The organism is Nocardia sp. NPDC057353 (assembly GCF_042667085.1).
Taxonomy (GTDB): Bacteria; Actinomycetota; Actinomycetes; order Mycobacteriales; family Mycobacteriaceae; genus Nocardia.
On the sequence record NZ_JBHVAK010000003.1, the window covers coordinates 1 to 230,686 of the forward strand.

Consider the following 230,686-nt stretch of genomic DNA (forward strand, 5'->3'; position numbering starts at 1 on the left):
CGCGTGACGCGTGGCGGGCCCCGTCTCGTTCCGGTCCGAATTCACTCGAAAGCGACCTGCCAGCTCTTGATGCCGTTGATCCAGCCGTTGCGCAACCGCACCGGCTCGCTGATCTCGCGGACCGTCGGCATGACGTCCGCGATCGCATTGAACATCAGATCGATCTCCAGCCGGGCCAGATTGGCGCCGACGCAGTAGTGCGTCCCGGTGCCGCCGAAGCCGACGTGCGGGTTGGGGTCGCGGCCGATGTCGAAGGTGAAGGGCTCCGCGAAGCCGTCCTCGTCGAAGTTGGCCGAGCCGTAGAAGAGCCCGATCCGCTCCCCCTCCTTGATCCGCTGCCCGCCCAGCTCCAGGTCCTGGGTCGCGGTGCGCTGGAAGACGGTGACCGGGGTGGCCCAGCGGACGATCTCGTCCGGCGCGGTCTTCGGCCGCTCGGCCCGGTACCGCTCCCACTGCTCCGGGTGGTCGACGAAGGCCTTCATGCCGTGCGTGATGGCGTTGCGAGTGGTCTCGTTGCCGGCGACGGCGAGCAGGATGACGAAGAAGCCGAACTCGTCCGAGGCCAGCCCCTCGCCGTCGATATCGGCCTGGACCAGCTCGGAGACGATGTCGGCGGCCGGGCTGGCGCGGCGCTGCTCGGCCATGTTCCAGGCGTAGCCGAGGATCTCGGCGGAGGCGACGGTGGGGTCGCCGTACTCCGGGTCGTCGTAGTTGAGCATGGCGTTGGACCAGTCGAAGAGCTTCCTGCGGTCCTCCTGCGGCACGCCCAGTAGCTCCGCGATGGCCTGCAGCGGCAGCTCGACCGCCACCTGCTCGACGAAGTCGCCGCCGCCGCTCTTCTTGGCGGCGTGCACGATCCGGTCGGCGCGCTCGGCCAGCGCCGCGCGCAGGCTCTCCACCGCGCGCGGGGTGAAGCCCTTGGAGATGATCCGGCGGATCTTGGAGTGCTTGGGCGGGTCCATGTTGACCAGCAGCGCGCTGGTCAGCTCCATCTGGTCGACGGTGATGTCGCCGGGGAGCCGGATGATCGAGCCCTTGCGCTGCGAGGAGTACAGCTCGGGGTGGCGCGAGATCTCCTTGATGTCGGCGAGTTTGCTGACCACCCAGTAGCCGCCGTCGAAGAAGCCGCCGGAGTCCTCGTCGGCCTGCGGGTTCCACCACACCGGCGCGGTGCGGCGCAGCATCGCGAACTCCTCGACCGGGCGGCGGTTTTCCCAGAGCGCGGGGTCGGTGAAGTCGAAGCCGGTGGGCAACGAGGGTGCGGACATCTCTACCTCCTGGGGATACGGAAAGCTCACCGGGCCGGGGATCGGTCGCTCCGGTGTGCGCGGTGCAGGTGCGGGGCGGCTCGTCCCGCCGTGAGCGGCAGGTCGAGGTACGTGCGGACGCCGGGGTCGGCGGCGACGACGTACGGGATGCTGTTCACGCAGTGCGCGGCGGTGGCGACGATGCCCGGGTGCCGCTCCACGGCGCGGGAGGCGCCCGGTGCGGGCGTGCCGTCGCTGGATCCGGGCGCGCGCTCCCTGGCGCCGAAATCGGCCGCCACGTCCGCGCTCGCCGGCGCGTGAGCGTGCATGCCCGCGATCGTGGTGAACGAGCCGGGGTCGCCTGCGATCTCGATCTCGTAGCGCTCGCCCGCGGCGCCGAACTCCCACGGCGGGTCGAGCGCGGCCTCGCCCATGAACCAGTTCACGGCGGCGGTGATCACGGGCTCGCCGTCGACCGTGCCCTGCCAGCGCAGCCGCTGCGCGGCGACCTGGCCGGGCTCGATGATGCCGATCGGGGAGTCGATCGGGGCGGTCGCCACCGCGGCCTCGTGCGTGACCCGCAGCTCGGGGTCGAGGTCGACGCCGAGGGCGTCGGCGATCATCCACACCGACTGCCGGTAGCCGGAGCCGAGCGCGTCGGCGGTGCCCGATGCGGTCGCCTCCTCGGGGGTGCCGCCGAACTTCATCCAGTACCGGACCACGTCCGGGGCGGCGTAGGTGCGGATGTCGGAGAACTCCTCCGCGCGCACCGCCGTCACCGAGCCGGAGAGCGCGGTGAGCGCCAGCGGGATCTTCTCGGTGATGCCGCCCGGGTGGATGCCGGTGCCGTGCAGGGTGACGCCGTGTTCTTTGCAGAGCGCGTCGTAGCGGTCACGCTGCTTGGCGTCGGGGTAGAACCAGCCCAGCGGGGTGACCACGTTCTTGCCCGCGGCGAGGATGGCGCGCAGGGTTTTCCCGTCGGCCATGAGCGGGCTGTAGAGGACGCAGTCGGCGTCGGAGGCGAGCAGGGCCTCGGCGTCGGTGGTGGCGGTGACGCCGATGGGGTCGCGGCCGACGAGGGTGCCGAGGTCGGCGCCGTCCTTGTCCGCGCTGTGCACCCAGGCGCCCGCGAGTTCCAGATCGGGGTGATCGAGGATGGTTTCGATCGCGGCCCGGCCGACGCCGCCGGTTGCCCACTGGATCACGCGGATCACGGACGAGCCTCCGCGTCGTTCGCTGCGGCGAGGGTAACCCCGACCGGCGGCGAGAGTTCCGTGGAGCCACCGGATTCGGGCACCCGGTGGTCCGGGTCGCGACCCGCGACGTGATCGCGGGCCCACCCGTAGTCCGGCTTGCCGCTCGGTGCCCGGAGCACGCTGTCGGTGATCCACAGCGCGCGCGGGATCTTGTACCCGGCCAGGTGCTGCCTGGTGTGCACGCAGAACTCCGCGAAGTCCAATTCGGCGCCGTCGGCGAGCGCGACGACCGCGGCGACCGTGTTCCCCCACCGCTCGTGCGGCACCGCGACCACCGTGGCGTCGTACACCGCGGGATGCGCCTTGACCACGCTCTCCACCTCTTCGGCGAAGACCTTCTCGCCGCCGGTGTTGATCACCATGTTGCCGCGGCCGATGAGCGTGATCGAGCCGTCCTCCTCGCGCCTGGCCCGGTCGTCGGTGATGACGATGCGCTCGCCGTCGACGGTCTTGAAGAGCCGGTCCGACTTCACCGGGTCCTTGTAGTACCCGAGCGGCACCTGCCCGGTCTTGGCCAGCCAGCCCTCCGAACCGGGCGGCACCGGGACCCCGTCGTCGTCCACGATCACCGCCCCGCGCCCGGTGTTCACCCGCGGCCCGCGCGCGGGATCGTCCTCCTTCTGCGCGAAGCCGATCCCGCCGAACCCGGTCTCCGACGAGCCGATGGAGTCCGAGATGACCGCGCCGGGGAAGAGCTCGAGCAGCGCGTTCTTGGTGGACTGGGTGAGCAGCGCCGCCCCGGAGGCGATGGCGATCACCGAGGAGACGTCCACCGGGTTCGCCCGGAAGGCGTCGATCAGCGGCCGCGCCATGGCGTCGCCGGTGATCACGATGACGTTCGGGTGCTCGCGCGCGACCTGCCGCCAGACCCGCTCCGGGTCGAAGCGGCGCTCGAAGATCACCGCGTGCCCGCACCACAGCGCGAGGAAGGTCGGCATCATGGCGGCGGCGTGGATGAGCGGCGGCAGGATGAAGTAGGTGGCCTGGCCGCCCGCCGCGCCGGTGCGGGACTGCTGGTACTCGTCGGTGACGTACTCGTTGGTGTAGAAGTCGATGCCGCCGCCGAGCACCCGCCACATGTCCTCCTGGCGCCACATGACGCCCTTGGGCAGGCCGGTGGTGCCGCCGGTGTACATCATAAACAGGTCGTCACCGCTGCGGTTGGCGAACGGCCGCCACGGCGCGCCCGCCTTCATGACCGTCTCGTAGCGCAGCGCGTCGATGCCGAACTCCCAGCTCGCCACATCGTCGTCCACGCAGATCACGTGCCGCAGCCCCGGTACCGCATCCCGCGCCGCGCGCACCTGCTCGCCGTAACAGGCGTGGTAGAGCAGCACCTCCAGGTCGGCGTTGTCGTAGAGGTAGGTCAGCTCCGCCGGGCCGTAGCGGAAGTTGACGTTGATCGGGACCGCGGAGAGCTTGAAGCAGGCGATCAGCACCTCCATGGTCTCGATGCTGTTGTGCATCTGGAAGCCGACGTGCGTGCCGGTGCCGACCCCGAGCGTGGCCAGGTAGTGGGCCAGCTGGTTGGCCCTGGTGTCCAGGTCGCGGAAGCGCACCGTGCGGTCGCCCTGGATCAGCGCGGTGCGCTCCGGCATCGCGTCGACGGCGTGTTCGAAGAGGTCGGCGAAGTTGTTGGCCATGTCGCTTCCGTCTCGTACTGGGTCCGGGGCTCACACCACGGTGAGCGGGAGGGGGATCCCCCGGTCGGTGAAGGTCCAGTCGGCGCCGGTGCTGAACCGGGTCACCGCTACCTCGGGCGCCTCTTTGTGCGGCGTGTCGGTGAGCTCGACCTCCACACTCCAGCCGTCCGCGCCGCTCTCGGCGCGGCAGCTGAACCGCGGGTTCACCCCGCGCACCAGCGCGTCCAGCGGGCCCAGGTGCTCGGGGTCGAGCATCGTGGGCCAGGCGCCGTCGGTCTGCGCGCCGGACTCGGCCGGGAACCACAGCGCCAGCCCGTGCTCGCGCGCCCTGATCTCGATCCCGGTGTAGCCCAGCGGGTTGAGCACCGGGTGCGCGCGCAGCACGGTGGCGAGCCCGGCGTAGTCGTGGCCTGCGCCGAGCGCATTGCGGATGCGCTCGGAGGCGACGCCCGCGATCCCGGCGAGGGTCTTGCGCGCGATCTCCGCGGCCGCGGCGAGCTCGGCGCGCTCGTTGATCGCCACCAGGAAGCCGAGCGTCAGCAGGTGCTGCTGCAGGCAGACCTCGTCGGCGATCCGGATCAGCGCGGAGCGGGAGAAGTCCGGGAACCGGACGTCGCTGAGCAGCGGGCCGGAGTAGTCGGCGGCGCCCTCGTCGGCCGGGTCGATCGGGGTCAGCTCCAACCCGGCGGCGACGGTGTTCGCCACCAGCGCCGCATTGCGCGGGACCGGCGGCGGCTCGTGCGCCGGGTCGATGATGACGGTCCAGGCGCACATGGGTTTCCGGTCCGCGGGCTTGCGCGGCGGGCGGTGGATCGGGCGCACCTGGGCGTGCGGGTTGGTGGCCAGCGCGGTGGCGTCGAAGGTGGGGTCCTCGATGTCGTGGCACATGGAGACGACGTACTTGTCCCCCATCGGCTCGACGTCGATCAGCGCGCCGCAGTGGTCGAGCCAGAACTCGCCGTGGTCGCGGTCGGTGACCTCGAACCGGAAGTCCATGAACTGCGGCGGCGCCCCGATGTCGAGCTGCAGCCCCTTGAAGATGGTGACCACGTCGTCGCCGGTGTAGTTCAGCGCGCGCTGCATGCGCCTGGTGTAGATCGGGCTGGCGAGCTGCCACTCCTCGATCGCCACCTCGGCCATGCCCTCGCGGCCGAAGGCGCCGATCACGTGCGCCATGCCGGAGCGGTCGATGAGCTGGCCGCAGAGCAGCAGCTCGGGCACGAGCGCCGCGAGCTGCGCGCGGGTGAAATCCTGGAATCCACTGACGGGCTGAGTCATCGGATTACCAGATCGGAACCGGCGACTGGCCGATCTTGTACCAGCCGGGCAGCGGCTCCTTGGCCGTGGAGCGCTCGATCCGCTTCAGCATCCCGGGCGAGAGCGCGTTGGCGGTGATCATGTCCAGGAAGAGCGCGGAGACATTGCCGAAGTCGAAGAAGTCACGCTGCCAGGACCACTGGAAGTCGCCGCCGTACTTGAACCAGCTGCCGCCGATCCCGTCCACGGTGTACCTGCTGCCGTCCGCGCGGGTGGCGTCGGCCACCTGCTTCCACAGCCCGATCACATTGCCGGAGCGCTCGTCCACCACGAAGTCCTGGTAGGGGTAGGTCCACCCCTCCAGCCCCTCCATCTCCTGGCCCAGCGCCAGCTCCCGGATCTCCTCCCGGCCGACCGCCATGAACTCCTGCTTGGGGCCGTAGTTCCAGCCGTAGGTGGCGTCGACGGTGTAGAGCTCGGCCAGCGGGCGCCAGTCGCCCTTCTCCTCGGCGCGCTCGTTCTCCGCGATCCAGCGGGCGATCATCTCGTCCAGCTCGGCGCGATCGAATCCGGTCATTGGTCTTCGCCTTTCACGAAAAGGGCCTGGGTGGGGCAGTAGCGGACGGCGTTGCGCACGTCCTCGAGGTGTTCGGGGCCCGGCTCGGCGTCGAGGATCTCCACCTGGCCCCGCTTGGGTACGGTGAACACGTCGGGCGCCTCCGCCGCGCAGACGGCGTGGCCCTGGCACAGATCCAGGTCGACCTCGACGCGCATTACGCGCCGCCCTCGTCGCGGGGCTTCAGCGGTGCTTCGGGCTGCACCTCGACCAGCACCATGTGCGCGCCGCGCGGCACCGAGACCACGGTCGCGACGGCGTCGGCCAGGTGCTCCGGCTTGAGCATGTACGGGTGCCTGGCGAAACCCCAGGACATCCAGCTCTCCAGCAGCGGTCCGACCGTTTCGGCCGGGGCGTTCATGCCCATGCCGGTGACGGTCGGGCCGGGGCGCACCAGCGAGGCGCGGATCCCGGTGCCCTCCAGCTCCATGCGCAGCTGGTGCCCGAAGGCCTCGAGCCCGGTCTTGGCGGCGTTGTAGGCGCCGTTGTGCGGGCGCGGGATGTCGGCGCAGTCCGAGGAGATGAGGACCAGGTCGCCGCGCTGCCGCTCCAGCATGCCGGGCAGCACCGTGTGCACCAGCCGGTGCGCGCCGACCAGGTGCACCTGCACCTGGGCCAGGAACCGGTCCGGGGCCATGTCCTGGATCCGGCCGAACTCGATGTCGCCCGCGCCGGAGACCAGGATCTCGGCCGGGCCGTGGACGCGCTCCGCGGCGGCGACGAACTCGTCCACCGAATCCTGCTCGGTGACGTCGAGCCGGATCGCGGTCGCGGTGCCGCCGTCGGCCGTGATCTTCTCGGCCAGCTCCTGGCACTGCGCCACCCGGCGGGCGCCGAGCGCCACCGGGTGCCCGAGCCCGGCCAGCCGCACCGCGGTGGCGGCGCCGATGCCGGACGAGGCGCCCGCGACCAGCACCGGCCTGCGCGCGGGATGGGGTTCGAAACGGGGCATCAGCGCACCTCCACCGAGATCGGGAGCTTGGCGAACCCGCGGACATTGGTCGAGTGCACGCGCTCGATCCCCTCCGCGTGGACGTGGTATTCGCGCACCCGCTCGGCGAACTCGCGGAGCGCGACATTGGCCTCCAGCCGCGCCAGGTGCGCGCCGAGGCAGAAGTGCACGCCCGCGCCGAAGCTGGCGAGCGCGGTGGAGTCGGTGCGGTCGATCCGGTAGCTGTCGGCGTCGTCGAACGCCTCGCTGTCCCGGTTCGCCGAGCCGATCAGCAGCAGCACCTTGGCGCCCGCCGGGATGGTGCCGCCGTGGTACTCCAGGTCCGCGGTGGCGGTGCGGGCGACGATCTGGCTGGAGGTGTCGTAGCGCAGCGTCTCCTCGACCCAGTCGGTGACGTGCTCCGGGTCGCCCGCGACCTTCGCGTACTCGCCGGGGTGGTGGCCGCCCCAGTAGAGCGCGTTGCCGAGCAGCTTGGTGGTGGTCTCGTTGCCCGCGACCACCATGAGGAACATGAAGCCGATGATCTCGTCGTCGGTCAGCACGTCGCCGTCGATCTCGGCGTCCAGCAGCGCCGAGGTCAGGTCGTCGGTGGGGTGCTTCCTGCGCTCGGCCACCATGTCGGCGTAGTAGCCGACCAGGCTCAGCGAGGCGTCGATCGCCTCCGGCGGCACGTCGAGCACGCCGTCGGCGCGGTGCACCACCAGGTCGGCCTGGCGGCGGATCTCCGCCCGGTCGCTCGCCGGGACGCCCATCAGCTCGCTGATCACATCCATCGGCAGCTTCCCCGCGACCTCGTCGATCCAGTCGAAGCGGCCGCTCGCCAGCGCGGGCTCCAGGTACTCGAGGGTGAGCTCCCGGATCCGGTCCTCCATCTCGGCCACCCGCTTGGGGGTGAAGCCCTTGTAGACCAGCCTGCGCATGCGCATGTGCCGCGGGTCGTCCATGGCCAGGAAGGACATGGTGCGGTGCGCGTGCGGGCCCCAGGCGGCGGGGTCGAGCGAGACGCCGTTGGCGCTGGAGAGCTTGGCGCTGTCCCGGAACCCGGCGGTGACGTCGGCGTACCGGCTCAGCGCCCAGAACCCGATCTCCGGGTTGTGGTAGAGCGGCGCCTCCGTGCGCAGCCGCCGGTAGGTCGGGTACGGGTCCTCGTGGAAGCCGTAGTCGTACGGATCGAACGCCAAGGGGTCAAGGGCGGTGGAACCGGTCATCGCGAGCACCCCGATTTCGATAACGAGTTCTCTGCGCCGCGCGGCGGTACCGCGTGCCGGGCAGACAGACAGCTGGACATGTGTCTGGACGGTACCACCGACACCTGTGGAGGACAATGGAGACTGCGCGGACGCACCTGCACACCTCCGAGGATGCGACACTCGGGGCGGCGCCGCGGCGTTATCGCCGCGACCAGGTCAACGAGAACGTGTTCTTGCGCCATCGCGACTGATCGGAATATATTCCGAACACTTGTCCAGACACTTGGGAGAGATCGCGATGAGCCTGCTGCCCACGGACAGCTCACGGTTGTTGATCGACGGAAAGCTCGTCAGCGGGGCCGGAGGCGAGTTCGACACCGTCAACCCGGCGACCGAGGAGGTGCTCGGCGCGGCCGCCGACGCGAACGCCGCCGACATGGACGCGGCGATCGGCGCCGCCCGCACCGCCTTCGACTCGACCACCTGGTCCCGCGACCACGCCTTCCGGGCCCGCTGCGTCGCCCAGCTGCGCGACGCGCTGAAGGCCGAGGTGGAGCGGCTGCGCGCGGTCACCATCGCCGAGGTGGGCGCGCCGACCATGCTGACCTCCGGCCCGCAGCTGGAGGTGCCGATCGACGACCTGACCTTCTCGGCCGAGCTGGCCGAGAACTACACCTGGGAGACCGACCACGGCGAGGCCGCCCCGATGGGGATGCGCAGCCACCGCACCGTGCGCCGCGAGGCGATCGGCGTGGTCGGCGCGATCACGCCCTGGAACTTCCCGCACCAGATCAACTTCGCCAAACTCGGCCCGGCGCTGGCGGCGGGGAACACGGTGGTGCTCAAGCCCGCGCCGGACACCCCGTGGTGCGCCGCCGAGGTGGGCCGGATCATCGCCGAGCAGACCGACATCCCGCCGGGCGTGGTCAATATCGTGACCTCCTCCGACCACGGCCTCGGCACCCAGCTGACCACCGACCCCCGGGTCGACATGGTGACCTTCACCGGCTCCACCGCCACCGGCAAGGCGGTCATGACCGCCGCCGCGGGCACGCTCAAGAAGACCTTCCTGGAGCTGGGCGGCAAGTCCGCGAGCATCGTGCTCGACGACGCCGACCTGGGCGGCGCGGTCGGCATGACCGCCTTCTCCGCGGCCATCCACGCCGGTCAGGGCTGTGCGATCTACACCAGGCTGGTGGTGCCGCGGGCCAAGTACGCCGAGGCGGTGGAGATCGCCGCGGGCACGCTCGGCGGGATCAGGGCGGGCGACCCGACCGACCCGCGCACCGTCTGCGGCCCGCTCATCTCCGAGCGGCAGCGCGCCAGGGTGGAGCGCTACCTGGAGATCGCGCAGGCCGAGGGCGGCCGGATCGTGGTCGGCGGCAAGCGCCCCGAGTACCAGGAGCGCGGCTTCTTCATCGAGCCGACGCTGATCGCCGACGTGGACAACTCGCACACCGTGGCCCGCGAGGAGATCTTCGGCCCGGTGCTCGTCGTCATCCCGCACGACGGCGACGAGGACGCCGTCGCCATCGCGAACGACTCCCCCTACGGCCTCTCCGGGCAGATCTGGGGCTCCGATCCGGAGCGCATCCGCCGGGCCACCGACGCCGTGCGCAGCGGCACGCTCTCGGTGAACGGCGGCGTCTGGTACTCGGCCGACGTGCCGTTCGGCGGCTACAAGCAGTCCGGCATCGGCCGCGAGATGGGGCTGCTCGGGTTCGAGGAGTACCTGGAAGCCAAGCTCGTCGCGACCGGGCTCTGAGCCCCTTTTCCCGACAACGAATGGAGCAGAACGTGTCCCGTTTCGCAGGACGATCCGCCATCGTCACCGGTGCCGCGCAGGGCATCGGCGCCGCCTACGCGCAGGCGCTGGCCGCCGAGGGCGCCAAGGTGGTCGTCGCCGACCGCAATGCCGAGGCGGGCAAGGCCGTCGCGGAGAAGATCGTGGCCGACGGCGGCACCGCCGTCTTCGGCGCGGTCGACGTCGCCGACCCGGAATCCGCCGCGGCGCTCGCGGCCTTCACGCTGGAGCAGTTCGGCGCCATCAACCACCTGGTGAACAATGCCGCCATCTACGGCGACATGAAGCTGGACCTGCTGCTCACCGTGCCGTGGGACTACTACAAGAAGTTCATGAGCGTGAACATGGACGGCGCGCTGAACGTCACCCGCGCGGTCTGGGAGCACATGGCCAAGGGGGGAGGCGGCTCGATCGTCAACCAGTCCTCCACCGCGGCCTGGCTGTACTCCGGCTTCTACGGCCTGGCCAAGGTCGGGGTGAACGGCCTGACCCAGCAGCTCGCCACCGAGCTGGGCGGCTCGAACATCAGGATCAACGCCATCGCGCCCGGCCCGATCGACACCGAGGCCACCAAGAACGTCACCCCGGGCAACATGGTCAAGGACATGGTGAACCGGCTCCCGCTCAAGCGCATGGGCACGCCGGAGGACCTCGTCGGCGCCTGCCTGTTCCTGCTCTCCGACGACGCGAACTGGGTGACCGGCCAGATCGTCAATGTCGACGGCGGACAGATCTTCCGCTCATGAGCGAGCGGGTCGCCTTCATCGGGCTCGGCAACATGGGCGCGCCGATGGCGCAGCGGCTGCTCGCCTGGTCGGGCGGGCTCACCGTGTGCGACGTGCGCGCGGAGGCTCTGGAGCCGTTCACCGCCGAGGGCGCGAAAGCGGCGAGCACCCCGGCCGAGGCCGCCGAGGGCGCGCGGGTCGTCTCGATCACCGTGCTGGACGACGCGCAGGTGCGCGAGGTGGTCGCGGGCGCGAACGGGGTGCTGGGCACCGCCGCCCCTGGCACCGTCATCGCGGTGCACTCCACCATCGCCGACCGGACCGCCGAGGAGCTGGCCGTGCAGTGCGCCGAGCGCGGGGTCGACCTGGTCGACGCCCCGGTGAGCGGCGGCGCGGGCGGCGCCAAGGAGGGGCGGCTCGCGGTCATGGTGGGCGGCAGCGATGCCGCCTTCGCCGCGGTCAAGGAGCCGTTCGGGCTCTTCTCCGATCTCGTGGTGCACGCCGGGCCGGTCGGCGCGGGCACCAGGATGAAGCTGGCCCGCAACCTGCTGCACTTCGTCGCCTTCACCGCCGCCACCGAGGGGCAGCGGCTGGCCGAGGCGGCGGGGCTGGACATCACCGCGCTCGGCAAGGTGGTCAGGCACTCGGACGCCGTCACCGGCGGCGCGGGGTCGATCATGCTGCGCGACACCACCGCGCCGATCCCGGAGGGCGACTTCTGGTTGCCGATTCTCACCCATGTGCGGGGGCTCGGCGAGAAGGATCTGAGCCTGGCACTGGAACTCGGTGACCGGCTCGACGTCGCGCTGCCGCTGGCCAGGCAGGCGCTGCGCGATTTCGGCACCGGCCTCGGCGTCGGGCGCGGCCCGCTCGCCGAGAAAGCGGAGGAGGAGTCCCGATGAGTGAGTCGATGAACGGCACCGAGCGCAGGGCGCGCGGCCTCGCGAAGATGGGCGAGGTCTACGGCTGGGAGTTCCAGGACGGCCCCGGCGACCACTTCGCCGCCACCGCCGACCACCTCTTCGCCGATATCTGGTCCCGCGAGGCGCTGAGCATCCGGGATCGCAGGCTGCTGCTGATCGGGCTGCTCACCGCGCAGAACCTCTTCGACGTCGCCGAGATCCAGATCGGGGCGGCGCTCGGCAACGGGGAGTTCACCCCGGAGCAGCTGCGCGACGCGGCGCTGTTCCTGTGCCACTACGCGGGCTGGCCGCTCGGCACCAAGTTGGATTCCGTGGTCGGCAAGGTCATCGCCCAGCAGGAGAAGAAGAAGTGAGCGATCAGGAGACACCGCTGCGGCCGGTGCAGGCCGACACGATCACCGAGTGGGACGAGAGAGCGGACGTGGTGATCGCCGGCTACGGCATCGCCGGGGTCTGCGCCGCCATCGAGGCGGCGCGGGCGGGCGCGAGCGTGCTGATCCTGGAGCGCACCAGCGGCTGGGGCGGCGCCGCCTCGCTGGCGGGCGGCTGGGTGTACCTGGGCGGCGGCACCCCGCTGCAGCAGGCGCTCGGCTTCGAGGACACGCCGGAGAACATGGAGAAGTTCCTGCTCGCCGCGGTCGGGCCGGGTGCGGACAGGGCGAAGATCGCCGACTACAGCCGGGGCAGCGTCGAGCACTACAACTGGCTGGTCGGCAATGGCGTCCCGTTCAAGGAGGCGTTCTGGGGCGAGCCGGGCTGGGAGCCGCCGCACGACGAGGGGCTCGGCTACTCCGGCGGGGAGAACGCGGCGCCGTTCAACGAGATCGCCACACCCGCCCCGCGCGGGCACGTGCCGCAGATGTCGAACAAGCGCACCGGCTCCAAGGGCGGCGGCTACATGCTGATGAAGCCGCTGGCCGAGACGGCGGAGTCGCTGGGCGTCCGGGTCGAGTACGACATCCGGCTGGCCCGGTTGATTATGGACGGCGAGCGAGTGGTCGGGGTGCTGGCCAAGCGGTATGGCAAGGAGGTCGCGGTTCGGGCCGAACGCGGGGTCGTCCTGGCCACCGGCAGCTTCGCCTACGCCGAGCAGATGATCTCCGACTACGCGCCGCAGCTCATCGGCCGCCCCGGCGCGGCCATCGAGGAGCACGACGGCATCGGCATCAAGCTGGCCGCCGCGCTCGGCGCCGCCACCTCGCATATGAACGCCACCGAGGTCGCCTTCTTCGGCGACCCGCAGCTCATGGCGCGCGGCATCATGGTCAACGGCCGCGGCCAGCGCTACGTCCCCGAGGACACCTATCCGGGCCGGATCGGGCAGATGACGCTGTTCCACCAGGAGAACCAGGCGTACCTGGTGATCGACGAGCAAGCCCACGAGGAGGGGCTGGCCACCGAGACCTCCACACCGTTCTTTCGGGTGCCGCCGACCTGGGCCGCGGAGACGGTCGCCGAACTGGAGGCCGACATGGGGCTCCCGGAGCAAGCGCTGCAGAGCACGGTGGAGGTCTACAACAAATACGCCGCACAGGGCACCGACCCACTCTTCGGCAAGAAGGCGCAGTGGCTGCGGCCGCTCACCGGCGCGGTGGCCGCCTTCGACATGCGCAACTTCACCGCGGGCTTCACCCTCGGCGGGCTGCGCACCGATCTCGATGCCAGGGTGCTGCATGTTTCCGGGGCGCCGATTCCCGGCCTCTACGCCGCAGGACGCTGCACATCCGGCATCTGTACCGGCGGTTATGTCAGCGGCGCATCACTCGGAGACGGTAGCTTCTACGGCCGGAGGGCCGGACTCGCCGCGGCGAAGAACTGACCCGCGAGCGGCGGGATTCCCGGCGGCGCACTACCGTGCAAGATCAAGCCGCCTGATCACCTGAGCGAAAGACGAGGCAGGCAATGCGTTTCGGCATCGTGCTGTTCACCAGTGACCGCGGTATCACCCCCGCGGCGGCGGCCAAGGCCGCCGAGGAGACCGGCTTCCACTCCTTCTACGTGCCCGAGCACACCCACATCCCGGTGAAGCGCGAGGCCGCCCATCCGCAGACCGGTGACGCGTCACTGCCGGACGACCGCTACATGCGCACCCTCGACCCGTGGGTCGCGCTCGGCACCGCCGCCGCGGTGACCTCGCGGATCGAGCTGGCTACCGCGGTCGCGCTGCCGGTCGAGCACGACCCGATCACCCTCGCCAAGACCATCGCCACCCTGGACCACCTCTCCGGTGGCCGGGTGGTGCTCGGCGCGGGCTTCGGCTGGAACACCGACGAGCTGAGCGACCACGGCGTCCCGCCGGGCAAGCGGCGCACGGTGCTCCGCGAGTACCTAGAGGCCATGCGGGCGCTGTGGACCCAGGAGGAGGCCTCCTACCAGGGCGACTACGTCAGCTTCGGCCCCAGCTGGGCCTACCCCAAGCCGGCCCGTGAGGTGCCGGTGCTGATCGGCGCGGCGGGCACCGAGAAGACCTTCGGCTGGATCGCCAAGTCCGCGGACGGCTGGATCACGACGCCCGGCGAGACCGACGTGACCGACCGGCTGGCGCTGCTGCACCGGATCTGGGACGAGGCGGGCCGGGAGGGCAAGCCGCGGGTCGTCGCGCTGGACTTCAAGCCGGACGCCGACCGGCTCACCGACTGGGCCGCCGCAGGCGTCACCGACGTGCTCTACGGGCTCCCGGACAAACCCGAACCCGAGGTCAGGGCCTACCTGGAGCGACTCGCGGGCAAGCTCGCCGCGCTGCCCGCCGCCGTCGAAGCGGGGCGCTGATGCGGATCGCCCTGCTCTCCTACCGCAGCAAGACGCACTGCGGCGGGCAGGGCGTCTACGTCCGGCTGCTCAGCTCCGGGCTGGTCGAGCTGGGCCACGAGGTCGAGGTCTTCTCCGGGCAGCCGTACCCGGAGGAGCTGGACCCGCGGGTCCGGCTCACCGAGGTCCCCAGCCTCGACCTCTACCGCGACGATGACCCGTTCCGCACCCCGCACCCGCGCGAGATCAGGGACCGGCTCGACGTGCTCGAGGTTGCCACCATGTGGACCGCGGGCTTCCCCGAGCCGCGTACCTTCAGCCTGCGCGCAGCCCGGCTGCTGCGCGAGCGGGTCGCCGACTTCGACGTGGTGCACGACAACCAGTGCCTCGGCACCGGGCTGCTCGACATCGCGAAGCACCTGCCGGTGGTCGCCACCGTGCACCACCCGATCACCAGGGACCGCGCGGTCGACCTGGCCGCCGCCAGGTGGTGGCGCAAGCCGCTGGTGCGCCGCTGGTACGGCTTCCTCGGCATGCAGGAGCGGGTGGCGCGCCGGATCCCGGAGCTGGTCACCGTCTCCTCCACCTCGGCGACCGATATCGCCACCGACTTCGGCGTCGACCCCGCGCAGCTGCACGTGGTGCCGCTCGGCGTCGACACCGAGCTCTTCGCCCCGCGCCCCGCGCCGCGGGTGCCGGGCCGGATCGTCGCGGTGGCCAGCGCGGACAAGCCGCTCAAGGGCGTCGCGCACCTGCTCCGCGCCTGCGCCAGGATGCGCTCGCTGCGCTCGATCGAGCTGCACCTGGTGGCCAAGCTGGAGCCGAACGGGCCGACCGAGAAGCTGATCGCCGAGCTGGGTCTCACCGATATCGTCACCGTGCACTCCGGCGTCTCCGACCTGGAGCTGGCCGAGCTGCTCGCCTCCGCCGAGGTCGCCGCCATCCCGTCGCTGTACGAGGGGTTCTCGCTACCCGCCGTCGAGGCCATGGCCAGCGGGACCCCGCTGGTGGTGAGCCGGGCGGGCGCGCTGCCCGAGGTGGTCGGCGAGCCCGGCGTCTGCGCCGAGCTCACCACCCCCGGTGACGACGCCGCGCTGGCGACCGTGATCGGCGGGCTGCTCGACGACCCCGCCCGCCGCGCCCGCATGCAGCTCGCCTGCCGGGAGCGCGCGGTCTCGGTGTTCAGCTGGGAGTCGGTGGCGGCCCAGACGGTGGAGGTGTACCGGCGCGCGATCGAGCGGCGCGCCGGGTCGGAGAAGGAGGAGGGCGCGCGTGCTGACCGTTGATTTCGACCGGGTGGGAATCGGGCCGGGAGTGCGGGTCATCGACGTCGGCTGCGGCGCGGGCAGGCACTCCTTCGAGGCCTACCGCCGCGGCGCCGAGGTGATCGCCTTCGACCAGGACGCCCCCGAGCTCGACAATGTCGAGACCATGTTCGGCGCCATGGCCGCCGCGGGCGAGGCACCCCCCGGCGCCTCCGCCAAGACCGTCCAGGGCGACGCACTGGCCCTCCCCTACGGCGACGACACCTTCGACGTGGTGATCGCCTCGGAGATCCTGGAGCACGTCCCCGCCGACGAGGCCGCCATCGCCGAGCTGGTCCGCGTGCTCCGCCCAGGCGGGCAGCTGGTGGTCACCGTTCCGCGCTGGCTGCCGGAGCGGATCTGCTGGGCGCTCTCCGACGAGTACCACGCCAACGAAGGTGGGCACGTCCGCATCTACAAAGCCAGCGAGCTGCGCGAGAAGGTGGCGAAGCTGGGCATGCGGTTCGTCCGCGACACGCACGTGCACGCGCTGCACTCGCCGTACTGGTGGATCAAGTGCGCGGTCGGGGTGCGCAACGACAAGCACCCGCTGGCTCGCGCCTATCACAAGCTGCTGGTCTGGGACATGATGCAGGCCCCGAAGCTGACCCGCACCGCCGAGCGGCTGCTGGACCCGCTGATCGGCAAGAGCGTGGCCCTGTACTTCGTCAAGCCGGCGGTGCAGCGTGCCGCCCTCTGAACTTCCCTCCGTCGCGGGGGTGTTCAGCAGGCGGCAGTGCCTTCGAACCGCGGAGTCCATCGCCACCGCGCAGGAGTCGACGGGGGCGATCCCGTGGTTCACCGGCGGGCACACCGATCCGTGGGATCACGTGGAGTCGGCCATGGCGCTGTCCGTGGCCGGGCTCTACGACGAGGCGGTGGCCGCGTATCGCTGGGCGGCGTCCACGCAGAACGCGGACGGTTCCTGGCCGCGGCAGTTCCGCTCCGGGGTCGTGGAGTCCGCCGATATCGACGTGAACTTCTGCGCCTACCTGGCCGTCGGCGTCTGGCACCACCTGCTCCGCAGCGGCGATCTGGAGTTCGCCCGCGAGCTGTGGCCGAGCGTGCGCGCCGGGCTCGACTTCGTCGTCGGGCTGCAGCTGCCGCGCGGGGTGATCCCGTGGACCCTCGGGACCGACGAAGCCCTCGTCACCGGCAACTCCAGCATGTACCAGAGCCTCGGCTGCGGGCTCGCGCTCGCCGAGCGGCTCGGCGACCCGCAGCCTGCCTGGGCCGCAGCCAGGCACCGGCTCGGTGCCGCCCTGCGTGACGATCCCGAGGCGTGCACGCCCAAGGACCGCTACTCCATGGACTGGTACTACCCCATCCTCGGCGGCGCCCTGCGCGGCCCAGCCGCGCACGCGCGGATCGACGCCTCCTGGTCCCGCTTCGTGGTCGGCAATATCGGCATCCGCTGCGTCTCCGACCGCCCCTGGGTCACCGGCGCCGAGACCTGCGAACTCGTCCTCGCCCTCGACGCCATGGGCGAGCACGCGCGCGCCGGTTCGCTCTTCGCCGCCATGCAACACCTGCGCGAGCAGGACGGGTCCTACTGGACCGGGCTGGTCTTCGCCGACGGGAAGCGCTGGCCCGAGGAGCGCACCACCTGGACCGGCGCCGCTGTCGTGCTCGCGGCTGATGCGCTTTCTCGAGCGACCCCCGCCAACGGCATCTTCCGCGATCTGCTGCCGGACGCGGTACCCGTCACCTCCAGGTGACACAGGCACCGCCCGACAACACATCACCAATCGCTCCGGTGGGCCACCCCCTCCTGCGCTCAACGGGTAGATGCGGGCAAGGGGGCACGATGGCATCGGAGCGTTCTTTGCCAGGCGGACAGCGGTGACCGCCGGTACTACGCCGCTCTCCGGAGCATCCGCATGCTGATGATTCGCCGAGGACAGAAGACGTGGAAGCCTAGAATTTCCATAGGCGGGGAAGATCCTCTACGTCACTCCGATATGCACGTCGACCTGCGGGGCGCCGTGGGAGCTGAACCAGTCCGCGAGTTCGGCCCCATCCAGCAGATGCGGTGCGTTGAGACCGATGTCGATCGGCCCGAGTACCAACCCGGTTGCTCCGCTGACGTCGCAGCCCGCCAACCGGGCGTTCGACAACCTTGTCGTCCGGAAGCAGGATTCGTGGAACACAGCTCGCCGGAGATCCGCGCCGGAGAATGAAACCCGCTGCAGACGAGCACCGCTGAAATCAGCACCGACGAGATCCGCATCGGAAAAGTCAGCCTTCTGCAGGTCAGAGCCGCGGAACGAGACGTGACGCGCCCGGCAGCGGGGCGCTCGAACCTTTCGCAGATCGGCGTCGCTCAGGTCGGCTCCCGACAACTCCGCCGAGCCGAGCCACGCAAGGTACAGATCCACGCCAACCAGCCGGACGTCGGTCAGGTCGGCCTCGCTCAACTCCGCACCGAGCAGATCCAGACCAGACAAATCTGCACCTGTGAAATTCAGTCCACGCCCCGACAAGAGGAGTTCAGCAGTCCGCTCCGCATCCGGGTCGGCGGAAACATGCCGGATATAGTCGTCGAGGGCGCGGTGCGCGGCCGGATCGTCCGGCCAGCGAACCACGTCGAATGGCGTATGTCCACCAGCTGCGTCCATACCTACCAAAGCACCTTTCCACGCCACTCGGGGTGATTTTCAACCAACTCTTGAAGATGCGCTTTGCGCTCGGCCGTCATTCCACTTTCATCGATCATGACATTCTGTCCGTCAATAAGAGATTCCTCGATCATCTCAACGAATTTCTCATCACTCTGGGCAGGGATTGGAGTTCCTGGGACACCCTTCTCACGATAGTCGGGGATCGTGTCAGGAGAACTCTTCACATCCCAGTACTGGCCTGAGCGGGTATCGACGAATTCTCCCTGATCCTCGCGATTCGGCCCCAAGGGTGCCCGCTCCAGTGGGCCGACGACTCCGGTGTTCTCATGCCTGAGCCCGACCTCGGCTTCCCTTCTCGACTGACCGTTCACCTTACCGTTCTTGGCGGGATCGGCAGCCAACTCCTCGACACGCTTCTGATACTCGGTGGTGCCGGGCGTGTTGCTCGCATTGGCCGCCGAGTTCGATCCGTCCTCGCCATCTACGGTCTTGATCGTCATGGCAGCGATGGCCGCTAGTGCTGAGTTGATCCCGTGCTGGGTGAGGTCCGGAATCGCGGTGAAGACCCCGGCCGCGCTGCCCACGGCGGTCACCGCGCCGAACAGGACGAGCAGGCGGCTGACCGAGACGGTGGTACGGATGATGGTGGCGGTGGAGGCGACGATCTCCGCGGTGACCGCGACGCCGCCCGCGGCAGCGGGCACGGCCGCTGTCCCCGCGGACAGGAACGCCACGACGCCGACAACGGCCGCGGTGATGACGATCGCCGCGGCGATCTCCCCAGCAGCCGACGCCACCGCGGCATTGATCTCCTCGCGCATCGTGCCGAGTGCCTCGTGGTGGTCGGCGACCGGGACGGCCAGTCCGGCAGCGGCCTCGGCCACCAGCTGTGCTGCGTTCCGCAGCGTCGTCAGCTTCTCTTCGATGTCGACCACGAGCGGGTCGGAGCCGCCGGTGAATTTAGCGGTGACACCGTCGATGCGATCGGCGGCGCCGGTGATCGAGCTGTTGTCCGCGAACGCTTTCCACGCGTCCTTCGCGATTCCGAGTTTGGTGACATCCCCGTTCGGGATACGGCCGACCTGTTCCATGAGACCGGTGATCGAGGTGTCGATCCCGGCGCCATTGTCGCCTCTGGCGCTGGCAGGCAGCTGCATCCCGGAGTCGTAGAACGGTTCGGAGGTGGTCGGGCGCGGGGGCGCGGCGCCGGTGGCGTGGGTGCTGTCGGAGTGCCACCAGTTGTATCCGGCGGCGGCCAGGAAATCGCCGAAGCGCTGCAGCGCGTTGCACAGAGCCGCGCTCAGGGTGACGATGTCACGGGCGTGCTGATCGTAGCCGGCGGTCCAGGCCGCGGATTTCTCGTGGTCGCCTGCCATACCCGCGCAGTCGCTCACCAGCGTGCGGTGCAGCGGTGCCAGCGCGAGGTTGATGTCGGAGGCGAGTTGCCGGCACTTCTGCGACGCGTCGAGGTACATGCCGGTGTCGATGATCCAGGTCATCGCTACCCGCCTTGGATCATCTGCCTGTTGACCTCGGCCGCCGCGCTGTAGCGGCCGTGCGCCTTCTTCGCGGCGTCGCTCATCGTGCGCAGGCCCTCGGTGAACTCCCGGGCACCGGTCAGCCACTCCCGGTGCGCCGTGGAGTATGCCTGTGCGGCCACGCCTTCCCAGCCGGTGCCGACCAAACCGGCGACCTTGGCATCGACCTCGTCGAGGTGATCGGCGACGAAGCTCGCCAGCCCGGAGATCCGGCTGACGATATTGTCGATCTCCTCCAGATTCACCGAGAACCGCTCACTCATGACAGGACTCGAACAGCAGAGGTGTCGACGGACAGCGTCCCCCCGGTAGCGCTCACCGAACCAACGGTACCAGCCACGACCGGCGGCGATACGCCCGGAAATGGCATCCACTCCGGCCCGGCGAGGTGGCACGCCACGGCAGATCGCGCGGCATTCGGCCACCGAGCGCAAACGCCCCAGCCCTCGCGGGGCGGGTTCTAGCGATGAGAACCGGAGGGTTCGGTCGAACCGGACGTTCAGGCCGACTCTGTTCACCACGTCGATACTCACAACCGTGTCGTCGGCATCAGGATGCCGATAGGTCGTCCGCGCCTTCTCCACCCGCACGAGAGGGCCTGCGCGACTACCACGGAGCCAACGACATTGTGCGCGGATGGATCGACGACGCTGTTCGCTACGGCAACGAAGCCGGAGTCGACCCCAAACAAGTGCTCGCCGTCGTGTTCAACGAGGGCGGGGACCGGGCAGATACCCAGCTCGAGCAGATCGGGAGCGGGTACTGGGATGCGATCCGGGAGATCCTCAATCCGATCCGCGAGGCCACCAGCCCAACCGATATGGGCATGTCTCTCTCGGCTTGACCAACATCAAAGAGCGTGGGAGCGCGTACAGTACGATGATTCATTCGCGATCATGTCGGCAACCTACACATTGAAAAGAATTCAGGATCAGTACAGTCCTCTGGCTCCGAGCGAACTTCCCGAGAAGTACAGCATGAACGAGTTCATGGCCGCAGGCTATAATTCCGAGTTGAGCATGCGGGATTATTTCGAACGAGGCGACCTCGGACCGCAGGTAAAACAGTACCTCACTATGAACGACACTTCTTACGCGGAAGCTTCCGAAATCATAGACGGAGCCTACACATGCCGATAGCTGCCGGGGCGCGAAATACACTGCGGTACGTACTGATCGGATTTCTCGTTCTGGTCGGAATCTCCCCGTTGATCGGGGGCGGTCTCATCGCCTGGAACCAGATTCGCATCAGGGTGGACCCGCCCGCCGAGATGCGACATGCCACCGCAACCGACGTGTCCGGCTTCGACGAGATATCCCTGACCAAGGCGAACCTCGGAAGCTTCCAGGTGACAAAGGTCTTCCTCGGTCCCGTCATCGATCGTCCCCAGGCGCACATCAGCGCACCTGGAGCAGTCTTCACCGAAAAGAACAAGTCCAACCCGGCTCGCGGCATGACGTGGCTCGTACATGGAGATTACCCTGACGGCTGTTTCGTCAGCGTCGATAAGGTTGCGGGCGGAGCAGCACTACGCGGAATCGATGGGCTATCCGATGCTCAGCGCGACGAGGTGACGCGAGGCGAGAAAATAGTCCTGGAGATGAGATTCGCGTGCGGGGAGGGCTGAAATTCAGCGGCACCCGACAGTTCGCGTTACCGCTCGACCTCGAACATGCGGCGATCACCCTCTCCAGTAGATAGCGGTGTGCAGACGGGCAAGACTCGGTTTCGAGCAGAGACCGCGCAAGGTAGTCAGTGGGTCGCGCGACGAGGTTCGCGCGAAGGTCGGCGATAGGAAGTGCGAATGAGTTCCGTTGTCCCGCGGTATCGGTTGTTCCGGCGTCCGCAGAAATCCAGCGAAGGCTGGTACGTTGCGGGAGATCTGGCGGTGCGGCTCGAGCGTGGCGGTGTCGTTGCCGAGTTGTCGGAAATCCATTGGCGCACCGGCAACGGCAACGAAACATCGCTGACACTGCCCGATCTGGTGGGCGTACACCGAGCTCCCGACGGGCAGAGGTGGGAACTGAGCGGTGAACCGTTATCGGAGACATCCGAACCCGACCCGGACCCGGCGGTCTATCTGCTGTTCGAGGGCGACGACACACACGGGGTGCCCCAGCACCCGCAGAATCCGCTGGCTCTGTATTGGCGGGGGACAACGGGCCGCCTGCCCGTTGGGCTGTCGTGGCGCACCCACGACGGACACAGTGGGCACATCGTCTTCGAGCCCACCCTCCAGGACGGTCATACCGCGACCGTGGTGGACATCCAGGCCGAGGCCGAGCATCCGGACGGGATCGAGATCGCGAGCAATCTGCTCGACGGCTCGGCCGCCACGAAATGGTTCGCGCCGGTACCCCGTGCCGAACTGGTGCTGACCATGAACGCCGAGCGCACGATCGTCGGCTACGAACTCGACAGCGCCGACGACGCGCCGGACCGCGATCCACGGGACTGGGAACTGCTCGGCTTCTGCGGCCACGAGTGGCTGGTACTCGATCGACGCCACGGCGAGCGGTTCACCGGTCGGCTGACCTCGCGAGCGTTCACGGTCCAGCACCCGGGCGCCTGCCGACAGCTCCGGCTGCGGATCCTCGGCAACGCCGGATCACCGCACCTGCAATTGGGCGGTCTCCGGCTGCGCACCGCCGAGGGCCCCGAGCCGCCGCCGTCGCTGCTCGGCTGGTATCGCCGCCCGGGCAGGCCTCCGGTCACCCTGCGTGGATTCCTCGTGTTGGAGCGGACCAGGGTGGCGCCTCCGGCTCCGGTGACAAACCGCACGGCTGCCACTCCACTCCCGAAGACCGCACGCCAATGGCGGCGTTGGGTCGACACCTACAGCGAACAGTGGCTGCGGACCGCGGACGAGGACGCCCTCGACGGCGTAACACTCACGCCGACCGGTCTCACCCGGCCTCCGGCCGACACCACCACCCTCGAACAACTCGAAGCCCGCCTCGGCACAGAGCTGCCCCCGACGTTGCGTTCCTTCTACCTGGCCAGCGATGGCCTGCTCGAAGCCGGACCACTGGGGGAACGCGTCCTGCCCGCGGCGGAGCTGTGCCCGCTGCGGGAGGCCGAACCCGAGCTGGTCGAAGCATTCGGGGACCACGAGGAATTGGCCGCTCTGCTGGTGCGCGCGTTGCGGATCGGTGGCGGCGAGGACGGCGATTACTGGTTCCTCGATTCCGACGACGCGGTCGACGGGGAATGGGCGGCCTATACCTGGCATCCCGCCGACGGCGAGCTGCCGGAACGCTACGACAGCTTCGCTGCCCTGCTGGCCGCGGAGCGCCGAATGCTCACGGATTTTCGCGCCCAGGAGGGTCGTCCTGCTCGCCTCGCAAACGCCGACGACCTACTCACCGAGGGGCGCCACCGGGCCGCGGTCGGCGATGTGGCCGCGGCGGACGAAATGCTGTCCCGAGCCTTCGATGCCGGCTCCGCGGTGGCCGGCTACCTGCGCGCGCAACTGCGGTTGTTCACCGTGCCCGACACCTGGCACGAGTCCCTGCTGCGCAACGACGTGCTCGCCAACAAGCACATCATGTCGGCCATCGACGACGCCCATCTGCGGGGTGACCTCATCCCGATGTATCTGGCCGTCGCACTGCCCGGGACGACCCGTCCCACCGTCTCCTTCGCGCGCACACTCTCCAGAAACGCTGCCATACCCGGGCGACCCGCCGGTAATGGTGAGCGGTACGACGCCGCCTGGGAGAGATTCGCCGCGAGTCTCGTCATCGAGCCGCTGCCCGATCCCGCACCGTTCGACCGGGTCTGTGCGGTCGCGAGAGAACTCGTCGAACTCGGATTCGCCGACGACGCCTGGAATGTCCTGCGTCGCGCCCTGCCTGCCTGGCGCCCGGAGTCACCGCTGCGGATCGTGCCGACCGTGCTCATCACCGATCCCGTCCTGCGCACGATCATGACCCCCGAACGGCGACTCATCGCCGCGGTGTCCCGCCGGACCTCATGAAGGCGGTCGAACTGTTCCTCGGCGCTCTCGAAACGCCGTGTGGGTGAAGTCGAGAAGCACCGGCCGATGAATTCGGCGCGCGTCGGCCGTCGATATCCCCGAAACCAGCCGCACAGCGTAGGAGGTACGGGGATGACCAGGGTCTTGATCGCGGGAGCGAGTATCGCGGGGCCTGCATTGGCGCTGTGGCTGCACCGGTGGGGTGCCGAGGTCACCGTGGTGGAGCGGGCGCCCGAGCTGCGGCCCGGTGGGCAGGCGGTCGATGCGCGCGGGGTGACGAAGGAGGTCATCCGGCGGATGGGGCTGGACGCGGCGGTGCGGGCGGCGCGGACCGAGACGGCGGGTGCGCACACCGTGGACGCGGACGGGAACGTCCTGGAGACCTTCAGTGCCGAGGACGGGTACATCTCGGAGATCGAGATCCTGCGCGGGGACCTCGCCCGGGTGCTCTACGACGCCACCCGCGCCGATGTCGAGTACCGCTTCGACGATCGGATCGCGGAACTCACCCAGGACCCCGATGGGGTCGATGTGACTTTCGCGAGCGGCGAGAGGCGCCGCTTCGAGCTGGTGATCGGCGCGGACGGGCTGCACTCGTCGCTGCGCGCCCTGGTCTTCGGCCCGCACGAGCCCTTCGTCCACCGCCTCGGGCACATGCTCGCCTTCTACACCGTGCCCAACGAGTTCGGGCTGGACCGCTGGCTGCTGGACCACCAGGAGCCGGGGCGCTCAGCCGGGCTGCGGCCCATCCGCGACGCCACCCAGGCCATGGCGATCTTCGCCTTCGCCGCGCCCGGTCTCGAGGTCGACCACCGCGATATCGAGGCGCAGAAGCGGCTGCTGCGGGGGCGGATGGCCGGGTTCGGCTGGGAGACGCAGCGAATCCTCGCGCACCTCGACGACGCGCCGGACTTCTACCTGGACCAGGTCGCCCAGGTGAAGATGGAGCGCTGGTCGAGCGGGCGGGTCGGGCTGCTCGGGGATGCGGCGTTCAGCTCGTCGCCGCTCTCCGGGCAGGGCACCGGACTGGCCCTGGTCGGCGCGTACCTACTCGCAGGCGAGCTGGCCGCAGCCGACTGGGACCCGGATGCCGGGTTCGCAGCCTACGAGCAGCGGATGCGGCCGTTCGTCGAGGCCAATCAGGGAATGGGCCGACTGCACGCGCGCAGCAAGGACGTCCCGCCCCCGCCGCAACCGGACTTCGATTTCGACCTGATCGACCGCGCGATCAACGGCGTCGAGCTGCCCGACTACGCCCCGGTCAGCGCGCGGTAGGCGCTATCCGCTGCAGGATGCGCAGCGAACCGGTGTGCGCGACCTCCCGGAACTCCCCGCTCTCCAGCGCCCGGCAGTAGATCTCGTACGGCGGCCGCCCGCCGTCGGCCGGGTCGGGGAAGACATCGTGGATGGCAAGCACCCCGCCCTCGGCGACCCACGGCGCCCAGCCTTCGTAGTCACGGTGCGCCGCCTCGGTGGAGTGGCCCCCGTCGATGAAGAGGAAGGCGATGGGGGTGCGCCAGGTGGCGGCGACGGTGGGTGAATCGCCGACGATGGCGAGGACCCGGTCGGTGAGGCCGGCCTTCACCACGGCCCGGCGGAAGGTCGGCAATGTGTCGAATCGGCCGGTCTCGGGGTCGACCAGCGAGCTGTCATGATATTCCCAGCCGGGCTGGTGCTCCTCGGAACCCTGGTGGTGATCGATGGTGTAGAGCACCGCGTCGATTTCCCGCGCGGCGGCACCGAGCAGAATTGCGGACTTTCCGCAATAGGTTCCGATCTCCACCATCACGGCACCCGCGGCGAATTGTTTCGCGGCGGCGAAGAGCGCCTGCCCCTCGTCTTCCGGAAGAAAGCCGGGAACCTTCTCGGCGAAAGCGAACAACTCCTCGGTCGTTGCTACTCCCAGGGTGTTGACCGGTGCCATTGTGACCTGTCTCTCCACTCGTTGACCTGCGGTGACGCCGTTCGGGCGAGTTGATCCCACCCGGTGTTCAGAGTATCATCCAGACACATGTCCGATGGCGATTCCAAAATCCTCGAAGCGACCCGCAGGCGCCTCACCGGGAAGCAAGCCGAAACGGTCGAGAAGCTCACGACATCGGCCATGACGGTACTCGCGCGCGAGGGTTTCGCCGGGATGACCATCCGTATGGTAGCGGCAGGCGCCGGGGTGGGGACGGCCACCGCCTACACCTATTTCTCCTCCAAGGAGCACCTGGTCGCGGAGATATTCTGGCGCCGCCTGCGCACCTCGCCCTCGCCGGTGAGCGACGACCCGGACCCCGAGGTGCGGGTGCTCGCGGAACTCCGCAATATCGCGCTGCTGGTCGCGGACGAGCCGGAATTCTCCGGCGCGGTCACCAGCGCGCTGCTGGGGCGCGACCCGGATGTGCAGCACCTGCGGCTGCGCATCGGGGTCGAGATCCGCAACCGGCTCACCGGCGCGCTCGGCCCGAACGCGGACTCCGAGATCGTGGAGTCGCTGGAGCTGCTCTACGCCGGTGCCCTGGTCCGCGCCGGGATGGGGTACGAATCGTATTCCGAGATCGCCGAGCGCATCGAGCGCTCCGCCAAGCTCATCCTGCGCTGAGAAGGACGTTCATGGACAAGCCCCGCCAGCTCGACTCCGCCCTGGTCGCGAAGATCATGAAGTACGGATCGCGGGCCAACACCTGGATCTACCGCCGCACCAACGGCAAGGTCGGCGGCACCTGGCGGGTCGGGGCCGGTTTCCGCAAGCCGGTGCCGACGCTGCTGCTCGAGCACCGCGGGCGGAAGTCGGGCAAGACCTTCACCGCGCCGCTGCTCTACATCACCGACGGTGCCGACATCGTGGTGGTCGGGTCGCAGGGCGGCAAGGCGGATCACCCGCAGTGGTACCTGAACCTGCTCGCGCACCCGGAGGCGCACGTGCAGATCGGCGCGGAGCGCAAGGCCGTGGTGGCGCGGGCCGCCGACGACGCGGAGCGGGAGCGGCTGTGGCCGCGATTGGTCGAGGCGTACGCGGACTTCGACACCTACCAGTCCTGGACGCAGCGGCGGATTCCGGTCGTGCTGCTCAGCCCGGCCTGATTTCGCTCGAGTCGAGCCGAGGGGTTGGTCTTCGGCGCGGGTCGTTGGCACCGTGGAGTGATGCTTCCCGTGCTGGATCTCGCCGCCGACCCGGACACGCTGCGGCCCGCCCTGCGTGAGGCCGCGCACTCCGCCGGGTTCTTCTACCTGGTCGGGCACGGGGTGCCGGAGCGCGAGATCAGCGGGATTCTGGCGCTGGCCCGGGAGTTCTTCGCGCTGCCCGCTGCGGCGAAGGACAAGATCAGTCAGTTGGAGAGTCCGCAGTTCCGCGGGTACTCGCGGCTCGGGGGTGAGCTCACCAATGGTGCGGTGGACTGGCGGGAGCAGGTCGATATCGGTCCCGAGCGGGCGGTGATCCCCGGTGCCGAGGGGTATCTGCGGTTGCAGGGGCCGAATCTGTGGCCGTCCGCGCTGCCCGGCTTCCGGCCTGCCTTCGAGCGGTGGGACGCGCTGCTCGCCGAGGTCGGGCTGCGGTTGCTGCGGCACTGGTCGGTGTCGCTCGGTGCCGCCGAATCGCACTTCGATGCCGCGTTCGCCCGTGATCCCGCCACGTTGATCAAGGTGGTTCGCTACCCCGGCAGTGCGGACACCGCCCAGGGGGTCGGCGCGCACAAGGACTCCGGTGTGCTCACGCTCCTGCTCGTCGAGCCGGGGTCGCGCGGGCTGCAGGTCGAGGGCGAGGACGGGGGCTGGATCGACGCCGAGCCGCTACCCGGCGCCTTCATCGTCAATATCGGCGAACTGCTCGAAGTCGCCACCGGCGGTTATCTCCGCGCCACCCGCCACCGCGTGCTCGCCCCCGCGCCCGGCACCGACCGCATCTCCATCCCCTACTTCCTCAACCCCGCCCTCGACGCCCGCATCCCGGTGATCACGCTCCCGCCCGAGCTCGCCGCGCACTCCCGCGGAGTAGAAGCCGACCCGGAGAATCCGATCTTCGACACGTACGGGGCGAATGCGTGGAAGTCGCGGACTCGGGCGCATCCGGACGTGGCGCTGCGGCACCATGGAATATCCCCACCCGCTCGCTAGTATCGCGCGCGATACCACCGACCATTGCGGCTGGATTGGAAGACGGGACCGACATGGCTGAGCTGCCCGACCACACCCACTACGCGTACCGTGTGCTGTGGTCTGCCGAGGACGCCGAGTTCGTCGGCCTGTGTGCGGAGCTGCCCTCGCTCTCATGGCTCGCCGCCACGCAGGAGGAGGCGATCGTAGGTATCCGCGATCTGGTGCTCGATACGGTCGCGGACCTCGCGGAGAGCGGTGAACCGGTCCCCCAGCCGTTGGCGGAGCGGAAGTACAGCGGGAAGTTCATGGTGCGCGTCTCGGCGGAGTTGCACGCTCGGCTGGTGCGGGAGGCGGCCGAGATGAACGTGTCGCTCAATCAGCTGGCGGGGCAGCGCTTGGCGGCGAGCTGATCGGCTGCTGTGCCCCGGGGCGGCGCCACCAGCATGGAAGCGGAGCGACTTCGAATGCGCGAGAGGGCTATACAACCGGGTGGCGGCCCCACCGATGATCACGAGCGGCCGGAGGGGACGAAGGTGCCGTCGATGTCGCAGCGGAGCGGCGGGCCATGGTGCGAGTGAGCGTACGGAGAACGGGTAGGTGCTGGGGGTGCAGACGTTCCTGCCCTACCCCGATTTCACCGCGACCGCTCGCGTGCTGGATGTGAAGCGGCTGGGGAAGCAGCGGGTGGAGGGGATTCAGGTGGTGCGGGCGTTGACGGTGCCGGGGTACGGGTGGCGGCATCATCCGGCGGCGGCGATGTGGGCGGGGTACGAGGAGGCGTTGGTCCGGTACGGGCTGGATGTGTGCGCGGTGTGGGTCGGGTTGGGGCATGCGGACAGTTGTGCGGCGACGATGGTGCAGGATCTCGCCGCGGGGACGGGGATCGGGGCGCCGCGTACGCAGGTGGAGTTGGAGCGGGCGGGGGAGTTGCCGCCGTGGTTGGGGGACGCGGCGTTCCATCGGAGTCATCAGGCGGCGCTGGTGCACAAGGACCCGGAGTTCTACCGGGTGCACTTCCCGGAGGTGCCGGACGATCTGCCGTATGTGTGGCCCGGGTCGGACCGGCCGCGTCGGGTGCCGGTGGACCCGCCCGCCGCCCGTACGAAGCTGTAGCCGGGCGGACGTGACGCCACGGCCCCGCACGAGGCGGGGCCGCGGCGGAACTCACTCCACCGTGACGATGGTGACCTCGTCACCGGCCGCGGACGTATCGTCGCCTGCGGCGACGAACCAGTGCGACACCTCACCGTCGGCGAGGTCGTCCTCGACCGAACCGGTGGGCAGCACCGAGAGCGCGCCCGCCGTGGCGGCGGCGAGGAACTCGACGACCGCGACCAGCCCGGCACCGGCGGTGGTGAAGGTCGTCGACTCGTAGTCGACGCCGTGCTCGTCGCGCGCCCGGAGCGCGAGGTCGAGCGCGGCCACCTGGCTGTAGACCGTGCCGTCGGCGAGGACGAAGGCCGGGTTCTCCTCGCCGAGCGGGCGCACCCGGTCGGCGTAGGAGACCGGGTGTGCGGGCGCTCCGGCGATGGCCGAGCGGACCGCGTCGTCGGCCGGGTCGATCCACTCGAGGTCACCGGTGCCGGAGCCGATGCCGTAGCGGGCACCAGCGGTGGCATCGAGGAGCACGGCGGCGCCTGCCTTCTGCACCGCCCAGATCGCGACGACCGACTCCACGGAGCGCGGCAGCGCGACGGCGACCACGTCGTCCGGGCCGATCCCGCGGCCGATCAGCACCCGGGCCAGCTGCGAGGAGCGGCGGTCGAGCACGTGGTACGGCAACTCGTCCTCGCCTGCGAGCAGCGCGGGCGCCTCCGGGTCGGCCTCGACCACCTCGCCGAGCACCTTCGACACCGTGCGCGCCCCGACCCGGTTCACCGGCTCGGGCGCGGCGGCGACCACCCCGGACTCGGCGAGCAGCCTGCCGCGCTCCTCGGCGTCCAGGATGTCGATGTCGCCGACCAGCCCGTTCGGGTCGCCGAGCAGCCCCTCCAGCACCCGCATGAGCCGGGCGGAGAGGGTGCGCACCTCCTCGTCGGTGAACCGGGTGGTGAGGTACTCGAAGTCGAACACGATGGTCGACTCGGCGGTGACCTGCAGCGTCATCGGGTAGTGCGTGTTGCTGAGCACGCCGACGCCGTTCACCGACATGCCGTCGATGGAGCTGGCGGCGGCGATGGCCTCCCGGTCGATCGGGTACGACTCGAAGACCAGCAGGGTGTCGAAGAGCGAGCCCGCGCCCGCCGTCCGCTGGATCTCGGCGAGCCCGACGTAGTGGTGGTCGAGCAGGTCGGCCTGCTCGCGCTGCAGCCGCACCAGCTGGTCGGCGACGGGTGAGTGGTCGTCGATCCGCACCCGCACCGGCAGGGTGTTGATGAAGAGCCCGACCATGGACTCCACGCCGGGCAGCTCGGCGGGGCGGCCGGAGACGGTGGCGCCGAACACCACGTCGGTGCGGCCGGTGAGCCGCCCGAGCAGGATGCCCCACGCCGCCTGGACCAGCGTGTTCACCGTGATGCCGAGCTCGGCGCAGTGCTTGGTGAGCCTGCGGGCCCGCTCCGGGTCGATCGAGGTGATCAGCTTGCCGGTCTCGTACCGCTCCTGGCCGCGGGCGGGCGAGGCCAGCTCGGTGGGTTCGCCCGCGCCGTCCAGCGCCTCGGCCCAGGTGCGCAGCGAGGCGTTCAGGTCGCGCTCGCCGAGCCAGCCGAGGAAGTCCCGGTACGGGGTGACGGCGGGCAGCTGGGAGCGGTTGCCGTGCACCGCGTACAGCACCAGCAGGTCCTGCATGAGCAGCGGCATGGACCAGCCGTCGATCAGCACGTGGTGCGTGGTGATCGAGAGGTGGTACTGCTCGGCGGCGGTGCGGTAGAGGGTGAACCGGACCAGCGGCGGGGCCGCCATGTCGAACCGGTCGGCCTGGTCGGCGGCGAGCAGTTCGCGCAGCGCGGCGGCGGGATCGTCGCGGTCGGTGAGGTCGACCTCGCGCCACGGGACCTCGGCCCGCTCCGGCACGACTTGGACGGCCTGGCCGTCGGAGTCGGTGACGAAGCCGGCCCGCAGGTTCGGGTAGCGGTCCAGGATGCCCTGGGCCGCGGTGTGCAGCCGGTCCGCGTCCACCGTGCCGAGCAGGTCGACCTTGGCCTGCATGACGTAGATGTCGGTGCCTGCGGTGGTCATGAGGGCGTGGAACAGCAGCCCGGACTGCAGCGGGGTGAGCGGCCAGACCTCGGTGAGGCCGGGGTAGCCGCGCTCCCACTCCTCCAGGTCGCCCTGGCGGACCCGGACCAGCGGCATGTCGGACGGGGTGTAGCCGCCCGCGTCCTTGGCACCCGCGTGCTCGGCGAGCCCGGTGAGCGCCAAAGTCCAGAGCTCGGCGAGCTCGTCCAGCCGCTCGGCGGGGCCGGTGAAGTCGGTGACCAGCTCACCGGTGGCGGTGACCGAGGCCAGCACCTCGATTCCGGCGGTGCCTGCCACGCCGGCGACCGAGGCCACCGCGTCGCCTGCGGCGCTTGCCGCGCCGACCTCCGAGGCCGCATCGCCTGCGGCGGCGCTTGCCGCGCCGACCCCGGCGGCCACATTGCTCCCCGCGACAGCGGGGGGCACGGTGGGCAGCCGGTAGGCGGCGAAGCCCTCGACCGGGGCGCCGGTGAAGCGGAAGGTGATCCCGCTCGGCTCGCCTGCGGCGAAGAGCGACGGGTACCCGCGCTCCGGCACCGCGAGCACCTGCTCCTTGACCAGCTTGAGCGCCTGCCCCTCGCCGATCCCGGCGGTGCCGAGGTCGAGTCGAAGGGGGTGCGTGACGGTGAAGTCGCCGACGGTGCGGGAGAGTTCGGCGCCGCGAACGGCCGCGACCGGGCGCAGGTCGTTCACGTAGCGCACGGTGGTGGCGGGGTTCCCGGTCCAGCGCGCGGTGGCGAGCGCCAGCGCGGTGAGCAGGGCGTCGGTGGGGACGCCGTGGTAGAGGCCGGGGACGACGCGGAGCACCGCGTCGCTGTCGGCCGCCGAGAGGACGGTCCGCACGTGCCGCACGGGCGCGGCACCGACGACGTCGACCTCGGCCGCGGGGGCGACGGTCTCGCGATCCTGCGCGACCTCGTGCAGCCAGCGGCGCACCGAGGTGCCGACCTCAGGCAGCTCGATCGACTCGCCCGCGCCTGCCTGGGCCAGCGCGCGGGAGAGGTCGCCGGTGATGATCCGCCAGGAGGCGGGGTCGACCGCGAGCCGGTGCGCGACCAGCAGCAGTACGTCCGCGCCGCCGTCGGCCGCGAGCCGCACCGCGCGGAACACGACCCCGGCGGCCGGGTCGAGCGCGGCCGCCTCGGTCGCCAGCGCGCGCGCCAGTGCGGCGTCCAGCTCAGGCACCGCGTTCGATGCCGCATCGGCCCTGGTGGTCTCCACCTCGGCCGCGGTGGCTCGGGCGGCACTCGCTTCATCCGCGACACGCTCGACGCGCAGTACGTCGTCGACGTCGACCGCACCGCGTTCGCGCAGCTCCAGCACCGCGTCGGTGCGCCGCAGCCGCAGCGCGTCGTGCCGGTCGAGCAGGGCCGCGAGCGCCGCCCGCAGCTCCTGCTCACCGGTGTCGGCGGGCAACCGCAGCGCGACCGCGTCGGCGCCGTCCAGCGCGGCGAGCGCGGCGGGCAGCGCGACCTCGCCGACCCCGCCGCCTGCCAGCTCGGCCAGCGACGGCCCGCCGCGCACCGCACCGGCGACCGCGGCCAGCCCGGCCACGCTGCGCTGGTCGAAGACGTCGCGCACGGAGAAGACCGCGCCGAGCGTCTTCGCCCGCGAGACCAGCTGGATGGAGAGGATGCTGTTGCCGCCGAGCGCGAAGAAATCGTCGTCCGCGCCGATCTGCTCGGCCCCGAGCACGTCGGCGAAGACCCGCGCCACCAGCTTCTCGGCCGGGGTCGACGGGGCACGGAAGACGGCCTTCTCGAACTCCGGCTCCGGCAGCGCGTTCCGGTCCAGCTTGCCGTTGGCGTTCAGCGGCAGCGCCGCCAGCTCGACGAAGGCGCTCGGCACCATGTACGAGGGCAGCTCGCCCGCCAGCGCAGCCGCCAGCTCGCGCTTGTCGAGTTCGCCCGTCGGCACCACGTAGGCCACCAGCCGGTCGCCGAGGCCGGGATCGGTCCGAGCCAGCACCGCGGCGGCGGCGATCCCTGGCTGCCTGAGCAGCGCGGCCTCGATCTCGCCGAGCTCGATGCGGAAGCCGCGGATCTTCACCTGGAAGTCGGTGCGGCCCCGGTACTCCAGCTCGCCGCCCGCGTTCCAGGCGACCAGGTCGCCGGTGCGGTACATCCTGGCGCCGGGCTCGAACGGGCTGGCCACGAAGCGGTCCGCGGTCAGCTCCGGCCGCGCGAAGTAGCCGCGGGCCAGCTGCGCACCGGCCAGGTAGAGCTCGCCGGAGACCCCGACCGGAACCGGCCGCAGCCGCGCGTCCAGCACGTAGACCCGGGAGTTCCACTCCGGGGTGCCGATCGGCACCGAGACGATGTCGCCCGCGGTGACCTCGTGCGCGGTGATCGACACCGCCGCCTCGGTCGGGCCGTACAGGTTGAACAGCCCGGCCGCGTCGCCGCGCCGGAACTTCTGCGCGGTCGCCGCGGGCAGCGCCTCGCCGATGGCGAGCACCCGGCGCAGCGAACCCGGCAGCGCGCCCTCGGTGAGCAGCGCGTCCAGCATGGACGGCACCACGTGCAGCGTGGTCACGCCGGTCTCGGCCATGAGCGCGTGCAGGTAGGCCGGGTCGCGGTGGCCGTCGGCGGTGGCGATGACCAGCCTGCCGCCGGACGCCGCGGCGGACCAGAACTCCCACACCGAGAGGTCGAAGGTGGCCGCGGTCTTGAGCAGCACCGCGTCGTCGGCGCCGAGGCCGTACTCGGCGGTCTTCCACTGCAGCTGGTTGGCGATGGCGCCGTGCGGCACCGCGACGCCCTTGGGCTGGCCGGTGGAGCCGGAGGTGAAGATGACGTACGCGGTGTTCGCCGGGGTGAGCGCGGTGCGGCGCTCGCCGGGGCGCACCGGCGCGCCGTCCAGCCCGGCCAGGTCCAGCTCGTCCAGCGCGACGACCTCGGCCGCCGCGGTCTCGAAGCCGTCCCCGGCCGTGGTGAGCACGCAGGCCGGGGCGGCGGTGCCGAGGATGTACTCGACCCGCTCGGCGGGCTGGTCCGGGTCGACCGGAACGTAGGCCGCACCGGCGACCGTGACCGCGTACATGGCGATCACCAGGTCGGCGGAGCGCCGGATGGCGAGCGCCACCCGGTCCTCCGGGCCGACCCCGCGCTCGATCAGGTAGCGCGCCAGCCGGTTCACCCGGACGCCGAGCTCGGCGTAGCTCAGCTCGCCGTCGGGGGCGACCAGCGCGATGCGGTCGCGCTGCGCCTCGACGGTGGCGTCGAGCAGCGAGACCAGGGTGGCCTCGGTGTCCACCGGGTGCGCGGTGTCGTTCCAGGTGTCCAGGATGCGGGTGCGCTCGTCGCCCGCGAGCAGCTCGATCTCGCCGACCGCGACCGCCGGGTCGGCGACAACGGCGTCCAGCACCCGGAGGAACCGGTCGGCGAAGCCCTGCACCGTGGCCTCGTCGAAGAGGTCGGTGGCGTAGCCGAACTCGGTGATGATCTCGGCGGGGGTGCCGTCCTCGGCGTACCGGTCGTAGAGCGTGACGTGCAGGTCGGTCTTGGCCAGCTGGGAGTCGAAGTCGACCGCGCTCACCGTCAGCCCAGGCAGGGTGATGGTGGTCTCGGCCAGGTTCTGGAACGAGAGCCCGACCTGGAAGAGCGGGTTGCGGGCGGTGGAGCGCTCCGGGTTGAGCACCTCGACCAGCCGCTCGAACGGGACGTCGGCATTGGCGAAGGCCTCGAGGTCGCGCTCGCGCACCTCGGCGAGCAGGTCGGCGAAGCCCGCCTCGGAGCGCACCCTGGTGCGGAACACGAGGGTGTTGACGAACATGCCGATCAGGTCGTCGAGTTCGCGCTCGCCGCGGCCCGCGATCGGGGTGCCGACCGCGATGTCGTCGGTGCCGGAGAGCCGGGCCAGCAGCACCGCGAGCGCGGCGTGCACGACCATGAACAGCGAGGACTGGTTGGCCCGCGCCAGATCGGCCAGCGCCTGGTGCCGCTCGGGGGTGATCTCGAAGCGGATCGCCTTGCCGTGGAAGGACTGCGCGGGCGGGCGCGGGCGGTCCGCGGGCAGCTCGAGCTGGTCCGGGAGCCCGTCCAGGGCGGCCTTCCAGTAGGCGACCTGGCGGGCCGCCAGCGACTCCGGGTCGTCCTCGGCGCCGAGCACCTCGCGCTGCCACAGCGCGTAGTCCGCGTACTGCACCGGGAGCGGGGTCCAGGACGGCGTCTCGCCGCCGACCCGCGCGATGTACGCGGCCATCAGGTCGCGGGCCAGCGGGCCCATGGACGCGCCGTCCGCGGCGACGTGGTGCACCACGAAGGCCACGACGTGCTCCGCGTCCGCGATCCGGAACAGCGCGACCTTCAGCGGCACCTCGACGGTGACATCGAAGGTGGTCATGGCGAACCGGATCACCGTCGGCACCAGGTCGTCCTCGGTGACGTCGGTGACCGCCAGCGTCGGCGCGGTCCGCCCGACCGGCAGGATCACCTGCCGCGGGCCGTCGTCGCCGCTCGGGTACGTGGTGCGCAGCACCTCGTGCCTGGCCAGCACGTCGCCGATGGCCTGCTCCAGCGCGTGCACGTCGAGCGCGCCGGAGAGCCGCACCGCGAGCGGGATGTTGTCCACCGCGGAGGTGGTGGTGTCGAACTGGTTCAGGAACCAGTACCTGGCCTGCGCGGGCGAGAGCGGGATCTGCTCCGGCCGCTCCCCCGCCACCAGCACCGGCCGCGCCCGGCCGGACCCGGCCGCGCGCTCCACCCTGGTGGCCAGCGCGGCCACCGTGGACGCCTCGAACAGGTCGCGCACCGCGAGCTGGCTGTCCAGCGCCGCGCCGATCCGCGCGGTCACCTGGGTGGCGAGCAGCGAGTTGCCGCCCAGCTCGAAGAAGTCGTCGTCCACGCCGACCCGGCCGACGCCGAGCACGTCGGCGAAGGTGTTGGCGACGATCTCCTCGATCGGGGTGGCGGGTGCACGGAACACCTTGGCCTCGAAGACCGGCGCGGGCAGCGCCCTGCGGTCCAGCTTGCCGGACGGGTTCAGCGGGAAGGCGTCGAGCAGCACGAAGGCGTTCGGCACCATGTAGCCGGGCAGCTCGCCGCCGAGCTCGGCGCGCACCGCGTCGAGCTCGACCGTCGCGCCCGCCGCCGGGATCAGGTACGCCACCAGCTGGTCGCCGAGGCGGTCGTCCGAGCGGACCACCACCACCGACTGCGCGATGCTCGGCAGCGCGGTGAGCGCCGACTCGATCTCGCCCAGCTCGATCCGCAGGCCGCGCAGCTTCACCTGGAAGTCGGTGCGGCCCAGGTACTCCAGCTCGCCGTTCGCCCGCCAGGTGACCAGGTCACCGGTGCGGTACATGCGGGTGCCCGGCGCGCCGTACGGGCTCGCCACGAAGCGGTCCGCGGTCAGCTCCGGCCGCGCGACGTAGCCGCGGGCCAGCTGCGCGCCTGCCAGGTACAGCTCGCCGGGCACCCCGGCCGGCACCGGCCGCAGCCGCGAATCCAGCACGTAGACCTGGGTGTTGAAGACCGGCGCGCCGATCGGCACGGTGACCGTGTCGGCCTCGGTGACCTCGTGGAAGGTCACGTCGACCGCGGCCTCGGTGGGGCCGTACAGGTTGTGCAGCCTGGCGCCGGTCAGCTCGACGAGCCGCTGCGCGGTCGCCGCGGGCAGCGCCTCGCCGGAGGCGAAGACCGCGCGCAGCGAGGTGCACTCGTCGGCCCGCTCCTCGGCCACGAAGACCGACATCATGGAGGGCACGAAGTGCGCGACCGTGACCCGCTGCTCGGTGATGATCCGCACCAGGTAGCCGGGGTCGCGGTGGCCGTCCGGCCGCGCGACCACCAGCCGGGCGCCGAGCTGCAGCGGCCAGAAGAACTCCCACACCGAGACGTCGAAGGTGGCGGGGGTCTTCTGCAGCACGGTGTCGGTCGCGTCCAGCCCGTACTCGGCCTGCATCCAGACCAGGCGGTTCACGATCGCCGCGTGCGTCACCGCGACGCCCTTGGGGCGGCCGGTGGAGCCCGAGGTGAAGATGACGTACGCGGTGTTCGCCGGGCGCAGCGGCGCGCGCCGCTCCGCGTCGGTGAGCGGGGCGCCGGAGAGCTCCGCCAGGTCGAGGGTGTCGATCTCGACGGTCCGGAAGCCGGGGGCGGCGAAGGCGTCCCGCGCGGTGGTGAGCACCGCGGCGGGCTGGGCGGTCTCCAGCACGTAGGCGATGCGCTCGGCCGGGTGGTCCGGGTCGAGCGGCACGTAGGCGCCGCCCGCCGCGCTCACCGCGTACATGCCGATTACCAGCTCGAAGGAGCGGCGCATGCCGAGCGCGACGAGCGCGTCCGGCCCGACCCCGAGGTCGACGAGGTGCCTGGCCAGCCGGTGCACCCGGTCGGCGAACTCGGCGTAGCTCAGCGTCTCGCCCTCGAAGGTGAGCGCGGGCGCGTCCGGGGTGCGGGCGGCCTGCGCCTCGAACAGCGAGACCAGGGTGGCGGCGGCGTCGACCGGGTGCGCGGTGGCGTTCCAGCTCTCCAGCACCTGGGTGCGCTCGGCGGCGTCGAGCAGCTCGATCTCGCCGACCGGGGCGTTCGGCGCGGCCACCGCCGCGGTCAGCAGCCGGACCAGGCGCTGCGCGAAACCGGTGATCGTTGCCGGGTCGAAGAGGTCGGTGGCGTAGGCGAACTCGGCCGCCATGCCCTCGTGGTCGCCCGCGCTGGTGAGGTTGAGGTGCAGGTCGAACTTGGCGGTCACCACGTCCAGCGGCACCCCGGTGACCTCGAGTCCGGGCAGCGCGAAGGAGGCGTCGCCGGTGTTCTGGAAGGAGAGCATGACCTGGAAGAGCGGGTGCCGCGCCTGCGAGCGGGCCGGGTTCAGGATCTCCACCAGCCGCTCGAAGGGCAGGTCGGCGTGGCCGAAGGCGGCCAGGTCGGTCTCCCTGGTCCTGGCCAGCAGCTCGGCGAAGGGCTCGGCCGGGTCGACCGCGCTGCGCAGCACCAGGGTATTGACGAACATGCCGATGGCGTCGTCCAGCGCGGCCTCGCCGCGGCCGGCGACCGCGGTGCCGACGGCGATGTCGTCGCTGTTCGAGAGCCGGGCCAGCAGCGCGGCGAGCCCGGCGTGCACCACCATGAAGAGGCTGGCGCCGTGCGCGCGGGCCATCGCGTTCAGCCCGTGCACCAGGTCGGCGTCGAGCCAGAAGGCGTGCACGCCGCCGCGGTTGGAGGCGACCGCGGGCCGGGAGCGGTCCGCGGGCAGGTCGAGCTGGTCCGGCAACCCGGCCAGGTTCGCCGACCAGTATCGCACCTGCTGGGAGATGAGTGAGTCCGGCTCGTCCTCGGAGCCGAGCGTCTCGCGCTGCCAGAGCGCGTAGTCGGCGTACTGCACCGGCAGCGGCGCCCAGCCCGGCGCCTCGCCGCGCGAGCGCGCGGCGTAGGCGATCATGACGTCCTTGGCCAGCGGCTGCACCGACCAGCCGTCGCCGGAGATGTGGTGCACCACGAAGACCAGCACGTGGGTGTCGGGCTGCGAGCCGTCCATGGAGCCCGCGATGCGCAGCAGCGCGGCGCGCACCGGCACCGCGGCGGTGACGTCGAAGCCTGCCAGCACGAGCTCGCTGATCCGCTCCTCGACCTCGGTCTCGGTGATGGTGATCGGGGTCAGGTCGATGCCGACCTGGCTCGCGGGCAGCACCACCTGCACGCCCTGGCCGTCGACGGTCTCCGGGTAGACGGTGCGCAGCACCTCGTGCCGCTCGATCACGTCGGCGACCGCCCGGCGCAGCGCCTCGGCGTCGAGGTCGCCGGTGAGCCGGACCGCCATCGGGATGTTGTTCACCGCGGTGGCGCTGTCGAAGCGGTTCAGGAACCACATGCGCTGCTGGGCCAGCGAGAGCGGGATGGTCGCGGGACGTGCCCCGGCCACCAGCGCCCGGCCGCGGCCGCTGCCCGCCCCGGCCTCGACCCGGGCCGCGAGCGCGGCCACCGTCGGGGCCTCGAAGAGCGTGCGGACTCCCACCCTGGTGTTCAGCGCGGCGCCGAGCCTGGCCACCACCTGGGTGGCGATCAGCGAGTTGCCGCCGAGGTCGAAGAAGTCGTCGTCCTGGCCGATGGGCCGGTCGCCGCCGACCTCGATGCCGAGGACGTGGGCGAAGGTGTCGGCCACCAGCTCCTGCACCGGCGTCGCCGGCGCGCGGAATACCGCTGCTTCGAATTGCGGCTCCGGCAGTGCGCGCCGGTCCAACTTGCCGTTCGGGTTGAGCGGCAGCTCGTCCAGCACCACCAGCGCGGCCGGGACCATGTACGAGGGCAGCTGCGCCGCGACGTGCGCGCGCAGCGCGGCGATGTCGACCGGGCCCGAGCCGGGCACCACGTAGCCGACCAGGCGGTCGCCGAGCCGGTCGTCGGAGCGCACCACCGCGACGGCCTGCGCCACCGCGGGGTGCGCCGCCAGCGCGGTCTCGATCTCGCCGAGCTCGATCCGCAGGCCGCGCAGCTTCACCTGGAAGTCGGTGCGGCCCAGATACTCCAGCTCGCCGCGGTCGGTCCAGGTGACCAGGTCGCCGGTGCGGTACATGCGGGTGCCCGGCGCGCCGTACGGGCTCGCCACGAAGCGGTCCGCGGTCAGCTCCGGCCGCGCGACGTAGCCGCGGGCCAGCTGGACGCCGGCCAGGTACAGCTCGCCGGGCACCCCGGCCGGCACCGGCCGCAGCCGCGAATCCAGCACGTAGACCTGGGTGTTGAAGACCGGCGCGCCGATCGGCACGGTGACCGTGTCGGCCTCGGTGACCTCGTGGAAGGTCACGTCGACCGCGGCCTCGGTGGGGCCGTACAGGTTGTGCAGCCAGGCGCCGGAGGCGCTCAGCAGCCGCTGCGCCACCCCGCCGGGCAGCGCCTCGCCGGAGGCGAAGACATTGCGCAGCCCGGTGTAGGCGGCCGGGTCGGCCTCGTCCACGAAGACGGCGAGCATGGACGGCACGAAGTGCACCGTCGTCACCTGCTCCGCGGCGATCACCTCGGCCAGGTACTGCGGATCGCGGTGCCCGTCCGGCTTGGCGACCACCAGCCGGGCGCCAGTCTGCAGGGGCCAGAAGAACTCCCACACCGAGACGTCGAAGGTGGCGGGGGTCTTCTGCAGGACCACGTCGAAGCGGTCGAGCCCGTACTCCTCCTGCATCCACACCAGGCGGTTCACGATCGCCGCGTGCGAGACCGCGACGCCCTTGGGGCGGCCGGTGGAACCGGAGGTGAAGATGACGTACGCGGTGTTCGCCGGCCGCAGGCCGGTATCGGTCAGCGGCTCGTCGGAGTACCCGGCGAGGTCCAGCGTATCGATCGAGACGGCCTCGCCCGCGGCGAACTCGTCGCCGGTGGTGGTCAGCGTGAGCACCGGCTGCGCCGTCTCCAGCACGTAGCCGATGCGCTCGGCGGGCTGGTCCGGGTCGAGCGGGACGTAGCCGCCGCCCGCGGCGAGCACCGCGTACATGCCGATCACCAGGTCGAGCGAGCGGCGCATGCCGAGCGCGACCAGGGTGTCCGGGCCGACGCCCGCGGCGGCAAGGTACCGGGCCAGCCGGTGCACCCGCGCCGCGAACTCGGCGTAGCTCAGCGTCTCGCCCTCGAAGGTGAGCGCGGGGGCGTCCGGGGTGGCCGCCGCCTGCACCTCGAACATCGAGACCAGCGTGGCGTCCCGGTCCACCCGGTACGCGGTGTTGTTCCAGGTGCGCAGCACCTGCTCGGTCTCGCGGGCGTCGATCAGCGGCAGATCGCCCACCGGGCGCTCCGGCTCCGCGGTCAGCGCCTGCAGCAGCCGGGTGAAGCGGCGGCCGAAGCGGGCGACGGTGCGCCGGTCGAAGAGGTCGGTGGCGTAGATCAGCTCGGCGCTGATGCCGGAGAGCGGCTCGGCCTTCTCGGTGAGCACCAGCTGCAGGTCGAACTTGGCCACGTCGAGCGCCATGTCGACGCCGCTGACGGTGAGCCCGGGCAGCTCCAGGCTGTTCTGCCCGACGTTCTGGAACGAGAGCATGACCTGGAAGAGCGGGTGCCGCGCCTGCGAGCGGGCCGGGTCGATGATCTCGACCAGCCGCTCGAAGGGCAGGTCGGCGTGGCCGAAGGCGGCGATGTCGGTGCTGCGCACCTGCGCAAGCAGCTCGGTGAAGGAGGCGCCAGGGTCCACCGGCGTGCGCAGCACGAGGGTGTTGACGAACATGCCGATCAGGTCGTCGAGCGCGCGCTCGCCACGGCCAGCGATCGGCGTGCCGATGGCGATGTCCTCCTCGCGGGCCAGCCGCGCGAGCAGCACCGCCAGCGCGGCGTGCGTGACCATGAAGAGCGTCGCGCCGCGGCCGCGGGCCAGCTCGGCCAGCCTGGCGTGGGTCTGCGCGTCGATCTCGAAGGCGTGTGTGCCGCCGCGGCCGGTCGCCACCGCGGGGCGGGGGCGGTCGGACGGCAGGTCGAGCTGCTCCGGGATGCCGCGCAGCGCGGCGGTCCAGTACCCGATCTGCTGGGCGATCACCGATTCCGGGTCGTCCTCGCGGCCGAGCACCGCGCGCTGCCAGAGCGCGAAGTCGGCGTACTGCACGTCCAGCGGGCGCCAGGCGGGCTCGCCGCCGTCGACGCGGGCGCCGTAGGCGGTCATGACGTCGCGGGTGAGCGGGCCCATGGAGAAGCCGTCGGCGGAGATATGGTGCACCACCAGCGCGAGCACGTGCTCGGTCGGGCTGACCTCGAAGAGCCTTGCCCGGAACGGCACCTCGACGGTGACGTCGAAGGCGGTGCGCACGAACTCGGCGATCCGCAGCGGCAGCTCGGCCTCGGTGACCTCGGCGGGCGAGAGGTCCGGGATGACCTGCCCGGTCGGGACCACCTTCTGGAAGCCGGTGCCGTCCAGCTCCGGGTAGTAGGTGCGCAGCGACTCGTGCCTGGCCAGCACGTCGGCCACGGCGATCTGCAGCGCCTGCCGGTCGAGCAGCCCGGAGAGCCGGACCGCCGCCGGGATGTTGTCGACCGAGGACTCGGGATCGAAGCGGTTCAGGAACCACATGCGCTGCTGCGCCAGCGAGAGCGGCACCCGCTCCGGCCGCGGCTGCGGCACCAGCGCGGCGCGCGCCCCCGCGCCCGCGCTGCTCTCGGCGCGGGCGGCCAGCGCGGCCACCGTCGAGGCCTCGAAGAGCTCGCGCACGCCGATCTCGGTGTCGAGCGCGGCGGCCAGCCTGGCCGCCACCTGGGTGGCGCTCAGCGAGTTGCCGCCGAGCGCGAAGAAGTCGTCGTCCAGCCCGACCCTGGGCACGCCGAGCACGTCGGCGAAGACGTCGGCGACGATCTCCTCGACCGGGGTGGTCGGGGCGCGGAAGACCGCGGCCTCGAAGACCGGCGCGGGCAGCGCCTTTCGATCCAGCTTGCCGGAGGCGTTGAGCGGGAACTCGTCCAGCGCGATGAGCAGCGCCGGGACCATGTAGGCGGGCAGCCGCCTGCCCAGCTCCTCGCGCACCGCCTCGGTGTCGATCCGCTGCTCGGCCACCGGAATCACGTACGCCACCAGCTGGTCGCCGGTGTGCTGGTCGCCGCGGACCACGACGACCGCCTGGGCGATCTCGTCCAGCCCGGCCAGCGCCTGCTCGATCTCGCCGAGCTCGATCCGCAGGCCGCGCAGCTTGACCTGGAAGTCGGTGCGGCCCAGGTACTCCAGCTCGCCGTCCTGGGTCCAGGCGACCAGGTCGCCGGTGCGGTACATGCGGGCGCCGTCGATGCCGAACGGGTTCGCCACGAAGCGGTCCGCGGTCAGGTCCGGCCGCGCGACGTAGCCGCGGGCCAGCTGGTCGCCCGCCAGGTACAGCTCGCCCGCGACACCCACCGGGACCGGCCGCAGCCGCGCATCCAGCACGTACACCTGGGTGTTGAAGACCGGGGCGCCGATCGGGACGGTGACCGTGTCGGCGTCGACGACCTCGTGGTAGGTGACGTCGACCGCGGCCTCCGTGGGGCCGTACAGGTTGTGCAGCGCGGCGCCGGTGAGCTCGCGCAGCCGGTGCGCGGGCTTCGGGCCGAGCGCCTCGCCGGAGGCGAAGACCGCGCGCAGCGAGGTGCTGCCGACCGCGGCGGCGTCGGCCGCGGCGTTCGCGTCAGGCCCGGAGGAGGAAGCCTGCGTAACCACGGAGGGCCCCGCGAACGCCGCCATCGAACTCACGAAGACGGCGAGCATGGAGGGGACGAAGTGCGTGACGGTGACGCGCTCGGCCTCGATGACCTCGGCCAGGTACTGCGGGTCGCGATGGCCGTCCGGCTTGGCGACCACCAGGCGCGCGCCGACCTGCAGCGGCCAGAAGAACTCCCACACCGAGACGTCGAAGGTGGCGGGGGTCTTCTGCAGCACGGTGTCGGCAGCGGTCAGGCCGTACTCGGCCTGCATCCAGACCAGGCGGTTCACGATCGCCGCGTGCGAGACCGCGACGCCCTTCGGCCTGCCGGTGGAGCCGGAGGTGAAGATGACGTACGCGGTGTTGCCCGGGCGCAGCGGGGCGCGCCGGTCGATGTCGGTGAGCGGGGTGTCGTCCAGGTTCTCCAGGTCGAGCAGGTCGATCCGGACCTGGGCGGTGTCGATCTCCAGGTCGTCGCCGGAGGTCAGCACGCAGACCGGGTCGGCGGTGGCCAGGATGTACTCGGTGCGCTCGGCCGGGTGGTCCGGGTCGAGCGGCACGTAGGCGCCGCCCGCGGCGGTGACGGCGTACATGCCGATCACCAGGTCCAGCGAGCGCCGCATGCCGAGCGCCACGAAGGACTCCGGGCCGACGCCGCGCTCGACCAGCCAGCGGGCCAGCCGGAAGACCCGGCCCGCGAACTCGTCGTAGGACAGAGCTGTCCCCTCGAACACCAGCGCGGGCGCGTCCGGAGTGGCCGCGAGCTGCGCCTGGAAGAGCGCGGGCAGGGTGTGCTCGGGCTCGGCGCCGTACTGGCCTGCCAGCGCGGCCGGGATGTCGAAGGCGGTGTCGTTCCAGCCGGTGGTGACCTCGGCGCGCTCGACGGCGTCGAGCAGCGCGATGTCGCCGACGGCGGTGTCCGGCTCCGCGGTCATGGTCGCCAGCACCCGCACCAGGCGGTCGGCGATCCGGCGCACGGTGCCCTCGTCGAAGAGGTCGCGCAGGTAGCCTGCCCGAATGCGCAGCTTGGCGTCGAGCTGCGCGATCAGGGTGAGCGGGTAGTGCGTGGCGTCGGTGGCCTCCAGCGCGGTGACCGCCATGCCGTCGATATCGGCGGCCTGGGCCTGGATGCCCTCGGCGTCCACCGGGTAGGACTCGAACACCACGAGGGTGTCGAAGAGGTTGCTCATCCCGGCCGCGGCCTGGATGTCGGCGAGCCCGACGTAGTGGTGGTCGAGCAGGTCGGCCTGCTCGCCCTGGGTGCGGGCGAGCAGCGCGCGCACCGGCTCGGCCGGGTCGAAGCGGACCCGCACCGGGACGGTGTTGATGAAGAGCCCGACCATCGACTCCACGCCGGTGAGCTGCGCGGGGCGGCCGGAGACGGTGGTGCCGAAGAGCACGTCCTCGCGGCCGGTCATCCGGCCGACGAGCACCGCCCACGCCACCTGCAGCACGGTGTTCGGGGTGACGCCGAGCGTGGCCGCCAGCCCGGTGAGCCGCGCGGTGGCGGGCTCGTCCAGCTCGAAGAGGTACTCGCCTGCGAGCGCGGTGATCTCGCGCCCGGCGTCCGGCCGTGCCAGCAGCGTCGGCTCGGTGACGCCGCGCAGCGCGTCGGCCCAGACCGCCACCGAGGCGGCCTGGTCCTGCCTGCCGACCCACTCCAGGAAGTGCCGGTACGACCGCACCGCGGGCAGCACGCCCTGGTCGGCGTGGACCGCGTAGAGCATGAGCAGGTCCCGCATGAGCAGCGGCATGGACCAGCCGTCGAGCAGGATGTGGTGGTTGGAGACCACGAACTGCCAGCGGTCCGCGGCCACCTTGATCAGGGTGAAGCGGATGAGCGGCGGCGCGGCCAGGTCGAAGGGGCGGGCCCGGTCCTCGGCGATCAGCTCCTCGACGGAACCGGCGGCCGTGTCGGACCTGGCGGCGCCACCGTTGGACCTGTCGTGCTCGGCCCACGGTACGCGGACGCTGTTCAGCACCACCTGCACCGGGTTGCCCTCGGCGTCGGTGACGTACGCGGTGCGCAGGCTGTCGTAGCGGTCGAGCAGCGCCTGCGCGGCGGCGCGCAGCCGGGTCGAGTCCACCCGGCCGGTCAGGGTGAGCGTGATCTGCGAGGTGTAGACGTCGACCGAGCCCGCGGCGAGCCTGGCGTGGAAGAGCAGCCCGGCCTGCAGCGCGGAGAGCGGCCAGACGTCGGCCAGCGCCGGGAAGCGCTGCTCCCAGTTCTCGATGTCGGCCTGCGTGCTGCGCACCAGCCCGAAGTCGGCGGGGGTGTGCCCGCCCGCGTCGGCGGACTGCGCGTGCCGCGCGACGGCCTCCAGCGCGGTGACCCAGAGCTCGGCGAACTCGCGCACCTCGGCGGCGTCGAGCAGGGTGCTCGGGTAGCCGATGGTGGTGACCAGGGTGTCGCCGGTGACGATGGCGTTCAGGTCGAGCGGCGCCATGGCGGGCATGTCGGCGTCGTAGCCCGCGGCGAGCGCGCCGAGCTCGGCGGCGGGGATCCAGCCGAAGCCGCGCAGCGCCTCGGGCACGTCGGTGTCCGAGACCCGGCCCAGGTAGTTGAAGCTGACCTGGCCGGGCAGCTGCTCGGGCAGGTCGGCGGCGGTGCCGCGGTTCAGGTAGCGCAGCATGCCGTAGCCGATGCCCTTGTCCGGCACCGCGAGCAGCTGCTCCTTGACGGCCTTGAGCGCCCGGCCGAGCGCGGGGCCGCCGGTGAGCGCGGCGTCCACGTCTATCCCGGCCAGGTCGAAGCGGACCGGGAAGATGGCGGTGAACCAGCCGACCGTGCGGGAGAGGTCGGCGCCGGGCACGATCTCCTCCTCGCGGCCGTGCCCCTCCAGCCGGAGCAGCAGCGAGCCTGCGCGCTCGGCGGTGCGGCGCGCCCGCCACTTGGCGGTGGCCAGGGTGAGCGCGGTGAGCAGGCCGTCGTTCACGCCGCCGTGGAACAGCGCCGGGACGGTGGTGAGCAGCGTCCGGGTGACCTCGGGCGAGACCCGGACCTGGACCTTCTCGATCACGCCGGAGACGTCGACCGCGGGGTCCATCGGCCGGTCGGTGAGCAGCGGGTCAGGGCCGTTCACCACGCCGCGCCAGAAGTCCAGCTCGGCGATGCGCTCGGCGCTGTTCGCCTGCTGCTCCAGCGCGTGCGCCCATGACCGCATGGAGGTGGCAGGGGCGACCAGCTCGGGGGTGCCGCCCGCAGAGAGCTGGCCCCACGCGGTGACCAGGTCCGGGACCAGGATGCGCCAGGTGACGCCGTCCACCACCAGGTGGTGCGCGACCACGATCAGCCTGCCCGCGCGGTTCGCCTCGGTCGGCGCCAGCCAGACGAAGCGGATCACGATGCCCGCGGCCGGGTCGAGCCGGTCCAGCGCGGCGTCGACCGCAGCCTCGGCGATCTGCAGCAGGTCGGCGTCGCTGGCGACGACGTCGAACTCGACGCGGTCGATGAGCGCGTCGACCTCCACCGACCCGGGGCCGGTGGTCTCCAGCACCCAGTCCGCGCCCTCGCGGCGCAGCCGGGCGCGCAGCATGTCGTGCCGGTCGACGACCGCGCCGACGGTGGCGGCGATCCCGGCCCGGTCGATGCCGACCGGCAGCTCCAGCGCCAGCATCTGGTGGAACCGGCCGAAGCCGCCGGGCCGCTCGGCCATGAACCGCACCACCGGGGTGAGCGGCATCCGGCCGACGCCGCCGCCGGGCAGCTCGTCCAGCGCGGGCTGCTGGGTGATCTCGGCGTCCGCGGTCTCCGCGACCGCGGCCAGCCCGGCCACCGTGCGCTGCTCGAAGACGTGCCGCGGGGAGAAGACCACGCCGCGCGCCTTGGCCCGGGAGACCAGCTGGATGGAGACGATGGAGTCGCCGCCGAGCGCGAAGAAGGAGTCGTCGACGCCGACCCGCTCCACGCCGAGCACCTCGGCGAAGACCTCGGCGATGGTGTGTTCGATCGGGGTGCGCGGGGCGCGGAAGGCGACCTCGGTCGCGAAGACCGGCTCCGGCAGCGCCCTGCGGTCCAGCTTGCCCACCGGGGTGAGCGGGATGTGGTCCAGCACCATGATCGAGGACGGGACCATGTACGCCGGGAGGCTCTCCTCCACGTGCGCGGTCAGCTCCGCCACGTCGATCGACTGCCGCGGTGCGGCGACGACGTACGCCACCAGCGTGGTGGCGCCGTTCTCCGCCTTGTGCCCGACGGTGGTGGCGAAGTCGACGGTCGGGTGCGCGGCCAGCGCGGCGTCGATCTCGCCCAGCTCGATGCGGAAGCCGCGCACCTTGACCTGGAAGTCGGAGCGGCCGACGTACTCGACCTCGCCGGTGCGGGTCCAGCGGACCACGTCACCGGTGCGGTACATCCGCGCGCCGTCCACATACGGGTTGGCCACGAACCGCTCGGCGGTCAGGCCCGGCCTGGCGTGGTAGCCGCGGGCCAGCTGGATGCCGGACAGGTACAGCTCACCCGCGACACCCACCGGGACCGGCCGGAGCCTGGCATCCAGGATCAGCGACTGCATGCCCTTGGTCGGGCCGCCGATGGTCACCGGCTCGCCGGGCACCAGCGCGTCGCTGATGTTGGTCATGATGGTGGTCTCGGTCGGGCCGTACCCGTTGTGGAAGGCGCGGATCGTGCCGTCCGCCAGCGGGACCGCCCACTTGGCGACCAGCTCCGGCGGGCACGCCTCGCCGCCCGCGACCAGCACGCGCAGCGTGTCCAGCCCGGACGGGTCGAAGGTGGCCAGCGCGGCCGGGGTGATGAAGGCATGGGTCACCCGCTGAGAGCGGATGAGTTCGGAGAGCTCGTCGCCGCCGTATACCCCGGGCGGGACCACGACCAGCGCGCCGCCGCGGGCCAGCGCCAGCAGCAGCTCCAGGATGGAGGCGTCGAAGGACGGCGACGCGAAATGCAGTGCGCGCGAATCGGAATCGAGGGCGTAGCGCTCCGCCTGCTCCTCACCGAAGTTCGCCAAACCCGAATGCGTGACCACCACGCCCTTGGGCACGCCGGTCGAACCCGAGGTGTAGATGACGTAGGCCGGGTGCTCCGGACGCAGCGGGCGCAGCCGCTCGGCGTCGGTGATGGGCGAACCGTCCCACTCGGAGAGGTCCACGTCCTCCAGCACCAGCCAGCGCGCCGATTCCGGCAGCCCGTCGCGGACCTCGCGCACGGTCAACCCGAGCGGCGAGCCCGAGTCGGTGACCATGTGCGCGATCCGCTCGGCCGGGTAGTTCGGGTCCACCGGAACGAACGCGGCACCGGTCTTGGCGACCGCCCACGCCGCCAGCACCGAATCCGCCGACCGCGGAACACCGACCGCGACCAGGTCCTCGGTACCGACCCCGGCCTCGATCAACAACCGCGCCAGGCGGTTGGAGCGCTCGTCCAACTCACCGTAGGTAACCGTCTCCCCGCGGAACACCACCGCGGGCGCATCGGGCGCGCCGATGGTGAACAGCTCCGGCAGCGGACGCGGGGTGACAGCGGGGGTTCCCGTGCGCGACACCAGGTCCGCGCGCTCCCCGGCATCGAGCACGTCGATCCCGCCGACCGCGATCGACGGGTCGGCAGCGACCGCCGTGAGCACCCGCAACCAGCGCCGCACGAACGCGGCCGCGGTGGCCTCGTCGAAGAGCTCGGTGGCGTAGGTGAGCCCGAGCGCGAGCCCGCCCGCGCTGTTCTGCGCGAGGGTGAACTGGAGGTCGAAGCGGGCGACCTCCTCGTCCAGGTCGAGCGCGGAGACCGAGAGGCCGGGCAGCTCCAGCGTGCCGCGGTCCAGGTTCTGGAAGGCCAGCATGACCTGGAAGAGCGGGTTGCGGGACTGCGAGCGCTCCGGCGCGAGCAGCTCGACCAGCCGCTCGAACGGGACGTCGGCATGGCCGAAGGCGTCCAGGTCGGTGCGGCGCGCCTTGCCGACCAGCTCGGCGAAGGACTCGCCCGGCTCGATGCCGGTGCGCAGCACCAGGGTGTTGACGAACATGCCGACCAGGTCGTCCAGCGCGGCCTCGCCGCGGCCCGCGATCGGGGTCCCGATGGCGATGTCGTCGGTGCCGGAGAGCCGGGCCAGCAGCACCGCGAGCGCGCTGTGCACGACCATGAAGAGCGAGGCGCCCTCGGCGCGGGCGATCTCCTCCAGCCCGGCCACCAGCTCGGCCGGGATCTCGTCGTACAGCGTGGCGCCGCGCAGGCTCGCGACGGCCGGGCGCGGGCGGTCGGCGGGCAGCGTGAGCTCGTCCGGGACGTCGGCGAGCGCGCGCTGCCAGTACGCGACCTGGCGCGCCATCAGGGAGTCCGGGTCGTCCTCGGTGCCGAGCACCTCGCGCTGCCAGATCGCGAAGTCGGCGTACTGCACCGCGAGCGGCGCCCAGCCGGGATCGCTGCCCTGGGTGCGCGCGGTGTAGGCCACCATGACGTCGCGGGTCAGCGGGCCGACCGAGAAGCCGTCGGCGCCGATGTGGTGCACGACGACCACGAGCACGTGCTCCTCGGCTGCCACCCGGTAGAGCCGGGTGCGCAGCGGAACCTGTTCGGCGACGTCGAATCCGGTGCTGACGAAGGCGGTGACCGCCTCGACCAGCGCGGCGGCGGCGACCTCGACCGGGGCGAGGTCGAGCGCGACCTCCTCGACCGGGACGACCACCTGGGTCGGGGTGCCGCCGTGCTCCGGGTAGCGGGTGCGCAGCGACTCGTGCCTGCGCACCACGTCGGCCACGGCGAGCCGCAGCGCGTCGACGTCGAGCGCGCCGGTCAGCCGGATGGCGATCGGCAGGTTGTACGCCGCGGAGGCGGTGTCGTACTTGTTCAGGAACCACATGCGCTGCTGCGCGAAGGAGAGCGGCACCAGCGCGTCGCCGCGTACCCGCGGGACCAGCGGCGCCCGCTCGGGCCCGCCGGTGTGCGACTCCACGCGGGCGGCGAGCGCCTCGACGGTGGAGGCCTCGAACAGGGTCCGCACCGGAACCGTCGTGCCGAGCGCGGCGCCGATCCTGGCCGCGACCCTGGTGGCGATGAGCGAGTTGCCGCCCAGGTCGAAGAAGTCGTCGTCGACGCCGACCCGCTCCAGGTCGAGTACCTCGGCGAAGACCGCGGCGACGGCCTCCTGCACCGGGGTGACCGGGGCGCGGAAGGCGCGGGCCTGCGCCGCCGGGGCGGGCAGCGCGCGGCGGTCCAGCTTGCCGTTCACGGTGAGCGGGATCCACTCCAGCCGGACCAGCGCGGCGGGCACCATGTACGCGGGCAGCCGCTCGGCGGCGCCGGTGCGCACGGCGTCCAGATCCGGGGTAGCCCCCGGCTCGGCCACGATGTAGGCGACGATCCGCTGGTCGCCCGGCTGGTCCTCGCGGACCACGACCGCCGCCTGCGCGACGCCGGCCTGGGCCAGCACCGCGGACTCGATCTCGCCGAGCTCGATCCGGAAGCCGCGCACCTTGACCTGGTCGTCGGCGCGGCCCAGGTACTCCAGCTCGCCGCCGCGGTTCCAGCGCGCGAGGTCGCCGGAGCGGTACAGCCGCGTGCCGTCCGGCCCGGCCACGAAGCGGGCCGCGGAGAGGTCGGGGCGGCCGAGGTAGCCGCGGGCCAGCTGCCTGCCGGAGACGTACATCTCGCCGGAGACCCCGACCGGGACCGGCCGCAGCCGCTCGTCCAGCACGTGGATGCCCAGCCCGGGGATGGCCCGGCCGACGACCGAGCCGGAGGCGGTGGCGATGGTCGCCGCGTCCAGCGGGCGGTACGAGACGTGCACCGTGGTCTCGGTGATGCCGTACATGTTCACCAGCACCGGCGCGGTGTCGCCGTGCCTGGCGACCCAGTCGCCGAGCCTGCGCAGCTCCAGCGCCTCGCCGCCGAAGACCACCGCGCGCAGCGCGAGCGGCGCGGCCGCCGGGTCGGCGTTCCGGTCCGCCTCGGCCAGCTGGTAGAAGGCCGACGGGGTCTGGTTGAGCACGGTGACCCGCTCGTCCCGGAGCAGCTCCAGGAACTGCTCGGGCGAGCGCGAGGTGTAGTAGTCGACGACCACGAGCCTGCCGCCGAAGGCCAGCGGGCCCCACAGCTCCCAGACCGAGAAGTCGAAGGCGAAGGAGTGGAACAGGGTCCACACGTCGCGCGGGCCGAAGCCGAAGTCGGCGTCGGTGTTGGCCAGCAGCCGGACCACGTTGCCGTGCTGCACCGGGACGCCCTTGGGGCGGCCGGTCGAGCCGGACGTGTAGATGACGTAGGCGATATTGCCCGCCGACAGCGGAGCGATCCGGTCGGCGTCGGTGACCGGGCCGTCGTCGGCGTCCTCGATGTCGCCTGCCTCGACGGCGTAGCCGTCCAGCACCACGCGCGGCAGCCCGGCGGGCAGCTCCACCTGCACGGTGGAGTCCACGATCACGCTGGTGGGCTTCGAGTCGGCCAGCACGTAGGCGATGCGGTCGGCCGGGTAGGTCGGGTCGACCGGCACGTACCCCGCGCCCGCCTTGACCACGGCCAGCAGCGCGACCACCAGGTCCAGCGAGCGCGGCAGGATCACCGCGACCAGCTGCTCCGGCCCCGCGCCCTCCTCGATGAGCCGGCGGGCCAGCACATTCGCCCGCCGGTCCAGCTCGGAGTAGGTGAGGGTATCGGCGCCGAAGGTCACCGCGGTGCGCGGGCCGTGCTCGGCCACGATGCCGTCGAAGAGGTCGACCAGGGTGGCGCCCGGGTCGGCGAAGCGGCCCGCGTAGGAGTCGACCCCGGCGCGCACCCAGCGCTCCGAGAGGTCCAGCCGCTCGCGCTCGCCGAGCAGGTCGATATCGCCGACGACCACGTCCGGATCGTCCGCGACGGCGCGCAGGATCCGGGTCAGCCGCTCGGCGAAGGACACAACGGTGGCGGGGTCGAAGAGTTCGGTGGCGTAGTTCCAGCTCAGCGCGAGCGAGCCGTCGGCGGCCTCGCCGACGGTGAGCTGCACGTCGAACTTGGCGGTGCCCGCGTCGAAGTCGACCGCGCTCAGCTCGAGCCCGGGCAGCGCGACGGTGCCCATCTCGGTGGCCGAGGCCGCCTCGAAGGTCAGCGCCACCTGGAAGAGCGGGTGGTGCGCCTGCGAGCGGGCCGGGCTGAGCACGTCGACCAGCCGCTCGAACGGGACGTCGGCGTGCGCGAAGGCGGCCAGGTCGGTGCGGCGCACCTGCTCCAGCAGCTCGCCGAAGCGGGCGTCCGGGCGGACCTCGGTGCGGAGCACGAGGGTGTTGACGAACATGCCGACCACGTCGTCCAGCGCCCGCTCGCCGCGGCCCGCGATGGGGGTGCCGATGGCGATGTCGGTGCCGGTGGAGAGCCGCGCCGCCCAGGTGGCGAGCGCCGCGTGCATGACCATGAAGAGCGTGGTGCCGCGGGCCCGCGCCAGCTCGGTGAGGCCGCGGTGCAGCTCCGGGTCGAGCGCGAAGCTGTGCAGCCCACCGGCGTTCGAGGCGATCTCGGGGCGGGTGCGGTCGGCGGGCAGCTCGATCTGGTCGGGCAGGTCGCGTAGCTGCTCGGTCCAGTAGCCGATCTGCTTGGCCGCCACCGACTCCGGGTCGGATTCGCTGCCGAGCACGTCGCGCTGCCAGAGCGCGTAGTCGGCGTACTGCACCTCCAGCGGGGCCCAGGTGGGGGCCTCGCCGCGGGTGCGCTCGGTGTAGGCGATCACCACGTCGCGCAGCAGCGGCCGCAGCGAGAAGCCGTCGCCGGAGATGTGGTGCATGACCAGCACCAGCACGTGGTTGCGCTCGTTCAGCGCGAGCAGGCTCGCCCGGAACGGCACCTCGGCGGTGACGTCGAAGTGCGTGCTCGCCAGCTCCACGATGCGCGCGGGCAGCGTGCCCGCCTGCACCGGCTCGGCGACGAGTTCGACCGGGACGTCCTCGGCGGCGAGGACGCGCTGGAAGCCGTCGCCGTCCACCTCGGGGTAGATCGTGCGCAGCGTCTCGTGCCTGGCAACCAGGTCGGCGACCGCGGCGTTCAGCGCGGCGACGTCCAGGGTGCCGGAGAGCCGGATCGCGATCGGGATGTTGTTCACCGCGGTGCGGCTGTCGAAGCGGTTCAGGAACCACATGCGCTGCTGCGCCGGGGAGAGCGGCACCAGCTCGGGCCGCTCGCGCGCCACCAGCGGCGCCCTGCCCGCGCCCGCGGCGGACTCCACCGTGGCGGCCAGCGCGGCCACCGTTGACGACTCGAAGAGCGCGCGCACCGGGATCCTGGTGTCCAGCGCCTCGCCGAGCCGGGCCGCCACCTGGGTGGCGACCAGCGAGTTGCCGCCGAGCTGGAAGAAGTCGTCGTCCAGCCCGACCCGGTCGGCGCCGAGCACCTCGGCGAAGACGCTCGCCACGATCTCCTGCACCGGGGTGGCCGGGGCGCGGAAGACCCTGGCCTCGAAGACCGGCGCGGGCAGCGCCTTGCGGTCCAGCTTCCCGGAGGGGTTCAGCGGGAAGGCGTCGAGCACCACGTAGGCGGCGGGGACCATGTAGGCCGGGAGCCGGTGCGTGAGCTCGGCCTTGACCGCCTCGACGTCGATCACCCGGTCCGGGTTCGCCACCAGGTAGGCGACGAGCTGGTCGCCGGTGTGCTCGTCCGAGCGGACCACGACCACGGACTGCGAGACCGCGTCCTGCGCGGTGAGCGCGCCCTCGATCTCGCCCAGCTCGATGCGCAGGCCGCGCAGCTTGACCTGGAAGTCGGTGCGGCCCAGGTACTCCAGCTCGCCGTCCGGCGTCCAGACCACCAGGTCGCCGGTGCGGTACATGCGCCGCCCGGCGTCGAAGGGGTTGGCCACGAAGCGGTCGCAGGTCAGGTCGGGGCGGCCGACGTAGCCGTAGGCGAGCTGCGCGCCCGCCAGGTGCAGCTCGCCCGGCACCCCGGGCGGCACCGGCCGCAGCCGCGAATCCAGCACGTAGACCTGGGTGTTGAAGACCGGGGCGCCGATCGGCACGGTCTGCGTGTCGGCATCGGTGACCTCGTGGAAGGTCACCTCGACCGCGGCCTCGGTGGGGCCGTACAGGTTGTGCAGCCTGGCGCCGGTCAGCTGCCGCAGCTTCTGCGCGGCGCCCGCGGGCAGCGCCTCGCCGGAGGCGAAGGCATTGCGGATGACGGTGCAGTCCGCGGCCCGCTCCTCGTTCACGAAGAGCGAGAGCATGGACGGCACGAAGTGCACCGTGGTGATCTGCTCCTCGGTGATCAGCCGGGCCAGGTACACCGGGTCCCGGTGCCCGTCCGGCCGCGCCACCACCAGCCGCGCGCCGACCTGCAGCGGCCAGAAGAACTCCCACACCGACACGTCGAAGGTGGCCGGGGTCTTCTGCAGCACCACGTCGTCGGCGGCGAGGCCGTACTGCGCGTGCGCCCAGACCAGGCGGTTCACGATCGCGGCGTGCGAGACCGCGACGCCCTTCGGCCTGCCGGTGGAGCCGGAGGTGAAGATGACGTACGCGGTGTTGCCCGGCCGCAGCGGCCGGTGCCGGTCGGCGTCGGTGAGCGGGGCGTCGGAGTAGCCGGAGAGGTCCAGCTCGTCGATCCTGACCTGCCTGGCCAGCGCGCTCTCCAGGTCCGCGCCGGAGGTGAGCACGCAGACCGGGCGGGCGGTCTCCAGGATGTGGTCGATCCGCTCGGCCGGGTGGTCCGGGTCGAGCGGCACGTAGGCGCCGCCGGCGGCGCCGATGGCGTACATGCCGATCACCAGGTCGAGCGAGCGGCGCATGCCGAGCGCCACGTACGACTCCGGGCCGACGCCGTGCTGCTTGAGCCAGCGCGCCAGCCGGTGCACCCGGCTCGCGAACTCGGCGTAGGTCAGACTCGTCCCCTCGAAGGTGAGCGCGTAGGCGTCCGGGGTGCGGGCGGCCTGCGCCTCGAACATGGAGACCAGGGTCGCGGCGGCGGCATCGCCGACCGGCGAGGTGAGCGCGGCGTCGACGCCGAACTCGGTGTCGTTCCAGCGGCGCAGCACGGTCTGCCGCTCGGCGTCGTCCAGCAGGTCGATGTCGCCGACGGCGATGTCCGGGTCGGCGGCGATGCCGCGCAGCACCCGGACGAAGCGCCTGGCGAAGGCGTCGGCGAAGCCCGCGTCGAAGAGGTCGAGCGCGAAGACCAGCTCGGCGTCCATGGCGCCCGCGCCGCCGCCGCGGATCCCGGCCGGGCCGATGTGCGTGCCGACCGGGGTCTCGCCCAGGGTGAGCTGCAGGTCGAACTTGGCGGTCGGGGCGTCCAGCTCCAGCTCGGCCACGCGCAGCCCCGGCAGCTCCAGCGAGGTGCGGCCCATGTTCTGGAACGAGAGCATGACCTGGAAGAGCGGGTGCCGCGCCTGCGAGCGGGCCGGGTTCAGCACCTCGACCAGCCGCTCGAAGGGCAGGTCGGCGTGCGCGAAGGCCTGCAGGTCGCGCTCGCGCACCTGGCCGAGCAGCTCGCTGAACGGGGTCGCGGTGTCCACCGCCGTGCGCAGCACGAGGGTGTTGACGAACATGCCGACCAGGTCGTCGAGTGCGGCCTCGCCGCGGCCCGCGACCGGGATGCCGACCGCGATGTCGTCCGAGCCGCTGAGCCGGGAGAGCAGCAGCGCGAAGGCGCTGTGCACCACCATGAACAGCGTGGTGCCGCCCGCGTGCGCGAGCTGGTTCAGCTCCTCGATGAGCTCGCCGGGCACGGTGAAGCGGTGCGTGCCCGCGCGGTAGGTCGCGACCGCGGGGCGCTGGGCGGTGCCGAGCCGCAGCTCCTCGGGCAGCCCGGCGAGCGTGCTCTTCCAGTAGTCGAGCTGCGCGGCGACCAGCGAGCCCGGGTCGTCCTCGGTGCCGAGCGTCTCGCGCTGCCAGAGCGCGTAGTCCACGTACTGCACCGGCAGCGGCGCCCAGCTCGGCGCCGCCTCGCTGCTGCGTGCCACGTAGGCGGCCATCAGGTCGCGGACCAGCGGGCGCATGGAGACGCCGTCGGCGGCGATGTGGTGTACAACGACGGCGAGCACGTAGTCCTGCGTGGTGTCGCGCCAGCGGCTGTGGTCGATCCGCGGCTCGACCTGGAACACCCGCATCCGGACCGGCGGCTGGGTGGTGACGTCGAAGCCGCTGAGCACGAATTCGTGCAGCGCGGGGGCGATCCCGGCCTCGTCCAGCGGGACCACGTCGAGCGCGGGGATGGCCTTCGCGGTCGGCAGGACCTGCTGGTAGGCGATGCCGTCGTGCGACGGGTAGACGGTGCGCAGCGACTCGTGCCGCTGGATCACGTCGGCGACCGCGGCGCGCAGCGCGTCGATGTCGAGCGAGCCGTGCAGCCGCACCGCCGCGGGGATGTTGTAGGCGGCGGAGTCGGACTCGAAGCGGCTGAGGAACCACATCCGCTGCTGGGCCAGCGAGAGCGGCGGGTACTCCGGCCGCGGCCGCGGTGTGAGCGCCGGGCGGCCGCCCGCACCGGCGGTGGTCTCCATGCGGGCCGCCAGCGCGGCGACGGTGGGTGCCTCGAAGATCATCCGCACCGGCACCCTGGTGTCGAGCGCGGCGCCGAGCCTGGCCACCACCTGGGTGGCGACCAGCGAGTTGCCGCCCAGCTCGAAGAAGTCGTCGTCCAGCCCGACCGCGCGCTCGGCGGTGTCGACGCCGAGCACCTCGGCGAAGACGCCCGCCACGATCTCCTCGATCGGCGTGGACGGAGCGCGGAAGGTGCGGGCCTCGAAGACCGGCACCGGCAGCGCGCGCCGGTCCAGCTTGCCGTTCGGGCTCAGCGGCATGGCGTCGAGCACGACGAAGGCGGCGGGCACCATGTACGAGGGGAGCACCGCGCCCAGGTGCGCGCGCAGCTCGTCCAGGTCGACGGCGGCGCCCGCGGCGGGCACCACGTAGGCGACCAGCTGGTCGCCGGTCCTGCCGTCGCTGCGCACCAGCGCGACGGCCTGCGCGACCGTTTCGTGCGCGGTCAGCGCGGTCTCGATCTCGCCGAGCTCGATGCGCAGGCCGCGCAGCTTCACCTGGAAGTCGGTGCGGCCCAGGTAGACGATGGCGCCGGAGCGATCGCGGGTCACCAGGTCGCCGGTGCGGTACATGCGCGCGCCCGGCGCCCCGAACGGGTTCGCCACGAAGCGGTCGGCGGTCAGGTCGGCGCGGCCGAAGTAGCCGCGGGCCAGCTGGGCGCCCGCGAGATAGAGCTCACCCGCGATACCGGGGGCGACGGGGTGCAACCTGGCGTCGAGCACGTACGCCTCGGCGTTCCACACCGGGAGGCCGATCGGCACCGCACCCGCGACCTCGGCGGGCACCGGGTGGTGCGTGGCGTGCACCGCGAACTCGGTGGGGCCGTACAGGTTGTGCAGCTCGGCGGTCGAGACCCGGCGCAGCGCCTGCACCGCGTCGGCGGTGAAGGCCTCACCGGCGACCAGCAGCGCGCGCAGCGAATCCAGCGCGCCGGAACCGATTCCGGCGGCCTCGACGGTGCTCGCGAAGACGCTGAGCATGGACGGGACGAACGAGGTCATGGTGACCCGCTCGGCCGCGATGACATCGGCCAGGTAGGCCGGGTCGCGGTGGCCGTCCGGGCTCGCGACCACCATGCGCCCGCCGACGCTCAGCGGGCCGAACAGCTCCCACACCGACACGTCGAAGGTCGCCGGGGTCTTGAACAGCACCACGTCGTCGGCGCCGATGCCGTACTCGGCGGTGATCCAGCGGACCTGGTTGAGCACGGCCGAGTGCGGCAGCGCCACGCCCTTGGGGCGGCCGGTGGAGCCGGAGGTGAAGATGACGTACGCCGGGTGCTCCGGGCGCAGCGGGGCGTTCCGGTCGGCGTCGGTGAGCGGGGTGTCGGCGTAGCCGTCGAGGTCGAGGTCGTCGAGCACGAGCACCGGGGTGCCGTTTGCGGTGAAGCCGGTGTCCGCGCTGGTCAGCACGGCCGCGGGGCGCGCGGTCTGCAGGACGTGCGCGATCCGCTCGGCGGGCTGGTCCAGGTCGAGCGGGACGTAGCCGCCGCCCGCCGCCTGCACCGCGTACGCGGCGACCACCAGGTCGACCGAGCGCCGCAGCGCCAGCCCGATCAGCCGCTCCGGGCCCGCGCCCGCCGCGACCAGGTACCTGGCCAGCCGGTGCACCCGCGCGCCGAACTCGGCGTAGGTGAGCGTCGTTCCGGTCGCCGGGTCGACGAGGGCGACGGCGTCCGGGGTGCGCCGCTGCTGCGCGGCGAAGGCGGAGACCAGCGTCTCCGCCGGGTCGAGCGGGTAGGCGGTGTCGTTCCAGCCGCGCAGCGCCAGCTCGGTCTCGGCGGCGTCGAGCAGCGAGATGTCGCCGACCGGGAGGTCGGGGTCGGCGATGACGGCCGCGAGCACCCGGTCCAGCCGGTGCGCGAAGGCGGCGACGGTCGCCTCGTCGAAGAGGTCGACGGCGTAGGAGAACTCGGCGGACATCCCCGCCGCCTCGCCGCTGTCGTCCCGGATCTCCTGCAGGGTGAGCTGCAGGTCGAACTTGGCCAGGTTGGCGTCGTAGTCGATGCCGGTGACCGAGAGCCCGGGCAGCTCGAGCCTGGCCTGCTTGGTGTTCTGGAACGCCAGCATGACCTGGAACAGCGGGTGCCTGGCCTGCGAGCGCGCCGGGTTCAGGATCTCGACCAGCCGCTCGAACGGCAGGTCGGCGTGCGCGAAGGCGTGCAGGTCGGTCTCGCGCGCCTGCGCGAGCAGCTCGGCGAAGGACTGCCCGGCGGCCACGCCGGTGCGCAGCACCAGGGTGTTGACGAACATGCCGACCAGGTCGTCCAGCGCGGCCTCGCCGCGGCCCGCGATCGGGGTGCCGATGGCGATGTCGTCGGTGCCGGAGAGCCGGGCCAGCAGCACCGCGAGCGCGCTGTGCATGACCATGAACGGCGAGGCGTTGTGCTTGCGGCCCAGCTCCACCAGAGCGTGCTGGGTGGCGGCCGAGATCACGAACGAGTAGGTGCCGCCGCGGTAGCTCGCCACCGCGGGGCGCGGGCGGTCGGCGGGCAGGACCAGCTCGTCCGGCAGGTCGGCGAGCTCGCGCGACCAGTAGTCGATCTGCGCGGAGATCAGCGACTCCCGGTCGTCCTCCGAGCCGAGCACCTCGCGCTGCCACAGCGCGTAGTCGGCGTACTGGACGGGCAGCTCGACCCAGGCGGGCGCCTCCCAGGTGGTGCGCGCCGCGTAGGCGACGATCACATCCCTGGAGAGCGGCGCCATCGACCAGCCGTCGGCCGAGATGTGGTGCACGACCATGCAGAGCACGTACTCGGTCTCGCTGATCTCGAAGAGCCGCGCGTGCAGCGGCACCTCGCTGGTGACGTCGAACGCCATGGTCGCGAGGTCGATCAGGTGGTCGAAGAGCGTGTCCTCGCTGACCCGGTACGGCGTCAGGTCGGGGACGATCTGCGCGGCGTCGAGCACCACCTGGACGGGCCCGCCGACGGTCTCCGGGAAGACGGTGCGCAGCGACTCGTGCCTGTCGATCACGTCGATCACGGCGACCTGCAGCGCGGCGATGTCGAGCTCGCCGGAGAGCCGGATCGCGACCGGGATGTTGTTGACGGCGGAGGCGGTGTCGAAGCGGTTCAGGAACCACATGCGCTGCTGCGCCAGCGAGAGCGGCACCTGCTCCGGCCGCTCCCTGGCGACCAGCGCCTTACGCGCGCCCTCGCCCGCCTGGGACTCCACCCGCGCGGCGAGCGCGGCGACGGTCGGCGCCTCGAAGACCGTGCGCACCGGCACCCTGGTGTCCAGCGCGATGCCGACCCGCGACGCCACCTGGGTGGCGATCAGCGAGTTGCCGCCCAGCTCGAAGAAGTCGTCGTCGACGCCGACCCGAGGCAGGTCGAGCACCTCCGCGAAGATCGCGGCGACGATCTCCTCGATCGGCGTCGACGGCGCCCGGAACTCCTTGACCTCGAAGACCGGGGCGGGCAGCGCCTTGCGGTCCAGCTTGCCCACCGGGGTCAGCGGGATCCGGTCCAGCACCATGATCGAGGACGGCACCATGTACCCGGGCAGCCTGGCCTCGACGTGCTCGGTCAGTTCAGGCACGTCGATCGACTTCCCGGGCGCGGCGACGACGTACGACACCAGCGAGGTGCCGCCCGCGGTGCCGCGGTGGCCGATGGTGACCGCGAAGTCCACGCTCTCGTGCGCGGCCAGCGCCGCGTCGATCTCACCCAGCTCGATGCGGAAGCCGCGCACCTTCACCTGGAAGTCCGAGCGGCCCACGTACTCGACCTCGCCGGTGCGGGTCCAGCGGACAACGTCACCGGTGCGGTACATCCGCGCACCCGCCACGAACGGGTGCGCCACGAACCGCTCCGCGGTCAGCCCGCGGCGGGCGTGGTAGCCGCGCGCCAGCTGGATGCCGGACAGGTACAGCTCCCCCGCGACACCGACGGGGACCGGCCGCAACTGCGCGTCCAGGATCAGCGAGTGCATGCCGCGGATCGGGCCGCCGATGGTCACCGGCTCGCCGGGCACCAGCGCGTCGCTGATATTGGTCATGACCGTGGTCTCGGTCGGGCCGTAGCCGTTGTGGAAGGCGCGGATGGTGCCGTCCGGCAGCGGGACCGCCCACTTGGCGACCAGCTCCGGCGGGGTCGCCTCGCCACCGGCGATCAGCACGCGCAGCGTGTCCAGCCCGGAGGAGTCGAAGGTGGCCAGCGCGGCCGGGGTGATGAAGGCGTGCGTGACCGCCTCGTCGCGGATGAGCTCGGAGAGCTCCTCGCCGCCGTACACCCCGGTCGGCACCACGACCAGCGCGCCGCCGTGCACCACCGCGAGCAGCAGCTCCAGGATCGAGGCGTCGAAGCTCGGCGAGGCGAAGTGCAGTGCGCGGGTGCGGGAGTCGAGCCCGAACCGCTCGGCCTGCTCGGTGGCGAAGTTCGCCAGCCCGTAGTGCGCCACCACGACACCCTTGGGCACACCGGTGGAGCCCGAGGTGTAGATGACGTAGGCCGGGTGATCCGGCCGCAGCGCCCGCACCCGATCGGCGTCGGTGATCGCGGAGCCGTCGAAGCCCGCGAGCTCCAGCTCCTCGAGCACCAGCCAGCGCACCGACTCCGGCAGCCCGGCGCGCACCGACCGCACCGTCAGCCCGATCGGCGACCCCGAGTCGGTGACCATGTGCGCGATCCGCTCGGCCGGGTAGTTCGGGTCGACCGGGACGAACGCCGCCCCGGTCTTGGCGACCGCCCAGGCGGCGAAGACCGAGTCCGCCGACCGCGGGACGCCGACGGCGACCAGGTCCTCCGGACCGATCCCCTCGGCGATGAGCAGCCGCGCCAGGCGGTTCGACCGCTCGTCCAGCTCGGCGTAGGAGGTCGTCACGCCGTCGTAGACCACCGCGGGCGCGGCCGGGTCGACCGCGGCGGCCGCGGTCATCAGCTCGGCGAGCGGGCGCGGCGGCACCGCGGGGGTGCCGGTCCTGGCGATCAGGTCGGCGCGCTCGGCGGCGTCCAGCACCTCGACCGCGCCGACCGGCACCGTCGGGTCGGCGACGACGGCCCGCAGCACCCGCACGAAGCGCTCGGCGAACGAGGCCACCGTCGCGGCGTCGAAGAGGTCGGTCGCGAAGTTCACGACACCGGCGATGCCGCCCGCCTGGCCCTGCGCCCCGCGGTGCTCGGTCAGCGTCCACTGCAGGTCGAACTTGGCGATGGCGACCTCGAGCTCCTCGGCGGAGACCGAAAGGCCGGGCAGCTCGACGGTGCCGTGCGAGAGCTCCTGGAAGGAGAGCATGACCTGGAACAGCGGGTGCCGCGCCTGGGAGCGGGTCGGGTTCAGCACCTCGACCAGCCGCTCGAACGGAACGTCGGCGTGCGCGAAGGCGGCGAGGTCCGATTCCCGCGCCGCGGCGAGGAACTCGGTGAAGCTCTGCCCCGGCCGCAGCTGCGAGCGCAGCACGAGGGTGTTGACGAACATGCCGATCAGGTCGTCCAGCGCCTCTTCCCCGCGGCCCGCGATCGGGGTGCCGATCGCGATGTCGGAGCTGCCGGAGAGCCGGGAGAGCAGCAGCGCCAGCGAGGCGTGCACGACCATGAACAGGGTGACGCCCTCGGCGCGCGCGAGCGCGGCCAGCTGCGCGTGCAGCTCCGCGTCGATGTCGAAGCCGAGCTGCGCGCCGCGGAAGCTCTGCGCCTGCGGGCGCGGGCGGTCGAACGGCAGGTCCAGCTGGTCGGGCAGGTCGGCAAGCGTCTCGCGCCAGTAGGCGATCTGCCCGGCGGCCATGGAGTCCGGGTCGGACTCGGTGCCGAGCAGCTCGCGCTGCCACAGCGTGTAGTCGCGGTACTGCACCGGCAGCGGCGCCCAGCTCGGCTCCTGCCCCGCCGCCCGCGCCAGGTAGGCGGCGGCGAAGTCGCGGGCCAGCGGGCCGAAGGAGAAGCCGTCGGCGGCGATGTGGTGCACGACGAAGGCGACCGCGTAGTCGCCGGTGCCGTTGTGCGAACCGGCGAGGTGGAACACCCGCATCCGGATCGGCAGGTCCTCGGAGACGTCGAACCCGCGGGCGGCGAAGCCGCGCAGCTCACCGGGGAGCTCGGCGGCCTCGATGGTCTGCAGCGTGATGCCGAGGTCGACCGCCTCGATCGGCAGCACCTTCTGGAAGCCGCCGTCCGCGTCCGGGAAGACGGTGCGCAGCGACTCCTGGCGCGCGACAACGTCGGTGAGCGCCAGCTGCAGCGCGGGGACGTCGACGTGGCCGCGCAGCCGCACCACGAAGGGCAGGTTGTAGGTCGGCACGGTGGGGTCGAACTGGTTCAGGAACCACATCCGCTGCTGCGCCAGCGAGAGCGGAACCAGCTCCGGGTGCTGCCGCGCGACCAGCGCGGGGCGGGCCACCTCGGCCGGGGCGCCGTGCTCGGCCCTGGCCGCGATCCCGGCCACGGTCGGCGTCTCGAAGAGCGCGCGCACCCCGAGCCGGATGCCGAAGGCGGCGCTGATCCGCGCCACCACCTGGGTGGCGACCAGCGAGTTGCCGCCCAGCTCGAAGAAGTTGTCGTCCGCGCCGACCCGCTCCTGGCTGAGCACGTCGGCGAAGATGCCTGCGACGATCTCCTCGGCCGCGGTGCGCGGGGCGCGGAAACCGGCGGCGTCGGCGGTGAACACCGGCTCCGGCAGCCCCCTGCGGTCCAGCTTGCCGCTGGTGTTCAGCGGGAAGGCGTCCAGCACGACGAGCGCGGCGGGGACCATGTAGCTCGGCAGCCGCTCGGCGGCGGCCCTGGTCGCGACCGCGGGGTCGACGGTGGCGCCGGGGGCGGGGACCACGTAGGCCACCAGCTGCTGGCCGGTGGCGGTGTCCATCACCAGCACGGCGGCCTGGCTGATGGCCGGGTTGGCGAGCAGGACCGTCTCGATCTCGCCGAGTTCGATGCGCTGGCCGCGGAACTTGACCTGGAAGTCGGTGCGGCCGATGTACTCGAGCACGCCGTCGCTGTTCCAGCGGACCAGGTCGCCGGTGCGGTACATCCGCTCGCCGGGGTTCCCGAACGGGTTGGCCACGAAGCGGTCCGAGGTCAGGTCGGGGCGGCCGCGGTAGCCGCGGGCCAGCTGACGCCCGCCCAGGTACAGCTCGCCCGGCGCACCGATCGCGGCGGGGCGCAGCCGGTTGTCGAGGACGTAGACCTGCACGTTCCACTCGGGGATGCCGATCGGGACGGTGACGGTGTCGGCGGCGGTGGCTTCCCAGTAGGTCACCGAGACCGCGGCCTCGGTCGGGCCGTAGAGGTTGTGCAGCCCGGCCGTGGAGATGGCGCGCAGCCCGGCCGCGGTCTCCGGCGGCAGGGCTTCACCGATCACGAACACCGCACGCAGCGTGGCGATCTGCTCGGCGGTGGCGTGCGCGACGAACACCGTGAGCATCGACGGGACGAAGTCGGTGACGGTGACCCGGTGGCGGGCGATGGTCTCGGCCACGTACAGCGGGTCGCGGTGCCCGTCCGGCGCGGCGACGACCAGCTCACCGCCGGACATCAGCGGCAGGAAGTAGCCCCACAGCGAGACGTCGAAGGTGGTGGCGGTCTTCTGCAGGTAGACGTCGTGCTCGGTGAGCCGGTACTCGTCCAGCATCCACAGCTGCTGGTTCACGATCGCGTGGTGGGTGACCGCGACGCCCTTCGGGCGCCCGGTCGAGCCGGAGGTGTAGATGACGTACGCGGTGTTCTCCGGCACCAGCGGCGCCCACCGGTCGTCGTCGGTGAGCGGCCCGGCCGGGTAGGCGGAGACGTCGAGGGTGTCCAGCTCGACCCGCTGCACCCCGTCGGGCAGCTCCAGCCCGTCGGTGGACAGGGTCAGGACCGAGACCGGGTCCGCACTGTCGAGGATGTAGGCGGTCCGCTCGGCCGGGTGGTCGGGGTCGATCGGCACGTACGCGCCGCCCGCGCGCAGGACCGCGTGCATGCCGATGACCAGTTCCAGCGAACGCCGCATGCCCAGCGCGACCAGCGACTCCGGCCCGACGCCCTGGTCGACCAGGTAGCGGGCGAGCTGGTTCACCCGCGCGCCGAACTCGGCGTAGGACAGACTCGTCCCCTCGAAGTGCAGCGCGGTTCGCTCGGGAGTGCGCGCGATCTGCTCGTCGAGCAGCGCCACCAGCGTGGTAGTCGGCACGTCCTGCTCGGCGTCGTTCCACTCGACCAGGGTGCGATCCCGCTCCGCGGCGGTGGTCGCGGGCAGGCTCCACACCTTCGTGTCCGCGTCGGCGGCCAGGAACCGCTGGAAGAACTCCAGGAACCGCGCGTGGTGCGTGGCCCCCTCGTCGGCGCTGTAGAGGTTCGGGTTCGTCTCGAAGTCGATGTGCGTGTGGCTGCCGGTGGTGGACTGGTAGAAGTTGACGCCCAGGTCCTCGATGCTGCCGGTGGAGAGCACGTTCAACCGACCGGTCATCTCGCCCAGCACGATCTCGCTGTGGAACAGCATGATGTTGACCCACGGCCCGAAGAACTCCGTGGTGACAACGCCGTCGCCCGCCGCGTCGCGGCGGATGTCCTCGTGCCGGTAGCGCTGGTGCCGCAGCGCGCCGGAGACCTCGACCTGAACCCGCTTGAGCAGGTCGGCCACGGTGCTGTCGTACCCGACGGCCAGCCGCAGCGGGACGATGTTCGAGGTCACGCCGCCCGCGCGGCGCATGGCGGCGGTGGTGCGGGCGGTCACCGGGAGGCTGAGGATGACGTCCTCGGCGCCGGTGAGCTGGGCCAGGTAGGCGCCGAAGGCGGCGATCAGCAGCCCGGCCGGGGTGTTGTCGTGCTTGGCGACGGCGGCGGCGAGCAGGTCGTCCTGCGCGTCGGTGAGCGCGGCGCTGGCCACGTTGTTCAGCGCCGACGGCGGGGCGGAGCGGCCGGTGAGGCTGGTGCCCTCCTCCAGCCCCTCGACCCGCGCGGCCCAGTACTCGCGGTCGGTGTCGAAGCGGGAGCTGTCCCGGTAGGCGATCTCGGCGTCGTACAGCGTGCGCAGCGGGGTGGCCTTGGCGGCGGCGGGCTCCTCGCCGCGGGTCTCCGCGGTGTAGAGCTCGGCGATCCTGGCCACGTAGTTGGTGGCGGCGAGGCCGTCCAGCGCGATGTGGTGGATGCGGGTGTACCAGTACCAGCGGTGCTCGCCGAGCTGCAGCGCGGCGGTCTTGATCAGCCGGTCGGAGACGATGTCCAGCGGGCGCGAGTACTCGGCGCGCATCCACTCGGCGGCGGCGGCCTCCGGGTCGGCGGCGCCACGCAGGTCGACGTACTCCTGCTCGGCAGGAAGCGAGGGGTCGACGCCCTGCAGCGGCTCCCCGTCCCGCTCGATGATCCGCAGGAAGCCGGAGCCGGTCTCCAGCGAGGCGCGGATGCTGGCCTGGAGCAGCAGCTCGGGGTCGAGATCGCCGTGCAGATCGACGTACTGCGCGATGGTGACGGGAACCTGCGGGTCCACGTGCTGCGCGTACCAAATGCCCAGCTGAGCAGGCGAAAGCGGGAAGTACTCGACGGCAGCTCCCCGAGCGTCACCAGTTTCGTCGTTTCCGCCGAAATCCAGCCGGTCCAACCGTAACCTCGCTTCCGGAACACCGCGTGAGCGCTCCCCGACGACACCCGAAGAGGCGCCCACCCGTTACCGCGGGGCGCCGTGCGTCTCCGGATCCAGTTTCATCTCAATCAGGCAAAAATCTTCGTAGGCATATATCTGTCTGCCCCGGTCCGCCCGTTACACGGGCGCGAACGCCTCCACCGCTTCGATCCCGCTGCTGACCACCGATCCAATCTACCGTCGTCGCCGGGGCCCGACCAACCAATACCCGAACACCGCAGATAGCAATCCCCTATCCCGCCCGGCCATGCCGGTGCGCCGCGTTCAGCGGGGTTCAGGGGCAGGTCGGGATTGTTGCTCGGCTCACAGCGGGATCGATAGCCGCGCGGATGCCGCACCGCTCACAGCCGGGTGCGGGCCGGGTCGTAGAGGTGTGACTGCACGCACTCGACCGCCGGGGTGAGCGCCCGCCCGACCAGGATCACCGCGGCCTGCCGCAGCCCGGCCTCCTCGACCCTGGTGGCGATATCGGCCAGGGTGCCGCGCAGGATCAGCTGGTCGGGCTGGCTGGCCCGGTAGACCACCGCGGCCGGGCAGTCCCGGCCGTACTCGAGCGCCAGCTCGGCCGCCAGCTCGCGCGTCCTGGTGATGGCCAGGTGCAGGGCCAGCGTGGCCCCGGTCGCGGCGAAATTCCGCAGCTTTTCGGTTTCCGGCATGGCGGTGGAGCGGGCCTGGGCGCGGGTCAGCACCACCGACTGGGCCAGCTCCGGCACGGTGAGCTCGGCGCCGAGCGCCGCTGCTGCCGCCGCGTACGCAGGGACACCCGGCGTGACGTCCCACGGGATCCCCAGCCGATCCAGTCTGCGGGCCTGCTCGGTGAGCGCGGAGTACACCGACGGGTCGCCCGAGCACAGCCGCGCCACCTCGCACCCTCTGTCGTGCGCGGCGCTGATCGTCGCCACGATGGCGTCCAGGTCGAGGTGCTGGGTGTCGACCAGCTCGGTCCCCGGTGCGCAGTGCGCGAGCACCGCCGGGTCCAGGTAGGTACCCGGGTACAGGCAGACCTCGCTGCTCCGCAGCAGCTCCACCGCCCGCACGGTCAGCAGATCCGCCGCCCCCGGGCCCGCGCCGATGAAGTGGACTGTCATGCGGGGCAGTGTAGAGAGCAGCCGCCGCCCGCGGCCGAACGCGCTACCCGCCCAGGCGCACGTGCCTGCGGATCAGCGCGGCGAGCCGCGCCGAGGGCACCGGTCCGGCTCTGCCCGCGAGCCGCGGGTGCTCCGCGGCAAGGCGAAGCGCTGCAGCGGCGTCGGCCCGGCTCGCCCGGAGCGGCGCCCGGTCGAGCCGCCAGTCCGGGAGAGCAGCGCGGTGCTGCTGCACGATCTCGAACAGCGTGTGCAGGTCGACCAGGTCGCGATCCGCGAATCGCTTGCGCCAGATCAGCGCCTTCAGCACGACGGCGGCCTCGACACCGGGCAGCGCGGCGGTGAACGCGAGCTGTTCGCCGCTCGCGTGCAGCAGGACGGCGGCGGTGATCACGATCGGCGGGGTGGCGAGCGCGAGGCCGAGCCCCGGTGCCGCATCGAAAGCCCGCCCTGCGATCTCTTCCGTTCCACCGGTGCCGAACGGCACCAGCAAGTCGATGGCCCGAACACCGCCGGGTGCGTCCCGGCGGTAACTGTTGCCGCGGACCGCCTCGTATCCGAGCGCGAGCAGCCGGTGGTGCAGCTCGCGCCCCGCCGCGATCGGGCGGGCGATGCCCGCGTCGGCATCGGCCGTTGCGCGCGGCCTGACCTCCGGTCCCGGGTACGCGTGCGCGAGCAGCTGAACCATGTGGCCGCCGATGACGCGGTAGTCGGCGATGGCGGGTTCGGGGGGTGCCGCCGCGGCGGCGAGATCGCGCAGGGCCAGGTAGCCGAGGTCGGCGGCGCGGGAGGTCGAGGCGATGGTGACGGCGCGCTGCTCAGCCATCGAAGCGCCCGGCCTCGATGGCGGCGCGCAGCGCTCGGGCGGCCTGGTCCGCATCCGGGCCGATGCTCGTGTGCCGGAGATCCCACAGGGTGAGCACCGGGTCGGCGAGCGAGTTCGCGGCGGTGCGGAGCACGGTCGGATCGGTGGGGACGACGGTGACCACCGTTGCCTCCGCGGCGGTGCTCGGGACGAGGTCCACGGCGGTGAGGTCGAGGAGCTCGGCGAGGTAGACAACGGCGGTGGCCGGCTGCTGCCATGGCGCGTACTCGTCGGCGGCGACATCGCCGGAGATCGCGCGCGGGACATCGCGCTCCGCTGCGCACGCGACGACCGCTCGGCCCGCAGCCACCGGCGCATCGAGGCCGTACCAGTGCTGGGCGATGCCACCCGGTCCCGGATATCCGGCGAGCACCATATCGAGCAGTTCGGCGGCACCGAGCCAGCCCCCGTCGACGCGGCGCACCGGCAACTGCCGCAGCGCCAGCGAGACGGCCTGCTGGGTCAGCCCGGCCCTGGCGGCGAGTTCGCGCTGGGGCAGCGGGCGGCTCCGCGCGGCGAGCACCCGCGCCACCGCCCACCGGCCCCACGGCACCCGACCGCGCCGGGCGGGCGCGCGCGGCGCCGTGCGCTCGTCCATCCGGGCCGTGCCCGCGACGATCACCGTCGGCGGCGCGGTGGTCACCAGGTCGAACCGACCGGCGAGCGCCCCCGAGACCACTCGCGGCGACGCACTGGGCGCCACGTACAGCAGCGGTGCACCCGCCCTTCCCGCTTCCACCCGCGCGGGCGCCAGCCGGGTGCGCACCACCCGAACCGCGCGGGTCACGACCTCTGCCTCACCGGGCAGCGCCAAGTCCAACCGCTCACGAGAACCCCCCACGACTCGTATGCCTGCCCGCTCGAGCAGTTCCAGAAGCTCCCGCTCGACGGCCACCGCATCCTCCACCGTTCGATACAAGCTTAGAGCAATATTTCCGGAAAAGCTTGTATGCGCAGCTCGAGCTAGGCGGTGGCGTCGAAGTGGGCGATGATCTTCACCGGTCGGACCCGGACGACCAGTTCTCCGGGCACCCCGTTCCGCTTCCCGAACTCCTCCGCCCGGTCGGCTCCCATGTACCGCCCGCCGATGGCGGTGGCGGTGCGGAGCAGCTCGGCGGGGTCATCGGAGAGGGTGACGGTGCCCTGGATCTGGACCGAGGCGTAGGGCGGCTGCTCGAGGTCGACGCAGAGAGCGATGCGGGGGTCGCGGGCGAAGGCCTTGCCCTTGGCGGTGGCGCGGCCGGTGTTGAAGACCAGCTCGTCGCCCTCGACGACGAACCAGATGGGCGAGACCACCGGGCGCCCGTCGGTGGCGACGAAGGCGACCTTGCCGGTGCGGGTGCCGTGCGCCAGGAAGTCGCGGACCCGGGGATCGCTGAGTGAGGTCATGCGGCCAAGCCTAGGAACGGTCGCCGACATTGCCCAGCAACTCGTCGCCGCGGCGCTCGACGGTGGCGCGGATGGCGGCGACGACCTCGGCGACCTCGGGCCTGCGCAGCGTCTCGTGCCTGGCGACCAGCCAGTAGGAGAGCCGGACCACCACCTCGGCGCCGAGCACCCGCTCCAGGTCGGGGTGGCGGTCGGCCATGAAGCAGGGCAGCAGCCCGAGCCCGGCGCCCGCCCTGGTCGCCTCCACGTGCACGAAGACATTGGTCGAGCTCACCGACTCGCGCATAGTGGGGACGACGGCGGGGGCGAGGTCGAGGTCGTCCACCTGCAGCATGGAGTCGATGAAGTAGACGAGCGGGTAGCGCGCCAGGTCGTCGAGGCCGGCCGGGCGGCCGAACTCGTCGAGGTAGCCGCGCGAACCGTAGAGCCGCAGGCAGTAGTCGCCGAGCCGGAGCGCCTCGGCCCGGTGCACCTGCGGCTGCCCCACCACCACCTCGAGGTCGAGCCCGGAGCGCTGCACCGAGGCGCGACGGGTCGCGGTGACCAGCTCGACGGAGATCCCCGGGTGCCTGCGCCGCACCTCGGCGACGGCGGGCGCGGCGAGGTAGCCGCTGAAGCCGTCGGTCGAGGAGATCCGGACGACGCCCTCCAGCACCCGGTCCTGGCCGCCGCGGTCCAGGGTGCGCACCGCGGCGTCCACCGCCTCCGCGGCGCCGAGCGCCTCCCGGCCCAGGTCGGTGAGCTCCCAGCCGCCCGCCACCCGGTTCAGCACCCGGCCGCCGAGGTCGTGCTCCAGTGCGGCGATCCGGCGCGAGACGGTGGTGTGGTTGAGCCCGAGCTCCTCGGCGGCGGAGACGAAGCGCCCGCTGCGGCCGACGGCGAGCAGCACGAGCAGATCGTCCGCGCTCGGCCTGCCCCGACCCGGATTCATGTCTGCATTCTCGCAGATGCGAGCTGCGGTTCTGGGCATTGCGGTGCACGGTTTCGCGCACGAATACTCAGGAAACACTCAGTGTGTGCCCGGTCACAATGCGTGCTGCGCCGGGGTGAACGAAGGAGTTTCGATGAGCGTAGGCAGCGCGGCCGGTGATCCCGGCTACGCACCGAGCAACCTCCGGCGGGTGGTCGGCGCGTCGATGGCGGGCACCGTCGTCGAGTGGTACGAGTTCTTCCTCTACGGCACCGCGGCGACGCTGGTGTTCAGCAAGGTGTTCTTCCCGGCGGGCACCAGCGAGCTGGACGCCATCCTCGCCGCCTTCGTCACCTACGCCGTCGGCTTCGTGGCGCGCCCGCTCGGCGGGCTGGTCTTCGGCCACTTCGGCGACAAGTACGGCCGCAAGAAGCTGCTGCAGTTCAGCCTGGTCCTGGTCGGCGCGGCCACCTTCCTCATGGGCTGCCTGCCGACCTTCAACCAGATCGGCTACTGGGCGCCCGCGCTGCTGGTGCTGCTCCGCTTCCTGCAGGGCTTCGCGGTCGGCGGCGAGTGGGGCGGCGCGGTACTGCTGGTTGCCGAGCACAGCCCCAACAGGGACCGCGGGTTCTGGGCCAGCTGGCCGCAGGCGGGCGTGCCCGCGGGCAATCTGCTGGCAACTGTGGTGCTGCTCACGCTGACCAGCACGCTCTCCGACGCCGCCTTCCTCTCCTGGGGCTGGCGCGTGGCGTTCTGGCTCTCCGCGGTGGTGGTGCTGGTCGGGTACTACATCCGCACCAAGGTCACCGACGCGCCGATCTTCCTGGAGGCGCAGCAGGAGGCCGAGGAGCTGAAGGAGAGCTCGTTCAGCGCGGTCGAGGTGCTCAAGCGCTACCCGCGCGGCGTCTTCACCGCCATGGGGCTGCGGTTCGGCGAGAACATCATGTACTACCTGGTGGTCACCTTCACGATCACCTACCTCAAGGTGCAGGTCGGGATGGACACCTCGGACATCCTGTGGTGGCTGCTGATCGCGCACGCGGTGCACTTCGTGGCGATTCCGCTGGTCGGGCGGGCCAGCGACCGGTTCGGCAGGCGGCCGGTGTACCTTGCGGGCGCGATCCTCGGCGGGACCTGGGGCTTCTTCGCCTTCCCGATGATGAACAGCGCGCACCACGTGGTGGTGCTGCTGGCCATCGTGATCGGGCTGCTGTTCCACGCGCTCATGTACTCGGCGCAGCCCGCCATCATGGCGGAGATGTTCCCGACCCGGATGCGGTACTCCGGCGTCTCGCTCGGCTACCAGGTGACCTCGATCGTGGCCGGTTCGCTGGCGCCGATCATCGCGGTCCGGCTGCTCGACACCTTCGACTCCTCGGTCCCGATCGCCGTGTACCTCGCCGCGGCCTGCGCCATCACCGCCATCGCGGTGCTGGTCGCCCGCGAGACCAAGGGCGCCGACCTGGCGCAGATCGACGCCGCCGATGCCGCGCAGCTGGCGAGCGAGGCCAAGGCGGCGGCGGTGACCGCCCGATGAGCGCAGCTGCGACCGGCCGCGCCGGGGCCGTGGTTCGCACCGGAGCGACAGTTCGCGCCGGGGCGGTGGGCGGCACGCGGGCCGCGACGACGGTGGGCCGCCCGGCGACGGGACGGCGATGAACACGCTGGACGGGAAGACCGCGCTGGTCACCGGCGGGGCGAGCGGGATCGGCGCCGCCTGTGCCCGCGCCCTCGCCGAGCGCGGCGCGCACGTGACGGTGGCGGACCGGGACGAGACCGGAGCCAAGGAGGTGGCCGCCGAGATCGGCGGCACCGCCTGGGCGGTCGACCTGCTCGACGTCACCGCGCTGGAATCGCTGGAGCTGGAGACCGACATCCTGGTCAACAATGCCGGGGTGCAGCACGTCGCGGCCATCCCGGACTTCCCCCCGGAGCGCTTCCGGCAGCTGCTGGCGCTCATGGTGGAGGCGCCGTTCCTGCTGGTCCGGGCGGCGCTGCCGCACATGTACCGGAGCGGGGGCGGGCGGGTCGTGAACATCTCCTCGGTGCACGGGCTGCGCGCCTCGGCGTACAAGGCTGCCTACGTCACCGCCAAACACGCGCTGGAGGGGCTCTCCAAGGTCACGGCGCTGGAGGGCGGGCCGCACGGGGTCACCAGCAACTGCGTGAACCCGGGGTACGTGCGGACGCCGCTGGTGGACAAGCAGATCGCGGACCAGGCGGCGGCGCACGGGATCCCGGAGCGGGAGGTGGTGGAGAAGGTGCTGCTCACCGAGAGCGCCATCAAGCGGCTGGTGGAGCCGGACGAGGTCGCCGCGCTGGTCTGCTGGCTCGCCTCCGCGGACGCGGGCATGGTGACCGGGGCGTCGTACACCATGGACGGCGGCTGGAGCGCCAGGTAGTCCGGTCGGACGCGCCCGAGCGCCGTGGGCGCCACGGCCGGCACAGCCCCGCAGGCGAGTGGCGCCGCGACGCTCGACCGAGCGCGGCGGTGCCGAGCGCGGCGGCGACTCAGCCGGCGAGCGCGGCGAGTGCCATGCGGCGGAGGACCGGGCGGGCGCGGGCGGCGGAGGCCAGGCTCGCGCTGTGCGGGGTGGAGTTCAGCAGCCCGAAGGCGGCGTGCGCCTGCACCCTGGCGTCCTCCTCGCCGAGCCCGGGGTGCAGCGCGCACAACACGCCGACCCAGACCTCCACGTAGCGGCGCTGGGCCCGCCGGATCTCCCGGCGCGGCCCCGGCGGGACGGCATCCAGGTCGCGGTCCTGGATGCGGATGAGCTCCGGCTCGCCGAGCGCGAAGTCGAGGTGGAAATCGACCAGCGCGGCCAGCGCGGCCCCCGGCTCGGCCCCACCGCCCGCCACCGCCCGCCCCCCGGCAAGCAGCCGCTCGGAGACCTCGGTGAGCAACTCGATGAGCAGCGCCTCCTTGGAGGCGAAGTGCCGGTAGACCGCGGGCCCGCTGATCCCCACCGCGGCACCCAGGTCGTCCAGCCGGACACCGGGAAAGCCGCGATCCGCGATCAACCTGGCCCCGGCCTGCAGCAGATCGCTCCGGCGCTGCTGCTTGAGCTGCTCGCGCCGGGTCGGCACCGCTGGCTCGACGCGCACCACACACCTCCCTGGACATGTCGGTTAGTCAAGATTAACCTGAATTACAGTTAACAGCGATTAACCGACACGGGACAGGATGCACCATGACCGGCACACTGGAGCTCGGGCTCGACAACCGGGCGGCGCACCGGGCCCTCGTCGGCGAGCTGCGCGAGCGGCTGGCAGCGGCGGCACTCGGCGGCCCGGAGAAGGCGCGGCAGCGCCACCTCGACCGGGGCAAGCTGCTCCCCCGCGACCGGGTGGACCGGCTGCTCGACCCTGGCAGCCCGTTCCTGGAGATCGCGGCGCTCGCCGCCGAGGGCATGTACGGCGGCGACTGCCCGGCGGCCGGGGTGATCGCCGGAATCGGCCGGGTGGCAGGCCGGGAGTGCGTGATCGTCGCCAACGACGCGACGGTCAAGGGCGGCACCTACTACCCGATGACGGTGAAGAAGCACCTGCGGGCGCAGGAGATCGCGCTGCAGAACAACCTGCCCTGCGTCTACCTGGTCGACTCCGGCGGCGCGCACCTGCCGCACCAGGACGACGTCTTCCCGGACCGCGAGCACTTCGGCCGCATCTTCTACAACCAGGCCACCATGAGCGCGGCGGGCATCCCGCAGATCGCCGCGGTGCTCGGCTCCTGCACCGCGGGCGGCGCCTACGTGCCCGCCATGAGCGACGAGGCGGTGATCGTCCGCAACCAGGGCACCATCTTCCTGGGCGGGCCGCCGCTGGTGAAGGCGGCCACCGGCGAGGTGGTCACCGCCGAGGAGCTGGGCGGCGGCGAGCTGCACTCGCGGGTCTCCGGCGTCACCGACCACCTGGCCGAGGACGACGAGGACGCGCTGCGGATCGTCCGACGGATCGTCGGCACGCTCGGGCCCACCCCCGCATCGCCGTGGCGGGTCCGGGAATCGGTGCCGCCCGCGGCGCCGGAGGACGAGCTCTACGACGTGGTGCCGGTGGACCTGCGCACCCCGTACGACGTGCGCGCGGTGATCGAGCGGCTGGTCGACGCCGAGCCGGGGGCGCCGGAGCGCAGCAGCTTCGGTGAGTTCAAGGCCGAGTACGGCAAGACGCTGGTCACCGGCTTCGCGCACCTGCACGGCCACCCGGTGGGGATCGTGGCGAACAACGGCGTGCTCTTCGGCGAATCCGCCATGAAGGGCGCGCACTTCATCGAGCTCTGCGACAAGCGCAAGATCCCGCTGCTCTTCCTGCAGAACATCACCGGCTTCATGGTCGGCCGCGACTACGAGGCGGGCGGCATCGCCAAGCACGGCGCCAAGATGGTCACCGCGGTGGCCTGCGCGCGCGTCCCCAAGCTGACCGTGGTGATCGGCGGCTCCTACGGCGCGGGCAACTACTCCATGTGCGGGCGCGCCTACTCACCGCGCTTCCTCTGGATGTGGCCGAACGCGCGGATCTCGGTGATGGGCGGCGAGCAGGCCGCCTCGGTGCTCGCCACGGTCCGCGGCGACCAGCTCGACGGCTCCGGGCAGCCCTGGTCCGAGGCGGATCGGGAGGCGTTCAAGGCGCCGATCCGGGAGCAGTACGAAACCCAGGGCAACCCCTACTACTCGACGGCCCGGCTCTGGGACGACGGGGTGATCGACCCGGCCGACACCAGGACGGTGCTCGGCCTGGCGCTCGCGGCCTGCGCGCAGGCGCCCCTCGCCCCGGTCTCCTACGGCGTCTTCCGGATGTGAGCGCGATGACCTCCCTCTTCGGCGAAACCGCCGGTATCACGGCATTCGACACGGTCCTGGTGGCGAACCGGGGTGAGATCGCGGTCCGGGTGATCCGCACGCTGCGCGCGCTCGGGCTGCGCTCGGTGGCGGTGTACAGCGACGCCGACGCGGACGCGGCGCACGTGCACGCGGCCGACGTCGCGGTCCGGCTCGGACCCGCGCCCGCCCGCGAGAGCTACCTGGCGGTGAACCTGGTGGTCGCCGCCGCGGTGCGCACCGGGGCCGGTGCGGTGCACCCCGGGTACGGGTTCCTCTCCGAGAACGCGGCCTTCGCGGCGGCGCTGGACGCGGCGGGGATCGTGTTCCTCGGGCCGCCCGCCCGAGCCATCGAGGTGATGGGCGACAAGATCACCGCCAAGAAGACGGTGACGGCGTTCGACGTCCCGGTGGTGCCCGGGATCGCCGAGCCGGGGCTGACCGACGCGCAGCTGCTGGCGGCGGCGCCGGGCATCGGGTTCCCGGTGCTGGTCAAGCCCTCCGCCGGGGGCGGCGGCAAGGGGATGCGGCGGGTCGACGACCCGGCCGCGCTGCCCGCGGCGCTGGTCAGCGCGCGGCGCGAGGCCGCGGCGGCGTTCGGCGACGACACCCTGTTCCTGGAGCGGTTCGTCACCAACCCCCGGCACATCGAGGTGCAGGTGCTGGCCGACGCGCACGGCGCCGTGCTGCACCTGGGCGAGCGGGAGTGCTCGCTGCAGCGCAGGCACCAGAAGGTGATCGAGGAGGCGCCGTCGCCGCTGCTGGACGCGGCGACCAGGGAGCGGATCGGCGCCGCCGCCTGCGCCACCGCGCGCAGCGTCGACTACCGGGGGGTCGGCACGGTGGAGTTCATCGTGTCGGCGGACCGGCCGGACGAGTTCTTCTTCATGGAGATGAACACCAGGCTGCAGGTGGAGCACCCGGTGACCGAGCTGGTGACCGGGGTGGACCTGGTGGAGTGCCAGGTGCGGGTCGCCGCCGGGCAGCGGCTGGCGGTTTCGCAGGGCGACATCCGGCTCACCGGGCACGCGGTGGAGGCGCGGGTGTACGCCGAGGACCCGGGCCGGGACTTCCTGCCGACCGGCGGGAAGGTGCTCGCCGTGGCCGAGCCCGCCGGGGTGCGGGTGGACTCCGGGCTGCGGGCAGGCACCACGGTCGGCAGCGACTACGACCCGATGCTGGCCAAGGTGATCGCCTTCGCCGCGGATCGGGGGGCCGCGCTGGCCGGGTTGGATCGGGCGCTGGGCGAAACCGTCGTCCTCGGGCTGGGGACCAATGTGGAGTTCCTGCGGTTCCTGCTCGCCGATCCGGACGTGGTCGCCGGGAACCTGGACACCGGGCTGCTGGACCGGCGGGTCGGGGATTTCGCGGGAGCGCGGGTGACCGACGACGAGTTCGTCGCCGCGGCGGTGGCGGACTGGCTGCGGCTGCAGCCGGAGCCGGGTGCGGGGCCGTGGGCGCAGCCGTCGGGGTGGCGGTTGGGAGCGCCCGCCCCGGTCGTAGCGCGGCTCGACGGTGACGGAATCACCCGCGAGGTGCGGATCACCGGGACGCCCGATGCTGCCCGGGTCCGGGTGGACGACGGCCCCGAGCTGACGCTCACCGCGTCGGCGCTCCCGGTCACGGACGCGGTCGGCCACCGCGCGACGCCTATCCGTAGCGCGGCGCACACCGATGGGGCGGCACTCGCCCGCGGGCCCCAGTGGACTGGCGACGCGGCATCTGTCGCCGGGACGCCGGGCGTCAGCACCCTGACCCTGACCCTGGACGGCGTCCGGCACGAGTACCTGGTCGCCGCGGAAGGGGGGCAGTACTGGCTGGCGGGCCCAGCAGGCACCCGGACCCTGCGCCGCGCGACCCCCACCGCGCTGCGCGGGGCGGGCGCGCACGAGGGCGATGCCGAGATCCGCAGCCCCATGCCGGGTTCGGTGATCGCGATCGGTACGGCGGCCGGTACCGAGGTGGCCGCGGGCGACCCCGTGGTCGTCGTAGAAGCCATGAAGATGGAGCACACGCTCACGGCGCCGGTCGCAGGCACCGTCGAGCTCCTGGTGACCCCGGGCACCCAGGTCCGGCTGGACCAGGTGCTCGCCCGCATCACCGCGTCGACGATCGAAGGACTACCCGCATGACCGACTTCCTCGCCACCGGTGCGCTACCGGAGGACTACCGCGACCTGGCGATGACCGTGCGGGAATTCGCCCGCGCCGTCGTCGCCCCGGTCTCCGCCGAGCACGACGCCGCGTGCAGCTTCCCGTACGAGGTCGTCGCGGGCATGGCCGAGATGGGGCTCTTCGGGCTGCCCTTCCCGGAGGAGTACGGCGGCATGGGCGGCGACTACTTCGCGCTCTGCCTGGCCCTGGAGGAGCTGGCCAAGGTGGACCAGAGCGTGGCCATCACGCTGGAGGCCGGGGTCTCGCTCGGCGCCATGCCGATCTACCGGTTCGGCACCGAGGAGCAGAAGCAGCGCTGGCTGCCCGAGCTCACCGGCGGCCGCGCGCTCGCCGCCTTCGGCCTCACCGAGCCCGGCGCGGGCAGCGACGCGGGCGGGACCAGGACCACGGCGACGCTGGACTCCGGCGAGTGGGTGATCAACGGCAGCAAGCAGTTCATCACCAACTCCGGCACCGACATCACCCGGCTGGTCACCGTCACCGCCGTCACCGGGGGCACCGGCGGCAAGAAGGAGATCTCGACCATCCTGGTCCCGACCGACACGCCCGGCTTCGTCGCCGAACCGGCCTACTCCAAGGTCGGCTGGAACGCCTCGGACACGCACCCGCTCAGCCTCACCGACGTCCGGGTGCCGGAGGAGAACCTGCTCGGCGAGCGCGGCCGCGGGTACGCCAACTTCCTGCGCATCCTGGACGAGGGGCGGATCGCCATCGCCGCGCTCGCGGTCGGCGCGGCCCAGGGCTGCGTGGACGAGAGCGTGCGGTACGCGGGCGAGCGCGACGCCTTCGGCAAGCCGATCGGGCGCAACCAGGCCATCGCGTTCAAGATCGCCAGGATGGAGGCGCGGGCGCACACCGCGCGCACCGCCTACTACGACGCCGCCGCGCTCATGCTGGCGGGCAAGCCGTTCAAGAAGCAGGCGTCGATCGCCAAGATGGTGGCCAGTGAGGCCGCCATGGACAACGCGCGGGACGCCACGCAGATCTTCGGCGGCTACGGTTTCATGAACGAGTACACGGTCGCTCGGCACTACCGGGACAGCAAGATCCTGGAGGTCGGCGAGGGGACGACGGAGGTCCAGTTGCTGCTGATCGCCAGGGAGCTGGGGCTGTGAGCGCGCCGCGCCGAATCACCCAGCGCGGGCTGTGGTTCGAGGAGTTCGAGACCGAGGTGATCTACGAGCACCGGCCGGGGCGCACGATCACCGAGGCGGACAATGTCCTGTTCACCACGCTCACCATGAACACCCAGGCGCTGCACCTGGACGCCGCCTTCGCCGAGACGCAGCCGCCGTTCAACCAGCGGCTGGTGAACTCGATGTTCACGCTGTCCACGCTGATCGGGCTCTCGATCACCCAGCTGACCCAGGGCACCCTGGTGGGCAACCTCGGCTTCTCGGAGATCGCCTTCCCCAAGCCGCTCTTCCACGGTGACACGCTCTACGCCGAGACCGTGGTCACCGAGAAGCGGCTCTCCAAAAGCAGGCCGGGCGAGGGCATCGTGACGCTCGCGCACACCGGCCACAACCAGCGCGGCGACGTGGTCGTCACAGCCGTCCGGAAAACCCTCGTGCGTACCAAGGAGTCGCAGGCATGAGCGAGTCAGGCCCGGAGGCGGGAGCGGAGCGTGGCCACGAAGGGCCCTCGCTCGTGCCGAATGGACACAGCATGACCGACGTGACCGGCCCGGGGTGGCTCTTCTGCCCAGCCGACCGCCCGGACCGCTACGCCAAGGCCGCGGCCGCCGCCGACGTGGTGATCCTGGACCTGGAGGACGCGGTCGCCGCCGCGGACAAGGACTCGGCCAGGGAGTCCGTGCTGAGCACCCAGCTCGACCCGGCGACCACGGTGATCCGGATCAACGGCGCCGACACCGCGCACTACGTGGCCGATGTCGGCGCGCTGCACCGCACCGAGTACCGCACCGTCATGCTGCCGAAGGCCGAGTCGGCGGAGCAGCTGCGCGCCCTCGACGGCTTCTCGGTGATCGCGCTCATCGAGTCGCCGCGCGGCGTGCTCGCCTGTGAGCGGATCATGGACGAGCCGAACGCGGTCGGGATCATGTGGGGCGCGGAGGACCTGGTGGCCGCGCTGGGCGGGCAGTCCACCCGGCGCCAGGACGGGAGCTACCGCGACCTGCCCAGGCACCTGCGCTCGACCACGCTGCTCGCGGGCAAGGCGGCGGGCAAGTTCGCGCTGGACGGGGTGTACCTGAACATCCCCGACCTGGACGGGTTGCGCGACGAGGCGCTGGACGCGGTGGCGGTCGGCTTCGACGCCAAGGTCGCCATCCACCCCAGGCAGATCCCGGTCATCCGCGGCGCCTACGCCCCCTCCGGCGAGGAGCTGGACTGGGCGCGCCGGGTGCTGGCGGAGGTGCCGAACCATCGCGGCGTCTTCCAGTTCGAGGGCCGGATGGTCGATGGGCCGGTGCTGCGGCACGCCGAGCAGATCGTGCGCCGTGCGGGCGCCGCGAGCGACTGAGGAGACAGCAGTGGAACCACAGTGGGTGCCGACCGAGCGCGACATCGCCGCCGCGCGGATCACCGATTTCGCCCGGTTCGCCGGGGCGCGGGCCGGGCGCGAGTTCGCCGACTACCCGGCGCTCTGGCAGTGGTCGGTGGAGGACCTGCCCGGCTTCTGGCACGCGCTGTGGGACTACTTCCGGCTCGGCGAGATCGGCGGCGAGGTGCTGGCGAGCCGGGAGATGCCGGGGGCGGAGTGGTTCCCGGGCACCAGGATCAACTACGTGGACCAGGTGGTGCGCGCGCTGAACCCGGAGCGCCCGGCCATCGTGCAGATCACCGAGGAGCGGGAGCCGCGCGAGGTCTCCTGGGCCGAGCTGATCGACCACACCGCCGCCTTCGCCCGCACCCTGCGCGGGCTCGGCGTCGGCCCCGGCGACCGGGTGGCGGGCTACCTGCCGAACATCCCCGAGGCGATCGTCGCCTTCCTCGGCACCGCGAGCATCGGCGCGGTGTGGAGCGCGTGCGGCCAGGACTACTCGCCCAAGGCCGCGCTGGACCGGCTCGGCCAGCTGGAGCCGGTGGTGCTGGTCGCCGCCGACGGCTACGCCTACGGCGGGAAGACGCACGACAAGCGCGACGACCTGGCCGCGGTGCGCGCCGGGCTGCCGACGCTGCGCGGCACCGTCGTCGTGCCCAGGCTCGGGCTTCCGGTCGACGACGTCACCCCGTGGGCCGACGCCGTCGCGGTCACCGAGGCGCAGCCGCCGGTCATCACCACCGAGCCGGTGGAGTTCGACCACCCGCTCTGGATCGTCTTCTCCTCCGGCACCACCGGGCTGCCCAAGGGCATCGTGCACGGCCACGGCGGGGTGCTGCTCGAGCACCTGAAGGCCGTCGCGCTGCACGCTGACATCGGGCCCGACGACACCTTCTTCTGGTACACCAGCCCGAGCTGGATGATGTGGAACTTCCAGGTCGCCGGGTTGCTCACCGGCGCCACCGTCGTGACCTACGACGGCAGCCCCACGCACCCGGACCCCGGCGCGCTCTGGCGGATCGCCGCCGAGACCGGAACCACCGTGCTCGGCACCAGCCCGGGCTACGTGCTGGCCTGCATCAAGGACGGGCTGGTGCCGCGCACCGCCTTCGACCTGTCGGCGCTGCGCACGGTCGGGATCACCGGCTCCTCGCTGCCGCCCGCCTCCTCGGAGTGGATCGGCGCCAATGCCGGTGACCACGTGCAGGTCTCGTCGATCAGCGGCGGCACCGACGTGGTGAGCGCCTTCGCGGGCGGCACCAGGACGGTGCCGGTGTGGCCGGGCGAACTCTCCGCGCCGTACCTCGGGGTCGCGCTGGACGCCTTCGACCCGGACGGGAAGCCGGTGCGCGACGAGGTCGGCGAGCTGGTGGTGACCGCGCCCATGCCGTCCATGCCGGTGCGGTTCTGGAAGGACCCCGACGGGCACCGCTACCACGACGCCTACTTCGACACCTTCCCCGGCATCTGGCGGCACGGCGACTGGATCACGCTGACCGGGCACGGCAGCGTCGTCGTGCACGGCCGCTCGGACTCCACGCTGAACCGGCACGGCATCCGGATGGGCAGCGCCGACATCTACCAGTCGGTGGAGCGGCTGCCGGAGATCACCGAGGCGCTGGTGATCGGCGTCGAGCAACCGGACGGCGGCTACTGGATGCCGCTCTTCGTCACCTTGGCCGCCGGCGCCGATCTCACCGACGAACTGCGCGCCAGGATCGCAGGCACCATCCGCACCGAGGTCTCGCCGCGGCACGTGCCGGACGAGGTGATCGTCGCGCCCGGCATCCCGCACACCAGGACCGGCAAGAAGCTCGAGGTGCCGATCAAGAAGCTGTTCCAGGGCGCGGAGCCGGGGCGGGTGGTCGAGCGCAGCGCGGTCGACGACCCGGCGCTGCTGGACTGGTACGCCGAACAGCGGCCTGCCGCGACGTGAACCGCGGGCGGCGGAACCGGACGGCGCAGCGGCGGGCGACCGGGGTCCGTGCCGATACCATGTCGGCATGAGTGTCGACAATCGCCGCAGTACGCGCAAGGCGGTCACCGGCGACTCGGCACCTCGGGAGATCCGGCGGCGGCCGAAGAACCGGCGGGCCCAGATCGCGGCGACCTCCGCGGCCGCCTTCGGCTCGCTGGGCTACCACGGCGTCAGCATGGAGGACATCGCCACCGCGCTCGGCATCAGCTCGGCCGCGCTGTACCGGCACTACCCCAGCAAGTACGCGCTCTTCCAGGAGGAGCTGCTGCGGGTCGGCGGTGCCATGGTGGAGGCGGTGCGGCTGCCCGCGGACCTCGACGACGCGCCGCCGCGCACCCGGCTGCAGCACGTGCTCGAGGCGCTGATCGGGACCACCATCGAGAACCGCCCCACCGTCACCCTGGTGCGCTGGGAGGGCCGCTACCTGGAGCCGGACGACCTGGCGCTGCTGAACGAACAGCAGATGACGGTGCTGCGCGCGCTCGGCACCCAGGTGGCGGCGCTGCGCCCCGAGCTCTCCGAGAGCGACGTCGGGGTGCTCTGCGTCGCCATCCTGAGCGCCGTCACCAGCATCGCCGACCACCACGCCGCGCTCCCGGTCAAGACCATCCAGAAGCTGCTCGGCAGCGCGGCCACCGCGCTGGCGGGCGCCACGCTCCCGCCCGCGGTCGCCACCGAGCTGCCCGCCCCGGTGGAGATCCCGGACTCGTTCAAGCACGAGCTGCTGCTGCGCAAGGCGGTCGAGCTCTTCCACGCCCGCGGCTACCCGAATGTCAGCGTGGAGGAGATCGCCACCGCGGCCGGGCTCTCCGCCGCCTCCGCGGTCTACCGCTTCTACCGGGGCAAGAGCGACCTGCTCGCCGCCGCCTTCCGGCGCGCGGCGGACCGGGTCTCCGGCGCCATCGGCCCCGCGGTGGCGGCGAGCACCGACAGCGCGGACGCGCTGGAGGCGCTGATCACGCAGTACGTCACCGGCTCCTTCGCCGAGCGCGCGCTGACCTTCGTCTACTACACCGAGTTCCAGCACGTGCCGGTGGAGGAGCGCACGGTGCTGCGCAATATCCAGCGGCTCAGCGTCGAGGAGTGGGCCCGGCTGGTGCGCGACGTGCGCCCCGAGCTCAGCTCGGCCGAGACCCGGTTCCTGGTGCACGCGGCCTTCGCCCAGGTGGTGGATCTCGGCCGGGCCTTCGACACCGACCCGGTCGCCTCGCCGGAGCGGGTGCGCCTGCTCATGCGGACGATCCTCTTCGGCGCCTGAGCTCAGTCCGCCAGCGGGAACGAGTGGTGCTCGTGGGCGATCAGCCAGCGCCCGCCCTCGTGCCGCAGGCCCAGGGTGATGCGCAGCCGCCGGTCCGGGTGCGCGCGCAGCTCGTCCGGGGTGGCGCAGTGCAGCAGGGCGTGCGCGAAGGCGACCTCGGCGCCCGCGGTCACCTGGAGCTCGACGATCTCGAAGCGGGCGCCGGTGGCGATGAACTCGAAGAACGGCGGCCAGGTCGCGCGGTACTCGGCGGCGCCGCGGACACCGTTCTGCGGCGGCGGGACGTCGAACATGACGATGTCGTCGGTGTGGTTCGCCACGGTGGCTTCCAGGTCGCGGGACCGGATGGCGGCCACCCAGTCCTCGACGACGGTGCGGATCTGCTGCTCGGACATGGTTCTCCCTTCCTCCCCTGTTTCGACGCGGCGAGCGCGGCGGATTCATCGCGCGGGAACATCCGGGCCGCTCCCCCGGTTGCGCACCGAGGGGTACCGACGACGAGAGGATCTGTGATGAGCACCGATGTGGAGTCCCGCCCGGCCGATGCGTCCGGCACCTTCGCGCTCGGCGGCGACCTGCCGGTCAACCGGCTCGGCTACGGCGCCATGCAGCTGACCGGCGATGGCGTCTGGGGTGACCCGCGCGACCCCGACGAGGCGGTGCGGGTGCTGCGGCGCGCCGTCGAGCTCGGCGTGAACTTCATCGACACCGCCGACTCCTACGGGCCGTTCGTCAGCGAGCAGCTGATCCGGAAGGCGCTGCACCCGTACGCCGACAACCTGGTGATCGCCACCAAGGGCGGGCTCACCCGCTCCGGGCCGGGCGACTGGCGGCCGGTGGGCCGCCCCGAGTACCTGCGCCAGCAGACCGAGCTGAGCCTGCGCCACCTCGGCGTGGACCGGATCGACCTCTACCAGCTGCACCGGATCGACCCGAAGGTGCCGCTCGCCGACCAGCTCGGCGAGCTGGCGCTGCTCCGCGAGGAGGGCAAGATCCGGCACATCGGCGTCTCCCAGGTGAGCGTGGCACAGCTGCAGGAGGCGCGGGAGATCGCGCCGATCGTCTCGGTGCAGAACCTGTACAACCTGGCGAACCGGGCCGACGAGGAGGTGCTGGCATACGCCGAGGCGGAGAACATCGCCTTCATCCCGTGGTTCCCGATCGCGACCGGCGAGCTGGCCAGGCCGGGCGGGCCGCTGGACGCCATCTCCGCCGAGCACGGCGCCTCGCCCGCCCAGCTGGCGCTGGCCTGGCTGCTGCGGCGCTCGCCGGTGGTGCTGCCGATCCCGGGCACGTCGACGGTGGCGCACGTCGAGGAGAACATCGCGGCGGCGGAAATCACGCTGTCCGACAGCGAATTCGAGACGCTCAGCAACGCCGCGTAGTCGCGGAAGGCACGGACGCGAGTGCGCCGCGACCGCCGCACGGACTGCGCGGTGCCGCGCTCGAGCGGCGCCGCGCCGCACCCGGTGCCGCCCCTCACGCGGCGCCGGTCGGCGCGCGGTCTGCGCCGGTCAGACTCGGGCGGTGTCCCGATAGGCACCGTAGGAGAATGCGGCGGCGGCGAGGAACTGCCTGCAGCCCGCGCCGTGCCCGGCGTGCACCGCGAGCACGAAGCGGGCGCGGGCGGCATCCAGCGGCGGCGGCTCGGACGCGCAGTCGCGGCTCTGCATCAACCACAGTTCGCGGGTATCCGGCGCGAGTACATCCATGGTCCACCTCCGTGTTGCTCGATGTGTGCACCCGGCGCCGTGGTGGCGCGGGAGGAGCCGGGGGGCGGCTGGATCGGACCGCGCGCGGGCTCCGGTCGAAAAGGGCGTCCACCGAGAGGGTTCGGGCACAACCCCCGGCACCGGGTGCGCTTTCAAGGGTGCATGCGCCGACTACGCGCAAACCAGTCCCGAATACGGTAATTGCGAGTACTTTTCGCTTGTAAGCACCGGTAGGGGACGAGGCGGCACCTATGCTCGAAGTCGACTGGAGGGGTGAACACGTCCGAGCGCTGCGCGCGGCGATGCGCCGGAGTCGGTACGAGTTCGCCCGTCTGGTGGGAGTGACACCACGCACCGTGGGGTTGTGGGAGAACGGCCGCACCACGCGGATGCACGATGCGAGCAGGCGCTTGCTGGATCGGGTGCTGGCCGAGGCGGACGCCGAGGCGCTGGCCCGGTTCACGCAGGCAATCGCCGAACCGGAACCCAAGCTCGAAAGCGGGCTCGACAAGGAAGTCGAGGACGACGTGAGAAGGCGTGAACTACTGACCTACGCCGGCATCGGAATAGCCGGCCAGGCCGCGGCGCTCGTCGCGGCGGAACCCGAACGGATGCTCGCGGCGCTGGACGCGGGCTCGATCAGCGAGCGTAGGCTGCTCGTGCTCGAAGAGACCGCCACCCACCTCGGCACCCGCGCGGTGCAGGTGCCGCCGCGCGAGCTGCTGCCCGGCGCGCTGGAGCAGTTCCGGGCTGTCCGCAGCTGTCTCGCCGAGCGGCAGACCACCGCGGCGCAGGCCAGGCTGGTGCGCACCGCGGGCAGGTTGGCGACCGTCGTCGGCGAGATCCTGTTCAACGACGGGCATTTCGGCCAGGCCAAGATGTGGTACACCACCGCCGCGCACGCCGCGCAGGACATCGGGGACCGCTACACCGAGGACATCGCGCTGGCAGGCGCCGGCTACCTGCCCACCTACAGCGACCGCCCGCGCGACGTGCTCTCGCTGCTCGCGCCGCGGCTCGCGCAGAACCCGGACCGCGGGCCCGCCACCGCCTGGCTCTGGAGCCTGGCCGCGCGGGCGCACGCCGAACTCGGCGAAGCGAATGATTTCGCGCGCTGCATCGACCGGGCCGCCGCCGCGCTCGCGGTAGCGAAACCCGAGGAGATGCCGCTCGGCATCTTCTCCTTCCGGCCGGAGAAGCTCGCCTTCTACCGGGCCATCGGCTCGGCCCGGCTCGGGCTCGTCGACCAGACCGAGCAGGCCGCCTCCGAGGCGATCGCCGCCTACCACCCGTCCGAGACCATGGAGCCCGCGCTGGTGCGCTTCGAGCACGCCACCGCGCTGCTCGCCGGGGGTGAGGTCGACGAGGCCTGTGCGGTCGCCACCGCCGCCATCACCGGCCCCAACACCTACGTCGGGCTCACCGTCGCCAAGCGCGCCCGCCGCTTCGACGCCACCCTCGGCACCCGCCGCGGCGCGGCCGTCACCGAGTGGCGCGACCGCATGACCACCGCCACCGGCGACCGCCGCACCTGATGCCGGACATCGAAGACCCGGCGGATGAGGACCGCCGGGTCTGGCTCGAGCAAGCCCGCGCGGACGCCCTCCGCCTCCGGGACGAGGACTGGAGCTCGGAACCGGACGCCTGGTAGCGCCTTTCGTCAGGCCGAGCGCAGTGGCCGGATCGCGGCGAGCACGTCGGCCAGGCGCTCCCGCTCCACCTCGATGTCGTACCGATCCTGGAGGTTGAGCCAGAACCGCTCGCTGGTGTCGAAGTAGCGGGCCAGCCGCAACGCGGTGTCCGTGGTGATCCGCCGGGTACCGTGCACGATCTCGTTGATCCGCCGCGGCGGTACCGCGATCGCCACCGCGAGGCGGTGCTGCGTGATGCCGAGCGGTTCCAGGTACTCCGTCAGCAGAATCTCACCGGGATGCACCGAATCCTCCGCCTGGGTCACCCGGTGACGGTAGCGCGTGGGTCGGGGCGCGCGGGCGGAAGGGGGGATGTGGCCCGCGCGCCCCGCATTCGGGTGGTTCAGGGGGTGTTCACGGCGGTGACCAGGGAGTTGGGGCGCATGTCGAGCCAGTGGGTTTCGACGTAGTGCAGGCATTCGCGGCGGGCGGCGGCGCCGTGCGCGACGGTCCAGCCGCCGGGGACGGCGGCGAAGACCGGCCAGAGCGAGTGCTCGCCCTCGTCGTTGATCAGGACGTAGAACTGGGCATCGTCGTCGTCGAAGGGGTTGTTCATCGGGTGCGACCTTCCTGCCGGGGGAACGGGGTGTCGGGGGTCGGGTGGTGGCGCGTCCAGACGTCGGCGAGGACGTGGCCGATCCGGGCGAGCGCCGGTTCGCCGGTCATGTGCCAGTGCGTCGCGGGGACGGCGTGGTTGTGCACGGTGCCGTCCACGGCGCCCGCCCAGCCCGCGGCGCCGGTGGCGCCGGTGGGGTCGTCGAGCGCGGCGGTGAAGTAGACGAGGTCGCCCTTGTAGGTGCGGGGGCGGTAGCGGGCGACCAGGTCGAGGGAGCGGACGCCCGCGTCCAGGACGCGGTGCAGGCGGTCGGCGCCGAAGGAGGCGAAGGGCTCGGGGAGGTCGCCGAGGCGGGTGGCCAGGTCGGTCAGGGTGACGGGTGCGGAGCCTGCGCCCGCCGAGCTGCCGAGCAACCCGCCGAGCAGGTCGCCGACCACCACCGAGCCGTCCCGCTCGGCGGGCACCTCGAGCGAGCTGTCCATCATGCCGAGCAGCGCGACCTGCTGGCCGCTGTCCTGCAGCGCCACCGCGACGGCGTGCGCGAGGACCCCGCCGAGCGACCAGCCGAGCAGGTGGTACGGCCCTTCGGGCTGCACGCCGCGGATCTCGTCGACGCAGCGGGCGGCCCACTCCGCGAGCGATCCGGGCAGCTCGGGCTCCCCGGCGAGCACCGGCGACTGCAGGCCGTAGAGCGGCCGCTCCCGGTCGATGTGCGCGGCCAGCCCGGCGAACGACCAGGCGATGCCGCCCGCGGGGGCGAAGCAGAACAGCGGCTCCGCGCCGCCGCCCGCGCGCAGCGGGAGCAGCACCTCGTAGGCCACCTCGCGCTCGACCCGGCCGCGCCCGGCGCGGTGCGCGGCGATCCGCTCGGCCAGCCCGCCCGGGGTGGGGGCGGCGAAGAGCCAGACCACCGAGACGACCTCGCCGAGCGCCTCCCCCAGCCGCCCGGCCATGGTGGTGGCGAGCAGCGAGTTGCCGCCGCGCTCGAAGAAGTTGTCGGTGGTGCCGATCCGCTCGGCGCCGAGCACGTCGGCGAAGGCGGCGCAGACGGCCTGCTCCAGCTCCGAAGCGGGCGCGGTGAACTCGGCGGCGCCGAGCTCGGGGGCGGGCAGCGCGGCCCGGTCCAGCTTGCCGTTGGCGGTGAGCGGCAGCCGTGCCAGCGGGACGAGCGCGGCGGGCACCATGTAGCCGGGCAGCCGCTCGGCGAGCGCGGCCCGCAGCGCGGCGGGGTCGACCGCGTCGGCGGCGTAGTACCCGGCGAGCAGGGTGTGCTCGCCGGTGCCGTGCGCGAGCACCGCCGCCGCGCGCACCCCGGGGTGGGCCAGCAGCGCGTGCTCGATATCGGCGAGCTCGATGCGGTAGCCGCGGACCTTGACCTGGAAGTCGCGGCGCTCCACGTACTCCAGCTGCCCGTCGGCGTTCCAGCGCACCAGGTCGCCGGTGCGGTAGAGCCGCTCCCCCGCCGGGCCGAAGGGGTCGGCGACGAACCGCTCGGCGGTGAGCTCGGGGCGGGCGTGGTAGCCGCGGGCCAGCTGGGCGCCCGCCAGGTACAGCTCGCCGGTGACGCCGATCGGGACCGGGTGCAGCCGGTCGTCCAGGACGTGCACCCTGGAGCCCGCCTCGGGGGTGCCGATCGGGGTGACCGGGCCGGGCAGCCCGGATGCGGTGCGGTAGCGGGTGATCGAGACCGCGGCCTCGGTGGGGCCGTAGAGGTTGTCGATCCTGGCCGTGGTCAGCGCGGCGACCTTGCGCACGGTGGCGGCGGGCAGCGCCTCGCCGATCACCAGGAGGCGGCGCAGGGTGGCGGGCAGCGGTGCCGTGCCCGCGGTCTCGGCGAGCATGGCGAGCAGCGACGGGACCAGGGTGACGGTGGTGGTGCCGGTGCGCTCGATCAGGTCGAGCAGGCCGCGGGGGTCGCGCTGGGCGCCCTGCGGGGCGAGGACCAGGCGGGCGCCGGTGCGCGGGGCCCACCAGAACTCCCAGACCGAGAGGTCGAAGGCGGCCGATGTGGTGAGCAGGGCGGCGTCCTCGGCGCCGAGGTGGTATTCGGACTGCATCCACTCCAGCTGGTGCGCCACGGCGGCGTGCGGGACCGCGACGCCCTTGGGGGTGCCGGTGGAGCCGGAGGTGAAGATGACGTACGCCGGGTGCTCCGGGCGAAGGGGCGCGGTGCGCTCGGTGTCGCGCAGGGGTGCGCTGGACAGCGCGTACGGCCGCGCGGGGTGGGCAGGTGCTGCCTCGGCGGCTCGTTCGGCAGCGGCCACCTCGACCACCTCCCGCTCGCCGGGGAGCGGGTGCGGCCAGGCCGCGGCGGTGAGCACGAGCTGCGGTTCGGCGGCGGCCAGGACGGCGGCGGTCCGCTCGGCGGGGTGCGCGGGGTCCAGCGGGACGTAGGCGGCGCCCGCCGTGACAACGGCGTACATCCCGGTCACCAGGTCGACCCCGCGCGGGAGCGCGAGCGCCACCCGCGTCTCCGGGCCGATGCCGCGGCCGACGAGGAGCCGGGCCAGGCGATTCACCCTGGCGGAGAGTTCGGCGTAGGTGACCGTCAGCGCACCGTCGACCAGCGCGATCGCGTCGGGTGTGCGGGCGACCTGTGCCTCGAAGCCCGCGATCAGGGTGGCCGGGCCGGGCAGGGCGCGATCCGGCCGGTTCCAGGTGTGCAGCAGCCGCTCCCGCTCGGCGGCGTCGAGCAGCGGGATGTCGCCGACGGCGACCCGCGGCTCGGCGCAGACGGCGGCGAGCAGCCGGTGCAGCCGCCCGGCGAACCCGGCGACCGTGGACTCGTCGAAGAGCGCGGTCGCGTAGGTGAGCGAGGCGGCGAGCCCGGCGGGGGTGCCGTCGGGGTGGTAGCGGTCGGTGATCACCAGGTGCAGGTCGAACTGCGACACCTCGGAGGCGATGTCGAGCGCGGCCACCCGCAGCCCGGCCAGCTCCAGGTCCGCCTCGGCCTGGTTGTGGAAGGAGAAGCCGACCTGGAAGAGCGGGTGCCGCGCGGTGGAGCGCTCCGGGTTCAGCACCTCGACCAGCCGCTCGAAGGGCACGTCGGCGTGCGCGAAGGCGGCGACGTCGGTTTCCCGCACGCGGGTGAGGAGGTCGAGGAACGGGTCGCCTGCGCGCACCTCGGCGCGCAGGACCAGGGTGTTCACGAACATGCCGACGACGTCGTCGAGTTCGGCGGCGCCGCGCCCGGCGACCGGGGTGCCGACGGCGATGTCGGCGGTGCCGGAGAGCCGGGCCAGCAGGGTGGCCCATGCGGCGTGCAGCACCATGAAGAGCGTGGCCCCGCGCTGCCTGCCCAGTTCGGCGAGGCGGCCGTGCAGTGCGGCGTCGACGGTGAAGTCGAGGTGCCTGCCCCTGGTGGAGACCACCGGGGGGCGCGGGCGGTCGGTGGGCAGGGTGAGCTGGGCGGGCAGCCCGGCCAGGGTGTCCCGCCAGAAGGTGAGCTGGCGGGTGACCAGCGAGCCGGGATCGTCCTCGGCGCCGAGGGTTGCGCGCTGCCAGCGGCTGAAGTCGGCGTACTGCACCGGGAGCGGGGTCCAGGTCGGTGCGGTGCCGCCGCGGCGCGCCGCGTAGGCGAGGACGAGGTCGCGGGCGAGCGGGGCGAGCGACGAGCCGTCGGCGGCGATGTGGTGCACGACCACGACGAGCACGTGCTCCTGGCCCGCCGCGCCGGGCCGGGCCGCGTCCGCGCCGTCCGGCGGCGGCACGGTGCCCGGCGCGGAATCGGCGGTGTCCGCGGCGGCACTGCCGGTCACGGCGAAGAGCCGGGCGCGGAGCGGGACGGCGGCGGTGACGTCGAAGCCCGCGCCGATGAAATCGCCCGCGGCGGCGAGCATGTCATCGGCCGCGACCGGGATCGGGGTGAGCACCGGCCGCCCGGACTCCGCGGCGGGCAGCACCACCTGGACCGGCCCGGACCCGGTGTTCGGGTACACCGTGCGCAGCGTCTCGTGCCGCTCGACGACATCGGCGACGGCGGCGTCCAGCGCGGCGGCGTCGAGTTCGCCGCCGAGCCGCACCGCGAGCGGGATGTTGTAGGCGGTGGACTCCGGATCGAGCCGGTTCAGCAGCCACATGCGCTGCTGGGCCAGCGAGAGCGGGACCGGCCCGGTGCGCTCCCCGCGGACCAGTGCGGGCCCGGAAACCGCCGCGCCCGCGCCGAGTTCGGCGGCCAGCGCGGCGACGGTCGGGTGCTCGAACACCCGGCGCACCCCGACCGGGGTGCCGAGCCGGGCGGCGAGCCGCGCGGCCAGCTGGGTGGCGGTGAGCGAGTTGCCGCCGAGCGCGAAGAAGTCGTCGTCCAGCCCGGCCCGCTCCAGCCCGAGCAGCTCGGCGAAGACCTCGGCCACCGCCAGCTCGGCGGCGCTGCGCGGGGCCCGGAACTCGGTGGCGCGGAACTCCGGCGCGGGCAGCGCCTTCCGGTCGAGCTTGCCGACCGGGGTGAGCGGCAGCGCGGCCAGCACGGTGATCGAGGCGGGCACCATGTACCCGGCCAGCGACCGCCCGGCGTGCGCGGTGAGCTCGGCGATGTCGACGGTGTGGCCGGGCGCGGGCACCACGTAGGCGACCAGCGCGGTGTTCCCGGACGGGTCAGGGTGCCCGAGCGTGACCGCCGAGCCGACCGACCCATGCGCGGCGAGCACCGCGTCGATCTCGCCCAGCTCGATCCGCAGCCCGCGCACCTTGACCTGCTGGTCGGCGCGGGCGGCGTAGCGCAGCCCGCCCGCGGCGGTCCAGGCGACCAGGTCGCCGGTGCGGTAGAGCCGCCCGCCCGCGGGGCCGTACGGGTCGGCCACGAACCGGTCGGCGGAGAGTCCGGGCCGCCGGTGGTAGCCGCGCGCGAGGCCGGGGCCGCGCAGGTACAGCTCGCCGACCACGCCGACCGGCACCGGGCGCAGCCTGGCATCGAGCACCAGCGCGGACATGCCGTCGATCGGCGCGCCCATGTCGAACGGCTCGCCCGCGCGCAGCGGGGCGCTGATGCTGGTGATGATGGTGGTCTCGGTGGGGCCGTAGGTGTTGTGCAGCGCGCGGCTTGGCGCCCAGCGGTCGACCAGGTCGCGGCCGTACGCCTCGCCGCCGACGGTGAGGTGTGCGAGCCCGGGCAGCTGCTCCGGGTCCAGGGTGCGCAGCACCGCCGGGGTGAGGAAGGCGTGCGTGACCCCGGCGCGCCGGATCAGCGCGGTGAGCTCGGCCCCGCCGTACACCCCGGCGGGCGCGATCACCAGCCTGGCGCCGGCGGCCAGCGCGAGCAGCAGCTCCAGCATGGAGGCGTCGAAGCTGGGCGAGGCGACGTGCAGCACGCGCGATTCCGCGGTGGTCAGGTAGGCGGCGCGCTGAGCAGCCGCCACCCCGGCGAGCCCGCCGTGCGTGGCGACGACGCCCTTGGGCACGCCGGTGGAGCCGGAGGTGTAGATGATCCAGGCGGGCTGCGCGGCCCGGATCGGGCGGACCGGCAGCACCGGGCCGGGCGGCAGGGCGCGCAGCCTGGCCGCGGTGTCGGCGGCGTCGACCGCGATCCACTCGACCGCGCCGGGCAGCTCGGCGCGGACCGCGCCGACGGTGAGGCCGAGCGCGGCGCCGGAATCGGTGAGCATGTGCTCGATCCGCTCGGCCGGGTAGGTGGGGTCGACCGGGACGAAGGTGGCGCCGGTGCGGGCCACCGCCCAGAGCGCGAGCAGCGACTCCGCGGAGCGCGGCACCGCGACGGCGACGGTGTCCTCGGCGCCGATGCCGCGCGCGGTCAGCAGCCGGGCGAGCCGGGCGGAGCGCTCGTCCAGTGCGCGGTAGCTGAGTTCACGCACGCCGTCGACGAGCGCGGTGGCGTCCGGGTCGAGCGCGACGGCGGCGGCCATGAGCTCCGGCAGCGTGCGCGGCGCGGCGGTGGCGGCCGGGGCCGCGAGCAGCGCGGCGCGCTCGGCCGGGCCGAGCAGCTCGGCATCGCCCGCCGGGCGGGCCGGGTCGGCGGTGAGCGCGCCGAGCAGCCTGCCGAAGCGGCGCAGCAGCCCGGCCGCGGTGGCCTCGTCGAAGAGGTCGGTGGCGTAGTCGAGCTCGACGCTCAGGTGACCGTCGGCGTCGGGGTCGCCCGCCACGGTGAACTGCAGGTCGAAGCGGGCCACCGCCTCGGTGAACTCGACCGGGCTCGGGTCGAGGCCTGGCACCGCGGTCGCGGCGCCCGCCGGGGAGCCGTCGGCCAGGTAGCTGAGCGCGACGGTGAAGAGCGGGTGCCTGGCGGGCGACGGCTCGGTCCCGAGCTCGGCGACGACCCGCTCGAAGGGGACGGTGGCGTGGCCGAAGGCGGCCAGGTCGGCGGTGCGCACGGTGTCGAGCAGCGCGGCGAAGGGGGCGGCGGTGTCGATCTCGGTGCGCAGCACGAGGGTGTTCACGAACATGCCGACCAGGTCGTCGAGCGCGGCGGCGCCGCGCCCGGCCACGGGGGTGCCGAGTACCACGTCGGAGCTGCCGGAGAGCCGGGCGAGCAGCACCGCGAGCGCGGTGTGCACGACCATGAACGGGGTCGCCCGGTGCTCGGCGGCCAGCGCGCGCACCCGGTCGGCGACCTCGGCGCCGATCCGGGCGCGCACGGTGCCGCCGCGGTGGCTCGCCACCGCGGGGCGCGGGCGGTCGGTGGGCAGCGCGGGGTCGGGCAGGTCGCGCAGGGTCTCCCGCCAGTAGGCGAGCTCGGTGTCGGCGGCGGCCTCGACGGCGGCGGCCTGCCAGAGCGCGTAGTCGGCGTACTGGGCGGTGAGCGGCGGCCAGGCCGGGTCGGTGCCGAGCACCCTGGCCAGGTAGGCGGCCATGAGGTCGCGCAGCAGCGGGGCCATGGAGTAGCCGTCGGCGGCCACGTGGTGCAGCACCGCGACCAGCACCTGGCTGGTCGGGTCCGCGCGCAGCAGCACCGCGCGGACCGGCACCTCGGCGGTGACGTCGAAGCCGCCCGCCAGCACCGCGCCGATCCGGTCGGCGAGCGGGGTGCCGTCCGGCTCGCGCACCGCCAGCCGCACCGGCGGCGGCTCGGCGGGCAGGATCACCTGGTGGCCGGTGCCGTCCGGCCCGGCCGGGTAGACGGTGCGCAGCACCTCGTGCCTGGCCACCACGTCGGTGAAGGCGGCGGCGAGCGCGGCGGTGTCCAGCCCGCCGTGCAGCCGCACCGCGACCGGGATGTTGTGTACCACGGAGGTCGGGTCGAGCCGGTTGGCCAGCCACATGCCGCGCTGCACCGGAGCCAGCGGGAGCCGCTCGGGGCGTACCCCGGCGAGCAGCGGGACCACGTCGTCCGCCGTCGATTCCGCGGTGATCCGCGCGGCGAGCGCCGCCACCCCGGAGGCCTCGAAGAGCAGCCGCACCGGCACCCGCCGGTGCAGTGCGGCGCCGAGCCGCGCGGTCACCCTGGTGGCGCTGAGCGAGTTGCCGCCGAGCGCGAAGAAGTCGTCGTCCAGCCCGATCCGCGCGCTGCCGAGCACCGCCTCGAAGGCCGCCGCGACCTGCCGCTGCGCCGGGGTCACCGGGGGGCGGTAGGCGGTGCGGGCGAACTCGGGGGCGGGCAGCGCGGCCCGGTCCAGCTTGCCGGAGGCATTGAGCGGGAAAGCGTCGAGCACCACGAGGGCGCCGGGCACCATGTACGCGGGCAGCGCGGCGGCCGCGGCGTCGAGCACCGCGGCGGCATCGAGCACCGCGCCGGGGGCCGGGGTCAGGTAGCCGGCCAGGTGCTCGCCGATCACCAGCACCGCGGCCTGCGCGACGCCGGGCACCGCGGCCAGCACCGCCTCGATCTCCCCCAGCTCGATCCGCTGGCCGCGGAACTTCACCTGGAAATCGGTGCGGCCGAGGTAGATCAGCTCGGGGGCGTGGCCGGTGGTGTCCCAGCGGACCAGGTCGCCGGTGCGGTACATGCGCTGCCCCGGCGCGCCGAACGGGTCGGCGACGAAGCGGTCCGCGGTGAGGTCGGGGCGGGCCTGGTAGCCGCGGGCCAGCTGCACGCCCGCGAGATAGAGCTCACCTGCCGTGCCGGGCAGCGCGGGCCGGAGCCTGCTGTCCAGCACGTAGACGCGGCTGTTCCACTCCGGCACGCCGATCGGCAGCACGGTGCGGCCGGTCTCGCCGGTGACGTCGCGGTGCGTGATGCTGACCGCGGCCTCGGTGGGGCCGTACAGGTTGTGCAGCGCCGCGGGGCTCACCGCGCCGAAGGCCCGCACCGTCTCGGCGGGCAGCGCCTCGCCGATCACGAAGACCCGGCGCAGCGTGGCAAGCGCCGCCGCGCGGCCCGCCGCCGCCACGTGCGCGGCGAAGACGCTCAGCATGGATGGCACGAAATCGGTGGCGGTGACGCCGTACCCGGCGATCACCTCGGTGAGGTAGCCGGGGTCGCGGTGGCCGTCCGGCGCGGCGAGCACGACGGTGGCGCCGACCCGCAGCGGCAGGAAGTAGCCCCACAGCGATACGTCGAAGGTGGTGGCGGTCTTCTGCAGGTACACCTCGCCCGGCGCCAGCCGGTACCGGGACTGCATCCAGTTCGCCTGGTTGACGATGGCGGCGTGCGGGACGCTCACGCCCTTGGGCTTGCCGGTGGAGCCGGAGGTGAAGATGACGTACGCCGGGTGCGCCGGGCGCAGCGGCAGCGGCCGCTCGTCCGCGGCGACCGGGTCGTCCCGGTAGCCGTCCAGCCGCAGCTCGTCCAGGCGCACGACGGTGCCGTCGAAGGCGGGCTCGGTGCCCGCGGTCGCGAGCACCGCGGCCGGGCGGGCGGTGTCCAGGATGTGCGCGATCCGCCGCTCCGGGTGGTCGGGGTCGATCGGCACGTACGCGCCGCCCGCCTCCAGCACCGCGTACATCGCGACCACCAGGTCGATCGAGCGCCGCAGGGCCAGCGCGACCAGCGCCTCCGGCCCGACGCCGAGCTCGATCAGGTGCCTGGCCAGCTGGTTCACCCGCCGGGCGAGGTCGCCGTAGGTGATGGTGGTGACGGCGCCGCCGTCGTCCGGCACGAAGACCAGCGCCGGGTGGAACGGGGTGGCTGCGGCCTGCGCGGAGAACTCGTCGAGCAGCAGCTCGGAGCCGAACGAGACGTGCGCGGAATCGTTCCACTCGGTGAGCACCCGGTGCCGCTCGCCCGGCTCGAAGAGGTCGATGTCGCCGACCGGCTGCTCGGGGGCGGCGGCGACCGCGGCCAGCAGCCGGAGCAGCCGCTCCCCGACCCCGCGCACCGTCGGCTCGTCGAAGAGGTCGGCGGCGTAGGTCAGCCGCAGCGCGTCGGCGGTCACGGTGAGCTGCAGGTCGAAGCGGGAGCCGACCTCGGTGACCTGGTGCTCGGCCATGGTCAGCCCGGCCAACTCGACCGCGACCGGCTCCAGGTTCTGGAAGAACAGCGCGACCTGGAAGAGCGGGTGCCTGGCCTGCGAGCGCGGCGGGTCGAGCACCTCGACCAGCCGCTCGAAGGGGATGTCGGCATTGGCGAAGGCGTCCAGGTCGGTCTCCCTGACCCGGCGCAGCACGGCGCCGAACGGGGCGGCGGCGTCGACCTCGGTGCGCAGCACGAGGGTGTTCACGAACATGCCGATGAGGTCGTCGAGTTCGGCGGCGCCGCGGCCCGCGACCGGGGTGCCGACGGCGATGTCGGCGGTGCCGGAGAGCCGGGCGAGCAGGGTCGCGAGCGCCGCGTGCACCACCATGAACGGGGTGGCGTCGTGCGCGGCGGCCAGCGCGGCGATCGCGGACACCAGCGCGGAGGTGAGCGGGAGCGCGGTCTCGCCCGCGCGGTGCGAGGCGACGGCGGGGCGCGGGCGGTCGGCGGGGAGGTCGAGCTGGGCGGGGGCGCCGCGCAGCGCGGTGCGCCAGTAGCCCAGCTGGGCGGCGGCGGTCGAGCCGGGGTCGTCCTCGGCGCCGAGCAGGTCGCGCTGCCAGAGCGCGTAGTCCGCGTACTGCACCGGGAGCGGGGTCCAGGCCGGGGCGGTCCCGTTCGCCCGCGCGGCGTAGGCGGCGGCGAGGTCGCGGGCGAGCGGGCCGAGCGAGAAGCCGTCGGCGGCGATGTGGTGCAGGACCAGGGCGAGCACGTGCTCGGTCGGGCTCTGCCGCAGCAGCGCGACCCGCACCGGCACCTCCGCGGTGACGTCGAACGGGGTGTCGACCAGCTCGGCGACCGCGCGGGCCGGGTCGTCGCTCTCGGTGACGGTGAGCGGGGGGACCCGGTCAGCGGGGAGCACCCGCTGCCAGCCGGTGCCGTCCAGGTCGGGGTAGAGCGTGCGCAGGGTTTCGTGCCTGGCGACCACGTCGGCGAGCGCGGCGGTGAGCGCGGCGCCGTCGAGCGGGCCGGTGAGCCGGATGACGGCGGGGATGTTGTTCACCGTCTCGGCCGGGTCGAAGCGGTTCAGGAACCACATGCGCTGCTGTGCCGGGGAGAGCGGGGTCAGCTCGGCGCGCGGGCGGCGGGTGAGCGCGGGGCGGCCGCCGGTGCCCGCCAGCCGCTCGGCGCGGGCGGCGAGCGCCGCGACCGTCGGGGCCTCGAAGACCAGCCGGACCGGGAGGTCGGCGGTGAGCTCGGCGCCGAGCCTGGCCACCAGGCGGGTGGCGATCAGGGAGTTGCCGCCGAGGGCGAAGAAGTCGTCGTCGGCGCCGACCTCGCTCGCGCCGAGGAGGTCGCCGAGGAGCCGGGCGACCAGGCGTTCGGTGTCGGACTCCGGGGCGCGGAAGGCGGTGCTCTCGAACTCGGGGGCGGGGAGGGCGTTGCGGTCGAGTTTGCCGGAGGCGTTGAGCGGCAGGGTTTCCAGTGCCACGAAGGCGGCCGGGATCATGTACGCGGGCAGCGTTTCCGCGAGCGCGCGGCGGGCGGTCTCGGGGTCGAAGGCGGGCAACGCCGCCGCGGCTTCCGTGCGGGCTGCGTCGGCGGGCACCGATGCGGCTTCCCCGAGGTCGGCGCGCACGGCTGCGGTTTCCGGGTGTGCCGCGGCGCGACCCGGGGTCGCGGCCGGTTCGCGGACCGCGGCGGCGCCGGGGACGACGTAGGCGACGAGCTGGTCACCGCGGCGCTCGTCGGAGCGGACGGTGGCGACCGCGCGGCGGACGCCGGGGAGCGCGGTGAGCGCGGCCTCGATCTCGCCGAGCTCGATGCGCAGGCCGCGCAGCTTGACCTGGAAGTCGGTGCGGCCGAGGTACTCCAGTTCCCCGTCGGCGCGCCTGCGGACCAGGTCGCCGGTGCGGTACATGCGCTCGCCCGCGGGGCCGAAGGGGGCGGCGACGAAGCGGTCGGCAGTGAGGTCGGGGCGGGCCAGGTAGCCGGTGGCGAGCTGGGCGCCTGCCAGGTACAGCTCGCCCGGCACGCCGACGGGAACCGGCCGGAGCCGGGAATCCAGCACGTAGAGGCGGGTATTGAAGACCGGGGCGCCGATCGGCACCGTGTCCGTGTCGGCGTCGACCACGGTGTGGTGGGTGACGTCGACCGCGGCCTCGGTGGGGCCGTACAGGTTGTGCACCGCGGCGCCGGTCAGCGCCCGCGCCCGCTGCGCGACCCCGGCGGGCAGCGCCTCACCGGAGGCGAAGAGGTGCCGCAGCCGGGTGCGCTCCGCGGCGCGCGGCTCCTCCAGGTACACCGCGAGCACCGACGGCACGAAGTGCACCGCCGTCACCCCGGCGTCGGCGACCAGCGCCGCCAGCTGCGCCGGGTCGCGGTGCCCGTCCGGCCCCGCCAGCACCAGCGCCGCCCCGACCTGCAGCGGCCAGAAGAACTCCCACACCGACACGTCGAAGGTGGCGGGCGTCTTCTGCAGCACCACGTCGTCGGCGGTGAGTGGGTACTGCTCCTGCATCCACAGCAGCCGGTTCACGATCGCCGCGTGCGCGACCACGACCCCCTTGGGGCGGCCGGTCGAGCCGGAGGTGAAGAGCACGTAGGCGGCGTGCCCCGGGTGCGGGATGCCGAGCAGGTCCACCGGGGTGAGCGGGGTGCAGGCGAAGCCGGAGAGCTCCAGCCGGTCGATCCGCACCTGCCTGACCCCGCCGGACTCCGGGTCGAAGCCGGAGGTCAGCATGAGCAGCGGGCGCGCGGTGGCGAGCACGTACTCCACCCGCTCGGCCGGGTGGTCGGGGTCGACCGGCAGGTAGGCGGCGCCGGTGGCGAGCACCGCGTACATGCCGACCACCTGGTCGACGCAGCGGCGCATGCCGAGCGCGACGATGGAGTCGGGGCCGACGCCGTGGCCGGTGAGCCAGCGGGCCAGCCGGTGCACCCGGTCGGCGAGTTCGGCGTAGCTGAGCGCGGTGCCGCCCGCGCGCAGGGCGGTGGCGTCCGGGGTGCGGGTGACCTGGCGTTCGAAGAGGGTGGTCAGGGTTTCGCCGGGGGCGCCGGGGTGCGCGGTGGCGTTCCATTCGGTGAGCACGCGGTGCTGCTCGGCGGGGTCGAGCAGGTCGATGGTGCCGAGCCGGCGCTGCGGGTCGGCCGCGACGAGCTCGAGCAGCCGGACGAAGCGGGCGGCGAGCGCGGTCGCCGTGTCCCGGTCGAAGAGGTCGGTGGCGTAGCGGAGGAGGGCGCGCAGCGCGGTGCCGGTCTCGGTGCCGTGCTCGGTGAGCTCCAGCGCCAGGTCGAACTGGGCGGTGTTGTTGGCGAGCGGGTGCGCGGCGACCTCGAGGCCGGGGAGCCGGAGCACGGTGTCATCGCGGTGCTCGAAGGTGAGCAGGGTCTGCACGATCGGGGCGTGCGCGCGGGAGCGCACCGGGTCCAGCTCCTCGACCAGCCGCTCGAACGGGAGGTCGGCGTGGCCGAAGGCGCGGACGTCGCGCTCGCGCACGGTGCGCAGCAGCTCGGCGAAGGTGGCCTCCGGGCGCACCGGGGTGCGCAGGACCAGGGTGTTCACGAACATGCCGACGAGGTCGTCGAGCGCCGGTTCGCCGCGGCCCGCCACCGGGGTGCCGAGCGCGATGTCGGTGCTGCCGGAGAGCAGGCCGAGCAGGGTGGCGTAGGCGGCGTGCACGACCATGAACGGTGAGACGCCGTGTGCCTTCGCGAGATCGCCGAGGGCGGCGGTCAGTTCGGCGTCGATGGCGAAGTCGACGGTGGCGCCGCGGCCGGAGGCGAGCGGAGGGCGGGGGCGGTCGGTCGGGAGTTCCAGGAGTGGGGGCAGACCGGCGAGTTCGGTGCGCCAGAAGCGGATCTGCTCGGCGAGCACGGAGTCCGGGTCGTCGGCGGAGCCGAGCGTCTCGTGCTGCCACAGGGTGAAGTCGGCGTACTGCACCGGGAGCGGGGCCCACGCGGGCGCGGGCCCGACCCGGTCGGTGGACACTGCCGCGGTGCTTGCCGGGACGGCACCCGCCAGGTCTGCGGCGGTCGCGGGCGCTCGGTCGGGGCGCCCGGCAGTGCGGGCCGAGTCGGGATCGACGGCGACGCGGGCGGTGTAGGCCGTCATGAGGTCGCGGGCGAGCGGGGCCGTGGAGACGCCGTCGGCGGCGATGTGGTGGACGACGACGGCGAGGACGTGGTCGTCGGGGGCGAGGCGGTACAGCGCGGCGCGCAGCGGGAGGTCGGTGCGCAGGTCGAAGCCGGTGCCGGTGAGCGCGAGAATGGTTGCTTCCAGCGCGGTTTCGGTCGCGTCGGCGATCGGGAGCGCGAGCGTGGGCGGGTCGGCGAGGACACGCTGGTGCGGGCCCGCGCCGTCGTCGGGGAAGACGGTGCTCAGCGCCTCGTGCCGGTCGACGACATCGCGCAGGGCGGCGCGCAGCGCGGCCTCGCGCAGGGCGCCGCGCAGCCGGATGGTGATCGGGATGTGGTAGACCGCCGAGTCCGGGTCGAGCCGGTTGAGCAGCCACATCCGGGTCTGCGCCAGCGAGAGCGGCACCCGCTCCGGCCGCGGGCGCGCGGTGAGCGCGGGCCGGGCGGCGCCGGTGCTCACCCGCGCGGCGAGCAGCGCGGGGGTCGGCGCCTCGAAGACCTCGCGGACCGTGAGCGCGGCACCGAGCGCGGCATTCGCCCGCGCCACCAGCCGCATGGCGAGCAGTGAGTTCCCGCCGCGGGCGAAGAAGTCGTCGTCCGCGCCGATCGGCGTCCCGGCCCCGAGCAGCTCGGCGACCAGGGCGGCCAGGACAGACTCCGCCCCTTCGCGCGGGGCGCGGAACCCGACCGCGGCGTCCGCCGCCTCGAACGGCGGCAGCGCCGCCCGATCCAGCTTGCCGACGGTGGTGCGCGGCATGTCGTCCAGCACCCGCAGCCGGGCCGGGACCATGGCGGCGGGCAGCCGCTCGCGCACCGCGGCGAGCACCGCCGCCGCGCGCAGCCCGGCCCCGCTCACGTACCCGGCGAGCACGTCCTGCCCGGCGGCGTCCCGCACCACGACCACCGCGGCATTGGCGACGCCCGGCACCGCGGCCAGCGCCGCCTCGATCTCGCCCAGCTCGATCCGCTGCCCGCGCAGTTTCAGCTGGAAGTCGTTGCGGCCGAGGTAGACCAGGTCGCCCGCGCGGTTCCAGCGCACCAGGTCGCCGGTGCGGTACATGACCTCGCCGCGCGGGCCGAACGGGTCGGCGACGAACCGCTCCGCGGTGAGCCCGGAGCGCCCGTGGTACCCGCGGGCCAGCTGCGCGCCCGCCAGGTACAGCTCGCCGGTCACCCCCGCGGGCACCGGGCGCAGCCTGGCGTCCAGCACGTAGACGCGGGTGTTCCAGCAGGGCCTGCCGATGGCGACGTCGCGCCCCTGCTCGGCGTCGGCGGCGGTGAATTCGTGGTAGACCGCCGAGATCGCGGCCTCGGTGGGGCCGTAGGCATTGTGCAGCGCACCGCCGACCACGTCCTGCAGCGCGACCAGCAGGTCCGGGGTGAGCGCCTCGCCGCCGCAGTGCAGGTGCCGGAACGAGGCGAGCGCGTCGCCCATGCCCTCGGCCAGCAGCGCGGCCAGCACCGACGGCACGTACTCGGCGATGGTGATCCGGTGCGTGCGCAGCAGCTCGGCGAAGTAGGCCAGGTCCAGGTGGCCGCCTGGCTCGGCGATCACCAGCGGGGCGCCGACGGCGACCGGGAGGAAGACCTCCCAGACCGAGACGTCGAAGGTCAGCGGCGCGCGCTGCAGGATGCGGTCGGCCGCGGTGACGCCGTAGCGGAACTCCAGCCAGCGCAGCTGGTTCACGATGGCGCGGTGGCTCACCGTCACGCCCTTCGGCCTGCCGGTGGAGCCGGAGGTGAAGAGGATGTAGGCGGTGTTCTCGGGGCGCAGCGGCCGCAGCCGCTCGGCATCGTGCCACGGGCCGGAGTCGGGCTGCGCCGCTTCGAGTTCGGCGATGTCGAGGACCCGGGTGCCGTCCAGCGGGGGCATCCCCGAGCCGGTCGGGGCGAGGACGAGGAGTGGTTCGGCATCGGTGAGCAGGCGGTTCAGCCGCTCGGCCGGGTGCTCCAGGTCCAGCGGCAGGTAGGCGCCGCCCGCCCGGACCACCGCGTAGAGCGCGACCAGCAGGTCGATCCCGCGGTGCGCAGCGACGCCGACCACGGTCTCCGGGCCGACCCCGCGCGCGATGAGGGCGCGGGCCAGGCCGCGCACCCTGGTCTCCAGCTCGGCGTAGGTGAGCGCGGCGCCCTCGAAGAGCGCGGCGGTGCCGCCGGGGTCGGCGGCGGCGCGGGCCGGGAGCAGGTCGTCCAGGGTCTGCGGGGGCAGCGGCTGCGCGGTGCCGTTGCGCTGCACCAGCAGCAGGTCGCGCTCGGCGGCGGTGAGCAGCTCGACCGCCTCGACCGGCGTGTCCGCGGCGCGGACCAGCGTGCGCAGCACCCGCTCGAAGGCGGCGACGAAGCCATGCGCGGTCTCGGCATCGAAGAGCTCGGCGGCGTAGTGCAGGTAGATGTCGATGCCAGCGGGTTCGCCGTCCTCGGTGCGCTCGGTGAGCGTCCAGTCCTGGTCCACCTGGATGGGGGCGGGGCCGACCTCCAGCGCGGCGATGGCGAGGCGGTGCAGCCGGAACTCCGGCTTGGCGTGGTTCTGCAGGGTCAGCGCGACCTGGTAGAGCGGCGCGTGCGCCTGCGAGCGGACTGGGCTCAGCACCTCGACCAGCTGCTCGAACGGGACGGCGGCGTGGTCGAAGGCGGCCAGGTCGGTGCCGCGGACGGCGGCGAGCAGCTCGGCCAGCGGCTGCTCGGGGCGCACCTCGGTGCGCAGCACCAGGGTGTTCACGAACATGCCGACCAGCTCGTCCAGCGCGGCGTCGCCGCGGCCCGCGACCGGGGCGCCGATCACCACGTCCGCGGTGCCGGAGAGCCGGGCCAGCAGCACCGCGAGCGCGGTGTGCAGCACCATGAACGGTGTCGCGCGGTGCGCGGCGGCGGTCTCCCGCACGGCCCGGTGCAGCGCGGCGTCGAGCGCGGCGGTGACGGCGCCGCCGCGGTTGCTCGCCACGGCGGGGCGGGCGCGGTCGGTGGGCAGCGGAAGCAGCTCCGGCACCCCGGCCAGCTGCCTGGACCAGTACCCGAGCTGGCGGCCGAGCACCGAGTCCGGGTCGTCGGCGGCGCCGAGCACGTCGCGCTGCCAGAGCGCGACGTCGGCGTACTGGACCTCCAGCGGGCGCCAGTTCGGGGCGGCGCCCGCCCGGCGCGCGACGTAGGCGGCGGTGAGGTCGCGGGTCAGCGGGGCGAAGGACCAGCCGTCGGCGACGATGTGGTGCACCACGAAGAGCAGCACGTGCTCCTGGCGGCCCGGCGGGACCTCGGCGGCCGGGTCGTCGGTGACGCGGAGCAGCCTGGCGCGCAGCGGCACCTCGGCGGTGACGTCGAAGCCGGTGCCCGCCACCGCGGCGACCAGGGCGGGGAGCTCGGCGGGGCGCACGGTGCGCACCACCAGGTCGACCAGCTCGGTGCCCGCGGGGAGGACGAGCTGGGTGGCGGCGCCGTCGTGCTCGGGGTAGACGGTGCGCAGCGTCTCGTGCCTGGCGAGCACGTCGTCGACGGCGGCGCGCAGCGCGTCCACGTCGAGCGCGCCGGTGAGCCGGAGCGCGAAGGGAATGTTGTATCCGCCGCTTCCGCCGTCGAAGCGGTTCAGGAACCACATGCGCTGCTGGGCGATGGAGAGCGGGATGGCGCCCTCGCGCGGGCGCGCGGTGATCGGCGGGACGGCGTCGGCGGCCTGTCGCTGTTCGCGCAGGGCGGGCTCGACCAGGGTGGCGAGGTCGCGCACCGAGGGGGCGTCGAAGATGGCGCGGACCGGGACGGTGCCGCCGGACTCGGCGCTGAGCCGGGCCGCGAGCTGGGTGGCGATCAGGGAGTTGCCGCCGAGGGTGAAGAAGTCGTCGTCGCGGCCGACCCTTTCGGCTCCGAGCAGGGTTGCGAAGGTCTGCGCGACCAGGGTTTCGGCCTCGCCCGCCGGGGCGCGGAAGGAGACAGCGGGCTGCTCCGGGACCGGGAGCGCGGTGCGATCCAGCTTGCCGGATGCGGTGCGCGGGAACTCGGCGAGGATTACGTAGGTGGTCGGAACCATGTACGCCGGAAGCGTGCGGGTCAGCGCCTCGCGCACCCGGTGCGTGTCGATGGTGGCGGCGGAGTCGGCCTGGTCGCCGACGAGGTAGGCGACGAGCACGGGGCCGGTGCCCGGGTCGCGGACCAGAACGGCGGCCTGGGCGATGCCCGGCAGCGCGAGCAGGGCGGTCTCGATCTCGCCCAGCTCGATCCGCAGCCCGCGCACCTTGACCTGGAAGTCGGTCCGGCCGAGGAACTCCAGCTCTCCGTCGGCGCGGCGGAGCACCAGGTCACCGCTGCGGTAGAGCCTGCTGCCAGGGGCGCCGAACGGGTCGGCGACGAAGCGTTCGGCGGTGAGCCCGGCCCGCCCGAGGTACCCGCGGGCCAGCTGCACCCCGGCCAGGTACAGCTCGCCGGGGGTGCCGACCGGCACCGGGTGCAGCCGCGCGTCCAGCACGTAGGCGGCGGTGTTCCAGATCGGGTGCCCGATCGGCACGATCCCGGTGTCGGCACCGTGCACCTCGTGCACCGACAGCTCCACCGCGGTCTCGGTGGGGCCGTACATGTTGTGCACCCGCACCCCGAGCGCCCGCATGCGCTGCGCGGAGGCGGCGGGCAGCGCCTCGCCGGAGCACAGCACGTGCCGCAGCGTCGGCACTTCGGGCTGCTCGGCCAGGAAGACCGCGAGCATGGACGGCACGAAGTGCGCCACCGTGACGCCCTCGCGCCGGATCAGCGCGGCCAGCGCGGCCGGGTCCCGGTGGCCGTCCGGGGCCGCGAGCACCAGCCTGGCCCCCACCTGGAGCGGCCAGAAGAACTCCGGCACCGAGACGTCGAAGGTCACCGGGGTCTTCTGCAGCAGCACGTCGGTGTGGTCCAGCGGCAGGTGCGCGCCCTGCATCCAGCGCAGCCGGTTCGCGATCCCGGCGTGCGGCATGGCGACGCCCTTGGGCCGCCCGGTCGAGCCGGAGGTGAAGAGCACGTACGCCAGGTGCTCCGGGCGCAGCGCGCCGCGCCGCTCGGCATCGGTGATCGGACCGGCCGGGTAGCCGGACAGGTCGAGCCGGTCGATGCGCAGCCGCGGCACCGGGAGCTCGCGCGGCAGGTCGGCGCCTGCGGTGAGCGCGAGCAGCGGGACGGCGGTGCCGACGATGTGCGCGGTGCGCTCGACCGGGTGGTCCGGGTCGAGCGGCAGGTAGGCGCCGCCCGCAAGGATCACCGCGTACATGCCGGTGACCAGGTCGATCGAGCGGCGCATGCCGAGCGCGACCAGGGTGTCCGGCCCGACCCCGCGGCCGATCAGCAGCCGGGCCAGCCGCTGCGCCCGCTCGGCCAGCTCGGCGTAGCGCAGGTGGGTGTCGCCCGCGGTGAGCGCGATCGCCTCCGGGGTGCGCGCGACCTGGGCGGTGAAGAGCCCGGCGAGGGTGGCGGCGGGCAGCTCGCGGCCGGTGTCGTTCCAGTGCCGCAGCACCCGGTACCGCTCGGTGGCGTCGAGCAGCGCGACGTCCCCGACCGGCGCCTCCGGCACCGCGGTCACCGCGGCGAGCACCCGGAGCAGCCGCTCGGCGAAGGCGGCGGCGGTGGCCTCGTCGTACAGCTCGGTGGCGTAGCGCAGGCTGCCGTCCAGCCCGCTGTCGCCGGTGCGCTCGGTGAGCACCAGGTGCAGGTCGACCTTGACCGTCGGGTCGTCGACCTCGACCGGCTGCACGGCCAGCCCCGGCAGCCGCAGCGCCGGGTGGGCCGCGAAGGCGGGCTGTGGTTCGGCGTAGCTGAACAGCACCTGGAAGAGCGGAGGGGCGCCGCTGCTCCGGTCGACGGCGAGCGCGTCGACCACGTCCTCGAAGGGCAGGTCGGTGTGGCCGAAGGCGGCGAGGTCGGCGTCGCGCACCGTCCGCAGGAAGGCGCCGAACCCGGCGTCCGGCTCGAAGCGGGTGCGCAGCACGAGGGTGTTCACGAACATGCCGACCAGCGGGTCCAGCGCGCGCTCGCCGCGCCCGCCGACGGGGGTGCCGATCAGCACGTCGGTGCTGCCGCTCGCCCGGCCGACGGCGAGCGCCAGCGCGGCGTGCAGCACCATGAACGGGGTGGCCCCGGCGCGCTTGGCGAGCGCGCGCACGGCGGCGCCGGTGCCGGCGTCGATCGCGAGCAAAACCGCGGCGCCGCGGTTGGTCGGTCGCGCGGGCCGCTGCCGGTCGGAGGGCAGGGTCGAGACGGCGGGGGCGCCCGCGAGCGCGGTGCGCCAGAAGGCCAGCTGCCGGTGCGCGAGCGAGCGCTCGTCGGCCGGGTCGCCGAGCAGGTCGTGCTGCCAGAGCGCGTAGTCGGCGTACTGCACCGCGAGTTCGGTGAACTCGGGCGCGGTGCCCGCGGCGCGCGCCCGGTAGGCGCGGACCAGATCGGTGACGAGCGGCGGCATGGAGAGCGCGTCGGCGGCGATGTGGTGCACCGCGAGCACCAGCACGTGGTGATCGGGCGCGACCCCGAGCAGCACCACCCGCACCGGCAGCTCGGTGGCCACGTCGAAGACCGCGGCAACCACCGAGGTCACCGCCTCGGTGACGCCGTCGGCGGGGACCGGGACCGGGGCGAGCCCGAGCCCGATCTCCGTGGTGGGCACGATGAACTGGTGCGGGCCCGCGCCGTCGTCCGGGAAGACGGTGCGCAGCGATTCGTGCCGGATCAGCACGTCGAGCACGGCCCGGTCCAGCGCCTCCACGTCGAGCGCGCCGCGCAGCCGGAGCACGACCGGCAGGTTGTAGACGCTGTCCGCGCCGTCCTGCACCTCGATCCGGTTCAGGAACCAGAGCCTGCGCTGCGCCGGGGAGAGCGGAACGGTCGGCGGGCGTTCCCTTTTCGCGAGCGGCGCTGGCACCGCCTCGGCGTCGAGCAGCCGGTCCAGCGCGGCGGCCAGCCCGGCGACCGCGGAGGTCTCGAACAGGGTGCGCACCGGCACCCTGAGCTCGAGCGCCTCGCCGAGCCGCGCGGTCACCCTGGTGGCATCGAGCGAGCTGCCGCCGAGCGCGAAGAAGTCGTCGTCCAACCCGGCCCGGTCCAGCCGCAGCACCTCGGCGAAGACCTGGGCGACCAGGGTCTGGGTGCCGGTCTCCGGCGCCCGGAACTCGGCGGTGCCGAACTCCGGCGCGGGCAGCGCCCTCCGGTCCAGCTTGCCGGACGGGTTCAGCGGGAACTCCGGGAGCGCGGTGACCGCGGCCGGGACCATGTAGGCGGGCAGCGCGGCGGCGACCGCCTCGCGCACCGCGGGGCCGTCGACGGCGCCGGTCACGTACCCGGCCAGGTGCTTGCCGTCGAGCACGAGCACGACGGCCTGGGTCACCCCGGGCACCGCGAGCAGCGCGGTCTCGATCTCGCCGAGCTCGATGCGCTGGCCGCGGAACTTCACCTGGAAGTCGGCGCGCCCGGCGTAGACCAGGGCGCCGTCCTTGCGCCAGGAGACCAGGTCGCCGGTGCGGTACAGCCGGGTGCCGTCGCCGAAGGGGTTCGCCACGAAGCGGTCCGCGCTCAGGTCGGGGCGGCCGACGTAGCCGCGGGCCAGCTGGACCCCGCCCAGGTACAGCTCGCCGCGCACCCCGACCGGCACCGGCCGCAGCCGCGAATCCAGCACGTAGACCTGCGAGTTCCACTCCGGGCGGCCGATCGCGGTGTCCTCGGGGGTCGCCACCTGGGCGGTGATCGAGACCGCGGCCTCGGTGGGGCCGTAGATGTTGTGCACCCGCGCCCAGGTCACCCTGGCGACCGTCTCCGGCGGCAGCGCCTCGCCGATCACGAAGACGTCGCGCAGCGTGGCCATCTCGTCCGCCCTGGCGTGCTGGGCGAAGACGGCCAGCATGGAGGGGACGAAATCGGTGCGCGTGACGCCGTGCGCGCGCACCAGCTCGGCGATGTAGCGAGCATCGCGCTGCCCGCCGTCGGCGGCGAGCACGATCCGGCCGCCGGTGGCGAGCGGGACAAAGTAGCCCCAGATCGAGACGTCGAAGGTCGAGGCGGTCTTCTGCAGGTAGACGTCGTCGGCGGTGAAGCCGTACTCGGCGGCCATCCAGGCGATCTGGTTCGCCACCGCGCCGTGCGGCACCATGACGCCCTTGGGGCGGCCGGTGGAGCCGGAGGTGAACATGACGTAGGCGGGGTGCTCCGGGCGCAGCGCGGGCGCGGGCAGCGGCGCCGGGGAGAGCGCGGCCCAGCGCACCCGGTCCAGCAGCAGGACGCGGACGGCCGGGTCCACCGGGACGGCGAACTCGGCGGCGGCGACCAGGACGGCCGGGCGCGCGGTGTCCAGGATGTGCCCGATCCGCTCGGCCGGGTGCGACGGGTCGACCGGAACGAAGGCGGCTCCGGTGCGCAGCACCGCGAGCATCCCCGCCACGAGGTCGACGCCGCGGGGCAGCGCGAGCACGACCAGCTGCTCCGGGCAGGCGCCGCGCTCGGCGAGCAACCGCGCGAAGCGGTTCACCCGCTCGTCGAGCTGCCGGTAGGTGAGCGTGCCCGCCTCGTTGACCAGCGCGATCGCCTCTGGAGCCGCGAGCACCTGCCGCTCGAATCCCGCGTGCATGAGGTGTTCGCGCACCGGGTGCGCGGTCGTGTTCCAGGCGTCGGTCAGCACGGCCAGCTCGGTGGGGTCGGTGACCGGGATGTCACCGACCACGGTGGCCGGGTCGCCGACCACCGCGTGCAGCACGCGGCGGAACTGCACCGCGAACTCCGCCACCGTCGGCTCGTCGAAGAGGTCGGTGGCGTAGGTGAACTCGGCGCGGTAGCCGCCGTCCGCGTCGGAGAGCGTGAGCTGCAGGTCGAACTTGGCGAAGCCGGGGTCGAAGTCGACCAGCTCGGTCGCCAGGTCCGGCATGGCGGGCGAGATCGGGCCCAGGTTCTGCATGAAGAGCGCCACCTGGAAGAGCGGGTGCCGCGCCTGCGAGCGGGCCGGGTTCAGCACCTCGACCAGCCGCTCGAAGGGGATGTCGGCGTGCGCCAGGGCGCGCAGGTCGCGCTCCCTGGTGTGCGCGAGCAGCGCGCTGAAGGGCGCCGCCGGGTCGACGGCGGTGCGCAGCACCATGGTGTTGACGAACATGCCGACGAGGTCGTCCAGCACCCGCTCGCCGCGGCCCGCCACCGGCGTGCCGACGGTGATGTCGGTGCCGCCGGAGAGCCGGGCCAGCAGGGTGGCCAGCGCGGCGTGCACCACCATGAACGGGGTCGCGCGGTGCGCGGCGGCCACCGCCTCGATCCCCGCGCGCAGCTCCGCGTCCACGGCGAACTCGTGGGTGGCGCCGCGGTAGGAGGCGACCGCGGGGCGCTTGCGGTCCGCGGGCAGCGTGAGTTCGGCGGGGACCTCGTCCAGCTCGGCGCGCCAGAAGGCGAGCTGGCGGGTTGCGGCGGAGTCCGGGTCGGTCTCGTCGCCGAGCAGCCGCTGCTGCCACAGCGCGTAGTCGGCGTACTGCACCGCCAGCGGCGGGCGCTGCGGGGCGAGGCCGTTGCGACGGTCCCGGTAGGCGCTCACCAGGTCGCGCATGAGCGGGCCCATGGAGACACCGTCCGCGGCGATGTGGTGCACCACGAGCACCAGGGTGTGGTCGTCCGGCCCGCTGCGCAGCAGCCGCACCCGGACCGGGATCTCCTCGGCCACGTCGAAGCCCTGCCCGGCCATGGCCGCGACCACCTCGACCAGGTCGTCCGCTGCCACCTCGGCCGGGGTGAGGTCGAAGGCCGGGTGCACCGGGCGCACCACCTGCACCGGCCCCGCCTCGGTCTGCGGGTAGACGGTGCGCAGCACCTCGTGCCTGGCGACCAGGTCGGTGATGGCGGCGGCCAGTGCGGGGACGTCCAGCCTGCCGCGCATGCGCAGCGCCACCGGGATGTTGTCCACCGCTGCGGTGTCGATGTCGTCCGGGCCGGAGCGCTCCACGCCGAGGCGGTTCAGGAACCACATGCGCCGCTGCGCCGGGGAGAGCGGGATCCGGTGCGGGCGGGCGCCTGCGGTCAGCGCCGGGCGCGGCGCGCTCGTGCTGCCCGCGAGCGCGGCGAGCGCGGCCGGGGTGGGGCGGTCGAAGAAGTCGCGCATGTCGAGCGAGCGGCCCAGCTCGGCGCCGATCCTGGCGATGGCCCTGGTCGCGATGAGCGAGTTGCCGCCGAGCGCGAAGAAGTCGTCGTCGGCGCCGACCTGGTCGCGGCCGAGCAGCTCGGCGAAGATCTGCGCCACCACGGCCTCGGCCTCGTTCTCCGGGGCGCGGTATTCGGTGTCCGCGCTGCCGAACTCGGGTTCGGGCAGGGCGCGGCGGTCCAGTTTGCCGTTGGCGTTCACCGGCATGGCGTCCAGCGCGACCAGGACGCTCGGCACCATGTACTCCGGCAGCCGGTCCCGCGCCACCGCGAGCACCGCGGCGGTCTCCAGGGTCCGGCCCTGGTGCGGGACCACGTAGCCGACGAGGTGGTCGCCGGTGCTGTGCCGGTGCAGCAGCACGGCGGCCTGGGCGACCCGCTCGTGCGCCAGCAGCGCCGCCTCCACCTCGCCCAGCTCGATCCGCAGCCCGCGCAGCTTGACCTGGAAGTCGGTGCGGCCCAGGTACTCCAGCTCGGCGTGGGCGCCGGGCAGCGCCGGGAGCCTGCGCACCAGGTCGCCGGTGCGGTACATGCGCTCGCCCGCCGGGCCCTCCGGCGCGGCCACGAAGCGCTCCGCGGTGATGCCGGGCCTGCCGACGTAGCCGCGGGCCAGCTGCACGCCCGCCAGGTAGAGCTCGCCGACCACGCCGTCCGGGACCGGGCGCATGGCGTCGTCGAGGACCAGCAGCTCGGTGTCGTCGGCGGGGCCGCCGATCGGCACGCTCGCGGTGTCCTCCGCGGTCACCTCGTGCGCGGTCACGTCGACCGCGGCCTCGGTGGGGCCGTACAGGTTGTGCAGGGTGGCGCCGCTGATCCGGCGGAAGGCGGCCGCGGTGGCGGCGGGCAGCGCCTCGCCGGAGGCGAAGACCAGGCGCAGCGGCTCGGCCGCCCGCTCCACCTCCGGCTCGGCCACGAAGACCGCCAGCATGGACGGGACGAAGTGCGCGACGGTGATGTTGGCGTCGCGGATCAGCCGGGCCAGGTAGGCGGGGTCGCGGTGGCCGTCCGGGGCGGCGATCACCAGGCGGGCGCCGACCTGCAGCGGCCAGAAGAGCTCCCAGACCGAGACGTCGAAGGTGAAGGGGGTCTTCTGCACGACGGCGTCGTCGGACTCCATGCGGTAGACGCGCTGGCGCCAGCGGAGGTTCGCGAGGATCGCGCGGTGCGTGACGGCGACGCCCTTCGGGCGGCCGGTGGAGCCGGAGGTGAAGATGACGTACGCGGTGTTGTCCCCGGAGGCGCGGTGCACGTCGGGGTCGGCGGTGGCGGTGGGAGCGGTGCGTTCCCATTCGTCGATGGCGAGAGTGGGGACGGCGAGGTCCAGGTCGATGGCGGTGGTGGTGAGGACCAGGAGGGGGCGGGCGGTGTCGAGGATGTCGGCGATGCGGTCGGCGGGGTGATCCGGGTCGATGGGGACGTAGGCGCCGCCCGCGCGCAGGATGGCATAGGCGCCGACCAGCAGCTCGACCGAGCGCCGCACGGCCAGCCCGACCAGCGTCTCCGGGCCGACCCCGAGCCCGATCAGGTGCCCGGCCAGCCGCCGCACCCTGGCGTCGAACTCGGCGTAGGTGAGCACCTCGGTGCCGAACTCGACCGCGACCGCGTCCGGTACCCGCTCGACCTGCGCGGCGAACTCGGTGACCAGCGTCTCCACCGGCGCGCAGGCGGCGGGCAGCGCCGCACCGGCGACCAGCACTGCGTCGTCCAGCAGCGCGGTGAGCACCGCGCCGAGCGCGCCGTCGCCGTCCAGCAGCTCCGGCAGCCTGCCCGAGACCACCACCGAGATGAGCGTGTCCGGGCCGAGCCCGTCGCCCATGACCGCGGTCAGCTCCGCCAGCTCCGCCGCCAGCTCGGCGTAGCTCACCGCGCCTGCGCCGTGCCGCAGCGCGGGCCGCTCCGGCTGCGCCGCGGCCACCGCGTCGATCAGCCCGGGCAGGTCGTCGATGCCGTACCCGCGCTCCCCCGCCGTGCGCGCTGTGGTCGGGACCGAATCGACGTGGGTCATCGGCGAGTTCCTTCCGAATCGGAAACCTGGGCGGCGGCATCGGCCAGCAGGGTCTGCAGTGCGGCGGGGAGGCGGGTGCCGAGCGCGGCCAGCAGGCCGGGGACCAGGCCGGCCAGGGCGACGTTCACCAGCGCCTCGGGTTTGGCGACGGTGCCCATGGCCTTGCCGACCGCGGTCAGCTTGGCGTGCAGCGCGGCGTAGCTCACCGCGTGCTCGCCGTGCGCGAAAGCGGTGGCCTCCGGCGCTGTTTCGGCCGCACGGGCGACCAGGCCGGGCAGGTCGGCCAGGGTGTACGCGGCCTGGGCGCCGGGCGCGGCGGACGCGACCTGCGCAGCGCCTCGCGGTCCCTGCCGGGTGGCGGATCCGGCCGGGCGGGGGGTCCGTTCGGCCTCGGTGCGGACATCGATCGCGCGGACGGTGGTGTCCGGGTCGGCGGCGATGGCCGCGCAGACCAGGGCGAAACGCTCCGCCACGGCGTGGATGGTCGACTCGTCGAACAGGTCCGTGGCGTAGCCGAAGCGCAGCTCCAGCCCACCGTCGGGCTGCTCCAGGACGGTGAGGTGCAGGTCGGCCTTGGCGTCGCCGAGGTCGAGGTCGAGCGGCTCGACGGTGAGCCCGGGCAGCGCGACCGGGCCGGGCGGGTTGTCCTGCACGGTGAGCATGACCTGGAAGAGCGGACCGTAGGCCGCCGAGCGGGTGCGCCCGAGCCCGTCCACCACCCGGTCGAACGGGAGGTCGGCGTGCGCGAAGGCGGCCAGCTCGCGGCGGCGGACCGTGGCGAGCAGCTCGCCGACGGTGCCGCGCGGGTCCAGCTCGCTGCGCAGCACCACCGTGTTGACGAACATGCCGACCAGCTCGTCCAGCTCACCCGCCCCGCGGCCCGCCACCGGGGTGCCGATGGTGAGGTCGCCGCTCCCGGTGAGCTTGCCGAGCAGCACCGCGAGCGCGGTGTGCAGCACGGTGAAGAGCGTCCCGCGCCGCTCGGCCGCGACGCGCCGCAGCTCCGCGGTGCGCCGCGGATCCAGACCTGCGGTGACGGTGGCGCCCCTGCCGTCCCGGCGCGCCGGGCGCGGGCGGTCGGTGGGCAGCGCCAGCACCTCGGGGGTGCCCGCGAGTTCGCCCGCCCACCAGGCGAGCTGCTCGGCGGCGACGGTGTCGAGCAGGGTGTGCTGCCAGGCGGTGTAGTCGGCGAAGGTGATGGCCGGGGTGGGCAGCTCGGGGTCGCGGCCCGCCGCGGCGGCGGTGTAGGCGCGGACCAGGTCGGTGGCGAGCGGGACTGCGGAGTAGCCGTCGGCGGCGATGTGGTGCAGCACCACCACCAGGACCCAGTCCCGCTCGCCCGCGCGGAGCAGGGTGGCGCGGACCGGCGGCGCCGCCGTGACGTCGAAGCCCGAGCGGACGAAATCCGCCACGGCTCCGGCGTAGTCGGTGACGGCCAGGACCGGCAGCGGCTCCGGCTCCTGAGCGGGCAGGACCTCCTGGATCGGGCCGTCCGCGGTGTCGGGGTAGCGGGTGCGCAGCGGTTCGTGCCTGCGGACGACGGCGGCGAGCGCGGCGGTGAGCGCGGGGAGGTCGAGGTCGCCGGTGAGGCGGAGGGCGAGCGGGATGTTGTAGGCGTCCGAGGCGGCGGTGAGGCGGTTCAGCACCCACATGCGGTGCTGGGCGGGGGCCAGCGGGGTCGGACCGGTCGCCGCGCGCGGAGTCAGGGGTGGGCGGGGGGTGCCGAACTCCGGGAGCCGCGCGGCGAGCGCGGCGACGGTCGGGGCCTCGAAGACCGCGGCCACCGGTACCTGGGCGCGCAGTGCCGCGCCGAGCCGGGCGGCCAGGCGGGTGGCGAGCAGGGAGGTGCCGCCGAGTGCGAAGAAGTCGGTGTCCGCGGTGACCTCGGGGGCGCCGGTCACCTCCGCGAAGGCGGTGGCGACGAGGTGTTCGGCGATCCCGGTGGGGGCGCGGCCGGCGGGCTCGGTGAACTCCGGTTCCGGGAGGCGGGCGCGGTCGACCTTGCCGTTGGCGTTCAGCGGGAGGGTCGGGAGGGCCACGATGGTCGCGGGGACCATGTACGCGGGGAGTTCCGCGCGCAGGGCGGCGCGGATCTCGGCGGCGAGGTCGGGGCGGTCGTCCCGGGTCGCCAGGTAGGCGACGAGCCGGGAGCCGCCCGCGCCCGAACGGGCGACCGCGACCGCGGCCTCGACGGCCGGGTGGCGGAGCAGGGCGGCCTCGACCTCGCCGAGTTCGATGCGGAAGCCGCCGATCTGCACCTGGAAGTCGGCGCGCTCCAGGTACTCGAGGGTGCCGTCGTGCAGGCGGCGGACGATGTCGCCGGTGCGGTACATGCGGGTGCCCGCGGTGTACGGGTCGGCGACGAAGCGGTCCGCGGTGACGGCGGGGTTGCGCTGGTAGCCGCGGGCCAGCTGGGCGCCGGTGAGGTACAGCTCGCCGGGGACGCCAGTCGGCACCGGGTGCAGTCGGGTGTCGAGGATACGGATTCCGCTGTTCCAGCACGGTTCTCCGATGGGAACGGTGTGGGCCGGGGGTGCGGTGACCTCGTGGGCGGTGATGGAGACGGCAGCCTCGGTGGGGCCGTACAGGTTGAAGAGGGCGGTGTCGGGGGCCGTCCGGCGGAGTGCGGACGCGGTGGGGGCGGGGAGGGGTTCGCCGATGGCGAGTACGCGGCGCAGGGTTCGGGGGAGGCCGGTGACGAGGAGCATGCCGAGCAGCGAGGGGACGGCGTACAGGGTGGTGACGTCGTGGGTCTCGGCGAGGGCGCGGAGCTGTTCGGGGTTCCGGTCCGTGCCCGGTTCGGTGACGACCAGGGTGCCGCCGGTGGTGAGGTGGGCCCAGAATTCCCAGACCGAGAGGTCGAAGCCCGCCGGGGTTTTCAGCAGGGTCGTGTCGCCGGGGCCCAGTGCGAAGTGCGCTGCGAGCCAGCGCAGTTGGTTGACGATCGCGGCGTGCGGGACCGTGACGCCCTTCGGGACTCCGGTGGAGCCGGAGGTGAAGATGACGTAGGCGGGGTGCTCCGGGCGGAGCGGGATGCGGCGGTCCGCGTCCGTGATCGGTGCGGTGCCGGTTCCGGCGGCAGGCCGGTCGGCCGCTACCGCGGCGGGATCCGGCAGGGCGCCGGTGCCTGGGACGGTGGCGTTCACTACGAGGACCGGGCGGGTGGTCGGGAGCGCGGGGGTGTCGGTGGCGGTGAGGACGCAGACCGGGTCGGCGGTGGTGAGGATGTGGGCGATGCGGTCGGCGGGGTGGTCGGGGTCGATGGGGACGTAGGCGCCGCCTGCGCGGGCAACCGCGTACATGGCGATGACCAGCTCGAGCGAGCGGCGCATGGCGAGGGCGACCGTGTCCTCCGGGCCGACGCCGTGGGCCAGCAGGATCCTGGCCAGGTGGTTCACCCTGGCGTCGAGTTCGCGGTAGCGCAGGGTGGTGCCGGTGGCGGCGTCCACCAGGGCGCGGGCGTCGGGGGTGCGGGCCACCTGGGCGGCGAAGAGGTCGTCCAGGGTGGCCGGGGCCAGCGGGGTCGCGGGGGTCGGGGCGAGCAGGGCTGCGCGCTCGGCGTCGGCGAGCAGCTCCAGGTCGCCGACGGGGAGCGCGGGGTCGGCGGCGACCCGGTGCAGCACGCGCACCAGGCGGTCGGCGATGGTGCGGGCGGTGTCCGGTTCGAAGAGGTCGGCGGCGTAGCCGAGCGCCACTTCCAGGCCGGCGGGGGTGCCGTCGGCGTCGTACCGGTCGAGGACGAAGAGGTGCAGGTCGAATTGCGCCACCCCGTCGTCGAACTCGATCGGCTCGACGGCGAGCCCGGGCAGCTCGAGCGCGCCCCGCTCGTGGTTCTGGAACGAGTACCCGACCTGGAAGAGCGGGTGCCGCGCCGTGGAGCGGGCCGGGTTCAGCACCTCGACCAGCCGCTCGAACGGCACGTCGGCATGGCTCAGCGCGGCCACGTCGGCGCGCCTGGCGCGGTCGAGCAGCGCGCTGAAGCTCTCCGCGCCGCGCACCTCGGTGCGCAGCACGAGGGTATTGACGAACATGCCGATGACGTCGTCGAGCTCGGCGGCGCCGCGGCCCGCGATCGGCGTGCCGACGGCGATGTCGACGGTGCCGGAGAGCCGGGCCAGCAGCGCGGCGAAGGCGGCGTGCACCACCATGAACAGGGTGGCGCCGCGGCCGCGGCCGAGCGCGACCAGCGCCGCGTGCGCTCCGGCGTCCAGCTCGACGGCGACCCGGCCGCCGCGCAGGCTCTGCCGGGGCGGGCGCGGGTGGTCGGTGGGCAGGGCGAGCTGGTCCGGCAGCCCGGCCAGCGCTTCGGTCCAGTAGGCGAGCTGTTCGGCGGCGAGCGAGTCCGGGTCGGTGTCGGCGCCGAGCAGGGCGTGCTGCCACAGGGCGTAGTCGGCGTACTGCACCGGGAGCGGGGCGAAGGCCGGTGCGGTGCCCGCGGTCCGCGCGGCGTATGCGGTCATGAGGTCGCGGGCGAAGGGCACCAGGGAGGAGCCGTCGGCGGCGATGTGGTGCAGGACCGCGGCGAGCACGTGCTCGCGCTCGCCGAGCCGGAGCAGGTCGAGCCGGACCGGCACCTCGGCGGTGACGTCGAAGGCGGTGGCGGCGAGGGCGGCGATCCGGTCGGGTACCTCGTCGGGCGCAGTCCGCACCGGGTGCAGAGATGCACCGATCACCTCCCCCACCGGGCGGATGTCCTGCACCGGCTCCCCGTCGACCGTCGGGTAGCGGGTGCGCAGCGCCTCGTGCCTGGTGAGCACGTCGGTGACCGCGGCGGCCAGCGCTTCGGTGTCGAGCTCGCCGGTGAGCCGGAGCGCGAACGGGATGTTGTAGGCGGCAGCGGCGGTGCCGAAGCGGTTCAGGAACCACATGCGCTGCTGGGCCGGGGAGAGCGGAAGCCGCTCCGGGCGCTCGCCCGCGGCGAGCGCGGGGCGGCGCTCCTCGGCACCGGCCATGACCGCCCGTGCCAGGTCGGCGACGCGCGGCGCCTCGAAGAGCGCGCGCACCCCGACCCCGCGGTCCAGCGCGGCCCCGATCCGCGCCGCCGCCTTGGCGGCCAGCAGCGAGCTGCCGCCGAGCGCGAAGAAGTCGTCGTCGGCGCCCGCCCGCCGCACCCCGAGCACCTCGGCGTACACCGCGGCGACGATCTCCTCCGCGGGCCCGCTCGGCGCCCGATACCCGGCCGCCTCGAAGACCGGCGCGGGCAGCGCCGCCCGATCCAGCTTCCCGTTGACCGTCAACGGAATCCGCTCGACCTCCACCAGCGCCGCCGGAACCATGTGCTCCGGCAGCACCGACGCCAGCCCCTGCCGCAGCGCGGTCAGGTCCAGCGGTACCTCCGGCACGACGTAGCCGACGATCGCGGCTTCGTCCGCCAGGTCGTGGCGGACGACGACGGCCGCCTCGCGCACGCCGGGGGCGCGCAGCAACTGCGCCTCGATCTCCCCGAGTTCGATCCGGAACCCCCGCAGGTTGACCTGCTGATCCGCCCGCCCGAGGTACTCCAGATCACCGGTGGCGGTCCAGCGCGCCAGGTCACCGGAGCGGTAGGCGCGGCTCCCGTCACCCGCGTACGGGTCGGCGACGAACCGGCTCGCGGTGAGCGCGGCCCGGTTCAGGTACCCGCGGGAGAGCTGCAGCCCGGACACGTAGATCTCGCCGGGCACCCCGGCGGGCACCGGCCGCAGCCGCTCGTCCAGCAGCCGCACGGTGAGCCCTGGCACGGCGCCGCCGATCGCGCCGCCCGCCCCCGGCTCCAGCACCCGGTGCGTGACGTGCACCGTCGTCTCGGTGATGCCGTACATGTTCACCAGCGCGGGCCGCTCCGGGTACCGCCGCTGCCACGCGCGCAGCCGGGACGGCTCCAGCGCCTCCCCGCCGAAGATCACCGCGCGCAGCGCGTTCGCCGCGGCGGGCGCCGCCAGGTCGGCGGCGACCAGCTGGTAGAAGGCGGACGGGGTCTGGTTCAGCACGGTGACGCCCTCGGCGCGCAGCAGCTCCAGGAACTGCTCCGGCGAACGCGCCACGAAATGGTCGACGACCACGACCCGGCCGCCGTGCAGCAGCGCACCCCAGAGCTCCCAGACCGAGAAGTCGAAGGCGTACGAGTGGAACATCGTCCACACGTCGGACGGCCCGAAGTCGAAGAGCTCCCGCGTGTTGTCGAGCAGCCGCAGCACCGCGCGGTGCGGGACCACCACTCCCTTCGGCCGCCCGGTCGAGCCCGAGGTGTAGATCACGTAGGCCGGGTGCTCCGGCCGCAGCGGCGTCCGCCGCTCCGCATCGGTGACCGGGCCCGTCGGCGCGGAGTTCTCGGCGGCGGTACCGGTGACGGGGCCCGGGCGCGCAGACATCTCGGCGGCGGTACCGGAGAGCAGCGCGCCGGTGGTGTCGAGGACCGGCCCGTCGAACCAGTCCGCGGGGAGGCCGGCCTCCGGCGCGGTGACGGCGCAGGTGGGGGCGGCGTCCGCCAGGACGTAGGCGATCCGGTCGGCCGGGTACCCGGGGTCGACGGGCAGGTAGCCTGCCCCGGCCTCGAGCACGGCGAGCAGCGCGACGACCAGCTCCGCGGAGCGCGGGAGCGCGACCGCGACCAGCGTCTCCGGCCCGGCCCCCGCGGCGATCAATTGCCGGGCGAGGTGCCGCGCCCTGGTCGACAGCTCGCCGAAGCTCACGCTCGTCGAACCGTGCCGGACGGCCACCGCGTCGGCGTCCGTGGCCGCGGCCGCGAACCGGGAGACGAGCGTATCGGCGCTCACCGCGGCGACCGGCGCCGAGACGGCCCACGCGCGCAGCGCGAGCTCCTGCTCCTCGGCGCTGAGCAGCTGGATGTCGCCGACCACGACGGTCGGGTCCGCCGCGACCGCGGCCAGCACCTGCGCGAGCCGCCTGCCGAGCACCTGCACCGTACCCGCGTCGAAGAGGTCGGTGGCGTACCCGATCTCGATCTCCATGCCGCCCGCGCGGCCCTCCGCGTCATACGCCTCGACCACGGTGAACTGCAGGTCGAACTTGGCCACGGCGGACGGGACCGGGTGCGGCGCGACGGTGAGCCCCGGCAGTTCGAGCGCAGGCGGGGTGAAGTTCTGGAAGCTCAGCGCCACCTGGAAGAGCGGGTGCCGGTCCGCGGTGCGGGCCGGGGCCAGCCGCTCGACCAGCTCCTCGAAGGCGGCGTCCGGGTGGGAGAGGTCGTCGAGGTCGGCGGTGCGGACGGCGTCGAGCACGGTTTCGAAGCGGTCGCGCGGGTCGACGGTGCTGCGCAGGACCAGGGTGTTCACGAACATGCCGACCATGGGGTCGAGCGCGGCGTCGCCGCGCCCCGCCACCGGGGTGCCGATCGCGATGTCGGCGCTCCCGGAGAGCCGGGCCAGCAGCACCGCCAGCGCGGCGTGCACGGTGCCGAAGAGCGTGCTCTCCCGCTTGCGGGCCAGCTCGCCGAGCTCGCCGTGCAGGTCGGAGTCGATGTAGAGGTGGTGCGCTGCGCCCCGGTGCGAGGCGGTGGCCGGGCGGCGCCGGTCGGTCGGGAGCTCGAGCTGCTCGGGTAGCGCGGCCAGCCGCTGCTGCCAGTAGGTCAGCTGCCGCTCGGTCTCCGGGTGCGTGCGCTGCGCCTCCTGCCAGAGCGCGTAATCGGCGTGCTGCACCGGGAGCGGGGTGAGCTCCGGCGCCCGCCCCGCCGCCCGCGCCGCGTAGGCGGCGGTCAGGTCGGCGGCGAGCGGGGCCAGCGAGAAGCCGTCGCAGGCGATGTGGTGCACGACCACCAGCAGGACGTGCTCGTCCGGACCGGCGGTGACGAGCGCCGCCCGCACCGGCAGATCGGTGGTGAGGTCGAAGGAGGTCTCGGCCACGAGCGCACCGAGCATGTCGTCGACCGGGACTCCCGGACCAGGCCACAACGCAGCCCGTTCGCCCACCGCAGGCAGCGCACGCTGCTCCGCGCCATCCGAGCCATCCGCGCCATCCGCGCCATCCGCGCCATCCGCGCCATCCGCGCCATCCGCGAGGATTGTCCGCAAGGCGAGCTGTGCGTCCGCGGCGGGCAGTACCCGCTGCTCGGGCCCGTCCGGCCCGTCCGGGTAGACGGTCCGCAGGACCTCGTGCCGCTCGATCACGTCCCCGAGCGCCGCCTCCAGGGCGGCGAGATCGAGCGCACCCCACAGGTGCAGCGCGAGCGGAACCGTGTTGAGCGTGTCGTCCCCGTCGAGATACCGGTTCACGAACCACATCCGCCGCTGCGCCGCGGTCAGCGGAATTCGCTCCGGCCGCGCGACCCGCACGACCGGGGGCCGCGCCCCCTCCCCTCGGTGCCGCTCGGCGCGAGCGGCGACCCCCGCCACGGTGGGCGCCTCGAAGAGCACCCGCACCGGCAGCGTCGCGTCCAGCGCCGCACCGAGCCGGGCGACCACCCTGGTCGCGCTCAGCGAGTTCCCGCCGAGCGCGAAGAAGTCGTCGTCCGCTCCGACCCGCGCGATCCCGAGCACCTCGGCGAAAGCGGCCGCTGCCGCCTCCTCGGCATCCCCGCGCGGCGCCCGGTACCCCGCCGCGGCGGCGAACTCCGGATCGGGCAGCGCCCGCCGATCCAACTTCCCTGACCCGTTCACCGGCAACTCGTCGAGCACGACGACCGCGGCGGGCACCAGCCCGGCGGGCAACCGCTCGGCGAGCCCGGCCCGCACCACCGCGGGGTCGAGGTGCGCCGACCGCGCGGGCACCACGTAACCCACCAGGTGCTCCCCGCGCAGCAGCACGGCCGCCTGCGCCACCGCGGCATCCGCGCGCAGCACCGCCTCGATCTCCCCGAGCTCGACCCGCTGCCCCCGCACCTTCACCTGGAAGTCACTGCGCCCCAGGTATTCCAGCTTCCCGTCCCCGCGCCACGCAGCCAGGTCGCCGGTGCGGTACATCCGCTCCCCCGCACCGCCGAACGGGTCGGCGACGAACCGCTCCGCCGTCAGCTCCCCCCGTCCGACGTACCCCCGAGCCAACTGCGCCCCCGCCAGGTACAGCTCCCCCGACACCCCGACCGGCACCGGCCGCAGCCGCGAATCCAGCACGTACACCCGGGTGTTGAAGACCGGCGCCCCGATCGGAACGGCGGCCGCGTCCGCCTCGGTGACCTCGTGGTACGTCACGTCCACCGCGGCCTCGGTCGGCCCGTACAGGTTGTGCAGCCAGGCGCTGGTCGAGCCGAGCAGCCGCCGCGCCACCGGCGCGGGCAGCGCCTCCCCGGAGGAGAACACATTGCGCAGATCGGAGAAGTCCCCGAGCCGCTCCTCCGCCACGAAGGCGGCGAGCATGGACGGCACGAAGTGCACCGTCGTCACCTGCTCCGCGACGATCACCTCGGCCAGGTACGCGGGGTCGCGATGCCCATCCGGCTTCGCGACCACCAGCCGGGCACCGGTCTGCAACGGCCAGAAGAATTCCCACACCGACACATCGAAGGTCGCGGGCGTCTTCTGCAGGACCACGTCGAAGCGGTCCAGCCCGTACTCCTCCTGCATCCACACCAGACGATTCACGATCGCCGCGTGCGACACCGCGACGCCCTTCGGCCGCCCGGTCGAACCGGAGGTGAAGATGACGTACGCCGTGTTCGCGGGCCGCAACCCGGTACCGGCCAACGGCTCGTCCGAGTACGCCGCGAGATCCAGCGAGCGCAGGTCGAGCACCGGGGAATCCGGGTCGAGCGCACCGGACAACCCACCGTCCCCGGTGAGCACGCACACCGGCCGCGCCGTCGCCAGCACATCGGCGATCCGCTCGGCCGGGTGCTCCGGATCCAGCGGCAGGTACGCACCCCCCGCCGCGAGCACCGCGTACAGCGCGACCACCAGGTCCAGCCCGCGCGGCAACCCGACCGCGACGACGGCCTCCGGCCCGACCCCGCGCGCGGCCAGCGCCCGCGCCACCCGGCGCACCCGCCCCGCGAACTCCGCGTAGCTCAGCGTCTCGCCCTCGACGGTGACCGCGGGAGCCTCCGGCGCCGCCGCCACCTGCGCCTCGAACATCGAGACCAGTGTGGCCGCCGGATCCACCGGGAAATCGGTGTCGTTCCAGGTGCGCAGCACCCGCTCGGCCTCGGCGGGGTCCATCAGCGGCAGCTCACCCACCGCCCGCTCCGGCTCGGCGACCAGTCCGCGCAGCAGCAGCAGCCAGCGCGCCGCGAGCGCGGCGACGGTGCCCCCGTCGAACAGGTCGGTGGCGTACTCGAGCACGGCGGGCAGCGGGCCGTCCGCCCGCTCGGTGACCGTCAGCTGCAGGTCGAATTTGGCCGTGGCGGTGTCGATCTCGAGCTGCTCCAGCGCGAGCCCGGGCAGCGCGGGCAGGGCGGGCGGCTCCTGGCGCAGGTCGAGCATGACCTGGAAGAGCGGGTGCCGCGCGGTCGAGCGCTCCGGGCTCAGCGCCTCGACCAGCCGCTCGAACGGCAGGTCGGCGTGCGCGAAGGCGCGCAGGTCGCGGTCGCGGACCGCGGCGAGCAGGGCGGTGAAGCCCGCCGCCGGGTCCACCGCGGTGCGCAGCACCACGGTGTTCACGAACATGCCGACCACCTCGTCCAGGGCCGCGTCGCCGCGCCCGGCCACCGGGGTGCCGAGCGCGATGTCGGTGCCGCCGGTGAGCCGGGCGAGCAGCGCGGCGAAGGTCGCCTGCAGCGCCATGAAGAGCGTGGTCCCGGTGGCCGCGGCGGCCTCGCGGAGCGCGCGGGCGGTCGCCGCGTCCACGGTGAAGGCGTGCCGCGCGCCGCGGCCGGAGGCGACCGCGGGCCGCGGCCGGTCGGTGCGCAGCCCGAGCTCGTCCGGCAGCCCGGCGAGCTCGCCGCGCCAGAACCGGAGCTGCTCGGCGAGCGGCGACTCCGGGTCATCGGCGCTGCCGAGCACGGTGTGCTGCCAGACCGTGAAGTCGGCGTACTGCAGCGGCAGCGGCGCGAACGCAGGCTCGGCGCCCGCGCACCTGGCGGCGTAGGCCTGCAGCAGGTCCCTGGTGAGCGGCGCGATGGACCAGCCGTCCGCCGCGATGTGGTGCACCGCGACGACCAGCACCGACCGCTCGGCGCAGCTCCGCAGCACGGTGAAGCGCACCGGGGCCGCACGGTCCAGGTCGAACGGCTCCGCGGCCAGTGCGCGCACCCGGCGCCGCACCGCGCCCGCCTCCACCTGCTCCACCGCCACCGGCACCCGGGCCGGGTCCGGCGGCAGGATCTGCTGGCTACCGACCCCGTCCACCGCCGGGTAGCGGGTGCGCAGCGCCTCGTGCCTGGCCAGCAGGTCGCCGACGGCCGCGCGCAACGCCGCCTCGTCCAGCTCGCCGTCCACCTGGAAGGCGGCGACCAGGGTGTTCGCCGCCGACCCGCTGTCGAACCGGTCCAGGAACCACAGCCGCTGCTGCGCGTAGGAGAGCGGCAGCGGCTCCGGCCGGGCCACGGCGACCGGGGCGGGCAGCCGCCGGACCGCGCCGCGCTCGGCCAGCCCGCGGGCCAGCGCGCCGACCGTCGGCAGGTCGAAGAGCGCGCGGACCGGGACGTCGAGCCCGAGCCGGTCTGCCAGCCTGGCGGCGATCCTGGTGGCGACCAGGGAGTTGCCGCCGAGCGCGAAGAGGTCGTCGTCCAGCCCGACCCGCCGCAGCCCGAGCACCTCGCCGAAGACCGCGGCGACCGTGCGCTCGACCGCGGTCTCCGGGGCGCGGAAGGCGGCGACGGTGAGCTCCGGCTCCGGCAGCGCGCGCCGGTCCAGCTTGCCCGCGGCCGAGAGCGGCAGCGCGTCCAGCAGCACGAAGGCGCCGGGCACCATGTACGAGGGCAGCAGCTCGCGCAGCCGCTGCTCCAGCACCGCGGCGGGGTCGGGCACCGCGGGCACCACCCAGGCGACCAGCAGCTCACCGGCGGCGTGCGCGTAGACCCCGGCGGCCGCCGCGCGCACCTCGGGCTGCGCGGCCAGCGCCGCCTCGACCTCGCCCAGCTCCAGCCGCTGCCCGCGCAGCTTCACCTGGAAGTCGGCGCGGCCCAGGTACTCCAGCTCACCGGAGCGGTTGCGGCGCACCAGGTCACCGGTGCGGTAGAGCCGAGCGCCGCCCGCCCCCGCGACGAACCGCTCCGCGGTGAGCGCGGCCCGGCCGTGGTAGCCGCGGGCCAGCTGCGCACCGGCGAGGTACAGCTCGCCGATCACGTTGTCCGGCACCGGGCGCAGCCGTCCGTCCAGCACCAGCGCGGTGCTGCCCGGCACGGGCCGCCCGATCGGCACCGGCCCGGCCGCGGCGGGCAGCACCGGCGCGAAGGTGGCGTGCACGGTGAACTCGGTGGGGCCGTACAGGTTGTGCAGCGCGGCGCTGCTCACCGCGGCGAACGCGGCGGCCGCCGCCCCGGTCATGGCCTCGCCCGCGACCAGCACCAGCCGCAGCGAGCCGAGCGACCCGGCCGGGGCCGCCTCGGCGAAGGCGGTGAGCATGGAGGGAACGAACGACGTCGCGGTGATGCCGTGCTCGGCGATGACCGCGGCCAGGTACCCGGCGTCCCGGTGCCCGTCGTGCGCCGCGACCACCACGCGCGCACCCCTGGTCAGCGGCGCGAAGAGCTCCCACACCGAGACGTCGAAGGTGGCCGGGGTCTTGAAGAGCACGGCGTCGTCGGCGCCGAGCCCGTACTCGGCGCCGATCCAGACGATCTGCGCGGCCAGCCCGGCGTGGGTCACCGTGACGCCCTTGGGCCGCCCGGTCGAGCCGGAGGTGAAGATGAGGTACGCGGCGTGCTCGGGCCGCAGCGGCCGCAGCCGGTCGGCGTCGGTCACCGGCGAGTCGGTGAAGGCGGCGTGCGCGGGGTCGTCCACGGTGAGCACCGGCAGCGCGCCGGGGACCGCCCAGCCGTCCTCGCCCCTGGTCAGCACGCACACCGGGGCGGCGTCGGCGAGGACGGCCGCGAGCCGGGCGGCGGGCTGGTCCGGGTCGACCGGGACGTAGGCGCCGCCCGCGGCGAGCACCGCGTGCGCGCCGAGCACGAACTCCAGCGAGCGGCGCATGCCGAGCACCACCCTGGTCTCCGGCCCGACCCCGGCGGCGATCAGCGCGCGGGCCAGCCGGGCCGTCTCGGCCGCGAAGTCCGCGTAGCTCAGGGTGCGCGCGCCGTCGGTGACGGCGGAGGCACCGGGGCTCGCGAGCGCCTGCGCGGCGAGCGGCTCCAGCACGGTGGCCGGGGCGGCGAGCGCGGGGGCGGCGCCGAGCGCGGCGACCCTGGCTCGGCCCGCGGCGTCCAGCACCGGCAGGTCGCCGACGGGGGTGGCGGGATCGGCGAGCACCGCGCGCAGCAGCACGACCAGCGCCCCGGCCAGCGACTCGATCGTCTCGCGGTCGAAAAGCTCCGTCGCGTACGAGAATTCGGCCGCTACCTCGGCCGGTGCCGAACCTTCCCCGAGCTCGGCACCGACCGGGCGCTCCCTCCGGCTCTCCGAGATCGTGAGCTGGAGGTCGAATTTGGTGACTCCGGTGTCCAGGGTACTGGCGCGCACCTGCGCGCCGGGCAGTTCCAGTGTGATTGCCGTCGCGTTGTCGAAGGCGAGCAGCACCTGGAAGAGCGGGTGCCGCGCCTGCGACCGCGGCGGCTCCATGACCTCGACGAGCTGCTCGAACGGCACGTCGGCGTGGCCGAAGGCGGCCAGGTCGGTCTCCCTGACCGTGCGCAGCAGCGCGGCGAAGCCGGTCGCCGGGTCGACCCGGGTGCGCAGGACCAGGGTGTTCACGAACATCCCGACCAGGTCGTCCAGCGCCCGGTGGCCGCGCCCGGCGACCGGGGTGCCGATCGCGATGTCGTCGGCGCCCGCGAACCGGGCGAGCAGCACGGCCAGCGCCGCGTGCCACACCATGAAGGTCGAGACCCCGTGCGCCGCCGCGAACTCGCCGATGGCGGCGGCCAGCCCGGCGGGGACCGGAAGCCGGTGCGTGGCGCCGCGGCCGGAGGCGATGGCGGGGCGCGGCCGGTCGGTGGGCAGCGCGAGCGAGTCGGGCAGCCCGGCGAGCCGGTCGGTCCAGTAGGCCAGCTGCCCGGCGCGGTCCAGCTCGTGCTGCCAGAGGCTGTAGTCGGCGTACTGCACGGCGAGCGGCGGCAGCGCTGGCTCGGTGCCGGTCAGCAGCGCGCTGTAGTTGGCGGCCAGGTCGCGGGCGAGCACCCGCAGCGACAGGCCGTCGGCGGCGATGTGGTGCAGCACCACCAGCAGCGCGAACGAGCCGTCGTCGACGGTGAAGAGCGTCGCGCGGAACGGGATCTCGCGGGTCAGGTCGAACCCGGCGGCGGCCGCGGCGGCGAGCCTGCCGTCCAGTTCGGCGGCGGCCACCGGCACCGGCGCGCCGAGCACCGGCTCCGGTGCCAGCACCCGCTGGTGGGCGGGCGACGGCTCCTCGCTCACCGGGAAGACGGTGCGCAGCACCTCGTGCCTGGTGACCAGGGCGGTGACCGCGGCGCGCAGCGCATCCGGCTCGACCGCGCCGGTGAGCCGCAGCACGAAGGGCATGTTGTACCCCGCGCCGCCGCGCTCGAACCGGTTCAGGAACCAGATGCGCCGCTGCGCGGGGGACAACGGAACCAGCGGCGGCCGTTGCCGCGCCCGCAGCTGCGCGACACCGGACGCGCCGCCGGATCCGCCCGCCCGCTCGACGAGCTCCGCGAGGTCGCGCACCGTTGTGGCGGTGAACAGGTCGCGGACGCCGAGCGGGCAGTCCAGGTCGGCGGCGAGCCTGGCGGCCACCTTGGTGGCCGCGAGGCTGTTCCCGCCGAGGGTGAAGAAGTCGTCGTCCCGCCCGGCCCGCTGCAGCCCGAGCACCTCCGCGAAGACCCCGGCCACGATCTCCTCGATCGGGCCGACGGGCGCGGAGTGCACCGGCGCGGTGCGGACCGGCGCGGGGAGCGCCGACCGATCCAGTTTGCCCGACGCGTTCACCGGGAGCGCGTCGAGGACCACGAAAGCGGCCGGGACCATGTACGACGGCAGCGCCGCGAGCGCCGCCGCGCGGAGTTGCCCCGGCTCCACCGGCGCCGCCCCCGCGGGCACCGCGTAGGCCACCAGCTGCTCGCCCGCCCCGCCGTCGGCGCGCACGAGCACGACCGCGCGGCCCACCGCGGGCAGCGCCTCCAGCACCGCCTCGATCTCGCCGAGCTCGATCCGCAGCCCGCGCAGCTTGACCTGGAAGTCGGTGCGGCCCAGGTACTCCAGCTCGCCGGTCGCGGTCCAGCGCACCAGGTCGCCGGTGCGGTAGAGCCGCCCGCCCGGCGCGGCGCAGGCGTCCGGCCCGCCGAACGGGTCGGCCACGAACCGGCCCGCGGTCAGCCCCGGATTCGCGATGTACCCGCGGGCGAGCTGTACCCCCGACAGATACAGCTCGCCCGGAGCCCCGATCGGTACCGGCCGCAGCCTCGAATCGAGCACGTGCAGCCGGGTGTTGAAGACCGGTGCACCGATCGGTACCGAACGGGAGTCACAGTCGGTCACCTCGTGGAAGGTGACGTCGACCGCCGCCTCCGTTGGACCGTAGAGGTTGTGCAGCCGGGCGCCGGTCCGCTGCCGGAGCCGCTGCGCGGTGGCGGCGGGCAGCGCCTCGCCGGAGGCGAAGACCTGCCGCAGGGGGGTGCGCGCCGGGAAGTCGGGGTGCGCGAGGAAGGCCTCCAGCATGGCGGGGACGAAGTGCGCGACCGTGACGCCGTGCGCGGCGATCACCGCGTGCAGGTGCGCCGGGTCGCGGTGCCCCTCCGGGTCGGCCAGGACCAGGGTGGCGCCGATCTGCAGCGGCCAGAAGAACTCCCACACCGACACGTCGAAGGTGGCCGGGGTCTTCTGCAGCACCACGTCGTCGGCGGTGAGCCGGTACTGCTCCTGCATCCACACCAGCCGGTTCACGATCGCCGCGTGCGATACCGCCACTCCCTTCGGGAGGCCGGTGGAGCCGGAGGTGAACAGCACATACGCCGGGTTCTCCGGTCGCGCGGCAGGCAGCGCCACCGCATCCGGCGCGGTCGCGATCGCCGCCGCGATATCCAGCACCGGGGGTGCCCCCGCGGCAGCGGAGCCCGATGCGCCGCCCGCAGGCGGTGCGCCCGCGGCGACTACGGCCGCGGGCAGCGCGCCCGCGAGGAGTGCGGCTGCGGGCAGGGGGGTCTCGTCTGCGACGAGCACGCAGGCGGGGGCGGCGGTGCGCAGGATGTGCGCGGTCCGGTCGACCGGGTGGTCCGGGTCGAGCGGCAGGTACGCCACGCCCGCGGCGTGAATTCCGTACAGCGCCACCACCAGGTCGAGCGAGCGCCGCAGGTGCACCGCCACGACGGTCTCCGGCCCGGCGCCTCGGGCGACCAGCGCCCGACCCAGCCGCGCACTGCGCTCGGCCAGCTCCCGGTAGCTGAGCACCCCGTCGCCCGACCGCACCGCGACGGCATCGGGGGTGCGCGCGGCCTGCGCCAGGAACAGCTCCGGCAGCGTGGCGGCGGGCACCGGCCACGCGGTCTCGTTCCAGCTCCTGGTGGTCGCCTCGCGCTCCAGCTCGGTGCTGACCGGCACCCCGCCCAGCGGCGTCTCCGGCGCCACCGCGGCCAGCCGCTCCAGGAACCCGGCGAACCGCGCGTGGTGCCGCGCCACCTCCTCCGGCGTGTAGAGGTTCGGGTTCGCCTCGAAGTCGATGTGCACCCGGTCCCGGTCGCCGTAGTAGACGTTCAGGCTCAGGTCCTCCACCGGCCCGGTGGAGATCACGTGATAGCGCCCGGTGGTCGAGCCGAGCGTCAGGTCGGTGCCGAAGAGCATGATGTTGGCCAGTGGCCCGAAGAGCGCCCGGCGCGCGGGCGCACCCTCGCGCTCGGCGTCCCGGCGGATGTCCTCGTGCCGGTAGCGCTGGTGCCGCAGCGCCCCCGCGACCTCGACCCTGGTGTCGCGCAGCAACTCGCCCCAAGTGCCGTCCACCCGCAGCCGCAGCGGGACGATATTGGAGAGCATCCCCGCCGAGCGCCGCATCACCGCGGTGGTCCGCGCGGTCACCGGCAGGCTCAGCACCGCCTGCTCGCGGTCGGTGAGTCTGCCCAGGTAGCAGGCGAAACCGGCGAGCAGCACGACGGCGAGGGTCGCATCGTGAGCGGCGGCGAGCGCGGTCAGCCGCTCGGTCAGCGGCTCCGACAGCGCGGCGCCCGCGACGAGGTTGCCCGCCGATCGCGGCGCGGTGCGCCCGGCCAGGCTGGTCGCCTCGTCGAGCCCGGCCACCCGCGCGGCCCAGTGCTCGCGGTCGGTGGCGAAGCGGCTGGTCTCCCGGTAGCGCAGCTCGCCGTCGGTGAGCTCGGGCAGCGTCCCCGGGCGCACCGGCTCCGGCTCGGTGCCCGCCACCCGCGCGGTGTACAGCGCGGCGACCCTGGTGGTGTTGGTGAGCGCGCCGAATCCGTCGAGCACGATGTGATGGGCCCGCAGGTACCAGAACCAGCGCCGCTCGCCGACCCGCAGCGCGGCACCCGCGAAGAGCCGGTCGCGGAGCAGGTCGACCGGGCGCCCGGCGTCCGCCCGCATCCAGGCGTGCGCGGCGGCCACCGGGTCGGCGTGGCCGCGCAGGTCGACGGCGGGGATGTCGACGGTGAGCTCGGGGTCGACGAACTGCAGCGGCACCCCGTCCCGCTCGCCGACCCGGACCAGCACCGACCCGTACTCCGCGGCCGCGACCCTGGAGACCTCCTGCAGCAGCTCGGGGTCGAGCTCGCCCTCGACGTCGACGTACTGGGCGACGTTGATCGGGACCTCGGGCTCCAGCAGCTGGGCGTACCAGACACCGAGCTGCGCGGGGGCGAGCGCGAAGGGTTCGGTGGGTCGGGTTCCGCCGTCGTTCCGCACGCTGGCCCCACCCGTCTCCGTACCGTGCACCAGAGCCTCCTAGCTACCGATTCCGCTGTCGAGCAACGGTTTTCGGGCAGCACAAAGAAACCTGCGCTGCCGCGGGGTATTGATTGCGCGAGCTACCGAAGGGGCTCGCGCGGATCCTCGAATGTGAACGAATCGGTGGCCGCCTCCCGGTGGCCACCACCCCGGCGGTGTCCGCCCGCCGGGGCCGGTTCAGCTGTCCTGACTCCTCACCATCGCGTCACGGGTGTCGTCACCGCGACCTGTTGCCTACCTCACACGGATTCGGTCCGCGCATTGGACACTATGTGCTGTCTGAAAAAAACGGAACTTTTTCATCCAAAAAACCTGGGCAAATGTCCAGAAGTCGTCGGGGTGGCCCGGACAATCCGGGCACAAGGGTGTTGCGGACCACAGCCACGGTGAAAATGTGACCTGTAGCACCGGCGGCTGCCGAGACTATGGGGCGAAACGTTGCATCCGCGTTGCATCGGCGCCGAGCCTGCGATCGAGCACCCGGATCTTGGCCTCGATCTGCGCGTACAGCGGAGATTCGCGGTCGACGGTGGCGCGATATGCCACCCAGGCGTCGGCGTCGTCGCGGCCGTCGGGCCCCGCGGTCCAGCGGCGCAGCACGGCCGAGTCGCCGGAGTTCAGCACCGCCGCGCGCAGCCGCACCCGCAGCTCGTCGCGGATGTCGAGGATGCCCGGCGCGTTCGAGCGGGGCAGCACCGGCCCGGTGTAGAGCCGGAGCGCGGCCTCGACGTCGCCGGAGTCGAGCGCGGCGCGCAGCGCCTCCACATCGGTGGCCACGTGGCTGCGCAGCCGGTACGGCCTGGAGCCGAAGACGGCGGGGCCGACCACCGCGCGCAGCCGGGACATGGCCGCCCGGATGGTGCCGTTGTCCAGGTCGGTGTCGTCGAGCAGCAGCGCGAGGTGGTCCGCGCCGAGCCCCTCGGGGTGCTCGGTGAGCAGCAGTAGGATCTCGGCGTGGCGCTGCGAGAGCAGCACCCGGCCGGTCGGCGTGGTGAGCTGCGGCTGGCCGAGGCCGAGCACGTCGAGCCCGAGCCTGCCGATCGGCGCGGCGGCGCCCTGGTCGTCCGGGGAGCCGTGCCGCTCGGCCCGCATGGCGCGCAGCACCAGGTCCATCTCGGCGGCGGTCGCGGCGGCCTTGACCAGGGCCAGGATCTCCGGCCGCGCCACCCGCACACCGCCCGCGATCATCAGCACCCCGACCAGCCTGCCGTCCGGCGCGTGCACCGGGGCGGCCGCGCCGGTGAGCTGGTGCATGCGGTGCAGGTAGTGCTCGGGGCCGTGGATCCAGGCGGCCCGCCCGGTGCGCACCACCAGCCCGACCGCGCCGGTGCCGACCCGGCGCTCGCTCAGGTCGTCGCCCGCGCGCAGCCCGATCTCGGCGACCGCGGCGACCAGGTCCGCGTTGCCGTGCACGGTGAGCACCCGGCCGAACTGGTCCGCGACCACCACGATGAGCCCGGAGCGCGCGGCGTCCTGCACGAGCAGCTTGTCGATGAGCGGCATGAGCACCGCGATCGGGTGCGCCTCCCGGTAGCGCTGCAGGTCGGCGCCGCGCAGCCCGCGGCCGTCCACCGGGTCGAGCGGATCGATCCCCCCGCGAACGCTCCGCAACCACGATTCCAGGACGAGGGGGCGCAGCAGACCGGCGAGCTGCGACAGCTGCTCGCCGCCCGCGCCGAGATACCCGTGGGCCTGCGCGGCATAGGCCTCCAGCGCACCCAGCTCGGAGCCGTGCTCCGCAGGCGAACCTTCGCGCGGTCGGGTCGCGGCGTCCTCTTCCTGTCCGTGAGGTCGCCCACCCGCAAGATTGCTGACCATTAGCCTTTCTTTCCCCCCCAAACTGTACCGGCGCGTAGGTTCTCGCCGAGGCGGATGGCTTCTTTGTCCTGCACCTCACAACGGGAAAGGCTGCGGAGAAATTGTGACCTATTAGTCGTTCAGATTATCCGCGCATGCCGACAGCGATCGTTTCCGCGAGCGCGACGACCGTCGCCTGCGGTCCGCGGGCGAGCGCCACCGGCACGATCGACAGGTCGGCGATCCACAGATCGTCCAGGCCGTACAGCCGTCCCATCCGGTCCACCACCGCATGGTCGTCATCCTGCCTCCCCATGCGACAGGAACCGGCCAGATGTTGCGAAGTGGTGAGGTTCGCGGGCAGTTCGGCCGCCGCGGGCGGGGCCGCCGCGCCCCGGGCGCCTGCCATCCGAGACAGCAGCCCGGCCGCGATCCCGAGGCCGTCGAGCAGCCGCCGCCGGTCGGTCGCGGCGGCCAGGTGGTTGTGTTCGATCACAGGGGGCACCGCGGGGTCGGCGGTGCGCACCCGGAGCGTGCCGGTGGTAGCCGGGCGCATGAGCGCGACCCCGATCCGGCGCGTTCCCGGCGCGAACTCCAGGGCGTACGGCCGCAGCTCGACCCCGTCCAGCTCCAGCACGGTCTCCAGCGCCACCGCGCCTGCGCGCCCGCCGTCGAGCCGGTAGTCGAGCCCGACCTCGGGGTGGTCGGCGCAGTGCCGCCCGACCGGCGCCGCCAGCACCGGCTCGATCCCGGCACCGCGCAGCTCGTCCGGCGGGCCGATCCCGGAGCGCAGCAGCAGCGCCGCCGTTTCGATGGCGCCCGCGCAGAGCACCACCCGGCCCGCGCGGACCACCTCGGTCGCGGTGTGCACCCCGGCGACCCGGCCGCGCTCGACGAGCAGCCGGGTGACCTCGGTGCCGCCGCGCAGCGTGAGGTTCGGGCGGTGCAGCGCGGGGAGCAGGTAGCGCGAGCCGGTGTCCGCGCGCAGCGGCCCGGCCAGCGAGCACGGCACCGGGCCGACGCCGGTGGCCGGGGCGGCCGGGTCGTTCCAGTCCGGCACCGCGGGGAAGCCCGCGGCCACCGCGGCCGCGGCGAAGGGGTCGTCCGGCGCGGCCGGGCGGCGCACCGGGATCGGGCCGTCGGCGCCGTGGTGCGGGGCCGTGCCGAAGTCGAGGTCGGTCTCGATCGCAGCGAAGACCGGGGCCAGCTGCGCGGCGCTCCAGGTGTCGGCGCCGACCAGCGCCGCCCAGGCCGCGAGGTCGGCGGCGGGCGGGCGGATGAAGTAGGCGCCGTTCACCGCGCCGGATCCGCCGAGCGCGGCACCGCGCACCAGGGTGGCGGCGACGGGGGCGCCAGCGGCGTGGCCGAGAACGGCCGGGTAGTGCCGCAGCCACGGCGCGCCGGGGTCGAGCGGCAGGGTCGCGGCGTCGAGCAGCCCGGGCGGCGCCTGCTCGGGGGTGCGCCAGACCGGGCCCGCCTCCAGGACCAGCACGGTCTGCGCCGGGTCCGCGCTCAGCCCGGCGGCGACCACGCAGCCCGCGGTGCCCGCCCCGACGACCAGCGTGGCAGGCTCCGGCCGCACGGCTCAGCCCATCCGGAAGCGCAGCACCGGCAGCAGCGCGGCCGCGCTGCGGGCCCGGTACGCCCCGAGCCAGAGCCCGGAGCCGTAGGCGATGTCGTCCAGCCGCTTAAAGGCCAGGTACCGCACCGGGTCGAGGCCGTCGCGCTGGTAGTGCGTGTACCAGTCCACCAGCCCCTCGCCGACGGCGAGCAGCAGCGCGACCCGGCGGATCCGGCGCGAGGCCAGCACCGCGAGCACCGTCACCGGCCAGTAGTGCCTGCACACCGCGGAGGCGATCCGCCAGACCCCGGCCGCGAACCCCCTGCTGACGTAGATGGCCGCGATCCGGTTCGGGTTGTCCAGCCCGGCCAGCGCCCGGCGCAGCCGCAGCCCGGCCGCGAACAGCGTGGCGAACCCGCCCGCCGCGCCGAGCCTGGTGCCGCTGGCGAAGAGCACCGCGGCCAGCACGGTCCACGCGGGCAGCGTCAGCGGGGAGACCAGCTCCCGGTGCCGCTCGGCCAGCGGCGCGGCGCCGGTGCCGTAGTACCGCCTGCGCGCGAACCAGGAGCGGAAGCTCACCCGGTGGTCGTGCGCCACCCTGGCGGCGGGCTCGTACCGCAGCCGCCTGCCCGCGCGCTCCAGCCGCCAGCAGAGGTCGACGTCCTCCGCCACCCGCATGTCCTCGTCGAAGCCGCCCGCGTCGAGCAGCGCCTGCCTGCGAACCAGCAGCGCGGCGCTCGGCACGTAGCTCACCACCGTGTTCGAGCGCACCGCGGCCTCGCGCCGCCCCAGGTCCAGCGACGACCGCGAGTGCTCGTAGCGCGCGAGCGCATTGGCCTTCGGGTCGAGCGCGACGATGCGCGGCGCCACCAGCGCCACCTCGGGGTCGCTGAAGTGCCCGAGCATGACCTCCAGCCACCCGGCGCGCGGCACCACGTCGCTGTCCAGGAAGGCCACGTACTCGGTTCCCGCGGCGCGCAGCCCGGCATTGCGCGCCGCCGACGGCCCGAGCGCCCGCTCGTGCCGCAGCACCGTGACCGCCGCCCGGTGCTCCGGCGCGGGCACCGGCTCGGCCGAGCCGTCGTCCACCACGATCACCCGGTGGTGCTCGGAGAGCCCGGCCAGCAACCGGTCGAGCCCGGCGGCGTTGTCGCGCAGCGGCACCACCACCGTCACCTGCTCCGGCGAGGGGAGCAGCCGGGGGCGCGGATTGCCGACCCCGGAGTCGAGCAGCCGCCGCGCGACCCCGGCCGAGCGCTGGTCGGTGACCTCCAGGTAGCCGTCGCCGATCATGGCGGCGGCCTCCGGCGCGAGCCGGAGCAACCGGGCGGGCGACCCGCCGATCAGGATCCGACCCCCGGAGAATGCGCGTACCCGCGGATCGATCCGCACCCCGAATCCGTCGGGCAGGCGATCGTGGCGCATTCCTGCGATGCTAGGCCGAATCGGCCGCGCGGGCATCATCGGCCGCCGTGACCTGCGTGCATCGGCCGGACCGCGGCGCATCCCCCGGCACACGCCGGGCAACCCGCGGCTGCGGCAGGGAAACTGCAACACGTTACAGTAGGGCCGGAAGCGGCGCCCACCGGGTGAACGCGGCATCGCCCCGTCGCACCGGTTGACCGGGGCCGCCGCGCGCGGAACCGCTGCCCCCGCGCGGGTTCTAGACTTCGGGTGGGAACGCAGGTGAACGGCGAGTGACGGGTGGCACACATCCGCGGCGGTAGAGGTGGCATGGGAGTCGGACGTACGCAGGCGGGCGGCGCGGGCAGTTCGCTGTCGGAGGCCGAGATCGTCGAGGCCGCGCTGCGGGTGGTCCGCCAGGACGGCGTGGAGAAGCTCTCCATGCGGCGACTCTCCCGCGAACTCGGCGTCTCGCCGATGGCGCCCTACTACTACGTGGCCGACAAGCGCGAGCTGCTCGACCTGGTCGCCACCGCCGCGCTCACCGGACTCCGCACGCCACCGCCGGATTCCGGGGTGTGGCAGGTGCGGCTGCGCGACCTCATCGACCAGATCGACGAGAAGCTGCGCAAGCACCCGGGGCTCGGCGACATCCTGCTGGAGCAGATGCTCGGCAAACAGCTGGACCTGATCACCGCCATCATGGAGATCCTGGTCGACGCGGGCTTCGACGACCGCAACGTGCTCGCCGCCTACGCCACCATCCACACCTACCTCTTCGGCCGCAGCCGGGTGAACCCGCGCGACCGCTACTCTCCGCAGGACGTCACGCTGCCGGAGCCGGTGGCGCGGGCCAGCCGCTACATCGCGGACCTGCGCGGCCGCTACTCCTACGACTTCGGCATGGACGTGCTCGTGGCCGGGCTGGAGGCCCAGCTTGTCCGCCGACCGCGCGCCGACGTAGGATAAAACTGCAACACGTTCTAGTTTTCGCTCCCCACCCGGCGCCGCCGGGTCCGGAAAGGACGACATGACCACCGTCGAGGTCCCCCATGGTTCGCGTTCGGCCGTGCTGCGCGTCGCCGCGGTCGTCGCGGAGACGGCCGACGCCTGCTCGCTCGTCTTCGAGGTACCCGAGGAGCTGCGCGAGAAGTTCCACTACAAGCCGGGCCAGTTCCTGACCCTGCGCATCCCCAGCGACCGCACCGGCTCGGTGGCGCGCTGCTACTCCCTGGCCAGCTCGCCGCATACCGACGAGGCGCCCAAGGTGACGGTGAAGCGCACCGACGGCGGCTACGGCTCCAACTGGGTCTGCGACAACGTCAAGGCGGGCGACGAGCTGGAGGTGCTTCCCCCCTCCGGCGTCTTCACCCCCGCGGATCTCGATGCCGACCTGCTGCTCTTCGGCGCGGGCAGCGGGATAACGCCGGTCATGTCCATCCTCAAGTCCGCGCTGGACCAGGGCTCCGGCCGGATCGTGCTGGTCTATGCCAACCGTGACGCCGCCTCGGTGATCTTCGCCGAGGAGCTGCGCGAGCTGGCGCAGCAGCACCCCACCCGGCTCACCGTGCTGCACTGGCTGGAGAGCCTGCAGGGGCTGCCCAGCACCGAGCAGCTGGCCGGGCTGGTGGCGCCCTACACCGAGCACCACGCCTTCATGTGCGGCCCCAAGGCCTTCATGGACCGGGTGCACGACGCGCTCGGCACGCTCGGCGTCCCGCGCACCCGCACGCACGCCGAGGTGTTCAACTCGCTCGCGGGCGACCCCTTCGCCGAGCACGTCGCCGCCGAGGTGAGCGCGGAGGACGCCGCGGACGCCGCCACCGTCGAGGTGGAGCTCGACGGCGAGGTGCACGAGCTGCGCTGGCCGCGCAAGCAGACGCTGGTCGACATCATGCTCGACAAGGGCCTCGACGTGCCCTACTCCTGCCAGGAGGGCGAGTGCGGCTCCTGCGCCTGCACCGTGCTGGAGGGCAAGGTCGAGATGGACAATGCCGAGATCCTCGACCCGGAGGACATCGAGAACGGGTACATCCTCGGCTGCCAGGCGCGGCCGACCACCGACCGCTTGCGCATCCAGTTCTGACACCACCGCGTCCGCGCCGGGGCCGGTGCGTCAGCGCAGGGCGCGGTACCCGGCGCGCTCGGCCGGGTCGAGGTGCTCGGTGGCGTAGCTGAGCGCGGTGCGGCCCATCGCCGCGGCGTGCTGATCGAGGAACGCGGTGAGCACGGCGCGGTCCACCCGCTTGCCGACCTCGCGGAGCATCCAGCCGGAGGCCTTCTGCAGCAGGTCGCGGCGGTCCGGCAGCAGCAGCTCGACCAGGTCGAAGGTGGTGCTCGGGTCGCCCGCCTTGATGAAGGCGAAGGTGCTGAGCAGGGCGGTGCGGCGCTCCCAGAGCGACCCGGCGGCGAGCTCGACGAGCAGGTCCCGCGGGCGGTCGAGGAGCCAGCGGCCGAGGATGTGCTCGGCGGAGGCGTCGACCAGGTCCCAGTTGTTCACCCGGCCGCCGCGCACCGCCGCCAGGTACAGCTCGACGATCGCGCGCTGGGTCGCCTCGTCGCCGGTGCGCGGTCGGGCGGCGAGCTCGGAGCGCCGGTTCAGGATGAACAGCGCGGCCAGCCGCTCCTCGTGCACCGGGCTCGCCAGCAGCTCCTCGACCTGCTCCAGCGGCAGCGCGGCGAAGACCTTGGCGACCTTCCTGGTGGCGGGCACCCGCACCCCGATGAAGACATCGCCCTCGCCGTACTCCCCCGGCCCGGTCTTGAAGAACCGCCGCGCACCATCGGCGTCGCGCGGGTCGGCATGCTCCCGCAGCGCTTCCCGCACCGCATCGGCCGAATCCGGTCCCGCCGAACCTCGGATCTCGGCAGCGGCCGATCCGACCCGGTCGCCGCGCGCCTCGCGGCCCCGGCCGGGCCGGGCACCCGGCGTCACGGCAGCCCGGCGCCGAGGAATCGACCGGACTCGAAGGCCCCCGCGCTCGGCGGCAGCGGCCCGGGGCGCCCGCTGGTGCGCACCAGGATGGTCCCGTTGCCGGTGCTCGGCCGCCCCAGCTCATCCATCCGCCGCACCGTCTGCGCGGCCACCGCGGGCGCGCTGTCGAAGAGCCGCACCCCGGCGGGGAGCGCGGCCAGGATCTCGTCCGCCATGAGCGGGTAGTGCGTGCAGCCGAGCACGACGCCCTCGACCCCCTCCGGGGTGCGCTCGGCGGCCGAGGCGATGGCCCGGCGCGCGGCCGCGAGCTCACCGCGGTCGATGGAGTCGGCGAGGCCGTGGCAGGCGATCCCGACCACATCGGCATCGCCGCCGAACCGGGCGATGAGATCGGCCTGGTACCGGCTGGCGGTGGTGGCCGCGGTGGCCCAGACCGCCACCGAGCGGCACTCCGCCGCGGCGGGTTTGATGGCGGGCACGGTGCCCACCACCGGCACCTCCGGCCCGACCATCTCGCGCAGCTGCGCCAGCGCGGTCACGCTGGCGGTGTTGCACGGCAGCACGATCACCTCTGCCCCGAGCGCCAGCGAGTCGGCGGCGGTGTCGAGCACCCGCTGCACCGTCCACGCCTCCGGCTTCGGCCCCCAGGGCGCGCCGTCCGGGTCGAGCTGGAGCAGCAGGTCCACGTCCGGGCGCAGTTTGCGCAGCCACGCCGCCGTCGGCAGCAGGCCGAGCCCCGAATCGATGAGCGCCACGATCACCCGATCACCGTATTACAGGGCCCGGATGCCCTCGCCCCGGCCCGAGCCCGCCCGCCCCGGCACAGCCCGCAGCGCGGTCGGGTGCGCGGAGCAGCGGCAGGCGCGCCCGCCCCTGCGGCGGCTTCCGCTCAGGCGGGCGCGAGCACGTCCGCGACCCGCGCGCCCGCGGCGATCTTCCCGCGCGCCTTCATGACCTTCCCGGCCATCCCGGCGCCGACCACCGCGGTGAGGATGCCGTCCCGCGAGTAGTACGCGATGAAGGCGTGCCCGTTCCCCGGCTCCACGTGCAGGTCGTCGGCGGGGCTCGGCCGCCCCAGCGCCTGCAGCTTGAGCTCGTACTGGTCACTCCAGAAGTACGGCACCTGCGCGGGCACCGCGGGCACCTCGCTGCCAGGCACCAGCTCGGCCAGGATGTGCAGCGCGACCACCCGCGCCTGCTCGCCCGCGCTGGTCCAGTGCTCCATCCGCCGGTGCGCCCCGGTCGCGTTCCGCCAGGCCGCCACGTCACCGGCGACCCAGACCCCCGCCGCCGAGGTACGCCCGTGCTCGTCGGCGAGCACCCCGCCGCCCGACCCCGCGGGCGCCAGCTCGATCCCGGACTCGGCCAGCCACTCCACCTCCGGCCGCGACCCGACCCCGAAGACCACCAGGTCGGCCGCGACCTCGCTGCCGTCGCTGAGCTCCGCCCCGCGCACCGCGCCGTTCTCGTCGGCGTGCAGCAGCGCGACGCCGAGCCCGCAGCGCACATCCACCCCCTTGGCCCGGTGCATCTCCGCCACCCGCTCACCGACCTGCGCGCCGAGCACCCCGGCCAGCGGCGCGGCCTGCGGCTCGACCAGGATCACGTCCAGCCCCTCGGCCCGGAACGACGCCGCCACCTCGCAGCCGATGAACCCGGCCCCGATCACCAGCGCGCTGCGCGCCGAGCCCACCGCGGCCCGCAGCCCTGCCGCGTCGTCGTGCGAACGCAGCACATGGATCCCGTCCAGCTCGGGCAGCCCGGTGAGCCTGCGCGGCCGCAGCCCGGTGGCGATCACCAGGTGCGCGTACTCCAGCTCGGTCCCGTCGGCGAGCAGCAGCCTGCGGTGCGCGGTGTCCACCCCGGCGGCCGCCACCCCCAAGCGCAGCTCGATCTGCTTCTCGGTGAAGAACTCGGGCGGTCGCAGCGCCGTGTCCTCGACCTCGCCGCGCACGAACTGCTTGGACAGCGGCGGGCGGTCGTACGGCGGCCGGTCCTCGTCGCCGACCAGGACGAGGCCGCCCTCGTACCCGGCCCGCCGCAGCTCCTCTGCGGTTCGCAGCCCGGCAAGGCCTGCGCCGACGATCACGATCGGTGCGGTCATCGCGTTCTCCATTCTCGAGAATGCCGTTATCATACCTGGAACGAGGTAGCTATCACCCTAGCAAGTGCTTGGTTGGTGGTCAGCACCGTCGATGCGGCCCGGAAACGCCGAACGGCGCCGCCCCCGCAGGGGCGACGCCGCTCGAACCGCGATGTCAGGACATCACTTGACGATCTTGACGACGCGACCGGCACCGACGGTGCGGCCACCCTCGCGGATCGCGAAGCGCAGGCCCTCTTCCATGGCGACCGGCTGGATGAGCTTGACGCTCATCTCGGTGTTGTCGCCCGGCATGACCATCTCGGTGCCCTCGGGGAGGGTCACGACGCCGGTCACGTCGGTGGTGCGGAAGTAGAACTGCGGGCGGTAGTTGTTGAAGAACGGGGTGTGGCGGCCGCCCTCGTCCTTCGACAGGATGTACGCCTGGCCCTCGAACTCGGTGTGCGGGGTGGTGGTGCCCGGCTTGATGACGACCTGGCCGCGCTCCACGTCCTCGCGCTTGATGCCGCGGACCAGCAGGCCGACGTTGTCGCCCGCCTGGCCCTGGTCGAGCAGCTTGCGGAACATCTCGATGCCGGTGATCGTGGTCTTGGTCGTCTTCTCCTTGATGCCGACGATCTCGACCTCTTCGTTCACGTTCACGATGCCGCGCTCGACGCGACCGGTGACGACGGTGCCACGCCCGGTGATGGTGAAGACGTCCTCGATCGGCATGAGGAACGGCTTCTCGGTCTCACGGACCGGGTCCGGGATGGACTCGTCGACCGCGTCCATGAGCTCCTCGACGGACTTGACCCACTTCTCGTCGCCCTCGAGCGCCTTCAGGCCGGAGACGCGCACGACGGGCGCCTCCTCGTCGAACTCCTGCGCGGCCAGCAGCTCGCGGACCTCCATCTCGACGAGCTCGAGGATCTCCTCGTCGTCGACCATGTCCGACTTGTTCAGCGCGACCAGGATGTAGGGCACGCCGACCTGGCGGGCGAGCAGCACGTGCTCGCGGGTCTGCGGCATCGGGCCGTCGGTGGCCGCCACGACCAGGATGGCGCCGTCCATCTGCGCCGCACCGGTGATCATGTTCTTGATGTAGTCGGCGTGGCCCGGGGCGTCGACGTGGGCGTAGTGCCGCTTCTCCGTCTGGTACTCGACGTGGGAGATGTTGATCGTGATACCACGAGCCTTCTCCTCCGGCGCCTTGTCGATCTGGTCGAACGCGAAGGCCGCGTTCAGATCCGGGTACTTGTCGGCCAGCACCTTGGTGATCGCCGCGGTCAGCGTGGTCTTGCCGTGGTCGACGTGACCGATGGTGCCGATGTTGACGTGCGGCTTCGTCCGCTCGAACTTCGCCTTCGCCACTTTGTGTCCTCCTGGACTGTCTTGGTGCGTGCAGTTGCAGCAGTGCGGTGGTCTCCCCCGCACTTACACGGGGAAAGGGTATTGCGTACGCCCGGGAGCGTTTTACTCGCCGGTCGCCTTGGCGATGATCTCCTTCGACACGTTGGCCGGAACCTCCGCGTACGAATCGAACACCATGGAGTAGTTCGCCCGGCCCTGGGTCTTCGACCGCAGGTCACCGATGTAGCCGAACATCTCCGAGAGCGGAACCAGCGCCTTGACGACACGGGCACCACTGCGTTCCTCCATGGCCTGGATCTGGCCACGGCGGGAGTTCAGGTCGCCGATCACATCGCCCATGTAGTCCTCGGGCGTGATCACCTCGACCGCCATCAGCGGCTCGAGGATGACCGGACCGGCCTTGCGGGCCGCTTCCTTCAGGGCCTGCGCGCCGGCGATCTTGAACGCCATCTCCGAGGAGTCGACGTCGTGGTACGCGCCGTCGAGCAGCGTGGCCTTGATGTTGACCAGCGGGTACCCGGCGAGCACGCCGTACTGCATGGCGTCCTGGATACCGGCGTCCACCGACGGGATGTACTCGCGCGGCACGCGGCCACCGGTGACCTTGTTCTCGAACTCGTAGGTCGCACCGTCCTCGCCGACGAACGGCGCGAGCGCGATGATGACCTTCGCGAACTGGCCGGAGCCACCGGTCTGCTTCTTGTGCGTGTACTCGAGCTTCTCGACGGTCTTGGTGAGCGTCTCGCGGTAGGCCACCTGCGGCTTGCCGACGTTCGCCTCGACCTTGAACTCGCGGCGCATCCGGTCCACCAGGATGTCCAGGTGCAGCTCGCCCATGCCGCCGATGACGGTCTGGCCGGTCTCCTGGTCCAGCTTGACCGAGAAGGTCGGGTCCTCCTCCGAGAGCCGCTGGATCGCGGTGCCCAGCTTCTCCTGGTCGGACTTGGTCTTGGGCTCGATCGAGACCTCGATGACCGGGTCCGGGAAGGTCATGGACTCCAGCACGATCTGGTTCTGCGGATCGGCGAGGGTGTCACCGGTGGTGGTGTCCTTCAGGCCGATGACCGCGTAGATGTGCCCCGCGGAGGCCGCGCCGACCGGGTTCTCCTTGTTGGAGTGCATCTGGAACAGCTTGCCGAGCCGCTCCTTCTTGCCCTTGGTGGAGTTGATCACCTGGGCGCCGGAGTCGACCTTGCCCGAGTACACCCGGACGTAGGTCAGCTTGCCGAAGAAGGGGTGCACCGCGATCTTGAACGCCAGCGCCGCGAACGGCTCGGTGGCATCCGGCTTGCGGGTCAGCAGCTCCTCTTCCTTGCCGGGGACGTGGCCCGTGGTGTTCTCCACGTCCAGCGGCGAGGGGAGGTAGTCGATGACCGCGTCCAGCATGGGCTGCACGCCCTTGTTCTTGAACGCGGAGCCGCAGAGCACCGGGTAGAGCTCGGAGGCCACCGTCATCTTGCGGATGGCGCCCTTGATCTCCTCGATGGAGAGCTCCTCGCCGCCGAAGAACTTCTCCAGCAGCGCCTCGTCGGACTCGGCGACGGTCTCCAGCAGCGCGGTGCGGTACTCCTCGGCGCGCTCCTTCAGGTCGTCCGGGATCTCGACGACCTCGTACTCCTCGCCGAGCTTGGTCTCGCCGCGCCAAACCTTGGCGTTGTTCTCGACCAGGTCGACGATGCCCTCGAAGGTGTCCTCGGCGCCGATCGGCAGCTGCAGCACCAGCGGCTTGGCGCCGAGGCGCTCCTCGATGGTGCGCACGGTGAAGTAGAAGTCCGCGCCGAGCTTGTCCATCTTGTTGACGAAGCAGATCCGCGGCACGTCGTACTTGTCGGCCTGACGCCACACCTGCTCGGACTGGGGCTCGACGCCCTCCTTGCCGTCGAACACGGCCACGGCACCGTCGAGCACCCGCAGCGACCGCTCCACCTCGACGGTGAAGTCGACGTGCCCGGGGGTGTCGATGATGTTGATCTGGTTGTTCTTCCAGAAGCACGTGGTCGCGGCGGAGGTGATGGTGATACCACGCTCCTGCTCCTGCTCCATCCAGTCCATCGTGGCCGCGCCGTCGTGGACCTCACCGATCTTGTACGTGATACCGGTGTAGAAGAGGATGCGTTCGGTAGTGGTGGTCTTACCGGCATCGATGTGCGCCATGATGCCGATGTTGCGGACCTTGTTCAGGTCGGTGAGCACGTCCTGTGCCACGGAAATCTTCCCCGCTCTGCTCTCTGGGTTGAGTCTTCGGTTGTCAACGCCGGAACGGGCACCGAAATGCCCGGTTCTCGACCGTGAGCCTGCCGGCCCCGACAGCGATGACGGGCCGGGCAGGAATCACCAGCGGTAGTGCGCGAAGGCCCGGTTGGACTCGGCCATCTTGTGCGTGTCCTCGCGGCGCTTGACCGAGGCGCCGAGGCCGTTGCTCGCGTCGAGCAGCTCGTTGGCCAGCCGCTCGACCATGGTCTTCTCCCGGCGCGCGCGCGAGTAGTTGACCAGCCAGCGCAGCGCCAGGGTGTTGGAGCGACCGGGGCGGACCTCGATCGGCACCTGGTAGGTGGCGCCGCCGACGCGGCGGGGCTTCACCTCGAGGGCGGGCTTGACGTTGTCCAGCGCGCGCTTGAGGGTGACGACCGGGTCGGTGCCGGTCTTCTCCCGCGCCTGCTCCAGCGCACCGTAGACGATGCGCTCGGCGGTGGACTTCTTGCCGTCCAGGAGAATCTTGTTGACCAGCTGGGTGACCAGCGGCGACCCGTAGACCGGGTCGTTGATCAACGGACGCTTGGGAGCGGGACCCTTGCGCGGCATATCAGCTCTTCTCCTTCTTGGCGCCGTAGCGGCTGCGGGCCTGCTTGCGGTTCTTCACGCCCTGGGTATCGAGCGAGCCGCGGATGATCTTGTAGCGCACACCGGGCAGGTCCTTCACACGACCGCCGCGGACGAGCACCATCGAGTGCTCCTGCAGGTTGTGGCCTTCACCGGGGATGTACGCCGTGACCTCGATCGCGCTGGTCAGGCGAACACGCGCAACCTTGCGGAGCGCGGAGTTCGGCTTCTTGGGGGTCGTGGTGTACACGCGGGTGCACACGCCACGGCGCTGGGGGCTCCCCTTGAGCGCCGCGGTCTTGGTCTTGGCGACCTTGTCACGGCGACCCTTGCGGACCAGCTGGTTGATGGTTGGCATAGACCGGCTTTCCTCAGTTGTTATCGCGGTACGGGAACTTCATGGCTCAGCTGCACGTCCGACCCCATTTCTCGCGTCCCGGGGTCGGGCGTGTCGCGCGCGGTACGGAACCCCGGATTCCAGGCACACCTGAGGGGTCGGCCGCTCTCGCTGGCCTACGTCTGCACACGAACCTGCCCGCTACCTTCCGGGCACAGCCGTCCACAATACCCGCGACCTCGAGAAAGGTCGAAACGGGGTGGTCAGCGGGCCAGGTTCAGGGTCAGCGCCATGAGTTTCCGGACCGCCTCGCACGGGTCGGGGTGGCTGGAGCCGGAGCGGTAGTTGAGCCACCAGCCGATGACGCCGTTGTCCGGCGCGCTGGCCACCATGCCGCACGAGTCCGGGTCGTTGGGCCGCCGGATCTGCAGCACCAGCGCGCTGTCCACGGTGACGTTCTCGGTCTCGTAGCCGAGCTTGTTGTTGGTCTGCTTCTCGTTGCCGAGCGAGCCGTTCTCGTACCAGTTCAGGGTGGCCATGCCGTCGCCGCCGGGCGCGCCGACCAGGTCCCACATGCAGACCGCGCCGAAGAAGGAGTCCTGCGGGATGACGCCCTCACCCACCGCGTCGCCGATCTGCTGGTGGCTCAGGATCTCGCACTCGCGGAGCAGCTTGTCCAGCCTGGTGTCGACCGGCTGGCTCTCGCCGACGCCGAGCGGCGTGCCCGGGATCACCTGGCCGCAGCCGCCCACCGCGGCGGCGACGACCAGCGCGACCGCGGCCGCGCGCAGCCGGGGAACTCGAGCGTGTCGCATGGCCCGCCTCACCGGATCCGCTGGAGCGTCAACTCGGCCAGCGCCCGGCTCCGGTCGCAGGGGTTGCCGGTGACGAACGGCCCGAGGTTGGTGGACCACTCGAAGAAGTCGTCGCCGAGCTGGATGGCGAGGTCGCAGATGGAGCCGCCGGGGTCGAGCGCGGCGAAGCCGGGCTTCCCGGCCACCTCGATCTGCTCGGGGGCGCGGCCGTTCACCGTCACCCAGGCCCGCTCGCGCTCGATCGGGCTGCCCCGGTAGGAGGCGAAGGTGATGCTGGCCGAGCCGAACCCGCCCGCCTGCCAGTTGCAGCCGACGGCGTTCCGGAACACCCGGGTGACCTGCCCGATCCCGCCGACGTCGCGGATCTCGGTATCGGTGACATTGCCGCACTCGCCGACGAACGGCCCCAGCTCGACCACCTTGGGCGCAGGCCGGGTGGGGCCGGTCTGCTCGGAGCTGTCCCCGGAACCGCAGCCCGCGACCGCGAGTGCCACGGCTGCCGCCGCGACCGCCGCCCACTTGATCCGCATGCCACGAACTGTACCGAGTGCCGGGCGCGGCACCGGTTCACAGATTGCCCCGCGCCTCCTGCTCCCGCTCGATCGCCTCGAAGAGCGCCCGGAAGTTGCCCTTGCCGAAGCCGAGCGAGCCGTGCCGCTCGATCAGCTCGAAGAAGACGGTGGGGCGGTCGCCGAGCGGGCGGGTGAAGATCTGCAGCAGGTAGCCGTCCTCGTCCCGGTCGACCAGGATGCCGCGGCGCTCCAGCTCCGCGACCGGCACGCGGACCCGCCCGATCCGCGCGCGCAGCTCGGGATCGCGGTAGTAGGCGGGCGGGGTGTCCAGGAACTCGATGCCCTGCGCGCGCAGGGCGTCGACGGCGGCGAGGATGTCGGCGGTGGCCAGCGCGACGTGCTGCACGCCGGGCCCGCGGTAGTACTCCAGGAACTCGTCGATCTGCGAGCGCCTGCGCCCGGGCGCGGGCTCGTTCAGCGGGAACTTCACCCGGTGGTTGCCGTTCGCCACCACCTTGCTCATCAGCGCCGAGTACTCGGTGGCGATGTCGTCGCCGATGAACTCGGCCAGATCGGTGAATCCCATGACGTCGCGGTAGAACCCCGCCCAGCGGTCCATCCGGCCCAGCTCCACATTGCCGACCACGTGGTCGACGGCGAGGAAGGCCGGTGGGCCCGCGAGGCCGCCGGTGCGCGCGACGAAGCCGGGGCGGTACGGGCCGTCGTAGCGGGAGCGGTCGACGAGGCTGTGCCTGGTGTCGCCGTAGGCGGCGAGCGCGGCCACCCGGACGGTGCCGAACTCGTCGGTCTCGTCGTGCGGTTCGGTCAGCACGGTGGCGCCGCGGGCGCGGGCGGTGCGCACGCAGCGGTCCACGTCCGGCACCTCCAGCGCGATGTCGACGATGCCGTCGCCGTGCTCGCGGTGGTGCGCGGCCAGCGGGCTGGCCGGGTCGACCGCGCCGGTCACCACGAACCGGGCCGCGCCCGCGCGCAGCACGAAGGCCTTGTGGTCGCGGTTGCCGGTCTCCGGGCCGGAGTAGGCGACGAGCCGCATGCCGAAGGCGCTGCGCAGGAAGTGCGCGGCCTGGGTGGCGTTGCCGACGACCCAGACCAGGGCGTCCCAGCCGATCACCGGGAAGGGGTCGGCGCCGGGGTCGTGGTCGACCAGCCCGACGAGGGTGCGCAGTTCCCGGTCGCTGGGAATCGGTTCCACGGTCATCGCCCTACGAGACCGCGCACCGCCGCAGCTCGGCAAGCTCGCCGGAGAATCGTGGACATGCCGGTAGCTCGGCCCAGCGATCACCTGGTTTTCCTTGGCAGAATGAATAGCATGACGAAGAGCCGGGCCCGGCTGGACGAACTCGATCTGGCCATCCTCGCCGCCATGCACGAGTACCAGAAGGCGGGCATCCTCGAACTCTCCCGGCGCACCAGGGTGGCGCGGGCGACCGTGCAGGCGCGGATCGGCCGGATGGAGCAGGCCGGGGTGATCGCCTCCTACGACCCGCACCTCGACGTCACCGCGGCCGGCTTCGACGTGCAGGCCTTCGTCACGCTGGAGATCGCCCAGGGCGCGCTGGACAGCGTGGCCGAGGAGCTGGCCGCGATCCCCGGCGTGCTGGAGGCCTACGCCACCACCGGCTCCGGCGACGTGCTCTGCCGGATCGGCGCCGATTCGCACGCCGGGTTGCAGGCGGTGCTGCTCAGCATCGACCGGACCGGGTCGGTGGTGCGCTCGCACAGCGTCATCGTGCTCTCCACCGTCGTCCCGCGCCGCACCCTCCCGCTGCTCCGCACGCTCGCGCCCGCGGGCACCAGCAAGGCCCCGGCCTACCGCGACACCAGGTAGGCCCGCCCCACGAGTCTCCCTCCCTGCGGCAGCGGCTCGCGGCCCACAGCTCGCGGCTCGCGGCTCGCGGCTGCCGACTTCCCCTCGCGGCTCACGACTCGCGGCTCGCGGCTCAGCCGCGGATGTCCGCGTCCCGTTCCAGGATCAGCACCTCCGGATCGCGCTCCGGCTCCAGGAAGCCGAGCAGGGCGTGCGCCTCGGCCTCGACCTCCGCGCGTTCGGCCGCGCTCCACCGGCGGGCGGGCACGATCCGCGCGGTGCCGCCGGTGATCCGGTAGTGCCCGGCCACGAAGCCGTCGACCAGCACCGGCGAGACCATGACCGGGAAGGAGCGCTGCGCGGATTCCGGCAGGATCCGGCTCCGGTCGCGGTGCGCGAGGGTGGCGTTGTCGTACCAGCCGAGCAGCCGGACGGGGGCGGGCACGTCGGGGTCGGTGAGCCCGGCGTCAGCCAGGTCGTAGAGCACCTTGCCGCGCTCGTCGGTGTAGCTCCGCACCCGGTCGCCGAGCGCATCCAAAGCCTGCTTGGCGCCGGGCAACTTGGACCAGGTCTGCATGTCCGCGGTGCTCGCCGGGCCGAAGGCGGCGAGGTAGCGGGCGAACAGCTCGGCCCGCGGGTAGCCGGGGTCGGGCGCGGCGCCGAGCCACGGCTCGATCCGCGACCACACCGGCCTGCTGTTGTCCCGCCAGCGCCCGCGCGGTGGCACCTGCAGCACCGGCAGCTGGTAGAGCCAGGTCTGCACCACCGGCCCCGGCTGCCGGTCCGGGTAGTGCGCGAGCGCGGCGGCGCGCAGCTCGGCCGCGGCGACGGGCTCGGCGCCGATCGCCGCCGCGCCGCGCGCCCGCACCTCCTCCGGGTCCAGCCCGACCATGGCGCCGAAGTTGAACCCCTTGCGGAACGGCACCTTCTCCAGCTCCGGCTGGATGTGCGGGGCGATGCGCAGCGCGTCGGCGGCGGTGACCAGGTGGATGGTGCCGCGCATGAGGGTGATCCGGACCAGCGAGCGATCCTCCAGCCCGCGGTCCACCGCAGCGGGGTCGAAATCCGCGATCCGGCTCCACGCCCCGACGAAGGGCGGCGGCACATCCTGCGCCTGCAGCCCGATCAGGTGCTCGCAGAGCTCCGCGATACCCAGCCGCCCGCGCGCCAGCAGGTGCTGGCGCGCGAGCAGCGTGCGATTCAGGGTGCGATCGCTGAGCCTGTCCCCCGCGCCGGTCATGGCGAGCACCGTACCGGCGCCCGCCGACACCGGTCAGCGAATGGTGACGACCACCTTGCCGGTGGCGCTGCGCTGCTCCAGCGAGGCGACCGCCTCGGCGGTGCGCTCCAGCGGGAACGGCACCACCTGCGGCGGGGCGATCGTGCCGTCGGCGAGCAGCGGCTGCACCTCGGCCCACTGCTCGGCCAGGTAGCCGGGGTGCTTCAGCACCCACGCGCCCCAGCCCGCGCCGATCACCTCGACATTGTTGAGCAGCAGCCGGTTCACCTTGACCTGCGGGATGTCGCCCGCGGTGAAGCCGACGACGAGCAGCCTGCCCGCCGGGGCCAGCGAGCGCAGGCTGTCGGTGAAGCGGTCGCCGCCGACCGGGTCGAGCACGATGTCGACGCCGCGGCCGCCGGTCAGCTCCTTGACCTGGGCCAGCCAGTTCTCGGTGAGCACGACGTCGGTGGCGCCGTTGGCCCGCGCCACCTCGGCCTTCTCCTCGGTGCTGACCACGCCGATCACCCGGCCCGCGCCGAGCGCCGCCGCCAGCCGCAGCGTCGAGGTGCCGATGCCGCCCGCCGCACCGTGCACCAGCACCGTCTCGCCCTTGGCCAGCCTGCCGCGGGTGCGTAGGCAGAAGTGCACGGTCAGGTCGTTGAAGAGGATGCCTGCGCCCGCCTCCAGCGAGACCGCGTCCGGCAGCGCGAAGACGGTGTCGGCGGGCACCACCGCGGTCTCCGCGACGGCATTGCCGAGCATGGTCAGCGCCAGCACCCGGTCACCGGCCTCGACGTGCGCGCCCTCGGGGGCCTCGCGCACGATGCCGGAGATCTCGCCGCCGACGGTGAACGGCAGCTCCGGCTTCATCTGGTACAGCCCGCGCGACATCAGCACGTCCGGGAAGGCGATGCCCGCCGCGTGCACGTCGATCACGACGCCACCGGGGAACGCCACCGGTTCCGCGATGTCCGCGATCTCGATCGCATCGGGTCCCTCGAGTTTGCTGATCCGGGCTGCGCGCATGGGCCGACCTTTCTCTCCGCGCGGCGCCGACTGGGGTTGGGACGCCGCGTCCGAGCCCAACCTATCCGGCCCGCGCGCGCCCCTGCCGGAGCATCCCGTTTTGCTAAGCTGAGGCGCGACTTACGGGGAGGGGGAGTTCTCATGGTCGAATCTCCGGGGGATCCGAGCGCGGCGATCCGGGTGGATCCCGAGGTGCTGCGCGGCTTCGCCCAGCGCCTCGGCGCCGAGGCGGCGGCGGTCACCGGGCTCGCGGCGGACGAGCCGTTCGCGCCCGCGGCGAGCGCGCTGCCCGGCACCGGTGTCGGGGCGGCGGCCGCGGCCGCGGGGGCCGCGCTGGACGGCTCGCTGCAGCGGATCGGCGCCCGGCTCACCACCGTCGCCGACAACCTGCGCACCGCCGCGGGCGGCTACGAGCTGAACGAGGCCGAGTTCGCGCACCGCCTCGGCACCATCGGGCTGTCGTCGTGACGCTCACCGTCGACGACGTCGCCGCCTGGGTGCCCGACCAGCTCACCACCGCGGGCGATGCCGCGGCCCGGATCCAGCGCGACCTGGACGCCGCCCTCGGCTCCGCCGTCACCGACACCGCCGCACTCCCCTGGTCCGGCGCCACCGCCGCCGCGGCGACGGCGCGGGTGGAGACCGAGAAGAGCAGGGGCTCCGCGGTGAGCGCCGCGCTGCTGGAGCTGCAGACGGCGTTCACCCAGCAGGTGGCGAACCTCGCCGAAGCCAAGTCGACGGTGGTCGCGCTGCGCGACGACGCACTGAACCAGCCCGCCCCGATGGGGCCGTACGGCGTCGCCCCGGACGGCACCGTCGACGCCACCGCCCGCATCGCCTACCTGCGCGAACAGGCGCACCTGGTCGATGTGAACGGCCTGGTCTTCCAGGAGGCGCTGCAGGCCGCCTCGCGCAGCTGGAACCTGACCAGGGCGCTGCGCACCGCCGAGGAGACCGCCACCACCGCGCAGACCGCCATCGACCAGGCCGCGGGCAAGCTGCGCGCGGCCTACGACGGCCTCGGCGACCCGGCACTGAACGTCCCGACGCCCGCCCCGACCGCACCCGCGAGCACCGCCGCGGCGCCGGTCTCCTCCAGCAGTACGTCCTCGAACCCGACCGGCGCCGGATCACCGTCCGGCACCGACACGGGCACGGGCACCCCGCAGTACGCCCCCACCGGCTCGATGCCCACCGGCCCCATGCCGACCGGGGACAAGGCCGAGTGGATCCGGCAGGCCATCGAGGTGCTGCGCGCCCAGGGCTACGACGTCAAGGACAGCGACGCCGCCATCATCGCCATGATCATCGACAAGGAGTCGGGCGGGAATCCGCAGGCCATCAACCTGTGGGACAGCAATGCCGCCGCCGGCATCCCGTCCAAGGGCCTCATGCAGACCATCGACCCGACCTTCGACGCCTACAAGGTGGCGGGGCACGACGACATCTGGAACCCGGTCGACAACATCATCGCCGGGTCCCGCTACGCCATCGAACGGTACGGGTCGCTCTCGAATGTGCCCGGCATCGTCGCCATGGCGAGCGGGCAGGGATATCGGGGTTACTGATTCGCGCGCCAGGGCCGTGGCGGGGGCGCGCGGTGGTAAGTTCTGCGGCGCCGCGCCGGGCTGCTCCCGGCGGCGCAACCGTTCGTCGCCGGGCACGGCAGCAGGGCGGACGTCGCACCGACTCTGCGTGAGGGTGTGACCTACGCCCCGTAAAGTCGTCTCACAACAGCACCGCACGAACACGCAGCACACCGTGCAGCGCGAGGAGCACCAGTGTCAGTCGAACAGCCACTCGCCCCGCTTCCCGAGGAGGGCACGGGCTTCGATTCGGCGTGGCCGGTCCGGGCGGGCGATGTGGACCCGTACAACCGCCTCCGGTTCGACGCCGTCGCCCGCTACCTGCAGGACATCGCCTGGGAGCAGCTCACCGGCACCTTCCTCAACCGGACCGACCCGAACTGGATCGTCCGGCGCACCGTCATCGACGTCGTCCGCCCGGTGCTGTGGCCGGACGAGGTGCAGCTGCTGCGCTGGTGCTCCAGCATGTCCACCCGCTGGACGAATATGCGGGTCCGGCTGACCAGCGGCAACGGCGGGCTGATCGAGACCGAGGGCTTCTGGATCAATATCAGCGAGTCCAACAACATGCCCGCCAGGATCAGCGACGAGGGCCTCGCCTACCTGGCCCGCTCCACCGACGAGCACCGGCTGCGCTGGCGCCCCTACCTCACCGACGCCACCCCGCCGGAGTCCGACACCGACCTGCCCTTCCCGGTCCGGGCCACCGATATCGACCAGTACAACCACGTGAACAACGCCTGCTACTGGCAGGCCGTCGAGCAGTTCCTGGTCGAGTACCCCAAGCTGGTGGCGGCGCCGCACCGCGCCATCATCGAGTACGTCGCGCCGGTGCTGGCGCGGCAGCACATCACGGTGCGGAGCCGGTACGAGTCCGGTGATCGGTCCGGGGGGCCGGTGCTGCGGTTGTGGTTCGTGGTGGGTGGGGCGACCACGACGGTCGTGCGGATCATGCCGCTCCCCGCTTAGCGGGGAGCGGCACGGGCGTCAGCCGCGGGCGGCGTTCAGCAGGTCCTCCCTGGACGTGAGTTTGACGCGGGGGCGTCCCGCGGTCTTGCCCGCGGTCTTCTCCGCCGTATCGATCGCCTTCCACCCCGCACGGTCGACCAGGTCGGGTTGGCGGGACTGCACCAACTCCTTGAGTGCCGCCCGGTCCGCTTTCGGAGCAGGCAGCTTCCCGGCCATGAAATCGGCGATCACCTGCTCCACGGTCTCCTCGGAATCGACCCGGTTCGACCCGATCACCCCGCGAGCACCGCGCTTGATCCAGCCACTGACGTAGACGCCGGTGACGGGTTCACCGTCCTCGACCACCCGGCCCGCTTCGTTCGGGACCACACCCTTGCCCTCGTCGAAGGGCAACGCCGGGATCGGCTGACCCCGATACCCGATACTGCGCAGCACCAGCCCGGCCTCGAGGGTTTCGGTGCGGTCGGTAGCGCGGGCACTGACCTGACCGTTCTCCTCCACCAACTCGTTGTGGACGAACTCCACCGCGGTGACCCGGTCCTCGCCCAGCAGGGCGGTGGGGGAGGTCAGGAACCGGAACACGATCCGCTTGTGCTCCGGGTTACGCGAAGCATGGGCGTACTCCTCGGCCAGGGTGTACTTCAACCGGGTCGAAGGCTCCACATCCGGATCGTCCAAATGACCGCGTGAGACGTCATCGAGTTCGAGGTCCTCGGCAGCCACGACCACGTCGACGTTCTTCAAGTGCGCCAGTGCCAGGAACTCGGGGGAGGTGTACGCGGCCTGCAACGGCCCACGCCTGCCCAGGAGCACCACCTCCCGGATATTGCTCGACCGCAACGCCTCCAACGCGTGGTCGGCGATATCGGTCTTGGCCAACTCGTCCGGATCCAGGGTGAGTACCCGGGCGATGTCGAGGGCGACGTTGCCGTTGCCGACGATCACCGCCCGCTCCCCCGACAAGTCGTAGGTCCGGTCGGCGTAGTCGGGGTGCCCGTTGTACCAGGCCACGAACTCCGTCGCCGACACACTGCCCGCCAGATCCTCACCCGGCACCCCCAACCGCCGATCTGTGGCCGCACCGACGGCGTAGACCACCGCGTGATGGTGATCGAGGAGTTCTTCGTGGGTGATGTGGGTCCCGACCTCGACATTGAGGTAGTACTGCAACGTATCGCGGCGGAACGCGGTCTCGAACATCGCCGACACCGTCTTGGTCCCCGCGTGGTCCGGCGCCACCCCCGCCCGCACCAACCCCCACGGCGTCGGTAACCGGTCGAACAACTCCACCTGCGCATCCGCCCGCCGCAGAATCGCATCCGCGGCATAACACGCCGCCGGACCCGCCCCCACGATCGCGACCCGCAACGTCCCCAACGCCTTCGGCGGGCGCACCGGAGACACCAACGGCTCGATGTTCGACTCCAACGGATGCCGCTGGAAATACGCCGCGTTGATATCCCGATACCGGGCCAGCGACGCCGTCAGATCATCCTCGGAGAAGATCGCCTCCACCGGGCACGCATCCACACACGCACCACAGTCGATACAGGTATCGGGATCGATGTGCAGCATCTCCGCCGTGGCGAACCCCGGCTGATCCGGAGTAGGCCGAATGCAATCGACCGGGCACTCGGAGACGCAGCTCGCGTCATTGCAACAACGCTGCGTGATTACGTAGGCCATGTGTGCTGATCCTCGGGGTGTGCGTGTGGAGTGGCTCCAGGGTGAAGGCGGACACGATCATTCGCGGCCCCCGGCACTGTGATGCCGCTTTCAGTGTGCCTCGAGTGCGATCCACGTCTCGCACCGGAGAGCGTCTACGGTGTTCTCATGGTGCGCACCCTCATCTTCCTGCGGCACGGGAAATCGGCCTATCCGGAGGGTGTCGCCGACCACGAGCGCCCGCTCGCGCCGCGCGGGGAGCGCGAGGCCGGGCTGGCGGGCGACTGGATTCGGGCCACCCTGCCGCCGGTCGACGAGGTCCGCTGCTCCACCGCGCGGCGCACCCGCGACACCCTGGCCGCGACCGGGATCACCGCGCCCGCGCACTACGAGTCCGGCATCTACGACGCGGACGGGGCGGAGCTGATCGAGCTGGTCCGGCTGACCGCGGACCCGGTGCGAACGCTGCTGGTCGTCGGGCATTTCCCCGGCATGCCGGAGACCGCGCTGGAGCTGGCCGCCGACCGGTCCGGCGCGGCCGCCATCGCGCTGGCGCGCAAGTTTCCCACCTCGGCGCTCGCGGTGCTCGAGTTCGACCGGCCGTGGTCCGGGGTCGAGCCGGGCAGCGGCGAGCTCACGCACTTCCACGTGCCCCGCTGAGCGTCAGCGCAGCTTCACCACAGCGACCACGCCGAAGACGGCGAGCAGGACGAACGCGGCGAAGCCGCCGAACAGCCACCACACCACCCCGAGCGCGGCGACCAGCGGCGCGATCGCGATGGCGGTGATGACCGGGCTCTCCTTGACCGTGGCGAGGGCGGAGCGCGCCCTGACCCGGTCGATGTCCTTTCCAGGCATGGCTCCAGGGTAGGTCGCGCCGCGCGGTGCCGCCCGAACCCGGCGAGAATCGTCCTTGCTTGGAGTGTGCTCCAGGTGGCTAGCGTCGAGCATGTTCCTCGGAAAGGGCGGCAGATGACCGAAGCGACGATCGAGCGTCCGCGGTACTCCATCGGCGAGGCAGCGGAGCGCTCCGGGCTGAGCCGGGACACCCTGCGCTGGTACGAGCGGATCGGGCTGCTCAGCTCGGTCGGCCGGGACCACACCGGCAAGCGCCGGTTCAGCGAGCGGGACCTGGAGTGGCTGCAGCTGATCGGCAGGCTGCGCACCACCGGCATGTCGGTGGCGGACATGGTCCGCTACGCCGAGCTGGTGCGCGCGGGCGAGTCGACCCTCCCGGAGCGGCTCGCCATCTTCCGCGCCACCCGCGCCGGCGCGCTCGCCCGGATCGAGGAGCTCAACCAGACCGTCGCCGTTCTGGACTACAAGATCGAGCTCTACGAGGGCGCGGTCGGAACGCACTGTGAAGGGACATCGGCATGACGACCAGCGGAACGCTGCCCACCGCCGCGCTCGGCGGCCTCGAGGTCGGGGTGCAGGGCCTCGGCTGCATGGGGATGAGCGAGTTCTACGGCGCCTCGGACCTCACCGAATCCAGGGCGACGCTCGACCGCGCGCTCGAGCTCGGCGTGACGCTCTTCGACACCGCCGACGTCTACGGCTCCGGGCACAACGAGGAGTTCCTCGCCGACTTCGTCCGGGCCAACCGGGACGACCTGGTGCTCGCCACCAAGTTCGGCATCGTGCGCGACCCGGCAGACCCGGCGTACCGCGGTATCGAGAACTCCCCCGCCTACATCCGCTCCGCCGTGCAGGCCAGCCTGCGCAGGCTCGGCGTCGACACCATCGACCTCTACTACATGCACCGCCGCGACCCCGCGGTCCCGATCGAGGAGTCGGTCGGCGCCATGGCCGAGCTGGTCGCGGCGGGGACCGTGCGCGCCATCGGGCTCTCCGAGGTGACCGGCGACGAGCTGCGCGCCGCGCACGCCGTGCACCCGATCGCCGCGGTGCAGTCGGAGTGGTCGCTGTTCTCCCGGGACGTCGAGCGCACCGTCGTGCCCGCCGCCGCCGAGCTCGGCGTCGCCTTCGTGCCCTACTCGCCGCTCGGCCGCGGCTTCCTCACCGGCTCCTTCACCGATGCCGCCGCGCTGCCGGACGACCGCGACTTCCGCCGCGGCATGCCGCGCTTCTCCGGCGCCAATGCCGAGCACAACGCGGCGCTGCTCGCCCCGATCCGGCAGCTCGCCGAGCGGCGCGGAATCACCCCGGCCCAGGTGGCGTTGGCCTGGGTGCACTCCCGTGCCGGCGTGCACGGCCTGTCGGTGGTCCCGATCCCGGGCACCCGCAGCCGCACCCGGCTGGCCGAGAACGTCGCGGCCGCGGTGCTGCCGCTCAGCGACGCCGAACTGGCGCCGCTGGAGCCGGTGGCGGCGCAGGTCGCGGGGCCGCGCTACGCGGACATGTCGTTCACCTCGGCCGGGCGGGAGTGACCGGGCGGCCGGAAGAACCGGACCGCCCGGCATGATGTGGTGGTCGGCGCGAGAAGGAGGAACGGCAATGTCGCAGGAGTCCGTCGAGGTCGTGCGCGAGGACGAGAACCGGCGCTACGTGGTCCGGTACGCGGGTGAGCAGGCCGGTTTCGCGGCGTACCAGGAGCGCGGGGACGAGACCGTGTTCACGCACACCGAGATCGACGACAAGTTCGGCGGCAAGGGGCTGGGCAAGGCGCTGGCCAAGTTCGCCATCGAGGACACCATCGCGCGGAACCGGGTGATCCGGCCGCTCTGCCCCTTCATCAAGGCGTACCTGGACAAGAACGCCGAGTACGACGCGCACGTGATCGGCAAGGGCGTTACGCGATGAGCGACCTGGACCCGAACCCCGCCGCCGAGGTCTGCACCCCGGCGGCGGGGCCGGGTCCGCTGGCCGAGCTGTTCCCGGCGCGCGAGGTGCCGCTGGGCGGGGTCCGCGGCGTCTTCGTGGAGCGGGTGCTGCCGCAGCGCGACCTGCCGACGGTCGGGGCGTGGTGCTTCCTCGACCGCTTCGGCTCGCCGACGGTGACCACCACCGGCGCGCCGCCGGACATCGAGCCGCACCCGCACATCGGGCTGCAGACCGTCACCTGGCCGCTGGAGGGGCATATCCGGCATCGGGACTCGGTGGGCTCGGACGTCAGGATCGAGCCCGGCCAGCTGAACCTGATGACCTCGGGGCGCGGCATCGCGCACTCCGAGTACGCGGTGCCGGGCGCGCCCGCGGGCAACGGGCTGCAGCTGTGGATCGCCCTACCCTCGGAGAGCACCGGGATCGAGCCGCACTTCGAGCAGCACCGCGAGCTGCCCGAGTACCGCGCGCCCGGGGTGCGGGCCGCGGTGCTGATCGGCACGCTGGGCGGGGTCACCTCGCCCGCCAAGGCGTACACGCCGATCGTCGGCGCCTACCTGCGGGTCGAGCCGGGCGCGGAGGTCAGGCTGCCGCTGGACCCCGCGTTCGAGCACGCGGTGCTCGGGGTCGAGGGCGAGCTCACCGCCGCCGGGGTCGACCTCGGGCCGGGCCCGCTGCTCTACCTCGGCACCGGCCGGAGCGAGGTCGTGCTGCGCAGCGCGGCGGGGGCCGAGCTGGCGCTCATCGGCGGCGAGCCGTTCGCCGAGGAGCTGGTCATGTGGTGGAACTTCGTCGGCCGCAGCCACGAGGAGATCGAGCAGGCTCGCGCGCAGTGGGAAACCCGCGACACCGCGCGCTTCGGCCCGGTCCCCGGGCACCCCGCCGACCAGCGCATCCCCGCGCCTCCGCTCCCCGGCCTGCACCTGACGCCACGGAAGCGCCGGGTCGGCACCGCACACAGCTGAGGCGCTGCTCACCCCCGGGCGAGCAGCGCGTCCAGCGCCTGGTAACTGGTGCTGAGCCCACCCTCCATACCGGACTGCAGCATCCCGTCCCGCTCGTCCGGCGTGTGGAACTGGCTGTGCGTCCGCACCTTCGTGCGCCCGTCCCCGAGGTCGGTGAAGGTGATCTCGTCGATCGCGACGTGCGCGGGCATCCCGTCCCACTCGAAGGACCAGACGATCCGCCGCTCCGGCTCGATCTCCCGGAACCGGCCCTCGAAGCCGTGCGCGTCCCCCTCGGCGTGCTCGACGAAGCGCCAGTGCCCACCGCGCCGGAACTCCCACCGCTCCACGTCGAGCGGGTTGCCCCGCCCCCACCACTGCACCAGCTGCTCGATCCGGCTGTGCGCGGCCCAGACCCTGGCGATCGGGGCGTCGAAGACGCGCTCGATATCGATGCCGCGATCGCTGTCGGCGGCGACCAGGGTGTCGTTGGTGGTCGTTGTCATGATTCCTGCTCCTTCGTTCGCTCCAGAAACGCGTCCAGATGGTCCATGCGCTCCTCGACGACCTCGCGGTAGCGCTGCAACCAGGCCACCTCGCGGTCGAAGACATCCGTCCCGAGCGCGCACCAGCGCACCCGGCCCTGCTTCTCGGTGGTCACCATGCCCGCCTCCTCCAGCACCCCGATGTGCTTCTTCACGCCGGTGAGCGTCATGTCGAAGCGCTCGGCCAGCTCGGTGACGGTGGCGGGCCCCGCCCGCAGCCGCTCCAGGATTCCGCGCCTGGTCGGGTCGGCCAGCGCGCCGAAGGAGGCGTTCAAGAAGTCATACTGAACCATCTAGTTCAGTATTGCGCGGAACCGTGCCCCGGTCAAGGGCGCATTACCCTGGAGGACATGAGCAGTGCCGTCGCCGATCACGAGAATTCCGCCGACGGCGGTCCCGCGCTCTTCCGGCTGATCCGCTTCTGGTCCCGCCGCCTGCTCGATCGGAGCAGCCCGCAGCTCCCCGACGAACTGCGGCACAGCCAACACATCCAGGTGGTCGAGGCGGTCGCCGCCGCCACCGAGAACGGCGCCGAGGCCACCGTCGGCTCCGTCGCCCACCTGCTCGGCCTCGACCACTCCAGCGCGGGCCGCATGGTCCGCGACGCGAGCACCGACGGCTACGTCTCCCGCACCGAATCCACCCACGACCGCCGCCGCACCGCCCTGCTCCTCACCCCGCGCGGCACCCGCCTGCTCACCGGCGCCCGCCAGTGGCAGCGCCGCGTCTTCGCCGAACTCACCGCCACCTGGTCCGACGAGGACCGCGACCGCTTCGCTGGCTACCTGCACCGGCTCAGCGCCGAGATGGAGCGCTGAGCACCCGGCTGCCGCCGCCTGACCCGGAACGCGAAACGGCCCCCGATCCGAACGGATCGGGGGCCGAATGCTGTGGTGCAGAACAACCTACCGGTAGTCGCTGAACCCGTAGTCGTCCAGCGGGACCGCGGCACCGGTGCTCTGCCCGAACCCGTCCGGGCTGTAGTAGGTGTCGTCGTAGGACGGCACCGCGTACGCCGCGGCACGCGCCTCCTCGGTCGGCTGCACCTGGATGTTCCGGTACCGGTTGATGCCGGTTCCGGCCGGGATCAGCTTGCCGATGATCACGTTCTCCTTGAGCCCGATGAGCTTGTCGGAGCGGCAGTTGATGGCCGCGTCCGTGAGCACCCGGGTGGTCTCCTGGAAGGAGGCCGCGGAGAGCCACGAGTCGGTGGCGAGCGACGCCTTGGTGATACCCATCAGCACCGGGCGACCGGCCGCGGGCTCGGCGCCCTCGGCGACGACGCGGCGGTTGGCCGCCTCGAACTCGGCGCGCTCGGTGAGCGAGCCGGGCAGGAACTCGGTCGCGCCCGAATCGATGATCGTGACGCGCCGCAGCATCTGCCGCACGATGACCTCGATGTGCTTGTCGTGGATGGACACACCCTGCGAGCGGTAGACCTCCTGGACCTCGTGCACCAGGTGCACCTGGACCTGACGGGGGCCCATGATCCGCAGCACCTCGTGCGGGTCCGCCGCGCCCTCCAGCAGCTGCTGGCCGACCTCGACGTGGTCACCGTCGGAGAGCAGCCGCTCGCTGCCGTCGTCGTGCTTGAAGACGCGCAGCCGCTGCCGCTTCGACAGCTTGTCGTACACGACCTCTTCGCTCCCGTCGTCCGGGATGATCGTGATCTTGTAGAAGCGGTCGTCGTCCTCCAGCCGCACCCGGCCCGAGGTCTCGGCGATCGGCGCCTTGCCCTTCGGCACGCGCGCCTCGAAGAGCTCCTGCACGCGGGGCAGACCGCCGGTGATGTCGTCACCCGCGACGCCGCCCTGGTGGAAGGTGCGCATGGTGAGCTGGGTGCCGGGCTCGCCGATGGACTGCGCGGCCACGATGCCGACGGCCTCGCCGATGTCGACCAGCTTGCCGGTCGCCATCGAGCGGCCGTAGCAGGTGGCGCAGACGCCGGTGCCGGTGGTGCAGGTCAGCACGGAGCGGACCTTCACCTCGGTGATGCCTGCGTCGAGCAGCGCCTCCAGCGCCGGGTCACCGAGGTCGGCGCCCTTGGCGACGACCACGTTGCCCTGCGCGTCCAGCGCGTCGGACGCGAGCGTCCGCGCGTAGGTGGAGGTCTCGACGTGCGCGTCCCGGATCAGCGAGCCGTCCAGCTGCTTCTCCGCGATCGGCACCACGATGCCGCGCTCGGTGCCGCAGTCGTGCTCGCGCACGATGACGTCCTGCGACACGTCCACCAGACGCCGGGTCAGGTAGCCCGAGTCGGCGGTGCGCAGCGCGGTGTCGGCCAGACCCTTGCGCGCGCCGTGGGTGTTGATGAAGTACTCCAGCACCGTCAGCCCCTCGCGGAACGAGGACTTGATCGGGCGCGGGATGAACTCACCCTTCGGGTTGGTCACCAGCCCCTTCATGCCCGCCAGGGTCCTGGTCTGGGTGAAGTTACCGGTGGCGCCCGAGTCGACGATCGTGATGATCGGGTTGTCGGCCGGGTAGTGCGCGCGCAGCGCCTTACCGACCTCTTCCGTGGCCTCCTGCCAGATCTTCACCAGGGCGTTGTTGCGCTCCTGGTGATCGAGCGCACCGCGCTGGTACTTCTTCTCGATCTGGTCGGACTGCGCTTCGTAGCGCTCCATGATCTCCGCCTTCTCCGGCGGAACGAGCACGTCCGACATGGAGACGGTGACCCCGGAGCGGGTGGCCCAGTAGAACCCGGCGTCCTTGAGCTTGTCGACGGTCTGCGCGACCACGATCATCGGGTAGCGCTCGGCGAGATCGTTGATGATCGTCGCCTGCCGCTTCTTCGGCATCTGCTCGTTGATGAAGGCGTAGTCCGCCGGGAGCAGGTCGTTGAAGATGACCCGGCCCAGCGTGGTCTCCAGCGTCCACGCGTCGCCGCGGTTCCAGCCGTCCGGGAACAGCTCCGCCTCGATCTCGCGCGGCGGGCGCTGGTCGGTGAGCCGCACCTTGATCAGCGAACGCACGGTCAGCTCGCCGCGGTCCACCGCCATCTGCGCCTCGGCGGGCGAGGAGTAGACGCCGTACTCCGGTCCGTCGGCGGAGGCGGGCCGGTACTGGCCCTTGGCGTCCTCCTCCAGGCGGGTCAGGTAGAACAGGCCGGTCACCATGTCCAGACGCGGCATGGCGAGCGGGCGGCCCGAGGCGGGCGACAGGATGTTGTTCGAGGAGAGCATCAGGATGCGCGCCTCGGCCTGCGCCTCCGCGGAGAGCGGGAGGTGCACGGCCATCTGGTCACCGTCGAAGTCGGCGTTGAACGCCTCACAGACCAGCGGGTGCAGCTGGATGGCCTTGCCCTCCACCAGCTGCGGCTCGAAGGCCTGGATGCCGAGGCGGTGCAGCGTCGGCGCGCGGTTCAGCAGCACCGGGTGCTCGGCGATGACCTCTTCGAGGACGTCCCACACCTGCGGCCGCTGCCGCTCCACCATCCGCTTGGCGGACTTGATGTTCTGCGCGTGGTTCAGGTCGACCAGCCGCTTCATCACGAACGGCTTGAACAGCTCCAGCGCCATCAGCTTGGGCAGGCCGCACTGGTGCAGCTTGAGCTGCGGGCCGACCACGATCACGGAACGGCCCGAGTAGTCGACGCGCTTGCCGAGCAGGTTCTGGCGGAACCGGCCCTGCTTGCCCTTGAGCAGGTCGGAGAGCGACTTGAGCGGGCGGTTGCCAGGGCCGGTGACCGGCCTGCCGCGGCGGCCGTTGTCGAACAGCGCGTCGACCGACTCCTGCAGCATCCGCTTCTCGTTGTTGACGATGATCTCGGGCGCGCCGAGATCGATCAGCCGCTTGAGGCGGTTGTTGCGGTTGATGACGCGGCGGTACAGGTCGTTCAGGTCGGAGGTCGCGAAGCGGCCACCGTCCAGCTGCACCATCGGGCGCAGCTCCGGCGGGATCACCGGGACCGCGTCCAGCACCATGCCCATCGGCGAGTTGCCGTTGGTCTGGAAGGCCGCGACGACCTTGAGCCGCTTCAGCGCGCGCAGCTTCTTCTGGCCCTTGCCGGTGCGGATGGTCTCGCGCAGGTTCTCGGCCTCGGCCGCGATGTCGAAGTTCTCCATCAGCTTCTGGATGGACTCCGCGCCCATCGCGCCGGTGAAGTAGTCGCCGTAGCGGTCGGTGAGCTCGCGGTAGAGCATCTCGTCGACGATGAGCTGCTTGACCGAGAGCTTGGTGAAGGTGGTCCAGATCTCGTCCAGCCGGTCCAGCTCGCGCTGGGCCCGGTCGCGGAGCTGGCGCATCTCGCGCTCGCCGCCGTCCTTGACCTTGCGGCGGACATCGGACTTGGCGCCCTCGGCCTCCAGCTCGGCCAGGTCGGCCTCGAGCTTCTGCGCGCGGGCCTCGAGGTCGGCGTCGCGCTGGTCGGCGACGGCCTTCTTTTCGACCTCCATCTCCGCCTCTTCGACGGAGAGCTGGTTGTGCCGCAGCTCCTCGTCGACGGCGACGATCACGTAGGCGGCGAAGTAGATGATCTTCTCGAGATCCTTCGGCGCCAGGTCGAGCAGGTAGCCCAGGCGCGACGGCACGCCCTTGAAGTACCAGATGTGGGTGACCGGGGCGGCCAGCTCGATGTGGCCCATCCGCTCGCGGCGCACCTTGGCGCGGGTGACCTCGACGCCACAGCGCTCACAGATGATGCCCTTGAAGCGCACGCGCTTGTACTTGCCGCAGTAGCACTCCCAGTCCCGGGTGGGACCGAAGATCTTCTCGCAGAACAAGCCGTCCTTCTCCGGCTTGAGCGTGCGGTAGTTGATGGTCTCCGGCTTCTTCACCTCGCCGTACGACCACTGGCGAATGTCGTCGGCGGTAGCGAGACCGATCCGGAGTTCATCGAAGAAGTTGACGTCTAGCACGTAACTTCCTTTCCCCTGTTCGGGTCGAAATGGAGCAAAGAGTTCACTAGTGGTGGAACGCGGGGCCGGATGCCGCCGTCGGCGGCATCCGGCCGGACCGCCGAGTTCGCCAGATCGTCGACCGTCGCCGCTTCGTTCCTGGACAGGTTGATGCCCAGGTTCGCCGCGGCGCGCTCCAGATCCTCGTCCTCGCCCTCGCGCAGCTCGATCGCCGCGCCGTCGGAGGAGAGCACCTCGACGTTCAGGCAGAGCGACTGGAGCTCCTTGAGCAACACCTTGAAGGACTCCGGAATGCCCGGCTCCGGAATGTTCTCGCCCTTGACGATGGCCTCGTAGACCTTCACGCGGCCGACCACGTCGTCGGACTTGATGGTGAGCAGCTCCTGCAGCGTGTACGCCGCACCGTAGGCCTGCATGGCCCAGCACTCCATTTCACCGAAGCGCTGGCCACCGAACTGGGCCTTACCGCCGAGCGGCTGCTGGGTGATCATCGAGTACGGCCCGGTGGAGCGGGCGTGGATCTTGTCGTCCACCAGGTGGTGCAGCTTCAGGATGTACATGTAGCCGACGGCCACCGGGTACGGGAACGGCTCGCCGGAGCGGCCGTCGAAGAGCACCGCCTTGCCGTTGTCGTCGACCATGCGCTCGCCGTCGCGGTTCGGCAGGGTCGAGGCGAGCAGCCCGGTGAGCTCCTCCTCGCGGGCGCCGTCGAACACCGGAGTGGCGATATTGGAGTCCGCGGGCGAACCCCACATCTCCTCCGGCAGATCCTTGGCCCACTCGGGGTTGCCCTCGACCTGCCAGCCCGCCTTGCCGACCCAGCCGAGGTGGGTCTCCAGGATCTGGCCGATGTTCATACGACGCGGGACGCCGTGCGTGTTCAGGATGATGTCGACCGGGGTGCCGTCCGGCATGAAGGGCATGTCCTCGGTCGGCAGGATCTTGCCGATGACGCCCTTGTTGCCGTGCCGACCGGCGAGCTTGTCGCCGTCCTGGATCTTGCGCTTCTGCGCCACGTACACCCGGACCAGCTCGTTCACGCCGGGGGGCAGGTCGTCGTCGTCCTCGCGGGAGAAGACCCGGATGCCGATGACCTTGCCGGACTCGCCGTGCGGCACCTTCAGCGAGGTGTCGCGCACCTCGCGCGCCTTCTCGCCGAAGATCGCGCGGAGCAGCCGCTCCTCCGGGGTCAGCTCGGTCTCACCCTTCGGGGTGACCTTGCCGACCAGGATGTCGCCGTCGCGCACCTCGGCGCCGATCCGCACGATGCCGCGCTCGTCCAGGTCGGCCAGGACCTCGTCGGAGACGTTCGGGATGTCCCTGGTGATCTCCTCCGCGCCCAGCTTGGTGTCGCGCGCGTCGATCTCGTGCTCCTCGATGTGGATCGAGGTCAGGACGTCCTGCTCCACGAGGCGCTGCGACAGGATGATCGCGTCCTCGTAGTTGTGGCCCTCCCACGGCATGATCGCGACGAGCAGGTTCTTGCCCAGCGCCATCTCGCCGTTCTCGGTGCACGGGCCGTCGGCCAGCACCTGGCCGCGCTCGACCCGCTGGCCCTCGTCCACGATCGGGCGCTGGTTCGAGCAGGTGCCCTGGTTCGACCGGTTGAACTTGCGCATCCGGTAGCTCTTGCGGGTGCCGTCGTCCGCCATCACGGTGACGTAATCCGCGGAGACCTCCTCGACCACGCCCGCCTTGTCGTTGACCACAACGTCACCGGCGTCGACCGCGGCGCGCAGCTCCATGCCGGTGCCCACCAGCGGGGCCTCGGAGCGGATCAGCGGCACGGCCTGGCGCTGCATGTTCGCGCCCATCAGCGCGCGGTTGGCGTCGTCGTGCTCGAGGAACGGGATCATCGCGGTCGCGACCGAGACCATCTGGCGCGGCGAGACGTCGAGGAAGGTCACCTCGCTGGGGGCGACGTACTCCATCTCCTCGTTGCCGCGCCGGGCGAGCACGCGGTCCTCGAGGAAGTTGCCGTCGGCGTCGACCGGCGAGTTCGCCTGGCCGCGGACCTCGCGGTCCTCCTCGTCGGCGGTCAGGTACTTGACCTCGTCGGTGACCCGGCCGTCGACCACCCGGCGGTACGGGGTCTCGATGAAGCCGAACGGGTTCACCCGCGCGTAGACCGAGAGCGAGCCGATCAGGCCGATATTCGGGCCTTCCGGGGTCTCGATCGGGCACATCCGGCCGTAGTGCGAGGGGTGCACGTCGCGCACCTCGAGGCCCGCGCGCTCACGGGACAGACCGCCGGGGCCGAGCGCCGAGAGGCGGCGCTTGTGGGTCAGCCCGGAGAGCGGGTTGTTCTGGTCCATGAACTGCGACAGCTGGGAGGTCCCGAAGAACTCCTTGATCGCGGCGACGACCGGGCGGATGTTGATCAGGGTCTGCGGCGTGATCGCCTCGACGTCCTGGGTGGTCATCCGCTCGCGGACCACGCGCTCCATGCGGGAGAGGCCGACCCGGATCTGGTTCTGGATCAGCTCGCCGACGGTGCGCAGGCGGCGGTTGCCGAAGTGGTCGATGTCGTCGACCTCGACCGGCACCTCGGCGCCGCCCGGCGCGGTCATCATCTTGTCGCCCGAGTGCAGCCGCACCAGGTACTCGATGGTGGTGACGATGTCTTCCTTGGTCAGCACCGACGCGGTGATCGGCTCGCCGACGTGGATGCCGAGCTTCTTGTTGATCTTGTAGCGACCGACGCGCGCCAGGTCGTAGCGCTTCTCCTTGAAGAACAGGTTCTCCAGCAGGGTCTGCGCCGACTCCTTGGTCGGCGGCTCGCCCGGGCGCAGCTTGCGGTAGATGTCCAGCAGCGCCTCGTCCTGACCGGCGGTGTTGTCCTTCTCGAGGGTGGACATCATGATCTCGGAGAACCCGAAGCGCTCGGTGATCTCCTCGGTGCTCCAGCCGAGCGCCTTGAGCAGCACGGTGACCGGCTGGCGGCGCTTGCGGTCGATGCGGACGCCGACGGTGTCGCGCTTGTCCACGTCGAACTCGAGCCACGCCCCGCGGCTCGGGATCACGCGCACGCTGTGCAGGTCCTTCTCGGTGCCCTTGTCGACCGAGTGGTCGAAGTACACGCCCGGCGAGCGGACCAGCTGGGACACCACGACACGCTCGGTGCCGTTGATGATGAAGGTGCCCTTGTCGGTCATCATCGGGAAGTCACCCATGAAGACCGTCTGGCTCTTGATCTCACCGGTGTTGTTGTTGATGAACTCCGCGGTCACGAAGAGCGGCGCCGCGTAGGTCATGTCCTTGTCCTTGCACTCGTCGATCGAGGCCTTGACCTCTTCGAAACGAGGATCGGAGAAGGAGAGCGACATGGACCCGGAGAAGTCCTCGATCGGGGAGAGCTCCTCGAGCACCTCCTCGAGTCCACCGACCAGGCCCCCGTCGCCGCGAGCGGCGGCGCGTTCCCGCCACTCCGGGGTACCGACCAGCCAGGCGAACGAATCCGTCTGTAGGTCGAGAAGACCGGGCACCTCCAGGGGCTCACGGATCTTCGCGAATGACACCCGCCTCGGGGCACCGGGAATGGACCCCGCCAAAGCCTGATTCGAACCGGCGCTTGTCTGGGTGGAGACTGCCAAGATGCGTCCTTCCAGCACCTAACGCGGGCCGCGTGGTGGTCCGCGACCGTCGCTATTGTCTGCTACGAATTCCGCTGGTAGCGCCCCGAACGCGACCCGAACAGGCACCAACGGGAGCAACACCGGAAGGGTGGAACTCACGTGTGCGAATCGAGGGTTGGACAGGAGGCAGCCAGCGCAACCTCCAAAGTTACACCCACGAATACGGAGAAGTCAAAGTACCACCCCTGTGATCGTCGACCCATCCGGCGCGCCGAGGCGCCGGGGTTCGACCGCATACCTTCCGGGCCGGCCGCGCTGGCTGCGCGAATGCCGGGACACCCGGTGGGGGGTGGTCAGCTGCCGCTGCTCAATCACTAGGGTGACGGCTGTTTCCGGCCTCGTCAAGTGGCAGGAGTCCTGGTCCGGATGGTGAGATCGCCTGTCGTCCCAGGGTTCCGGTGCCGATTATCGGTCGACGATCTCCGCCGCCAGCCAGCGGCCGTCCACCTTCTGCATGCGCAGCACCACGGGGCCCGCGACGCTCTGCTGTGCGGCGCCGTCCTTGGTGGCGCTCACCACGAGGTTGACCAGCAACTCGGCCCGGTCGTCGGTGAGCAGGGTCACGCCGATGGGGTCGGCGGCGGCGGTCGCGCTGGTCTGCGACTGTTTGATGGCCTCGATCGTGGTGGGGGCGAACTGGTCGAGGTCCTTCAGCATGTCGCCGGTGACCACCTGGCGAACGGCGTCCGGGTAGCCGTCGATGGCGGTCACGTCGTAGGCGTAGATGGTCTTCAGGGCGTTGTCCGCGGCGGCTCGCACCTCCTCCGTCGCGGCGGTGTCGACGAACGCTTTGTCGCCGTCCGGGACCCCGGGGCGCAGTGCTGCCACGACGGCGAAGCCGGCCAGTACCGCCGCGGCGAGTACGCAGGCCACGGGCACGCCCCAGCCCCTGAGCCCGCTCGTCGGTGCCGTCGACTCGCCCGCAGGCGCCGCGCTAGCGGGTCCGCCGCCTGCGGCGCCGTCACCCGCCGACGCGGCTTCATCCGCCGTCGCGGCCTTGCCTAGGCCGACCTTGCCCGACGCGGCAGCCTCGCCCGCGACATCGGGACCGGCGGCAGGCGTCGCCGCGGCCGCACCCGAAGCAACGGACTTGCGCGCGGCAGTCCCGTCGGCGGCGGCCTTGTCCGCGGCCTCGCCGGCGGCGGGCGAATCGGCGGCCTCGCTGGCGGCGGACCGGTCCGCGGTCTCGCTCGAAGCAGGCTCGCCTGCGGCCGTCGAGTCCGCGGTCTCGCTCGCGGCGGGGTCGGCGGGGGCCGGGCGGCGCTTGGAGGTGACCCGGTTGACCGGGCGCTTGGGGGTGCTCATGCGCGTTCCTCCTACGAACCCGGCTGCGGGGCGGGGGCGGGGGCGGGCGTCTCGGCGGGGGCACCGGGGGCACCGGGCGCGGCGGGGGCGCCACCACCGTCGAGCTGGACGGGCTGGCCGAGCGAGGCCACCTGCTCGACCTTCCACACGTCGTCGACCTGCGTCATGTCCAGCGTCCAGGTGTAGCGGAACTGGGCGGCGGTGGCGTCCTTGCGCTGCTCGGTGACCTGCAGCACGACCAGCGCCGTCGCCTTGTCCTCCTCGCTGTTCAGCGCGGTGAGCGAGGCGCCGAGCACCTTGGCCTCCATCCTGACCCCGGCCTGGGCGGCCAACTCCTCCGCCTGCTGCTGGTTCTTGGTGGCCGAGTCCAGGATCGCCCCGGTCATCGAGGAGCGCGCGGTGGCCAGCGAGCCCGGCACGTCGTCGATGTTCATGGTCGTCATGTTGAGCGCGGCCTGGCGGGCGCCGTCCAGGGCGGAGTCCCTGGCCTCGGCGCGCGGCCCGTCGGTGAGGAACGCGGCCCGCGCCCAGCCGACCCCGAACCACAGCGCCGCACCCAGCGACACCGCGAGCAGCACGGCCGCGGCCGCGGTGACCGCGGTGCGCACCCGGGAACTCGCGGGCGCGGCCCGCTCGGTCGTGACCTGCTCGGCGGGGTCGGGACTCACAGCGACAACACTCCTACCTCGTCGGACGTGGTCACCGCTTCGGGGTGACCCCCAGAAGGGTGGCCATCTGAATGGCGACCGGGCTCAGATTCAGCCGAGCCGGATCAACTTTGGGATTGGCGTCCCACGGCTGCGGGACGCTCGGGTCGGCGTACGGCGCCCGCGCGCCGCCGCGCACATTGGTCGGGTTGCCGAACGGCACGGTGCACTTGGCGTCGGTGTTGAACGGGAAATCGTCGCGGGTGTCGTCGAAGTCCGGGTTCTCCGCCTTCATCTGCTCGAGAATGCGCTGCGTGCCCTCGTACCCGACGGTACAGGCAGGCGGGTTGTTGGTCTCCAGCACCAGCCCGAAGTGCGTGGTCCCGTCGCCGGGCGCGGTGGCCGAGCCGCCGATCGAGAGCCCGGGCAGCATGGCCAGGATCGGCTGCAGCACGTAGTTCTTCGGCGAGAGCGTCTCCAGCAGCAGCCGCAGGTTGGTCAGGTCGGTGGTCAGGTCCGGCCCGCTCTCGGAGACCAGCGCGCCGACCTGCTCACCGGCGTCGGTGCCGGTGCCGATCAGCCTGCGCACGTCCGGGTCGCTGGAGCGCAGCTGCGCGGTGAGCTGCTCCAGCCCGTCGCTGAAGGCCAGGATGCTGTCCGACTGCTCGGCCTGGGTGCCGAGCACGGTCTTGCTCTCCTGGATCAGCTGCAGCGTCTGCGGCATGGTCTCGTGGAAGGTGACGGTGAACTTGTTCAGCGAGTCGACCAGGATCTTCAGGTCGTCGCCCTTGCCGTCGAAGGCCTTGCCGAGCTCGGTGACGGTGGTGTTCAGCGCCTGCAGGTCCACCGTGCGGGTGAACTCGTCCACGCTGGAGACCAGCTGCTCCACCGGGACCGGCGTGCTCGCCCCGGCGATCACCGAGCCGTCCCGCAGGAAGGGCCCGCCCGCGCTCTCCGGCTGCAGGTCGACGTACTGCTCGCCGATGGCGGAGCGGTTCGCGACGACGGCCTTCGCCGAGGCCGGGATCTCCGGCGCCGAGCTGTCGATGTCGAGCCGCATGGTGACGCCGGACTCGGCGAGGTCGATCGCGCCGACCCGGCCGACCGGGACGCCGCGGTAGGTCACCTCGGAGCCGGGGTACGCCCCGCCGGTCTGCTCGGCGGTGACCCGCACCTCGTACTTGCCGAAGCCGAACATCTGGTCGAGCCGGATGTAGGTGGCGCCGACGTAGATCACGCCGACCACCGCGATCACCGCGAAGGCGATCAGCTGGTAACGCACCAGACGGGTCATCGCGGAACTCCCACTCCGAGTTGTTCGAGGAACGAGCCGAGCGGGTCCGGGGCACCCTCCGCGGTGGGCGCGCCCGGCGGCGGCACGGCGGCCATGGTCGGCGGCAGCGGGATCAGCGAGACCGTCGGCCAGCCCGGGCGCGGGCCGTTGCCGTTGTAGTACGGGTTGCTCGGGTCGACCGGGATCGCGGGGCCGCGCGGCGGGATGTAGACCGGGTCCGGCTTGCCGACGCCGAGGTTGCTCAGCGTGGTGCCGATCTGCAGGTCCACCGAGAGCCAGGTGTTCGCCGAGCCGCCGAAGGTGCTGTTCATGGCCTCGTCCGGGAACGGGTAGGTCGGGATCAGCGGCAGCGCGGTGATCAGGTCGGGCGCCGCCGCGGCGAGCTCCTGCAGCGTGGGCCGCAGCGAGTTCAGGTCCCGGATCAGGTCGTCCTTGGAGGTGTCGACCACGTCGAAGCCCGCCTGGCCGAGCCGGTCCAGCTGCTGCAGCAGCCCGATCAGCTGCGGCCGCTGCTCCTCCAGGATCCGGACGCCCTCGGGCAGCTCGTCCAGGATCCCGGCGAGCTGGTCGTTCTGCGCGGCCACCCGGGAGCTGAGGGTGTCCAGCCCATCCAGCGCCCTTGTAATGTCGTCGACCTGCTCGTCCAGCCCGGCGATCAGGGTGTTGGCCTCCTGCAGCAGCGAGCGCACCCGGTCCTCGCGGCCGTCGAGGGTCTTGTTCAGCTCGGTGACCACCGGCTGCAGCTGGGCCACGCCGCCGCCGTTGAGCAGCAGCGACATGGCGCCGAGCACCTGCTCGACCTCGGTGGCGGCCCTGGTGTTGGCGACCGGGATGACCGAGCCGTCCCGCAGCTGCGCCTGCTCGGCCTGCTGCGGCGCGGTCAGCTCGACGAACTTCTCGCCGAGCAGGCTGGACTGCCTGACCTCGGCGAGCGCGTTGGCGGGCAGGGCGACGCCGGAGTTCACCACGGTTCGCACATTGGCGGTCCAGCCGTCCTCGGCCAGGGTGATCTCCTCGACCCGGCCGACCGGGACGCCGTCCACCTTGACCGCCGACTGCGGCACCAGGTCGAGCGCGTCGTCGAAGCGGATGTCGATGCGGTACGGGTTGTCGCCGATGTCGGCGCCGCCGGGCAGCGGGACGCTGTAGATGCCGTCGGAGGCGCACGAACTCACCAGCAGCGCGGTCAGTCCGGCGACCGCCGCGGCGGCGAATCCGCGGGTGCGGGGGCGCGGGCTCATCGCTCACCCTCCTGCTCGTTGGGGGGGACGGTGCCGGGGACGGGGGCCTGCTGCTGGTTCTCGCCGCTGAGGATGCCGAACGGCAGGATCAGCGTCGGGGTCTGCACACCCGCGGTGATCTGGCCGGTGATGGCGGCGCAGTTGTCGAGCACCGGCCGCAGCTGCCTGCCCAGCGCCTCGAACTTCGGGTCGCCCGGCATCAGCTTGGAGAGGTCGAACAGGTTGCAGACGGCGCCGAAGGGGTCCTGCAGCTCGGGGATGTTGGCCCGCATGTCCAGCGTCCCTGACTCGGCGTTGTGCACGTTGATCAGGTTGCTCAGCGCCACCGGCAGCACCTCGACCGCCGCGGCCAGCTGGTCGCGCTGGTCGGCCAGGGTCTGGGTGAGCGTGGTGAGCTCGGCGGCGTTGCCCTGGATCAGGCCGCGGTTGGCGTCGACGAACCTGGCGACGTCGCCGAGCGCGACGGAGAGCAGCCGCAGCGCCTCGCCGAGGTTCTGCTTCTCGCCCGCCAGGAAGGTGGTGAGGTCGGCCAGCTGGCCGTTGAACTCGCGCACCTGCTGGTCGTTGCGGTTCAGCATGGAGACGAACTGCTGCAGGTTCTTCACCGTGTCGAAGATGTCGCCGCGGGAGTCGGAGAGGTAGCGCGCGGCGTGCGAGAGCTGGGTCAGGCTGTTCGCCAACGCCTCGCCGTTGCCCGCCAGGTTCGCGGCGCCGGTGCGGACCAGCTCGTTCACCGCGCCGTCGGCGTTCGCGCCGTTCGGGCCGAGCGCCTCGGAGAGGTCGGTGATGCTGGAGTACAGCTCGTCGACCTCGACCGGGGTGACCGTGCGGTCGCGCGGGATGGTGGCCTCGCCGTCCATCTTGGGGCCGCCCCGGTAGACCGGGGTGAGCTGGATGTAGCGGTCGGCCACCACCGACGGGGTGATCTGCGCGGCCTTGGCGTCGGCGGGCACGTCGTACCCGCTGTCCACGTGCATGACGACCTTGACCTGGTCGCCCTGCGGCTCGACCGAGTCGACGGTGCCCACCGCGACGCCGAGGATGCGCACCTCGGAGCCCTCGTAGATGCCGACCGAGCGGTCGAAGTACGCGGTGATCTCGGTCCGGCCGAGCCGGTCGAAGGCCCACCACAGCACGCCCGCCGCGATCAGCGCGGCGACCACGACCAGCGCGATGACCGACTTCGTTCCCTTGCTCGCCGAGCCGAGCCTGCCACGGGGTTCGGACACGTCAGTTCCCTCCCAGGGTTCGCACCGGCGGCCGGTCGCCCGGGATCTCCGGCAGCGCGGGCGGCAGCAGGTTGACGATCACCGCGTCGAACCAGCGGCCGGTGCCGAGCACGTTCGCGTAGATGTTGTAGAAGGGCGCGGCCAGCTCCAGCGTCTTGGAGATGTTCTGCTGGTTGTCGTTCAGCAGCCCGATCGCGTCCCGCAGGTTGGTCAGCGCGGGGCCGATCTGCTGCTCGTTGTCCGCGACCAGGGCGCTCAGCTCGGTGGAGAGCCGCTGCGCGCCGCTGAGCAGCTGGGAGATCGCCTGCTGGCGCAGGTTCAGCTCGGCCAGCAGCTGACCGCCGTTGCTCAGCAGCCGCTCGAACTCGGCGTTCCGGTCCGCGAGCACCTGGGTGGTCTGCTCGGTCGCGGCGAAGAGCTTCTTCAGCTCCTCGTCCCGCTTGGCCAGCGTCTCCGAGAGCCGGGCGACGCCGTCGATCGAGCCGCGGATCTCCGGCGGCGTGGTCTCGAAGGCCTCCGAGAGCACGCGGAAGCTGGTGGCCAGCTGCGCGGTGTCGATCTGGTCGATGGTGGTCGCCGCGTCCGAGAAGGCGTCGATCACGTCGTACGGCGCCACCGTGCGGGCCAGCGGTATGCGCTCGCCCGGATCGGCGGCCTCGGAGCCCTTGGGGTCGAGCGCCAGGTACTTCTGGCCGAGCACCGTCTTGATCTGGATGGAGGCGATGGTCTCGTTGCCGATCCAGGCGTCCTGGGTGCGGAACTCGACCAGCACCCGGTCCTCGTCCAGTGACACGCCGGTCACCGCGCCCACCTTGACGCCCGCGATGCGCACCTCGTTGCCCGGCTTGAGCCCGGCCGCCTCGGTGAACTCCGCGGTGTAGCGGCTGGCCGCGCCGACGATCGGCAACCGGTCCACGAAGAACACCGAGACCGTCACCAGCAGCACCAGGAACAGGCCGAGCATGCCCATGAATGCCGGGCTGCGCTTGCCGAGCAGAATCCGGTCGTCCATCAGCGGGCCTCTCCGCGGCACCGGGGCGCCGCGTTGGTGTAGATGGGCTGGTTGACCGTGGGCAGCCCGACCGGCAGGTTCAGCTGCGGGGCGTCCGCGACGCCAGGCCCGATCACCAGGTCGATGCCGCAGAGGTAGAACTGGAACCAGGAGCCGTAGGTCCCGACCCGGCCCAGCTTCTCCATCTTCAGCGGCAGGTTCTCCAGCGCGGTGTTCACGTCGTCGCTGCGCTCGACGATCGTTCCGGTCACCTGGCTCAGCCCGGCGATCGAGCCCTGCAGCGACGGCCGGGTCGGCTCCAGCAGGTCGGCGGTGGCGTCGGTCAGCCCGGCGAGCGAGCTCACCGCCTGGCCGACCGTGTTCCGCTCCTGGGAGAGCCCGGAGACCAGCGCCTCGGTGTTCACGATGAGCTGGTCGAACTGGTCGTTGCGGTCGTTCACGGTCTGCAGCACGACGTTCAGGTTGCGGACCAGGTCACCGATCACGGCGTCCTTGTCCGCGATCTTGTTGGTCAGGCTCGCGGTACTCGCCACCAGGTCGCGGATGGTGCCCTGCTCGCCCTGGAAGACCTGGATGATCTGGTAGGAGAGCTTGTTCACGTCCTCCGCGGTGAGCGTGCGGAACAGCGGGCGGAAGCCGCTGAAGAGCGTGGTCAGGTTGAGCGCCGCCCTGGTGTTCTCCACCGGGATGGTGTCGCCCGCGTTGAGCTTGCGGCCCTGCTCGCCCGCGCCCTGGTCGAGCGCGATGTAGCGCTGGCCGACCAGGTTCCGGTAGCGGATGGTCGCGATGGTGGAGGCGGGCAGCCAGTCCCGGTCCTGCAGCTCGAACTCGACCTCGGCCATCCGCCGGTCCACGATCGAGACCGCGGTGACCTTGCCGACCCTGACACCCGCGATGCGCACCTCGTCCCCCGGGTTCAGCGAGGTGACGTCGGTGAAGCGGGCCTTGAAGGCCTCGCCGCCGCCGGTGTAGTTGGCGATCGAGAGCGCCAGGATCGTGGTGGCCAGCAGCGTGACCACGACGAAGACGACGAGTTTGGTCAGCGCGCCGCCGACGCCGCGCAGTGCCTTCATCGGATGCTCACCTCGCTGCCGCGGAATGCGGGCGCGCCCACCCTGGTCAGCCAGCCTGGCACCTGCTCGGGCGCCACCGAGTTGGCGGCGCCGTAGATCGCGCCCAGCTGCTGCTGCTCCAGCGGTGAACCCGCCGTGGTCGGAATGTCGGTCGCCGGGAAGGCGCTGTACTGCGGCTCCGCGTAGTACCCGGCCTCCTGGTCACCCGGGTACCGGCTCGGGACCGGGTAGGAGCCGTCGTTGACCGGGCCGCCCGGGTACTGCCCCGGGTCGACGCCGAGCGGGAACTCCGGCACGCAGAACGGGCCGCGGTCGTCGAAGAAGCGCGGTTCGTCCTGGTTCGGCAGGTAGGCGCCGCGCGGGTTGGTCAGCTCGATGCTGACCCGCGAGCCCGGCCTTCCGGTGCCGGGCCCGAACAGCTCGTCGATGCGCGGCTTCAGCTGCGCGAAGTTCGCCATCGCGCAAGTGAAGGTCGGCGAGAACTTGGCCAGCGATTCCAGCGTGTGCCTGGAGTCGGCGGCCACGTCGATGATGTTGTCCCGGTTGGCGAGCAGGAAGTCGGTCGTGGTCGCCGCGGACGGGGTCAGCACCTGGTAGAGCGCGTCGATGTCGGTGCGGCGCTGCACGATCGTGGCATTGGTGGTGCGCAGGTTGTCCAGCGCGGTCACCAGCTGCGGCGCCGCGTCCGAGTAGGTCGCGGCCACCTGCGCGAAGCTGCGCAGGTCCTCCTGGATGTCCGGGAGCACGCCGTTCAGGTCGCGGAAGATCGAGTCCAGCCGGTCCACCGTCTCGCCGAGCGCGGTGCCCTGGCCGGAGAGCGCCTGGGAGAGCGCGCCGAGCGTGGCCGACAGGTCCTGCGGCGGGATCGCCTGCAGCAGCGGCAGTAGGTTGTCGAGCAGCTTGCTGATCTCGACGGCATTGCCGCTGGTGTCCTGCTGCAGCGTCATCCCCGAGGTGAGGTGCTGCCCGCTCGGGGTCTCCGGGACGACCAGGTCCACGTACCGCTCGCCGAACAGCGTCTTGGGCAGCAGCCGCGCGGTGACATTGGCCGGGATCCGCTCGGCCTGCTCCGGGTCGAGCGCGAGCGCGAGGGTGACCTCGCTGCCCGCGGTGTCGCTGGAGCGGACCGTGCCGACCTGCACGCCGCGCATCTTCACATCCGCGTTGCGGGTGAGCGCGTTGCCGACGCTGTCGGTCTTGAGGTCGACGTCGACGGTGTCCACGAAGGTCTTGTTGTAGATGGCGATGGTCGACCAGACGAACACCGCGCAGAGTACGAAGAAGACGATCCCGAGCACGCGCACCCGCAACTTCTGGGTCGCACGCCAGGTCTGAGTCCCGCTCATCCGGCCACCCGCACCGTCGTAGTAGTCCCCCAGATAGCGAGGCTGAGGAAGAAGTCGAGCACCATCACCAGCACGATCGCGGCACGCACCGCACGGCCGACCGCGACGCCGACGCCCGCGGGGCCGCCGGTGGCGTGGAAGCCGTAGTAGCAGTGCACCAGGATGATGACGAACGCGAATATGAGCACTTTGAGGAACGAATAGAGCACGTCCTCAGGTGGCAGGAACAACCCGAAGTAGTGGTCGTAGGAGCCACTGGATTGCCCGTTGAACCAGACATTGATCAGCCGCGAGGCGATGAAGGTGCCGAGCAGCCCGACCACGTACAGCGGGATGACCGCGAGGAAGCCCGCGATCACCCTGGTGGTGACCAGGAACGGAACGCCGGGCACCGCCATCACCTCGAGCGCGTCGATCTCCTCGGAGATCCGCATGGCGCCGAGCTGGGCGGTGAAGCCACAGCCCACCGTCGCGGAGAGCGCGAGCGCCGCGACCAGCGGGGCGATCTCCCTGGTGTTGATGTAGGCGGTGAGGAAGCCGGTGAGCACCGAGCTGCCGATCGCGTCCAGCGCCTTGAAGCCCTGCAGGCCGACGACGACGCCGACCGAGCCGGACATGAAGACGATCACGCCGATGGTGCCGCCGATCACCGCGAGCGCGCCGCTGCCGAAGGTGACCTCGGCCAGCAGCCGCATCACTTCCTTGCGGTAGTGCAGCGCGGTCTTCGGAATCCACGCCACGGTGCGCGAATAGAACGACATCTGTTCGCCGGCGCGGTCGATCACGTTCAGCGGCGCGCGCGTGATCTCTCCCGCCCGGCGAGTGACCTTCGCGAGAACCGGGGGGCGATATTGGGTTGCCATCGATCAGGTGCCTTTGGCGGGAATGATCTGGAGGTACACCAGCGTGAGAATCAAATTCACGAAGAACAGAACCAGGAACGTGATGACCACGGATTGATTCACCGCCTCACCGACTCCTTTCGGACCGCCCTTGGGATGCAGGCCCTTGTACGCCGCGATGACTCCGGCGAGCAGGCCGAAGATCGCCGCCTTGATCTCACCGATCCACAGATCGGGTAGCTGAGCGAGCGCCGAGAACGACGCCAGGTAGGCACCGGGGGTGCCGCCCTGCAGCAGGACGTTGAAGAAGTAGCCGCCGGCGATGCCGACGACCGAGACCAGACCGTTCAGCAGCACGGCCACCAGCGTCATCCCGAGCACCCGCGGAACCACGAGCTTCTGGATCGGATCGACGCCGAGCACCTCGAGCGCGTCGATCTCCTCGCGGATGGTGCGGGAGCCGAGATCGGCCGCCACCGCCGACCCGGCGGCGCCCGCGATGATCAACGCGGTCACCACCGGGGCGGCCTGCTGGACCGTTGCCAGCACGCTGGTCGCGCCGGTGAACGACTCGGCACCGAGCTGCTTGATGAGCGAGCCGGTCTGCAGCGCAACCACCGCGCCGAAGGGAATCGCGACGAGGGCGCTCGGCAGGATCGAAACGCTGGCGATGAACCAGGACTGTTCGATGAAATCCCGCCACTGGAATGGCCGCCGGAACATCTTGCGAAAGACGTCGAGCATCAGGGCGAAGATATTGCCGGCCTGTGCAAAGCCGGACTCGACCGGAGCCCGCAGTCGCGCCAGGGAGGAATTCACGATGGCGTATGTTACCCGTTGGTTAGGTTCTGGCGAGCAGGGGTCTCATATGACTGAGCACGGAACTTTTCGGTGTCCGCTGTGCTGTATGCCATAACCTGCGTGTCGTCGCTCTGATCGAGCGATTCGCGGATCGCGGATTGGGCGGCATGTGGCAAGGTGTGCATGATCTCGCGCACCCGCTCCTGCCGCCGCAGCACGCCCTGACGCACCGGCATGCCCGGGGTCGCGCGCATCTGCGGGATGATCCCCTCGACCTCCTCCGCACCACCGTGGTGGTGCCCGGCGTCCACGAGCGCCTGCTCGCGCGCCATCTGGGTCTCGTCCTTCTCCTCCGACATCCCGATCGGGCCGATCATCCGGCCGTTCAGGAACTGCTTGACCACCGGCTCTTCGGAGGTCAGCAGCACCTCGCGCGGGCCGAACATGACCAGCTGCCGCCGGAACAGCATCCCGATATTGTCCGGAACCGTCCGCGCCAGGTTGATGTTGTGCGTGACGATCAGAATCGTCGCGTCGATCTGGGCGTTGATGTCGATCAGCAACTGCGACAGGTACGAGGTACGCACCGGGTCCAGACCCGAGTCCGGCTCGTCGACCAGGATGATCTGCGGATCCAGCACCAGCGCCCGCGCCAGCCCGGCACGCTTGCGCATACCGCCGGAGATCTCGCCGGGCAGCTTGCCCTCGGCCCCGATCAGACCGGTCAGCTCCAGCTTCTCCATCACGATCTGCCGGATCTCGGACTCGGACTTCTTGGTGTGCTCGCGCAGCGGGAACGCCACATTGTCGAACAGGTTCATCGACCCGAACAGCGCGCCGTCCTGGAAGAGGACACCGAAGAGCTTGCGGATCTCGTAGAGCTGCTTGTTCGAGCAGGTGGTGATGTCCACCCCGTCGATGTAGATGGAGCCGCGCTCCGGGCGCAGCAGCCCGATCAGCGACTTCAGGAACACCGACTTGCCCGTGCCCGACGGACCGAGCAGGGCGCTGACCTCACCGGAGGGCAGCGTCAGCGAGACGTCCTGCCAAATCCGCTGCGAGCCGAAGGACTTGGTAACTCCCTCGGTCCTGACCTCGACGCCCACGCGTACCTCCACACAGTTTTTCGGCGATCGGTCCACTGCGGGAGCCGGCGACGAGCGGCCGGTGGGTCACATCACAGTGGGTCGGGCCACTGTATCCCATGGCTCCGAACGGGCACACCCCTACCTGACTCGCGAGTAACCCGTGTCGGTCTGCGATATCCGCGCAGGTGGGCGCGGGACGGGCCGAAAAAGCCGAACGGGCGGTTCCCTCCAGGGGAACCGCCCGTTCGCGTGTCCTCCGCCGATTGGGGGCGGAAAAAGACCGTCTTACTTGATCGACACCTTGGCGCCAGCGCCTTCCAGCTTCTCCTTGGCGGCATCGGCGGCGGCCTTGTCGACCTTCTCCAGGATGGCCTTGGGGGCGCTCTCGACGAGGTCCTTGGCCTCCTTCAGCCCCAGGCCGGAGACGATCTCGCGGACCACCTTGATGACCTGGATCTTCTTGTCGCCCGCGCCATCGAGGATGACATCGAACTCGTCCTGCTCCGGCTCGGCCTCGGCGGCGGCCGGGCCCGCGCCCGCGGCGGCGACGGCGACCGGAGCGGCGGCGGTGACCTCGAACTTCTCCTCGAACTTCTTGACGAAGTCGGAGAGCTCGAGCAGGGTCATGTTGCCGAAGGTCTCGAGCAGCTCGTCAACGTTGGCCATTGTGTTTCCTCTCAGAGTGGGTGGTTCGGGGGTGGGTGGTGGCGGCCACCCGGCGGATCACTCCGCGGTCTCGGCCTCGGCGGCCTCGGCGGGCGCCGCGGGGGCGCCCTCTTCGGTGCGCTTCTTCTCCTCCAGCGCGGCGGCCAGGCGGGCCACCTGCGAGGCGGGAGCGGCGAAGAGCCCGGCGGCCTTGGCCAGGTTGCCCTTGAGCGCGCCTGCCAGCTTGGCCAGCAGCACCTCGCGGGACTCCAGGTCGGCGATCCGCTCGACCTCGGACACGGACAGCGGCGCGCCGTCCATGTACCCGCCCTTGATGACGAGGGCCTTGTTGTCCTTCGCGAACGCCTTCAGCGCCTTGGCCGCCTCCACCGGTTCGCCGGTGACGAAGGTGATGGCAGTCGGGCCGACGAACAGCTCATCCAGGCCTTCCACGCCCGCCTCGGCGGCGGCGCGCTTGACCAGGGTGTTCTTGGCGACGGAGTAGGTGGCCTCGGAACCGAGGGCCCGGCGCAGCTCGGTCAGCTTGCCGACCGAAAGACCACGGTATTCCGTGATCACGGTGGCGGTCGAGTTCCGGAACTGCTCGGTGATCTCCGCGACCGCGGTGACCTTCTCGGCATTCGCCATACTTCGCCTCCTCTCTCGATGGTCGGTACGTGACGTACCACCGAACGACGGGCCGGCGAAAGAACAAGCGCCCCGGACGCAGAGCGTTCCGGGGCGCACAGGAAACACCGCGCCGGACAGCTCCGGCGAACGGATCCCAGCCTCGAATCTCCCTGCGTGGGCCGCCGGCACTCTGGCCGGACCTTCGACCGATCCCGTGCGGAATCGGCGACCAACGGTCTTCGGTAGAACGATGGGGGTGGGTGCGAACTCGTCGCACACCGTTGTCCAGTTTACATAGGCCCTGGGTAAATCCCAAAACGGCGCGAAACGCACAGCGGCGGGAACGCGAATCGCGTGCCCGCCGCTGCGGATTCGTACCGGGGAGGGACTACGCCTCGTCCTCCAGGAGGTTGCGGGTGCGGTTCGGGTCCACCGGGATGCCCGGGCCGGTGTTCGTCGACACCGTCACCTTCTTGACGTAGCGCCCCTTCGCGGTCGACGGCTTGGCGCGCAGGATCTCGTCCAGCGCGGCGCCGTAGTTCTCCACAAGCGCGGCATCGTCAAAAGACGCCTTGCCGATGACGAAGTGCAGGTTGGCCTGCTTGTCGACCCGGAAGTTGATCTTGCCGCCCTTGATGTCGGCCACGGCCTTGGTCACGTCGTTGGTGACCGTGCCGGTCTTCGGGTTCGGCATCAGGCCGCGCGGGCCGAGGACGCGCGCGATCCGGCCGACCTTGGCCATCTGGTCCGGGGTGGCGATCGCGGCGTCGAAGTCCAGCCAGCCGCCCTGGATCCGCTCGATCAGATCCTCGGCGCCGACCGCGTCCGCACCGGCGGACTCGGCCTCGGCGGCCTTCTCACCGGCCGCGAAGACGATGACGCGGGCGGTCTTGCCGGTGCCGTGCGGCAGGTTGACCGTGCCGCGGACCATCTGGTCGGCCTTGCGGGGATCCACCCCGAGCCGGACGGCGACCTCGACGGTCGCGTCGGTCTTGGTGGTGGCGGTCTCCTTGGCCAGCTTCGCGGCGGCCAGCGGGGAGTAGAGCTTGCTGCGATCGACCTTCTCGGCCGCGGCGGTGTACGCCTTGCTGCGCTTTGCCATGTTTCTCTGTGTCCTGTCGTATCAGTTCAGCTGTGGTGTGCGGGCCTGGCCGGCCCTCCCACGGGGAGCGAGCGGGGTGCCGCTCAGCCCTGGACGGTGATCCCCATCGACCGGGCGGTACCGGCGATGATCTTGGTCGCCTGCTCCAGGTCGTTGGCGTTCAGGTCTTCCTGCTTGGTCTTGGCGATCTCGCGCACCTGGTCCAGGGTCACCGTGGCGACCTTGTTGCGGTGCGGCTCGGCCGAGCCCTTCTGCACACCGGCAGCCTTGAGCAGCAGCTTCGCAGCCGGCGGGGTCTTCAGCTTGAAGTCGAAGGACCGGTCCTCGTACACCGAGATCTCGACCGGGATGACGTTGCCACGCTGCGACTCGGTCGCGGCGTTGTACGCCTTGCAGAACTCCATGATGTTGACGCCGTGCTGGCCGAGCGCCGGACCCACCGGGGGGGCGGGGTTCGCCTGGCCGGCCTGGATCTGCAGCTTGATGATCCCGGCGAGCTTCTTCTTCTTGGGGGGCATCTTTCTTTCCTCGGGTTGTCAGTCGTGCTTTCCTACAGAGCGGCTCTGCAAGTTCTAGATCTTCGCGACCTGCGTGAAGGCCAGCTCGACCGGGGTCTCCCGGCCGAAGATCGAGACGAGCACCTTGAGCTTCTGCTGCTCGGCGTTCACCTCCGAGATGCTGGCGGGCAGGGTCGCGAACGGGCCGTCCATCACGGTGACCGACTCGCCGACCTCGAAGTCGACCTCGATGACCGGCTTCGGGGCGAGATCGGTGCCCGCGTCCTGGGTCTGCGCGGCAGCGGCGGCGGCGGGCTTCTTCTGCTGCTGCGCCGCCGGGACCAGGAACTTCACCACGTCGTCGAGGGACAGCGGGGAGGGCCGGGAGGTGGCGCCGACGAAGCCGGTGACGCCGGGGGTGTTGCGCACCGCGCCCCACGACTCGTCGTTCAGCTCCATCCGGACCAGGATGTAGCCGGGCAGCACCTTGCGGCTGACGTTCTTGCGCTGGCCGTTCTTGATCTCGGTGACGTCCTCCGTCGGCACCTCGACCTGGAAGATGTACTCCTCCAGGTCCAGGTTCTGCACGCGGGTCAGGAGGTTGGTCTTCACCTTGTTCTCGTAGCCGGCGTAGGAGTGGATGACGTACCAGTCGCCGGGGGCGCGGCGCAGCGCGGCCTTCATCTCGGCGACCGGGTCCGCGGGCTCGTCGGCGACGGCCGGCGAGGGGGCGGGCTCGGCGGCGGAAGACTCCGCAGCGTCAGCCGCATCGTCCGATGCGGCGGCCTGCTCGTCCTCACCGGCGACGACGGAATCCTCGACGGACTCCGCGGTGTCGGCCGGGAACTCGTCGCTGGTGTCGTTCTCCGGGGTGCTCACCGGTGCGCTCGCTTCCTGTGTCGTCACAAACATCTTCTGCCTGCCGGAGCGGCACGGCGGATGCCGCCGCGCGTCTCCCCCCGGGATCGGCTCCCGGTGTCGGCGTCGTTCCGCCCGGCCGGACGGCCGGTCAGCCGAACAGCCAGTCGACACCCTTGATGAACGCCAGATCGATCCCGGCGATGAACGCGACCATGAAGACCACGAACACCAGAACAACGATCGTGTAGGTGACCATCTGCTTCCGGTTGGGCCAGATCACCTTGCGCAGTTCCGCGACGACCTCGCGCAGGAACTTGATCAGGCGCTTGAACGGATTGCCCGTTCCCTCGCGCCGGTCCTTGCCGGCGGCCTTCGCGGCCGGACGCTCGATCGTGGCCACCGAACCCGTGTCGGTCGACGAAGCACCACGGCTCCGCCGGGCGGACCGCTTGCCGCTCGGCCGAGTCGATGCGGCGGTGTCCTCACCGTCGTCGGACGCATGCGCGCCGTGGCGAGTATCCCGCTCGTCGCTCACGTCGATCCTCTCTCGTCGCCGGCATTCAGGGCAGGGGCGACAGGACTTGAACCTGCAACCTGCGGTTTTGGAGACCGCTGCTCTGCCAGTTGAGCTACGCCCCTTCGGTCGGACCGATAGTGCCCGAAAGCTCGTCGGACCCGACCACAGTTCCCATATGAAATTGTCGCTTCGGTCTCACACAACACGCGCGCCACTCCTCAGAGCAGCGCGCTACGACCGGTGATCCCAGATTCCCGAGTGTACGTTACCGTCCACCCGATAAGCCAATCCGGTACCGAGCCGCAGGTCAGGACAGCTGCACCGTCGCGGTCGCGCGGCCGAAGATCCGGCGCCCCGCCGACTTCGCCACGATGGCGACGACCGCGGTCCTGCTCTCCGGATCCACCGACTTCACCTTACCGGTGTACTCGACCTCGGCGGGCTCGTCGGCCCCGACGAAGACCGGGCTGGTGAACCGGACGTTGTACTCCTTGACCGCGCCGGGGTCGCCGAGCCACGAGGTGACGAAGCCGCCGCCGAGCCCCATGGTGAGCATGCCGTGCGCCACCACGTCGTCCAGGTCGACCAGCTTGACGACCTCGTCGCTCCAGTGGATCGGGTTGGCGTCGCCGGAGACGCCCGCGTAGTTCACCAGGTCGCCGCGGGTGAGCCGGACGGTGCGCGGCGGCAGCTCGGTGCCGACCTCGACGTCGGCGAAGGCCAGCGCGTGCTTGCTCGCGGTGATGCCGTCGGCGGGCGGCACCGGCGCGGCGGCGACGGTGGGCGCGCGGTGCGCGGGCTCGTCGTCGCCCATGCCGTGCATGAGCACCTTGCGGACGGCCTGGTTCACGTTCGGGTCGATGTCGCCGCCGGTGCGGCCGACCAGCGTAGTGTAGGTGGTGAGCACCAGCTCGCCCGCCGCGTCCGAGACGATGTTCTTGGTGACGATGATGTCGCCGCCGAAGGCCTGCCGGAACGAGTCCAGGTAGACGTCGCAGACCAGCTTGTCGCCGACCGCGATCGGGCGGTGGAACTCCAGCACCTGGTCGGTCTGCATGATCTGGCTCAGGTCGTAGCCGGTGACGACGTTCTCGAACAGCTTGCGCTGGGCCAGGATGCCGACCAGCGAGATGAAGGTCAGCGGGGCGACCAGCCCGGGGTAGCCGAACTCCCGCGCGACATCTTCCTCCCAGTGCACCGGGTGGTAGTCCTGCACGGCCCGCGCGTACTCACGCACCTTCTCGCGCCCGACCTCGTAGTAGTCGTCGACGCGGTAGTGATGACCGACCATTGCCGCCGCGTGCGCGGCGGGATCGAGATCAGATGCCACTTCGGTGGTGCCGGTGTTCGATGTCACGGGAGGGACTGTACCTATCTGACCCCGGACGCCGGGATCTCGTCGGAGGAGTTGCCGCCACGGTCCGGAAACGCGAGCGGGGCCGGACATGACGTCCGACCCCGGCGGGCAGTTCACGCGGCAGTGGTCACGCGTGGCCGATCAGCGCGATTCGCGGTGCGCCCGGTGCGTGCCGCAGTTCGGGCAGAACTTCTTCAGCTCCAGCCGATCCGGGTCGTTGCGCCGGTTCTTCTTGGTGATGTAGTTGCGATGCTTGCACTGCTCGCAGGCCAGGGTGATCTTCGGCCGGACATCAGTGGACTTCGCGGCCACGGCTTTGCCTTCTTTCCGGTGTTCGGTGCGTTCTCTCTATTGGTAGCGATGGCCGGACTTGAACCGGCGACACAACGATTATGAGTCGTTTGCTCTACCGACTGAGCTACACCGCCATGTGCACGGGAATTGCGAGCCCCCTAACGGAATCGAACCGTTGACCTTTTCCTTACCATGGAAACGCTCTGCCGACTGAGCTAAGGGGGCATGACTTCGCTCGCACCGAACCGGACGTGCTCCCGACTCGGTGGCTCGAAGTCTTGAACGAGGTTACACACTCCCCCGTCACGGCACCAAATCGCCTGGTCAGAGGCGGTAAACACCGAAGTCCCCGCCGACCGTGATCGACGGGGACTTCGGGGGTGGCAGATGTAGGATTCGAACCTACGTAGGCTTTCGCCGACGGATTTACAGTCCGCTCCCATTGGCCGCTCGGGCAATCTGCCGTGCGCACCGCAGTGCGTGGAGCAGAATACCGCGTGAGCCCCCCCGGATTGCAAACCGCCAGGTCACGCGCGCTAATGTGCCGGTGCATACATACCTCGGGGACAGGAGCAGAGCGTGGCCGATTCGTCGTTCGATGTCGTGAGCAAGGTCGACCGGCAGGAGGTCGACAACGCGCTGCAGCAGGCCGCGAAGGAGCTGGGCACCCGGTACGACTTCCGGGGCACCGGCGCGGCCATCGAGTGGTCCGGCGAGGACAAGGTGGTGCTCAGCGCCGATGCCGAGGAGCGGGTGCAGGCCGCGCTGGAGGTCTTCAAGGAGAAGCTGATCCGCCGGGACATCTCGCTCAAGGCGTTCGAGGCGGGCGAGCCCGCGATCTCCGGCAAGATCTACAAGATCACCGGGACGCTGGTGCAGGGCATCGACACCGAGCACGCCAAGAAGATCACCAAGAAGATCAGGGACGAGGGGCCGAAGGGCGTCAAGGCCCAGGTCCAGGGCGAGGAGCTGCGGGTGAGCAGCAAGAAGCGGGACGACCTGCAGGCCGTCATCGCGCTGCTCAAGGGTGAGGACTTCGGGATCGCGCTGCAGTTCGTGAACTACCGCTAGGGCAGCTGCCTGCCCGCCAGCTCCTCCAGTCGGGCGATCCGGTCGGCGATCGGCGGGTGCGTGGAGAAGAGCCGCGCGCCGCGCTCGCCGACCCGGAACGGGTTCGCGATCATCAGGTGCGACTGCGCGGTGAGCTGCGGCTCCGGCGGCAGCGGCGCGGCCTGGGTGCCGCGCTCCAGCTTGCGCAGCGCGGAGGCGAGCGCGAGCGGGTCGCCGGTGAGCTCGGCGCCGGACTGGTCGGCCTGGTACTCCCGCGAGCGGGAGACGGCCAGCTTGACCAGCGACGCGGCGATCGGGCCGAGCAGCGAGAGCAGCAGCACCCCGATCAGGTTCGGCCCGCCGTCCCGGTTGCCGCCGAAGATCGAGGTGATGTAGGCCAGGTTCGCCAGGCCGGAGATCACCGCGGCGAGCGCGCCCGCGACCGAGGAGATCAGGATGTCGCGGTTGTAGACGTGCGAGAGCTCGTGGCCGAGCACCGCGCGCAGCTCGCGCTCGTCCAACAGCTGCAGGATGCCGCTGGTGCAGCAGACCGCGGCGTGCCGCGGGTTGCGGCCGGTCGCGAAGGCGTTCGGGGCATTGGTGGGGCTGATGTAGAGCCGCGGCATGGGCTGGCGGGCGGTGGTCGCCAGCTCGCGGACGATCCGGTAGATGACCGGCGCCTCCAGCTCGGAGACGGGCTGGGCGTGCATGGCCTTGAGCGCCAGCCGGTCGCTGTTGAAGTAGGCGTAGGCGTTGGTACCGACGGCGATCAGGATCGCGATGACCAGGATCGTCGGATTCCGGAACAACGCGCCCGCCAGCACGATCAGGGCAGAGAGCCCGACCATGAGGCCGAAGGTCTTCAGTCCGTTCGCATAACCGTGCCCGTGCATTCCGCTCCTCGCTCCCGCCGCCCCCCTTCGCACCGTCGCTGTCGACACGACAACGAGCCGGACCCCGCGCGGAGTTCCGCGCGGGGTCCGTGGATGGGGTGATTCAGCCGACGCGCTCGATGGTGTAGCGGACCAGCTGCTCCAGCGCGTCGTTGGCCGGGCCCGCGGGCAGCGCCGCCAGTTCGGCGTAGGCCAGGTCGGCGTACTCGCGCAGCTTCTCCCCCGCCTGGACCAGGCCGCGGGAGTCGGCGAGCAGGGCGAGCGCCTCGCTCACCTCGGCATCGGTGCGCAGCGGCTCGGCGAGCAGGGTGCGCAGCCGGTCGCCGACCGGCCCCTCCTCGCGCAGCGCGTACAGCACCGGCAGGGTGTGCACGCCCTCGCGCAGGTCGGTGCCCGGCGTCTTGCCGGACTGCTCGGCGGCGGAGGAGATGTCGATGATGTCGTCGGAGATCTGGAAGGCGGTGCCGACGGCGTCGCCGAGCCGGGCCAGCCGCTCGACGTGTTCGGGATCACCGCCGGAGAAGGTGCCGCCGAACCGGCCCGCGGCGGCGATCAGCGAGCCGGTCTTCTCCCAGACCACGCGCAGGTAGTGCTCGACCGGGTCCTGCCGCTCGGTGGCGCCGATGGTCTCCCGCATCTGTCCGGTGACCAGCTCGGCGAAGGTCTCGGCGATGATCCGCACCGCGTCGGGGCCGAGTGTGGAGGTGAGCCGGGAGGCGTGCGCGAAGAGGTAGTCGCCCGCGAGGATGGCGAAGCTGTTGCCCCAGCGGGCGTTGACGCTGGGCGCGCCGCGGCGCAGCTGTGCCTCGTCCATCACATCGTCGTGGTAGAGCGTGGCCAGGTGCACCAGCTCGACCACGGTGCCCGCGGTGATCAGCTCCGGGTCGGTGGGGCGCGGGCCGAGCTGGCCGGTGAGGATCGTGAAGAGCGGGCGGAACCGCTTGCCGCCCGCCTTGGCCAGGTGCAGCGCGGCCTCCTGGAGGAAGCTCGCGCCGTCGGAGAGCTCCTCGACCAGCAGGTTCTCCACGGCGGCGAGGCCGGTGCGGACGGTGTCGGCCAGCGCCTCGTCGCCGAGTTCGACCCCGGCCACCACCGTGTTCCCCGCGCTCACAGCCGATGTACTCATCTCTTCTCCCAGCGACGCGTCCGACCCCACGGTAGAGAACCTAGCGTGTCGGCCCGCGGCCGCCCATGAACACCGTCACTTGCGCCGGGCCGGGGCCCTGCGAGGATGGAGCCATGGAAGCACCGGACGTCATCCCCGCCGCGGTCGAGGTGCTGGTGGTCGGCGCGGGCCCGGCGGGCTCCGCGGCCGCCGCCTGGGCCGCCAGGGACGGCCGTGACGTGCTGCTGATCGACGGCGCGGTCTTCCCGAGGGACAAGACCTGCGGCGACGGCCTCACCCCGCGCGCCACCGCCGAGCTGGAGCACCTCGGGCTCGGGCCGTGGCTGCGCGCGCACACCGTCAACCACGGTTTGCGGATGACCGGGTTCGGCCGGGAGGAGCTGCTGCCGTGGCCGGGCGGGTCGTTCCCGACCTACGGCAGCGCGGTGCCGCGCACCGAGCTCGACGACACGCTGCGGCAGACCGCGGTGAAGTCGGGGGCGCGGATGCTGGACGGCACCAAGGCCGTGGAGGTGCTGCGCGAGGGCGGGCGGGTCACCGGTGTCACGGTGAAGTCCGGTTCCGGCACGCACACCATCGGCTGCCGGACGCTGGTGGTGGCCGACGGGGTGCGCTCGCCGATCGGCAAGCAGCTGGGCCGCAGCTGGCACCGGCGCTTCGCCTACGGCACCGCGGCGCGCGCCTACATCCGCTCGGCGCGCAGCGACGACCAGTGGATCACCTCGCACCTGGAGCTGCGCAATGCCGACGGCGCGCTGGTGCCCGGGTACGGCTGGATCTTCCCGCTCGGCAACGGCGAGGTGAATATCGGCGTCGGCTCGCTGGCCACCGAGCGCAGGCCCGCGCACGTCGCGCTGAAACCGCTGCTCGAGCACTACACCGCGCTGCGCGGGGACGAGTGGGAGTTTTCCGGGGAGCTGCGCGCGGTGGCATCGGCGCTGCTGCCGATGGGCGGCGCGGTCTCGAACGTCGCAGGGCCGAACTGGGCTCTTGTCGGCGACGCCGCCGGCTGCGTGAACCCGCTGAACGGCGAGGGCATCGACTACAGCCTCGAGGGCGGGCACATGCTGGCCGCGCTGCTGGACGAGCCCGACCTGAGCGCGGTCTGGCCGGAGCTGCTGCGCGCCCGCTACGGCCGCACCTTCTCGGTGGCGAGGCGGATCGCGGGCATGGCGACGCACCCGAGGATGGTGCCGCTCGGCGGGCCGCCGCTCATGCGCTCGCCGCTGCTGCGCCGCACCGCGGTGCGGGTGATGGGCAATCTGGTGACCGATGCGGACGTCGACCTCACCGCCCGGCTGTGGCGCACGGCGGGGCGTGCCTCGATGCGCGCCGACGACCTCGTCCCGTTCGGCTGAGATGGCAGCGCGGCCGCCGCTCGAGCTGCTCCCGCACCTGCGCCGCGCCCGCGACCTGGTCGACCGGCGCTACGCCGAGCCGCTGGACCTGACCACGCTGGCCGCGGCGGCGGGCATCTCCAAGTTCCACTTCCTGCGCGCCTTCGCGGCGGTGTACGGCCGGACCCCGGCGGCGTACCTGACCGAGCGCAGGATCGAGCGGGCGCAGGACCTGCTGCGCGCGACCAACCTCACGGTGACCGAGGTGTGCATGCTGGTCGGCTACAGCAGCCTCGGCTCGTTCAGCAGCCGGTTCCGCGCGCTGGTCGGGGTGGCGCCCTCGGACTACCAGGCGAAGTTCGCGGACGGGGCGCCGCGCATCCCCGGCTGCTACGTCTTCATGCACGGGCTCTCCGACAGGTCAGCAATTCCGGAGAAGCGCGGGCGGGCCGCGGGCTCCTAGCCTCGGTGCCATGACGATCACCAACGTTTCCCTGGTCACCGTGTACGTCACCGACCAGGAGGCCGCCAAGCAGTGGTATCTGGAGAAGCTCGGCTTCGTCGAGGCCACCGACATCAGCATGGGTGAGAACGGCTTCCGCTGGGTCACCATCGTGCACCCCGACCACCCGGAGCTGGAGATCACGCTCATGGTGCCGGGCCCGCCGCTCGACGCGGAGCTGGCCGAGGCGATTCGCCGGGCGCTCGCCAACGGCACGCACGGGGCGCTCGGCCTGCGGACCGACGACTGCCAGAAGACCTTCGAGGAGCTCACCGCGAAGGGCGTGGAGTTCGTGCAGCCGCCTGCCGAGCGGCCCTACGGCACCGAAGCCGTCATGCGGGACAACTCCGGCAACTGGCTGGTGCTGGTGGAGCGAAAGGAGTTCACCCCCGCCGATTTCGCCTGAGCCTCACCCCTCGGGGTGCTCGGCGAGCCAGCCCGCGAAGAACTCGCGCTCGTTCTGCACCACGCGCTGGTGCAGTTGCTCGACCATGCGCTCCAGCGCGCCGCCGACCATCGGGACCTCGAAGGTGGCCTTGCCGTTGATCTCCAGCACGGCGCCGTCGGCGGCGGGGCGGAGCAGGTAGTCACCGGCGAGCTCGCCGCGCACCCCGGTGGTGGCGGCGGTGAACGAACCGGTGGCGCGCTCGCCGTCCAGCCGGTGCCAGGTGTCGGTGCGCTCCAGGGTGAACTCGCGGCCGAGCACCGAGCGGACCACCTTGGGCACGGCGTCGCCGCCGACCTTCTCGGCCATGTGGATGCGGATGCTGCCCTCGCCCTCCGGGTGCGCGAGGTCGTAGTTCGCCGATTTAGCCTCGGCGAAGCGCGCTCGCCAGGCCTCGGGGTTGGTGTATGCCCGGTGAAGCGAGGTCACCGGGGCGGAATAGGGCACGGTGAAGCTATAGGTGCGGGACATGGGCGCACACGCTAGCGGACCCGTCCACTAACCTGGCCCGGTGTCGGAAACCAGCCCCCGCGTGGCGCGTCCGAGTCCGCTGGGGCGCGGCGGGCTGACGGTGCTCGTCGTGGCCGCCGCGATCAGCGTGCTCATGGTGCTGCTCGTGCTCGCCGCCTTCCGGAACGACTACCTGATCAGCTCGGATCGCGGCGTGACCACGGCCGAGGTGCTCTCCGCGGGCAGGCTGCGCTCGGCCGTCATGTACGTGACGCCGGACGGGGTGACGCACAACCCCAAGGTCGGGGTGCTGTACCCGACCAACCTGACCGCGGGGCAGAACATCAATGTGGAGTACAACCGGGCCGACCCGGACCTGGTGCGGGTGGCGGGGCGCGACGCCACGGTGGCGATCATCCCGGCGGGGTCGGTGATCGTGGTCGTCTGGCTGATCGCGCTGCCGCTGCTGTGGTACCTGCGGCGGCGCGGCGGGAACTGAGCGTTCGCCCGAACTTCGCGCGCCCTTCACGCAGCCGTGGGGCCGCCTGCCACCGGTCCTGCGACGCTGGACGGGTGCGCGTAGCCATCGTCGCGGAGTCGTTCACGCCGAACATGAACGGTGTCACCAACTCCGTCCTCCGGGTGCTGGACCATCTGGACCGGCTCGGCCACGATGCGATCGTGGTCGCGCCGGACACGGTGCGCGGCCTTCCCCCCGCACCGGACCGGCACGGCAGGTTCCGGGTGCACCGGGTGCCCGCGGTCATGGTGCCGAAGATCAGCTCGCTGCCGGTCGGGCTGCCGCAGCCGGGGATCACCGCGGCCATCGCCGCCTTCGACGCCGACGTGGTGCACCTGGCCTCGCCCTTCCTGCTCGGCGCCGGCGGGCTCGGGGCGGCGCTGCGGCTGGATCTGCCGAGCGTCGCCGTCTACCAGACCGATGTCGCGGGCTTCGCCAAGAGCTACGGGCTGAGCCTGGCCGCCAGGGCCGCCTGGGGCTGGACCCGGCGCATCCACGAGGGCGCCACCCGCACGCTCGCCCCCTCCAGCGCGGCCGCCGCCGACCTCGCCGCGCACAGCATCCCGCGGGTGCACCGCTGGGGCCGAGGCGTCGACATCGCCCGCTTCGCGCCCTCGCGGCGGAGCCGGGAGCTGCGCGAGCGCTGGCTGGGCGGCGCCGACCGGATGCTGGTCGGCTTCGTCGGCAGGCTGGCGCCGGAGAAGCACGTCGACCGGCTCGCCGTGCTCGCGGGCGACCCGGACGTGCAGCTGGTGATCGTCGGCGACGGCCCGGAGCGGCGCGGCCTCGCCGCGCTGCTGCCCGGCGCGGTCTTCACCGGCGAGCTGGGCGGGCTGGAGCTGGCCGCGGCGTACGCGAGCCTGGACGTCATGGTGCACCCGGGCGAGCACGAGACCTTCTGCCAGGGCGTGCAGGAGGCGCTGGCCGCGGGCACCCCGGTGATCGGCCCGGACGCGGGCGGCCCGCGCGACCTCGTCGCGCACTGCCGCAACGGCTACCTGCTCCCGGTCGAGCGCTTCGAAGAGCTGCTGCCGAGCGCGGTCGCCGCGCTGCGCGACCGGGAGCTGCGCACCCGGTACGCCACCGCGGCCCGCAAGTCGGTGCTGCACCGCACCTGGCCCGCGATCTGCGACGAGCTCATGGGCCACTACGCCGCGGTGACCGGCTGGACGGAACGCACGTCACACACGGCCTGAAGGGTGAAACACCGGTGACCGGATAGGGTCGCGGTGTGGCGAAAACAGGACAGCGCGAATCCATCCGGGCCTCGCTGGAGAAGCGGCCGGACGAGGTCGCGTCGATGTTCGACGGGGTCGCGAAGCGGTACGACCTCACCAATACCGTGATCTCCGGCGGGCAGGACCGGTACTGGCGCTGGGCGACCAGGCGCGCGCTCGACCCGCGCCCCGGCGAGCGCGTGCTCGACCTGGCCGCGGGCACCGGGGTCTCCACGGTGGAGCTGCGCCGCTCCGGCGCCTGGTGCGTCGCCACCGACTTCTCCCAGGGCATGCTGGCCGCCGGGCGCGGCAGGCAGGTGCCGATGGTGGCGGGCGACGCCATGGCGCTGCCCTTCGCCGACGGCTCCTTCGACGCCGTGACCATCTCCTTCGGGCTGCGCAACGTCGCCGACATCGACCTGGCCATGCGCGAGATGCTGCGGGTCACCAAGCCCGGCGGGCGGCTGGTCATCTGCGAGTTCTCCACGCCGGTGTTCGGGCCGTTCCGCACCGTCTACATGGAGTACCTGATGAAGGCGCTGCCCCGGGTGGCGCGCGCGGTGAGCAGCAACCCGGACGCCTACGTCTACCTGGCCGAGTCCATCCGGGCCTGGCCGACCCAGCGGCAGCTGGCCCGGCGGGTCACCGAGGCGGGCTGGTCCACGGTGAAGTGGCGCAACCTGAGCGGCGGCGCCGTCGCGCTGCACCGCGGCTTCAACCTCGGCTGATTCCGGACATTTTATGACCCGCACCACAGCTCACCGGGAAGAAATCCGCCGGTGAGGCGGAATGTCACCTGACGATAACGTCGGGTAAAAACCGCGCAACCGCGCCGCAGCACCATGGGATCCATGCGGGAAGCGGACACGGTACGCACACAGTGCTCGTACTGCGGTGTCGGCTGCGGCATCACCGTGGCGACCGGGGTCGAGCGCGGCATCCCGGTGATCGCGAAGGTTGCCGGGGACAAGCTGCACCCGGCGAACGCGGGCAGGCTCTGCACCAAGGGCGCGACGCACGCCGAGCTCATGCGGGCGGACGGGCGGATGGCGACCGCGCTGCGGCGCCCGGCCAGGGACCGCGCGCCGGAGCCGGTGCCGGTGGACGAGGCCGTCGCCGAGGCCGCCGCGCGGCTGCGCGCCATCCTGGACGAGCACGGCCCGGACGCCGTCGCGCTGTACGTCTCCGGGCAGATGTCGCTGGAGGCGCAGTACCTGGCCACCAAGCTGGCCAAGGGGTACCTGCGCACGGTGCACATCGAGGCCAACTCCCGGCTGTGCATGGCCAGCGCGGGCACCGGCTACAAGCAGTCGCTCGGCGCCGACGGCCCGCCCGGCTCCTACGACGACATCGACGCCGCCGACCTGTTCTTCGTGATCGGCGCCAATACCGCCGACTGCCACCCGATCGTGCACCTGCGGATGGCGGACCGGCTCAAGGCCGGTGCCAGGCTGATCGTGGTCGACCCGCGGCGCACCGAGACCGCCGACCGCGCCGACCTCTTCCTACAGATCGCGCCCGGCACCGACCTGGCGCTGCTGAACGGCCTGCTGCACCTGCTGGTCGCCGACGGCGCGATCGACACCGAGTTCATCGCCGAGCACACCGAGGGCTGGGAAACGATGCCGGAGTTCCTGGCGGACTACCCGCCGGAGCGGGTCGCCGAGCTCACCGGGCTGGCCGAGCCGGACATCCGCACCGCGGCGCGCTGGATCGCCGAGGCAGGCGAGTGGATGTCGCTGTGGACGATGGGGCTGAACCAGTCGACGCACGGCACCTGGAACACCAATGCCGTGGTCAACCTGCACCTGGCCACCGGCGCGATCTGCCGCCCCGGCAGCGGGCCGTTCTCGCTCACCGGCCAGCCGAACGCCATGGGCGGCCGGGAGATGGGGTACATGGGGCCGGGGCTGCCCGGCCAGCGCAGCCTGCTCTCCCCCGCCGACCGCGGCTTCGTGGAGACGGCGTGGGGCCTTGCGCCCGGCACCATCAGGGACGAGGCCGGGCCGGGCACCATCGAGATGTTCCGCGAGCTGAGCGCGGGCCGGATCCGGGCGGCCTGGATCATCTGCACCAACCCGGTGGCGACGGTCGCCAACCGGACCACCGTGATCGCCGGACTCGAGGCCGCCGACCTGGTGATCACCCAGGACGCCTACACCGACACCGCCACCAACACCTACGCCGACATCATGCTGCCCGCCACGCTCTGGGCCGAGGCGGAGGGCACCATGGTGAACTCCGAGCGCACGGTGACGCTGCTGCGGCAGGCGGTCCCGCCGCGCGGCGACGCCAGGCCGGACTGGCTGCTGATCGCGCAGGTTGCGCGGGCCATGGGCTTCGCGGGGTTCGAGTTCGAATCGGCCGCCGAGGTCTTCGCCGAGCTCACCGCCTTCGCCAACCCGGCCACCGGCTACGACCTGCGCGGCATGAGCCACGAGGCGCTGCGGGCCGGGCCGCTGCAGTGGCCGTGCCCGGACCCGGAGCGGCCGCGCAACCCGATCCGGTACCTCAACGACGGCGTGAGCCAGACCCTGTTCACCGCCGCCGACGGCAGCACCCCGCGGCTGGCCTTCGCCACCCCGAGCAGGCGCGCGGTGTTCTTCGCCCGGCCGCACCTGCCGCCGCGGGAGATGCCCGACGACGACCACCCGTTCCTGCTGAACACCGGCCGGTTGCAGCACCAGTGGCACACCATGACCAAGACCGGCCGGGTCGACAAGCTGACCAGGCTCACCGGCGAGCCGTTCCTGGAGATCTGCCCGGCCGACGCGGAGCGGCTGGAGATCCGGCCCGGCGACCGGATCGAGATCACCTCGCGGCGGGGTCGGGCGGTGCTGCCCGCGCGGATCTCGGACCGGGTGCGGCCCGGCGACTGCTTCGCGCCGTTCCACTGGAACGACGAGCATGGCGAGTACCTGACCATCAACGCCGTCACCAGCGACGCGGTCGACCCGGCGTCGCTGCAGCCGGAGTTCAAGGCCTGCGCGGTGGCGCTGCGCCGGGTGCCCGCCGCGCCGCGGCCCGCCCCGCAGCCCGCCCCCGAGCCGCACCCGCTGGCCGCCGTGCTCGGGTTGGCGGGCACCGCGCCGACGCTGAGCGAGGCCGAGCGGATCTACCTCTCCGGCTACCTCGCGGCGCTGCAGTCGCTACCGGTGACCGGGCAGCCGGTGCTGCCGGAGACCGCGCCGATCTCGCCGGGCAGCCGGATGTGGGTCGACGGGCTGCTGGCCGGGATGTACTCGCGGGCGGGCGCCTCCGCCGACGCGGCGCAGGCACGTGCGGTCACGGTGCTGTGGGCGTCGCAGACCGGCACCGCCGAGGAGCTGGCCGCCGATGCCGCGATGCGCCTCACCGCGGCAGGGTTCACGCCGCGGCTGCGCGACATGGACGCCTGCGACCCGGCCGAGCTCGACGGCGACGTCCTGGTGGTGAGCAGCACCTTCGGCGACGGCGGGCCGCCGGACAACGGCCGCGACTTCTGGGAGCGGCTGGCCGAGCACCCCGGCCGGTTCGGCGGGGTGCGGTACGCGGTCTTCGCGCTCGGCGACTCCGCCTACGACGACTTCTGCGGGCACGGGCGGAAGCTGGACGAGGCCTTCGCCGCCCGTGGGGCGCGGCGGCTGCTGGCCAGGGTGGACAGCGAGCCGGATTACGCCGAGGCGGCGGACGGGTGGTTCGCGGCGGTGCTCACGGCGCTCGGGGAGAGTGGGTCGAGTGGTCCGGGCAGCCCCGAAGTGGGCGCCGAGCCCGGCGCGGGCTTCGGTACGGGCGGGCCGGGCTTCGGCTTCGGCCCGGGCGGCGCGGACGGCATCGGCGTCGGCCCGGGCGCCGGCTTCGGTGGGGATGGCGTCGGTGCGGGTAGCTCGGGCGCGGGCGGTGCCGGAGCGGCCGGTCTCGGCGCGGCGGGCACCCGCGGGAACCCCGTTGGCTCGGGCGCCCCGGCGCGCGGCGGGACTGCGACGGCGGTGCGCCCGGAGCGCAGGCGCGCCGCCAGGTTCACCAGGAACGCGCCGGTCCGCGCCCCGCTGGTGCGCAACGACGTGCTCTCCGTCGGCAGCGCGAAGGAGGTCCGCCGCTTCGGCTTCGACCTGCGCGACCTGGACGTCCGCTACGAGGTCGGCGACGCGCTCGGCGTCTGGCCGCGCAACGGCGACGCGCTGGTGGCCGAGTGGCTCGCCGCCACCGGCCTGGACGGCACCCGCGCGGTCGAGGTGGACGGCGCCGACCTGCCGCTGGCCGAGGCGCTCGCCACCCGCTACGACATCACCGGGGTCAGCAACGACCTGCTCGGCTTCGTCGCCGAACACCACCCCGGCAACAACCAGCTGGCCAAGCTGCTGCGCCGGGACAACCGCAACGAACTCGACGGCTACCTCTGGGACAAGCAGGCGGTGGACGTGCTGCGCGACTTCCCGGTCCGCGCCGACCTGGTGGAGTGGCTCGGCGCGCTGAAGAAGCTGCAGCCGCGGCAGTACTCGATCTCCTCCAGCCCGCGGGTGAGCCCGCACGAGGTCGAGCTCACCGTCGGCGTCGTCCGGTACGCCGAGCGCGGCGGCGTCTGCTCCACCTTCCTGGCCGACCGGGCGGGCACCGAGGTGCCGATCTTCCTGCAGCGCTCCCCGCACTTCCGCCCGCCGCTGGACCAGACCGCCCCGATGATCATGGTCGGCCCCGGCACCGGCATCGCCCCGTTCCGCGGCTTCCTGCACGAGCGCCGCGCGCTCGGCGCCACCGGCCGCAACTGGCTCTTCTTCGGCGACCAGCACGCGGCGCAGCACTTCTACTACCGCGCCGAGCTGGAGGACATGTTCCGCTCCGGCTTCCTCACCCGGCTCGACCTCGCCTTCTCCCGGGACCAGCGGGAGCGGGTCTACGTGCAGCACCGGATGATCGAGCACGGCGCCGAGCTGTGGTCCTGGCTGCGCGACGGCGCGCACTTCTACGTCTGCGGGGACGCCGCCAGGATGGCCACCGACGTCGACGAGGCGCTGCTCACCATCGCCAGGGTGCACGGCAAGCTGGACGACGAGGGCGCCCGCGCCTTCCGCAAGCAGCTGGTCGCGGAGAAGCGCTACGTCCGCGACGTCTACTGAGCGCCGACCAGCGGCGGATCGAGCCGGGCGAAGTCCGGGAGCCGGTGGTAGGGGTAGCGCGGGTACGGCGGGGTGGTCGCGCTCGCGGCGTCCAGCCGGGTGAGCTGCTCGGGTGTCAGGCCCACCTCGAGCGCGCCGAGATTCTGCCGCAGCTGCTCCTCGTTCCGGGCGCCGACGATCACGCTGGTCACCGTCGGCCGGGTGAGCAGCCAGGCCAGGGCGAGCTGCGGGACGGCGTGGCCGGTCTCGGCGGCGAGCTCATCCAGCACGTCGACCACCCGGTACAGCAGCTCGTCGGCGACCGGCGGGCCCGCGGCGGCGGTGGCGTGCAGCCTGCTGCCCGGCGGCAGCGGGGCGCCGCGGCGGATGTGCCCGGTGAGCCGACCCCAGCCCAGCGGTGACCAGACCAGCGCGCCGACGCCCTGGTCTCGACCGAGCGGCATGAGTTCCCACTCGTAGTCCCGCCCGACCAGCGAGTAGTAGACCTGGTGCGCGACGTAGCGGGTGCGGCCGTCCCGGTCGGCGGCGGCGAGCGACTTCATGAGCTGCCAGCCCGCGAAGTTGGAGGCGCCGAGGTAGCGGATCTTGCCCGCGCTGACCAGGTCGTCCAGAGCCGCGAGGGTCTCCTCGACCGGGGTCTGCGCGTCGAAGGCATGCAGCTGGAACAGGTCGATGTGGTCGGTGCCGAGCCTGCGCAGCGCCGCCTCGACCGCACGCACCAGCCGAGCGCGACCGGCGCCTGCCTGGTCCGGGCCCGGCCCGGTCGGAAGCCCGGCCTTGGTGCTCAGCAGCACCCGATCGCGGCGGCCGCGGATCGCCGCGCCGAGCACCTCCTCGGAGGCGCCGTCGGAGTAGACGTCGGCGGTGTCGAAGAGCGTGACGCCCGCCTCCAGGCAGATGTCGACCAGCCTGCGGGCGGCGGCGACGTCGGTGTCGCCCCAGGCGCCGAAGAGTTCACCGCGGCCGCCGAAGGTGCCTGCGCCGAAGCCGAGCACGGGCAGCACGAGACCGGAGGCGCCGGATCGCCGATACTCCATGACCACTCCTAAAGGGTCTATAGTTCCGTTAACTCGTTCGACGGTACGCCCTCGTGGCGATAAATGAAACTGGAGACCCATTATGAGCTCCGACCCGGGGTCGGTCCGGCCCGGCGGGCGCACCGCCAGGGTGCGCGCCGCGGTGCTGCGGGCCGCGGGCGACCTGCTGGCCGAGCGCGGTTTCGGCGCGCTGGACCTCACCGAGGTGGCGACATCGGCCGAGGTCGGGAAGACCACGGTGTACCGGCGCTGGGGCACGCCCGCCGGGCTGGTGACCGATCTGCTGGTGGCCATGGCGGAGGAGTCGGTGCCGCGGGCCGACACCGGGACCCTGCGCGGTGACCTGCTCGCCAATGCCCGGCTGGTGCTCGGCACGCTCACCGACGCCAGGCAGGGGCGGCTGTTCCGCGCGGTCATCGCGGCGGGCGCCACCGACCCTGCCACCGCGGTCGCGCTGCACCGCTTCTACGACGTGCGGCTCGCCGAGTGGGCGCCCTGCGTCACCGACGGGATCGCGCGCGGCGAGGCGCCGGTCGGCACCGACCCCCGCGCGGTGCTCACCGCGGTGTCGGCGCCGCTCTACTACCGGCTGTTGATCAGCGGAGATCCCTTGGATGATGCGGCTGCGGTCGGCGCCACCGAAGCGGCACTGGACGCCGTCGCCGCGGGCCGCTTCGCCCCACCATGACGAGCGCGAGCGGCGCACACAGCCCGGGGTCAGGCTGTCCAGTCCGCCCGGCGCCCCGTGCGGGCGAGCACCCGGTCGAGGCGGGAGGCGCCGGGGGCGACCGGCTGGACCGGGCCGAAGAGCCCCGGCGTCCCCTCGTCCGGCACCTCGGCGAGGAACCCCTCCAGCACCTCGAGCTCGTCGGGCGTGATGTCGAAGGGCAGCCCGGTGGCGCGGGCCAGGTCCCAGCCGTGGATGACCAGCTCGTCCAGCGCCACCGCCGCCATGGCGGGCGCGGGCGCGGTAACCCCGCCCGCCTCGGTTTCCCCCGCCCAGGCGTCGGGCTCGCGCCACGCGTCGACCAGCGCGTCCAACCGGGCGGGGATGAGCGTGCGCCAGTCCGCGGGCAGCTCGCTCGCCGCCACCTCGGGCGGCCGCGAGCCACTGACCTCCTTGGTCGCGGCCTGCCGGAACGCCTCGGTGAGCCCGGCGACGTGTCCGAGCAGCGCGGCGACCGACACGTCGGGACACGGGGTCCGCGCGGCGAGCTGGTCGTCGCCGATCCCGGCGACCAGGGCGGCCATCCGGTCGGCGGCGACGGCGAAGTCGAAGGCGGGGGCGGCAGTGGTCACGGCGGATCTCCTGTCCTCGGAACGGCTCTCACCCGTACCGACGGTGCGGACCGCCCGGATTCATCGCCGCGCGGCGGGTATACCGGTTGCGGACGAGAACCCCCGCGGAGAGGAGCGCACGATGGTCGATCGCAGCACACCCGCCACGTTCGAGGTGTCCGAGGCCGATCTGGTCGAGCAGTCCCGCCCGGTCGACCCGGACGATGTCGCGCCGCGGCCCGATGTCCCCGGCGACCTGTGGAGCGCCGACCCCGCCGACGTGGCGGAGCAGCGCATCGAGGTCCCGCTCGACGACGAGCGGGAGTGACGCTCAGCTGATGGCGGCGCGCACCGAGGCGTGCAGTTCGCGCAGCCCGGAGCGCTCGGTCGCCACCTCCAGCACCCGCACCCCGTGCGCGTTGCCGGTGAGCGCCGCCGCCAGCTCGGCGGTGTCCACCTGCCGGTGCGGGATGCGGTAGGCGGCGCAGAGCGCGGCCAGGTCCATGCCGTGCGGGGTGCCGAAGACCCGCTCGAAGACCCCCGCGTACTGCGGATCGCCCTGCTCGAGCAGCTCGAAGATGCCGCCGCCGTCGTCATTGGCGACCACGATGGTGAGGTCGTCCGGGCGCGGCTCGCCGGGGCCGATGAGCAGCCCGGAGGCGTCGTGCAGGAAGGTCAGGTCGCCGATCAGGGCGAAGGTGCGGCCGTCGTGCCGCATGGCGGCGCCGAGCGCGGTGGAGACGGTGCCGTCGATCCCGGCGACGCCGCGGTTGGAGACCACGGTGACGCCGGGCCGCGGCGCGGAGACCAGCGCGGTGTCCCGGACCGGGTTGGAGGCGCCGAGCAGCAGCTGGTCGCCCGCGCGCAGCGCGTCGGCGACGACCGCGGCCACGTGCAGCCCGGTCGGCTTGGGGTGCACGGCCAGCTCGTCCCGGACGGCGCCGTGCGCGCGCTCGTTCAGGTCGTGGCAGCGGGCCAGCCAGGCCGGGTCCGGCGCGCCGGAGACGACGGCCCTGGTCCCGGTGCCGACCACATTGCCGGAGACATCCGGCCAGCGCGGGCCGGTGGTCAGCGCGTAGACAGTGACCTCGGGGTCGGCGAGCAGCCTGGCGACCGGGCGGTGCAGGGTCGGGCGGCCGGTGATGATGGCCTGCTTCGGCCGCAGCAGCGGCAGCGCCAGCGGGTGCAGCGCCGGGCCGTGCAGCGGCGCGGTCGGCTCGGCGACGGTGGGCAGCGCGGCCAGCTCGGGCCTGAGCCCGGCGCCGTGCCCGGAGACCACCACGGTGTCCGGGGTGAGGTCGATGGCGAGCGGGACGTCGAGGGTGGCGTTCTCGGTCCTGGTCCACGGCGCGCCGCCCGCACGGCCGGGCGGGATCTCGGCGGCGTTCGGGTCCGGGACCAGTGGCTCGCGCAGCGGGATGTCGAAGTGCACCGGCCCGGCATTGCCGGAGCGGGTGCCGCGCGCGGCGGCGAGCACCCGGCAGACCGCCGAGCGCCACACGCTGTTCTGCCGCGAGTAGCGGGAATCGTCCTCCAGCTCGGCGAGCCCGAGGCTGATCGTCGCGCGCACCTGGCTGCCGAACAGCCCGAGCTGCTCGACCGTCTGGTTGGCGCCGGTGCCGAGCATCTCGTAGGGCCGGTTGGCGCTGAGCACCACCAGCGGCACCCTGGCGTAGTTGGCCTCCAGCACGGCGGGGCCGAGGTTGGCGACGGCGGTGCCCGAAGTCATCACCACCGGGACCGGGGCGCGGCCGGAGAGGGTGAGCCCCACCGCGAGGAACCCCGCGGTGCGCTCATCGATGCGCATGTGCAGCCGGAGCCGCCCGGCGGCATCCGCGGCCTGCAGTGCGAAGGCCAGCGGAGCATTGCGGGAACCGGGGCACAGGACCACGTCCCGCACCCCGCCGCGCACCAGTTCGTCGACGACGACCTGCGCCTGCGCTGTTGACGGGTTCACGCCTCCAGACTTCCAGACGCGAGCCGCTGCCGCCGCGTCGCCCTGCTCACAGCGCGGGCGGGATACAGCTCGCGCCGCCGGCGACAGCGACGGCGGCGCGAGAGGAATCAGGCGGTCGCGTGCCGCTGGACCAGCGCGCCCACCCGGGGCAGCGCCTCGACCACGTTCTTCTTGGCCGAGGAGCGCAGCGAGGAGTAGACCTTCTGCAGCGCCGGACGGGTCGAGGACTCGGCCCGCTCGTCGGTCACCTTCAGCAGCGCCTCGGCGACCTCATCGGACTTGGCGACCAGCAGATCGGCGAAGTTGCCGGTGCTGCCGGACGCGGTGTATTCCTGCCAGTAGGGCTCCAGCTGGGCCACCAGGCGGGGAGCCAGGGACTCCAGGGCGTCGGGGACGATGGACGGGCCGATCTTCTTGACCGCCGCGTAGCCACCCTTCACCGCCAGGCCGGACGCACCACCCTTGTCCGAGACCTCGGCATCCAGGACCTCGACAGCGTCGGCAAGGAAGGCCGGCCGCTTGGCATCGTCGAGCAGGGATTCAGACAGTGCTGCAACCACTTTCAGGTTCCTCCGGATCGGTTCGTTGTACAAGCACGCGCCACTATACGCACCGGCGCCCGCATCCACCCGGCTACGGCTGCCCGGGCAGCAGTTGAATCATCAATCCTTCGGCGTCAGCGAGGACTTCGCCCAGGTCATCGCGGAGCTCCGCGGTGACGAACGTTTTCCGTCCCGCGACCCGATCGACCCGTCCGCGAACGACCAGCGTCTGCTCCAGCGGGGTTACCTTCCGGTAGTTGACGTGGAGGTAGGCGGTCCGGCTGATCGGCCTGCCCGCGTAGTGCAGCACCGAGCCGAAGAGCTCGTCGAAGAGCAGCGGGAGCACCCCGCCGTGCGCGGCGCCGTTGCCGCCGAGGTGGAAGCGGCGGAAAACGCCCGTCATGGCGATGCCGTCCGGGCCGGCCTCGACCGTCCGCCACGGGAGCAGCAGCAGGCTGCCGCGGCCGGGCAGCTCCACCGCGCGGCCCGCCGGGCCCTGCAGCTCCGGCGCCCGGTGCGGCTCCAGCAGGTCGGCGAGCTGCTCGACCAGCGCCGCCGCCGCGGCGTACACCTCGTCCGGCGCGTCGACGCTCACCGCGAGATCCTGCACCCGGCGCACGGCCTCGACGAACGGCCCGAAGCTCGGCCCGACCGGCTCCCGCGACACCTTCGGGAAGAACCGCGCGTGCTGCTCGTACCGGTCCGGATCGATGGCGCTCCGGTCGATAACAGGTTCTATTTTCTCGCTCATCCCTGCACGGTATACACCGTCCGAACGGGGGCGCCCCCGGCCCGCGCGCCGGGGTGCCGATAATCGCAGGGGTGACCTTCGATCCCGCGCTGTGGCGGCCGGTACCCGGCTTCGAGAACCTGACCGACATCACCTACCACCGGCACCTGTCGCAGGGCACGGTGCGGGTGGCGTTCGACCGGCCGGAGGTGCGCAACGCCTTCCGCCCGCACACCGTCGACGAGCTCTACCGCGTGCTCGACCACGCCAGGATGACCTCCGACGTCGGCGCGGTGCTGCTCACCGGCAACGGCCCGAGCCCGAAGGACGGCGGCTGGGCCTTCTGCTCCGGCGGCGACCAGCGCATTCGCGGCCGCAGCGGCTACCAGTACGCGGCGGGCGAGACGGCGGAGACCGTCGACCCGGCGCGCGCGGGCAGGCTGCACATCCTGGAGGTGCAGCGGCTCATCCGGTTCATGCCCAAGGTGGTGATCGCCCTGGTGAACGGCTGGGCCGCGGGCGGCGGGCACAGCCTGCACGTGGTCTGCGACCTCACCCTGGCCAGCCGGGAGCACGGGAAGTTCAAGCAGACCGACGCCGACGTCGGCAGCTTCGACGGCGGCTACGGCAGCGCCTACCTGGCGAAGCTGGTCGGGCAGAAGTTCGCCAGGGAGATCTTCTTCCGCGGCCGCGCCTACAGCGCCGAGGAGATGCACCGGATGGGCGCGGTCAACGAGGTGGTCGACCACGCCGAGCTGGAGAACGTCGCGCTGGAGTGGACCGCGGACATCCTCGGCAAGTCGCCGCAGGCGCAGCGCATGCTCAAGTACGCCTTCAACCTGGCCGACGACGGCCTGGTCGGGCAGCAGCTCTTCGCGGGCGAGGCGACCCGGCTGGCCTACATGACCGACGAGGCGGTCGAGGGAAGGGACTCCTTCCTGGAGAAGCGCGCGCCGGACTGGACCCCCTACCCCTGGTACTTCTGATGGACATCCTGAGCAGCCGGGTCATCCTGCGCCCGGGCGACTACCAGGCCACGCTCGCCTTCTACCGGGACGCGCTCGGGCTCGCGATCGCCAGGGAGTACCCGGCCGGGACGGTCTTCTTCGCCGGGCAGTCCCTGATCGAGGTCGCCGCGCACGGCGGGTCGGGGGAGCCGCCGGCCTTCACCGGCGCGCTCTGGCTGCAGGTGCGCGATATCGGGGATGCCGCCGCGGAGCTCGCGCTGGCCGGGGTCCGGATCGACCGGGAGCCGAGGCGGGAGCCGTGGGCGTTGCTGGAGATGTGGATCGCCGACCCGGACGGGGTGCCGATCGTGCTGGTCGAGGTGCCCGCCGAGCACCCGCTGCGCCGGGATTCGCGCTGAGGTCGTCGCCTTCGAGTTGCCAGCAAGCAAACCGAAAGGGACGATAACGAATCGGGCGAGACCCGACCGCCGACGTCCGGGACCCGCCAGAGTCCTTTGGTCGGACGAGAGAATCGCGGTTTCGATGCCTGTCGTACCTGAGCCGTTGTCGGCCCCTCCCGGCGCGTTCCGTGCGCGCCGCCGGACCACCCGTTCCGCGTGCACGCACGCCCACGTGACACGATCGCTGTCGTGAGCAAGCCCCTGCGGATCCTGCCGATGCCGACCGGATCCGGCGTCGGCGACGTGCTCCCGCACCTGCGCGAGGCGCTGGAGGGCACCGGGCCCGCCTGGCTCCCGGTGCCGAACAGCGACCGCCGCGAGGCGCGCAGGCTCGGGGACGCGCTCGCGCCCGGTGAGCCGATCGACGAGGACGTCGCGCTGGTCGTCACAACCTCCGGCACCACCGGGGTGCCCAAGGGGGCCATGCTGAGTTCCTCCGCGCTGCGGGCCAGCGCGAGTGCGACGCACGAGCGGCTCGGCGGACCCGGGCAGTGGCTGTTGGCGCTGCCGACCCACCACATCGCGGGCATTCAGGTGTTGCTGCGCAGTATCCAGGCGGGGAGCGAGCCGGTGGTGCTCGACGTCGGCGGCGGATTCCTGCCCGAGGCGCTGGCCGGGGCGATCCGGGCCATGCGCGGGGAGCGGCGGTACACCTCGCTGGTGCCCACCCAGCTGATCAAGGCGCTGGAGTCGCCCGCCGCCGCGGCGGCGCTGGCCGGGTTGGACGCGGTGCTGGTCGGGGGGGCGGCGACGCCCGCCCGGGTGCTGGAGCGGGCTCGGGCCGCGGGGATTCACGTGGTTCGCACCTACGGGATGAGTGAGACCTGCGGCGGGTGCGTGTACGACGGGGTTCCGCTGGACGGGGTGCGGTTGCGGATCGATGCCGGGCGGATCGTGCTCGGCGGGGCGACCGTCGCCTCCGGGTACCGGAATCATCCGGAGCATCCGGCCTTCGCCGAGCCGGGGTGGTTCCGGACCGACGACGCCGGGGTCGTCGAGGACGGGGTGCTGCGGGTGACCGGGCGGCTGGACGAGGGGATCAGCACCGGAGGGCTGCTGGTGTTGCCGCAGGTGGTGGAGGCGGTGCTCGGGACGCATCCCGCTGTTGCCGAGTGTGTGGTGCTCGGGTTGCCGGACGAGCGGTTGGGGCAGCGGGTCGCCGCCGTCATCGTCCCCGTGCGCGGGGTCGAGCCGCCGAGCCTCGACGAGGTTCGGGTGCACGTGAGCGCCGAGCTCGATGCCATCGCTGCGCCGCGGGAGCTCGCCGTGCTCGACGAGCTTCCGCTGCGGGGTCCGGGGAAGCCGGATCGCACTGCGCTGCGCGACTACCTCCTGGCGGACAGTTCGCGCTGAGCCGCCGCGGTCCGCGCACTGCGACAGCGGCGCGCAAGGGCGGTGCAAGGCACCGTGCGGGCGGTGCAAGCGCGGCGACCCATCCTCGGGTTCATGACAGAACTCGCGGTAGAAGCCGCAGACCTGGTCAAGACCTTCGGCACCCAACGCGCCGTCGACGGCGTCACCCTGACCGTCCCGACGGGCACGGTGTACGCGGTCCTCGGCCCCAACGGCGCGGGCAAGACCACCACGATCCGCATGCTCACCACCCTCCTCCCCCTGGACGCGGGCACCGCGAGCATCTTCGGCCACGACGTGCGGCGGGAACCGACGGCGGTCCGCAACCTGATCGGCGTCACCGGCCAGTACGCCTCGGTCGACGAGGACCTCACCGCCACCGAGAACCTGATCATCTTCGCCCGCCTCCTCGGCCTCACCCGCCGAGCCGCCCGGCGAAGAGCCGCCGACCTGCTGGCGGAGTTCGCCCTCACCGAGGCCGCCGCCAAACCCCTCCGCCAGTTCTCCGGCGGCATGCGCCGCCGCCTCGACCTGGCCGCCGGCCTGATCGCCACCCCGCCCCTGCTCTTCCTGGACGAGCCGACCACCGGCCTCGACCCGCGCACCCGCGCCCAGATGTGGGACACCATCCGCCGCCTGGTCCGCGCGGGCACCACGGTCCTGCTCACCACCCAGTACCTGGACGAGGCGGACCAGCTCGCCGACCGGATCGCCGTGATCGACCACGGCCGGGTGATCGCGGACGGCACCGCCGACGAGCTCAAGCAGTCGGTCGGCGGCTCCTCCCTGCACCTGGTCCCCGCCGACCGCACCCGGCTGGCCGAAACACGGCAGCTGGTCGCGGGCTTCCTCGACGCCGAGGTCACCGTCACCCCGGAGGCGGGCCGGATCACCGCCCCGCTGCGCGACGCCGACATCACCACCGACCTGCTGGTCCGGCTGCGCGCGGAGCGGATCGCCATCGCGGAGATCACGGTCAGCAAGCCGAGCCTGGACGAGGTCTTCCTCACCCTCACCGGCCGCCCGTCGGCGGACGACACCGACACCGAGGAGAGCGCGGCATGACCGACACCCTCACCCGCCCCGAGCCGAACGCCGCCGCGGTCCGGCCCGCGAGCAACAGCATCGGCCTGGCCGCGACCGTCTCGGCCTCGTTCACCATGGCCTACCGCGGCCTGCTCAAGATCCAGCACAAGCCGGAGCAGCTCTTCGACGTCACCATCCAGCCGATCCTGTTCACCGCGCTCTTCGCCTACATCTTCGGCGGCGCGATCGGCGGCAGCGTGCAGAACTACCTGCCGGTCCTGATCCCGGGCATCCTGGTGCAGACCGTCGTGCTGACCTCGGTGGTCACCGGCACCCAGCTCCGCGAGGACATGGACAAGGGTGTCTTCGACCGCTTCAAGTCGCTGCCCATCGCCAGGATCGCGGCGCTGGCGGGCGCGCTGATCGCCGACATGGTGCGCTACACCCTGGCCACCGTGCTCACCGTCGTGGTCGGGCTCGCCATCGGCTACCGGCCGGAGGGCGGGGTCACCGGCGTGGTCGCGGCGGGCGTCGTGATCGTGCTCTGCTCGTTCGCGGTGAGCTGGATCTGGGCGCTGGTCGGCGTCACCGGCCGCAGCGCGGCGGGGGTGCAGGGCATCTCGATGATGGTCATGTTCCCGCTGACCTTCATGTCCGGCGCGTTCGCCCCGACCAGCACCATGCCGGGCTGGATGCAGGCGATCAACCACGCCAACCCGGTGTACTACATGGTGAACGCCTGCCGCGACCTGATGAACGGCAGCGGCTTCGGGGCGAGCACGGTGTGGTCGCTGCTCGGCGCCGCCGTGGTGATCGCGGTGTTCGCGCCGCTCGCGGTGCGGGCCTACATGCGCCGCGCGTGAGCGATGGCGGGGGCGTCCGGTGTGCAGGGCGCCCCCGCCGCCACCCCGGCGATCAGCTCGAAGACCCGCGGCAGCAGCCGCAGCCTGCGCGCCGGTCCGAGCGCGGCCGCGGCCGCCGCGACGGCGGCGGGCCCCGCGGTCGCCTCCGCCAGTGCCAGGTGCCTGGACACCAGCATGGTCGCGAAGTCCTGCCTGCCTGGCAGCCGCGGCGCGGCGAGCAGCAGCCGCAGCCCGGTCTCCCGGTCATCGCCGGAGGCGACCAGCCAGCTGCCGATGGCGCAGGCGATGGCGCCGACCTGCGGCACGTCCCGGAAGGAGCCGAAGATCCGGCCGGTCGCCGCGGCCAGCTCGCGGGCGGTCGGGCCCGCGGCGACCGGGTCGCCGTACAGCACCTCGGCGTCGAGCGTGGCCGCCACCAGCATGAGCACCCACGCGCCCGGCCCGACCGAGGCGCCGGGCCACCCGGAGACGGCGAGCGCGCGCCGGTACCGCACGATCCCCTCCTCGGTGCGGCCGCGCGCGAGCAGCAGCTCCGCCTGAGCCTGGAACACCGTGCCGAGCAACCCGCTGACCGTGCCCTCCGGCGCCTCCGGGTCGAGCTCGGCCAGTGCGACGGTGCGCTCCAGCTCGGCCTCGGCCCGGTCCAGCTCGCCGCAGCCGACCAGCGCCCCGACCAGCGCGCTGCGCGCCTCGACGAGCTCGTCGTAGGCGCCGATCCGCTCCAGCAGCTCGATCCCGCGGCGGTAGGGCTCGACGGCCTCGCGGTACCGGCCCGCCTGGCCGTGCAGCTGCGCGATGTGCCGGTGCGCCGAGGCCAGGGTCCAGACGTCGCCGGAGCGCAGCAGGGTGAGCGTGGCGGTGACGTCCCGCAGCGAGCCGTTCAGGTCGCCCAGGTTCTCCCTGATGTTGGCGCGCAGGATCAGCCCGTTCACCCTGGCGGTGCGGTCCGGCGAGCGCACCGCGCCCGCGACCAGCCGCGGGATGCCGCTGCCGCGGACCGGGCTGACCAGCAGCCGGGCCGCCAGCGCGACGGTCGGGGAGATGTCGGTGCGCACGGCGAGCAGCCGCCTGGTCCGCAGCCGCACCGCGGCCAGTCGGCGCAGCTCGGTCCGCGCGGCGAAGAGGGCGTGCAGCACCTGCAGCGCGGAGCCGATCACCAGCAGGTCGCCGGGCGGGTCGGGGGCGTCGGGGGCGGGCAGCGGGACGTGCAGCAGCCGCTCGGTCCAGGCGATCACCTCGCCGTGCGCGCCGCGCATCATCCAGAGCACGCCGAGCGCCGGGAAGACGGTGTAGACGGTGCGGCCGTCGGCCCGCTCGGCAGCCGAGCGCAGCGCGGCGAGCAGGTTGTCCTGCTCGGTGTCGAGCACCCCGCCGAGCAGCAGCTGGTCCTCGGTGTAGGCGCGGGCCGACAGCTCCGCGCAGCAGGCGCGGGCCCAGGCCAGTGTGCGGCCGACGATCTCCTCGCCCTCCCCGCTCGCGGCCAGCCGCTCCTCGCCGTACTCGCGCACCGTCTCCAGCATCCGGTAGCGCAGCCCGGCCGCGGTGTCCTGCACGGTGAGCAGGGACTGGTTCACCAGCCCGTCCACGGCGGCGGCGACGTCGCCGACCTCGGGGCCCGCGGCCACCACCTCGGCCGCGGCCAGGGTGAAGCCCGCCGGGAACCGGCAGAGCCTGCGCAGCGCGGCCTGCTGCGCGGGCTCGAGCAGGTTCCAGCTCCAGTCGATCACCGCGTGCAGGGTGCGGTGCCTGGCCGGCGAGCTGCGGTCGCCGGAGCGGAGCAGCGCGAAGCGGTCGTGCAGCCGGTCGGCGATCTCCTCGACGCTCATGGCGCGCGCCCTGGCCGCGGCCAGCTCGATGGCGAGCGGGAGGCCGTCCAGGGTGTGGCAGAGCCCGGCCACCACGGCCAGGTCGATCCGGACCGAGGGGCGGACGGCGCGGGCGCGGGCCGCGAAGAGCTCGGTCGCCGGGGAGCCCGCCGGGTCGATGTGCAGCGGGGGCAGCGGGTACACCGCCTCCGCGGTGATCATCAGCGGGGCCCGGCTGGTGGTGAGCACCCGGAGCCGGGGGACGTACGCGATGAACTCGGCCACCAGGGTGGCGACGGCGTCGACCAGGTGCTCGCAGTTGTCCAGGATGAGCAGCGTCGGCCGGGCCGCGACGGCGTCGAGGATGCGCCTGCGCAGCTCCGCCGGGCCGGTGCGCAGCGCGGTGCCGTCGAACGGCGCCTCGGAGACGCCGAGCACCGCCGCGATCGCGCCCTCGATCTCGGCGCGCGCCTGCTCCGGCTCGGCGGCGCGGATCGAGGCCAGCTCGACCAGCGCCACCGCACCCGCCTCCCGCGCGCCGAGTTCGTGGGCGACGCGGGTCTTCCCGGTGCCGCCGGGGCCGAGCACGGTGGTCACCCTCGAGCCGCGCAGCAGCTCGCTGAGCGCCGCCAGGTCGGCATCCCGGCCGAGCAGCGGGTTGGGCGCGGCGCGCACACCGAGCCCGAGGAACGGTGTCCTTTCCACGGCCTCTGGCGCGGGTCCGACATCGGTGGCGGCGGGCGGTGCGATCCGTTCGCCGCGCAGGATGGCGGTGTTGAGCTCGGCGAGCTCGGGACCGAGGTCGGCGCCGAGGCGGTCGGCGAGCCGGTCGCGGAAGGCGGCGACGGCCGCGAGCGCGGCAGCGGTGCGGCCGGTGGCGGCGAGCAACCGCACCAGCTCGAGCTGCGCCGCCTCGTCCAGCGGCAGCGCGGCGGCCCGGCGCCGGGCCGGGTCGAGCGCGCCCTCCGGGTCGCCCGCGCCCGCCCGGCCGGTGACCTCGAGCGCGTCGAGCTCGGCCGCGTACCCGGCGGCCCGCTCGCGCAGCTCGACGGCGAGCGGGCCGGGCGGCAGATCGGCGCCCGGCTCCCCGCGCCAGAGCGCGCGGGCGGCGAGCACGGAGCCGAGGCACTCGGCGTAGGCCCCGGAATCGCGCTGGGTGCGCGCCTGTGCGAGCAACCGGGCGCAGTAGGTCAGGTCGATCAGCTCGGCGCCGAGTTCGAGCCGGTACCCGGCCGGGCCGACGACCACCGCGCCCGCGGGCAGCACCGCGCGCAGCCGGGACACCTGGGTGTGCAGCGCGTTCGTCGGCGCCCGCGGCGCCTCCGCCCCCCAGACGTCCTCGATCAGCCCCGCCGCGGTCCGGCTGCGCCCCGGCCGCAGCGCCAGCGCCGCCAGCAGTGCGCGGGCACGCGCCCCTGGCAGCGGCGACAGCGCGCCGTCCCGGTGCACCGCCACCGGCCCGAGCAGCCCGATCTCGAGCACGGGCGCCGCTGCCCCACCCGGCGCCGCGGCAGTCGGCGGCGGCGCGCCTGCTCCCCGCGGCACGCCTGCCTCCCTCGCGGTCACCGGCGGGGACTCCCCGGCACGCGGAGGGGTCGTTCGGTCCTGCCCGATCGGGCCACTGCTTCCCGCCACCATCTCGGGATCGATCCTAGGGTTCCCGCGGCCGCCGCGGCGCGCGTCCCGCGCGGCACCGGCGCTCGGCCTACAGTCGCCCCATGGCCGACTTCGAGGTTGTCCGGCGCACCGTGATCGCCGCCGAACCCGCCAGGATCCACGGACTGATCGACGACTTCCACCACTGGACGCAGTGGTCGCCGTGGGAGGACGTCGACCCCGAGCTGAACCGGCGGTACGCCGGGCCGGACTCCGGCACCGGCGCCGCCTACAGCTGGAGCGGCAACCGCAAGGCGGGCAGCGGCACCATGACCATCACCGCCAGCGCCGCGCACGAGATCGATGTCAGGGTGGAGTTCCGCAAGCCGATCGCCGCCACCAACGACGTCCGCTTCGTGCTGGCCCCCGTCCCCGGCGGCACCGAGGTGAGCTGGCGGATGACCGGGAAGCGCACCGGCTTCCTCGGGCTGCTCGGCCGGGTGCTGCCGATGGACAACTTCATCGGCAAGGACTTCGAGAAGGGGCTGGCCCGGCTCAAGGCCGCCGCCGAACAGCCCGCCTGAACTCCGCCCCGCGGCGCGCGGGATTAGGCTGCGCGCATGGCAACTGCAGCGCAATGGCTCGAAGGCGCCCGGCCGCGGACCCTGCCCAACGCGATAGCCCCGGTCCTGGCGGGCACCGGCGCGGCCGCCGCGCTCGACGCCGCGGTGTGGTGGAAAGCGCTGCTGGCCCTTGTGGTCTCGCTGGCCCTGATCGTCGGGGTGAACTACGCCAACGACTACTCCGACGGCATCCGCGGCACCGACGACGTGCGGGTCGGCCCGGTCCGGCTGGTCGGCCAGCGGCTGGCGACGCCGCAGGCGGTGCGCACCGCCGCCATCGCGAGCCTGTTGGTCGCGGCGGTGGCCGGGCTGGTGCTCGCGCTGCTCACCGCCTGGTGGCTGCTGCTCTTCGGCGCCGCCTGCCTGGCGGGCGCCTGGTTCTACACCGGCGGCCGGAACCCGTACGGGTACAGCGGCTTCGGTGAGATCGCGGTCTTCGTCTTCTTCGGGCTGGTCGCGGTGCTCGGCACCCAGTACGTGCAGGCCGAGCGGGTGGACTGGGCCGGGCTGGCCGCGGCGGTGGCGGTCGGCGCCTTCTCCAGCGCGGTGCTGGTCGCGAACAACCTGCGCGACATCCCCACCGACACCGAGTCCGGCAAGACCACGCTCGCGGTCAAGCTCGGCGACCAGCGCACCAGGACGCTGCACGCGGTGCTGCTCGCGCTGCCCTTCGCCATGACGCTGGTGCTCGCGCTGCGCACCCCGTTCGCGCTGCTGGCGCTGGTCGCCGTCCCGCTCGCGCTGCGCGCCAACGCGCCGGTGCGCGGCGGCCGCGGCGGCCCGGAACTGATTCCGGCGCTGCGCGATTCCGGGCTCGCCCTGCTGGCCTGGTCGGCGGTGACGGCCGCCGCGCTCGCCTTCGGCTGAGCGCGGACTCAGTCGTCGACGAGGAGCCCGAGCCCCCAGTTGACGATCGAGATGATGAGCCCGCCGACCAGCGCGGCCCAGAAGCCGTCCACCCGGAGGCCGTAGTCGGTGAGCTCGGTGATGGCCGCGGTCAGCATGAGCATGAGCGCGTTCACCACCAGCAGGAAGAGCCCGAGCGTGACGATCACCAGGGGCAGCGACAGCACCTGGACGATCGGCTTGACCAGGGCGTTCACCAGGGTGAAGACCGCGGCGACGGCGAGCAGGACGATGATCTTCCAGCCGATCTCGTCCTCCGGGCTCACCACCTCGATGGCGCCGACCAGGTACGCGGCCAGCCAGATGGCGAAGGCGTTGATGATCAACCGGAGCGCAAGCTGCATGCCGCCATGCTAGGCGGGCCGGGCGTCGCGCAGGCGTCGTTGCCGCGACGTCCGGGTGCACCGGTCAGGCCGCGCGGTCCAGCAGCGCGTGGATTCCGGGGCGCAGCGCCGCCACCGCGGCCTGGCCGCCGAGCAGCTCGGTGGTGACCGCGTTGGCGCCGCGCACCACGCCGAGCAGCAGGTGCCCGCTCTCGATCGAGCGGTCCTTGCGCGCCAGCGCCTCGCGCAGCGCCAGCTCCAGCACCTTCTTGGCATCCCGGGTGAAGGGGATGTGCCCGCCGGTCCAGCGGCCGAACCGGCCGCGCGGCTCCGGCGCGGCGCGGTCGAGCGCGTCCGCCCCGAACCCTGCCGCCAGGCTGGCCCGCACCGCGTCCAGGTCGATGCCGATCGAGCGCAGCGCCGCGGCGTCCTCCTCCCCCAGCGGCTCGCCGCGCCCGCGCCCGGCTAGCTCCGCCGCGACTCCCGCCCTGGTCACCCCGGACTCCGCGAGCAGCGCGGTGAGCGCGGGCTCGGCGGAGCCGAGCAACCCGAGCAGCAGATGCTGCACATCGATCACCGGGGAGCGCAGCTCGCGCGCGTCCTCTTGCGCGGTCACCACGGCGACCCTGGCCTGCCTGCTGAACCGTTCGAACATCAGCGTCTCCTCGTGTGCTTCTGGTGGACGGCCTGCTTGCTGACCTCGAGCGCGTCGGCGATCGCCTGCCAGGACCAGCCCTGCGCCCTGGCGTTCGCGACCTGGATCGCCTCCAGCCGCTCCAGCAGCCTGCGCAGCGCGAGCACCGCGCGCAGCCCGACCGTCGGGTCGGGGCTGCCCGCGGCCGCCGCCAGCGTTGTCGCTTCACTCATGGCGTCAATTTTGATTGACGAGCGGGGCATGTGTCAACAAAAATTGACGAACGGGAGTTCAGCCGGTCCAGACCCCGGTGGCCGCGAACTGCTCCAGCACGGCCTGCGCGGGCTCGAGTCGCAAACCCTGCCCCGCGACCCAGGAGTCGTCGTAGTAGGTGGTGGCGTAGCGGTCGCCGCCGTCGCAGAGCAGCGTGACCACGCTGCCCGAGCGGCCCGCCGCGAGCAGCTCCGCGACCAGCGCGAAGGCGCCCCACAGGTTGGTGCCGGTGGAGCCGCCGACCCGGCGCCCGAGCACCGCGCTCGCGTACCGCATGGCGGCGATCGAGGCGGCGTCCGGCACCTCCAGCATCCGGTCCACCACCTGCCCGACGAAGGACGGCTCGACCCGCGGCCGCCCGATCCCCTCGATCCGGGACGACATGCCGGTGGCGTACCCGGCGTCCCCGGTCTCGTAGCCACCGAAGAAGGCCGAGTTCTCCGGGTCGACCACGGCGAGCCGGGTGTGGTGCCTGCGGTAGCGGATGTAGCGGCCGATGGTCGCGCTGGTGCCGCCGGTGCCCGCCCCGACCACCACCCACTCCGGCACCGGGTGCGCCTCCAGCCGCATCTGCTCGAAGATGCTCTCGGCGATGTTGTTGTTGCCGCGCCAGTCGGTGGCCCGCTCGGCGTGCGTGAACTGGTCCATGAAGTGCCCGCCGCACTCGGCGGCCAGCCGCGCGGCCTCGGTGTACATCTCCGGCGGCCGCTGCACGAAGTGGCAGCGCCCGCCCTGCGCCTCGATCAGCGCGATCTTGCGCGGCGATGTGCTCGCCGGCATGACCGCGACGAACTCCAGCCCGAGCAGCTTGGCGAAGTACGCCTCGCTCACCGCGGTCGAGCCGGAGGATGCCTCCACCACGGTGGTCCCCTCGGCGACCCAGCCGTTGCAGATGGCGTACAGGAAGAGCGAGCGGGCCAGCCGGTGCTTGAGGCTGCCGGTGATGTGCGTCGACTCGTCCTTGAGGTACAGCTGCACCCGCCAGGCGGCGGGCAGCGGGTAGCGCAGCAGGTGGGTGTCGGCGCTGCGCTGGGCGTCGGCGTCGATCAGCCGCACCGCGTTGTCCACCCAGCCGCGCGGGGTGCCGCGGTCGCAGGTCTTCACGGCGTCACGAGGGGTCGCCGTCCTCGCCGCGCAGCCGGGCGCGCAGCCTGGCCTTGTCCTGCCGCCGCTTCTCGTCGACCGTCGCGATGTCCTCGTTCACCTTCGCGCGCAGCGATTTGAACAGCGTCAGCGAGAGCGGCAGCGCGACGATGATCGCGAACAGCGCCGCCACCACCACCGGGATCTGCACCCCGACCAGCCGCGCGACCCCCACGATCAGGGCCGTGATCAGCACCACGAGGGCGAGCCGGGCCAGGGTGTAGAGGCCGAGGTTCAGCGCGAGCCGCCTGCCCGGCCTCGCCTCGGCGTCGCGCGATGGGGTTGCGTCACTCACGCCGTCCAGCCTATGCCACGGGGTTGCGCGCGCGGCGTTCAGCGCGTCGCCGCTGGTGGGAGATGTATCCCTTTTGTCCATTACCTCCCCTTTACCAACCGTAGATCAATCGAGTACCTAGGGGTCTTCGTGCCACCATGACGCTGTCCGATGAGGGACTGTCGAAGACGGAGAGGTTTGCCATGACTGCTGCGACGACCGCCCAGGACACGCTGTTGACCCCGGGCCAGGTGGCCGCGCTCTTCCACGTGGATCCGAAGACCGTGACCCGGTGGGCGCACGCGGGCAGGCTGGGGTCGCTGCGCACCCCGGGGGGGCACCGCCGGTTCCGGGAGTCCGAGGTCATGCGGCTGCTCGCCGCGCTCACCACCGAGGCGACCACCCGCTGACCGCACCGCCACCGGCCCCGCGGCGCGGGGCCGGCCGCGGTGACGGCACGGTGAACACCGTCCGACACTGGGATAACCCGCACACCGCCGCTACCCTCGTAGCCAGGAGGTGAGCGACGTGATGTACCTGTTGGCACTCATCGCGGTAGTAGCCGTCGCGGTGCTGTGCTGGAAGGCCTTCGGCCCGGCCGGGAGCAGTGCTCCGCAACGCCGGAGCCTCGGCCCGGACGACGACCCCGAATTCCTCTGGCGGATCTCCCGCCAGCAGCGCCGGGACGAGGAGTCCGGCCCCGCCGAGCGGTGATCTTCACCCCGCTGCCCGCCGTCGCGGCGTGGCGGCTGACCGGCGTCCACGAGGGGCACGAGGTGGTGCACACCGCCGCGAACGGCACGGTCACGCTCGACGGCAGCACCGTCGGCGTCGAGGCCGGGGCCGCGTGGAGCATCCGCTACCAGCTGGAGATCGACCCCGACTGGCGGGTCCGCACCGCCACCGCGACCGCCCCCGGCCTGGAGATCGTCCTCGAATCCGACGGCGCAGGCGGCTGGCGGCTGAATGGCCTCGCCCGCCCCGACCTGGACGGCTGCCTCGACGTCGACTTCGAGGCATCGGCCGTGACCAACACCGTCCCGGTGCACCGGCTCGCGCTCGCCCCCGGCGGGCAGGGCGTCAGCTCCGCCGTCTACGTGCGCAGCGCGGGCCTGGCCGTCGAGCGGCTGGAGCAGACCTACCGCAGGCTGCCGGACGAGGGCGGGGCGCTGCTCTTCGACTACGAGGCGCCCCGCTTCGGCTACCGCGACATCCTGCGCTTCGCGCCGGACGGCCTGGTCCTGCGCTACCCGGAGATCGCGGAGCGGATCGCGCTCAGGTGAGCCCCGCGTAGCTGTGCAGCCCGCTGATCACCAGGTTGATGATGAACAGGTTGAACAGCATGGCGACGAAGCCCGCGACGTTGATCCAGGCCGCCTTGGTGTCGCGCCAACCGGAGGTGGCGCGCGCGTGCAGGTAGGCGGCGTAGAGCACCCAGGCGATGAAGGAGCAGGTCTCCTTGGGGTCCCAGCCCCAGAACCGGCCCCACGCCGCCTCGGCCCAGATGGCGCCGAGGATGACGCCCGCGCCGAAGAGCGGGAAGCCGATGATGGTGGTGCGGTAGGCGATCCGGTCCAGGGTGCGGGCGTCGGGCAGCCTGCGCGCGACAGCGCCGAGCAGGTTGCCCGACTCGCCGCCCTCCGGCTGCCGCAGCCGGAAGAGGAAGAGCAGGCTGGCGACGCCGGAGACCAGGAAGACGCCGCTGCCGACGCTCACGATGGTCACGTGGATGGGCAGCCAGAACGAGCGCAGCGCGGGCACCACCGGCGCCGCGTCGGCGTAGAGCACGGTGCCGCCGAGGAACATCAGGACGAGCACCGGCACCAGCAGGAAGACCCACATCGAGCGGAACCGCTGCTCGCGCAGCAGGACCATGCCGACCAGCACCGCGGCCGCCGTCGCCATGCTGACGAACTCGTACATGTTGCCCAGCGGGAAGCGGTAGGTCGCGAAGCCGCGCAGCACGATCGAGGCGACCTGCAGCCCGACCGCGACGATCAGCACCGAGAAAGCCATGTTGCCGAACCGGTCGGCCAGCGGCCGCCGCTCCGGCTGCACGATCTTCCCCGGCAGCGCGGGATCGTTCCGCGCCCCGACCAGCGCGGCCTCGCGGGCCGCGACCTGCCTGGTGCGCGCGGAGGCGTACTGCACCAGGAGCAGCACCAGCACCAGCGTGTACACCACGAGGGCGGACTTGAAGGCGAGGTCGCTGTACCCCGCCAGGGTCTCGTCGATCTCCATCACTGTTCTCCCGTGCTCGGGTCGATCAAGCGGGTGCGCAGCCGGTCGAACTCGGAGCCCCAGCCCGCCTGGTCGGTGCGGGCCAGCCCACCCATCTCTACTACGCTGCGTCGTTTATCGACAGTACCGGGCGTTTCCGGCTCCGGGTAGACCCGCACCCACACCCGCCTGCGCTTCACCAGCAGCGAGACCAGCAGCCCCGCCATCATGGTCACCGCGCTGATCAGCACCCACTGCTGCGCCGGGTCGTGCGAGACCTGGATGTTCACGAACTCCTTCGCACCGTCGAAGGTCACCGTGGTGCCGTTGGCGAGCTGGGTGGATTCGCCGGGGCGCAGGTTGACCCGCGCCTCCTTCGTCAACCGCCCTTGCCGGACCAGCTCCTGGTCCAGGGCGAAGAGGTTCTGCGGGCGGCCGGTGTCGAGCCCGGTGTCGCCGCGGTAGATGTCGACCGCGACCGCGGGGTCGTCCATTCGGGGGAAAGACGAGGTGAGCAGGTTGCCGTGCAGCAGCGCGGTCGGCGCGAAGAGCCCCTCGATGGCGATCTGGTTGCGCCTGCGCTCCTCGTCGCTCGCGTACAGCCCGCCGGGCGGATCGATCCGGAGCACGCCGCTGGAGAGGAAGGTGCGGGCGTCGTCCGGGCGCCACTGGATGGTCTCGGTGCGGGTCTCACCGTTCGGGAAGCGCACCGTGAAGGTCGGGGCGTAGCCGTGGCCCTGCAGGTAGACCCGGTCGCCCGCGACCCGGAGCGGGTGGTTCACCCGGAGCGTCGTGTCCCGCCAGGTCCCGGTCGCCAGGTCGGCGCCCGCCTGGTAGGAGATGTTCGAGGTGAACATCTCGGCCTGGCCGGTGTCCAGGTAGTCGGCGCGGAAATCCTTCACCCGGACGCAGACCGGGGTCATGCCGGTGCCGTCGTTCACATTGCCCGCGCGGAACGAGTCGAAGGCGGCGGGCGAGGTGCTGCAGAAGCCGGGGCCGCCGTCGGCGATCACGATGACGCTGCCCTCGTAGCCGAAGAGCTTGCCGACCGCGATCGCCACCAGCAGCCCGACCAGGGCGAGGTGGAAGACCAGGTTGCCGAGCTCGCGGGTGTAGCCCTTCTCCGCCGAGAGCGTGAGCTCGCCCGCGCGCTCGCCGTCCCGGCGCCGCACCCGCCAGCCCTTCAGCCCGGCCTCGGCGGCGGCGAGCACCTGCTCGGGGTCGCGGTCGTCGGTGCCGGACCAGTGGTGCGGCAGCCTGCCGAGGTTGCGCGGGGCGCGCACCGGCGGGGTGCGCAGCGCCCTGGCGTGCTCCACCGTGCGCGGCAGGATGCAGCCCACCAGCGAGATGAAGAGCAGCACGTAGACGGCGGTGAACCAGAAGCTGGAGAAGACGTCGAAGAGCTCGAACCGGTCCATCCACGGGCCGAGCGTGGGCCGGTCGGCGATGTACTGCGCGACCTTCTGCTCGTTCAGGTTGCGCTGCGGCAGCAGTGCGCCCGGGATGGCAGCCAGCGCCAGCAGGAAGAGCAGCACCAGCGCGGTGCGCATGCTGGTCAGCCCGCGCCAGGTATTGCGCACCGCGGCGAGCGCGCGGCCGAGCGGGGACTGCCGCGGCGGCGGGGCCGGGGTGGCGGCGGGCGGGCTGTCGGTCACGGTCATATCGGCAGGACCACCTCGGAGACGAAGGCGTCGCGCACCCAGGAGACGAAGAGGTCCCAGGCCCCGGTCACCAGGGCCACCCCCACCGCGACCAGCAGGATCCCCCCGACGAGCTGAATGGTGCGGGAGTTGCGGCGCAGCCACCCGACGCCGCGCAGCGCGCCCGCCGAGCCGAAGGCGAGGACCACGAAGGGCAGCCCGAGGCCGAGGCAGTAGGCCACGATCAGGGTGACGCCGCGCACCGCGGTCGCGCCCTCGGTGCCCGCGGCCACCGCCATCACGCCGGAGAGCGTCGGGCCGAGGCACGGGGTCCAGCCGAGCGCGAAGACGCCGCCGAGCAGCGGGGCGCCGAGCAGCCCGGTGATCCGGCGCGGCTCCATCCTGGTGTCCCGCTGCAGCGCGGGGACCAGGCCGATGAAGACGAGGCCCATCAGGATGGTGACGACGCCGCCGATCCGCTGCAGCAGCTCGCGGTTCACGTTCAGGGTCTGGATCAGGCCGAAGACCGTCGCGGTGGCCAGGACGAACACCACCGTGAAGCCGAGCACGAAGAGTCCCGCCGCGCCCGCGATCCGCAGCTTGCCCGCCCGCACGGCCTGCCGCTCGGCGGCGAGGTCGGCAGCGGGCGGCCCGTCGGCGGTGCCCGCCTGCGCGGCTCGCTCGGCGACCGCGGCCCGGCCTGCGGCCGAAACACCCCGCGCCGCGCGCCCACCGCCGCGGCGGTCCCGCGCCTCGCCCGGCGTCACCGGCGGCGCCTCGGCGCCGACCAGCCCGGCCAGGTAGGACAGGTAGCCCGGCACCAGCGGCACCACGCACGGCGAGGCGAACGACACCAACCCCGCCAGCAGGCAGGCACCGAGCGCGAGCACCAGCGGCCCACTCGCCGCCGTCTCCTGGAACGCGTCCCCCACCCCCGCGAGCACCACGGTGCTCACGAGGGATCCTCGGCCGCGATCCGCTCCACCACCGGCTGCAGGTCCTCCGCTAGCAGCGCGCGCAGGAATACCGCCGCCACCCGGTGCTGCCGATCGAGGACCAGCGTGGTCGGGATGACGCTGGTCGGGAAGTTGCCGCCGAGCGCGAGCAGGGTGCGCATGGACGGGTCGTAGATCGACGGGTACCCGACCTTGTTGTCGACCACGAAGTCCTGCGCCTTGTCCTGCTGCGGATCACGGACATTGATGCCGAGGAAGGTGACGCCCTGATCCCTGGTCCGCTCGTAGACCTGCTCCAGCGCGGGCATCTCGGCCCGGCACGGCCCGCACCACTGCCCCCACAGGTTCAGCACGACGACCTGACCGGGGAAGTCCGCCACCGAGACGGTCTTCCCCTCGGTCATCAGATCAGGCCCGGAGAGGGTGCCGATGGTGCCGCGGCTCGCGGGCGGATCGTAGGTGATGTCGGTCTTCCCGCCGGGCGAGACGAAGTCGAAGGTCCCACCGGACGCCACCGCGTCGGTGCCGGTGGCGCAGCCCGCGAGCGCGGCCACCAGGGCCACGCACGCGACCAGCACCGAACCGGCGCGCCGGGTTCGCACGGTGGAACCGCTCATGCCCCGGTCTTCCTCGGATCCGAGCTACCGGCGGGCTCGGAGTAGACGATGTCGACCAGGGTGTCGCCCTGGTACACCAGCGAGGTCAGCGAGGCGAGCGAGCACTGCCTGCTGCGCGGGTCGTGCCAGAGCCGCTGCCCCTGCAGGAAGCGGCGCAGCGTCCAGACCGGCAGCTGGTGCGAGACCAGCACCACCTCGCGCCCGCTCGCCTCCACCCGTGCCTTGTTCACCGCGGCCAGCATGCGGTGCGCGATCTGCAGGTAGGGCTCGCCCCAGGACGGGGTGAAGGGGTCGCGCAGCTTCCACCAGTGCCGCGGCTTGCGCAGCGCGCCGTCGCCGACCGAGACGCGCAGCCCCTCGAAGGTGTTGCCCGCCTCGATCAGGTTCTCGTCGGTGCGGATCGGAATGCCGTGCGCGTCCGCGATGGGCTGCGCCGTCTCCTGCGCGCGCTGCAGCGGCGAGGCGATGACCAGTGCGAGGTCGTGGTCGGCGAGCGCGCGGGCGACCGCACCGGCCTGCGCCCGCCCGGTCACCGAGAGGCCGAAGCCGGGCAGCCTGCCGTAGAGGATGCCGTTCGGGTTGTGCACCTCGCCGTGGCGGAGCACGTGCACGATGGTCTCCACCCGCTCGGTGACGGCGGGCGGCTCGTGCTGGGTGACCGGCACGACCGCGGGCCGGTCGGCGGCGGGCTCGGCGGGGAGGTCGGAGGAGGTGGGCTGATCGGAGCTCACGCGCGGGTTCCTTCGGGGGTGGCTGCGGCCGCCGCGCTGGCGGCGGCGGGCAGAGCGGCGGCGATGCGGGCGAATGCGTCCTCGTCGAGCGCCGCCGACACGAACCAGGCCTCGAACGCGCTCGGCGGCGGGTACACCCCGGCGCTCAGCAGAGCGTGGAAGAAGGCCGGGTAGCGCCAGGTCGCTGCGGCCTTGGCGGAGGTGTAGTCGGTGACCGGGCGGTCGGCGAAGAACACGCTCACCATATTGCCCGCGAACTGCACCCGGTGCTCGACCCCGGCCGCGCCCAGCGCGTCGGTGAGCAGCCCGCCGAGCCGCTCGGCATTGCGGTCCAGCGCCGCGTAGACGGCGTCGTCGGCGGCGCGCAGCGTCGCCAGCCCGGCCGCCACCGCCACCGGGTTCCCAGAGAGCGTGCCCGCCTGGTAGACCGGCCCGAGCGGGGCCAGCCTGCCCATGATGTCGGCGCGGCCGCCGAAGGCGGCGGCAGGCAGCCCGCCGCTCATGACCTTGCCGAAGGTGTAGAGGTCGCCCGCGACGCCGTCGCGGCCGTACCAGCCGGAGCGGCTGACCCGGAACCCGGTCATGACCTCGTCCATGATCAGCAGCGCGCCGTCGGCCTCGGTCAGCCTGCGCAGCCCGGCGTTGAAGCCGTCGACCGGGGCGACCGCGCCCATGTTGCCCGCGGCGGCCTCGGTGATCACGCAGGCGATCTGGCCCGGGTTCGCGGCGAAGGCGGCGGCGACGGCGTCCAGGTCGTTGTAGGGCAGCACGATGGTGTCGCTCGCCTGCGCGCCGGTGACGCCGGGCGAGGTCGGCAGCCCGAGCGTGGCGACCCCGGAGCCCGCCTCGGCGAGCAGCGCGTCGACGTGGCCGTGGTAGCACCCGGCGAATTTGATGATCTTCGTGCGACCGGTGAAGCCGCGGGCCAGCCGGACCGCGCTCATCGTGGCCTCGGTGCCCGAGTTGACCAGCCGCACCCGCTGCACTGGCTCCACCCGCTCGGCGATGGCCTCGGCCAGCTCGATCTCGGCCTCGGTGGGTGCGCCGAAGGAGAGCCCGCCGCCCGCGGCGGCGCGCACCGCCTCGACCACGGCCGGGTGCGCGTGGCCGAGGATCATCGGCCCCCACGAGCAGACCAGGTCGACGTAGTCGTTGCCGTCCGCGTCGGTGAGCGTGCAGCCGCGCGCGGAGGCGATGAACCGCGGGGTCCCGCCGACCGAGTGGAAGGCCCGGACCGGCGAATTGACGCCGCCCGGAATGATCCCGGCCGCCCGGTCGAAGAGCTGGGCGGAAACCGGGACCGATCCCTCGGCGGCGCGCGGAGAAGAACTCACGAACTCCAGTGTGTCAGCCACCGCGCGCGGCTTCGACGACAGGGTGTAGTGGAGTGACCCACCACACCGCGGTGCGTCAGCTGTACATGCAGGGGAACTGCGGGGAGACCGTGTGCAGCAGGCACATGGCGTGGTTGTAGGGCCCCGCCGACCCCGACTCCGGCACGAAGCCGCCCTGCACCGGCTCGGCAGGCTGCACGGTCGCGGGCTCCAGCGGCAGCCCCGGCGCGGCAACCGCCTGCCCCGCGCCGAACCCCACCGCGGCGACCGCCATCGTCGCCATCCCGAACCGCACCACGAACCGCTTCACGAAACACCTCTCGCTGGGTAGAACCGAAAAAATCGCGACCCGGCCGACAGACCGGAATCGCCACGGACACACTACTGTTCGCGGTGCGCCCCGCCCGCATGCCGGGCCTGCGCCAGCTGCGCCACCGCGTCCACCAGCAGCAGCCCGGCCACCGTGAGCAGGGTGGCGGCGAGGAAGACCCACGGCGCCGCGTACCGGGTCGCCTCGAAGGCGGGGATGTCGCCCGCGGGCGCGAAGTCGGTGGTGCGGATGCTGTTGCGCCAGGAGAGGACCGCCGCGATCACGGCCGCGACCGCGAACGCCGTCGCCAGTGCCGCCCGCACGATCCCGTACCTCACCGCTGCGCCCCGTCCTCCCGGTCGTCGTCAGCGGGCACGGTACCCGGTACCTGGGCGGCGGGCTCCCCCGGCTCCGCGGGCGCGGCGGAATCCGTCGGCTCCGCGCAGTTCGCGGCCGCCACCGCCTCCTCGAGCGCGGCGCGCAGGCCGCGGTGGTCGCGGGCCCATGCCTGGACCAAGGCGCCGTCACGCAGCTGCAGGCCGATGCCGGTCCGCCTGCGCGGCACCCCGTGCAGCTCGCCGAGCGCGCGGGCGGACTCCCAGTCGAGGTCGTCCCAGCTGTCCTCGTCGCGCTCGGGCAGCACCGCGGCGATGTTGCGCAGCGGGAGCACCTCGGTGCCCTGCCGCAGCTGCTCGGCGGTGAGCTCGACGCTCACGTGCCGCTGCCCGGCCACCACCTGCAGCGCGACGAAGCCGCCGATGGCGGCGCCGCAGAAGATCAGCGCGAACCAGTGCGGCCGCCCGCCGGTGACGAGCTCGAGTACGAGGATGACGGCACAGAGCGCGGGGCCGTAGGCGACGCTGCGCCAGCGCGCGCCCGGTTCGGCGAAGAGCACTATCGGGTCAGCGGGTCAGACCGGGGAGCAAGAGTACGGCGACTGTCAGCACGCCGAACAGGATCAGCAGACTCAGCACGAGCAGGTCCCGACGAATGCTCTGCGGCTGTTGGATCACCACGCGCATCGTTGCCTCCGATCTCCCGGAGCCGACCGGACGAATTTCACCGCGGCAGAATCTCCGCTGGTGAACACCCCTCGCCCGGGTGGTTCACGGTCTTCACGTCCACTGTGACAACCCTCACCATACATGTCACCGTGTCCGAGACAAACTCAGCACCCGATTCGCCCGGCATTCACCGACGATTCACCAGGAAGTACGCCGTGGAGTCCGGGCGGTACGCCAGAAATATGGCTCCGGCCGCCAGCACGCCCTGCACCAGGGTGGCCGCGCCCGCCGCGAGCGTGGCGGTGCCTGAGACGGTGTCGAGCGCGAAGAGCGTGCCCACCGCCATCAGCACCAGCCAGATGCCCGCGATGGTGAGCACCGTGCGCGCCCACAGCTTCCCCTTGCCGAGCAGGTGCGCGAAGAGCACCCCGAGCCCGGCCAGCACGATGCCGATCAGCACCGCGAGCGCGAGCCCGAGCGTGACCATGAGCTCGGACATGGCCTGGGTGGCGGGCTGACCCGCGCGCTCCAGGTCGCCGCGCATCTGCTCGGCGAGCGCGCCGCGCTGCTGCACCCCGGCGATCACCGAGGCGATCACCTGGATCAGCCCGAAGCCGATGACCGCCCACCAGAGCTGCTGCGCGGTGCCGATATCGGTCGGCTTCGGCGCGGGCTCCGGCCGCACCGGCGGCGGGCCCTGGTAGTACTGCGGGGAGTTCGGTGCGTCGTTCATCGGAGCGTCAGCGCTGCCCCAGCCAGTGCGCCGCCTCGGTCGCCCAGTAGGTGAGCACGATGTCGGCGCCCGCCCGGCGAATCCCGGTCAGCGACTCCAGGATCGCGCCGCGGCGGTCGATCCAGCCGCGCTCGGCGGCGGCGGTGATCATCGCGTACTCGCCGGAGATCTGGTACGCGGCCACCGGCACCGTCGCCCGGTCCGCGACGTCGCGCAGGATGTCCAGGTAGGACATGGCGGGCTTGACCATCACGATGTCGGCGCCCTCGGCGAGGTCCAGCTCCAGCTCGCGCAGCGACTCCAGCCGGTTCGCCGGGTCCTGCTGGTAGGTGCGGCGGTCGCCCTGCAGCGAGGAGGCGACCGCCTCGCGGAACGGCCCGTAGAAGGCCGAGGCGTACTTGGCGGCGTAGGCGAGGATCCCGGCGTCCAGGTGCCCGGCCGCGTCCAGCCCCGCCCGGATCGCGCCGACCTGGCCGTCCATCATGCCGCTGGTGCCGAGCAGGTCGGCGCCTGCCTCGGCCTGGGCCAGCGCCATCTCGACGTAGCGGTCGAGCGTCGCGTCGTTGTCCACGCTGCCGTCCGCCGCGACCACGCCGCAGTGGCCGTGGTCGGTGAACTCGTCCAGGCAGGTGTCGGCCATCACCACGGTGGCGTCGCCGACCTCGGCGGCGAGCGCGCGCAGCCCGCGGTTCAGGATGCCCTCCGGATCGCTGGCCTTGCTGCCGACCGCGTCCTTGTCTTCGGCGAGCGGCACCCCGAAGAGCATGAGCCCGCCGACGCCCGCCTCCACCGCCTCCACCGCCGCCTTGCGCAGCGAGTCCAGTGTGTGCTGGTGCACGCCGGGCATGGAGCTGATCTCCCGCGCCTCGGCGAGCCCGTCGGCGACGAACATCGGCAGCACCAGATGCCGTGGTTCCAGCGTGGTTTCGGCGACGAGTCGGCGCAGGGCCGGGGTGCGGCGCAACCGCCGCGGGCGGTCGATTCCGGTCATCTTTCGCACCTTACGCCGGCCGGGCGAACGGCTACCGGCTGCGGCGGCTCTTCTTGCGCGGCGGCGGGAGCAGCCCCTCCGCGCGCAGCCGGGCCGCGTGCTCGGCCAGCGCCTCGACCAGCGGGCCGACCTGCGCCACCTCGGGCTGCACGTCCACCCGCAGCCCGAACTCCACCGCGGTCTCGGCCGTCTTGGGGCCGATGCAGGCGACGATGGTGCGCGCGTGTGGCTTGCCCGCGATGCCGACCAGGTTCCGCACGGTGGAGGACGAGGTGAAGAGCACCGCGTCGAAGCCGCCGGTCTTGATCATCTCGCGGGTCTCGGCGGGCGGCGGGGAGGCCCGCACGGTGCGGTAGGCGGTGACGTCGTCGATCTCCCAGCCGCGGTCGCGCAGCCCCTCGGCCAGCGTTTCGGTGGCGATGTCGGCCCGGGGAAGCAGCACCCGGTTCACCGGGTCGAAGACGTCGTCGTACGGCGGGAAGTCGGCGAGCAGCCCCTCGGAGGACTGCTCCCCGCTCGGCACCAGCTCCGGGTTGATGCCGAAGGCGCGCACCCGGTCCGCGGTGGCCTCGCCGACGCAGGCGATCTTGACCCCGGAGAAGGCGCGGGCGTCCAGCCCGAACTCGGCGAACTTCTCCCACACCGCGCGCACCGCGTTGGTCGAGGTGAAGACCACCCACTGGTAGCGGCCGTCGACCAGCCCCTTGACCGCGCGCTCCATCTGCGCGGGGCTGCGCGGCGGCTCCACCGCGATGGTGGGCACCTCGGCCGGGATGGCGCCGTGCGTGACCAGCCGCTCGCTCATCTCGGCGGCCTGGTCCTTGGTGCGCGGCACCAGCACGGTCCAGCCGTACAGCGCGCGCGACTCCCACCAGGACATCTTGGACCGGCTGGAGACCACCTTGCCGATGGTCAGCACCAGCGGCCCGACCAGCTCGGAGGCGGCGCTGTTCAGCGTGGCCAGCGTGGCCTCGATGGTGCGCTGCTGGCGGGTGGTGCCGCGCACGGTCACCGCGACCGGGGTCTGCGGGGCCATGCCGTGCTCGACCAGCGCGCTCGCCGTCTCGGCCAGGTGGCCGGAGGTGGCGTGCAGCACCAGCGGGCCGGGCGCGGCGGCCAGCGCCGCCCAGTCGACCTCGCCGCGCACGTCGGCCTCGGTGTGCCCGGAGCCGAGCGCGATGCCCGCGTAGCTGGGCACCGCGGAGCCGTTCGGCAGCCCGGGCAGCACCTCGAAGGCGACGTGCGAGCGGGTGACGGCGGTGACCTCGGCGATCACCGAGTCGGTGGTCAGCGGGTCGCCCGCGACCACGCGCACCACGTCGGAGCCCGCCTTGGCCTCGGCGATCAGGGTCTTGGCGACCTCGGCGGGCTCGCCGAGCGCGGGCCGCACGTCGACCGGGCGCTCGCCGTCCTCGCCCTCCGGCACCGCGGTCCCGATGAGCGCGAGCACGCCCTTGTCCACATCGGGGTCGGTGAAGGCGAGCGTGGCCCGGCCGAGGACCTCGCGGGCGCGCACGGTGAGCAGCGCCGGATCACCGGGGCCGGAGCCGACGAACAGGATGCGCCCGGGTTGCTTCTTGGTGGATCGGCTCATCGGGTGTTCTCCATCGGACTGGGGTGGGTGACGTCAGGGGCGGACGGCGGGGCCGTCCGCGGGGTGGGGTCGCCGTCCCCCGCGGCGATCTCCGGGCGCGCCGCTCCGGCGGCCCCGAGCAGTTCGCGTGCGCCCAGGTCGAGCAGTTCCCTGGCGAGCGCTCTGCCGAGCTCCTCCGCCCGCTCCGGCGCGCCGACGATCGAGGCGCGGACCACGTCCGACCCGTCGATCGCGGCGGCGCACCCGCGCAGCGAGAGCTCTTCGACGATGCGGCCGTCGTCGTCGAGCGACTCGACAACCTCGGCCAGTGCGCCGACCGGTGCGGTGCAGCCCGCCTCCAGCTCGGCGAGCAACCCGCGCTCGGCGACGACCGCGGCGTGCGACGCCGGGTCGTCCAGACCGCGGAGGATCTCGATCAGCTCGGTGTCCTCGACCCGGCATTCGACCGCCAGCGCGCCCTGCGCGGGCGCGGGCAGCATCTGCACCGGCTCCAGCGACTCGGTGACCGCGTCGGTCCGCTCGATCCGGACCAGCCCGGCCCTGGCGACCACGACCGCGTCCAGCTCGCCCTCGCTGACCCTGCGCAACCGGGAGTCCAGGTTGCCGCGCAGCGGCACGATCTCCAGCCCGAGCCCGAGCGCGAGCAGCTGGGCCGCCCGGCGCGGCGCCGAGGTCCCGACCCGCGACCCCGCGGGCAGCTCGCCGAGGACCAGGCCGTCCCTGGCGACCAGCGCGTCCCTCGGGTCGGCGCGCGGGGGAACCGCGGCGATCACGAAGCGCGGATCCTGCGCGGTGGGCAGGTCCTTGTAGGAGTGCACCGCGATGTCAACGGCGCCGGAGCCCAGCTCGTCGCGGAGCGCCGTGGTGAAGACCCCGACGCCGATCTCCTGCACCGGCGCCTGGGAGAGGTCACCGGCGGTCTTGACCACCACCAGCTCGGCGGGCTGCCCGGCCGCGACCAGCGCGTCCCGCACCGTGCCCGCCTGGGTCAGCGCGAGCAGGCTGCCCCTGGTCCCGATGCGCCACGGCGCGCGGGCACCCGCGCCGCTCACGTCGCCCTCTTCGTGCACCATGGTCATCAGGAAAGCCCCTGTTCGTCGCCGCGGTGGCCCGCGGTGAAGTCGTCGGCAAGGCCGGCGGGCAGCTCCCCGCCGAGCGCGGTCACCTCCATGGGCGCCGCGACGGCCTGTGCCGCTCCCGGTTTGAGTTCGAACAATTCGCGCAGCGCCTCGGCGTAGCTGTCGCCGCCCGGCGTCGAGGCCAGCTGCTTGACCCGCACCGTCGGCGCGTGCAGCAGCTTGTCGACCACCCGGCGCACCGTCCGCGCGACCTCGTCGCGCTCCGGGTTCGCCAGCCCTGGCAGCCGGGAGTCCAGCCGCAGCAGCTCCGCCTCGACCACCTCGGCGGCGCGCTGCCGCAGCGCGGCGACGGTCGGCGTCACCTCGGCCATCCGCTGCCCGGCCAGGTACTTGGCCAGCTCGTCGGCGACGATGCCGCGCGCGGCGGTGGTGTCGTCGGCGGCGGCGCCCGCGGCCGGGTCGTGCTGCAGCGTCTCGATGTCGATCACCGAGACGCCGGGCAGCCCGGCGACGGCGTGCTCGACGTCGCGCGGCAGCCCGAGGTCGCAGAAGACCAGCGGCCGCTCCGCGGATTCCCGCCCGGCCAGCGCGCGGTGCACGTCGGCCAGCGTCACCACCGCGCCGATCGCCCCGGTACAGGTGACCACGACGTCCGCGGCGGCCATCGCCTCCGGCAGCCGGGAGAACTCGATGCCTTCGGCCTCGATGCCGTAGCCGCGGGCGATCTCGGCCAGCCGCTGCGCCCGGCCGAGCGTCCGGTTCACCACCACGATCCGCTCGATCCCGGCGCGCGCCAGGTGCGCGACCGCGAGGCCGCCCATGGCGCCCGCGCCGACCACCACCGCGGTCCGGCCGCCCAGCGTGCCGACGATCTCCTGCGCGCGGTCCAGCGACACCGAGACCACCGAGGCGCCCGCCCGGTCGATACCGGTCTCCGAGTGCACCCGCTTGCCCACCCGCAGCGCGTGCTGGGCCAGCTCGTGCATGGTCCGGCCGACCGCCTGCTGGGCGTCGGCGGAGGCGTAGGCGCCGCGGATCTGGCCGAGCACCTGCTGCTCGCCGACGACCATCGAGTCCAGCCCGCTGGCCACCGCGAAGAGGTGCTCGGCGGCGGCCTCGCTGTAGCGCACGTAGGCGTGCTTGGTGAGCTCGGTCATCGGCAGCCCGGAGTGCCTGGTCAGCAGCTCGCCGACCTCGGCGAGGCCGCCGTGGAAGGCGTCGACCACCGCGTAGACCTCGACCCGGTTGCAGGTCGAGAGGATCATCGCCTCGGCGACGTGGCTGGAGGCCAGCAGCCGGTCCACCAGCTTGGGGCGGTCGGTGTCGGTGATGGCCACCTTCTCCAGCACCGCCACCGGGGCGCTGCGGTGTGAGATACCGACGAGAAGAACGCTCATGGTGTTACCACCGATCCCTTGCTGCTTGGCTCCGTTGCCGAATGGGATGAAGAATTTCGGGTCCGCCCGCTGCCTCGATTGGCGGCTCCGCCGCCGCGAGCACCGGGCGCCCGGCGCGCGATCCGCCCGGAGACGGCGTGCGCGACCTCGGGCAGCGGGGCGTTGCGGGCCGTCTCGAAGGAGAGCATCTGCATCTCGACCGCGAGGTCGACCCGGCGGATCTCCACCGTGTCCGGGGCGTGCAGCTCGCAGGGCGCGAAGCTGAGGATGGCGTGCAGCCCGGCGGCGACCAGCCGGTCGCAGACCACCTGGGCCGCGTCGTCCGGCACCGCGATCACCGCGATGGTCGGGGCCAGCGCGCCGACCTGGTCGGCGAGGTGCGCCACATCGGCGACGGTGAGCCCCGCGACCTCGGCGCCGACCAGCCGCGGGTCGCTGTCGAAGATCCCGACCACGCTGAACCCGCGGCGCCGGAACCCGCCGTAGCCGACCAGGGCGCGGCCGAGGTTGCCCGCCCCGACCAGCACCACCCGGTGGCCCTCCGCGAGCCCGAGCACATCCTCGATCCTGGCGCGCAGCTTGCCGACGTCGTAGCCGACGCCGCGGACGCCGTTCGGGCCGAGGAAGGAGAGATCCTTGCGCAGCTTCGCGGAATTGACACCCGCCGCGACAGCCAGTTCCTCACTCGATACGATGGCAACACCCTCGTCGGCGATCCCGGCGAGAACGCGGAGGTA

Annotated in this window: 154 protein-coding genes, 4 tRNA genes and 1 pseudogene (1 of these 159 cut by a window edge); 61 read left to right on the forward strand and 98 right to left on the reverse strand. The window is 72.5% G+C overall.

Going from position 1 to position 230,686, the window contains the following annotated elements:
- Positions 1–41: 41 nt before the first annotated feature.
- Genes ACFUUZ_RS02100 through ACFUUZ_RS02135 form a run of 8 tightly spaced genes read right to left on the reverse strand, consistent with a single transcriptional unit; the run spans position 42 to position 8,179 of the window.
- On the reverse strand, positions 42–1,268 hold the full coding sequence (locus ACFUUZ_RS02100; RefSeq protein WP_378691524.1) for a cytochrome P450: 1,227 nt from the start codon (positions 1,266–1,268) through the stop codon (positions 42–44).
- A 26-nt stretch (positions 1,269–1,294) separates the two neighbouring features.
- Positions 1,295–2,461, reverse strand: a complete 1,167-nt coding sequence (locus tag ACFUUZ_RS02105) for a dihydrodipicolinate reductase (protein WP_378691527.1) — start codon at positions 2,459–2,461, stop codon at positions 1,295–1,297.
- Positions 2,458–4,146, reverse strand: coding sequence for an acyl-CoA synthetase (locus tag ACFUUZ_RS02110; protein ID WP_378691531.1), 1,689 nt, complete (start codon positions 4,144–4,146; stop codon positions 2,458–2,460). Before ACFUUZ_RS02110 ends, ACFUUZ_RS02105 begins: the two co-directional genes overlap by 4 nt.
- Positions 4,147–4,176: 30 nt before the next feature.
- On the reverse strand, positions 4,177–5,424 hold the full coding sequence (locus ACFUUZ_RS02115; protein WP_378691533.1) for a hypothetical protein: 1,248 nt from the start codon (positions 5,422–5,424) through the stop codon (positions 4,177–4,179).
- A gap of 4 nt (positions 5,425–5,428) precedes the next feature.
- The gene (locus ACFUUZ_RS02120; RefSeq protein ID WP_378691536.1) at positions 5,429–5,980 is read right to left on the reverse strand and encodes a nuclear transport factor 2 family protein; all 552 of its coding nucleotides are present in this window, start codon (positions 5,978–5,980) and stop codon (positions 5,429–5,431) included.
- Positions 5,977–6,177 (reverse strand): ferredoxin, encoded by a 201-nt coding sequence (locus tag ACFUUZ_RS02125; protein ID WP_378691539.1) that lies wholly within the window; start codon positions 6,175–6,177, stop codon positions 5,977–5,979. The genes ACFUUZ_RS02120 and ACFUUZ_RS02125 overlap by 4 nt, the downstream gene beginning before the upstream one ends.
- The gene (locus tag ACFUUZ_RS02130; RefSeq protein WP_378691542.1) at positions 6,177–6,971 is read right to left on the reverse strand and encodes an SDR family oxidoreductase; all 795 of its coding nucleotides are present in this window, start codon (positions 6,969–6,971) and stop codon (positions 6,177–6,179) included. The genes ACFUUZ_RS02125 and ACFUUZ_RS02130 overlap by 1 nt, the downstream gene beginning before the upstream one ends.
- The gene (locus ACFUUZ_RS02135; RefSeq protein ID WP_378691545.1) at positions 6,971–8,179 is read right to left on the reverse strand and encodes a cytochrome P450; all 1,209 of its coding nucleotides are present in this window, start codon (positions 8,177–8,179) and stop codon (positions 6,971–6,973) included. Before ACFUUZ_RS02135 ends, ACFUUZ_RS02130 begins: the two co-directional genes overlap by 1 nt.
- Positions 8,180–8,459: 280 nt before the next feature.
- On the opposite strand from ACFUUZ_RS02135, the gene ACFUUZ_RS02140 reads away from it, so the two are divergent.
- From ACFUUZ_RS02140 to ACFUUZ_RS02180, 9 genes are all read left to right on the forward strand, one after another.
- Positions 8,460–9,926: an aldehyde dehydrogenase gene (locus ACFUUZ_RS02140; protein ID WP_378691548.1), complete on the forward strand. Its 1,467-nt coding sequence runs from the start codon at positions 8,460–8,462 to the stop codon at positions 9,924–9,926.
- Between the two features lie 32 nt (positions 9,927–9,958).
- Positions 9,959–10,711, forward strand: coding sequence for an SDR family oxidoreductase (locus ACFUUZ_RS02145; RefSeq protein ID WP_378691551.1), 753 nt, complete (start codon positions 9,959–9,961; stop codon positions 10,709–10,711).
- Complete coding sequence (locus ACFUUZ_RS02150) at positions 10,708–11,592, forward strand: NAD(P)-dependent oxidoreductase (protein ID WP_378691554.1); 885 nt, start codon at positions 10,708–10,710, stop codon at positions 11,590–11,592. The genes ACFUUZ_RS02145 and ACFUUZ_RS02150 overlap by 4 nt, the downstream gene beginning before the upstream one ends.
- Positions 11,589–11,966 (forward strand): carboxymuconolactone decarboxylase family protein, encoded by a 378-nt coding sequence (locus tag ACFUUZ_RS02155; protein ID WP_378691557.1) that lies wholly within the window; start codon positions 11,589–11,591, stop codon positions 11,964–11,966. Before ACFUUZ_RS02150 ends, ACFUUZ_RS02155 begins: the two co-directional genes overlap by 4 nt.
- Positions 11,963–13,432: an FAD-dependent oxidoreductase gene (locus tag ACFUUZ_RS02160; RefSeq protein WP_378691560.1), complete on the forward strand. Its 1,470-nt coding sequence runs from the start codon at positions 11,963–11,965 to the stop codon at positions 13,430–13,432. Before ACFUUZ_RS02155 ends, ACFUUZ_RS02160 begins: the two co-directional genes overlap by 4 nt.
- Before the next feature lie 83 nt (positions 13,433–13,515).
- A complete protein-coding gene (locus ACFUUZ_RS02165; RefSeq protein ID WP_378691563.1) occupies positions 13,516–14,382 on the forward strand; it encodes an LLM class F420-dependent oxidoreductase in 867 nt (288 codons plus the stop codon).
- Positions 14,382–15,647, forward strand: a complete 1,266-nt coding sequence (locus ACFUUZ_RS02170) for a glycosyltransferase family 4 protein (protein WP_378691566.1) — start codon at positions 14,382–14,384, stop codon at positions 15,645–15,647. The genes ACFUUZ_RS02165 and ACFUUZ_RS02170 overlap by 1 nt, the downstream gene beginning before the upstream one ends.
- Entirely contained in the window at positions 15,634–16,365 is a 732-nt protein-coding gene (locus ACFUUZ_RS02175; RefSeq protein WP_378691569.1) for a class I SAM-dependent methyltransferase, read from the forward strand. Before ACFUUZ_RS02170 ends, ACFUUZ_RS02175 begins: the two co-directional genes overlap by 14 nt.
- Entirely contained in the window at positions 16,352–17,383 is a 1,032-nt protein-coding gene (locus ACFUUZ_RS02180; protein ID WP_378691572.1) for a prenyltransferase, read from the forward strand. The genes ACFUUZ_RS02175 and ACFUUZ_RS02180 overlap by 14 nt, the downstream gene beginning before the upstream one ends.
- Before the next feature lie 228 nt (positions 17,384–17,611).
- Here the strand turns inward: ACFUUZ_RS02180 and ACFUUZ_RS02185 are convergent, their stop codons facing one another.
- The 3 genes from ACFUUZ_RS02185 to ACFUUZ_RS02195 are packed head-to-tail and all read right to left on the reverse strand — an operon-like array spanning position 17,612 to position 20,087.
- A complete protein-coding gene (locus tag ACFUUZ_RS02185; RefSeq protein ID WP_378691575.1) occupies positions 17,612–18,283 on the reverse strand; it encodes a pentapeptide repeat-containing protein in 672 nt (223 codons plus the stop codon).
- 2 nt (positions 18,284–18,285) lie between these two features.
- Complete coding sequence (locus ACFUUZ_RS02190) at positions 18,286–19,785, reverse strand: hypothetical protein (protein WP_378691578.1); 1,500 nt, start codon at positions 19,783–19,785, stop codon at positions 18,286–18,288.
- A 2-nt stretch (positions 19,786–19,787) separates the two neighbouring features.
- On the reverse strand, positions 19,788–20,087 hold the full coding sequence (locus tag ACFUUZ_RS02195) for a WXG100 family type VII secretion target (RefSeq protein ID WP_378691581.1): 300 nt from the start codon (positions 20,085–20,087) through the stop codon (positions 19,788–19,790).
- Positions 20,088–20,452: 365 nt separating this feature from the next.
- Here ACFUUZ_RS02195 and ACFUUZ_RS02200 point away from each other — a divergent pair, with 365 nt between their 5' ends.
- The 4 genes from ACFUUZ_RS02200 to ACFUUZ_RS02215 all read left to right on the forward strand — a co-directional run bounded on the left by ACFUUZ_RS02200 (position 20,453) and on the right by ACFUUZ_RS02215 (position 25,078).
- Positions 20,453–20,668 (forward strand): hypothetical protein, encoded by a 216-nt coding sequence (locus tag ACFUUZ_RS02200; RefSeq protein WP_378691583.1) that lies wholly within the window; start codon positions 20,453–20,455, stop codon positions 20,666–20,668.
- A 285-nt stretch (positions 20,669–20,953) separates the two neighbouring features.
- The gene (locus ACFUUZ_RS02205; RefSeq protein WP_378691586.1) at positions 20,954–21,451 is read left to right on the forward strand and encodes a hypothetical protein; all 498 of its coding nucleotides are present in this window, start codon (positions 20,954–20,956) and stop codon (positions 21,449–21,451) included.
- Positions 21,452–21,628: 177 nt separating this feature from the next.
- Positions 21,629–23,803 carry an SMI1/KNR4 family protein gene (locus tag ACFUUZ_RS02210; protein ID WP_378691589.1) on the forward strand — a complete coding sequence of 725 codons (2,175 nt, stop codon included), beginning with the start codon at positions 21,629–21,631 and terminating at the stop codon, positions 23,801–23,803.
- A gap of 132 nt (positions 23,804–23,935) precedes the next feature.
- Entirely contained in the window at positions 23,936–25,078 is a 1,143-nt protein-coding gene (locus tag ACFUUZ_RS02215) for an FAD-dependent monooxygenase (protein ID WP_378691592.1), read from the forward strand.
- Here ACFUUZ_RS02215 and ACFUUZ_RS02220 read toward each other — a convergent pair.
- Positions 25,065–25,727 carry a class I SAM-dependent methyltransferase gene (locus tag ACFUUZ_RS02220; RefSeq protein WP_378691595.1) on the reverse strand — a complete coding sequence of 221 codons (663 nt, stop codon included), beginning with the start codon at positions 25,725–25,727 and terminating at the stop codon, positions 25,065–25,067. The two genes, ACFUUZ_RS02215 and ACFUUZ_RS02220, sit on opposite strands and share 14 nt — an antisense overlap.
- 87 nt (positions 25,728–25,814) lie before the next feature.
- Between ACFUUZ_RS02220 and ACFUUZ_RS02225 the strand changes: the two genes are divergently transcribed.
- The 5 genes from ACFUUZ_RS02225 (at position 25,815) to ACFUUZ_RS02245 (ending at position 29,002) form a co-directional block, all read left to right on the forward strand.
- Positions 25,815–26,393: a TetR/AcrR family transcriptional regulator gene (locus ACFUUZ_RS02225; RefSeq protein ID WP_378691598.1), complete on the forward strand. Its 579-nt coding sequence runs from the start codon at positions 25,815–25,817 to the stop codon at positions 26,391–26,393.
- Between the two features lie 11 nt (positions 26,394–26,404).
- Complete coding sequence (locus ACFUUZ_RS02230; RefSeq protein WP_378691600.1) at positions 26,405–26,875, forward strand: nitroreductase family deazaflavin-dependent oxidoreductase; 471 nt, start codon at positions 26,405–26,407, stop codon at positions 26,873–26,875.
- A 60-nt stretch (positions 26,876–26,935) separates the two neighbouring features.
- Positions 26,936–27,907: an isopenicillin N synthase family dioxygenase gene (locus tag ACFUUZ_RS02235; protein ID WP_378691603.1), complete on the forward strand. Its 972-nt coding sequence runs from the start codon at positions 26,936–26,938 to the stop codon at positions 27,905–27,907.
- Between the two features lie 53 nt (positions 27,908–27,960).
- Positions 27,961–28,299 carry a type II toxin-antitoxin system HicB family antitoxin gene (locus tag ACFUUZ_RS02240; RefSeq protein WP_378691606.1) on the forward strand — a complete coding sequence of 113 codons (339 nt, stop codon included), beginning with the start codon at positions 27,961–27,963 and terminating at the stop codon, positions 28,297–28,299.
- 196 nt (positions 28,300–28,495) lie between these two features.
- Positions 28,496–29,002: an MSMEG_6728 family protein gene (locus tag ACFUUZ_RS02245; protein ID WP_378691609.1), complete on the forward strand. Its 507-nt coding sequence runs from the start codon at positions 28,496–28,498 to the stop codon at positions 29,000–29,002.
- 51 nt (positions 29,003–29,053) lie between these two features.
- On the opposite strand, the gene ACFUUZ_RS02250 is transcribed toward ACFUUZ_RS02245, so the two are convergent.
- The 6 genes from ACFUUZ_RS02250 to ACFUUZ_RS02275 form a co-directional block, all read right to left on the reverse strand.
- Positions 29,054–66,082 carry a non-ribosomal peptide synthase/polyketide synthase gene (locus ACFUUZ_RS02250; protein WP_378691611.1) on the reverse strand — a complete coding sequence of 12,343 codons (37,029 nt, stop codon included), beginning with the start codon at positions 66,080–66,082 and terminating at the stop codon, positions 29,054–29,056.
- Between the two features lie 383 nt (positions 66,083–66,465).
- The gene (cobM, locus tag ACFUUZ_RS02255; protein ID WP_378691614.1) at positions 66,466–67,212 is read right to left on the reverse strand and encodes a precorrin-4 C(11)-methyltransferase; all 747 of its coding nucleotides are present in this window, start codon (positions 67,210–67,212) and stop codon (positions 66,466–66,468) included.
- A 43-nt stretch (positions 67,213–67,255) separates the two neighbouring features.
- A complete protein-coding gene (locus ACFUUZ_RS02260) occupies positions 67,256–68,035 on the reverse strand; it encodes a hypothetical protein (RefSeq protein WP_378691616.1) in 780 nt (259 codons plus the stop codon).
- Positions 68,028–68,861, reverse strand: coding sequence for a hypothetical protein (locus ACFUUZ_RS02265; protein ID WP_378691619.1), 834 nt, complete (start codon positions 68,859–68,861; stop codon positions 68,028–68,030). The genes ACFUUZ_RS02260 and ACFUUZ_RS02265 overlap by 8 nt, the downstream gene beginning before the upstream one ends.
- 176 nt (positions 68,862–69,037) lie before the next feature.
- Entirely contained in the window at positions 69,038–69,463 is a 426-nt protein-coding gene (locus ACFUUZ_RS02270; RefSeq protein WP_378691621.1) for a PPOX class F420-dependent oxidoreductase, read from the reverse strand.
- Positions 69,464–69,473: 10 nt separating this feature from the next.
- Positions 69,474–70,433: a LysR family transcriptional regulator gene (locus ACFUUZ_RS02275; RefSeq protein ID WP_378691624.1), complete on the reverse strand. Its 960-nt coding sequence runs from the start codon at positions 70,431–70,433 to the stop codon at positions 69,474–69,476.
- Positions 70,434–70,527: 94 nt separating this feature from the next.
- Between ACFUUZ_RS02275 and ACFUUZ_RS02280 the strand changes: the two genes are divergently transcribed.
- A complete protein-coding gene (locus ACFUUZ_RS02280) occupies positions 70,528–71,910 on the forward strand; it encodes an MFS transporter (protein ID WP_378691626.1) in 1,383 nt (460 codons plus the stop codon).
- Between the two features lie 118 nt (positions 71,911–72,028).
- Positions 72,029–72,775 carry a 3-hydroxybutyrate dehydrogenase gene (locus ACFUUZ_RS02285; RefSeq protein ID WP_378691629.1) on the forward strand — a complete coding sequence of 249 codons (747 nt, stop codon included), beginning with the start codon at positions 72,029–72,031 and terminating at the stop codon, positions 72,773–72,775.
- 109 nt (positions 72,776–72,884) lie between these two features.
- Here the strand turns inward: ACFUUZ_RS02285 and ACFUUZ_RS02290 are convergent, their stop codons facing one another.
- Positions 72,885–73,481: a TetR/AcrR family transcriptional regulator gene (locus tag ACFUUZ_RS02290; RefSeq protein WP_378691632.1), complete on the reverse strand. Its 597-nt coding sequence runs from the start codon at positions 73,479–73,481 to the stop codon at positions 72,885–72,887.
- An 83-nt stretch (positions 73,482–73,564) separates the two neighbouring features.
- Between ACFUUZ_RS02290 and ACFUUZ_RS02295 the strand changes: the two genes are divergently transcribed.
- The 7 genes from ACFUUZ_RS02295 to ACFUUZ_RS02325 all read left to right on the forward strand — a co-directional run bounded on the left by ACFUUZ_RS02295 (position 73,565) and on the right by ACFUUZ_RS02325 (position 83,105).
- Positions 73,565–75,172: a carboxyl transferase domain-containing protein gene (locus ACFUUZ_RS02295; RefSeq protein WP_378691634.1), complete on the forward strand. Its 1,608-nt coding sequence runs from the start codon at positions 73,565–73,567 to the stop codon at positions 75,170–75,172.
- 5 nt (positions 75,173–75,177) lie between these two features.
- Positions 75,178–77,322 (forward strand): acetyl/propionyl/methylcrotonyl-CoA carboxylase subunit alpha, encoded by a 2,145-nt coding sequence (locus ACFUUZ_RS02300; RefSeq protein WP_378691637.1) that lies wholly within the window; start codon positions 75,178–75,180, stop codon positions 77,320–77,322.
- Entirely contained in the window at positions 77,319–78,479 is a 1,161-nt protein-coding gene (locus ACFUUZ_RS02305; RefSeq protein WP_378691639.1) for an acyl-CoA dehydrogenase family protein, read from the forward strand. Before ACFUUZ_RS02300 ends, ACFUUZ_RS02305 begins: the two co-directional genes overlap by 4 nt.
- On the forward strand, positions 78,476–78,961 hold the full coding sequence (locus ACFUUZ_RS02310) for a MaoC family dehydratase (protein ID WP_378691642.1): 486 nt from the start codon (positions 78,476–78,478) through the stop codon (positions 78,959–78,961). Before ACFUUZ_RS02305 ends, ACFUUZ_RS02310 begins: the two co-directional genes overlap by 4 nt.
- Before the next feature lie 71 nt (positions 78,962–79,032).
- Positions 79,033–79,848, forward strand: a complete 816-nt coding sequence (locus ACFUUZ_RS02315; RefSeq protein WP_378691645.1) for an HpcH/HpaI aldolase/citrate lyase family protein — start codon at positions 79,033–79,035, stop codon at positions 79,846–79,848.
- 10 nt (positions 79,849–79,858) lie between these two features.
- Positions 79,859–81,805 carry an acetoacetate--CoA ligase gene (locus ACFUUZ_RS02320; RefSeq protein ID WP_378691648.1) on the forward strand — a complete coding sequence of 649 codons (1,947 nt, stop codon included), beginning with the start codon at positions 79,859–79,861 and terminating at the stop codon, positions 81,803–81,805.
- A 67-nt stretch (positions 81,806–81,872) separates the two neighbouring features.
- Positions 81,873–83,105, forward strand: a complete 1,233-nt coding sequence (locus ACFUUZ_RS02325; protein ID WP_378691650.1) for a TetR/AcrR family transcriptional regulator — start codon at positions 81,873–81,875, stop codon at positions 83,103–83,105.
- Positions 83,106–83,107: 2 nt separating this feature from the next.
- On the opposite strand, the gene ACFUUZ_RS02330 is transcribed toward ACFUUZ_RS02325, so the two are convergent.
- A complete protein-coding gene (locus ACFUUZ_RS02330; RefSeq protein WP_378691652.1) occupies positions 83,108–83,500 on the reverse strand; it encodes a YybH family protein in 393 nt (130 codons plus the stop codon).
- 117 nt (positions 83,501–83,617) lie between these two features.
- Here ACFUUZ_RS02330 and ACFUUZ_RS02335 point away from each other — a divergent pair, with 117 nt between their 5' ends.
- Positions 83,618–84,490, forward strand: a complete 873-nt coding sequence (locus ACFUUZ_RS02335) for an aldo/keto reductase (protein ID WP_378691655.1) — start codon at positions 83,618–83,620, stop codon at positions 84,488–84,490.
- 129 nt (positions 84,491–84,619) lie between these two features.
- On the opposite strand, the gene ACFUUZ_RS02340 is transcribed toward ACFUUZ_RS02335, so the two are convergent.
- A complete protein-coding gene (locus tag ACFUUZ_RS02340; RefSeq protein ID WP_378691658.1) occupies positions 84,620–84,817 on the reverse strand; it encodes a hypothetical protein in 198 nt (65 codons plus the stop codon).
- A gap of 341 nt (positions 84,818–85,158) precedes the next feature.
- On the opposite strand from ACFUUZ_RS02340, the gene ACFUUZ_RS02345 reads away from it, so the two are divergent.
- Positions 85,159–86,352, forward strand: coding sequence for a hypothetical protein (locus ACFUUZ_RS02345; protein ID WP_378691660.1), 1,194 nt, complete (start codon positions 85,159–85,161; stop codon positions 86,350–86,352).
- 125 nt (positions 86,353–86,477) lie between these two features.
- Here ACFUUZ_RS02345 and ACFUUZ_RS02350 read toward each other — a convergent pair whose 3' ends face one another.
- From ACFUUZ_RS02350 to mftF, 7 genes are all read right to left on the reverse strand, one after another.
- Positions 86,478–86,774 (reverse strand): HigA family addiction module antitoxin, encoded by a 297-nt coding sequence (locus ACFUUZ_RS02350; RefSeq protein ID WP_378691661.1) that lies wholly within the window; start codon positions 86,772–86,774, stop codon positions 86,478–86,480.
- A gap of 77 nt (positions 86,775–86,851) precedes the next feature.
- On the reverse strand, positions 86,852–87,064 hold the full coding sequence (locus ACFUUZ_RS02355) for an MbtH family protein (RefSeq protein ID WP_378691664.1): 213 nt from the start codon (positions 87,062–87,064) through the stop codon (positions 86,852–86,854).
- Positions 87,061–112,587 (reverse strand): non-ribosomal peptide synthase/polyketide synthase, encoded by a 25,527-nt coding sequence (locus ACFUUZ_RS02360; protein WP_378691666.1) that lies wholly within the window; start codon positions 112,585–112,587, stop codon positions 87,061–87,063. Before ACFUUZ_RS02360 ends, ACFUUZ_RS02355 begins: the two co-directional genes overlap by 4 nt.
- A complete protein-coding gene (locus ACFUUZ_RS02365; RefSeq protein WP_378691669.1) occupies positions 112,584–130,442 on the reverse strand; it encodes a non-ribosomal peptide synthase/polyketide synthase in 17,859 nt (5,952 codons plus the stop codon). Before ACFUUZ_RS02365 ends, ACFUUZ_RS02360 begins: the two co-directional genes overlap by 4 nt.
- 435 nt (positions 130,443–130,877) lie before the next feature.
- Positions 130,878–132,272, reverse strand: a complete 1,395-nt coding sequence (locus ACFUUZ_RS02370) for a GAF domain-containing protein (protein WP_378691671.1) — start codon at positions 132,270–132,272, stop codon at positions 130,878–130,880.
- A 124-nt stretch (positions 132,273–132,396) separates the two neighbouring features.
- On the reverse strand, positions 132,397–133,833 hold the full coding sequence (gene mftG, locus ACFUUZ_RS02375) for a mycofactocin system GMC family oxidoreductase MftG (RefSeq protein WP_378691674.1): 1,437 nt from the start codon (positions 133,831–133,833) through the stop codon (positions 132,397–132,399).
- Between the two features lie 3 nt (positions 133,834–133,836).
- On the reverse strand, positions 133,837–135,237 hold the full coding sequence (gene mftF, locus ACFUUZ_RS02380) for a mycofactocin biosynthesis glycosyltransferase MftF (RefSeq protein WP_378691677.1): 1,401 nt from the start codon (positions 135,235–135,237) through the stop codon (positions 133,837–133,839).
- 309 nt (positions 135,238–135,546) lie between these two features.
- Between mftF and mftR2 the strand changes: the two genes are divergently transcribed.
- Together mftR2 and ACFUUZ_RS02390 are read left to right on the forward strand one after the other, a co-directional pair.
- A complete protein-coding gene (gene mftR2 / locus ACFUUZ_RS02385; RefSeq protein ID WP_378691680.1) occupies positions 135,547–136,185 on the forward strand; it encodes a mycofactocin system transcriptional regulator MftR2 in 639 nt (212 codons plus the stop codon).
- A gap of 61 nt (positions 136,186–136,246) precedes the next feature.
- Positions 136,247–137,302: a 2Fe-2S iron-sulfur cluster-binding protein gene (locus tag ACFUUZ_RS02390; protein ID WP_378691683.1), complete on the forward strand. Its 1,056-nt coding sequence runs from the start codon at positions 136,247–136,249 to the stop codon at positions 137,300–137,302.
- A 30-nt stretch (positions 137,303–137,332) separates the two neighbouring features.
- On the opposite strand, the gene ACFUUZ_RS02395 is transcribed toward ACFUUZ_RS02390, so the two are convergent.
- The 10 genes from ACFUUZ_RS02395 to hppD form a co-directional block, all read right to left on the reverse strand.
- A complete protein-coding gene (locus tag ACFUUZ_RS02395; RefSeq protein ID WP_378691901.1) occupies positions 137,333–138,079 on the reverse strand; it encodes a DNA alkylation repair protein in 747 nt (248 codons plus the stop codon).
- A 68-nt stretch (positions 138,080–138,147) separates the two neighbouring features.
- A complete protein-coding gene (locus ACFUUZ_RS02400) occupies positions 138,148–138,912 on the reverse strand; it encodes a glutamate racemase (RefSeq protein WP_378691686.1) in 765 nt (254 codons plus the stop codon).
- A 128-nt stretch (positions 138,913–139,040) separates the two neighbouring features.
- Positions 139,041–140,255 (reverse strand): NAD(P)/FAD-dependent oxidoreductase, encoded by a 1,215-nt coding sequence (locus ACFUUZ_RS02405; protein WP_378691688.1) that lies wholly within the window; start codon positions 140,253–140,255, stop codon positions 139,041–139,043.
- A 162-nt stretch (positions 140,256–140,417) separates the two neighbouring features.
- The gene (gene tuf / locus ACFUUZ_RS02410; protein ID WP_378691691.1) at positions 140,418–141,608 is read right to left on the reverse strand and encodes an elongation factor Tu; all 1,191 of its coding nucleotides are present in this window, start codon (positions 141,606–141,608) and stop codon (positions 140,418–140,420) included.
- A 102-nt stretch (positions 141,609–141,710) separates the two neighbouring features.
- Positions 141,711–143,813, reverse strand: coding sequence for an elongation factor G (gene fusA / locus ACFUUZ_RS02415; protein WP_378691694.1), 2,103 nt, complete (start codon positions 143,811–143,813; stop codon positions 141,711–141,713).
- 126 nt (positions 143,814–143,939) lie between these two features.
- Positions 143,940–144,410 carry a 30S ribosomal protein S7 gene (gene rpsG / locus ACFUUZ_RS02420; RefSeq protein WP_378612398.1) on the reverse strand — a complete coding sequence of 157 codons (471 nt, stop codon included), beginning with the start codon at positions 144,408–144,410 and terminating at the stop codon, positions 143,940–143,942.
- A 1-nt stretch (position 144,411) separates the two neighbouring features.
- Positions 144,412–144,786: a 30S ribosomal protein S12 gene (rpsL, locus tag ACFUUZ_RS02425; RefSeq protein ID WP_067653430.1), complete on the reverse strand. Its 375-nt coding sequence runs from the start codon at positions 144,784–144,786 to the stop codon at positions 144,412–144,414.
- A gap of 242 nt (positions 144,787–145,028) precedes the next feature.
- Positions 145,029–145,580, reverse strand: coding sequence for a DUF3558 domain-containing protein (locus tag ACFUUZ_RS02430; RefSeq protein WP_378691696.1), 552 nt, complete (start codon positions 145,578–145,580; stop codon positions 145,029–145,031).
- An 8-nt stretch (positions 145,581–145,588) separates the two neighbouring features.
- The gene (locus ACFUUZ_RS02435) at positions 145,589–146,110 is read right to left on the reverse strand and encodes a DUF3558 domain-containing protein (RefSeq protein ID WP_378691698.1); all 522 of its coding nucleotides are present in this window, start codon (positions 146,108–146,110) and stop codon (positions 145,589–145,591) included.
- Between the two features lie 37 nt (positions 146,111–146,147).
- The gene (gene hppD, locus ACFUUZ_RS02440; RefSeq protein WP_378691700.1) at positions 146,148–147,311 is read right to left on the reverse strand and encodes a 4-hydroxyphenylpyruvate dioxygenase; all 1,164 of its coding nucleotides are present in this window, start codon (positions 147,309–147,311) and stop codon (positions 146,148–146,150) included.
- A 111-nt stretch (positions 147,312–147,422) separates the two neighbouring features.
- On the opposite strand from hppD, the gene ACFUUZ_RS02445 reads away from it, so the two are divergent.
- On the forward strand, positions 147,423–147,941 hold the full coding sequence (locus ACFUUZ_RS02445) for an Lrp/AsnC family transcriptional regulator (RefSeq protein WP_378691703.1): 519 nt from the start codon (positions 147,423–147,425) through the stop codon (positions 147,939–147,941).
- Positions 147,942–148,053: 112 nt separating this feature from the next.
- On the opposite strand, the gene ACFUUZ_RS02450 is transcribed toward ACFUUZ_RS02445, so the two are convergent.
- Entirely contained in the window at positions 148,054–149,160 is a 1,107-nt protein-coding gene (locus ACFUUZ_RS02450) for a winged helix DNA-binding domain-containing protein (protein ID WP_378691706.1), read from the reverse strand.
- 33 nt (positions 149,161–149,193) lie between these two features.
- Positions 149,194–150,168 carry an NADPH:quinone oxidoreductase family protein gene (locus ACFUUZ_RS02455; RefSeq protein WP_378691709.1) on the reverse strand — a complete coding sequence of 325 codons (975 nt, stop codon included), beginning with the start codon at positions 150,166–150,168 and terminating at the stop codon, positions 149,194–149,196.
- A 141-nt stretch (positions 150,169–150,309) separates the two neighbouring features.
- On the opposite strand from ACFUUZ_RS02455, the gene ACFUUZ_RS02460 reads away from it, so the two are divergent.
- The 3 genes from ACFUUZ_RS02460 to ACFUUZ_RS02470 all read left to right on the forward strand — a co-directional run bounded on the left by ACFUUZ_RS02460 (position 150,310) and on the right by ACFUUZ_RS02470 (position 152,723).
- On the forward strand, positions 150,310–150,636 hold the full coding sequence (locus ACFUUZ_RS02460; RefSeq protein ID WP_378691712.1) for a type VII secretion target: 327 nt from the start codon (positions 150,310–150,312) through the stop codon (positions 150,634–150,636).
- Positions 150,633–151,736, forward strand: a complete 1,104-nt coding sequence (locus tag ACFUUZ_RS02465) for a transglycosylase SLT domain-containing protein (RefSeq protein ID WP_378691715.1) — start codon at positions 150,633–150,635, stop codon at positions 151,734–151,736. Before ACFUUZ_RS02460 ends, ACFUUZ_RS02465 begins: the two co-directional genes overlap by 4 nt.
- 213 nt (positions 151,737–151,949) lie before the next feature.
- Positions 151,950–152,723, forward strand: coding sequence for an acyl-[acyl-carrier-protein] thioesterase (locus ACFUUZ_RS02470; RefSeq protein WP_378691718.1), 774 nt, complete (start codon positions 151,950–151,952; stop codon positions 152,721–152,723).
- A gap of 18 nt (positions 152,724–152,741) precedes the next feature.
- Here the strand turns inward: ACFUUZ_RS02470 and ACFUUZ_RS02475 are convergent, their stop codons facing one another.
- On the reverse strand, positions 152,742–154,409 hold the full coding sequence (locus tag ACFUUZ_RS02475; RefSeq protein ID WP_378691721.1) for an FAD-dependent oxidoreductase: 1,668 nt from the start codon (positions 154,407–154,409) through the stop codon (positions 152,742–152,744).
- Between the two features lie 147 nt (positions 154,410–154,556).
- On the opposite strand from ACFUUZ_RS02475, the gene ACFUUZ_RS02480 reads away from it, so the two are divergent.
- Positions 154,557–155,048 carry a SixA phosphatase family protein gene (locus ACFUUZ_RS02480; RefSeq protein WP_378691723.1) on the forward strand — a complete coding sequence of 164 codons (492 nt, stop codon included), beginning with the start codon at positions 154,557–154,559 and terminating at the stop codon, positions 155,046–155,048.
- 3 nt (positions 155,049–155,051) lie between these two features.
- Here ACFUUZ_RS02480 and ACFUUZ_RS02485 read toward each other — a convergent pair whose 3' ends face one another.
- Positions 155,052–155,246: a hypothetical protein gene (locus ACFUUZ_RS02485; RefSeq protein ID WP_378691726.1), complete on the reverse strand. Its 195-nt coding sequence runs from the start codon at positions 155,244–155,246 to the stop codon at positions 155,052–155,054.
- A 114-nt stretch (positions 155,247–155,360) separates the two neighbouring features.
- On the opposite strand from ACFUUZ_RS02485, the gene ACFUUZ_RS02490 reads away from it, so the two are divergent.
- From ACFUUZ_RS02490 to ACFUUZ_RS02505, 4 genes are all read left to right on the forward strand, one after another.
- Positions 155,361–155,768: a MerR family transcriptional regulator gene (locus ACFUUZ_RS02490; protein WP_378691729.1), complete on the forward strand. Its 408-nt coding sequence runs from the start codon at positions 155,361–155,363 to the stop codon at positions 155,766–155,768.
- Positions 155,765–156,778, forward strand: a complete 1,014-nt coding sequence (locus ACFUUZ_RS02495; RefSeq protein ID WP_378691731.1) for an aldo/keto reductase — start codon at positions 155,765–155,767, stop codon at positions 156,776–156,778. Before ACFUUZ_RS02490 ends, ACFUUZ_RS02495 begins: the two co-directional genes overlap by 4 nt.
- A 67-nt stretch (positions 156,779–156,845) precedes the next feature.
- The gene (locus tag ACFUUZ_RS02500) at positions 156,846–157,151 is read left to right on the forward strand and encodes a GNAT family N-acetyltransferase (protein WP_378691734.1); all 306 of its coding nucleotides are present in this window, start codon (positions 156,846–156,848) and stop codon (positions 157,149–157,151) included.
- Entirely contained in the window at positions 157,148–158,137 is a 990-nt protein-coding gene (locus ACFUUZ_RS02505) for a pirin family protein (RefSeq protein WP_378691737.1), read from the forward strand. The genes ACFUUZ_RS02500 and ACFUUZ_RS02505 overlap by 4 nt, the downstream gene beginning before the upstream one ends.
- 8 nt (positions 158,138–158,145) lie before the next feature.
- On the opposite strand, the gene ACFUUZ_RS02510 is transcribed toward ACFUUZ_RS02505, so the two are convergent.
- Entirely contained in the window at positions 158,146–158,622 is a 477-nt protein-coding gene (locus ACFUUZ_RS02510; protein ID WP_378691740.1) for an SRPBCC family protein, read from the reverse strand.
- Positions 158,619–158,954 (reverse strand): ArsR/SmtB family transcription factor, encoded by a 336-nt coding sequence (locus ACFUUZ_RS02515; protein ID WP_378691742.1) that lies wholly within the window; start codon positions 158,952–158,954, stop codon positions 158,619–158,621. The genes ACFUUZ_RS02510 and ACFUUZ_RS02515 overlap by 4 nt, the downstream gene beginning before the upstream one ends.
- A 57-nt stretch (positions 158,955–159,011) precedes the next feature.
- Here ACFUUZ_RS02515 and ACFUUZ_RS02520 point away from each other — a divergent pair, with 57 nt between their 5' ends.
- On the forward strand, positions 159,012–159,479 hold the full coding sequence (locus ACFUUZ_RS02520; RefSeq protein ID WP_378691745.1) for a MarR family winged helix-turn-helix transcriptional regulator: 468 nt from the start codon (positions 159,012–159,014) through the stop codon (positions 159,477–159,479).
- 87 nt (positions 159,480–159,566) lie between these two features.
- Here ACFUUZ_RS02520 and ACFUUZ_RS02525 read toward each other — a convergent pair whose 3' ends face one another.
- The 25 genes and pseudogenes from ACFUUZ_RS02525 to ACFUUZ_RS02645 all read right to left on the reverse strand — a co-directional run bounded on the left by ACFUUZ_RS02525 (position 159,567) and on the right by ACFUUZ_RS02645 (position 185,400).
- Positions 159,567–163,520, reverse strand: a complete 3,954-nt coding sequence (locus ACFUUZ_RS02525; protein ID WP_378691748.1) for a DNA-directed RNA polymerase subunit beta' — start codon at positions 163,518–163,520, stop codon at positions 159,567–159,569.
- Positions 163,521–163,627: 107 nt separating this feature from the next.
- Positions 163,628–167,131: pseudogene (locus ACFUUZ_RS02530) on the reverse strand (DNA-directed RNA polymerase subunit beta); the annotation flags it as partial.
- Between the two features lie 429 nt (positions 167,132–167,560).
- A complete protein-coding gene (locus ACFUUZ_RS02535; RefSeq protein ID WP_378691751.1) occupies positions 167,561–168,460 on the reverse strand; it encodes a hypothetical protein in 900 nt (299 codons plus the stop codon).
- A gap of 11 nt (positions 168,461–168,471) precedes the next feature.
- The gene (locus ACFUUZ_RS02540; RefSeq protein ID WP_378691753.1) at positions 168,472–169,128 is read right to left on the reverse strand and encodes a hypothetical protein; all 657 of its coding nucleotides are present in this window, start codon (positions 169,126–169,128) and stop codon (positions 168,472–168,474) included.
- Positions 169,129–169,159: 31 nt separating this feature from the next.
- Positions 169,160–170,401 carry an MCE family protein gene (locus ACFUUZ_RS02545; protein ID WP_378691756.1) on the reverse strand — a complete coding sequence of 414 codons (1,242 nt, stop codon included), beginning with the start codon at positions 170,399–170,401 and terminating at the stop codon, positions 169,160–169,162.
- Positions 170,398–171,642, reverse strand: a complete 1,245-nt coding sequence (locus ACFUUZ_RS02550) for an MCE family protein (RefSeq protein ID WP_378691758.1) — start codon at positions 171,640–171,642, stop codon at positions 170,398–170,400. The genes ACFUUZ_RS02545 and ACFUUZ_RS02550 overlap by 4 nt, the downstream gene beginning before the upstream one ends.
- Complete coding sequence (locus ACFUUZ_RS02555; RefSeq protein ID WP_378691761.1) at positions 171,639–172,871, reverse strand: MCE family protein; 1,233 nt, start codon at positions 172,869–172,871, stop codon at positions 171,639–171,641. The genes ACFUUZ_RS02550 and ACFUUZ_RS02555 overlap by 4 nt, the downstream gene beginning before the upstream one ends.
- Position 172,872: 1 nt before the next feature.
- Positions 172,873–173,883, reverse strand: a complete 1,011-nt coding sequence (locus ACFUUZ_RS02560; RefSeq protein ID WP_378691762.1) for an MCE family protein — start codon at positions 173,881–173,883, stop codon at positions 172,873–172,875.
- The gene (locus tag ACFUUZ_RS02565) at positions 173,883–174,956 is read right to left on the reverse strand and encodes an MCE family protein (protein WP_378691765.1); all 1,074 of its coding nucleotides are present in this window, start codon (positions 174,954–174,956) and stop codon (positions 173,883–173,885) included. The genes ACFUUZ_RS02560 and ACFUUZ_RS02565 overlap by 1 nt, the downstream gene beginning before the upstream one ends.
- Positions 174,953–176,302, reverse strand: coding sequence for an MCE family protein (locus ACFUUZ_RS02570; RefSeq protein WP_378691768.1), 1,350 nt, complete (start codon positions 176,300–176,302; stop codon positions 174,953–174,955). The genes ACFUUZ_RS02565 and ACFUUZ_RS02570 overlap by 4 nt, the downstream gene beginning before the upstream one ends.
- On the reverse strand, positions 176,299–177,165 hold the full coding sequence (locus ACFUUZ_RS02575) for an MlaE family ABC transporter permease (protein WP_378691771.1): 867 nt from the start codon (positions 177,163–177,165) through the stop codon (positions 176,299–176,301). The genes ACFUUZ_RS02570 and ACFUUZ_RS02575 overlap by 4 nt, the downstream gene beginning before the upstream one ends.
- Before the next feature lie 3 nt (positions 177,166–177,168).
- Positions 177,169–177,888, reverse strand: a complete 720-nt coding sequence (locus tag ACFUUZ_RS02580; protein WP_378691902.1) for an MlaE family ABC transporter permease — start codon at positions 177,886–177,888, stop codon at positions 177,169–177,171.
- A gap of 86 nt (positions 177,889–177,974) precedes the next feature.
- Entirely contained in the window at positions 177,975–179,051 is a 1,077-nt protein-coding gene (locus tag ACFUUZ_RS02585) for an ABC transporter ATP-binding protein (protein ID WP_378691774.1), read from the reverse strand.
- Between the two features lie 267 nt (positions 179,052–179,318).
- Positions 179,319–179,699 carry a 50S ribosomal protein L7/L12 gene (gene rplL, locus ACFUUZ_RS02590; RefSeq protein ID WP_378691776.1) on the reverse strand — a complete coding sequence of 127 codons (381 nt, stop codon included), beginning with the start codon at positions 179,697–179,699 and terminating at the stop codon, positions 179,319–179,321.
- Between the two features lie 57 nt (positions 179,700–179,756).
- A complete protein-coding gene (gene rplJ, locus ACFUUZ_RS02595; RefSeq protein WP_378691779.1) occupies positions 179,757–180,326 on the reverse strand; it encodes a 50S ribosomal protein L10 in 570 nt (189 codons plus the stop codon).
- Between the two features lie 370 nt (positions 180,327–180,696).
- A complete protein-coding gene (gene rplA / locus ACFUUZ_RS02600; RefSeq protein ID WP_378691782.1) occupies positions 180,697–181,410 on the reverse strand; it encodes a 50S ribosomal protein L1 in 714 nt (237 codons plus the stop codon).
- 83 nt (positions 181,411–181,493) lie between these two features.
- On the reverse strand, positions 181,494–181,928 hold the full coding sequence (rplK, locus tag ACFUUZ_RS02605; RefSeq protein ID WP_067653664.1) for a 50S ribosomal protein L11: 435 nt from the start codon (positions 181,926–181,928) through the stop codon (positions 181,494–181,496).
- A 54-nt stretch (positions 181,929–181,982) separates the two neighbouring features.
- Positions 181,983–182,786: a transcription termination/antitermination protein NusG gene (nusG, locus tag ACFUUZ_RS02610; protein ID WP_378691904.1), complete on the reverse strand. Its 804-nt coding sequence runs from the start codon at positions 182,784–182,786 to the stop codon at positions 181,983–181,985.
- 130 nt (positions 182,787–182,916) lie between these two features.
- On the reverse strand, positions 182,917–183,303 hold the full coding sequence (gene secE / locus ACFUUZ_RS02615) for a preprotein translocase subunit SecE (RefSeq protein WP_378691786.1): 387 nt from the start codon (positions 183,301–183,303) through the stop codon (positions 182,917–182,919).
- A 31-nt stretch (positions 183,304–183,334) separates the two neighbouring features.
- A tRNA-Trp gene (locus ACFUUZ_RS02620) sits at positions 183,335–183,407 on the reverse strand.
- A 185-nt stretch (positions 183,408–183,592) separates the two neighbouring features.
- Entirely contained in the window at positions 183,593–184,642 is a 1,050-nt protein-coding gene (locus tag ACFUUZ_RS02625; RefSeq protein WP_378691788.1) for a fused (3R)-hydroxyacyl-ACP dehydratase subunits HadA/HadB, read from the reverse strand.
- 141 nt (positions 184,643–184,783) lie between these two features.
- Positions 184,784–184,954, reverse strand: a complete 171-nt coding sequence (gene rpmG / locus ACFUUZ_RS02630) for a 50S ribosomal protein L33 (protein WP_011211653.1) — start codon at positions 184,952–184,954, stop codon at positions 184,784–184,786.
- Between the two features lie 40 nt (positions 184,955–184,994).
- Positions 184,995–185,070, reverse strand: a tRNA-Met gene (locus ACFUUZ_RS02635).
- Positions 185,071–185,088: 18 nt separating this feature from the next.
- Positions 185,089–185,161: transfer RNA gene (locus ACFUUZ_RS02640), tRNA-Thr, on the reverse strand.
- 156 nt (positions 185,162–185,317) lie between these two features.
- Positions 185,318–185,400, reverse strand: a tRNA-Tyr gene (locus ACFUUZ_RS02645).
- 115 nt (positions 185,401–185,515) lie between these two features.
- Here ACFUUZ_RS02645 and ACFUUZ_RS02650 point away from each other — a divergent pair.
- The gene (locus ACFUUZ_RS02650) at positions 185,516–186,007 is read left to right on the forward strand and encodes a YajQ family cyclic di-GMP-binding protein (RefSeq protein WP_378691790.1); all 492 of its coding nucleotides are present in this window, start codon (positions 185,516–185,518) and stop codon (positions 186,005–186,007) included.
- On the opposite strand, the gene htpX is transcribed toward ACFUUZ_RS02650, so the two are convergent.
- Together htpX and ACFUUZ_RS02660 are read right to left on the reverse strand one after the other, a co-directional pair.
- Complete coding sequence (gene htpX / locus ACFUUZ_RS02655; RefSeq protein ID WP_378691793.1) at positions 186,004–186,879, reverse strand: zinc metalloprotease HtpX; 876 nt, start codon at positions 186,877–186,879, stop codon at positions 186,004–186,006. The two genes, ACFUUZ_RS02650 and htpX, sit on opposite strands and share 4 nt — an antisense overlap.
- Before the next feature lie 103 nt (positions 186,880–186,982).
- Positions 186,983–188,005, reverse strand: coding sequence for a polyprenyl synthetase family protein (locus ACFUUZ_RS02660; protein ID WP_378691796.1), 1,023 nt, complete (start codon positions 188,003–188,005; stop codon positions 186,983–186,985).
- Positions 188,006–188,118: 113 nt separating this feature from the next.
- On the opposite strand from ACFUUZ_RS02660, the gene ACFUUZ_RS02665 reads away from it, so the two are divergent.
- Genes ACFUUZ_RS02665 through ACFUUZ_RS02675 form a run of 3 tightly spaced genes read left to right on the forward strand, consistent with a single transcriptional unit; the run spans position 188,119 to position 190,250 of the window.
- Entirely contained in the window at positions 188,119–189,363 is a 1,245-nt protein-coding gene (locus ACFUUZ_RS02665) for a geranylgeranyl reductase family protein (RefSeq protein WP_378691799.1), read from the forward strand.
- 1 nt (position 189,364) lies between these two features.
- The gene (locus tag ACFUUZ_RS02670) at positions 189,365–189,805 is read left to right on the forward strand and encodes a helix-turn-helix domain-containing protein (protein ID WP_378691802.1); all 441 of its coding nucleotides are present in this window, start codon (positions 189,365–189,367) and stop codon (positions 189,803–189,805) included.
- Between the two features lie 10 nt (positions 189,806–189,815).
- Positions 189,816–190,250 carry a VOC family protein gene (locus tag ACFUUZ_RS02675; protein WP_378691805.1) on the forward strand — a complete coding sequence of 145 codons (435 nt, stop codon included), beginning with the start codon at positions 189,816–189,818 and terminating at the stop codon, positions 190,248–190,250.
- Positions 190,251–190,253: 3 nt separating this feature from the next.
- Here the strand turns inward: ACFUUZ_RS02675 and ACFUUZ_RS02680 are convergent, their stop codons facing one another.
- The gene (locus tag ACFUUZ_RS02680; protein WP_378691808.1) at positions 190,254–190,760 is read right to left on the reverse strand and encodes a DUF2505 domain-containing protein; all 507 of its coding nucleotides are present in this window, start codon (positions 190,758–190,760) and stop codon (positions 190,254–190,256) included.
- 40 nt (positions 190,761–190,800) lie between these two features.
- On the opposite strand from ACFUUZ_RS02680, the gene ACFUUZ_RS02685 reads away from it, so the two are divergent.
- From ACFUUZ_RS02685 to ACFUUZ_RS02700, 4 genes are all read left to right on the forward strand, one after another.
- Positions 190,801–191,238: a DUF3592 domain-containing protein gene (locus tag ACFUUZ_RS02685; RefSeq protein ID WP_378691811.1), complete on the forward strand. Its 438-nt coding sequence runs from the start codon at positions 190,801–190,803 to the stop codon at positions 191,236–191,238.
- A gap of 74 nt (positions 191,239–191,312) precedes the next feature.
- A complete protein-coding gene (locus ACFUUZ_RS02690) occupies positions 191,313–192,455 on the forward strand; it encodes a glycosyltransferase family 4 protein (protein WP_378691814.1) in 1,143 nt (380 codons plus the stop codon).
- 35 nt (positions 192,456–192,490) lie between these two features.
- Positions 192,491–193,204, forward strand: a complete 714-nt coding sequence (locus ACFUUZ_RS02695) for a demethylmenaquinone methyltransferase (protein WP_378691817.1) — start codon at positions 192,491–192,493, stop codon at positions 193,202–193,204.
- Between the two features lie 123 nt (positions 193,205–193,327).
- Positions 193,328–197,572, forward strand: a complete 4,245-nt coding sequence (locus tag ACFUUZ_RS02700) for a molybdopterin-dependent oxidoreductase (protein WP_378691820.1) — start codon at positions 193,328–193,330, stop codon at positions 197,570–197,572.
- On the opposite strand, the gene ACFUUZ_RS02705 is transcribed toward ACFUUZ_RS02700, so the two are convergent.
- Positions 197,566–198,609 carry an aldo/keto reductase gene (locus ACFUUZ_RS02705; RefSeq protein WP_378691822.1) on the reverse strand — a complete coding sequence of 348 codons (1,044 nt, stop codon included), beginning with the start codon at positions 198,607–198,609 and terminating at the stop codon, positions 197,566–197,568. The genes ACFUUZ_RS02700 and ACFUUZ_RS02705 overlap by 7 nt on opposite strands.
- 82 nt (positions 198,610–198,691) lie before the next feature.
- On the opposite strand from ACFUUZ_RS02705, the gene ACFUUZ_RS02710 reads away from it, so the two are divergent.
- On the forward strand, positions 198,692–199,297 hold the full coding sequence (locus ACFUUZ_RS02710) for a TetR/AcrR family transcriptional regulator C-terminal ligand-binding domain-containing protein (RefSeq protein WP_378691825.1): 606 nt from the start codon (positions 198,692–198,694) through the stop codon (positions 199,295–199,297).
- A gap of 29 nt (positions 199,298–199,326) precedes the next feature.
- On the opposite strand, the gene ACFUUZ_RS02715 is transcribed toward ACFUUZ_RS02710, so the two are convergent.
- Complete coding sequence (locus ACFUUZ_RS02715) at positions 199,327–199,908, reverse strand: TIGR03086 family metal-binding protein (RefSeq protein WP_378691828.1); 582 nt, start codon at positions 199,906–199,908, stop codon at positions 199,327–199,329.
- A gap of 121 nt (positions 199,909–200,029) precedes the next feature.
- Between ACFUUZ_RS02715 and ACFUUZ_RS02720 the strand changes: the two genes are divergently transcribed.
- Positions 200,030–200,215: a hypothetical protein gene (locus tag ACFUUZ_RS02720; protein ID WP_378691830.1), complete on the forward strand. Its 186-nt coding sequence runs from the start codon at positions 200,030–200,032 to the stop codon at positions 200,213–200,215.
- A gap of 3 nt (positions 200,216–200,218) precedes the next feature.
- Here ACFUUZ_RS02720 and menD read toward each other — a convergent pair whose 3' ends face one another.
- The 3 genes from menD to ACFUUZ_RS02735 all read right to left on the reverse strand — a co-directional run bounded on the left by menD (position 200,219) and on the right by ACFUUZ_RS02735 (position 203,137).
- Positions 200,219–201,844, reverse strand: a complete 1,626-nt coding sequence (gene menD, locus ACFUUZ_RS02725) for a 2-succinyl-5-enolpyruvyl-6-hydroxy-3-cyclohexene-1-carboxylic-acid synthase (RefSeq protein WP_378691833.1) — start codon at positions 201,842–201,844, stop codon at positions 200,219–200,221.
- A 107-nt stretch (positions 201,845–201,951) separates the two neighbouring features.
- Positions 201,952–202,404, reverse strand: a complete 453-nt coding sequence (locus ACFUUZ_RS02730) for a DUF6918 family protein (protein WP_378691835.1) — start codon at positions 202,402–202,404, stop codon at positions 201,952–201,954.
- 73 nt (positions 202,405–202,477) lie between these two features.
- Positions 202,478–203,137: a PaaI family thioesterase gene (locus ACFUUZ_RS02735; RefSeq protein WP_378691838.1), complete on the reverse strand. Its 660-nt coding sequence runs from the start codon at positions 203,135–203,137 to the stop codon at positions 202,478–202,480.
- Positions 203,138–203,208: 71 nt separating this feature from the next.
- On the opposite strand from ACFUUZ_RS02735, the gene ACFUUZ_RS02740 reads away from it, so the two are divergent.
- From ACFUUZ_RS02740 to ACFUUZ_RS02760, 5 genes are all read left to right on the forward strand, one after another.
- On the forward strand, positions 203,209–204,102 hold the full coding sequence (locus ACFUUZ_RS02740; RefSeq protein WP_378691840.1) for a 1,4-dihydroxy-2-naphthoyl-CoA synthase: 894 nt from the start codon (positions 203,209–203,211) through the stop codon (positions 204,100–204,102).
- Positions 204,102–204,482, forward strand: coding sequence for a VOC family protein (locus ACFUUZ_RS02745; protein WP_378691843.1), 381 nt, complete (start codon positions 204,102–204,104; stop codon positions 204,480–204,482). The genes ACFUUZ_RS02740 and ACFUUZ_RS02745 overlap by 1 nt, the downstream gene beginning before the upstream one ends.
- A 258-nt stretch (positions 204,483–204,740) precedes the next feature.
- Complete coding sequence (menE, locus tag ACFUUZ_RS02750) at positions 204,741–205,877, forward strand: o-succinylbenzoate--CoA ligase (RefSeq protein WP_378691906.1); 1,137 nt, start codon at positions 204,741–204,743, stop codon at positions 205,875–205,877.
- Between the two features lie 93 nt (positions 205,878–205,970).
- Entirely contained in the window at positions 205,971–206,942 is a 972-nt protein-coding gene (locus ACFUUZ_RS02755) for an ATP-binding cassette domain-containing protein (protein ID WP_378691846.1), read from the forward strand.
- The gene (locus ACFUUZ_RS02760; protein ID WP_378691849.1) at positions 206,939–207,766 is read left to right on the forward strand and encodes an ABC transporter permease; all 828 of its coding nucleotides are present in this window, start codon (positions 206,939–206,941) and stop codon (positions 207,764–207,766) included. Before ACFUUZ_RS02755 ends, ACFUUZ_RS02760 begins: the two co-directional genes overlap by 4 nt.
- Here ACFUUZ_RS02760 and ACFUUZ_RS02765 read toward each other — a convergent pair.
- The gene (locus ACFUUZ_RS02765; RefSeq protein WP_378691852.1) at positions 207,748–211,137 is read right to left on the reverse strand and encodes a BTAD domain-containing putative transcriptional regulator; all 3,390 of its coding nucleotides are present in this window, start codon (positions 211,135–211,137) and stop codon (positions 207,748–207,750) included. The two genes, ACFUUZ_RS02760 and ACFUUZ_RS02765, sit on opposite strands and share 19 nt — an antisense overlap.
- A gap of 152 nt (positions 211,138–211,289) precedes the next feature.
- On the opposite strand from ACFUUZ_RS02765, the gene ACFUUZ_RS02770 reads away from it, so the two are divergent.
- Positions 211,290–211,751, forward strand: a complete 462-nt coding sequence (locus tag ACFUUZ_RS02770) for an SRPBCC family protein (RefSeq protein ID WP_378691855.1) — start codon at positions 211,290–211,292, stop codon at positions 211,749–211,751.
- Positions 211,752–211,787: 36 nt separating this feature from the next.
- Positions 211,788–212,657, forward strand: a complete 870-nt coding sequence (locus tag ACFUUZ_RS02775) for a 1,4-dihydroxy-2-naphthoate polyprenyltransferase (RefSeq protein ID WP_378691857.1) — start codon at positions 211,788–211,790, stop codon at positions 212,655–212,657.
- 8 nt (positions 212,658–212,665) lie between these two features.
- On the opposite strand, the gene ACFUUZ_RS02780 is transcribed toward ACFUUZ_RS02775, so the two are convergent.
- The 5 genes from ACFUUZ_RS02780 to ACFUUZ_RS02800 form a co-directional block, all read right to left on the reverse strand.
- Complete coding sequence (locus ACFUUZ_RS02780) at positions 212,666–213,040, reverse strand: phage holin family protein (protein WP_378691860.1); 375 nt, start codon at positions 213,038–213,040, stop codon at positions 212,666–212,668.
- 64 nt (positions 213,041–213,104) lie between these two features.
- Complete coding sequence (locus tag ACFUUZ_RS02785) at positions 213,105–213,674, reverse strand: Clp protease N-terminal domain-containing protein (protein WP_378691862.1); 570 nt, start codon at positions 213,672–213,674, stop codon at positions 213,105–213,107.
- On the reverse strand, positions 213,674–213,886 hold the full coding sequence (locus ACFUUZ_RS02790) for a hypothetical protein (protein WP_067653721.1): 213 nt from the start codon (positions 213,884–213,886) through the stop codon (positions 213,674–213,676). Before ACFUUZ_RS02790 ends, ACFUUZ_RS02785 begins: the two co-directional genes overlap by 1 nt.
- 58 nt (positions 213,887–213,944) lie before the next feature.
- Positions 213,945–215,030: a PLP-dependent cysteine synthase family protein gene (locus tag ACFUUZ_RS02795; RefSeq protein WP_378691864.1), complete on the reverse strand. Its 1,086-nt coding sequence runs from the start codon at positions 215,028–215,030 to the stop codon at positions 213,945–213,947.
- A 4-nt stretch (positions 215,031–215,034) separates the two neighbouring features.
- The gene (locus tag ACFUUZ_RS02800) at positions 215,035–215,364 is read right to left on the reverse strand and encodes a DUF4229 domain-containing protein (protein WP_378691866.1); all 330 of its coding nucleotides are present in this window, start codon (positions 215,362–215,364) and stop codon (positions 215,035–215,037) included.
- A gap of 182 nt (positions 215,365–215,546) precedes the next feature.
- On the opposite strand from ACFUUZ_RS02800, the gene ACFUUZ_RS02805 reads away from it, so the two are divergent.
- From ACFUUZ_RS02805 to ACFUUZ_RS02815, 3 genes are all read left to right on the forward strand, one after another.
- A complete protein-coding gene (locus ACFUUZ_RS02805) occupies positions 215,547–215,753 on the forward strand; it encodes a BldC family transcriptional regulator (RefSeq protein WP_067653725.1) in 207 nt (68 codons plus the stop codon).
- A 118-nt stretch (positions 215,754–215,871) separates the two neighbouring features.
- Positions 215,872–216,057, forward strand: coding sequence for a hypothetical protein (locus ACFUUZ_RS02810; protein ID WP_378691868.1), 186 nt, complete (start codon positions 215,872–215,874; stop codon positions 216,055–216,057).
- Positions 216,054–216,626, forward strand: a complete 573-nt coding sequence (locus tag ACFUUZ_RS02815; RefSeq protein ID WP_378691870.1) for a putative glycolipid-binding domain-containing protein — start codon at positions 216,054–216,056, stop codon at positions 216,624–216,626. Before ACFUUZ_RS02810 ends, ACFUUZ_RS02815 begins: the two co-directional genes overlap by 4 nt.
- On the opposite strand, the gene ccsB is transcribed toward ACFUUZ_RS02815, so the two are convergent.
- The 15 genes from ccsB to ACFUUZ_RS02890 all read right to left on the reverse strand — a co-directional run.
- Positions 216,619–217,584, reverse strand: coding sequence for a c-type cytochrome biogenesis protein CcsB (gene ccsB / locus ACFUUZ_RS02820; protein WP_378691872.1), 966 nt, complete (start codon positions 217,582–217,584; stop codon positions 216,619–216,621). The two genes, ACFUUZ_RS02815 and ccsB, sit on opposite strands and share 8 nt — an antisense overlap.
- Complete coding sequence (locus tag ACFUUZ_RS02825; protein ID WP_378691874.1) at positions 217,584–219,224, reverse strand: cytochrome c biogenesis protein ResB; 1,641 nt, start codon at positions 219,222–219,224, stop codon at positions 217,584–217,586. The genes ccsB and ACFUUZ_RS02825 overlap by 1 nt, the downstream gene beginning before the upstream one ends.
- Positions 219,221–220,159 carry a cytochrome c biogenesis CcdA family protein gene (locus ACFUUZ_RS02830; RefSeq protein WP_378691876.1) on the reverse strand — a complete coding sequence of 313 codons (939 nt, stop codon included), beginning with the start codon at positions 220,157–220,159 and terminating at the stop codon, positions 219,221–219,223. The genes ACFUUZ_RS02825 and ACFUUZ_RS02830 overlap by 4 nt, the downstream gene beginning before the upstream one ends.
- A complete protein-coding gene (locus ACFUUZ_RS02835) occupies positions 220,156–220,776 on the reverse strand; it encodes a TlpA disulfide reductase family protein (RefSeq protein WP_378691878.1) in 621 nt (206 codons plus the stop codon). Before ACFUUZ_RS02835 ends, ACFUUZ_RS02830 begins: the two co-directional genes overlap by 4 nt.
- The gene (locus ACFUUZ_RS02840; protein WP_378691908.1) at positions 220,773–221,441 is read right to left on the reverse strand and encodes a histidine phosphatase family protein; all 669 of its coding nucleotides are present in this window, start codon (positions 221,439–221,441) and stop codon (positions 220,773–220,775) included. The genes ACFUUZ_RS02835 and ACFUUZ_RS02840 overlap by 4 nt, the downstream gene beginning before the upstream one ends.
- Before the next feature lie 62 nt (positions 221,442–221,503).
- Positions 221,504–222,841 (reverse strand): glutamate-1-semialdehyde 2,1-aminomutase, encoded by a 1,338-nt coding sequence (gene hemL, locus ACFUUZ_RS02845; protein ID WP_378691880.1) that lies wholly within the window; start codon positions 222,839–222,841, stop codon positions 221,504–221,506.
- Between the two features lie 76 nt (positions 222,842–222,917).
- A complete protein-coding gene (locus ACFUUZ_RS02850) occupies positions 222,918–223,151 on the reverse strand; it encodes a hypothetical protein (protein ID WP_378691882.1) in 234 nt (77 codons plus the stop codon).
- A 71-nt stretch (positions 223,152–223,222) separates the two neighbouring features.
- Positions 223,223–223,489: a hypothetical protein gene (locus tag ACFUUZ_RS02855; protein ID WP_378691884.1), complete on the reverse strand. Its 267-nt coding sequence runs from the start codon at positions 223,487–223,489 to the stop codon at positions 223,223–223,225.
- Complete coding sequence (locus ACFUUZ_RS02860) at positions 223,486–224,049, reverse strand: hypothetical protein (RefSeq protein ID WP_378691910.1); 564 nt, start codon at positions 224,047–224,049, stop codon at positions 223,486–223,488. The genes ACFUUZ_RS02855 and ACFUUZ_RS02860 overlap by 4 nt, the downstream gene beginning before the upstream one ends.
- Positions 224,050–224,342: 293 nt before the next feature.
- Positions 224,343–224,888 (reverse strand): hypothetical protein, encoded by a 546-nt coding sequence (locus tag ACFUUZ_RS02865; RefSeq protein ID WP_378691886.1) that lies wholly within the window; start codon positions 224,886–224,888, stop codon positions 224,343–224,345.
- Positions 224,889–224,895: 7 nt separating this feature from the next.
- Complete coding sequence (gene hemB, locus ACFUUZ_RS02870) at positions 224,896–225,879, reverse strand: porphobilinogen synthase (RefSeq protein WP_378691888.1); 984 nt, start codon at positions 225,877–225,879, stop codon at positions 224,896–224,898.
- Positions 225,880–225,910: 31 nt separating this feature from the next.
- Complete coding sequence (locus ACFUUZ_RS02875; protein WP_378691890.1) at positions 225,911–227,473, reverse strand: uroporphyrinogen-III synthase; 1,563 nt, start codon at positions 227,471–227,473, stop codon at positions 225,911–225,913.
- Positions 227,470–228,552 carry a hydroxymethylbilane synthase gene (gene hemC / locus ACFUUZ_RS02880; protein WP_378691893.1) on the reverse strand — a complete coding sequence of 361 codons (1,083 nt, stop codon included), beginning with the start codon at positions 228,550–228,552 and terminating at the stop codon, positions 227,470–227,472. Before hemC ends, ACFUUZ_RS02875 begins: the two co-directional genes overlap by 4 nt.
- Positions 228,552–229,949 carry a glutamyl-tRNA reductase gene (locus ACFUUZ_RS02885; RefSeq protein ID WP_378691895.1) on the reverse strand — a complete coding sequence of 466 codons (1,398 nt, stop codon included), beginning with the start codon at positions 229,947–229,949 and terminating at the stop codon, positions 228,552–228,554. The genes hemC and ACFUUZ_RS02885 overlap by 1 nt, the downstream gene beginning before the upstream one ends.
- Positions 229,946–230,686, reverse strand: partial view of a redox-sensing transcriptional repressor Rex gene (locus ACFUUZ_RS02890; protein ID WP_378691897.1) — the 3' portion only. 123 nt of this gene lie beyond the right edge of the window; 741 of the gene's 864 nt are visible here — the last part of the coding sequence; the start codon falls outside the window, past its right edge; the stop codon is at positions 229,946–229,948. The genes ACFUUZ_RS02885 and ACFUUZ_RS02890 overlap by 4 nt, the downstream gene beginning before the upstream one ends.

Excerpts from the sequence above, each read along its gene's own strand:
- htpX (WP_378691793.1), bottom strand. The coding sequence starts at position 186,879 with ATGCACGGGCACGGTTATGCGAACGGACTGAAGACCTTCGGCCTCATG.
- ACFUUZ_RS02270 (WP_378691621.1), bottom strand. The coding sequence starts at position 69,463 with ATGACCTCACTCAGCGATCCCCGGGTCCGCGACTTCCTGGCGCACGGC.
- ACFUUZ_RS02495 (WP_378691731.1), top strand. The coding sequence starts at position 155,765 with ATGACGACCAGCGGAACGCTGCCCACCGCCGCGCTCGGCGGCCTCGAG.
- ACFUUZ_RS02775 (WP_378691857.1), top strand. The coding sequence starts at position 211,788 with ATGGCAACTGCAGCGCAATGGCTCGAAGGCGCCCGGCCGCGGACCCTG.
- ACFUUZ_RS02445 (WP_378691703.1), top strand. The coding sequence starts at position 147,423 with ATGACGAAGAGCCGGGCCCGGCTGGACGAACTCGATCTGGCCATCCTC.
- ACFUUZ_RS02680 (WP_378691808.1), bottom strand. The coding sequence starts at position 190,760 with ATGTCCCGCACCTATAGCTTCACCGTGCCCTATTCCGCCCCGGTGACC.
- ACFUUZ_RS02185 (WP_378691575.1), bottom strand. The coding sequence starts at position 18,283 with ATGGACGCAGCTGGTGGACATACGCCATTCGACGTGGTTCGCTGGCCG.
- ACFUUZ_RS02785 (WP_378691862.1), bottom strand. The coding sequence starts at position 213,674 with ATGTTCGAACGGTTCAGCAGGCAGGCCAGGGTCGCCGTGGTGACCGCG.
- ACFUUZ_RS02275 (WP_378691624.1), bottom strand. The coding sequence starts at position 70,433 with ATGCCCAGAACCGCAGCTCGCATCTGCGAGAATGCAGACATGAATCCG.
- ACFUUZ_RS02835 (WP_378691878.1), bottom strand. The coding sequence starts at position 220,776 with ATGAGCGGTTCCACCGTGCGAACCCGGCGCGCCGGTTCGGTGCTGGTC.
- rplA (WP_378691782.1), bottom strand. The coding sequence starts at position 181,410 with ATGGCAAAGCGCAGCAAGGCGTACACCGCCGCGGCCGAGAAGGTCGAT.
- ACFUUZ_RS02240 (WP_378691606.1), top strand. The coding sequence starts at position 27,961 with ATGGCTGAGCTGCCCGACCACACCCACTACGCGTACCGTGTGCTGTGG.
- ACFUUZ_RS02165 (WP_378691563.1), top strand. The coding sequence starts at position 13,516 with ATGCGTTTCGGCATCGTGCTGTTCACCAGTGACCGCGGTATCACCCCC.
- ACFUUZ_RS02480 (WP_378691723.1), top strand. The coding sequence starts at position 154,557 with ATGGTGCGCACCCTCATCTTCCTGCGGCACGGGAAATCGGCCTATCCG.
- ACFUUZ_RS02755 (WP_378691846.1), top strand. The coding sequence starts at position 205,971 with ATGACAGAACTCGCGGTAGAAGCCGCAGACCTGGTCAAGACCTTCGGC.
- ACFUUZ_RS02285 (WP_378691629.1), top strand. The coding sequence starts at position 72,029 with ATGAACACGCTGGACGGGAAGACCGCGCTGGTCACCGGCGGGGCGAGC.
- mftF (WP_378691677.1), bottom strand. The coding sequence starts at position 135,237 with ATGCGCCACGATCGCCTGCCCGACGGATTCGGGGTGCGGATCGATCCG.
- rplK (WP_067653664.1), bottom strand. The coding sequence starts at position 181,928 with ATGCCCCCCAAGAAGAAGAAGCTCGCCGGGATCATCAAGCTGCAGATC.
- ACFUUZ_RS02170 (WP_378691566.1), top strand. The coding sequence starts at position 14,382 with ATGCGGATCGCCCTGCTCTCCTACCGCAGCAAGACGCACTGCGGCGGG.
- ACFUUZ_RS02140 (WP_378691548.1), top strand. The coding sequence starts at position 8,460 with ATGAGCCTGCTGCCCACGGACAGCTCACGGTTGTTGATCGACGGAAAG.
- ACFUUZ_RS02110 (WP_378691531.1), bottom strand. The coding sequence starts at position 4,146 with ATGGCCAACAACTTCGCCGACCTCTTCGAACACGCCGTCGACGCGATG.
- ACFUUZ_RS02325 (WP_378691650.1), top strand. The coding sequence starts at position 81,873 with ATGAGTGTCGACAATCGCCGCAGTACGCGCAAGGCGGTCACCGGCGAC.
- ACFUUZ_RS02565 (WP_378691765.1), bottom strand. The coding sequence starts at position 174,956 with ATGAAGGCACTGCGCGGCGTCGGCGGCGCGCTGACCAAACTCGTCGTC.
- ACFUUZ_RS02665 (WP_378691799.1), top strand. The coding sequence starts at position 188,119 with ATGGAAGCACCGGACGTCATCCCCGCCGCGGTCGAGGTGCTGGTGGTC.
- ACFUUZ_RS02335 (WP_378691655.1), top strand. The coding sequence starts at position 83,618 with ATGAGCACCGATGTGGAGTCCCGCCCGGCCGATGCGTCCGGCACCTTC.
- ACFUUZ_RS02560 (WP_378691762.1), bottom strand. The coding sequence starts at position 173,883 with ATGGACGACCGGATTCTGCTCGGCAAGCGCAGCCCGGCATTCATGGGC.
- ACFUUZ_RS02490 (WP_378691729.1), top strand. The coding sequence starts at position 155,361 with ATGACCGAAGCGACGATCGAGCGTCCGCGGTACTCCATCGGCGAGGCA.
- ACFUUZ_RS02130 (WP_378691542.1), bottom strand. The coding sequence starts at position 6,971 with ATGCCCCGTTTCGAACCCCATCCCGCGCGCAGGCCGGTGCTGGTCGCG.
- ACFUUZ_RS02360 (WP_378691666.1), bottom strand. The coding sequence starts at position 112,587 with ATGACCCACGTCGATTCGGTCCCGACCACAGCGCGCACGGCGGGGGAG.
- ACFUUZ_RS02790 (WP_067653721.1), bottom strand. The coding sequence starts at position 213,886 with ATGAGTGAAGCGACAACGCTGGCGGCGGCCGCGGGCAGCCCCGACCCG.
- ACFUUZ_RS02390 (WP_378691683.1), top strand. The coding sequence starts at position 136,247 with ATGACCACCGTCGAGGTCCCCCATGGTTCGCGTTCGGCCGTGCTGCGC.
- rpsG (WP_378612398.1), bottom strand. The coding sequence starts at position 144,410 with ATGCCGCGCAAGGGTCCCGCTCCCAAGCGTCCGTTGATCAACGACCCG.
- ACFUUZ_RS02475 (WP_378691721.1), bottom strand. The coding sequence starts at position 154,409 with ATGGCCTACGTAATCACGCAGCGTTGTTGCAATGACGCGAGCTGCGTC.
- rplJ (WP_378691779.1), bottom strand. The coding sequence starts at position 180,326 with ATGGCGAATGCCGAGAAGGTCACCGCGGTCGCGGAGATCACCGAGCAG.
- ACFUUZ_RS02430 (WP_378691696.1), bottom strand. The coding sequence starts at position 145,580 with ATGCGACACGCTCGAGTTCCCCGGCTGCGCGCGGCCGCGGTCGCGCTG.
- ACFUUZ_RS02235 (WP_378691603.1), top strand. The coding sequence starts at position 26,936 with ATGCTTCCCGTGCTGGATCTCGCCGCCGACCCGGACACGCTGCGGCCC.
- ACFUUZ_RS02455 (WP_378691709.1), bottom strand. The coding sequence starts at position 150,168 with ATGCGCGCAGCCCGGATCAGCAAACTCGAGGGACCCGATGCGATCGAG.
- ACFUUZ_RS02190 (WP_378691578.1), bottom strand. The coding sequence starts at position 19,785 with ATGACCTGGATCATCGACACCGGCATGTACCTCGACGCGTCGCAGAAG.
- ACFUUZ_RS02215 (WP_378691592.1), top strand. The coding sequence starts at position 23,936 with ATGACCAGGGTCTTGATCGCGGGAGCGAGTATCGCGGGGCCTGCATTG.
- ACFUUZ_RS02735 (WP_378691838.1), bottom strand. The coding sequence starts at position 203,137 with ATGAGCGAGAAAATAGAACCTGTTATCGACCGGAGCGCCATCGATCCG.
- ACFUUZ_RS02745 (WP_378691843.1), top strand. The coding sequence starts at position 204,102 with ATGGACATCCTGAGCAGCCGGGTCATCCTGCGCCCGGGCGACTACCAG.
- rpsL (WP_067653430.1), bottom strand. The coding sequence starts at position 144,786 with ATGCCAACCATCAACCAGCTGGTCCGCAAGGGTCGCCGTGACAAGGTC.
- rplL (WP_378691776.1), bottom strand. The coding sequence starts at position 179,699 with ATGGCCAACGTTGACGAGCTGCTCGAGACCTTCGGCAACATGACCCTG.
- ACFUUZ_RS02535 (WP_378691751.1), bottom strand. The coding sequence starts at position 168,460 with ATGAGCACCCCCAAGCGCCCGGTCAACCGGGTCACCTCCAAGCGCCGC.
- ACFUUZ_RS02710 (WP_378691825.1), top strand. The coding sequence starts at position 198,692 with ATGAGCTCCGACCCGGGGTCGGTCCGGCCCGGCGGGCGCACCGCCAGG.
- ACFUUZ_RS02315 (WP_378691645.1), top strand. The coding sequence starts at position 79,033 with ATGACCGACGTGACCGGCCCGGGGTGGCTCTTCTGCCCAGCCGACCGC.
- ACFUUZ_RS02435 (WP_378691698.1), bottom strand. The coding sequence starts at position 146,110 with ATGCGGATCAAGTGGGCGGCGGTCGCGGCGGCAGCCGTGGCACTCGCG.
- ACFUUZ_RS02580 (WP_378691902.1), bottom strand. The coding sequence starts at position 177,888 with ATGCTCGACGTCTTTCGCAAGATGTTCCGGCGGCCATTCCAGTGGCGG.
- ACFUUZ_RS02510 (WP_378691740.1), bottom strand. The coding sequence starts at position 158,622 with ATGACAACGACCACCAACGACACCCTGGTCGCCGCCGACAGCGATCGC.
- ACFUUZ_RS02280 (WP_378691626.1), top strand. The coding sequence starts at position 70,528 with ATGAGCGTAGGCAGCGCGGCCGGTGATCCCGGCTACGCACCGAGCAAC.
- ACFUUZ_RS02705 (WP_378691822.1), bottom strand. The coding sequence starts at position 198,609 with ATGGAGTATCGGCGATCCGGCGCCTCCGGTCTCGTGCTGCCCGTGCTC.
- ACFUUZ_RS02300 (WP_378691637.1), top strand. The coding sequence starts at position 75,178 with ATGACCTCCCTCTTCGGCGAAACCGCCGGTATCACGGCATTCGACACG.
- ACFUUZ_RS02115 (WP_378691533.1), bottom strand. The coding sequence starts at position 5,424 with ATGACTCAGCCCGTCAGTGGATTCCAGGATTTCACCCGCGCGCAGCTC.
- ACFUUZ_RS02500 (WP_378691734.1), top strand. The coding sequence starts at position 156,846 with ATGTCGCAGGAGTCCGTCGAGGTCGTGCGCGAGGACGAGAACCGGCGC.
- ACFUUZ_RS02805 (WP_067653725.1), top strand. The coding sequence starts at position 215,547 with ATGACTGCTGCGACGACCGCCCAGGACACGCTGTTGACCCCGGGCCAG.
- ACFUUZ_RS02195 (WP_378691581.1), bottom strand. The coding sequence starts at position 20,087 with ATGAGTGAGCGGTTCTCGGTGAATCTGGAGGAGATCGACAATATCGTC.
- ACFUUZ_RS02505 (WP_378691737.1), top strand. The coding sequence starts at position 157,148 with ATGAGCGACCTGGACCCGAACCCCGCCGCCGAGGTCTGCACCCCGGCG.
- hemC (WP_378691893.1), bottom strand. The coding sequence starts at position 228,552 with ATGACCATGGTGCACGAAGAGGGCGACGTGAGCGGCGCGGGTGCCCGC.
- ACFUUZ_RS02370 (WP_378691671.1), bottom strand. The coding sequence starts at position 132,272 with ATGGTCAGCAATCTTGCGGGTGGGCGACCTCACGGACAGGAAGAGGAC.
- ACFUUZ_RS02780 (WP_378691860.1), bottom strand. The coding sequence starts at position 213,040 with ATGCAGCTTGCGCTCCGGTTGATCATCAACGCCTTCGCCATCTGGCTG.
- ACFUUZ_RS02355 (WP_378691664.1), bottom strand. The coding sequence starts at position 87,064 with ATGAACAACCCCTTCGACGACGACGATGCCCAGTTCTACGTCCTGATC.
- ACFUUZ_RS02550 (WP_378691758.1), bottom strand. The coding sequence starts at position 171,642 with ATGAGCCCGCGCCCCCGCACCCGCGGATTCGCCGCCGCGGCGGTCGCC.
- ACFUUZ_RS02150 (WP_378691554.1), top strand. The coding sequence starts at position 10,708 with ATGAGCGAGCGGGTCGCCTTCATCGGGCTCGGCAACATGGGCGCGCCG.
- ACFUUZ_RS02305 (WP_378691639.1), top strand. The coding sequence starts at position 77,319 with ATGACCGACTTCCTCGCCACCGGTGCGCTACCGGAGGACTACCGCGAC.
- ACFUUZ_RS02720 (WP_378691830.1), top strand. The coding sequence starts at position 200,030 with ATGGTCGATCGCAGCACACCCGCCACGTTCGAGGTGTCCGAGGCCGAT.
- menE (WP_378691906.1), top strand. The coding sequence starts at position 204,741 with ATGCCGACCGGATCCGGCGTCGGCGACGTGCTCCCGCACCTGCGCGAG.
- ACFUUZ_RS02100 (WP_378691524.1), bottom strand. The coding sequence starts at position 1,268 with ATGTCCGCACCCTCGTTGCCCACCGGCTTCGACTTCACCGACCCCGCG.
- ccsB (WP_378691872.1), bottom strand. The coding sequence starts at position 217,584 with ATGGAGATCGACGAGACCCTGGCGGGGTACAGCGACCTCGCCTTCAAG.
- ACFUUZ_RS02155 (WP_378691557.1), top strand. The coding sequence starts at position 11,589 with ATGAGTGAGTCGATGAACGGCACCGAGCGCAGGGCGCGCGGCCTCGCG.
- hemB (WP_378691888.1), bottom strand. The coding sequence starts at position 225,879 with ATGACCGGAATCGACCGCCCGCGGCGGTTGCGCCGCACCCCGGCCCTG.
- ACFUUZ_RS02225 (WP_378691598.1), top strand. The coding sequence starts at position 25,815 with ATGTCCGATGGCGATTCCAAAATCCTCGAAGCGACCCGCAGGCGCCTC.
- mftR2 (WP_378691680.1), top strand. The coding sequence starts at position 135,547 with ATGGGAGTCGGACGTACGCAGGCGGGCGGCGCGGGCAGTTCGCTGTCG.
- ACFUUZ_RS02485 (WP_378691726.1), bottom strand. The coding sequence starts at position 155,246 with ATGCCTGGAAAGGACATCGACCGGGTCAGGGCGCGCTCCGCCCTCGCC.
- ACFUUZ_RS02575 (WP_378691771.1), bottom strand. The coding sequence starts at position 177,165 with ATGGCAACCCAATATCGCCCCCCGGTTCTCGCGAAGGTCACTCGCCGG.
- ACFUUZ_RS02230 (WP_378691600.1), top strand. The coding sequence starts at position 26,405 with ATGGACAAGCCCCGCCAGCTCGACTCCGCCCTGGTCGCGAAGATCATG.
- ACFUUZ_RS02460 (WP_378691712.1), top strand. The coding sequence starts at position 150,310 with ATGGTCGAATCTCCGGGGGATCCGAGCGCGGCGATCCGGGTGGATCCC.
- cobM (WP_378691614.1), bottom strand. The coding sequence starts at position 67,212 with ATGACAGTCCACTTCATCGGCGCGGGCCCGGGGGCGGCGGATCTGCTG.
- ACFUUZ_RS02210 (WP_378691589.1), top strand. The coding sequence starts at position 21,629 with ATGAGTTCCGTTGTCCCGCGGTATCGGTTGTTCCGGCGTCCGCAGAAA.
- ACFUUZ_RS02450 (WP_378691706.1), bottom strand. The coding sequence starts at position 149,160 with ATGACCGGCGCGGGGGACAGGCTCAGCGATCGCACCCTGAATCGCACG.
- ACFUUZ_RS02670 (WP_378691802.1), top strand. The coding sequence starts at position 189,365 with ATGGCAGCGCGGCCGCCGCTCGAGCTGCTCCCGCACCTGCGCCGCGCC.
- ACFUUZ_RS02660 (WP_378691796.1), bottom strand. The coding sequence starts at position 188,005 with ATGAGTACATCGGCTGTGAGCGCGGGGAACACGGTGGTGGCCGGGGTC.
- ACFUUZ_RS02520 (WP_378691745.1), top strand. The coding sequence starts at position 159,012 with ATGAGCAGTGCCGTCGCCGATCACGAGAATTCCGCCGACGGCGGTCCC.
- ACFUUZ_RS02295 (WP_378691634.1), top strand. The coding sequence starts at position 73,565 with ATGACCGGCACACTGGAGCTCGGGCTCGACAACCGGGCGGCGCACCGG.
- ACFUUZ_RS02220 (WP_378691595.1), bottom strand. The coding sequence starts at position 25,727 with ATGGCACCGGTCAACACCCTGGGAGTAGCAACGACCGAGGAGTTGTTC.
- ACFUUZ_RS02865 (WP_378691886.1), bottom strand. The coding sequence starts at position 224,888 with ATGAACGACGCACCGAACTCCCCGCAGTACTACCAGGGCCCGCCGCCG.
- ACFUUZ_RS02405 (WP_378691688.1), bottom strand. The coding sequence starts at position 140,255 with ATGACCGCACCGATCGTGATCGTCGGCGCAGGCCTTGCCGGGCTGCGA.
- ACFUUZ_RS02885 (WP_378691895.1), bottom strand. The coding sequence starts at position 229,949 with ATGAGCGTTCTTCTCGTCGGTATCTCACACCGCAGCGCCCCGGTGGCG.
- ACFUUZ_RS02135 (WP_378691545.1), bottom strand. The coding sequence starts at position 8,179 with ATGACCGGTTCCACCGCCCTTGACCCCTTGGCGTTCGATCCGTACGAC.
- ACFUUZ_RS02205 (WP_378691586.1), top strand. The coding sequence starts at position 20,954 with ATGCCGATAGCTGCCGGGGCGCGAAATACACTGCGGTACGTACTGATC.
- ACFUUZ_RS02545 (WP_378691756.1), bottom strand. The coding sequence starts at position 170,401 with ATGACCCGTCTGGTGCGTTACCAGCTGATCGCCTTCGCGGTGATCGCG.
- ACFUUZ_RS02675 (WP_378691805.1), top strand. The coding sequence starts at position 189,816 with ATGACGATCACCAACGTTTCCCTGGTCACCGTGTACGTCACCGACCAG.
- ACFUUZ_RS02120 (WP_378691536.1), bottom strand. The coding sequence starts at position 5,980 with ATGACCGGATTCGATCGCGCCGAGCTGGACGAGATGATCGCCCGCTGG.
- ACFUUZ_RS02125 (WP_378691539.1), bottom strand. The coding sequence starts at position 6,177 with ATGCGCGTCGAGGTCGACCTGGATCTGTGCCAGGGCCACGCCGTCTGC.
- ACFUUZ_RS02700 (WP_378691820.1), top strand. The coding sequence starts at position 193,328 with ATGCGGGAAGCGGACACGGTACGCACACAGTGCTCGTACTGCGGTGTC.
- ACFUUZ_RS02515 (WP_378691742.1), bottom strand. The coding sequence starts at position 158,954 with ATGGTTCAGTATGACTTCTTGAACGCCTCCTTCGGCGCGCTGGCCGAC.
- ACFUUZ_RS02825 (WP_378691874.1), bottom strand. The coding sequence starts at position 219,224 with ATGACCGTGACCGACAGCCCGCCCGCCGCCACCCCGGCCCCGCCGCCG.
- ACFUUZ_RS02570 (WP_378691768.1), bottom strand. The coding sequence starts at position 176,302 with ATGAGCGGGACTCAGACCTGGCGTGCGACCCAGAAGTTGCGGGTGCGC.
- ACFUUZ_RS02760 (WP_378691849.1), top strand. The coding sequence starts at position 206,939 with ATGACCGACACCCTCACCCGCCCCGAGCCGAACGCCGCCGCGGTCCGG.
- ACFUUZ_RS02330 (WP_378691652.1), bottom strand. The coding sequence starts at position 83,500 with ATGTCCGAGCAGCAGATCCGCACCGTCGTCGAGGACTGGGTGGCCGCC.
- hppD (WP_378691700.1), bottom strand. The coding sequence starts at position 147,311 with ATGACCGTGGAACCGATTCCCAGCGACCGGGAACTGCGCACCCTCGTC.
- ACFUUZ_RS02875 (WP_378691890.1), bottom strand. The coding sequence starts at position 227,473 with ATGAGCCGATCCACCAAGAAGCAACCCGGGCGCATCCTGTTCGTCGGC.
- ACFUUZ_RS02340 (WP_378691658.1), bottom strand. The coding sequence starts at position 84,817 with ATGGATGTACTCGCGCCGGATACCCGCGAACTGTGGTTGATGCAGAGC.
- ACFUUZ_RS02770 (WP_378691855.1), top strand. The coding sequence starts at position 211,290 with ATGGCCGACTTCGAGGTTGTCCGGCGCACCGTGATCGCCGCCGAACCC.
- ACFUUZ_RS02260 (WP_378691616.1), bottom strand. The coding sequence starts at position 68,035 with ATGGCTGAGCAGCGCGCCGTCACCATCGCCTCGACCTCCCGCGCCGCC.